Below are 219,844 nucleotides of genomic sequence, written 5' to 3'. Positions count from 1 at the left end.
GTCAGGTCTTCGATGCGCGCATCGGGCGCGTTTTTCTTGACGGACTCGATGCCATTGTCACGGCCCGAAGTGCTTTCGTAGCTTTCCGAGGTGCCGATCACCTGGCCGTTGGTGGCCTTGAGGTTGAACATATGCTTGCCCGACTTGGTTTCCTTGCGCTCATAGCGCGCGTCCTCGGGGGCGTTCTTCTGGACCGACGCGATGCCGTTCTCGGCGCTGGCTTTCTGTTTGTAGCCTTCGCTGGCGAGGATGATTTCGCCGTTGCCTGCCTTGAGGCGGAAGCGGAATTCACCCGCCTTGTCGGTGTAGAGTTCAAATTTTCCAGCCACTGCCCAAATCTCCCTAGTTACGTGTGCTTGGGCGGAGTAAACCACCAAAGCACGGGTGACTGCAAAAGGAAATTGGCAGCGCCTATTGTTTGATCACAAGACCCTGGCCCGTCGGGATTTCGAGAATGCTGTGTTGGCGCGCTTCCATGAATGCGTTTTCGGCATGGCGCTGAGCCGCGTATCCGGTCCATCCGTAGTCGTCGAATATGATCAGTCCCCCGGAAACCACCTTGTCAAAAAGCGCATCAAGCGCCGCGATTTCCGAGGCGGCGGAGTTCATGTCGATCAGCAGCAGGGAAATCTGATCCGGGCATTCGGTCTTGAAGGTGTCGGGGACGATGCCCCGCACGACGCGGACGTTCGGGTATCTGGAAAACCGGCGGATGACGTGTTTGTAAAGGGCATCGGGGTCGTTCCCGGTTTCTTTTTCATAGATTTCGTTCGAACGGTTTTCGGAGTTCAGTTCCGAAGGGATCCCCGAAAACGTGTCATAGAGGTACAGTTGTTTGTCGACCGTTTCGAACGCGAGGTAGTCGGCAATCACCGAAGAGCTGAACCCTTTCCAGACACCACATTCGACGAAATCCCCGGGCAGGTGCAGCGCACGGCGTGCGGCCCAGACCAGGGTGTGAATACGCCACGCAATCGAGAGGTCCTGGTTCGATTCCGCGTTGCGGCGGAGAGCGTCGAGGAACCGTTTGTCCTCGCGAAATCCGGCGGCGCGTTGCAGGCCGATCAGGTTGTCGCCGGCAAACATCGGCCCGCAGAGTTCGCCGAGAGTTTTCAGAGCCTCTTGAAAACGGGCTTTGTTCTCGCCTTCGAAGTTGCCATAGAACATGGGATGCTTCCTTTCGAGGCGCGGCTACGCACAGGATGCGCGCAGCGAGCCCCGCAATTCTGCAACTCATGTCTGGCCTGTCAATCTTTGCCGTCTTTGCGATAGGCCCGCCACATGTCGGGGCGGCGGTCGCGGGTCAACGCTTCGGCCATCTCGCGCCGCCATTTTTCGATGTTGCCGTGATGCCCAGACATCAGCACATCGGGTATGGCGCGGCCCTTCCATTCCGCAGGGCGGGTGTATTGCGGGTGTTCCAGAAGGCCGTTGGAATGGCTTTCATCCTCGATGCTTTCGGCATTGCCAAGCACCGAAGGCAAAAGCCGCACCGTGGCGTCGATCATGGCCTGTGCGGCGATTTCACCCCCCGTCAGCACGAAGTCCCCGAGCGACACTTCCATGATGCCATAGTGATCCAGCACCCGTTGATCGACCCCTTCGAACCGTCCGCAAAGCATTGTCACTCCGTCCGCTTCGCTCCAGGCGCGGGCCATTTTCTGATCGAAGCGGCGACCACGGGGCGAGAGATACACGAGCGGCCACACACCGCGCGCGCCCTGCATGGCGTGTTCAATGGCGTTGCCCAGTACGTCCGGGCGCAGCACCATGCCCGCGCCGCCACCCGCGGGCGTGTCGTCGACATTGCGGTGCTTGCCAACGCCGAAATGGCGCAGGTCGGTCGTTTCAAGCTGCCACTTGCCGTCCTTGAGCGCCTTGCCGGTCAGGCTTTCGCCCAGCACGCCGGGGAAGGCATCAGGAAAGAGGGTGATGATCCGCGCGGTCCAGATCCCGGCGAGGCGGGGATTGTGGGTCATCAATTCGCGTGGTTTCAGCGAAACGGAAATGGCCTTGCGGCCATGCGACTTGGGAGTTTTGGGCGTATCGCTCACGGGGTCTGTCCGGTTTGCTGTTCGTAGGCTGCAATCAAGCGCTGCTTGGCCGTCTTGCGGGTCTCCCTGTCGCTGATATTGCGGTTGAGGTCCAGCAATTCCTGCAAAAGCGCGTCCGGTAGCCGAGTGTTTACCGGGGGAATCTGGGTGAGCGCGGCCTGGGTTTCGCCGTCCATGCCGACAAGGGACAAAAGCGGTGCGGCGAGGCCGAGCGGATGATAGCGCCAGTCCTCAAGCGCGATGCGGTGCAGCGGGACCGGGGCGATTTTTTCCGCCAGCTGATCAAGCAGCGGTGTGAAATGGGCGGCCTTGGCATAGCGGGTCTGGAACTCGGGAAGGTCCATCGTCATGGAAGAGGATTTCACGTGCTCCCAATAGGCACTGGTGAGCCAGCTTTCTGCGTTGCGGGTGGTGAAGACCACATGCAGGTCGGGCGCGGTGTAGCGGCGATGAAAGGCGGCAACGAGTTCCGGGAGAAGGTCCAGCGCGGCGCCATAATCGTCGAGGCCTTCGCGTCCGGGCATGTGGCCTGCGAATTCTTCGGCCGAGGCGATGAGGCCGCGATGCATGTAGTCGGGCTGATCCGCCAGCCATGTGTCGGCGCGGTGGGCAAATTTGGCCAGCGACAGGGGATCGCGCCAAGTCGAGTAGCCTCGAGTGGCGTGCAGCAATTCCTTGAGGCGGAATTTCAGGACGAGGTTGCAATGGGTCTTGATCGCGCCCCGATTGGCCTTGAGCGTCTGTTGCAGGCTGGATGTGCCGGTCTTGTGGAACCCGGCGTGCAGGATGAGGGGGCGGGTCACGGGGTTTTGTCCGCGTTGAGCCATGCGCGCCGGGCGGCGATCTTGGTTTGCGCCACGGTGGCATCATCAAGGTCGGAGCGGTTGGTGGCGAGATAGTCGGCCAAGAGCGCATCGGGGGGCGAGAGGTTGGCCGGGGGCAGGATATCGAGCTGTTGGCGCAGGCGCGCGGGGATGTTGAGCGTGTCAAACAGGATGCCCAGCGGCCCGAGCGGATCATCGGTGAGATCTTCGAGGGGGGCGCTTAGAACCCGGTGCGGCGTGACGGCGCTGCACACGGCTTGGACGATGGCATCAAGATCGGCAGAGGCGGCGTAGTGGGCGGCGTAGCTGTCGAGATCATCGGTCATGCGGATTGCGCGCAGGTGTTGGGCGTGACAGGAACGCAGCCACGCCTCGGGCGCGCGGGTTGTGAAGAAGAAGCTGATGGAAAAGGGCGCGTCAAACGCCTGTTGCGCCGTGTCGCAGAGCGCGCGCATCAGCGCGGGGGCGGCGTCATAGCGGGTCAGACCAAAGCGGCCGGGCATGTGGCCCGAGAGGTCTTCGGAGCTGATCAGGACGGCGCGGGGATCGGTGGGGTCGATCTTGGCAAAGCTGGCGGCAAGTTCGGAGCAGAAGGCGAGAAGGTCGGCCTCGGTGCGACGGATCGAGTAGGCACGGGCGGCCTCGCAGGGGCCGACCATGTTGCGGCGGGTGAAAATCTGGAGCTTGCGGCGCAGCGTCTTGCGGTTGTGCACCAGCATTTTCTGCACGCTGGTGGTGCCGGTCTTGTGAAATCCTGCGTGGACGAGGATTTGCTTCATTCCGCCACCTTGGCCAGTTCGGCACGGGTCTCGTCGCTGAAATAGCCCGGAAAGCGGGTTTCAAGTTCAAGCGCAGCGCGGGCGATATTCGGCGTGGCGACGTCGGCGGCCTCGTCGAGCAGATCGCCGATATCGGCCGTGGACAGAAGGCCCGAGGCCACTTCCGGGCGGGCATAGAGGCGCAGGGCCAGAAGCAGGTAGGCGTCGCTGTGATCGGTGCGTTGCAGGAGGGCGTCGGCAAGGTCGATCGGGGCAGGGTGGGCGGCGCAGGTTTCTTCGATGTCGCGAAGGGCGTCGGGCGTTGCGGGCAGGGCTTCGACCGGGTCAAGAAGGGCGGCGATCTCGTCGGTGAGGGCGTCGTCCGAGGCGTTCAGAAAGGTGCCGGGGGACTCGATGGCCTTCAGGGCCTGATCGAGCGTGGCGTCTATTTCGGAGGCGTTGCAATAGCGCCATGCGCCCCAGAGGCTGGCGCCAACGGTGAGGAGAACCGGCACGGGCAGGGGAATGGCTAGCGGTCCGGTGAGGCGCGAGAGCGCAAGACCGAGGCCCATGCAGGCCGCGACCAGCACGCACTGCACCAGCGCCATGAAAAACAGGGCGAGACCGTCCTGTGGTGACTTGAGGGGCAGTTTGCGCGTCGCGACGATGTAGAAAAGGAAGGCGGCCACAAAGGCCGGGAAGGTTGCGGGCGAGCCATGGCTCAGACCGGCGAGGACCGGGCCGCCATAAAGCGGGAGCGCGAAAAGCGCGATGCCAAGGGGCGTGAAACGGCCCGGCCCCATGTTCAGAACAGGCCCTCGGGCGGGTCTGCGATGATACGGCCCGAGGCGATGTCTACGGTTGGCACGGCGGCATGGGTGAAGGGCAGGAGCACGGTGGAATTCAATCCGGGGCCGTGGATTTCCAGAAGGTCGGTCGAGCCGTGGTTCTGCACCGACTTCACGCGGCCCAGCACGGTGCCGCCGGTGTCGCGCACTTCGAGCCCTACGAGATCGGCGTAGTAATACTCGTCATCCGGCAGGCTCGGCAGACGATCGCGCGGCACGAAAAGGCGCACGCCCTTGAGCGCGTCGGCCTGTTCCTTGGTGGCGATGCCCGAGAGTCGTACGGCCAGCCCGTTCTTGATCGGGCGGGTCAGGGTGACATCAAAGGCAAAAGCGCCGTCTTCGGTTTGCAGGGGCGCATAATCGACGATTGCCTCGGCCTCGGCGGTGAAGCTCTTGAGGCGGACTTCGCCGCGCACGCCATAGGCGCCCGAAATGGCGCCGACACAGACCAGTTCCGTCATCTCATGTCTCCCGGAATTCGCGAGGTCATTTGTCCTTGATCCGCTGGCGGTGTGCAAGGGGCGGGCGGGGCAAATGAGTATTTCTGGCAAGATGAAAGGGTCAGCGGGTGGTCACTGGGAGGGCGGCGCGGCGCGCTTCCCAGCCGACCTGCACCAGTTCCGGCGTGTCGGAATGGACCTCGGGCCAGCCGACGCAAAGATAGGCGACCAGGGACCACTCTTCCGGTGCGTCAAGATCGCGGCTCAGGCGGTCAGGGTCGAGAATCGAGACCCAGCCGACGCCCAGCCCATGGGCGCGCGCCAGAAGCCAGAATTGGGTGATGGCCCCCACGACCGAGTAGCGGCGGGTTTCGGGCATGGTGGCAGCGCCGAGGCCAGCGCCCTTGGGGGTGGTTTCATCGCAAAAGATGGCAAGCTGCACCGGAGCGTTTTCCATGCCGGTGAGCTTCAGTCCGGCATAGAGCGCGGCCTTTTCACCGGAATAGCCCCTGAGGGCGGTGGCATTGGCGGTGCAAAAATTGTCGAGCGCGGCGGTGCGTGCCGCGTCGCTTTCGACGCGGATCACACGCCAGGGCTCACTCAGCCCCACCGAGGGGGCCAGCAGAAACGCGTCGAGGCACTCCGTCAGGAGTGCCTCGTCCACCGGATCGGTGCGGAAGTGGCGCACGTCGCGGCGCCACGTCATTAACCGGGAAAGATCGTCCCGGAAATGCTGCGAGAAGTCGGTCATTTCCGGGAATGTCCTTCTTATTCCTCGGCGGCGGCTTCTTCGGTCGCTGCTGCTGCCTTGGCGGCTTTCTCTTCAGCGCGGTCCTTGGCTTTCTGGCCGGGCTCACCCTTCTTGGGGTTGTTGCGCTCGGTCTTGGTCAGGGTGCCAGAGGCTTCAAGGAAGCGGGCCACACGGTCGGTCGGCTGGGCGCCCTGGTCGAGCCAGTACTGAACGCGTTCCATGTCCAGTTTCACGCGCTCTTCGCTGTCTTTGGGCAGGAGCGGGTTGTAGGTGCCCAGTTTCTCAATGAAACGGCCATCGCGCGGCATGCGGCTGTCGGCCGCGACAACGCGGTAGAAGGGACGTTTTTTCGAGCCGCCGCGGGCGAGACGAATTTTCATAGCCATGGGGTTTCTCCTTTGAATGGCAGTGCACCGATGGTGCGATTTGGTGTGCGGTGCGTGCAGTGCACGCACCCTACGTTTGGTGTTGTTTGTGGTGCTGAATGACTTCAGCGATGATGAAGTTCAGAAACTTCTTGGCGAATTCGGGGTCGAGATCGGCCTCTTGCGCCAATGCTTCGAGCCGCGCGATCTGGGCCGCTTCGCGGTTGGGATCGGACGGGGGAAGGTCGTGTTCGGCTTTCAGTTTCCCGACAGCCTGCGTGTGCTTGAAACGCTCGCCCAGCGTGTAGACGAGGATCGCGTCCAGACGGTCGATGCTTTCACGATGTTCCTTGAGCACCTCGGCGGCGCGGGTCACGGCGTCAGTCAAGGGCGTATCCTTTCGGTTTGAACATCGGGTCGGCATAGTGGCTGATTTCCATTTCGATGCCGTGGTTGATCTGGCTGTCCGCCAACTTGGCGGCAGAGGGGTGGCGATAGACCACGTCGTTGCCATCGACCGAGGGGGCCTCCTTGTCCTTGACCGCGCCAAGCCGTTCGGCGAGGCGGATCGAGTCGAGGTTCTTGGGGTCGAGATAGGACACCGCGCCCTCCCAGCCGAGCTGGTTATAGAAGTACTTGCGCGCCGCATGGGTGGCTTCGAGCGCATAACCCTGACCGGCCTTGTCGGGCCAGATGATCCAGGCCAGTTCGGCCTCGGGCCATGCGGCGGGTTTCCAGCCACCGGCCATGCCATAGGTTTCATCCGTCACCTTGTCGTGGATCATCCACATGCCATAGCCGCGAATGTTCCAGTGGCCGATTTCGGCGGCATAGAGCATCCAGGTTTCATAAGGGTTCAGAGGGCCGCCCATGAAGCGGGAGCGGTAGGAGGCGAAGGTGGCCTTGAAGGCGGCGTAGTCCTCGGCCTCGGGGCCGCGCAAGACCAGACGCTTTGTTTCAAGGACGGGGATGTTCTTGGTTGCCATTATGCGTACGCCTCCATTCCGCCGTTGACCAGAGCGTCCGGGCCAAGGTGGCGCCAGATCTCGATCGTTCCGTATTCCGGGTCTTCGTGGTGTTTTTCGAAAGACGCGCCAAGCCGTCGCGCCACGGCCTTGGAGCCTTCGTTTTCGGGGGCGATCTGCGAAATTGCCGTGTCCCAGCCAAGCACGTCATAGGCATGCGCGCGCGATGCCAGCGCAGCTTCGGTGGCAAAGCCTTTGCCCCATGCGTGCGGCATCAGCGTCCAGCCGATTTCACGTTCGAGCCAGCCGTCAGGGTACCAAAGGCCGACGCGGCCCATGTATTGCCCGGTTTTCTTTTCTTCGAGCGCCCAGAAGCCAAAGCCGCGCAGGGCCCAGTGGCCGATCATCATCGCCATCGAACGCCACGCACGGTGCGGGGGCATCGGGCCGCCGACAAAGCGGGCGTCGTCGCTGGCGAGGAAAGCTTTTTCAAAGGCGATGTCGTCTTCGCAAAGCGCGCGCAGGATCAGCCGTTCGGTTTCCAGCGTGGGAATCGAGAATGAGGTGACGGTCATTGCATCGGCTCCGTAGTCAGGTGGAACGTCAGGCAACCGGGATACCAGTCGGGTGCGTCCTGATCGGTCAGCACGGCGCCAAGCTTGCGGGCCACGGCGAGCGACGCGGCATTGTCGGGCTGAACGAGGATTTCCAGCAGGGTCCAGCCTGCTTCGCCAAGGAGGTGGTCGCGCACGGCGGCGGCGGCTTCGGTTGCGTACCCGTTGCCTTCCTCGGCGCCGTCCCAGAGGGTCCACGTGAGTTCGGGGGCTTTGTCCCCTTCGATCATCAACGGGCCGACATGGCCGATCGGGCGATCCTCAAGCGTGATGGTGTAACGACCAAAGCGGCGGATTTGCCAATGACCGAGAACGGTGGCGAATTTTTCGAAACACTGCGCCTTGGTATAAGGACCACGTACAAAATGGCTGCGCGGCCCCATGTAATAGGCCGTGTATGCCGGCAGGTCCGAAGGCTCGGGCCGGCGCAGCCGCAGACGCGGCGTGGTTATGACCGAGGCGACGGTCACTTACTTTTTCTTCCCAAAGCCGGAGAGACCGGGGGGCAGGCCGCCCATGCCGCCCAGACCGGGCAGACCGCCGGGCAAGCCGCCCTTGCCGCCAAGGGCCTTGGCTGCGGCTTCCATCTGTTTCGGGTCCATGCCGGCGGCCATTTCCTCGGGGCTGGGGCCGCCTTTGCCGAACATCTCGCCAAGTGCGGACTTGAGCATCTTGCCTTTGCCCATCTTGCCCATCTTCTTCATCATGTCCGACATCTGGCGCTGCATCTTCAAGAGCTTGTTGAGGTCGGAAACCTCCATGCCGGAGCCTTTGGCGATGCGCTTTTTGCGGGAGGCCTGAAGGATCTGGGGGTTGGCGCGTTCCATCTTGGTCATCGACTGGATCATGGCGATCTGGCGCACGATCATCTTGTCGTCAAAGCCCGCGTCCTGCACGTTCTTGGCCATTTTCGCCATGCCGGGCATCATGCCCATCAGGCCTTCCATGCCGCCCATCTTCTGCATCTGTTCGAGCTGCATTTTCATGTCGTTCATGTTGAAGCGGCCCTTCTGGAACCGTTTCATCATGCGCTCGGCCTGTTCGGCCTCGATGGTTTCCTGTGCCTTTTCGACAAGGGCAACGATGTCGCCCATGCCAAGGATACGGCCTGCGATCCGGTCGGGCTCAAACGTTTCGAGCGCGTCCATCTTTTCGCCCAGACCGACGAATTTGATCGGCTTGCCAGTGACAGCGCGCATCGAGAGCGCGGCGCCGCCGCGGCCGTCGCCGTCCATCCGGGTCAGCACGACGCCGGAGATGCCGATCTTGCCGTCGAATTCCTCGGCCACCTCGACGGCAACCTGACCGGTGAGACCATCGACGACGAGCAGCGTTTCGCGCGGGTTGACCGCGTCGCGTACGTCTTCGACCTCTTTCATGAGGACTTCGTCGATCTGCAAACGACCGGCGGTGTCGAGCATGTAGACGTCATACCCGCCCAAGGTCGCCTGTTGCTTGGCGCGCTTGGCGATCTGGACGGCGGTTTCGCCGGGTACGATGGGCAGGGTGTCTACGCCGATCTGCTGACCCAGTACGGCGAGCTGTTGCATGGCGGCGGGGCGGTAGATGTCGAGGCTGGCCATCAGCACGCGCTTGCCGTTCTTGTCGGTCAGGCGCTTGGCGAGCTTGCCGGTGGTGGTGGTTTTACCCGAGCCCTGCAGGCCGACCATCAGGATCGGTGCGGGCGGGTTGTCGATCTTGAGTTCGCCGGGCTCCTCGTTGTCGCCCTGAAGAACATGCTTGAGTTCGTCATGCACGATCTTGACGACCTGCTGACCCGGCGTGACCGATTTGGTCACGGCCTGGCCGGTGGCCTTTTCCTGAACCGCTTTGACGAAGTCGCGCGCAACGGGGAGCGAGACGTCGGCCTCCAAGAGGGCAACGCGCACCTCGCGCAGGGCGGTTTTGACGTCGTCTTCGGAGAGCGCGCCCTGTTTGGTCAGGCGGTCAAAGACACCGGACAGGCGTTCGCTTAGATTTTCAAACATCGCTCACCGGCTCCTTCTCACCGTTTCCAACTTGGCCCGAACTTAAGCACGAACCGCTCAAACGCCAATGTCCCCCGTGGGCGCGACGCGCTGACGGGGGGCGATCCCGGCCAAAGGCCATGGGACCGGAAGCTTGACAGACTCCCGGAGTTGCTGCGCCGTTTAGGACGGGAGGGGGGCAGAGTCAAGCGCTGTTGGGGTTTGATGCCCGAGCATAGGGTTTGCGGCGCAGGGCGCGCAGCGTGCTTTTGCCAAGATAGCCCAGCATCAGCATGAGCGCGCTTTTGCTGGTGCGGGGCGAAGGCTCTTTCCCGGCGGCCATGCGATCCATCTGCCAGACGTAATATTCCACGCGCGCCACGGTGTTCACGAGGTTGATCAGCCAGTTCTTTGCGTTGATCCCCCACGCGCCGCGTCCAAGGGTCAGGTCATCTTCGTTGATGCCAATCTGTGCGGTCTTGCCCGAGATCAGGTCCGTCGCGCCGTCCGGATGAACACAGAGTGGTCGGGCCAGTCCGATCATGTCGATGCCGTCTTCGGTCAGGGCCTGTTCCATCGCGGCGCGGCTGCGAAAGCCGCCGGTGACCATGAGGGGCAGCGTGACTTCGGCGCGGATCTTGCGGGCATAGTCGAGAAAGAACGCCTCGCGCGCCTTGGTGCTGTCGCGCTGCGGGGCTTCGGGGGTGGCGGTGGCAAAGCTCATTTCCTCATAGGTGCCGCCGGAGATTTCCAAAAGGTCGATGCCGTCTTCCTGTAACCAGCGGGCGACCTGTTTGCACTCTTCAAGCGTAAAGCCGCCTTTCTGGAAATCCGCCGAGTTGAGCTTGACGCCGATCGGGAAGGTGGGGCCGACCGCGGCACGGACCGCGGCGATGATCTCGCGCAGGAAGCGGGCGCGGTTTTCAAGGCTGCCGCCCCAATCGTCGCTGCGTCGATTGGTGATGGGCGAGAGAAACTGGCTCACGAGATAGCCATGCGCGCCATGTACCTGCACCCCGTCGAACCCGGCCTTTTGGAGGATGCGCGCGGTTTCGGCGTAGCGGCGGATCGCGTCGGTGATGTCGTCGGCACTCATGGCGCGGGGCTTGGCAAACAGGCCAAGCATTTTCAGTTTTTCCTCCGAAGGCGAAAGCGGGCGGGCGTTGACCACCATGGGACATTGCCGCCCCGGATGGCTGATCTGGACCCAGACCTGTGTTGCTTCGGATTTTGCAGCCGCGGCCCATGTGCTTAGCGCGGCCAGATCGCGTTCATCCTCGACCACGACATTGCCGGGGCGTTCAAGGAAGCGGCGGTCGATCATCACGTTGCCGGTGATCTGCAGCCCCATCGCGCCGCGCGCCCAGCGCCGGTAAAGCGTGGTGTGCTTTTGTGTCGGGGCGTCGCGCTTGTCGGCCATGGCCTCGGTCATGGCGCTTTTGCCAAACCGGTTGGAGAGGGTCGCGCCGCAGGGCAGGGTGAGGGGCTGGGACAGGGGGGTGTCAGACATTGCGCCAGTCTAGCAGCGGGTCTTGGGCGCGCACAGGGTTTTGTCGTGGGACGGCTTGTGTCGCCATGGGGGAGCGGGCAGAAAGGCGCAAAAGCTTGGCCATGGAGTTGGACGATGGAGGCACCATTGAAGACGGAAGACGCGTTGCCCATCAGCTCGGATGCTCTTTTGGAGCGGCTGACGGCGTGGGAATTACCCTTCGAACTGCACGAACACCCGCCGCTGCGCACGGTTGAGGATGCCAAGTCGGTCGAGGCGGCAATGACGGTGCCCGGAGAACAGGCGCTTCGGATCAAGAACCTGTACCTGCGTGACAAGAAGAAACGCAATTACCTTGTCACGCTGGAGCAGGATCGCGAGATTGATCTCAAGGCGCTGGGGGCGGCGTTGGGGGTGGGCAACCTGTCTTTCGGGTCGGCGGACCGGCTGTTTGAGGTTTTGGGCGTGCGGCCCGGCGCGGTCACGCCGCTGGCGATGATAAACGGGGTGGAAAAAGGCGTGCGTTTCTTTATGGACAGCGCGTTTCACGAGGTGGATCGGGTCTATATGCATCCGTTGGTCAATGATCGTACAATCGCGATGTCCCGGGGCGACGTTATGCGGTTCTTCGAACAGATCGGTGTAGAACCGGAATGGGTGGAGTGATTTCGGTTGGTGGTGTTCTTTTGACGTGAGTGACACAGGGGAGAGCAATGGCGGAACCTTATAGGCTGAACGAGGCACAGGTGCGGGCGTTCCGGGCGCAGGGATACCTTTATGTGCCGGGGCTGTTTTCCGGCGATGAGGTTGCACGGATCACCGACTGGGTTGCGGAGCTCGAAGTGCGGCCTGACCGGGTGGGGGATGTCTGGAAGTATTTCGAGACCACGGCCGAGGGTGACCGGTTGCTGAACCGGGTCGAGAATTTTGCGCCCCATCACGCGGGGCTTGCGGGGCTGGTTGAGGATGCGCGCCTGCTGGGTGCCTGCGGGCAGTTGTTCAGCGAAGAGGCGGTTCTGTTCAAGGACAAGATCAACTTCAAGAAACCGGGCGCCGGAGGGTTCGAGCCGCATCAGGACATGCAGGCGGGGTGGGATACCTACGGGGATCTGCACATTTCGGTACTGGTTGCGATTGATGCGCAGACGGCGGAAAACGGGGCGCTTGAGATTGTGCCTGGCTATCATGACAGGGGTCTTTTGGGAGATATGTGGGCGCCGCTGAACGAAGCGCATGTGGCGGGCGCAACATGGGAGCCATGCTATGCGCAGCCGGGAGATGCGCTTTTCTTTGACAGTTTTGCGCCGCACCGTTCCGGGCCGAACCACACGAACGCGGCGCGACGGGCGATGTATCTGACCTATGGTAGGATGTCGGACGGGGATCAGAGGGCGCGTTACTATGCAGACAAGCACGCGAACTTCCCTCCAGATATCGAACGCGATCCGGACGGGGACTACGCCTACAGGGTGTAACACGAAAAGGGCGCCCCGGTGGGGCGCCCTTGGTCGCTTGGGTGCGCGCGGGGATCAGGCGGCGATCTGGTCGAGAGTCTGACCTTCCTTGTCGAGGATGGTCACGTCGGTAATGCCGACAAACCCGAGGATGAAGCGAAGGTAGTTCGAGGCATGGTCGAAGTCGGAGCCAAGCGGCGTACCGCCGGTCGCGATGGTCACAATGGCCTTCTTGCCCGTCAGCAGGCCCTTGGGGCCGGCCTCGGTATAGGCAAAGGTGACGCCAGCGCGGGCGATCTGATCGATCCATGCCTTGAGCACCGCAGGGAGCGAGAAATTGTACATGGCGGTGCCGATCACGATCGTGTCTGCGGCCTGAAGCTCGGCCACCAGTTCGTCGGACAAGGCCAGCGCCGCGGCCTGTTCAGGGGTGCGGTTTTCCGCCGGGGTGAAGGTCGCGACGGTAAAGGTTTCGTCCAGAAATGGAACCCCCTCGGCAAGATCGCGGCGGATAACGGTGTCGGCGTTCTGTTCGGCCACGATACGGGCCGATGCCTGGCGCGAAGCGGAATCTGCGAAGCGTGCAGAGGCGTCGATATGGAGAAGAGTGGTCATGGATCAGGTTCCTTGGAGTGGTGTTTGCTCTGGTCCTCATTTGGGGAGTTGCAAATTCACACACAATTGGAATAATTGCGCATGTCGTGTTGGAAAATGCACAATTCATCAAGAGGGACGTGCGAATGGACAATTGGGACGAAGTGCGGACAGCATTTCAGGTGGCACGACAAGGTACGGTAAGCGGGGCGGCGGAGGTGCTGGGCGTGCACCACGCGACGGTTATTCGCCACATTGATGCCTTGGAAACCCGGTTGGGGGTCAAGCTGTTCCAGCGCCATGCGCGCGGATACACCGCGACCGAAGCCGGAGAAGACCTGATGCGGGTGGCGCAGGCCACGGACGATCAGTTCAATCACCTGGAAGGGCGGATCAAGGGGCGCGGCGCGGATGTTTCGGGCGAACTTGTCATCACGTCGCTGGGCGGGCTTGCCGCGTTGGTCACGCCGGTGGTGGCCGCGTTCCAGGTGGCGCACCCGGATCTGATGGTGCGGTTTCTGACGGATGAGCGGGTGTTCCGGCTTGAGTATGGTGAGGCGCATGTGGCGATCCGGGCAGGGTCGCAACCCGAACAGCCCGACAACGTGGAACAGGCGCTGACCGGCATGAAGGTCGGCCTGTTTGCCAGCGACAGTTACATCGAGCGACATGGGTTGCCGGAAACCGAGGCAGACTTGGCCGCGCACAGGTTCATCGGGCATGACAATATCGACAACCGGGCCCCGTTCAATCAGTGGATGAAAGAGCATATCCCGCGCAATAATGTCGTGTTCCGCACCAATTCGGACCGTGCGATTGCAGCCGCAATCCGGGGCGGCGTCGGGTTGGGGTTCATGGGGCTTTGGGCGGCGGAACAGCTGCCTGAGCTGAAGCTGGTGCACCCGGCGCGGGATGACTGGGCCATTCGCATACGGCTTGTCACTCATGTTGATCTGCATCGCACCGCCAAGGTCCAGGCATTCCTGAAATTCCTGAAGGCCGCCGCGAAAGAATGGCCCGGTACCGTATGAGCCTGATTGCGCGCGGTCATCTGGCCATGTTGTGTTTCTCGGCGCTTGTGGCCGGGTCGTTTTCCCTTGGATCGCTGGCGGCGAATGAGATCGCCCCTGCCGCGCTTAACGCGGTGCGGTTCCTGATCGCAGCGGTCGTAATCGGGGTGCTGGCCTGGGCGTCCAAGGGCATCCCCCGGAGCGCCTTTCGGGCGCCGTGGCGCTATCTGGTGCTGGGCGGGTTGTTCGCCACCTATTTCGTATTGATGTTCGAAGGCCTGAAGACGGCCGCCCCGGTCAGCACGGCGGCGGTGTTCACTTTGACCCCCCTGATGTCGGCCGGGTTCGGTTGGGTCCTGCTGCGCCAGATCACCACGAAACGCATGGCGATTGCACTGGCCATCGGAGCGGTCGGAGCGGTCTGGGTGATTTTTCGCGCCGACCTGAACGCGCTGTTGCAGTTTCGCGTGGGGCAGGGGGAAATCTACTATTTCTGGGGCTGCGTGGCGCATGCGGCCTATACGCCGATGGTACGCAAGCTGAACCGGGGCGAGGCACCGGTGGTGTTCACCTTTGGCATGTTGCTGGCCGGGCTGTTCGTGTTGACGGTTTATGGCTGGGGCGACATTCGCGCGACCGACTGGGCGGGATTGCCGGGAATCGTTTGGATCACGGTGGTGTATTTGGCGCTGTTTGCCAGCGCGGCGACATTTGTGCTGTTGCAGTTTGCAACACTGCAACTTCCGAGCGCCAAGGTGATGGCCTATACCTATCTCGTGCCAAGCTGGGTTGCGGTGTGGGAGATTGCGCTGGGACACGGGGCGCCGAACATGCTGGTGCTGGTCGGGGTGGCAATGACCATTGTGGCCCTGGTGATGCTGCTCAGGAACGAGCATGCCTGACATGATTGTTGTGCGGGTGGTTATCCCTCGGGCGGATCGCGCAATTCCTGTTCGAGAAATTTTTCGAACGCATCGAGATTGACCGGCTCGAACTGGCCAAAACCCTGCATCCAGACGCTGGCCGCGCGCAGGGCGTCCGGTTCCAGCTTGCACCATTTGACCCGGCCACGCTTTTCCTGAGAGATCAGACCGGCACGTGTCAGGATCATCAGGTGCTTGGAAATTGCTGCCAGTGAAATGTCAAAGGGGTCGGCCACGTCGGTCACGGCCATGTCGTCTTCGAGCAACATAGACAGGATCGCGCGCCGGGTCGGATCGGCCAGAGCGGCAAAGACGGTATCAAGAGCGGTTGTATTGGTCACAGTTTCGCGTAACCGGATGGGGCGGGGCGGTCAAGCGTGGTGTCCCGGTCGCGCGTGAACCGTCTGACAAGCTGATCGTCCAAGAGAGAGATGCCGCGATGAGGGGCGGGGAAGCAAGCAGGATTCATCTGCCCCAGAATACGCCCCTGCCAAATTCAACCAGATCGTTGAATAAGGAATGTGAGCGCAAACCCCGGTAAAACCGCCTGCGACGGAATCGCATGTTCTGTCGGGGATAAAATAAAAACCAATAAAAACAACAGGTAAAGAGCGTGCCTGGTGGGTTTTGTTGCGCATTGACTCAGGGCGTGCTGCGCCGTAGCAATGCGCCAACGTCAGCAAGGGGTAATTTGCGCGTGACCGACCCGGATCAGAAAGACAGCATGAAGCGTCTGGAAGAGCGGATCGAGGCGGCTCGACGAGCCCAGGACCCGAAGCCCCGCGTTGACGAGCACTATTCGGCGGCCAACCTGGCATGGCGCATGGTGATTGAGCTTGTGGCCGGTCTCGGGATCGGCTTCGGCATCGGATACGGGCTGGATATCCTTCTGGGAACCCTGCCCATCTTCATGGTGCTGTTTACATTTATGGGTCTCGCGGCAGGCATCAAGACGATGCTGCGCAGCGCCAAAGAGATCCAAGAGGAACAAGAGGCCGAAGCGGCCTCGAAAGACGAGAGGGACTAAGACGTGGCAAGCGAAGCACACGGCGCCGAAGAGGGCGGTCTGGTTTTCCACCCGATGGATCAGTTCATTGTGAAGCCGCTTTTCGGTGGCGATCACATCGGCCTGTTCACCATCACCAACGTGACCCTCTGGATGGCAATCGCCGTTCTGGGCATCATCGCGATGATGATCATGGGCACGCGCAGCCGCGCCATTGTCCCGAGCCGCTCGCAGTCGATCGCCGAGCTGGCCTATGGCTTCATCTACAAGATGGTCGAGGACGTTGCCGGCAAAGACGCCATCAAGTTCTTCCCCTACATCATGACCCTGTTCATGTTCATCGTGTTCGCCAACTTCCTTGGCCTGATCCCGATGTCCTTTACCACCACCTCGCACTTCGCCGTGACCGTTGTTCTGGCGCTGCTGGTTTTCCTGACCGTGACCATCGTGGGTTTCGTCAAGAACGGTGTTGGTTTCCTTGGCCTGTTCTGGGTTTCGTCGGCACCGCTGGCGCTGCGCCCGATCCTCGCCATCATCGAGCTGATTTCCTACTTCGTGCGCCCCGTGAGCCACAGCATTCGTCTTGCTGGCAACGTCATGGCGGGCCACGCGGTGATCAAGGTGTTCGCGGGTTTTGCCGCCATCGCCGTGGTCAGCCCGGTTTCGGTCATCGCGATCACCGCGATGTACGGTCTCGAGGTCCTGGTGGCCTTCATTCAGGCCTACGTCTTTACCATTCTGACCTGTGTGTACCTGAAGGACGCACTGCATCCGTCGCACTAAGAGCGGTGCGTGGCATCACGCACCCTACACAGGTTCGAAACTCTCAACTCTGAATACCAACTTCCAATCGTAAGGAGATACACCAATGGAAGGTCAACTCGCACACATCGGCGCAGGTCTCGCAGCTATCGGTTCCGGCGCAGCCGCTATCGGTGTTGGTAACGTTGCAGGCAACTACCTGGCCGGCGCACTGCGCAACCCCTCGGCAGCTGCTTCGCAGACCGCCACCCTGTTCATCGGTATCGCATTCGCAGAAGCACTGGGCATCTTCTCGTTCCTGGTTGCTCTGCTGCTGATGTTCGCCGTCTAAGCCGACTGGACTTATCCTTACGTGCGGGCGCGGGCGCGTCTGACAGCGCCCCGCCCGTAATCTAACGGAAGTTCCCAGGAGGACGACATGGCATCTTCAACAACAGAAGCCACTAGCCACGCCGCAGACGCCGCCGCGTCGGCGCCCGGCATGCCGCAGCTCGACTTCTCGAACTGGGGCAACCAGATTGTCTGGCTCTTGATCACGCTGATCGTGATCTATTTCGTCCTGTCGCGCATTGCGCTGCCGCGCATCGCCGCGGTTCTGGCCGAGCGCCAGGGGACAATTACGAATGACATCGCCGCAGCTGAAGAGCTGAAGGCGAAGGCCATCGAAGCGGAAGAGGCTTACAACAAGGCCCTGGCCGATGCCCGTGCAGAAGCGCAGCGCATCGTGGCAGAAGCCAAAGCCGAGATCCAGGCCGACCTGGACGCCGCGACAGCGAAGGCCGATGCGGAAATTTCTGCCAAGGCGGCTGAATCGGAGAAGGCAATTGCCGAGATCCGTGCCGGTGCGTTGGAAAGCGTCAAGGAAGTGGCCAACGCCACCGCCGTCGAAGTGGTCGCCGCCCTAGGTGGTGCCGCAGACGAGGCGGACGTAACCGCAGCCGTTGACGCCCGGATGAAAGGGTAAAGAGATGCGCAAACTTTTGACACTCGCCGCCCTGACCGCCGCTGGCGTGACAGCAACGGGCCCGGCATTTGCCGCAAGCGGGCCGTTCTTTTCGCTGCACAACACGAACTTTATCGTAACGCTCGCGTTCATTCTCTTCATCGTGGTCCTGTTCTACTTCAAGGTCCCCTCGATGCTGGGTGGTATGCTGGACAAGCGCGCCGAAGGCATCCAGTCGGAACTCGACGAGGCCCGCTCGCTGCGCGAAGAGGCCCAGACTGTTCTGGCCAGCTATGAGCGCAAGCAAAAAGAAGTTCAGGAACAGGCGAACCGGATCGTCGAGCACGCCAAGGCTGAAGCCGCCACGGCAGCCGAGCTTGCCAAGGAAGAGCTGAAAGCCTCGATCGCGCGCCGTCTGGCCGCTGCCGAAGATCAGATCGCCTCGGCCCAGGCCAGCGCCGTCAAGGAAGTGCGTGATCAGGCCATCGTGGTTGCCATCGGCGCCGCACGCGACGTGATCGCCAAGAAGATGTCCGCAGCCGACGGCAACAAGCTCATCGACGCAGGCATCGCGGAAGTCGAAGCCAAGCTGCACTAAGCGCGCTTCACCTTGCTGAAAACTCCTGAAAACCCGGCCTTTGCGCCGGGTTTTTTGGTTTTGCCGTTATGCGTGGTATCATGTCTCCGCAATTCAGGGGAAATATCAGATGGCTTTCTGGAAGAGACAAACCATTGCGCCGCGCGACCCCGAGATCGTCCTGTCAGACATCCGGCAAAAGATTCTGTCGGGTCGAAAGCTGCATGTTGACCAGTTGACTGCAGAAGAGCTGGCCGCAGTGGGCAAGTTGATCGCCCAAGGGACCGCGCGATTTGGCAGCGCCGCCTGCCATCCTGTTGTCGAGGCGCGCCTGCGCTAAGAAAGGGAATGCTGGTTTTGGGCGGTGCCGAATTTCCGCCAATATTCTGTGATGTAAGTCGGCGACGAACATCACGGAGACCAAACCATGCGCGGATTATTGATTCTTGCGGCGATCGTGCTGTCAGGTTGTATGAGCACAACTTCGGTGAGCACCAAGCAAGCCACCGTCGAACCCAGAGAGATATTCTGGGCCAAGAACGTGTTGGCTGAACAGACCCTAGATCCGGGCGCGGCCCGGTTCCGCGACATCTTTGTCGCCGACCTGAGCAACGGCGATCGTGTCTATTGCGGTGAAATGAATGCCGCCAATGGTGTGGGCGGTTACCTAGGCTTTACGCCTTTTTACATGCGCCGCAGCGGTGAGGCGATCAAGGCGTTGAACTGGGAGGCGCGCAGCGCCGATTTCTCGGCTGAGAAATGCGCGGATGCGCGCGACGGGGCCCTTCGGATCAACAAGGTCTAGCGGATCGGGGCGAAGACCGCGTCCTTGAGTGTGCAATCGCGGATCACGTCCCGGCCACAGGGGACGGGATCAAGTGACTTGGACAGGCAGACCCGTGCCTCCTGGATATAGCCGTCCCGACAGGTGATGGTCAGCGTGTCCTTGTCGAGCTGCGGATTGGCCTTGAGAAAGGCGTCCTCGACGACCGAGGCAGGCAGGCGGATGGTTTTGTCGAGCTTGCGAAACACGGCGGGCCGCGTGATTGCGTTATAGGCGCGTCGTGAGAGGGCGTAGTAGTCCTCACCCGAAAGACCCGAGCAGCGGCCGTGTTTCTTCCACTGGTACCAGGCCAGTCCTGATGTGCCCATGATATCGGCCATCTCGTTGGTCAGGCTGCGTGGGGGATTGCGGTGTGGCGTGCGGCAGTGGGACGGCCAACCCCGGTGGTATTGTGGCCAGAGCCCATGCAAGACCCAACCGTGGTCTTCGGAGGCATCGCACTGCGGCGAGTTGCGGGCGTCGCCCTCGATCGCGCACCAGTTGGGCGACCAGCTGAGCGCCAGTACATAATAGTCGAAGTCACCGGCCGGTTCACCCTCGGCAAGACTTTGCGAAGTGCTCAGCAAGGCGAAAAACAGGACAAACAGGGCGCGCATTCACTCTTTCCTTATTCTCGTCGTGCCACTATATAGGCCTCAAGTTCCCCGACAACGGAAACCCGCATCTGGTTCCAGATGCCGCCTGCAAGGTCAGGCAACGGGGAAGATTTGTGTGAAGGAGAAGTGCATATGACAAAACTGCTGCACCCCAAGGCCACCGCCGTTTGGCTGGTGGACAACACCACGATCAGCTTCAAGCAGATCGCTGATTTCGTGGGCATGCACGAGCTTGAGATCCAGGGCATCGCCGATGGTGACGTGGCCGCTGGCGTGAAAGGGTTCGACCCGGTCGCCAACAACCAGCTGACACAGGATGACATCGACGCCGCGGAAGCCAACCCGCTTCACAAGCTCAAGGTCAAGTTCAACGCCGCTGCTCAGGGCGAAGAGAAACGCCGCGGCCCGCGCTATACGCCGCTCTCCAAGCGTCAGGACCGCCCCGCGTCGATTTTGTGGCTGGTCAAGTTCCACCCGGAACTGAGCGACGGTCAGATCGGCAAGCTGGTTGGCACGACCAAACCGACCATCCAGGCGATCCGCGAACGCACGCACTGGAACATCGCCAACATCCAGCCGATCGACCCGGTGGCGCTTGGCCTGTGCAAACAGTCCGAACTCGATGCCGCAGTTCAGAAAGCGGCCGCCAAGAAAGCGGCAGAGGGCGAAGTCATGAGTGATGACGAACGCCGTAAGCTGGTCTCGACCGAACAGTCGTTGGGTATGGACGCCGAGCCCAAGATTCCGACCGCGATCGAAGGGTTGGAAACGTTCAGCCTGAGCGGCGACGATGACGATGAGGACACGCGTACCGAAGGTGATTACTCGGATGCGGACAGCTTCTTCAACCTGCCGGGCGGTGACGACGAAGACGAGGAAGACAAGCAGCCCTAATGCGGGCGAGCAATGTCAAAAGACCCTAATTGGGCCGTTCCGGGGGGAGCGGCCCTTTCTTCTTTCTTTTTCCAAAAATACCAAAACCGCGCCTCTGGCGCGGCCACGCCCAACGTTTTGGTGCGCATCTTTGATGCGCGGACAAAAGGGCGGGAGCGCCTCCGGTTCAGAGTTGTTTGCGTGCGTTCAGTGCGGCAGTGATCGTGCCTTCGTCGAGATAATCGAGTTCGCCTCCCACCGGCACACCCTGCGCCAGGGAGGTCAGGCGTACGCGCCCCTCGAGCTGATCCGCGATGTAGTGGGCGGTGGTCTGGCCATCCACCGTGGCATTCAGGGCGAGGATGACTTCGGTGATGGATTCGCTGGCCACGCGGTCGATCAGGCGCGGGATCGACAGGTCTTCGGGGCCAACGCCCTCAAGCGCCGACAAGGTGCCGCCCAGCACGTGATAGCGCCCCCTGAACACCCCGGCACGTTCCATCGCCCAGAGATCGGACACGTCTTCGACAACGCAGATTTCACCCGTGGCGCGCTTTTCCGAAGCGCAGATATCACAGATATCCGATGTGCCGACATTGCCGCAGTTGAGGCATTCGCGGGCGGTCACGGCGACCTGCTGCATGGCATCGGCAAGCGGTGTGAGCAACAGAGCGCGCTTGCGGATCAGGTGCAACACCGCGCGACGCGCCGAGCGTGGGCCAAGCCCGGGCAACTTGGCCATCATCTCGATCAGCGTGTCTATTTCAGAACGGGTCATGTTGCTGGCCCTTGTTTTGCACACCGCCGACCCCGGCATTGGTATGCGAGGTCGGCGTTTTGAGTATTTATGGCAAAATGAAGAGCCACAAGCCTTAGAACGGCAGCTTGATGTCCTTGGGCAGGCCAAGGCTCTCGGCGATGTTGTTCAGTTCCTGCTGCGAGCGCTCGGCCGCCTTGGTCTGGGCGTCCTTGATCGCGGCAAGGATCAGGTCTTCGACCACTTCCTTGTCGTCGCCGTTGAAGATCGACGGGTCAATGTCGAGCGCCTTGAGTTCGCCCTTGGCCGAGGCGGTGGCCTTGACCAGGCCGGCGCCGCTTTCGCCGACGACCATGATGCTGTGCAGTTCTTCCTGCATCTCGGTCATCTTCGATTGCATTTCCTGGGCCTGTTTCATCATCTTGGCCATGTCGCCCAGATTGCCTAAACCTTTGAGCATGTGTGTCTCCAGAGTGGGATGTTTGCGTTTGCGTCTAGATACGGGCCACGGGGGCGCGACACAAGGGGCGGGGCAGGGTCAGGGGCGCGAAAGACCAGCGTGTAACTCATTGGCAAGCCAAGTTCCGCGGATTCCAGATTGTACCATGTGTTCGAGATATGGGTGGGGTACTCGGTGAAGTCCTCAACCCGAAGACCGGATTTTACACCGGACATGATGATCTCGGCCATGGTGTGCGAAAAGGATGTGGCAGGCTTTGCGTCGTAGCTTTCGCCGCCATAGTAATCGAGGCCGTCCTTTTCCAGATAGGGGGATTTGTCGAAATAGGAGAGTTCCCAGACGATTGGCCCCTTGGGCGGGCCGGGCTCGAACATGAAGAGGATGGGATGGTGTTCGTAGATGAAAAGCGCGCCGCCGGGTCGCAAAAGCCGGGTCACGCTGGCCATGAAGCGATCGATGTCGGGCATCCACGACAGAACGCCGATGGTGATCAGCACGATGTCAAAGGTGCCGTGGTATTCGGGTGGAAACGCATGGGCTTCACAACAGACGAACCGGGCTTGTGAGCCGGCTGCGTTTGCCAGTTCGCGCCCCTGTTCAACAAAGCCCTCCGCCCCGTCAAACCCGACGCAGTTCGCAGCGCCGAGGCGCTCGATACAGATGAGTTCCCGGCCGTTGTTGCAACAGACCTGCGCGACATCCTTGTCGGCGACTTCCAAGGCTTTGAGCACGCCGATGGCCACGTCATCGAGCAGTGTGAAGCCCGGATCAGAGAAGGCTTTCAAGAGGTTATCCTGATTGTGGCGCGCATGGATCGGCGCCACCTGTTCCCAGGCCTCGAGATTTTGCGCCATAACCGATTTGGCGTCCTTGTCACTCATTACCACGTCTTTCCAGGACAAAGGGGGATCAGTCCTCTTCGAAGGGGTCCCACTCGTCTTCGACCTCGGGCAGAGCCTCGGCCATGGCCTCGGCGGCCAGATCCTGTTGGGTTTTGATCTCGGTGATCTTGGCTTTGGGAAAGGCCGAGAGCACAGCCTGGACCATCGGATGTTCCAGAGCTTCGGCGCGCAGGGCGTTTTCGGCCGCGTCGCGTTTTTCGGCAATCGTTTCCGCGCCGCCATCGTTGACGATGGTCACGGCCCAGCGGTTGCCGGTCCAGCCCTGAAGGCGCTGGCCCAGTCGGGCGGCCAAATCGCGGGGGGCGGCCTCGGTGGGAACAAACTCGATCCGTCCCGGTTGGTAAGACACCAGCCGGACACAGGTTTCCACCTCGACCAGAAGTTTCACATCGCGGTTGTGACGGATCAGTTCGACCACGTGGTCAAAGGTGGCAAAGCGGGCCAGCGCCTGATCTGCGTCCACTGCCAGCGCGGTGACGTTCCCGCCGGGGCCGCCGGACACCTGCGTGTTGGCGCGCGCCATGGTGCCGCCGCCTGCGCCGCCGGGCGCCATACCGCCGCCCGGTGGGGTCGGGGGCGGGGGTGTGTTCTGCAGTTTGCGCACCAGTTCCTCGGGTGAGGGCAGGTCGGCCACATGGGTCAGGCGGATGATGGCCATTTCTGCGGCCATCATCGCATTGGGGGCCGAGGCCACTTCGTCCAATGCTTTCAACAACATCTGCCACATGCGGGTCAGCACGCGCATGGGCAACTGGTCGGCCATGGCCTGACCACGTGTGCGTTCGTCGGGCGACACGGTGGGGTCTTCGGCGGCCTCGGGTGTGATCTTGACCACGCTGACCCAATGGGTGATTTCGGCCAGATCGCGTAGCACTGCGAGCGGATCGGCGCCGTCGGCATATTGGGCGGACAGCTCGGTCAGGGCGCCCCCGGCATCGCCCTTGAGGATCATGTCAAACAGGTCGAGCACGCGGCCCCGGTCGGCAAGGCCCAACATAGCGCGGACCTGGTCGGCGGTGGTTTCACCGGCGCCGTGGCTGATGGCCTGATCGAGCAGGGATTGCGCATCGCGGGCCGAGCCTTCGGCGGCGCGGGTGATCAGGGCAAGCGCGTCGTCGCTGATCTCGGCGCCTTCGGCGGTCGAGATGCGGCGCAGCATGGCGATCATGTCTTCGGGTTCAATACGGCGCAGGTCAAAGCGCTGACAGCGCGACAGGACCGTCACCGGCACCTTGCGGATTTCGGTGGTGGCGAAGATGAATTTTACATGTGCGGGGGGTTCTTCCAGCGTTTTTAGCAGCGCGTTGAAGGCGCTGTTCGACAGCATGTGCACTTCGTCGATGATGTAGATCTTGTAGCGCGCAGAGGCGGCGCGGTAGTGCACGGAATCGATGATTTCGCGGATGTCGCCAACCCCGGTGCGCGAAGCGGCATCCATCTCCATCACGTCGACATGGCGCCCTTCCATGATAGCGACGCAATGTTCGCATTGCCCACATGGATCGGTCGTGGGACCCGAGCCGCCATCGGGGCCGATACAGTTCATGCCCTTGGCAATAATCCGCGCGGTGGTGGTTTTGCCGGTGCCACGAATCCCTGTCATAATAAAGGCTTGCGCGATCCTGTCGGCGGCGAAGGCGTTCTTCAGGGTGCGCACCATGGCGTCCTGACCAACCAGATCGGCAAAGGTCTCGGGGCGGTATTTACGCGCGAGAACCTGATAGGCTTTGGGATCGGTATCGCTCATTTGTGGCCTTTGTCGGGATTCGTCGGATCAGGCAGAGCCTACGGCGGGGCGGGGGCGAGGTCTACCGCTGATGCCGGTCACAGCGCCCACAATATGCCACCCACGCCGAGGGTGGCGATGGTCATCAGGGTGGCGAGGCGGGTGAAGGCTTTGGTGGGCATGGTTTCGGCGTCGTTGTCGGAGAGCTTTTGCAGCGTCTTGCAGGCTTGATGGCGGGCGGCCCAGTAAAGCGCGATGGCAGTGATAAGGAACAGGCTGGCCACGAGCTTGGCCGCCCATGTGGGTTCGAAATCGCCAAAAACCGCCTTGAGGCCGATGGCGACGCCGACGGCACCCAGCCCGGTGCCCATCCACGAGGAAAACGTGCGCTCATTGGCCATGATCGTACGGTCTTCGGCCCAGCGGGTGCGGGTTTCACTATTGTCTTCGGAAGGGCGTGAGTCATTGTGGGACATGGCACCAGACTAGCCCGAGGCGTGGTGTGTTGCGAGGAGGATTTGCCGAGAGCATGGCATTCATGATTGCAGAAGTGACGGCCGCAAATGGCGTGTTGGGGATTTGCCCTCTGCCGGGGGTGGATGGGGATTATGAGCGTGATTTCAGAATGATAGAGGGCTGGGCGCCCGATTTTGTGATCAGCATGACGGAGCCGGACGAGATGCGCGCGGTCGGGGCAGAGGCGCTTGGCAGCGATCTTGGGGCCTTGGGAATCACATTTCACAGCCTGCCGATCTGCGACTTTGGCGCACCGGGACCGGACGTGCAGGCCGCCTGGCCGGACGTGTCGAAAGAGGCGCGCGCAATTCTGTCAGGGGGCGGGCGGGTGCTTGTGCATTGCCGGGGCGGGTGTGGCCGGTCGGGCATGATCCTGCTGCGGCTGATGGTGGAAATGGACGAGGTGCCGGAGGCAGCGCTGGTGCGGTTGCGCGCACAAAGACCCTGCGCGGTGGAGACCAAGGCGCAGATGGCGTGGGCGTTTGCCGGGAAAGGTTAACCGATCCGGCGACTCAAAGGTTAACGGCCTTGTTTTGCAGGGTTTCGGCAATCGGTATCCCGTCGGTAATACGTCGGTATTGCGTCGGTATGGCGCCCGCAAAGGCCCGAAATGGGCATGCGTTAAGACAGCGTTCTTAACGGATTGATGGGAATTTGCGCGAAAATGACCCCTCCGCCAAGGTTCAGGGTCGGACCCTCGGGAGGTTGACCATCATCGGGCACGGTGTTGGGGGGAAAGGTGAGAGGCTGGACAACGACCCAAGCGGGGCTCGTTACGGCTGCTTCCTTCCGGATCTGACCGGGTTGGCGAGGCGCCTGCCCGCGCCAACCTCTCAAGCGGGGATATAAACCCGGCGATGGCCCATTGCAACCCGGATACGTCACCCGGATTGCGTGCCAAGATCCAGCCGGAAGGACAGGAACCCGTCGCCGCCTTCCCCCAGAAGCTCCAGCGCAAGATCGCCGGGCAGGGGGTGGTTGGCCGCACCTGCGCCGGTGTCGAAGCGGGCGAATGTACGGGGCAGGCGGCGAAACCGCCAAGCGGGGATGTCGGGCGAAACCCGGCCACGCGTGTGCCGAACATGCCGACTCAGGATGTCGCGCAGCGCGACGGGCGCGATGGGCACGGTCCGGTCGAGACCGCTGCCGGGATAATGCCCGCCACCGCCCGCGCGATATTCGCTGGTGGCAAGCAAGAACCGCCGCGAGGGATCAAGCGGAGCTCCGCCAAAGTGGACATCATGGACCCGCTGCGCGGTCGGGGACACGATCCGGCCCTCGTTGTTGTAGCGCGGGGGATGCGACAGGTCGATTTCGTAGGAGAGACCATAGATCGCTTCGCGGTTATAGGCGGGGGTGTCACGGTCAAACAGCAGCTGGTCCGGTGTGTCCGGCAAAAGCTGATTGTAGAGGCTGGCCGACATTTCGAGCCACTCGACCAGCTCTGCGCCTGTTATTTCGAGCAGGCTCAGGTGGTTGTCGAACGCCTGCAGGTCAGCGATTGCGCGCATGGCCATGGGGCCGGCGGCCACGTCGGTGTAATTGCCGCTGCCGGCACGTCCCCCGCATTTGAGCGGGGAGGCTGCGGCGAGAACCGGAAGATGGGCCAGCGGCCCTCGCGCCAGTTCGCGGGTGACATGGGCCAGCATGGCCTCGGCCATGATCCGCACAGAACGGTCGTCCTGTGCCATGGCGAAATAGCTGTGGGTCGGGGCGTCGAGAGTGGCGACGATCTTGCGTGTGGTGTCCAGGGTGCGGGCATGAGCCGGGGCGAGCAGGTCGACGAGTTTCGGGTCTTCGGGGGTATTGGCCGTAAGCAGGGCGTGGCTGGCATGCGCGCAGACCCGCCAGCGCCCCGCGTGGCGTTCCAGAACGAGGTCGATCAGGCCGAGATGCGAAGCCGCTGCGCCGGGCATGACGACCGGGATGCCGTTGACCGTGCCGGCATTGGTATCGACCCCGGCCTGTCCGGTCAGTTGCGGCCCCGGGAAGACCCGGTGCACATGCCCTGCGACCAGCGCGTCCACGTCCGGCAGCGCGGCGATATGGCTGGCCGCGTTTTCCATGTTGTCCACGCGCGGGGCGTCGGAGATCCCGGAATGGGCAAGCGCGACGACGATGTCGGCCCCCTCGGCCACGAGCAGTGCCGCCGCTTCGCGCGCCGCGTCAACCATGTCGCGTGCCACAAGGCGCCCGGCAAGGCGCATCCCGTCCCATTGCATCACCTGCGGAGGTGCGACGCCGAACAGGCCAAGTTTGACATGGGCCGGGCGCCCCGCACCGTCGGTCGTGGCAAGCTCAAGCATCACGCGGTCCTGCCAGAGCCCGGCAAAGGGTTGATCCGGACCCGTCTCCGCCTTGAGATTGGCGCAGAGCAACGGGAACTGCGCTTGTTTCAGCACTGCCCGCACGTCGTCGGGAGCCGGGTTGAATTCGTGGTTTCCCAGCGCGACAGCGTCATAGCCAAGGTGGGTCATCGCCGTGATTGCCGGGTGGGGCGCGTCTGTGTTCTTGCCGATATGGGCATCCGCCAGAGGGGTGCCTTGCAGGAAATCGCCATTGTCCAGCAGGATCGCCCCCGGCCTGCTGTGGCGCAGGCGGGTGATCAGGGTCGCGGCGCGGGCCAGCGATGGGGCCGCAACCGGACGGTCGGAAAAATAGTCATAGGCCAGCAGTGCCGTGTGCACGTCGCTGGTTGCGAGGAGCGACAGGGACACCTGGTCCGATCCAGTCGCGAGGCGTTCGGGTAAGTCACTTTCGGGCAAGCGTGGTCCGCCGTATGTTGATTTCTATCAAAGGGATACCTGTCGTTTTTAATAGGGTTTGCCATATTGCGGCATGGATGCAATCCCCGATTTTCGGAAAATTCTCACAACCCTGAAGAGAGGTTTTGCGGCAACATTCCCCATAAACAGCTAGGCGGTTTCGATTGCCCCGGCCCCGGCAAAGTGGCAAGCCTGCGCCGAGGGAGAATGATATGAGACATGCGGAAACAGTCACCTTTGGCGGCTCGGAGCTTGACCGGGCCGGGGAAATCCGGGGCGACGCGGCTGAGATCGAGGCGTTGTTGGCCGATCCTTCGAGCCGGGCGATTGCCCTTTGGCGGGGCAAGCCGCTTTGTGCGGGCGCGGCGTTGGACAGTCTCGTGCGCCTGCCCGTGGACCATGCGCTGTTCGGGGAAACCAAGGTGCCGCCGATCCTGCTCGGACGGGAAGAGGGGGGCGCCTGTTTCGCGCGTGATGTGTCGGCATGGACGCCCGAGAACCTTGATCAGGAGAGCCTTGGACAGTTCTTCGATGCCAGCCTGCAGCACCACCCGCTTTTGCCCGACGATCACCAGTTCTGCGAATTGCGCGGTGTGATGTCACGATTGTCGGCGCGGGATGCGGAGCTGGCCGCGACCGCGCGCGCGATTTTCGGCTGGCACCGGTCGCATCGGTATTGCGCGGCCTGCGGGGCGGAAAGCCGGATGGCGATGTCCGGATGGCAACGCAACTGTCCGTCCTGTGGCACGCCGCATTTCCCGCGCACCGACCCGGTGGTGATCATGTTGATCACCCATGGCAACAAGGTGCTGATGGGCCGCAGCCCTGGCTGGCCCGAGGGGATGTATTCGCTGCTGGCCGGGTTTGTCGAACCGGGGGAACCGCTCGAGGCGGCGGTGCGGCGCGAGGTGTTCGAAGAGGCCGGTATCCGGGTGGGCGCGGTGGATTACCTTGCCAGCCAGCCCTGGCCCTATCCATCATCGCTGATGTTCGGGTGCCGGGGCGCGGCGCTGAATGACGATATCACGCTGGATGAAAACGAGCTGGAAGACGCGATCTGGGTGTCGCGCGAGGAGATCATGGCATCCTTCGCGGGGCTGCACCCGGTTCTCAAACCCGCACGCAAGGGGGCGATTGCCCATTTCATCCTGCGCAACTGGCTTGCGGACCGGTTGGATTGAGGCGACAATGGCGCAGGCCATGTAAACACCACAAAAGAGGGCAGAGCAGACATGGAATTCACCGCCAGGGAAGACATCGACGTCCCGATCGAACAAGCCTTTGAAATGGTGACGGATTTCGAACAGTTCGAGCGGGCCGCGCTGCGGCGCGGGGCCGAGGTGAGGCGGCTGGATGATCTCAACCGCCCCGGTGTCGGCGCAAAGTGGCAGGTCGAATTCAAGTTTCGCGGCAAGCCGCGCGAGATGGATCTGGACGTCACGGATTTCGACCGCCCCAACGAAATCAAGCTGCATGCCAAGATCCAGGGAATCGAATCGGACATGAAGATCGAGCTTGTCGCCCTGTCGCGCACCCGGACCCGGATCAATATCTGGACCGGGCTTTCGGCCAAGACGCTGTCGGCGCGGCTGTTGCTGCAATCGCTGAAACTGGCGCGCGGCACGCTGACTGAACGGCTTGAAAAACGCGTCACCGCCATGGGACGCGACATGGAAGACCGGTTCAGCCGGATTGCCTGATCCTTTAGCCGACGTCGCGCCCGCGCGCGGCGGGGTAGACGCCCAGAATGGTCACGTCATTGGTGAAATAGCGCAGCTCTTCCATCGCAAGGCGCACGTTGCGGTCCTCGGGGTGGCCCTCGATATCGGCGTAGAACTGGGTTGCGGTAAAGCTGCCGCCCACCATGTAGCTTTCCAGCTTGGTCATGTTGACGCCGTTGGTGGCAAAGCCGCCCATCGCCTTGTAGAGCGCCGCCGGGATGTTGCGCACCTCGAACACGAAGGTGGTCATCATGTTGGCGCCGGCGCGGCGTGAATAGTCCGGTTCCCGCGACATGATCAGGAAGCGCGTGGTGTTGTTGCTCTGATCCTCGATATGGCGCGCCAGCACGTCCAGCCCGTAGATCTCACCCGCCAGTTCCGAGGCCAGCGCCGCAAGGCTGGGGTCGCCCTTTTCGGCAACGTGTTTGGCCGATCCGGCGGTGTCGGCGCCGGTGATGCGGTGAATGCCGTATTCGCGCAGGAAGTCCTGGCACTGGCCCAGAAGGACAGTGTGCGAGATTGCGTTCTTCACCTCGGCCAGAGGTGTGCCGGGCAGGGCCAGAAGGTTGATATGCACGCGCACGAAGGCTTCGTCGATGATGTGCAGGCCCGAGTCGGGCAACAGCGAGTGAATGTCCGCGACGCGCCCGTAGGTGGAGTTTTCCACCGGCAACATGCCCAGTTCGGCACGGCCCGATTTGACGGCGTCGATCACGTCTTCAAAGGTCCGGCAGGGCATCGCCTCCATGTCGGGGCGTGCGTCGCGGCACGCCTGATGCGAGTAGGCACCGGGTTCCCCCTGGAAGGCGATACGATGGGTCATTTCTGTCAATTCCGTGTGTTTGGCGCCCCTTGGGCGTTTGGTCGCGGTAACTATACCTTGCGTTCGCTTAGGGGAAGCGGATAGATACCCCGCAAACGCCACGAGATGGAAACGTAGCATGTTCGACACGATGACAATGACGAAAGTCCTGGGTGCCTTCTGTGGCGCTCTGCTGATTTACCTTTTGGGCGCCTGGGCCGCCGAAACGATCTATCACACCGGCCCGTCCGGCCATGGCGACGGCCATGCCCAGCAGGCCTACGTGATCGAGGTCGAGGGCGAAGAAGGTCACGGTGCCGCCGAAGAAGAAGCCGGCCCGACGCTGGAAGAGCTGCTGGCATCGGCCGATGTTGCCAAGGGCGCCAAGGCGTTCAGCAAATGCAAGGCCTGCCACAAGATCGAAGATGGCGCCAACGCCACTGGCCCGCACCTTTACGGTGTTGTCGGCCGTGCCGTCGGCTCGGTTGACGGGTTTGGCTATTCGGGCAACCTGGTGGCGGTTGCCGACACCTGGTCCCCGGAGAACCTTGATGCATTCATCGAGAACCCAAAAGGTTTCGCGCCCGGTACCAAAATGTCGTTCTCGGGCATGAAGAAGGCCAGCGACCGCGCCAACCTGATTGCCTATCTGGACAGCCTCGACGACTGATCCGGTCCGGGTTCAAGTTAGAAAAGGCCGCTGCGCAACCGCAGCGGCCTTTTTCGTGCCTGCTTTCGCTTCGCCCCGATACAAGACAGGTTCTTTCGCGTTTGTTAATCTCTTCGCCAACGCAGGTGGAGAAGATTCATGACCGGCCAGATATCGCCCTTTTACGGTTCCTTGGAAATCCAGCAGCTGCAAGCCGCGCAAGACGCGCAGGTCGCAGAGCTGGCCAATGTGGCCGGTGCGGTCGTCCATGCCCGCGTGTTTTCCAGCGACGATCCCGAAGCGCTTGGCTGGTCCCGCCTGCGTGAGATTATGGCTGATCAGGGCAGGATCACCTTGCGGGGAGTGGACAGTGCCACCATTGAGCGCGCCAAGGAAGAGTTGAGCGGTTTCGCACCTAGCCTGCATTTCTGGGATTTGTTCATGGCCGACGCCCGGACGATCCGTGACGTGTGCGGACCGATCGTGGCGCAAGGCATACCCGAGCCCCTTGCGCGGGTCCCTGATGATTTGCTGACCCCCGAAAAAATCCGCGAGGTGCAGGTATTTCTGACGGATCAGGGTGTGTCTCCTTTTTCTACCAACGCGCTACGGGGCGATCTTTTTCCAGCAAAGCTTGCGGTTTTGGAGCATGGCGACGGGCGTATTGGGGCCGCTGGATTCGCCGCCATGACCCACAACCGGCACAGCGTTTTCGCTGATGCGGCGTGGGTTGGCTTGATTGCGGTTGATCCGGACCTTCGCGGGCTGGGCCTTGGCAAGACGATCGACGCGATCTGCAACCTGATTGCCGTCGAGGAGCTTGGGGCCAAACACACGATGGAATTCGTCGCCACCGACAATGTCCCGTCGCGCGCCATGCTTGAAAGCTGTGGTCTGCGGCAGGTTGAGGGCAAATCGGTGGTCATGTTTTCAACTTCGGATGAGCGGCTGACGCGCTGAGCGCGGAGGTGTGTGGGCAAAACAAGAGAACGTACAGGTTCAGTTTCGGAAATCAGAGCGGCAAGGGGGCTGGTCGCGGCGCTTTCACGCCTTGTTGACGCATTCGGAACTTGAATGTCGGGGGCAAGCACCCTTAGCTAGGGGTCAACAAAAAGACGACCAACCGTCAGGGGAAACGCCATGATCCGAGCCCGTGTTGCGTGCAGCAGACTTCATTCGCTTGAAACCCTGAGCCGATGGCTTGTGGCCGGGGCTGCCGCGTTGGGATTGATGGTGGCGGGACAGAGTGCGCGCGCCGAAGGTGACGGGGTCATTCGCAGCCATGGTTATTCCTATTTCGGGGACCTGACATACCCGGCGGATTATCCGCATTTCGACTATGTGAACCCGGAGGCGCCCAAGGGGGGCGAGATCGCGCTCTGGGCGCCGGGGACGTTTGATTCCCTGAACCCCTATAGCCGCAAGGGGCGGGCCGGGCGTTATAGCTGGATGATGTATGAGAGCCTTCTTGGGGATGCGCCCACCGGGGGTGGGATGCCGGCGGATGTCTATGGCGAATCCTATGGGCTTCTGGCCGAGCGGCTGGAATATGACGAGGGCAAAACCTGGGTGATCTTTTACATGCGGCCAGAGGCGAAGTTCTCGGACGGCACGCCGGTGACGGCGCATGACGTCGTGTTTTCGCACAACCTGCTTCTGGAACAGGGGCTGCCGTCTTATGCGCAGGCGGTGAAGAAACGGGTGCTGAGTTCGGAGGCGCTGGACGATCACACGGTCAAGTTCACCTTTGCCGAGGGGATTTCGCGCCGCAGCCTGATTGATCAGGTGGGCGGGGTGCCGGTGTGGTCGCAGAAATGGTTTGAAGAGACCGGCGCGCGGCTGGATGAGCCGCGTCTGGATGCCTCGCCCGGATCGGGGCCCTATATCGTGGACAGCTACGAGGTGAACCGGCGGATCGTTTACAAGCGCAACCCGGACTACTGGGGCTGGCATTTGCCGATCAACAAGGGGCGGCACAATTTCGACCGCATCCGCATCGAGTATTTTGCCGATGACTCGGCCGCGTTCGAGGCGTTCAAGGCCGGGGAATACACGTTCCGTGCGGAAGGGAACTCGAAGCAATGGGCGACGGGCTATGACTTTCCGGGCATCGACAAGGGCTGGGTGAAGAAGGAAGAGCTGCCCGATGGCACGCCGCCGACGCCGTCGGGGATCGTGTTCAACCTTGGCAAGGAGGTCTTGCAGGACCGCCGGGTGCGCGAGGCGATCACGCTAGCCTATAATTTCGAATGGACCAATGAATCGCTGCAATACGGGTTGTTCAAGCAGCGCAATTCCTTTGTCGAGGGCGCGCCGCACGAGGCCAAGGGGGTGCCTGAGGGTAAGGAGCTTGCCCTGTTGCAGAGCCTTGGTGACCTTGTGCCGGAAGAAATCCTGACGGAACCGGCGGTGGTTGCGCATGAATCGAGCCCCAAGCGGGAAGTGGACAGGCGCAACCTGCGCGCGGCCTCGAAGCTGTTGGATGAAGCAGGCTGGGAAGTGGGTGATGACGGCATTCGCCGCAATGCCAAGGGCGAGAAGCTGACGCTGGTCTTCCCGTACCCGTCGTCGGCCTCGGCCACCTTGGGTGCGTTTATCGAGGTGTTTGTACAGAACCTTCAGCGCATGGGCGTGGACGCCAAACAGGACAAGGTGGACCCGGCGCAATATACGCTGCGCGAACGCGAGCGGGATTACGACCTGATCTTTGACAGCTATGTCGCGTTCCTCGACACGGGCACCGGGCTGCATCAGCGCTATGGCTCGGCAGAGGCGGCGTTTTCGCTCTTTAACCCGGCGGGGCTGGCCAGCCCGTTGGTGGACAGGATCATCGACATCTCGCTTGAGACCGAGACCCGCGAGGACCGCGATGTGGCGCTGATGGCGCTGGATCGGGTGCTGCGCTGGGAGCGGTTCATGATCCCGGTCTGGTACAATGACAGCGTGTGGGTCGCCTATTATGACCAGTATGAATATCCCGACCCGCTGCCGACCTATGCGCTGGGCGAGCTGGATTTCTGGTGGTTCAATGCGGAAAAAGCGGCTCGGCTCAAGGCCGAAGGCGCGTTGAGGTAATCCCGCCATGGGCGCCTATATTCTTCGCAGGCTTCTGCTGATCATCCCGACGCTTTTGGGGATCATGATCATCAACTTCACGCTGGTACAGTTCGTGCCCGGTGGTCCGGTCGAGCAGGTCATTGCCCAGATGCAGGGGCAGGGCGACGTGTTCGAAGGCTTTGCCGGGGGCGGGCAGGATGCCGGCAACCTTCAGAACGAGGAGTTCGCCGGGAGCGCTGGGGGCAACAGTAAGTATGCCGGGGCGCAGGGGCTGCCACCGGAGTTCATTGCACAGCTCGAAAAGGAATTCGGCTTTGACAAGCCGCCGCTGGAGCGGTTCCTCGGCATGATGGGCAACTACCTGACGCTGGATTTTGGCGAGAGTTATTTCCGCAAGATCAGCGTGACGGATCTCGTGCTGGAAAAGATGCCGGTGTCGATCACGCTGGGGCTTTGGTCGACGTTGATTGCGTATCTGGTGTCGATCCCGCTGGGCATCCGCAAGGCGGTCAAGGATGGATCGCCCTTTGATACATGGACGAGCGGCGCGATTATCGTGGCCTATGCCATTCCGGGGTTCCTGTTTGCGATCATGTTGTTGGTGCTGTTTGCGGGCGGGTCATACTGGAAGCTGTTCCCCTTGCGGGGGTTGACCTCGGACAATTTCGAAGAGCTGACGATGATCGGCAAGGTGCTGGATTACTTCTGGCATATCACGCTGCCGGTGATCGCCTCGACCATCGCGGCCTTTGCCACGCTGACGCTTTTGACGAAGAACTCGTTTCTGGACGAGATAAAGAAGCATTATGTGATGACGGCGCGGGCCAAGGGGCTGAGCGAGAACCGGGTGCTTTACGGGCATGTGTTCCGCAATGCGATGCTGATCGTGATTGCAGGCTTTCCGGCGGTGTTCATCGGTGTGTTCTTTGGCGGGTCGGTCCTCATCGAGACGATCTTTTCGCTGGACGGTCTCGGGCGGCTCGGGTTCGAGGCGGCCGTGGCGCGGGATTACCCGGTGATCTTCGGCACGCTGTTCATCTTTGGCCTGATTGGCCTCGTGGTCGGCATCCTGTCGGACCTGATGTACGTGCTGGTCGATCCGCGGATTGATTTCGAGCGGAGGGAAGGCTGATGGCGTTGTCCCCTCTCAATCAGCGCCGCTGGCGCAATTTCAAACGCAACCGGCGGGCGTTCTGGTCGCTGATCATCTTTTCGGTGGTGTTTTTCGTGTCGCTCTTTGCCGAGGTGCTGGCCAATGACAAGCCGATCCTCGTCAACTATCGCGGCGAGTATTTCACGCCGGTGTTCAGGTTCTACCCCGAAACCACCTTTGGCGGGGATTTCAAGACCGAGGCCGATTACAAGGACCCGGTGGTGCAATGCCTGATCGCGACCGGGGGCGTCGAGTTCTGTTTTGATGAGCCGGAAGAGATTATCGAAGAGGTCAAAGCGGGCAGCTATGCCGAGGATGGGTTTGAAAAGGGCTGGGCGCTCTGGCCGCTCATTCCCTATAGCTATGACACGCCGGTGGATCGCCCCGGTGCGGCCCCTTTGCCGCCGAACGCGCAGAACTGGCTGGGCACGGATGACCGCAAGCGCGATGTGGTGGCCCGCGTGCTTTATGGGTTCCGCCTGTCGATCCTGTTCACGTTGATGGTGACGACGCTGGCCAGCGTCGTCGGGATTATTGCGGGCGCGGTGCAGGGGTATTTCGGTGGATGGGTCGATCTGATCTTTCAGCGGGTGATCGAAATTTGGGGCGCGACCCCGAGCCTTTATATCATCATCATCCTGTTCGCGGTGCTGGGGCGCAGTTTCTGGCTGCTTGTGTTCCTCACGGTGCTGTTTGGCTGGACCGCTTTGGTGGGCGTGGTGCGGGCCGAGTTCCTGCGGGCGCGCAACCTTGAATATGTGCGCGCGGCCAAGGCGCTGGGCGTGAGCAACCGGGTGATCATGTTCCGGCATATGCTGCCCAATGCGATGGTGGCGACGGTGACGATGCTGCCCTTTATCGTGACGGGCACGATCTCGACCCTTGCGGGGCTGGATTTCCTTGGTTTCGGCCTGCCCTCGACGGCGCCGAGCCTTGGGGAGCTGACGCTTCAGGCCAAGCAGAACCTGCAGGCGCCGTGGCTGGGCTTCACCGCGTTTTTCACCTTTGCCATCATGCTGTCGCTTCTGGTCTTCATCTTTGAAGGCGTGCGCGATGCGTTTGACCCGAGAAAGACGTTTTCATGAGCGCGCCGGTCTGTAACAGCAAGCTGCAATGTCAGCGCAATGGGCTGGCGGGGACGGCGGCGTTCCTGTCGGCCGTGATCCTTGGCTGGGCCGGGTATGACGTCTATGGCGCGGGGCTGTCGCTGTCTGCGGCGGCGATGTTTGTCACGCTTTTGGCCCCGGTCTGGTTGTCGGTTGGCTATGTCGCGGTGATGCGCTGGCAGGCGCGGGCAGTTGGCTGGGTTGGCCTTGCCATTGCGGCGGGCGGGACCGCGTGGGGTGTCTTTGTCCTCAACGGAGTGACGCGTCTATGAGCATTCTCGAAGTCAAAGACCTGCGTGTCGGGTTCCGGCAGGACGGGCGCGTGGTGCCGGCGGTCAAGGGCGTGTCGTTCACGGTGGATCGCGGCGAGACGGTGGCCCTGGTGGGCGAGTCCGGGTCGGGCAAATCGGTGACGGCGTTGTCGACTGTGTCGCTGTTGCCCGCAAGTGCCGAGATCAACGGGTCGGTGACCTATGACGGGCAGGAGATGATTGGCGCGGACGAGGCGCGGCTGCGCGAGGTGCGGGGCAATGACATCTCGTTCATTTTTCAGGAGCCGATGACGTCCCTGAACCCGCTGCATACACTGGAAAAGCAGCTGGCCGAGAGCCTTGCCCTGCATCAGGGGATCGTGGGCGATGCGGCGCGGGCGCGGATCATCGAGTTGATGGAAAAAGTCGGCATTCGCGATGCGGAAAACCGGCTGGGGGCCTATCCGCACCAGTTGAGCGGTGGGCAGCGGCAGCGGGTGATGATCGCCATGGCGCTGGCCAACAAGCCCGACATCCTGATCGCTGACGAGCCGACGACGGCGCTGGACGTGACCATCCAGGCGCAGATCCTTGAGCTTCTGGCAGATTTGAAGGCCGAAGAAGGGATGGGGCTTTTGTTCATCACCCATGACCTTGGGATCGTGAAACGGATCGCGGACAAGGTCTGCGTGATGAAGGATGGCGAGATTGTCGAGGCCGGGCCGGTGGCCGAGATTTTCGCCGATCCCAAGCATCCCTATACGAAGAAGCTTTTGAGCGCGCGGGCTGTGGGTGCGCCGGACCCGGTGGAAGAGAATGCGCCGGTGGTGGCCAAGACGGATCACCTCAAGGTCTGGTTCCCGATCCAGCGCGGGTTCTTCAAGAAGACCGTGGGCCATGTGAAGGCGGTCAATGACGCGACAATTTCGGTGCGGGCCGGGGAGACGCTGGGCATCGTGGGCGAAAGCGGGTCGGGCAAGACCACGCTTGCGCTGGCGATCATGCGGTTGATTGCCTCTGAGGGTGGGATCACCTTTGACGATCGCGATGTGCGCAAATGGTCGACGCGCGAGCTGCGCTCGTTGCGCAAGGACATGCAGATCGTGTTTCAGGACCCGTTCGGGAGCCTGTCGCCGCGCATGACCTGTGAACAGATCATTGCCGAGGGGCTGGGCGTGCATGGCAACCCGGATGGGCGCCCGACGCAGGAATTGGTGGCGGAAGTGATGGAGGAGGTCGGGCTCGATCCGGCGACGATGCATCGTTATCCGCACGAGTTTTCCGGCGGGCAGCGGCAACGGATCGCGATTGCGCGGGCGATGATCCTGCGGCCCAAGCTGGTGGTGTTGGATGAGCCGACCAGCGCGCTTGATATGACGGTGCAGGTGCAGATCGTGGACCTGTTGCGCAATCTGCAGCGCAAATACGGGCTGGCCTATCTGTTCATCAGCCATGATTTGCACGTGGTGCGCGCCATGTCTCACAAGATCATGGTGATGAAGGCGGGCGACGTGGTGGAGCAGGGCGAGGCGCAGGCGCTGTTCAATGCGCCTCAGACCGAGTACACGCGCAATCTTTTGGCGGCGGCGCCGGATTTGTTCAGCTGAGTTGCGGGCGGCGCGTGCGGGACGCCTCCGGCGGGAGTATTTTTGGCAAAAAGAAGAGGGGGCGGGTCAGAGCCCCTTGAGGTCGATCATGATCAGCCCGTGGTCCGAGGCGTGGGGGCGGTGGGTGCCGACCGTGTCGAGGCGGGCGCCCGTGTGGCGGCGGGCTTCGAAGCCCAGCCCCTCGCGCAGGATGGTTGGGGTTGCGCTCGGAAAGCGTTGGGCCAGCGCGGGAGAGGCCAGCATCACGTCAGACGCGGTGTAGAAATCGCCGATGGGGCCGGGATAGCTCCAGCGATCCTTTTCCGGCAGACGGTCAGAGAGGTCGACGGAAAAGCTGCCGCGCAGGGGTTTGGAAGCCCCGTGCCCGGCGCGGGCTTCGTTGAGATCGCCAAGGATCAGCCAGAGCGCGTTTTGTGGGTCGGGAAAACGGGTTTCGATGATGTGGCGGATCGCCAGCGCTTCGAGGTGGCGGGTCTGGAAGGTGGCGGTGGTGTCCGGGTAGGGCGCCTTGAGGTGACACAGGAACAGCGACAGGCCGGGCAGGGCGACTTCAAGGCAATCGCGGCGCAGGATCGGCGCGTCGGGGTTGACGTTTTCGGGTGTTGGGAGGCCCGCGCGGCGCGGCGTGAGGTTGGCGTGGCTGATCACGGCAAGCGGGTTGACGCGGGACAGCAGAGCAACGTCAAAGCCGCGCCCGTCATTGCCGGGCAGGCAGTGGCGGTGGGGATAGGGGGCGCAGCCTGTGTCGCGCAGGTATGTGTCGTGGAAATGGTCGAGCGTGTCCTGATCGAACACTTCCTGAAGTGCCACCACGTCGGCGTTGGCCTTGGCCAGAAGTGCGGCGGTCAGAGCGCGGTCATAGCTGTCGAGTTGATCGGCGGCGGGTCCGGTGTCTTCGGGCAGATCACGATCACGTGCCCCATCGAGGCGCGGACCCGAAGGTCCGCGCCTGAGGCGCATGTTCTGCACGTTGAAACTGGCAAGCCGCATCGCATTCCCCGGGTTCGGGGCGGATCAGATGGCCGAGCTGTGACCCGCCTTGTCGAGATCATAGGCATCGAGCGCGCGGGCGACCATACGTGTCAGCGGGCGCGCGTCTGGCGGGATGAAAAGCCCGTCGGGTCCATGGGTCAGCATGCCGGGAAACTGTGCCATCACATCGTCATACATGGCGTTGAGACGGTCCGGCGTGATCCCGAACGTGTCGATGATCTCGGCCGAGTTGATGCGGAAATCGCACATCAGGGCTTCGATCATGCGGCCGCGCAGCTTGTCCTCTGCGGTGAATACATGCCCGCGCGAGGTGGTGAAGGCGCCGTCGCGGATACGGCCCGTATAGGCCGAGGTGGCCGGGGCGTTCTGGGCGTAGCCCTGCGGGAAGCGGGCAATCGAGGAGGCCCCGACACCGATCAGCACATCGGCGGTGTCGTCGGTATAGCCCTGGAAATTGCGGCGCAGGGTGCCGTTTTCCAGTGCCACGGAAAGACCGTCTTCCCTGGTCGCGAAATGGTCGATGCCGATCTCGACGTAATTGTCCCACATGAACAGCTTGCGCGCGGTTTCAAACAGGGCAAGACGTTCCTGCGGTGTGGGCAGGGCATCCGACGGGATCATCTGCTGACGCTTGGCCATCCACGGCACATGGGCATAGCCATAAAGCGCGACGCGATCGGGCGAGAGCGACAGGAGTTTCTGGACGCTTTCGGTGATCCGGGCCTGTGATTGGTGCGGCAGGCCAAAGAGGATGTCGGCGTTGAGGCTTTTGACACCGTGGGCGCGAATCGCTTCGACCGCGTCGCGGGTGATGTCGTAGCCCTGAATGCGCCCGATGGTCTTTTGAATTTCGTCGTCGAAATCCTGAACCCCGATGGAGGCGCGGTTCATGCCCGCCTTGGACAGCACCGCGAGGCGGGCATCGTCGATCTCGTTGGGGTCGATCTCGACCGAGAATTCGCCATTCTCCGCCATGGGGGCGACATCGAAGATGGCCCCCGCGAGGTCTTCCATCATGCCCGGTTCCAGCAGGGTTGGCGTGCCGCCACCCCAATGCAGGCGCGAGAGCGTAACACCTTCGGGTAACGTGTCTTTGAGCAGTTTCAGCTCGGCTTTCAGCGTTTCCACATAGGCGGCCACGGGCGAGGCGCTGGCGGTGCCCTGGGTCCGGCAGGCGCAGAACCAGCAGAGGCGCCGGCAGAACGGCACGTGCACATAAAGCGAGACCTGGCTTGCGACCGGAATGGCGCGTATCCAGGAAGCATAGGTTTCGGGCGTCACGTCATTGTTGAAATGAGGTGCCGTCGGGTAGCTGGTGTAGCGCGGCACTTTTGCGTCGAACAGTCCCAGCTTTGCCAATTGAGTTTTCGTTTCCATAAGATTACGCTTAGCCGCAGACAGTCAGGGCTATCCTTGACCCAGATCAAGCGCGAACATGAACAAACTGAACGACGATGTACTCCATATCTCGCAGGATTGCGGGAACTGTCCGATACGGCATCGGGCGGTTTGTGCCCGCTGTGAGAGCGACGAGTTGGAGCAGCTTGAGGAAATCAAGTATTACCGGAGCTTCGAAGCCGGCCAAACCGTGATCTGGTCTGGGGACCGGATGGATTTTGTCGGCTCGGTGGTGTCGGGAATCGCGTCGCTGACGCAGACGATGGAAGACGGGCGCACGCAGATGGTCGGCCTGCTGCTGCCGAGCGACTTTGTCGGGCGGCCCGGACGGATGGCGGCGGCTTATGACGTGGTGGCCACCACGGACATGGTGATGTGCTGTTTCCGCAAGAAGCCGTTTGAGCTGATGATGGAGCAGACGCCGCATATCGCGCAACGCCTGCTTGAAATGACTCTCGACGAGCTGGACGCGGCGCGCGAATGGATGCTGGTGCTGGGTCGCAAGACCGCGCGCGAGAAGATCGCGAGCCTGTTGTCGATCATTGCCCGCCGCGATGCGACGCTGAAGCTTGACGGGATGCAGGGGCCGCTGGTGTTTGATTTGCCGCTGACCCGCGAGGCGATGGCGGATTACCTTGGCCTGACGCTGGAGACGGTGAGCCGGCAGATGTCGGCGCTCAAGCGGGACGGGGTGATTGAACTGCAAGGCAAGCGGCATGTGACCATCCCCGATTTCTCGCGCCTGTTGAACGAGGCCGGGGACGATGCCGATGGCGGGATCATGGCCTAGGCTTCTTGCCGGATGCGTCACAACAAGAAAAGCCGCCCGGTTGGGCGGCTTTTGTCGTTCAGGGGCAAAGCGCTGCGGGGCGTTGGCTTAATGTGCGAGGAAGACCGGGATGTCGGCCTGTTCCAGCATGTTGCGCGTGGCGCCGCCGAGAATGGCTTCGCGGAAGCGCGAGTGGCCATAAGCGCCCATGACCATCATCTCGGTCTCGGTATCGCGCGCGTGGCGCAGGAGGATGTCCGAAATGCGGGGCAGGGTCTTGGACAGCACGTCGACCTCGACGCGCACGCCATGGCGCGACAGGAATTGCGACAGGAGACCGCCGGGATCGGAGCGGTTGGGGCCGTGGGTGGGCGGATCGACCACGACCACGCGCACGAGATCGGCAGCCCGCAGGAAAGGCAGGGCGGCCCGCACCGCGACCAGCGCCTCGGAGCTTTCGTTCCAGCCGATGGAAATGGTCCGGGGTTGGGTGAGCGCGGGTTTGTCGTCGGGCACCATCAGCACTGGGGCCTGGCCTTCGAACAGCGCCGCTTCCAGCGTCGGTTCAAGCTCGGCGCCGCGGTCGTCGCCATAGGGTTTGGGCAGGATCACCAGATCAGCGAACCGGGCATGGGCCGCGACATGGCGCCCGAGATCGGCAATCTGGGCGACGCCCGAGTCGGTGGCCCAGCGAATGCCGGAGCCCTTGAGCAGGGCCTTGGCGCCGTCCTCGATACTCTGGGATTCCGTTTGAGCCTGATTCAGAGTTTCCTGCAGAATCATGGCGTTGGCGCCAGCGTAATAGTAGCCTGCCTGGCTGCGATCCACGCCAAGGCACAGCACGTCGTAATGGGCATCCTGCCTTCCGGCCAGCGCGATGCCCTGCGCAATCGGACCTTCGGCCAGATCGGAGTTGGTCAGCACCGACAGCAACGATTTGTAGGCCATATTGGCACTCCCGTGATATTGATAAGCTATATGCGATATGCAAGTTTTCATGTGGGGCGTCGAGCAACCCCGAGTGGACATCCCTGATAGGGACGCATTTCAGAAAACCGTGCTTTGATGCAGATCAAGGCAAAGTTTACGCTGCAGCCGCAAAAAGCGGTCAGTCTGAAACAGCCGAGGTGCGTGCGAGTCGTGCCTTGGAAAAGACGTAAAAGACGTAAGGGACGCAAAATGGTTAATTATATCAAGCTGATCGCGCTTGGTCTCATCACGCTTCTGGCGATGATGGCGGCCAACTACGCGCGCGATGTGGCTTACCTGGTACATGCCCTCATTGTGACGGCAGTATCTGGTGGCCTGTTTATCTGGACCCTGCGGAGGGTTGGCACCACCGTGTCGCACCCGCAGGACGAATATTTCGACTCCGTGGTGCGCGCCGGCGTGATCGCGACCGCCTTTTGGGGCGTTGTCGGCTTTCTGGCAGGCGTTTTCATCGCTTTCCAGCTGGCATTTCCGGCACTGAACTTTGAATGGGCACAGGGCTATGCCAACTTTGGCCGCCTGCGTCCGCTGCACACCTCGGCCGTGATTTTCGCCTTTGGTGGTAACGCTCTGATCGCGACCTCGTTCTACGTGGTTCAGCGCACCAGCGCGGCACGCCTCTGGGGCGGCAACCTTGGTTGGTTCGTGTTCTGGGGCTACCAGCTCTTCATCGTTCTCGCGGCCACCGGCTATCTGCTGGGCGGCACACAGTCGAAGGAATACGCGGAACCCGAATGGTATGTTGACCTGTGGCTGACCGTCGTCTGGGTGGCCTATCTCGCCGTTTTCCTCGGCACGATCATCAAGCGGAAAGAACCCCACATCTATGTGGCGAACTGGTTCTACCTGTCGTTCATCGTGACCGTGGCCATGCTGCACCTCGTGAACAATGCCACCATCCCGGTGTCGATCTTCGGTTCGAAATCGGTGATCGTCTGGGCCGGTGTTCAGGATGCGATGACCCAGTGGTGGTACGGCCACAACGCTGTGGGCTTCTTCCTGACGGCAGGCTTCCTTGGCATGATGTACTATTTCATCCCGAAACAGGCGGAACGCCCCGTGTTCTCGTACAAGCTGTCGATCATCCACTTCTGGGCGCTGATCTTCATCTACATCTGGGCTGGTCCGCACCACCTGCACTATACCGCGCTGCCTGACTGGGCGTCGACGCTGGGCATGGTGTTCTCGGTTGTGCTGTGGATGCCGTCCTGGGGTGGCATGATCAACGGTCTGATGACGCTTTCGGGCGCATGGGACAAGCTGCGCACCGACCCGGTGATCCGCATGATGGTGATCTCGGTAGGCTTCTACGGCATGTCGACCTTTGAAGGTCCGATGATGTCGATCCGCGCCGTGAACTCGCTGTCGCACTACACCGACTGGACCATTGGTCACGTGCACTCGGGTGCTCTTGGCTGGAACGGCATGATCACCTTTGGTGCCCTGTACTTCCTGGTTCCTGTTCTGTGGAAACGTGAGCGCCTCTACTCGCTGACACTCGTCAGCTGGCACTTCTGGCTCGCCACCATCGGTATCGTGCTTTACGCCGCGTCGATGTGGGTCACGGGCATCATGGAAGGCCTGATGTGGCGTGAAGTGGACGCAAACGGCTTCCTCGTGAACTCGTTCGCCGACACCGTTGCCGCGAAGTTCCCGATGTACGTTGTTCGTGGTCTGGGTGGACTTATGTTCCTCGCTGGTGCCGTGATCATGTGCTACAACCTGTGGATGACTGTACGGAAGTCGCCGGCCAAAGAGTCGAGCCTTTCCGTTGCGGTCCCGGCTGAATAAGGAGGGCCGGAGCAATGGCAATTCTCGATAAACATAAAATCCTCGAGACCAACGCGACCCTCCTGCTGATCTTCAGCTTCCTGGTCGTAACCATCGGCGGCATCGTGCAGATCGCACCGCTGTTCTGGCTGGAAAACACCATCGAAGAGGTGGAGGGCATGCGTCCCTACACCCCGCTTGAGATGGCCGGTCGCGAAATCTATATCCGTGAAGGGTGCTATGTCTGTCACAGCCAGATGATCCGCCCGATGCGTGACGAGGTCGAGCGTTATGGTCACTACTCGCTGGCGGCGGAGTCGATGTACGACCACCCGTTCCAGTGGGGGTCCAAGCGGACCGGGCCTGACCTGGCGCGCGTGGGTGGCCGTTACTCGGACGACTGGCACGTTGACCACATGCGCAACCCGCAGTCGGTGGTGCCCGAGTCGGTGATGCCGAAGTATGGCTTCCTCGAGAAGAAGAAGATCGACGGGAAGTATATCGGTGATCTCATGGCAACCAATGCCATCGTGGGTGTGCCCTATACTGAAGACATGATCGCCAATGCGCAGGCCGACTTTATGGCCCAGGCAGATCCCGACAGCGACTATGACGGGCTGCTGGAACGCTATGGCGAGAAGGTCAACGTACGCAACTTTGACGGCCAGCCCGGCGTGTCCGAGTTGGATGCGATGATCGCCTATCTTCAGATGCTGGGTACTCTGGTCGACTTCTCGACCTTCACCCCTGATGCGTCGCGGTAAGGAACGGGAAGATGGAAACATATTCCCTTCTGCGTGAGTTTGCCGACAGCTGGATGTTGCTGTTCCTGTTTGCCTTCTTTATCGGAATCATCCTTTGGGTGTTCCGTCCGGGGGCAAGCAAGGAATACCGCGAAACCGCGGACATCCCGTTCCGGCACCAAGACAAACCCGCCACGGACGAGGAGGCGAGGACATGAGTAAGAAACCTGTTCAAAAAGGTAACCAGGTCGAAACGACCGGCCACAGCTGGGACGGGATCGAAGAGTACAACAACCCGCTTCCCAAGTGGTGGGTCTGGATCTTCTACGCCTGTATTGTTTGGGGGATCGGCTATTCCATTGCCTATCCCGCATGGCCCGGCATCAAGGGTGCAACCGCTGGCGTTCTGGGCTTTTCGACCCGCGCCAACGTGCAGGCCGACATTGATGCGGCAGCTGCCAAGCTGGCGCCGATCAATGCCAAGCTGGAAGCGGCGGAGCTGACCGAGATCGCGAATGACGCGGAGCTGAGCGCCTATGCGGTTTCCGCAGGTTCGGCCGTGTTCAAGACCTGGTGTGCCCAGTGTCACGGCTCGGGTGCTGCCGGTGCCAAGGGCTATCCCAACCTGCTGGACAACGACTGGCTGTGGGGTGGCGACATCGAGTCGATCCACACCACGATCACCGTTGGTATCCGCCAGCAGGCGGACGCGGACAACGACTATCTTCGTCAGTCCGAGATGACTGCCTTTGGTGACCTTCTGGAAGCCGAGCAGATCGACGCTGTGGTCAACTATGTGATGTCGCTTTCGGGTGACGCACAGGATGCCTCCAAGGTGGCCGAGGGTGCCGTTGTCTTTGAAGAGAACTGTGCCTCGTGTCACATGGAAGACGGCACTGGCGACCGCAGCCAGGGCGCGCCGAACCTGACGGATGCGATCTGGCTCTATGGCGGTGACTATGCCACCATCAGCGAGACCGTTGTCGGGGGCCGCAAGGGCGCAATGCCCGCGTGGAACGAGCGTCTGAGCGAAGCGCAGATCCGTGCCGTTGCGACCTATGTTCATGGACTGGGTGGCGGCGAATAAGCCTGCTGTCGAAGGCAAGGGAAAAGGGGCCGCTGTCGCGGCCCCTTTTTCATTTTCGGCCCTGCCCTTTTGGGTCCCCCGGCTTTTTCAGCGGGAAAGGTTGGGCAAGGTGGGGGTGGTAGACGATCGGGTCGATCATGCAACTGGCCGGATGTCAGCGGTTGTCACGCGCATGGCGATTGCCCCTGAAACGGTGATGGGAAGCGTCCCAGCGCCGGGCGCGGGGATCGCGAAAGGTCGCCGCGTGAATGAAATCTGATAGAATGAACAACATGTAAGCCTCCTGAGATTTGGGGTTTGTGCCTTGAAATGTGTATGTTTCAGGATAAAACTGCGAGTCAGAAAGCCTGCCAATATGTAAGCTAAAATTAAGTATGGACTGGACAGATCTGCCACCGTTGAACGCTGCTCGCGCCTTTGCTGCCTATGCTGACAAGGGTTCGCTTCAGGCGGCGGGCGCGGCGTTGAATGTCACCCACGCGGCGATCAGCCAGCAAATCCGGCAGTTGGAGGCGCATCTGGACCTGCGGTTGCTCGATCGGACGGGGCGCGCGGCAGTACTGACCCCGGATGGGCAGTTGTTGGCGGATGCGTTGCTGGGAGGCTTTGGCGCGATGGCGCAGCGGGCCCGCGAGCTTCGCCAACAGGACCGGGCGCGGCCCCTGCATGTCACCACGACGCCAACCTTTGCTGCGAACTGGCTGATGCCGCGCCTGCCGGATTTCCGGCAGAAACACCCCGAAATCGACATCATGATTGATCCGAACCCGAACCTGTCCGATCCCGCACCCGGCGGGATTGATATCGGGATCCGCTATGGCAATGGGGACTGGCCGGGTCTCGAAAGCGAGATGTTGTTGCAGACGTCGATCGCCGTCGTGGCGGCACCGTCGTTGATCGGGACGCGGGATGCGGCCACGCCGCAGGACCTGGTGCAGTTTCCGTGGCTGCAGGAACTCGGCACGTCGGAAAGCTCGATGTGGCTTGAAGATAACGGAGTGCCGGAGACGGCGACGGCGGGCATGGTGCATCTTCCCGGCAACCTCTTGCTGGATGCGGCGCGCAGTGCCCAGGGGGTTGCTGTCACGGCACGGGCCTGGGTGGAAGAGGATTTGCGCAGCGGGCGGCTTCGGTTGCTGTTCGAGGATGCGCGGCGCAAGGGATATCATATCGTCGTGGGCCCTGCGTCCTTGCGCCCGGTGGCCCGGTCGTTTCGGATGTGGCTGCGCGGGCAGGGGCGCAAGGCGCACCCTGCCAGCCGCCCGGCGCAGGGTTGAAGGCGTTGGGCTAGCCCATCGAGGTTTGCGTGCCACGCGCGCGGGCTTTTTGCGCATCAGCGCGGCTGCTCCAGACCGCCAACCCGGCCCATGCCAAGATGTAGAGCACGGTGAACGCAACGATGGCTTCGCCCGGTATCGGGCCGATATCGGCGCGACGCAGGGCTTCTTCGAAACTTGTCACCGGGGTGGGGTGCACGGCGATCTTGCCGGCAAAGGCAAGGGACTGGATCAGCAGAATCCACAGGTAGTTGCGTCGGATGCGCCGCCCGATCGCGGTCAGGAAGCTGACATGGTAGGCCGGGCGCATGTAGTCGCTGGCAAGGGTTTTCTGCCAGTTTTCTTCCATGTGAAGGTCGCCGTCATGCAGAAGCGGGGCGTAGAAATGGGTCTCCATCCAGCGCGCCCGAGCCCGCCAGACGTTGAAGTAGCGATAGCGCCTCGCCTCGAGGATCAGGAAGAACACGATCAGCACCCCGACCAGCACCAGCGGCAGGGGAGAGGCGTCGGGTTCGGCAAAGGAAATTGACAGGGCCACGCCCAACGTCACGACGGACCAGTTGGTGGTCGTGTCGAGTCGGGTGCGCCAGATGGTACTTCGATAAACCTCACCCCGGTAAAGATGGGCCACTGCGCCGATTTCGGCTGCGGTGAGGGTTTTGCGTTCGTCTTGCGGGGCAACGGGGCTGTCGGGGTCTTGCATGTTCAATTCTTTGCATGGTGGGCAGGAGCGGTCAAAGCTTTGAAAGGTGCGGGGCGCAGTTTTGAAAAGATGCACGCGAAATGCCTTTATTTTTAAGGGAAAAATGCGGGGATTTCTGTGGCCGACTTGACAGAGATCAAGTCACGGCGGGTTGAATCGGCGCAGTATGGCGTCAACGGAGCCAGAACGGGACATCCCGCAAGGTTCTGAGAGAAACCCCTGTTGCTGGTGCAGATGGGGTCATAGGTATCGGTCTTCCCGTCCTGTTCGCGCGTTTCCTGGGAAGGCCGGTACCTTTTTCTTTTCCCGACATGGATGATCGCTCGCACAAGTGTGACTTGCATTTTGCGTCAAACTGCTTGCGGATTGTGCCAGGGTCGCGCGTGACACTGGGTTTGCGGCGCCGGATGCCGATATCATCGGGGCACAGGGCCTCGCGGAGAGTACCATGCAAAAACAGACGCGATACGCGATTTCGAATTCGACAGTCCAGGCCTGTCGCATTCTGGGCGTGGATCCGGGGCGGGTGTTGCGCCGGGCCGGGGTGCCGCAGGCGGTGTTGCAGGACACGGGGCTGGGTGTGACCGCGGTGCAGTTCTTTGCGATCTGGGACGCGCTCATGGAAGAATGTGACCGGCCGGGCTTGCCGATGGAATTGGCTCGGATGCTCGCGCGCGGGCCGTTCGAACCGGCGCTGTTCGCGTTCTCCTGCAGTCCGGATGTTTTGACAGGACTGGAACGGCTGGCGATCTTCAAGCCATTGGTGGCGCCGGTGCGGTTGTTGGTGAAACCAAGCCCGGAAACGGTGACTCTTGAAGTCTCGACGGGAGAGGCCGCGATTGGCAAGCCGATGGCGATGGCTGCGTTCGAGCTTGTTTATTTCATCGAGATCTGTCGCAATTTCACTGGGGCGGACATTGTGCCGCTCAAGCTGGAGATGCCGAAACTGATGCCGGACCAGGCCGAGTATAACCGTTATTTCGGCCGCCGCGTGGTATTGGGGAGCGAGGTGCGGTTGACGCTGTCGCGCGCGGATGCGCAGCGCCCTCTGATTTCGGAGAACCCGGAACTGTGGGCCGGATTCGAGCGTGACCTGACCCGACAACTGGCACAACGCCAGCGCAACATGGCAATGTCAGAGCGGGTTCGCGATGCCCTGCTGGAATTGCTTCCGGCGGGGCAGGCGACGGTGGATGCCGTCTGTGCCCGCCTGTTGACCAGCCGCAGAAGCCTGCAACGGCGTCTCAAGGAAGAAGGCAAGACATTTCAAAGAGTTCTGGACGCAACGCGTGAAGATCTGTCGATGCACTATCTCAGGAGCGGGGATCTGAGTGTCGAGGAAATTTCGTTCCTTCTGGCCTATCGCGATCCCAACTCGTTTTACCGCGCTTTCCAGAGCTGGACCGGTCTCACCCCCAAACAGGTGCGCGACGCGGGGCAAAAAGTGGATCAAAACCTACATTAAAGATGTGGCATTTGATGCAGGTCAAAGTGTGAACGTGTTAAGATTGGGAAAAGGGCCACACCCAATTTCCAATGCGTGAGTGATTCCGTGAGCAGTAATCCCGAGCCATCCCTTTACGCGGCCCGCGAGCCGATTTTTCCCAAACGAGTGAAAGGCAAATTCCGGAACCTTAAGTGGTACATCATGGCAATCACGCTGGGGATTTATTACCTCACGCCGTGGATTCGCTGGGACCGGGGGCCGAGCCTTCCGGATCAGGCTGTTCTGCTTGATCTTGCCAACCGCCGTTTCTTCTTTTTCATGATCGAGATCTGGCCGCACGAGTTCTATTTCGTGGCCGGGTTGCTGATCATGGCCGGGCTTGGATTGTTCTTGTTTACCTCGGCTTTGGGCCGGGTCTGGTGCGGCTATGCCTGTCCACAGACCGTTTGGACGGACCTGTTCATCCTCGTGGAGCGATGGATCGAGGGTGACCGCAACGCGCGTTTGCGCCTGCATCGCCAGAAAAAGTGGGACTTTCGCAAGTTCCGTCTGCGGCTTACGAAGCTGATCGTGTGGATTTTTATCGGTCTCGCAACGGGTGGGGCCTGGGTGTTCTATTTCACTGATGCACCGACGCTGATGGTGGATTTGCTGAACGGCACGGCGCATTCGATTGCCTATACCACGATCGCAGTGATGACCTTTACCACCGTGTTCTTTGGTGCCTTTGCGCGGGAACAGATCTGTATCTATGCCTGCCCGTGGCCGCGGATTCAGGCCGCGATGATGGACGAAGACACGCTGACCGTGGGCTATCGCAGCTGGCGCGGCGAGCCGCGCGGCAAGGGCAAGCGGACCAAGGACACCGAGCTGGGCGATTGTATCGACTGTATGGCCTGTGTGAACGTCTGCCCGGTGGGGATCGACATCCGTGACGGGCAGCAGTTGGAGTGCATCACCTGCGCGCTGTGTATCGACGCCTGTGACGAGATGATGGAAAAGGTCGGCAAGCCGCGCGGTCTGATCGACTATCTCGCGGTTGGGGATGAAGAGTGGGAAACCGCGGGCAACGCGCCGCGCAGCATCTGGAAACACCACTTCCTGCGTCCACGGACCGTGCTTTATACTGCGCTCTGGTCCTTGGTGGGTGTGCTTCTGGTCGTGGCGCTGTTCGTGCGCAAGGACATTGAAATCACGGTGGCCCCGGTGCGCAACCCGACCTATGTGACCCTGTCGGACGGCTCGATCCGCAACACTTACGAAGTGCGGTTGCGCAACAAGCATGGCGAAGACCGCCCGTTCCGCCTGTCAGTCAAGGGTGATCCGTCGCTGCGCGTGGACCTTGAGGGCACACCCTACGAAGTTGTAACCGTACCAGCGGACTCGATGAAATTGCAGCGTGTCTATGTGGTTGCGCCCAAAGGTTCGGTGCCGGCCGAAAACGACCGCACGGAATTCCGCTTCTGGGTGGAAGACACGAGCAATGGAGATCGTGTACATAACGACACGGTGTTCAACGGAAGGAAGAACTGATGTCAAAGCGCGAATTCACCGGACGGCATGCGCTGATGGTGTTTGTCGGGGCGTTCGGGGTGATCATCGCGGTCAACCTGGCCCTGGCGTGGAACGCAGTGGCGACGTTTCCGGGGCTGGAAGTCAAGAATTCGTATGTCGCCAGCCAGCAATTTGACGAAAAGCGCGACGCGCAGGAGTCATTGGGCTGGCAGGTGGCAGCGCGGGCCACGGGCGGGTTGCTGATCCTGTCGATCACGGATGCCTATGGCAAGCCGGTCGAGGTGGCCGAGCTGGACGCTGTTCTGGGGCGGGCGACTCATGTGAAGGATGACGTGAAGCCTAGCTTCGAGTTTGACGGGCAGTTCTATGTGGCCCCGGCAGAGCTTGCGCCGGGCAACTGGAACATCCGCATGACCGCCAAAGCCAAGGATGGTACGATGTTCCAGCAACGGGTCGTCCTGAACGTGATCAAGGGGTAAGACATGACCGCTGCGATGCGTCCCAACATGTCGGCCTGCCCAGCCTGTGATGCCGCCCCGGCCGCCGAAGCGCTGGCCGAACAGGAGGCGCAGCAGGACGCGCATCTCGCGCTGTCGGTGCCCGGGGTGCATTGCGCCCTGTGCATCAGCACGATCGAAGGTGCGCTGACGCGGGTGCCGGGGGTCAAGTCGGCGCGGGTGAACCTGACGCTGAAACGGGCGACGATCGAAGCCGAAGCGGATGTGACGGCGGAGGACATGGTGCGGGTGCTGGATGGCATCGGCTATGAGGCGCACGAACTGGATGCCGGAACGCTGAGCGCGACCAAGACCGACAAGGCGGGGCGTGATTTGTTGATGCGGCTGGCGGTGGCGGGATTCGCGTCTATGAACGTGATGCTCTTGTCGATCTCGGTCTGGTCCGGGGCCGAGGCGGCCACGCGTGATCTGTTCCACTGGATTTCGGCGGCGATTGCCCTGCCGACCATCGTGTTTTCGGGACGGCCTTTTTACGTGAGTGCCTGGGGCGCGCTGAAGCATCGCCGTCTCAACATGGATGTGCCGATTGTGCTGGCGATTGTGCTGGCTGTGGTGACGTCGCTTTGGGAAACTGCGCTGAGCGGGGAACATGCCTATTTCGACGCGGCGCTGGCGCTGGTATTTTTCCTGCTGGCGGGCCGGTATCTGGATTATCGCACGCGGGCCGTGGCGCGCTCGGCGGCCGAGGAATTGGCGGCGCTGGAAGTGCCGCGGGCGGTGCGGGTGCGCGATGGTGTCGAAGAGACCGTGCAGGTCAGCGAATTGGCCGTGGGTGACCTCGTGCTGGTGCGCCCCGGTGGACGGATGCCGGTGGATGGCGAGATCGTCGAGGGGCAGTCGGAGCTGGATCGCTCGCTGTTGACCGGGGAAACGCTGCCTGTATTTGCCGAGCCGGGGCTGGTCGTGAGTGCGGGGGAAGTGAACCTGACCGGGCCGCTGGTTGTGTGCGCGACGGCGGTGGGGCAGGAAACCAGCCTGCACCGGATGGCGGATCTTGTGGCGATCGCGGAATCGGGGCGGTCGAATTACACATCGTTGGCGGACAAGGCGGCCAAGCTTTATGCGCCGGGGGTGCATATCCTGTCCGCGCTGAGCTTTGTGGGCTGGTATCTTTACACCTTTGATATGCGCACCGCGCTCAATATCGCGGCGGCGGTTCTGATCATCACCTGTCCCTGTGCGCTGGGGCTGGCGGTGCCAGCCGTGACCACCGCAGCGTCGGGGCGGCTTTTCCGCAAGGGGATGCTGATCAAGGACGCGACTGCGCTCGAGCGGTTGGCGCAAGTCGATACGGTGGTGTTTGACAAGACCGGCACGCTGACGGCGGGGACGCCGCAACTGACCAACCTTGAGGATTTCTCGCAAGAGGAGTTGGGCGTTGCATTGGCGCTTGCCATGGGGTCGTCGCACCCGCTCAGCCGGGCCTTGGCGGACGCGGCACAGGCGGAGGGCGTGCGTCCGGCGCGGGTGAGTGAAATCGAGGAAGTGCCGGGATATGGCGCGCAGGGCAAGCTTGATGGCAGGCTGGTACGGCTGGGCCGGGCGAGCTGGGTCGGGGCGGAGCCGTCGGCGCAGACAGCGGCGTTTCTGTCGCTGGGCGCAGGGCAGGCCAAGGGGTTTCTGTTTGCAGACAGCCTGCGCGCGGGTGCGGAGGCGGCGGTCGAGGCGCTCAAGGCCGATGGCAAGGAGGTGATCCTGTTGTCGGGCGATACGGCGGGCGCGGTGGAAGACCTTGCCAAACGTTTGGGGATCGCACGCTGGGTGGCGGAAGCCTTGCCCGAGGACAAGGCGCGCCGGGTGCAGGCTTTGGCCGATGACGGCAAGCATGTGTTGATGGTGGGCGATGGGCTGAACGACACGGCGGCGCTGGCAGCCGCGCATGTGTCGATCTCTCCAGCCTCTGCGCTGGATGCAGCGCGGGTGGCATCGGATATCGTTCTTCTGGGCGGGGATCTGAGCCCGATTGGCGATGCGCTGACCACGGCGCGGTCGGCCACGAAACGCATTCGCGAGAATTTCCAGATCGCGACGGTCTACAACGTGATCGCCGTGCCGCTGGCGGTGGCTGGATTGGCAACGCCGCTGATCGCGGCCTTGGCCATGTCCCTGTCTTCGATTACTGTGTCGCTGAACGCGCTGCGCCTGAGGTAAAGACAAACGATGCAGATTCTGGCCTATCTGATCCCGATTTCTCTCGTGCTGGGCGGCGTGGGTCTTTTGGCCTTTGTCTATACGGTCAGGACCGACCAGTATGACGATCCCGAGGGCGATGCACAGCGCATCCTGTCGGGACAGTATGACGACAAACCCAAAAGCTGATTGAAGCGAGCCTTGGCGGCGCGAAACCACGGATCAGGTCCGGGGTGCGGGGCTGTAAGGGCGGCGTTGTGCCTGCTGTCAGCTTGGGCCGATGGTGTAGCACGTGATCTGGCGCGCCTGAAGGCGGCGGCAGGCGAGGTCGGCGGTGTCCTGGGTCATGCCCATGAAGTTCGCCTCGTACCCGCGCGAATTCTTGACCACCTTGCGCAGGGTGCCATCGAGCGTGGCCATTTCGGCCAGCGCGGTTTTCAGCAGCACCTTTTCAGCGGCATAGCGGCTTGCGTAGCGGCCTACATTGATGCCCCAGTGACGCCCGCCGGACGTCGACAGGCGCGTGACGACCTTGGGTTGCGGCGGCGGTGTCGGCGCAGTCGCGACCAGCGTCGCGCCGGTTTCTTCCTGCGCCTGCAACAGCGCCGACTGGATGTCATGTTCGATGACCTTGGCCGATGCGACCACGACAGGTTGGTTTTCGGGTTCGTTGACGACGGGGCGCAGCTTGGGGCGCAGGGATTTGGTCACGGCGGTCGCTACGCGCACGGTCTTGCCCGCGGGCGGAGGGCCGCCCTGGTAGGCGGGCGGGGCCGGTTTGCGCAGGGCGACCTGGCTGGGCGCGCGTTTGAACCCAAGGTCCAGAAGCTCGGCCACCTTGGCGTTGCGGGACGCGGTGGAGCGACCTCCGAAGACGGTGGCGATGACGCGTTCATTGCCGCGCTCGGCGGAAGCGACAAGGTTGAAACCGGCAGCGCGGGTATAGCCCGTCTTGATCCCGTCGGCGCCCTTGTAGGCGTCGAGCAAGCGACGGTTGGTATTGTTCACGGTCTTGATCCCGGCGCTGGTCGACCGGCGCGAGAACAGGTTGTAATATTGCGGGTAGTCATAGAGCAGATGACGGCCCAGCGTCGTCATGTCCCGTGCGGTGGACAAATGGCCGCTCTCGGTGAGACCATGCGCGTTCTTGAACGTGGTGTTGGACATGCCAAGCGCCTTGGCGGTGCGGTTCATGCGGCGCGCAAAGGCGGCTTCGGAGCCTTCGATGGCCTCGCCGATGGCGGTGGCCGCGTCATTGGCCGATTTCACCGCAGCGGCACGGATCAGGTAACGCAGGGCAATGCGCTGACCGGATTTCAACCCCAGCTTCGAAGGCGGTTCGGCGGCGGCGTTGCGCGAGATGCGGACCTTTGTGTCGAGAGAGATTTCGCCGTTCTTGACCGCTTCGAAGGCGATGTAGAGGGTCATCATCTTGGTCAGGGAGGCCGGGTGCAGGCGGGTATCGGCATTGCGCGCATGCAGCACTTCGCCCGAGCGTGCATCCACCACCATCGCGGCATAAGGCGCCGCGAATGCCACGACAGGCACGCCGAGCGCGAGCCAAACCAGTGTCAGAATCAATAGCCCGTATCGGGCCGGCCATATGCGCCGCGCCTTCACTTGAACTGCCCTTTTACTGCCTCTGGTCGCCGTTTTTCCGGTCTGACCTTTTTGTTTGAAAGAACGCTAGCACAGGTAAAGAAACGAATAAAGCCTTTGTTTTAGGCAATTTGCGGGGCGTTATTCAGACAAAGGCACATCTTGGGGGTAGCATAGGCGCAAACGCAAATGCTGCCATTTCCGGACCGCCCATTGACAAGGCGTCACCCCAATCGGTGCACAAGGTCGGGCAGGTCGGCCAGCGACGGCATCTCGACAAAGCGTTCGGGCTGGTCGGGTGTGGCAGCCTTTTCCAACTCCCAGGCCGGGCCGTTGGGAATGTGCACACCCCACCCCCCGGCGGCAATCGCAGGCACAACGTCCGAGCGCATGGAATCGCCGACCATCATGGCGCGCGCCGCGCCGTCGCCATGACGTTCAAACACGCGGGTATAGACTTCGGGGGTCTTGTGCGAGACGATCTCGACCCAGTCGAAGAGGTCGCCAAGGCCGGACTGGGCCAGCTTGCGTTCCTGATCGAGCAGGTCGCCCTTGGTGATAAGCAGGATGTGGTGACTTGGCGCCAGCGCTTCGACGGTTTCGCGCGCATGGGGCAGAAGCTCGATCGGATGGCGCAGCATCTCGCGCCCGGCGGCCATGAGTTCCGCGATCACGGCTGCAGGCACGCGTTCCTCGGTCACTTCGATGGCGGTTTCGATCATCGACAGGACAAACCCTTTGATGCCAAAGCCATAATGCCCGATGTTGCGAGTCTCGGCGGCGAGGAGCCGTTCCTCGAGATGGTCCGCAGGCGCGAAATCGGCGAGCAATTCCGCGAATCGCTCTTGGGTGATGCGAAAGAAACGTTCGTTCTGCCAAAGCGTATCGTCCGCATCAAAGGCGATTGTGGTGAGATTTTGGGGCTTCCGTCGCTTCGTCACGTGCGCAACCTCTTTTCTCGGGGTGGTGTCAGGCTATATAAACAGCAGACGCGAAACATCCCGATAGCGAAAAAGCGAGAATGAGTTTGCAGCAAGTGCTGATGACAAACGGACCAGAAGGTGACGATGGCGATTCCGGAGTCGCGGTACAGACTCGTACCCGCACCAAGCGCCCGCCGCTGTACAAGGTGTTGTTGCTGAATGACGACTACACGCCGATGGAATTCGTCGTGCATATCCTCGAGCGGTTCTTTGGCATGACCCACGCCGAGGCGTTCGAAATCATGCTGACCGTGCACAAGAAAGGTCTTGCGGTGGTCGGGGTGTTCAGCCACGAGATCGCGGAAACCAAGGTCACGCAGGTGATGGATTTCGCCCGCCGTCACCAGCACCCGCTGCAATGCACCATGGAGAAAGAGTGAGCCGGGCGCGCGCCCGCCACCTGATGATATGTCCCAGTCCCGATTGACCCTGGCCGTGCAGGAGCATGGCCTTCCCGTGCCGCCCGAAGGGCGGATTGTCGTTTTTGCGCCGCGCACGGGCTATGACCTGAGCGCGATGGAGCGTGAACGTGTCGATGTGATCCAGCCACTCAAGCCGGATCACGATGCATTTGAGCGCGCGGGCTATGCCTGTCCGATGGCACCCGAAGGCCCCTATGCGATGGCAGTGGTGGCGCTGCCCCGCGCCAAGGCGCAGGCGCGTGATCTGGTGGCTCAGGCGGCAGAGCTGGCCGACGTGGTGGTGATTGATGGTCAAAAAACCGACGGGATCGACAGTATTTACAAGGATTGCCGCAAGCGGGCAGACGTTGCCGGCGTGATTTCCAAGGCGCATGGCAAGCTGTTCTGGTTTGGCGGCGGCACGTTTGCAGATTGGCGGGCCGCAGAGGAAACCGTTCTGGACGGTGGTTTTGTCACGGTGCCGGGCGTTTTCTCGGCGGACGGGATCGATCCGGCGTCGGCCGCGTTGGCACGCGCGTTGCCCGAGAAGATGGGCCGCGTGGTGGCCGATCTTGGGGCGGGCTGGGGGTATCTTTCGGCAGAGGTGCTGAGGCGCGAGAGCGTGCGTGAGGTTCATCTTGTCGAGGCCGATCAAAGCGCACTGGACTGTGCGCGGCGCAACGTGACCGACCCACGGGCCATGTTCCACTGGGCGGATGCCACCGCGTGGAAAGCCCAAGGAGCCGTCGACACGGTGGTGATGAACCCGCCGTTCCACACCGGGCGCAAGGCCGAACCGGGGCTGGGCGTGCAGTTCATCCAGTCGGCGGCGCGCAACCTGGCCCCGGCGGGGCATCTGTGGATGGTGGCGAACCGGCACCTGCCTTATGAGGCGGCCTTGCAGGAGAGTTTCCTCAAGGTCGAGGAGGTCGCCGGCGACAATCGGTTCAAAGTTCTGCATGCCCAACGTCCGGCTCGTAAGCGGCGGTGAAACCGCGTAACGTGGATGGAATCGGGGCAGCGTGATGGGGATCGCTCATGTCTTTTTCAATTGCTGGTAAGACCGCGATCATTACCGGGTCGGCCAACGGCATCGGGCTCGCCGTGGGACGGCATTTCGCGGATCATGGCGCAAATGTCATGTTCGCGGACATGGATGAAAAGCGGCTTGTCGAGGAACTGGGTGAACGCAGCGAAACCGGAAACATCCGTTACTTTGCTGGAGACCTGCGTGAAAAACTGACGATCAAGAACCTGATTTCGGCGACGATCGACGCGTTTGACCAGGTGGATATTCTGGTCAATGGCTGCCGTCAGGTGATGCCGACCGATGCGCTTGATCCCGAAGATACGTCGGTTGATCAGATGTTGCAGCAGAACCTGATGACCTCGTTGCGCCTGTCGCAGATCGTGGCCAACCGCATGATCAAGCAGAGCGAAGGGCAGGACGAAGGACAGGCCGGTGCCATCGTGAACCTGTCATCCATCGCGGCGCGGCGGACGCATCCCGACCTGTTGGCCTATTCCGTATCGACGGCGGCACTTGACCAGATGACGCGGTCGATGGCGGTGGCGTTGGCGCCGCACCGTATTCGGGTGAACGCTGTGTCATTCGGGTCGGTCATGTCGGCGAGCCTCAAGGATACGCTCAAGGAAAACCGCGAGTATCGCAACGAAATTGAACACCATACGCCGCTGGGCCGGATCGCGGCGCCGACAGAGCTTGCCGATGCGGTGCAATACCTCGCGTCCGAAGGATCGGGGTTCATGACGGGGCAGATCCTGACGCTCGATGGCGGGCGCACGCTGGTGGACCCGGTGACGGCACCAGCCCACTGAACGCGCGCCTTAAACCGGCCTCTGGTCTCTGTTCCCTGCGCCTGCTAGCTAGGGGCAAAGGACGAGGAGGAGCCCTGTGATGAGCGAGCAGATGGACAGTCAGAAATCCCGCGCAAGCGCGTGGTTCCGTGAATTACGGGACCAGATTGTTGCCGCGTTTGAAGGGCTGGAGGATAGCCATTCGCAAGGACCGTTCAGCGATATGGCGCCGGGACGGTTCGCGGTGAGCGAGACCAAGCGCGCCAGCGCGGATGGGTCGGATGCCGGGGGCGGTCTGATGTCGGTCATGCGCGGAGGGCGCGTGTTCGAGAAGGTCGGGGTGAATATCTCGACCGTCTATGGCGAGCTGGGCGCGCGGGCGCAAGCGGCCATGGCGGCGCGCAAGGGCATTCCGGGCATGAAGGATGATCCGCGGTTCTGGGCCAGCGGTATTTCATTGGTTGCGCATATGCAGAACCCGCATTGTCCGGCAGTGCACATGAACACGCGCATGTTCTGGACCCCGCATGCATGGTGGTTTGGCGGGGGATCGGACCTGAACCCCTGTCTGGAGTATGACGAGGACACGGGCCATTTCCACGGCGTTCAGAAGGCGCATTGTGACCGGCACGACCCGGAGCATTACCCGAGGTTCAAAGCTTGGGCGGATGAGTATTTCTATGTCCCGCATCGCAAGCGGGCGCGGGGCGTGGGCGGAATTTTCCTTGATGACTACCATTCCGGCGACTGGGAGGCGGATTTTGCGTTCATTCAGGACGTGGGAAAGGCGTTCCTGCCGGCCTTTGTTCCCTTGATCGAAAAACGCCGGGTAGATGCGTTTGGCGAGGCCGAGAAGGACGCGCAGCTTGTGCATCGCGGGCTCTATGCGGAATACAATCTTGTTTATGATCGGGGCACCAAGTTCGGGCTTGAAACCGGGCATGATGCGAACGCGGTGCTGATGAGCCTGCCGCCGTTGGCCAAGTGGGTCTGACGGGAGCCTTCGAGCGTGAGGTGCTGCAAAAATGCAGCTGCACCTGAGTTCTACAAGGGTTATGAAAAGTAAAAAATGCCGGGGTAAACCCCGGCATTTTGCGTTTTTGTCAGTGTATCAACCCAGTTTGCGGGCCATGCGGATGTCTCTGCACAAAAGGCTGTGCAACATCTCGATCTCCGTATCGGTGCCGCGAATGGCGGTGATCTCGTTGGGGCTGTTGTTAAAGCGGATGCGCAGGGCGGCCATGCCCGGAGGCATGTCGGAGCGGCGCACATAAATGCTTTTGACGTTGCGCAGCGGCACGCGCTTGACCGCCTTGTGGCGGTCCTGGCGGTTCAGGGCCGAGACAACGAGTTCGTTTTTCCTGGGATCAAAGCGGATTTCGCTGCGGTGGCCGCGGGTGGCAAAGCTGTAGACCGCAAGCCCGACCAGCGCGAAGGCGATGGAGAGCAGGGCCTTGCTGGTCACCGGGTCTCCGGCAAAGTTGGCGTCCGGGAAGGTCCACTGGACCAGCGCGCCCAGCACGATGAGAATCCCGAAAAAGCGCAGGATGGCCTCGTTGCGCGAGGTGTGGCGGAATTTCCCGTCGGATTCGCTTACGGCATAGCCACCGTCGGAGGCTTCTGCCCGTAGCGAATGCCAATTTTCCGCCCCTACGGCTCCAAATCGGACCAATGCGTTCATGAGTTCTGTCCTTTGTTCACTCAGTCAGGCACAGAATCTCTTTCAATCATGGCCAAATCGTGGAGCGATTGGTCCGTATTGGTGAAATTAACCTTGTCCTCTAGCCGCGCCAGGAAAAGAAGTCGGGTCCAGCCTGGGACAACAGGTTTTCGGCCATTTCGCGCCCCAGTTCAGCGCCGTCCTCGATCGGGGCGGTGCGATCATCCGAGATGCTTTCCGACCCGTCGGGGCGCAGTACTTCGCCGCGCAGGCGCAGGGTGCCCCCGTCAAGCTCGCAGAGGCCGGCAATTGGCGTTTCGCAAGAGCCGTCCAGCGCGGCGAGGAAAGACCGTTCGGCGGCAAGACGCTGGCCCGTGGGCGTGTCATGGATCGCGGCCAGCATGTCGGCCGTGTTGCTGTCATCGGCGCGGCGTTCGATGCCGATGGCGCCTTGTGCAACGGCGGGCAGCATGTATTCCGGTTCGATGGCCGACGAGGCCACGTGGGACATGTCCATACGGTTGAGGCCCGCCATGGCAAGGAAGGTGCAATCCGCGACCTTGTCTTCGAGTTTCTTAAGGCGGGTCTGCACATTGCCGCGGAATTCCACGACCTTGAGGTCGGGGCGGTAGTTCAGCAATTGCGCGCGGCGGCGCAACGAGGACGTCCCCACAACGGCGCCTTGGGGCAGGTCAGCCAGCGTCTTGACGTTGGGCGAGACAAAGGCATCGCGGGTGTCTTCGCGTGGCAGGTAGGTGTCCAGCAGAAGCCCGGCAGGCTGATCGACGGGCATGTCCTTCATCGAATGCACCGCGATGTCGATGGCGCCCGAGAGCAGGTCTTCTTCGATTTCCTTGGTAAACAGGCCCTTTCCGCCCAGTTCCTTCAAGGGGCGGTCCTTGGCAATCAACCCGGCATCGTCCCCGGTGGTCTTGATCACGACAATCGCGAACGCTTCTTCGGGAAGATCGAAGGCGGCCATCAGGCGGCGGCGGGTTTCATATGCCTGCGCCAGAGCCAGCGGCGAGCCGCGTGTACCGATCTTGAGGGGCGAAGCGGGGGAGGGAAGGGTCAGTGTCATGGTCTCGGTCTAATCCTGACGGCGCGGCCTGACAAGCGCAGAAGGGTTGACATCCCCGCCTTGTCGCGTGACCTAGCAGTTCTAGTTTGCCCGCCAGAGGGGGCGCGTTTCATCGACGCCAAAAGGCACGAATTCGGAACGTGATTCCTTGATACATGTCAACGCTAGCGCATGTGGCCGACACTAAGAGGGAACGCATGACTGAGACAAAGAAAATTCTGCGGGCTTTGGCCGGCGAGACGCTCGACACCCCCCCGATCTGGATGATGCGCCAGGCAGGTCGTTACCTGCCCGAATATCGCGCCACGCGCGCGCAGGCGGGGGATTTCCTCTCACTTTGCTATAACAGCGAGCTGGCTGCCGAGGTGACGCTTCAGCCGATCCGGCGCTATGGGTTCGATGCGGCGATCCTGTTTGCCGATATCCTGTTGTTGCCACAGGCGCTGGGGGCCGATCTCTGGTTCGTGACCGGCGAAGGCCCGCGCCTGTCGACGATTGAGACACAAGCGGATTTTGACAAGCTGAAACCGGCGAGCGAAATCGACGCGGTTCTGAACCCGGTTTACGAGACCGTGCGTATCCTGAGCCGGGAATTGCCCGAGGAAACCACTTTGATCGGGTTTGCCGGGATGCCGTGGACTGTGGCGACCTATATGGTGGCGGGCCGGGGCACGCCCGACCAGGGACCGGCGCACAAGCTCAAGGATGAAAACCCCGAACTGTTCGGGCAGATCATCGACCTGCTGATTGAGGGCACGGTTGAGTATCTCAGCAAGCAGATCGAGGCCGGTGCCGAGGTCGTGAAGCTGTTTGACAGCTGGGCCGGGTCGCTCAAGGGCGACGATTTTGACCGTTATGCGCTGGAACCGGCCAAGAAGATCATTGCCGCGTTGAAAGCGCGCCATCCGAACGTGCCGATCATTGCCTTCCCGCGAGGGGCTGGGGAACGTTACGAGGGGTTTGCCGAAGCGACGGGTGCGGATTGCGTGGCGCTGGATGATGGCGTGACGCCGGAATGGGCCGCGGCACATGTGCAGAAGGACGGCTGTGTGCAGGGCAACCTGAAGTCATCGCATATGGTGACGGGCGGTCAGGAATTGGTCGATGAGACCCGCAAGATTGTCGAGGCCTTCGGCAAGGGGCCGCATATCTTCAACCTTGGGCACGGGATCACGCCGGATGCGGACCCGGAAAATGTCCAGTTGATGATCGACACGGTGCGCGGAAAGTAATCCGCGAGATCGCGCGGCGGGCTGCGCCCGCCGTGCTTCGTCATGCTCAGCGATTTTCCGACAGTTCAGCCAGAATCTCCGCGCTGTGTTCTCCGCGTTTGGGCGCGGGGCGCGGGCTGTGGACCTCTCCGTCAAAGCGGGGGGCAGGGGCGGCCTGCAGCACTCCATCGGGGCTTTGCCACGTGTGGCGTTCGATCATGTGCGGGCTGTGGGCGGCCTCTTCGGGGGAAAGCACCACGGCGACACAGGCATCGGACCCCGCAAAAAGCGTGTCCCAATGGATGCGTGGTTCGGACAGGAAGCGTTCGGAAAGACGGGCGGTGAGTTTGGGCCAGAGCGCCTTGTCCATCTGGCGTTGGAATTCCGGGTCGCCGGAAAGGTCCATGAGGCGCAGGAACTCGGCATAGAATTGCGGTTCAAGGCATTGCACCGAGACATGTCCCCCGTCGGCGCAGACGTAGCTGCGGGACCAGTGCGGGCCGTCGAGCAGGCTTTGGCCGCGCTTCGGGGAGAGGCCGCCGGATTGGCGGATGGCCATCAAGAGGTTCATCATGTGGGCCGAGCCGTCCACGATGGCGGCGTCCACAACCGTGCCGCGCCCAGTGGCGCGGGCGTTGATGATACCCGAGAGGATGCCCACCACGAGATAGAGCGCACCACCGCCGATATCCCCCACCAGCGTCGCCGGGGTGATCGGGGGCTGGCCGGGTTCGGAGGCATAGTAGAGCGCGCCGGATTGAGAAATGTAGTTGAGATCGTGCCCGGCAGTTTCGGCGCGCGGCCCGGTCTGGCCCCAGCCGGTCATGCGGCCATAGACCAGTGCGGGGTTGTCGGCGTGGCAGGCCTCGGGACCGAGGCCCAGCCGTTCCATCACACCGGGCCGAAACCCTTCGATCAGGGCGTCCGCGCCAGCGATGAGTTTCCGGGCCGTGGCCATGTCAGCGGGGTCCTTGAGGTCAAGCGCGATCGAGCGTTTGCCCCGGTCGAGCACGCTGGCCTCGGTTGTGACCGGGCCGGATTTGCCCTTGCGGTGGATGGTGATCACGTCGGCGCCCAGATCGGCGAGCGTCATGGCGGCAAAGGGGCCGGGGCCCAGCCCCTCGATTTCGATGATGCGGATGCCGTCGAGCATGTCAGGGTTCCTTAGCCGAGTGTGAAGCCGCCGCCCACGGTCAGGACCTGACCGGAGACATAGTTCGATTCCGGAATGCAGAAGAGATAGACACCGCCCGCGGCTTCTTCGGCTGTGCCGCCGCGCCCCATGGGAACCATGGAGGCAAAGCCGCCCGCGACCTTGGTGGGGATACCGATGCCAACCTCGTTGCCGTCCACGGTGATGGTTTTCTTTTCGTCGGTGGCCTCGGTCAGGCGGGTTTCGATATAGCCGAAGGCGACACAGTTCACGCAGACTTTGGCGCGCCCCCATTCCTTGGCCAGGGTCTTGGTCAGGCCAACGATGGCGGCTTTGGCCGAGGAATAGTTTGCCTGTCCGACATTGCCGCCGAGGCCCGCGACCGAAGAGATGTTGACCACCTTGCGGAACACTTCGCGCCCCTCTTCGGCCTCTTGCTTGGCCGCGCCCTTGATGAAGCCGGATGCGGCGCGCAGGATGCGGAACGGGGCCTTGACGTGCACGTCCAGCATGGCGTCGAACTGGTCGTCGGTCATGTGGCCGATCAGGCTGTCCCACGTATAGCCCGCGTTGTTGACGATGATGTCGATGGCGTTCCATTTCTCGACACCTGCGCCGATGAAACGCTCGGCAAAGCCGTTTTCGGTGACTGAGCCGGGAACGGAAATCGCGTGGCCGCCGGCGGCGGTGATTTCCTCGACCACGGCCATGGCAGGGGCGGCTTCGAGGTCATTGACCACGACATTGGCGCCTTCGGAGGCGAGTTTCAGGGCAACGGCACGGCCGATGCCGTTGCCTGCGCCGGTGATGTAGGCGGTTTTTCCTGCGAGTTTCATAGAACGACCTCTATTCAGTTCCCCCCCGGATCGCTTGCGATCCGGTTCGCGCCCGCCATGGGGGTGGGGCGGGCGCGAACCTTCTGTTGCTTTCTTCAGTCCACGTCCATTGACCGGGCGATGACTTCTTTCATGATCTCGTTGGTCCCGCCGTAGATCTTTTGCACGCGAGCATCGGTGTAAAGTTCCGAGATCGGGTATTCGGACATGTAGCCGTAGCCGCCAAAGAGCTGCAGGCATTCGTCGATGACCTCGCACTGGGTCTGGGTGCCCCACCATTTGACCATGGCGGCCTTTTCGGCGGTCAGCTTGCCCTCTTCCAGCTCGGCAAGGCATTGGTCGCAGAAGGCGGCCAGAAGTTCGATCTTGGTTTTGGCCTCGGCCAGCTTGAAGCGGGTGTTCTGGAAATCCATGATGCGCTGGCCGAAGGCCTTGCGTTCCTTCACGTAGTCCAGCGTCAGGTCCAGCGCGCATTGCGACGCGCCAAGCGCCATGAAGCCAAGGATCAGGCGTTCCCATGGGAGTTGCTTCATCAACTGGTAAAAGCCCTGCCCTTCTTCGGTGCCCAGAAGGTTGGTGAGCGGCACACGCACGTCTTCGAAGCTCAGCTCCGCGGTGTCGTTGCGCTTCATGCCCATTTTCTTAAGGCGGCGACCAACCGAAAAGCCTTCGAGCCCCTCGGTTTCGACGATGATCAGAGACACGCCGCGGCCTTTGGCCTTGGGGTCGGTCTTGGCGACGAGCACGATCAGGTCGGCGCTGCCGCCGTTGGTGATGAAGGTCTTGGAGCCGTTGATCAGATATTCGTTGCCGTCCTTGATGGCGGTGGTTTTCACGGCCTGAAGGTCCGAGCCGGTGCCCGGTTCGGTCATGGCAATGGCGGCAACCTTGTCGCCCGAGGCGAGGTCCGGCAACCAGCGGGCCTTTTGTTCCTCGGTGCCGAAGGCGGTGATGTAATGGGCGGCGATATTGTGGACCGAAACGCCCCAGCCGCTGTCGCCTGCCTTGGTCTGCTCAAGGAAGGTCACGGCGTCGAAATGGCGCGACAGGCCCAGACCGCCATGTTCCTCGGGGAAAGTGGCGCCAAGAATGCCCATGTCACCGGCTTTTTTCCAAAGGGATTTCGGGATCGTCCCGGCTTGGGTCCAGGCGTCCTTGTTGGGGGTGATTTCCTCGGCAAAGAAGCGCGAGACCGTGTCGGCAAAGGCGGTGTGGTCTTCGTTCATCCAGAGATGGTTGGGCATTGGGTGTCTCCTTACGCGGCGCGGATCAGCGCTTCGCCTTTGAGGGTTTGGGTGCCATCGGCGAGTGTGGCGGACAGGCGGACGCGCAGGTGCGGGGCACCTTCGTGGATCAGCTGTTCCGTGACTTCGCCGGTGCAGGTGATGATGGCGCCAACGGGGGTCAGCGCGGAGAAACGGGTCGACAGGCTGGTGACTTTGTCCTGCCCGGCCCAGTTGGTGACGAGGCGGCCAAGCTGTGCCATGGAGAGCATGCCATGGGCAAAGACGTCGTCCATCCCGGCCTTTCTGGCAAAGTCGATGTCGATGTGAATCGGGTTATGGTCGCCCGAGGCCCCGGCATAAAGTGCCAGCGTCGTACGGCTGATGGGGCCGAAAGTCAGCGGGGGGAGCGTATCGCCCACGGTGGCGGTTTGCGGTGTGATGGTCATGATCGCCTTCCTCAGCCCAATCGGTGGATCAGATCCCGCCGCGCCTCGACCAGAAGGCCGCGCGTGGGGTGGGTGATACGCTGGGTCAGGGTGGCGATTTCAAGCTTGCCACCCTTGGCGTCGGCAAAGCCTGTGACCTCGGTTTCCACGTCAACTGTGTCACCGGCAAACATGGGGCCGTGATAGCTGTATTGCTCGGTTCCGTGCAGCAGGTATCGCATATCAGCCCCGATCAGGGCGAGCATGTCGGGTTTGCCGCGCCGGGTCAGGTCCTTGCCCGCCATGGTGCCGACAACAACCGCGTAGGTCGCCGTGGCCATGATGTCGGGATGCCCGGCCGCGCGTGCGGCTTCCAAGTCGAAATGGATCGGGTTGGTTTCCCCGATGGTTTCGGCAAAGAAGGTCATCGCGCCGCGTTCGAGCGTGACGGAGGTCGACGGGCTGGTTTGCCCCGCCGTGTCGCGATTGAACAGGCCCATGGGATCAGGCCGCCTGGTAGAGCGTGACCACGCAGGCGCCACCCAGGCCAAGGTTGTGTTGCAGGGCGGTGCGGGCGCCTTCGACCTGGCGCCGCTCGGCGGTGCCGCGCAGCTGATGGGTCAGCTCGTAACATTGCGCCAGCCCGGTTGCGCCAAGGGGATGGCCCTTGGACAACAGTCCGCCGGACGGGTTGGTCACGAACTGGCCGCCATAGGTGTTGTCACCATCCGCAATGAACTTCTGCGCGTCGCCTTCGGCACAGAGGCCGAGCGCCTCGTAGGTGATCAGTTCGTTATGGGTGAAACAGTCGTGCATTTCGACTACGTCCACGTCCTTGATATCCAGCCCAGCCTGTTCGCAGACCTGTTCGCGGGCGGCCTTGGACATGTCGTAGCCGACAAGCTGCATCATGTCGTGGGCTTCGAAGGTTGACGGATAATCGGTGGTCATCGCCTGAGCCGTGATTTTCACCTTTGCATCGATGCCATGTTTCTGCGCAAAGCTTTCCGAGCAGAGGATCGCCGCCGCGCCGCCGCAGGTCGGGGGGCAGGCCATCAGGCGGGTCATCACACCGTCCCACATCATCGGGGCGGCCATGACTTCATCCTCCGTGACTTCCTTGTTGAAGAGCGCCAGCGGGTTGTTGGCGGCATGGCGGCTGGCCTTGGCGCGGATCTTGGCAAAATCGTTGAGCGTGGTGCCGTATTTCTCCATGTGGGATTTGCCCGCGCCACCAAAGTAACGCAGCGCCAGCGGCACCTGGCCGTTGCCAACAAGCGCGTCGGTTTCGGCGTCGAAATCGTCAAACGGGGTGGGGCGGTCAAGCCAGTGGCTGCCCAATGCGCCGGGCTGCATCTGTTCGAAACCGACGGCAAGCACACAATCGGCAATGCCGTGTTCGATGGCCTGACGGGCGAGAAACAGCGCGGTTGAGCCGGTGGAACAGTTGTTGTTCACGTTGACGATCGGGATGCCCGACATCCCGACATGATAGAGCGCTTTTTGGCCACAGGTGCTGTCGCCGTAGACGTAACCGGCATAGGCCTGCTGGACGTCATCATAGCTGAGGCCCGCGTCGGCCAGCGCATCGCGCACGGCGGCGGCGCCCATCTGGTCATAGCTGTCAGACGCGCCGGGTTTGGCGAACTTGATCATGCCGACACCGGCAACAATGGCTTGATTGGTCATGGTTTCCTCCTCGAATCCACGTGTTGGACAAGAGTATCCGGCTTGGTGCTTCCCTGATCAATCCGTAGGACCACTGGTGACGCTGTGTCCCAATCCCGTTTGACGTAGGGTCACATGTCCGGCAGGTGCGAATGCAGCGCGGTCCCGGTGGCAGTCCATAATCCGGGCAGGGCGCGAAGTTCCTGCGTGATGGTCTCGGATTGCCCCGCCTTGGCGGCCGTTTCGATCCGGGCGAGCGCGCCGTGCAGCCTGGTTGCTCCGAAGAAAACGGCGCTGCCGGCGGCTTTGTGGCTGGAGGCGGCAATTTCAGGAAGCGGCGGATGATCGGGCGCCCCGGAGGTGAGCGCGTCAACCGTCTCGTTCAGCTCGGCCACGAAGCGGGTCAACAGGGAGGCGAACACCTCGTCACCCAACTCTTCGCGGGTTGCCGTGAGGTGGGGCAGGTCGATCAACGCGCCGGTCACGTCCGACGGAGCGGTGGCCATGGCGCTGTCAAAAACGCCCGCGATGGCCGATTTCAGGTGGTCGAGAATGAGGGGTTTGCTGAGAAGTCCGTTCATGCCTGCCTGCGCAATCTTTTCCCGGTCGGAAGGCAGGACATTGGCGGAAAAGGCGATGATCGGCGTGTCGCGAGAGGCCCCGGGGGTGTTGCGGATCTGCTCGGTCGCCTGAAAGCCGTCCATCACGGGCATCGAAATGTCCATGAGGATCAGATCAAAGCGTTTTGCGCGGGCGTTCTCGACCCCGGACGCACCGTCGGGGCTGCACACGACCTTGTGTCCCGCGCGTCGCAGCATTTCGCAAGTGACGTCGCGATTGATTTGATTGTCTTCGACGAGCAGAACGTCGAGCGCGCGCATCGCTCGGAGTTTTCCGGTGCTTTGTTCGTTGGCGTCCGGTGATGCGCTTGCTGTGACGGGCACGCGAAACCAGAATACGCTGCCGACATCTTCGGTGCTCTCGACGCCAATTTCACCCCCCATGGATTCGACGATGCGGCGCGCGATGCCAAGTCCCAGCCCCGTGCCACCAGCCAACCGCCCGAACGACGTGTCGCGGGTGACGAAGTCCTGAAACACGAGTTCCAGATCGCTTTCGGGAATGCCGATCCCGGTGTCGATCACGCGAACTTCCAGCAGGTGTTGCGGGGAGGCAACCGGTTTGGTGGCCTCGAGCTCGATGATGATCCGGCCCTTTGGGGTGAACTTGATGGCATTGCCCACGAGGTTGAGCAGCACCTGTTCAAGCGCGGCAGGTGCAACTTCGGCCCATTGCAGGGCGTTGCCCTCCCAATGCCAGTCGAGGGCCGCCCCTTGTCTTTCCGCCAGCCCTAACTGGCTGTCGACAACATTCTGCACCAGTTCCGTGAGGTTCGTCGGCACCGTCTTGGGGTCGGATCTGTCCGCTTCGAAGCGGGCAATGTCGAGCACGCTGTCAACATGACGCAGCAGGATCTTGCCCGATATCTCCATGTTCCGGGTGAACTGCGCCTGATCTGGCGTGAGCGGTGTGTCCCCGAGCAGCGACAGGTTGCCCAGAAGACCGTTCAGCGGCGTACGGATTTCGTGGCTCATGACGGCGAGGAAGTCGGCCTTGGCCTGTTCCCCCGCAAGCGCGCGGTCGCGCGCGTCGACCAGTTCCTGTTCGTCGGCCACCCGCTTGGAGATGTCATGCAGGAAGGCGATATAGAGATCGTGGCGGCCGTCAAAGGCAGACTGTACCGAGATTTCCGCCGGGAAGACCTCGCCGTTGGCGCGCACGGCGTCAAGTTGGATGCGACCTTGTCCGATGATGGGGTTCTTGGGGGCCTCGGATGCCTTGTCCTGCCGGATCAGGCGTGATGGCAGGAGCGCGTCGGTCAGGAACAGGTCGGATATCCGGTGACGGCGCGCCTGCTCCTGGGTCATTCCGAAGATGTCCTGCGCCGCGGGGTTGAATTCGATCACCCAGCCCGAAGGGTCGGCCACAATGACACCATCCAGCGAGGTCGTGAGAATGGTATTGGTGCGCTTGTTGGCCCGCGACAAGGCCGCGCCGCGCGCGCGGGCCTTCCGCAGGATCGAAAGCATGTAAAAAATCAACGCGACGAGGGCGCCAAGCAGCATGACCGCAAGGGCCGCCAACCGGATGAGCGTATTGGCGACGTCGGCGCGGCGTTCGTCCGACTTCTGGGCAAACCCTCCTATCCCGACGACCGCGAGCTTGCGCACGTCATTGCGCAGGTTCTTGGCGGTTGTGCCCAGTGTCGGCAGCGCGGACCGCAACGCGGCGTCTGGTCCGTCCATCAGGGGCACTGTTTCATCCAGAAAACTTTGCGTGGCATCGAGCGAGGCCCTAAATGGCGGGTATTCTGTGATCTGCCCATAGACCGGCGAGCCGTGGAGAGATTGAACCCGGCTGTAAAGGATGTCGAACTCCAACCTGATCCGCTCGAGGTCGGGCGTGTCCTGATACCGGGCTTCGATCAGGGCGCCGGTCAGCTCGAGCATTTCCACTTCGATCTGGCTGAGTGTCCATTGGATGTTGTCGGAACTGGCCGAGTTCAGGCGGTTGAGGTTGGTGCGGACCTCGATGGATACAAACACCGCGAGCACGAGCAGAATCCCGGCAAGAAGTGCAAGGAAACTGCCAAGGCGCCAGCCGCGCCGGAATATGGTGATACCGCGCCGCGCCATCAACGCCTGCCCTTGTGTGATCCCGCCGGTTCCGGCGCGGAAACGATTCGGGGGGCGGTAGAGCGAGAGGGCAAAAATCTGCTGGAAGCTGACCGAAGTGTCATGCCGTGAGGTTATTCGAGGACTTCGAGCCTGTCGAGTTGCCAGATGCTCCGGGCATACACGAGCTCCGTGCGGTAGCGCGATGCGGAGTCATACGGGTACACAACCCAGAGCGGCCCCTTGTCCCGTCGGGACATCGGGGCCCCGTCCATTTCATAGGCAATGATCGGGGCATCCGGTTCGAGTTCCGAGATGTCGAATTCGGCGAGGTAGTCGTTGATGGCCCAAGCATCAACAGTGCTGCCTGAAGTCCCCAGACTTTCAAGCAGCACTGCCAATGGTACACCCGTGAACTTACGGACTCCCTCGGTCCATAAGGTGGTTGTCGAGAAGCTGCGCGCGGGAAGCGCCCGCAACATCTCCAGATCGAACTGAGCCGTGTCACCCGAATTCGTCGCGCTTATTTTGCCCGACACGGTCAGAACTACGCGTCCGGTGGGTTTCACCATGGCGTCCTCCGCCAGAGCGGCGGTCGTGAGTGGTAGCATGAGGCAGACGGTCAGGGCGAAAAATACCCATCTCAAAAGGCGCATCTGCTCGGGTCCCTCAATCTTGGTTTATTGAATATGACACAATAGAACAGGTCTTCGGAATTGGGCATAGGGATAATTACCTATCCAAAAGGATAGGTCTGGCGTGATGTGCTATACTGGCACGTATGTTCGCGCGGGTGGTTTTCGGAGGTGACACGTGGTGTCGCGGGCACACAAGTGCCCGGTAACGGCCCGGAAACCGGCCGTTACCGTACAAGCCGGGTGAAATCAGGCCTTTTCCATCTTGATCAGGATGGGGAGACATGCGCTAAAGTGGCGCCATTGTTGAGGGCATCATTTTGAAAATTCTGATTGCAGACGACCATGATTTGTTGCGCGATACTCTTGTCGCTTTTGTGGAAGGGGCGGGCGATATCGAAACCCGGACTGCGCCGGATCTTGGGCAGGCATTGGCATTGATCTCCGCCGAGGGGCCGTTTGACCTTGTGCTTTTGGATTACAACATGCCGGGCATGGACGGGCTGAAAGGCGTGAAGCGCGCGCTGGCACAGGCCGGAGCGCCGCATGTGGCGCTGATTTCGGGCGAGGCGAGCCGTTCGGTTGTGGAGTCGGCGCTGGAGGCCGGGGCCATCGGCTTTGTCCCCAAGACCCTGCCGGCGAAATCATTGGTAAACGCGATCCGTTTCATGGCGATGGGCGAGCAATACGTGCCGGTGGAGTTCATGACCGGCGAGCCGGATGCTTCGTCGCATCCGCTGGCCGAGAAACTGACCGCACGGGAATTGCAGGTGTTGCGAGGTCTGTCCGAAGGCAAGGCCAACAAGGAAATCGCACGGGATCTGGAGCTTTCGGAACCGACGATCAAGCTGCACGTGAAAACGCTCTACCGCAAGATCGGCGCGTCCAACCGGACGCAGGCGGCGTTGGTTGCCCGCGAAGAGGAGCTTTTCTGAGGCGGCAGATTACAGGAGAGACAAGTCGTCATTGCCTCTGGCACTCAATTCCTTCGCGTTTTGCCTGTTCGGGGCTAAGCTGTTCCCGGACGGCGCGTATTCGACAGAGTCGGGGAGAGGTGATGATGCGAATTTCAGGACTGGGCCGGGCTGTGGCGCTGATTGGCTTGTTATGCGGTCCGCTTCAAGCTCAGGAGGCGTCAGAGGCTCAGGAAACGCCAGCGATCGACACGGAAGCCGTTCGTTGGGTGCGGGCGGCAGCGCAGACCGTCGCAGAGCAGCCCAATCTCGCGGTCAACTGGTTCGTCTCGTTCGACGAGGTGGCAGACGGGCGCGAGATCGTGACACATGTGCGCAGCGGAACGGTGCTTTTGGCGCGAGGGCAGGGGTATTACGCCTATGCCGAGCAGGAGCAGGGTACCCGCGAGTTCTTTTTCGATCAGTCCGTATTGACCGTCTACCTGGCAGAGCAGAACGCTTATGTTGATGTGCCATTCCTGGGCTCGTTCGACGATTTGGCCGATCGGATCGCCGCCGAATATGACTCGGCCTTGCCCATCTGGCAGATGCTCGTGACGGATAATGGCGACCGCCTGCTGGAGGGCGTGACAGCGGCGGCGTATCTGGGGGTCAAGCGGTTTGCGGGTCAGACAAGCCACCATATCGCCTTGTCGACCTATGATTTTGACCTTCAGCTATGGGTTTCGGATGCGGAACAGCCCGTACCTCTGATGATGGTGGGGACCGAGCCTTACAAGCAGGGCTGGCCGCAGTTCCGCGCCTATTTCTCGGACTGGGATTTTGACCCGGAGCTGAGCGAAGATGCATTCAGCTTTGTCGCGGATGACGATGCCACCCGCCTTGTCTGGCCCAAGCAGGACGGATTTGACGGAAGCTTCTGGGGGGAGGAATGACATGAAACGCCTGTTTGTCTGGATATTGTCCTTCAGCATCGCCCTGACCCAGGGGCCGGTGGTTTTTGTTGGTGGCTTTGGCGGCCCGGACTTTGCTTTTGCGCAAGGGCGCGTGGCGCCGGGCGCGCGGGGGGGGTATTCGCACCGTCCCGCGAGCCGACCCAGCGGGGCGCGCACACGGCCAGCCGCACGACCAGCGCCGCGGCCCAGTACCCGACCGGCGACGCGGCCGGCGCCCAAGCCGGCAACGCGTCCATCGACGAAGCCTGTGAACAGACCTTCGACGAAACCCGTGAACAGACCGTCGACGAAGCCGGTAACTCGACCGTCAACAAAGCCGGTGAACCGGCCCAGTACGAGACCGGTCGATCGACCGGGTACACGCCCGCCGGGGAGCCGTCCGCCCGGAGCCCGGCCGCCGGGAAGCCGTCCGCCGGGCACACGCCCGCCCGGATACCGCCCGCCGGGGCACCGTCCGCCGGGGTATCGCCCGCCGGGTGGACGCCCGCCGGGATGGCGTCCGCCGGGGCACCGTCCGCCGAACTGGCGTCCGCCGGCGTATCGCCCGCCCTATTACCGCCCGCCGCATCCGCATTGGGGCAGCTATTACTGGTATCCGAGCTGGGGATGGTACTTTACCGCGCTGGTCGCAGGCGCGACGCTGGTCTATGTGACGTCGCTGCCCTCGGACAAGTCGTGCCAGAAGGTGACGGAGAACGGGGAGACACTGTATCTGTGCGACGGGGTGCTTTACCGCGCGACGTACAAAGACGACCAGCAAGTCTATGAAATCGTGTCAGACCCCGAGGAAGAGGCCAATGCCGAGCCGCAAACGGTGATCGGACTGGCGCTGACGTCACCGATGACACGGGGCCAGGTCGTGCGCGATCTGCAGAACCAGCTTGTCGCGGCCGGGTATGACGTTGGGGCCGTCGATGGCGTGTTCGGGTCCGACACGGAAACCGCGATCCTGTGGTTCCAGTATGACAACGGACTGGAGCAGACGGGTTACGTGGACCGGGATACGGCTGAGCTTCTTGGGTTCGACGTTCCGCCTGCCGCACCGTCCGTGGCTGGCGATGCGGCGCCGGATCCGACGCCGGACAGCGCGGCGCCTGATGCGTCAGCCGAAGAGGGCAGTGAGGCTGCGCCGAGCGAGGCCACAAGCGACTGACCAGTGGGCCCGGCACCTGTAGAGGTGTGTGCCGGGCCTGTTGACCTTGGGCCTCAGGAGGACCCTGAGTCCGAAATGCGCCTGCGTTAACTTTTCACAATTTGCCCTCTTTGCAGTCTGATTCGGCCCTGCTATCCTGCCGATAATAAAAAAAGAAATGGCAGGTTATCAGGCAATGGAAACGGGCTTTCGTGGCACGTTTGTCATCTACTGGTCGCAAACAGAAGTGGACGGTCTTGTGGCCGCACCGGAGCAAACGCTGGAAACAGGCGTGGTGTGGTCGTGGCATGGGGACGCGGTACGCGTGGACGGTCCCAATGGGCTTCTGCGACTCGACCAGGGGGAAGAAGGGGCAAACATCCGCAAGCGGGCGGCGCGCATGGTGCGTCGGCTGGTTGGGGCAGCGGTGAACAATACCACCACGGTGGATGATGTGGACGTGGAGGAACCCTTGCTGGAAGGCGGGTTCGTGATCACGGACGGGACAGGCAGCTACACGGCGACGGTGATCGAGGTGCAGGGCAGCGCCCCCCTGTTGATGTTCCTTGATGAACTTCCCCCGAAAAACAAGGACTTGTGGGTCGTCCACCATTCCATGGAAGCCCTGGAAAGCCATCGTGGGGCCACGCCGGAGGGTGGCGTGATCTGTTTCACGCCCGGCACCAGGATCGCAACGCCGGATGGCCCGCGCCGGATTGAAGACCTGCGCGAAGGCGACCGGGTGCTGACCAAGGATAACGGCGCTCAGGAGGTCTGTTGGATCGGCAGCCGACGCATGACCGGCGCGCGGTTGTTCGCAATGCCGAAGCTGCGACCGATCCGGATGCGGCCCGGCGCGCTGGGCATCGAACGCCCTGACGAGGAGCTGATCGTTTCGCCCGAGCACCGGATGCTGGTGAAGGGGGCCGTGGCACGGGCCCTGTTCAACACATCCGAAGTGTTGGTGCAGGCCAAGGATCTTGTGAACGGGTCGACCATCGCGGTGGATCATGCCTTGCGGGAAGTGACTTATGTGCACCTGTTGCTGCCGGGACACGAGGTGATCTGGGCCAACGGGGTCGAGACCGAGAGCTTCCACCCGGCCAGCGCGTCGTTGCAGACGCTTGAGGCCAGGGACCGCGGTCGCCTGCTGCAGATGCTGCCCGGTCTGGCGCATAACCCGCATGAGTACGGGCCATATGCGCGGCGCAACCTGAGCCGGTCAGAGGCGGCAATCCTGATGCATGATGTAGCGTGAGGCGCGCAAAGGTTAACGAACCGGGCGCCCATGGCGCTGCGCGCGGGCCGAATCGCGAGTTCTGGCCTTGGTTAACAGGCAAAACCGCGTTCGGTATTGTGTCGGTATCACATCGGTATTGCGTCGGTATGGAACACCGTCGAGGCCGTGTTTAAGCTGCCGAACGGTGTTTTGAAGTCGATTTAAGGTGTAGTCCGTCCGCGCTTTGCCGTGGTTGAAACAGATCCTTTTGAGTCGTGCGAGAGGCTGGAAAGCCGCGACTTGCGTCTATAGCCTGTGGATACTGTCTCTCGGGGCGCAACACAGGTCAGGCCGGGCATGGAGAAAGAGTCGACACAGGAAAGCTTGGTTGAGGAACTGCGTCGCGGGCTTCAGCGTGAACTGGCGACGCGGCGTATTCTCGAGATCATTCAATCGTCGCGCGACGACGAAGGCCCCGTGTTCGAAGCCATCCTCAGTCAGGCTGTGGACCTGTGTGCCGCCAGCCAGGCGTCGCTGCAACTTGCGAATGCAGCGCGCACGCATTTCGAAATTGCCTCTTACTGGGGATTTGATGAAACGGCCTTTCGCGTGGGCGGCTCTGCGCCCCTGAACAGCGGCCGACCGATCCCTGAGGCCATACGCACCGGCATCACGATCAACATCGCTGATCTGGGCAGCACGGATTTCTACCGGCAGGAAGACCCGGTCATCAAACACGTGGTCGACGTGGAGGGGGTGCGCTCATGGCTGATCGTTCCCCTGATGCACGGGCCGCGGGCCATCGGCGCCATCGCCCTGAGCCGCAAGGAGGTCAGACCGTTTTCAGACGATGAAATTGCGCTCGTTGAAACCTTTGCGGCGCAGGCGGTCATCGCTATCGAAAACGTCGGCCAATTTCGAGAGGTGCAGACCCGGCTTGAACGCGAGCGTGCGACCGGCGAGGTGCTGCGGGTGATCAGTCGCAGTCGGAGCGATGACCTGCCCGTCTTTGATGTCATCCTGCGCAGTGCTGCGCGGCTTTGTGATGCGCAACTCGCGGATCTGGATCTTGTCGACGAAGACAGTCAGACCCTGCGCGAAGTGGCGACCTGGGGCCCAAGCGAACGGGTGACACCGTCGAGCCACTGGGTCTGGCCGCTCGACAGTGACTTACTGCATGTTGGCGCGGTGCGCGACGGCAAGGTCGCGCAGGTGGCTGACCTGCGCGAGACAGATCGCTACCGCGCGGGTGATCCCATGACACGGGCAGTGGTTGACGACGAAGGCATCCGCGCCTTTCTTGCCGTCCCGCTGATATCCAGCCAGAAGAGTCTGGGGTGCCTGGTGCTGTTCCGCAAAGAGCCGATCCCTTTTGCCGAGGATCAGATTGCGTTGGTTGAAACCTTTGCCGCACAGGCCGTGATCGCCATCGAGAACGTGCGGCAGTTTCGGGCGCTTGAGACGTTGAACGCCGAACTGGCGGACCGGGTCGAGACACAGGTTGCCGAGATCGAGCGGATGGGGCGGCTCAAGCGCTTTCTGCCTGCCGCCGTGGCCGATACGGTCGTGTCCTCGGGATCGGAGAAGATGCTGAAGAGCCATCGGGCGCTTCTGGGGGTGCTGTTTTGTGACATTCGCGGTTTTACGGCGTTTTGCGAGACCGCCGAGCCGGAAGAAACCATCGAAGTTCTGCAAACCTATCATCAGGAGATGGGCAAGCTGATCAATGCACATGGGGCCGGGGTGGATCATCGTATGGGGGATGGGATCATGGTGCTTTTCAATGATCCGCTGCCCTGTGAAGACCCTGCGGGCGATGCCGTGCGGCTGGCTGTGGCGATGCGTGGCCGCATGGTCGAGCTGTGCCGGACATGGAAGCGCATGGGCTACCGGCTGGGGTTTGGGGTTGGCGTGTCGCTTGGATATGCGACCGTGGGCATGGTCGGGTTCGAGGGGCGGTCGGACTACACCGCTTCGGGCACGGCGATCAATATCGGCTCGCGCTTGTGCGAAATGGCAAAGGACGGGGAAATCCTCTTGAGCACGCGCGCGGCCATCGCCGTGGAGGATGATTTTCCGTCTGTTTCGGTTGGGAATGTCACGCTCAAGGGCATCCGGGAACCGATTGAGGTTTTCAGGTTGTCCGACGGCGTAACGGTTTGAAACCTTGCTCCCGTACGATGTCAGTTTTCGGGAATGCCTGCCTGAACCAATGCCTTGGCGTATCGATCAACAAAATTCTGGTTCTTGTACTGCCAGCGGAGCTGGCGAGCGTTGGCCGCGCTGGCGTGCGGGACGCGTTCCAAGAAATCTTTCGCCCGGCTTCTGGCCTCTTCGATGTTGCCCTGAAAAACCGCAACGGCCACGAGCATGCTGGCAGCAAAGGGCTTGGCCCTTACATCCTTGGTATCGGAAGCCAGCACCTCACGCGCCAGACGTTCGGCGTCTTTGTAACGACCCAGTTCGAGGCGCGCGAAATTGACGGGCGCGGGGAGCCACTCGGGGTAATCCGGCTCAAGACGCATACCCAGTTCCATAAGCTGTAGCCCCTCGCGCGGTTGCCCGCTTGCTGCCTTGGTCCACCCGCCAATGGCGTTTGCTTCGGCGCTGCCCGGTGACAGGGCCAGCGCCTTGTCGGCAAAAACGATGGCCTTGGCGTGCAGCTTGTTTTCAAGGGCCAGAACAGCGGCAAGCGTGTAGGCCTCGGAGAACTCTTGCGCTGCCAGCGCCTTGTCCACAAAACGTTGTGCCGTGGCCAAGTCCTTGGAACGATCCTGGCTGAGGCCGATGATGACTTTTTGCCAGTGCAGCCAACCCATCAGGTAATTGGCAAAGGCCTGCTCCGGGTTCTTGCGAAGCAGATTTTGATAGATCCGGCCGGCGTTGGCGTGACCCTCGGGGCTGAATTTCTGGAACTCGGCGCGCCCGTTAATGACCTGAACATAGTTTTCAAACCCGCCGGCCAGTTCGATCCAGCTTCTTGTGTCTTCGCCGAGCGTGAGCGAGACCGACATTTCTTCGAAGACCTGACGCGAAATCGTGTCTTGCAGGTCAAAAAGGTCGTCAAGTGTGCTGACGCGTTGCAGCGACCAGATCTGCTCCCCCTTGATCGCGTCCGCGAGTTCTGCCGTGACGCGTAGTTTTTCCCCGAGGCTGACCACGGACCCGCTGAGGATGTAGCGCACACCGAGGTCGCTGGCGATTTGGGCGGGGTCGGGCTTCTGGTCCTTGTAGGCAAAGGTTGTCGAGCGTGACAGGACGACCATGTCCGGGGAAAGAGAAAGCGTGGAAATGATGCTTTCGGAAATGGCGTCAGCGATCCAGTCCCGACCATTGGCATCACCCGTCATTGTGAAGGGCAGTACCGCGATCGACGGGTTGCTGGGCAGTTCCAGCGCCATGTCCGCCGGGTCAACCGGTTCAAAATCGGACGGGGTATGCAACCACCAGAAGCCGCCCAATAGCAGACCGATCGAAATGACAAGAACGAGGGCAGCCAGACTCCATTTACGTTGGCGCGTCATCGGGGTTTTGGCTTTGATCCCGCCCTGAGCCGGATCGAGCAAGATACGCCATGCGCGGATGGGGCGCGCGATGTTTTTGACCTGCACTTCATTCAGGTCTTCAAACCCGACATCCGTCACGCCGCGCAATTGATTATAGGCGTCACCGGAGAGGCAAATGCCGCCGGGGTGCGCCAGTGCTTCGAGGCGCGCGGCGATGTTGACGCCGTCGCCATGGATGTCGCCGTCTTCGTGGAAGACATCGCCAAGGTGGATTCCGATGCGGTACTCAATACGCGTCTCCGGCGCGTGATCGACCTCTCGCAGGGCCATTTCGCGTTGAATTTCCACGGCGCAGGAGACGGCCTCGACCACGCTGGGAAACTCCGCGAGCAACCCGTCCCCGGTTGTCTTGACCACGCGACCCTTGTGGGCGGTCAGGGAAGGATCAATGAGCGCGGACCTGTGGGCCTTCTGTCGCAAAATAGTACCCGACTCGTCCTGTTCCATCAGGCGCGAGTAGCCGACCATGTCGGCAACAAGGATCGCGGTCAATCGTCGTTCCAAGTGTACCCTCTCTGCGGGCAGTGTATATTGGTTCGGCCCAAAAGCCCAATGATAAGGGGGGGCTGCGCAGATGGAATTGCAGGCGACGCAGCAAAAGCGCATAGGACGCTTGACTCCCCCGCAGGCTGCTGTATACGCGCGGCTTCATTGGTGTTGGTGGCCCTCGCAAGAGGATGCCTGTCATGTCGGCCAAATCCGGCAAGAGGACAACGCCCTTCGAAACCTGAACGAAGGAGATCAGCCGTGACCAAACGCACGTCTGCCAAGTACAAAATCGATCGCCGCATGGGCGAAAACATCTGGGGTCGCCCCAAATCCCCCGTCAACCGTCGTGACTATGGCCCCGGCCAGCACGGTCAGCGCCGCAAGGGCAAACTGTCGGACTTCGGAACCCAGCTGCGCGCCAAGCAGAAGCTCAAGGGCTACTATGGCGACATGACCGAGAAAATGTTCCGCCGCATCTATGCCGAAGCCGAGCGTGTCAAAGGCGACACCGGTGAAAACCTGATCGGTCTGCTGGAACGCCGCCTGGACGCAGTTGTTTACCGCGCCAAATTCGTGCCGACCGTGTTCGCAGCACGTCAGTTCGTGAACCACGGCCATGTTCTGGTCAACGGTAAGCGCGTCAACATCCCCTCCTACCGTGTGAAAGAGGGTGACGTGGTTGAAGTGCGTGACAAGTCCAAGCAACTCGCCGTTGTTCTGGAAGCTGTTCAGCTGGCCGAGCGTGATGTTCCGGATTACATCGACGCCGACCACTCGAAAATGACCGCCACCTTCGTGCGCACCCCCGGCCTGTCGGACGTGCCGTACCCGGTGATGATGGAACCGAACCTCGTGGTCGAATTCTACGCGAAGAACTAATCTTCGCCTGCACCAGCAAACAAAAAGAAACCCGCTGCGATGTCGCAGCGGGTTTTTTTTGTGGTTGTGATGACGGGTATCAGCCGTCCTCTTCGGCTTTCTCTTCTTCTTCCAGCTTGCGCTGGGTTTCGCGCATCACGCGCAGGCGTTCCTGGTCGGCGACGGCGGCATAGACGATGTCGGGATTGACGATCTTGGGCGGCAGTTCCTGACCGCGATTGGCCATCTCTACGCCTTCGATCTCGACCGATTCCTCGTAGGAGCGCACCTTGACCTGTGTGCCGAGGTCGACGCGGTCGGCGAGGTGAATGACATCCTGATTGAACATGCGGATGCAACCGGCGGAATTGGCGTTGCCGATGGATTCCATGTCATTGGTGCCGTGGATGCGATAACGCGTGTCCTTTCCGCCACGATAGAGGTAAAGGGCACGGGCGCCGAGCGGGCTGGCCACGCCGCCGGGAATGCCGCGGGCGAAGGGGCCGTAGACCTCGGGTTCGGTCCTGAGCATGTTGGCGGTCGGGGTCCAGCCGGGCCATTCTTCCTTGCGCCTGATCACGCCTTCGCCCTTGAAGCCGCGCCCCTCGCGGCCCACGGCGACCGGGTAACGCGTCGCGGTGCCGTCGTCTTCGACGTAGTAGAGGAACTTTGCATAGGGATCGACCACGATGGTGCCAGGCTCTTCTTCGCCCTCATAGGGGAGGATGGTGCGGCGGTTGGGGGCCTCGAGGTATTCGGGCGGCACTTCGGGCAAGGTAATGTCGCCGTCGATGAAGCTGGCATAGGCGTCCGGGGTCTTGGCCTGGGGATCGGCGCAGGCCGCGATCAGGGTGAGGCAGAAACAGGCAAATAGGGCGCGGAGTGTCGGGAAGGTCATAAATGTCTTTCTGAAGATGTATTCCGGGGCGGCTGGTATGAGCAGGTTAGGGGGATCACGGCATTCATCGCAAGAGCGGAGTGTGCCACGGCCGGCGGTAAAGTAGTGCGGTGTGTTCGGCGGGCGCGACAGGATGTCCCGCGCAGGTGCCCGAAGCACCAACGGAAATGGGATCAGGGCAGGGCGGCGTTGCCAACAAGGCGCATTTGCACCTCAATGCGGCGTTCCCTGCTTTCCAATACGATGGCGCAGGGCTAAACAGCGTGGCGTAGCAGGAGAGTTTATTGATGCCCCGTATTAAGCCGCAGCCCGGTATTCTGGATATCGAATTGTATGTTGGCGGATCGTCCAGTGTTGAGGGCGTGTCCGACGTGGTCAAGTTGTCGTCGAACGAGAACCCGTTCGGGAGCTCGGACGTGGTGAAACAGACCCACGCCAAGACCGGCCACGCGCTGCATCGTTACCCGAATACGGACCATGCCAGCCTGCGTGCGGCGATTGCCGAGGTGCACAAGCTCGATGCCGAACGCATCATTTGCGGGGTCGGGTCGGACGAGGTGTTGCAATTCGTGACGCAAGCCTATGCGGGCGTGGGTGACGAGGTGGTTTACACCGAGCACGGGTTTTCCATGTATCCCATTCTGGCGCGCATGGTCGGGGCAACCCCGGTCAAAGTGGCCGAACGTGAGCGGATCGTGGATGTGGATGCGATCCTCGCGGCCTGTACCAAGAAGACCAAGATCGTGTTTATCGCTAACCCGGCCAACCCGACGGGGACGATGATCGGCACGGCCGAGGTGGCGCGTCTGGCGGACGGTCTGCCCGAGGGGGCGATCCTTGTGCATGACGGGGCCTATACCGAGTATGTCGAAGGGCATGACGGCGGTGCGGCCTTGGTGGAATCGCGTGACAACGTGGTGATGACGCGGACCTTTTCCAAGATCTACGGGCTGGGTGGGTTGCGCGTCGGCTGGGGCTATGCGCCGAAAGAGATCATCGACGTGCTGAACCGGCTGCGCCAGCCGTTCAACCTCTCGACCGTTCAGCTGACGGTGGCGGAGGCGGCAGTGCGGGATCAGGCATGGGTCGAGAAATGCCGCAGCGAGAACACCCGCCTGCGCGCGTGGCTGGCCGAGGCGCTGGCCGAGCTGGGGGTGCCGTCGGACACCTCGACCGCCAACTTCATCCTGGCGCGTTTCGCGGATCAGGAAGAGGCCGAAGCCTGTGACGATTACCTCAAATCGCAGGGCATCATCGTGCGCCGGGTGGCGGGGTACGGCCTGCCCAACTGTCTGCGGATCACCGTGGGTGACGAGGCCGGGTGCCGCCGGGTCGCACATGCGATTGGCCAATTCAAGGACGGTGCGCGATGACCCGGATTTATGATCGCGTCGCGCTGATCGGGCTGGGGCTGATTGCCTCGTCGATGTATTGGGCCATCAAGCGCGGTGGTCTCGTGGGCGAGGTGACGGGCTATGCCCGGACCGAGGCGACCCGCGAGAAGGCGCGCGAGATCGGTTTGTGTGACCGGGTGTGCGACAGCGCCGCCGAAGCGGCCGAAGGCGCGGACCTCGTGGTTCTGTGCGTGCCGGTTGGTGCGATGGGGGCCGTGGCCGAAGAGATTGCGCCCGTGCTTAAACCCGGTGCGACCGTGTCGGATGTGGGGTCGGTCAAGCGGTCGGTGATCGAGGCGGTGGCGCCGCATCTGCCGGAAGGGGTGCATTTCGTGCCCGCGCACCCCTTGGCCGGGACCGAGCATTCCGGGCCGGAATCGGGGTTTGCCGAGCTGTTTGACAACCGCTGGTGCATCATTGTGCCGTCGGATGAGGACACCGATGCCGAAGCGGTTGCGACCTTGCGCGCGCTTTGGGAGGGGATGGGCGCCAATGTCGACGAGATGGACGCGGATCATCATGACCTTGTGCTTGCCGTGACCAGCCACACGCCGCACCTGATCGCCTATACGATGGTGGGGGTCGCGGATGACCTGCGCCGGGTGACGGATAGCGAAGTCATCAAGTATTCCGCCGCCGGTTTCAGGGATTTCACCCGGATCGCAGCAAGTGATCCGACCATGTGGCGGGACGTGTTCCTGACCAACAAGGACGCAACGCTGGAGATTCTCGGGCGGTTCACCGAAGAGCTTTTCGCGTTGCAGCGGGCCATTCGCACGGGTGACGGCGATCACCTGTTTGAGTATTTCACCCATACCCGCGCCATTCGCCGGGGCATCATCGAAGCCGGGCAGGATACCGACGCGCCCGATTTCGGACGGGGAGCACCGCGCAAATGAGGGGGCGGGCCGCGATAACGGCCTGTATCATAGCCGGACTCTGCCTGATGGATGCGGCATTTGCCGGGGCGCCGACGCGGTCGTTGCGCCCCGTGACGCGGGAGCACGTGTTCCCGGTGGCCTTGCCCAGTTTCGCGCCGGACCGTTCGGTGCGGCCGGTGCCGCGCCCGGATCGCCAATCACGCAAGGTGGCTGCGGCGGCGGCAGTGGCCCCGGCGGCCCCGGTGGCTAAGAAAAAGCCGGACATCAAGCCCGCGCCGACGCAGCCGTTCGACCCGCTGGAGGCGGCCATGCCGCAGCGCGATGGGCTTGATGCGAAGCCCTCCAAAGAGGGCAAGAATGTCGGCAATGGCATGGTGCGCCTGTGCCGGGACCGCAAGCTGATCGGCAAGGAGATCGCACCGGTGCCCGCGCGTGTTGCAGGCTGTGGCATTTCCAAGGGCGCCATCCAGCTTTACGAGGTGAATGGCGTCAAGCTCAGCACCCCGGCGGTGATGCGCTGTGAGACGGCGCAATCGCTCAGCAAGTGGATCGAGAATGGTGTGGAGCCAGCGGTCAAGCGCTATGGCGGCGGGGTGGTCGAGTTGAAGGTGGCCGCCGGCTATGCCTGCCGGACCCGCAACAACCGTAAGGGCGCGAAGATTTCGGAACATGGCAAGGGCAATGCGATCGACATCTCGGCGTTCCGGTTGAAGAACGGGGACGAGATTTCCGTGCTGAAGGACTGGGGCGGCGGCAAGAAGGGACGCATTCTCAAGAAGATGCACAAGAACGCCTGTGGCCCGTTCGGCACGGTGTTGGGGCCGCGCGCGGATCGCTACCATAAGGATCATTTCCATCTGGACGTCGCGCGCCACCGGGGCGGGCCCTATTGCCGATAGGTTGACGGCCCCGCTGTCATGCACAGGCGTTCAGTGCAGGCGGATGATCGGGGCCGGGGCGATGGGCACCGGACCGAGGCGGGTGGCGCCGTTTTTGAAGGTCAGCGGAATGTCGAGTTGGGCGCTGTTCCCGGCCAGTTGAGACGCAAGGTCGAGCGCGCCTTCGACCGTGTCGAGGATGGCCGGAGAAACCTGCCCGGACGCGCGCGCCACGGCGATGATTTCACGCCAGTTGACCGCGCGTATGGTGATCGTGCCTGTGGGATAACCGAGGCTGTCGACGCTCACCTTGCCTGCCGCATTGAGTTCGAGATCGCCCCATTTGGCCTCGGCCAGAGCGAGGTTGATTTCCCTGGGCTGGGGGCGGCTGTCTTCGATGGCGGTGCGGTCCCAAGCGCGATCAAAGGTGACGGTCACGTCCGCCCGCAGGGCCGAAAAGCTGCGTGGCAGGTCGGCACCGGAGGGCAGGGCATAGGCAACGGGGGGCGCGAAATCCTGTGTTTGCAGGGCGAGGCGATAGGTGGCTTCGGACTCGGGTTGGGCGTGCATGGCGAGGTTCAGGGCGGCAGCCGACATTTGCCAGTCGCGCGAAGAGGATAGGGTCAGCCCCTCGACCACGACGTTCGTGCGTTCGAGTGTCAGCGCTGAGTCCGGGCGCAGCACGAGCGAGGCGCGCATGTCCGTGCTGTTCAGGGTCAGTTTCTCGGACGGGGTGGACAGGGTTTGCGCATGCGGCCAGACGGCGATGACATGGGTCGGGCGATAACTCAGCGCAAAAATCTGAAAGAAAGGCGCATCCCACGCGACCGAGGTGCCGGGATCGGCAAGGGTCAGATTGGTGAAGGTGGTGTCAAATCGGTTGGGAAAGCCACGCGTGGCGCGATCGTCATACTCGGCCACCCAGCCTTCGGCGCGCCGTTCTTCGAACCAGATGTCGAACCCCTTGGTCAAGCCCCAGTGCCCGGCCAGCCAGTAGCCCGACCAGGCCGCCGCCAGCACGGCGATCAACACGACAAGACGTTTCATCATGGCAAGGCCCCTTTTCCCAGCGCTGTGATTGGTGTTTAACGGCGCGCAACGTCAAGGACCAGAGGCAGAACATGTGGGTTTTTGGATACGGGTCGCTCTTGTGGAACCCCGGTTTCGAGTATCAGGAAAAGGCGATTGCCAGCCTGCCGGGGTGGCATCGCAGCTTTTGCATGCGCTCGATCCATCATCGCGGCACGGTGGACAAACCGGGGCTGGTGCTGGCGCTGGATGCGATGGCGGGCGCGCATTGCCAGGGGCTGGCGCTTTCGGTGGCGCCCGAGCACCGGGACACGACGCTGGATTACCTGCGTGAGCGCGAACTGGTCAGTTCGGCCTATCTGGAAAAGATGCTGCACATTGATCTGGCGGACGGGCGCAAGGTTGAAGCCGTGACCTATGTGATCGACCCGGATCATGTCCAGTATTGCCATCTGGAACTGGAAGAACAGGCGCAGATCATTGCCACGGCGGTGGGTGGGCGGGGGCCGAACACCGATTACCTGCACAACACCGCCAGCCACCTTTGGGAGCTGGGGATCGAGGATGCGGAACTTGACTGGCTTTCGGCGCGGGTGCGCGAATTGACAGCGGTTTGAGTGCGTCGCGGCGGCGCGGCGCAATAAAACTTGGCAGGGCAAGCCGTTGCCAGTAGGGTGACGGCAGAAAAAACAAGTGTCAGGATCCGTCCACATGGACCAGCCAGACCGAAAAATCGAGCCGCGTTTCTCTCAACCGTTCCGACAGATCATCCTGATGTTGGTCGTGCTTGGGCTGACCGGGCTGTTGGTCTATGTCGCGTTGCCACGGGTCATGCCCGTGTTCATCGCCAACCCCTATCTTAATGGGTTCATTGCCTTTGTCTTCCTGATCGGGGTGCTGGCCTGTTTCTGGCAGGTGTTTTCTCTGATCAACTCGGTGCGCTGGATTGAAAGCTTTGCCGGGCTGCGGGAGGGGTATGAAGAGTACCAAGCGCCGCAACTTCTGGCACCTTTGGCGGCGCTGTTGCGCACGCGCGGTGCGCATAGCCAGATCAGCGCAACGAGCACGCGGTCGATCCTCGATTCGGTTGCGACACGCATCGACGAGGGGCGTGAAATCACGCGTTACCTCGTCAACATGTTGATTTTCCTTGGCCTTCTTGGAACTTTCTATGGGCTTGCCACCACGGTGCCGGCGGTGGTCGACACGATCCGCAGTCTTGCGCCGCAGGAAGGCGAGGGCGGTGTCGAGGTGTTTTCGCGCCTGATGACCGGGCTTGAGGCGCAGTTGGGGGGCATGGGCATCGCCTTTGCCTCGTCGCTGTTGGGGCTGGCCGGATCGCTGATCGTTGGGCTCTTGGAACTGTTTGCGGGACACGGGCAGAACCGGTTTTATCGCGAACTGGAAGAATGGCTGAGTTCAATCACGCGGGTCGGGTTCTCGTCGGGCGACGGGGAAGGCGGCGAACAGCAGGCCGTGGGCATGGCCTTTGACCACATGGCGCAGCAGATGGAAGCGATGCAGCTGAGCTTTGCCGCTGCCATGGGAAGCCGCGAAGACGCGGATGAGCGGCTGTCGCAACTGGCCGAAGCGATCCACCGGATGACGGATCGGATGGAGACGCAGGCCCCGACCACGCAGGCGCTTTTGCGAGTGGCCGAAGGACAGGAGCGGCTGTTGCATGTGCTCGAAGAGCGCGATGACACAGACGGCGGTATTGATGCCGAAAGCCGCATGCGGCTGCGGTCGATAGACGTGCAGATGCTCCGAATTCTTGAAGAGATTTCCGCCGGACGTCAGGAGACCATGGCCGAACTGCGCAGTGATCTGGCCGGGTTGCAGCGTCAGTTGCGCAGCATGGCCCGCGCGCAGGTCAGCGATCCGGCAAAGCCCGCGGGCAAGCTGCGCCCTAAGCCGGGGACCGACGCGCAGGACGGCGGCGGGCAGGAGGGCTGATCCATGGCCCTTTCCCGGCGCACCGGACAGCGGTTTCAGGCCTCGATCTGGCCCGGTTTCGTGGATGCGATGACCGGGTTGTTGCTCGTACTGATGTTCGTGCTGACGATTTTCATGATCGTGCAGTTCGTGCTTCGGGAGACCATCACCGGACAGGAAGATGAGCTGAACGCGCTTGAGGCCGAGGTGCTGGCGCTGGCGGATGCACTTGGGCTTGAGCGATCACGTACGGAGGCTTTGGAAACCGAAGTCGGCGGGTTGAAGGCGACACTCGACAGCAGTGAAACGCAGGTGCGCGAGCAGGAGGCGTTGATTGCCGCGTTGTCGGCTGAGCGTGAGGCGCAGGATGCAGCACTGTCGGCGGCTCAGGCGCGGATCACCAGTTTTGAAACGCAGGTGGCGGCGTTGTTGGCGCAGCGGGAAGAGGCGCTTGGCACGATTGCCGATCTTGAGGCGCGGCGGGATGAGCTGTCTGCCGAACGGGCTGCATTGATTGATGAGCGCGAGGCGCTCAACCTTGCCTTGGCGCAGGCGCGCGACGAGATCGACGTGCAGACCGAGGCCGCGCGGCTTTTGGCAGCGCGGCGCGAGGCGTTGCAGGCGCTTGTGGAGGAGTTGAACGGCAAGCTGGCCGAGAGTGAGGCGCGGGAAGAGGAACTGACTGCGCGGGTAGGCAATCTTGAAGATCAGCTGTCCGAGGAAGAGGCGGCGCGGCTGGTCGAGGCGGCGGCGGCCGAGGCGCTGCGCGAGCGTTTGAAGAATGCGGATGCGGAGCTGACGGCGATGACGTTGGCGCTGGAGGAACAGCGCCGCAAGGCCGAAGAAACGCTGACCATGCTGGCTGCGGCGCGGGCGGCGCAGGAGGATCTGGACCTGAAACTGGCGGCGGCGCTGGTCGAAGGGCAGGACGTGTCGGAAGACCTTGCCGAAGCGATGGTACGGCTGGCGGCAGTGGAAGCGGCTTTGGCGGAGCGCGAACAGGAGCTGGCGGCGGCGCGGGGTGAGCTGGAAGGCGCGCTTGCGGCCCGCGAGGAACTGGCGGCACAGCTCGCGCGGGCGGTGCTGGCGCTGGAAACGGCGCAGAGTTCGGCCACCGCACAGTCCGAAGAATTGGCCTCGGTGCGGGCCGAGTTGACGGCGGCCTTGCTCGACCTTGAAAAGGGGAATGAAACGCTGGCGGATTTGCAGGCGCGGCTGGCGACGGAAGAGGCGGCGCGGGCCACCGCGGAGGCGGCTGCGGGACAGACCGAGATACAGTTGCGCAGCGATCTTGAGGCGCTGGAGGCGCGTTTGTCCGAAGCCCTTGCGGCGAAGCTGGCGGCAGAGAACCGGGCGGAGCAGGCGGAAAACACGGGCGCGGGGCTGGAAGAGGCGTTGAAAACGCTGGAAGAACGGCTGGCGGCGGCGGTGGCGGCGCAGCAGGTTCTCGAAGCGGATCTGGCCGCGACACAGGAGAACGCGACATCCCTGCGCGAGCGGTTGGCGGCAGCCTTGGCGGCCAAGCTGGCGGCAGAGGCCAAGCTGCGCGACGCCGAGGATGTGGAGCGGCAGTTGGCGGCGGCGCTCGCGGCCAAGAAGGCTGCCGAGGGCAGTTCGGAAGATGCCTTGAGCGCAGCGCAAGAGCGTGAGGCGCTGTTGCGGGCGGCGAACGAGGCGCTCGCACAGGAAGAGGCGCGATCAGCCGAAGGCCTGCGCAAGATCGAGGCTTTGAACCAGCAGATTGGCGCGCTCAGGTCGCAATTGTCGAGCCTGCAGGCATTGCTGGATGACTATAAAGAGCGCGATGCGGCGGCGCGGGTACAGCTTGAAACACTGGGCAGTGACCTCAACGCGGCATTGGCGCGGGCGGCGGCGGAAGAACGCAAGCGGCGCCAGTTGGAAGAAGAAGAGCGCAAGCGGCTTGAAGCGGAAAAGGCCGATCTTGAGGCGCAGACCAAGGATCTGGCCCAGTATCGTTCGGAGTTCTTCGGGCGGTTGCGGCAGGTTCTGGGTGATCAGGAAGGTGTGCGCATCGTCGGGGACCGGTTTGTGTTTGCCTCTGAGGTGTTGTTCCCGCCGGGCGGGGCGGATCTGTCGGTGGAAGGGGAGGCCGAGATTGCCAAGGTGGCGGCGATTCTGAAGGCGGTCGCGGATGAAATCCCCGAGGGGATCGACTGGATTATCCGTGTGGACGGGCACACGGACAACGTGCCGATCCTTGGCGGACGGTTTGCGGATAACTGGGAGCTGAGCCAGGCGCGGGCGCTGTCGGTTGTGCGGTACATGATCGAGGCGCTCGGGATTGCGCCCTATCGCCTGTCGGCCAACGGGTTCGGGGAATACCAGCCGGTCGACTTTGACGACACGCCCGAGGCGCGGGCCAAGAACCGGCGGATCGAGTTGAAATTCACCGAGCGGTAATGGGGGTGGTCATTCGACGGTGAGGGTCAGGCTCTGGCTGTCGAGCGGCTGTTGATCGCGGTAGAGGGTCGCGGTGCCGGTATAGGTCCCCGGTTGCCAGCCGCCAGCGGGTGTGCGTTTGCCGATGGCGCGAAAATACTGGGCCTGCGTTTTGTCGAGATCGACGGATTGCGCAACGACCCGATTGGCTGGGCCGTTGATCGTGATGTCGAGGCGATCGCCCGCGCGGCTCCCGAATCCGTAGGCGTAAAGCACCAATGCAGGCGCGTTGGGCGGCAGGGTGGTCTGGGCGATCTGGCCGGATTTGACCTGATCAAAGCTGGGAATGGCGGTGGTGAAGCCAAGGGCGATCAGGCCGCCGGGCGAATAGGCGAGGGGATCGGCCCAGAGGGTTTTGTCACTGGCGCCACATGTGTCATTGGCGCCGGGCTGAAACGGGTCGATCACGGTGCCGTTGTGGCGCACGGAAATGTGGACATGCGGGAATTGGGTGCGGCCTGACAGCCCGACCTGTCCGAGGGTATCGCCGGTCTCAACGGTCTGGCCCTTGGTGACGGAAATGCTGCCCTGTTTCATGTGGCAGTATTGGGTGACCCAGCCATCGCCGTGATCAATAGCGACACCGTTGCCGCATTCGCGCCCCTCGACAGAAGCGAGGGTATCGTTGGTGATGGCACGGTCGACCATACCGTCGCGGGTTCCGACAACCACGCCCCCGGCCGAGGCCAGCACGTTTACCCCGGCCTGCATGGTGGCAATGGAAGGTAGCGCAAAATCGGTGCCCTTGTGCCCATCATAGCTGAGCGGGCCACAGGTGAAATCGCGGGTGCCGGGGCCCGGGTCGGTATCGACGTAATTCTGCAGAAAACAGGTTTCGCCCAGCTCGCAGTCGATGGGCAGAGACAAAAACGGCGCCCCGATGGCTGATGAGGCCAGGAGGGCGCCGCAAAGAGCTGTGGTCAGCGTGCGCATCAATCCGCGGTAAGGAGCGGTGGCTTCTTTCCGGTGATCCGGGGACTATCGGGGCCGGAAATCTCCAGTTCGAGGTTGCCATCCTTGACCTTGACCTTGACGACACCACCCTTGGCCAGCTTGCCAAAGAGCAGTTCCTCGGCCAGCGGTTTCTTGATGTGTTCCTGAATGGTGCGGCCCAGCGGACGTGCGCCCATCTTCTCGTCATAGCCCCGGTCGGCCAGCCATTCGGCGGCCTTGCGGGTGAGTTCGATGGTGACGTTGCGATCCAGTAGCTGCGCTTCAAGCTGGAGGACGAATTTCTCGACCACCTGCAGGATGACTTCCTTGGGCAAGGGCGCGAAGGAAATCACCGCGTCCAGACGGTTGCGGAATTCGGGCGTGAAGGTGCGCTCGATGGCGGCGGTATCCTCGCCCTCGCGCCGATCGCGGCCAAAGCCGATGGCCGCCTTGGCCTGTTCAGCAGCACCCGCGTTCGAGGTCATGATCAGGACCACGTTGCGGAAGGAAACGGTGCGCCCGTTGTGGTCGGTCAGCTCGCCGTGGTCCATCACCTGCAAAAGGATGTTGTAGACATCGGGGTGCGCCTTTTCGATTTCGTCCAGAAGCAGCACGCAATGCGGATGCTGGTCGACGCCGTCGGTCAGAAGGCCGCCCTGGTCAAAGCCGACATAGCCCGGAGGCGCGCCGATCAGACGGGAAACCGCGTGTTTCTCCATGTATTCGGACATGTCGAAGCGGAGCAGTTCCACGCCCAACGTATCGGCCAGCTGTTTGGCGACCTCGGTCTTACCAACGCCGGTGGGGCCGGCAAAAAGATAGTTGCCGATGGGTTTTTCCGGCTCGCGCAGACCCGCACGGGCGAGCTTGATGGCCGAAGACAGAGCCTCGATGGCATTGTCCTGACCAAAGACCACGCGTTTGAGCGATTTTTCGAGATCCTTGAGCACCTCGGCATCGTCCTTGGACACGTTCTTGGGCGGGATGCGGGCAATCTTGGCGATCACGCCTTCGATTTCCTTCACGCCGATGGTCTTGCGCCGTTTGGAGGCCGCCACGAGATGCTGTGCCGCGCCCGCTTCGTCGATCACGTCAATCGCCTTGTCCGGCAGCTTGCGATCGTTGATGTAGCGCGCCGACAGTTCCACCGCCGATTTGATTGCGTCGGCGGTGTATTTCACGGAATGGTGTTCCTCGAAATACTCCTTAAGGCCCCGGAGGATCTTGATCGTGTCTTCGACCGTGGGTTCGTTCACGTCGATCTTCTGGAACCGGCGCGACAGGGCGCGGTCTTTTTCGAAGTGCTGACGGAACTCCTTGTAGGTGGTGGAGCCCATGGTGCGCAGCTTGCCGCCCTGCAGGGCGGGTTTCAGGAGGTTGGAGGCGTCCATGGCCCCGCCGGAGGTCGCGCCAGCGCCGATCACGGTGTGAATCTCGTCAATGAAGAGAACCGCGTCGGGGTGTTCCTCAAGCTCGGTCACGACCGCCTTCAGACGTTCTTCGAAGTCACCGCGATAGCGGGTGCCCGCCAGCAACGCGCCCATATCGAGCGAATAGATTGTGGTGTTGGACAGCACTTCGGGCGTTTCGCCCGAGACCACCTTGCGCGCGAGACCTTCGGCAATGGCGGTTTTACCAACGCCGGGGTCGCCCACCAGAAGCGGGTTGTTCTTGCGACGGCGGCAGAGCACCTGAATGCAGCGCTCGACCTCGTGGTCGCGCCCGATCAGCGGGTCGACATCGCCCTTCATCGCCTTGGCATTGAGGTCGACGCAATATTTGGCCAGTGCGCTTTCCTTCTTGTCGCCCTCGACATGATGGGTCGACTGTTCTTCGGCCTCGTCCTGCGCGCCGGTGATGGGGCGGGCTTCGCCAAAAGCGGGATCCTTGGCAACGCCATGTGCGATGTAGTTCACCGCGTCATAGCGGGTCATGTCCTGTTCCTGCAGGAAATAGGCCGCGTTGGATTCGCGTTCGGCAAAGATCGCCACGAGGACGTTTGCACCGGTCACTTCAGTCCGGCCAGAAGACTGAACGTGAATGGCGGCGCGCTGGATCACGCGCTGGAACGCGGCGGTGGGGACGGCTTCGGACCCCTCGATATCGGTAACGAGGTTAGACAGATCCTCATCAATGAACTCCAGCAGCGTCTGGCGCAGCTCGTCGACATTGACCGAGCAGGCCTGCATCACGCGCAGGGCATCGGGTTCGTCCAGCAACGACAGAAGGAGGTGTTCCAGCGTGGCAAATTCATGGCGCCGCTGGTTGGCCTGTGCCAGCGCGGCGTGGATGGCTTGTTCAAGCGTATTCGAGAATGAAGGCACTGCTCTCGTGCTCCTTCCGTTTCTGGGGCGCGGGGGGACGAGGCCCCACCAACACCATTGGCCTCATAAGTTAAAGTTTGGTCGATCTGGCCCGGTCTTCAAGGACTTTCTGCATTTTTAATGTCACATTTATCGTGAACGGCCGCCGGATCGCCCATTACGCGAGCCCTAGAAGTTGTCTTTGCGCTTGCGGATTTCAGCGAAAACGGCAGCCGGGTCGGCGCCTTCCATGCCCACGGTGCGTTGGACAATCGGGTCATGGCCGCGCAGGAACGGGTTGGTGGCCAGCTCTTCTGCCAGCGTGGAGGGGACGGTGGGGATGCCATTGGCGCGGGCCTCGGCCACGGCTTTGACCCGGGCGTCAAGCGCGGGGTTTTCCGGATCGACGGTCAGGGCAAACTTGCCATTGGCGGTGGTGTATTCATGACCGGAGCAGACGATCGTGTCGGAGGGCAGAGCGGCGAGTTTGGACAGGCTGTCCCACATCATTTCGGGCGAGCCTTCGAACAGGCGGCCACAACCGAGCGCCATCAGGCTGTCGGCGGTGAAGACGGCGCCGGTGTCGGGGAAGTAATAGGCGATATGACCAATGGTGTGGCCGGAAACGTCGATCACCTGCACGGCTTCGCCTCCGATCGAGATCGTGTCGCCTTCGGTCACGGCCACGTCAAGCTCGGGCAGGCGTTCGGCGTCATTGGCGTTCCCCACGACAGAGGCGCGGTGTTTGGCGAGGATGCCGGGCAGGCCGTCGACATGATCCCAGTGGTGGTGGGTGATCAGCACGTAGGTAAGGGTCCAGCCGCGCCGTTCCAGTTCATCAAGGATCGGGCCGGGCTCGGGCGCGTCGACAAGGGCGGTTTCGCCGCTGGCCGGGTCGTGGATCAGGAAGGCGTAATTGTCGGCAAGGCAGGGAATGGTCACGATCTGATGGGGCATGGATTTTCGCCTGTTCGTTGTTATGTTGACATCAGCTTTGCCGATCATGGGGCCGGGTGCAATGCATCTTGATGTACAGGACCTTCGCAACTTCTATTACCGCAGCGCGCTTGGGCGGGCGGCGCAGAAGGCCGTGCGCGACGAGATGCTGGAGTTGTGGCCCGACGCCACCGGGCAGACGGTTGCCGGGTTCGGCTTTGCGGTACCGTTGCTGCGCCCGTATCTCGGGGATGCGCGGCGGGTGATCGGGCTGATGCCTGCGCCACAGGGGGTGATGCCCTGGCCTGCGGGGATGAAGAATGTCTCGGTCCTGTGCGAGGAAACGCTCTGGCCGCTGGAAACCGGGCATGTGGACCGGCTTGTCCTGATGCACGGTCTGGAAACCAGCGAACGGCCGTCGGATGTGCTCGGCGAGGCGTATCGGGTGCTGGGGCCGGGCGGAAAGGCGCTTTTTGTGGTGCCGCACCGTTCGGGGATGTGGTCGCGCAGCGACTCGACGCCCTTTGGATATGGCCGGCCCTATTCGGGCGGGCAGTTGGAAGCGCAGCTGCGCCGCCATGGGTTCATGCCCGAGCGCCATCGTGCGACCCTGTATCAGCCGCCGTCGCATCGCCGTTTCTGGCGGAAAACCGGGCCGGTTTGGGAAAGCATTGGCAAGACGCTGTCGCCTGTGATGGCCGGGGGCGTCCTGATCGTTGAGGCGACCAAGCGGGTGCATGCGCCGACCGGGCCCGGGCTTCGCGAGGCGGTGAGGAAGCCGCTCAAGGCGCTGGCGCCCAAGCCCGAGGCGGCGCCGGTCTAGGGCTTAACGCGCGCCGGTGGCCATGCGGAACACGGAGACGACATCCCAGTCGAACGCGGACAGGGGTGGTGTCGGCCGGATCAGGGCGATGATCTGTGCGGGGGCCAGCACACCGAGATCGACAAGCACCTGTGTCAGCTGTGTCAGGCGCTGGGCGGCGAGATCCTGCTGCGCCTCGGCTGTGCCGGTTTGGCCGCCGTAGCCAAGCAGGAGATAACGCTGGCCCGAGCGCACCTGCGCGCGCAAGGTCTCGATCGCATCGAAATGGCGCAGCAGTCCGCGCGCCGGGTCGCTGGAGCCGGGGGCAAAGCTGAAAGACAGGTCCGGTCCGCCGGAGCGCACCGCGCCGCTCAGCGGGGCCGCCATCAGATCGCCACAGGCGGGGTTGGAGGCATTGCTCTTGGGTTCGATGTTGCCGAGATTCTGCACGTCATCCATGTCAAAGATCGTCTCGGAGTCGAAGGTGCCACCGGGGGTTGGCTGGCGCATGGTCACCGGTCGGCCGCATCGGTCATAGGAGGGTGCCGCGTCTTCGGAAGATGGGGCGAAGTCGAAATCGTCCAGCGACAGGCTGCTTTGGGCCGCGACCGGCGTGACGGGCCCGAAGAGGGTGATCGCTATGGCAAGCACTGGCAAAACTGCAGATCGCACGCGGGTGTCCGTTTTCGAAAGTCCTTTGCCCAAGGCTAGCGCCGTGATCCGGGCCTGTCACGGGGTCAGCATCGCTTTTGTGGTCTCTCTGCAGAAAGCGATTTTCCATGTTTTCGCTAACAATTTGGCTTTGGCGATGCCGGGAATCGCCCAAAATCGGGGTTTGGGCTGCATTTTTTTGACGCACCGTCACAGGCAAAGGGTCGCACCTGCCTCAAAGCCTTAAAAAACAGGGGGTTGCGCAAAGTCGGGAATATTCCGAACAATGTTGCCCGCCGCGCAAGCCTCTGCTACACCCGCCACGGATTTGACTGCCCTGTTTCATGACAGGGCCACGTAACGCTCCAAAGCACTGCATACAATTGTATGCCGCGACTGGGGCCAAAAAGCGGAAGGGTGGACGTGTCCGAACCAGCTTCGATCTCCTCCGGCATCGCTGAACGCTATGCCACCGCGGTCTTCGAGATCGCGCAAGAGAACAAGTCGCTTGCCAAACTGGAAAGCGGTCTTGATGACCTGAGCGCCGCACTGGCCGATAGCGCAGACCTGCGCGACCTGATCAACTCGCCGCTGGTGAGCCGTGACGATCAGGGCAAAGCCATTGCTTCGATTGCAGACAAGATGGGCCTTCAGCCGGTGCTGAAGAACGTGCTCAGCCTGATGGCCGAGAAACGTCGCCTGTTCGTGCTGCCCCAGCTGATTGTTCAGCTGCGTGCCAAGATTGCGGAAGACAAGGGCGAAGTGACCGCCGATGTCGTGACCGCGAAGGCGCTGACCAAGACCCAGAGCGAGAAGCTTGCCAAGGCGCTGGCCGACCGTGTGGGCAAAACCGTTAAGATCAATGCGACCGTTGATGATGCGCTCATCGGCGGTCTTGTCGTTAAAGTGGGCTCGAAGATGATCGACACGTCGATCCGCTCCAAGCTCGCCTCCCTCCAGAATGCAATGAAAGAGGTCGGATAATGGGTATCCAAGCAGCCGAAATCTCTGCGATCCTTAAGGACCAGATCAAAAACTTTGGCCAAGAGGCCGAAGTGGCCGAAGTCGGCCGTGTGCTTTCCGTCGGTGACGGTATCGCGCGCGTCTACGGCCTGGACAATGTTCAAGCCGGTGAGATGGTTGAATTCCCCGGTGGCATCCAGGGTATGGCCCTGAACCTTGAGAACGACAACGTTGGTGTCGTTATCTTCGGTTCGGACCGTGACATCAAAGAAGGTGACACCGTCAAGCGCACCAACTCGATCGTGGACGTTCCGATCGGTGACGGCCTCTTGGGTCGCGTTGTCGACGGCCTGGGCAACCCGCTGGACGGCAAGGGCCCGATCGCTTCCACCGAGCGCGGCGTTGCCGACGTTAAAGCACCGGGCATCATCCCGCGTAAATCGGTTCACGAACCGATGGCAACCGGCCTGAAATCGGTTGACGCGATGATCCCGATTGGCCGTGGCCAGCGTGAACTTATCATTGGTGACCGTCAGACCGGTAAAACCGCCGTTGCTCTGGACGCGATCCTGAACCAGAAATCCTACAACGACGCCGCCGGCGACGACGAGAGCAAGAAACTGTACTGTGTGTACGTTGCAATCGGTCAGAAGCGTTCGACCGTTGCTCAGCTGGTGAAAAAGCTCGAAGAAACCGGCGCCATCGATTACTCGATCGTTGTTGCTGCAACCGCTTCGGACCCCGCGCCGATGCAGTTCCTGGCACCCTATGCCGCAACCGCGATGGCCGAGTACTTCCGTGACAATGGCCGTCACGCGCTGATCATCTATGATGACCTTTCCAAACAGGCCGTTGCCTATCGTCAGATGTCGCTGCTGCTGCGTCGCCCGCCGGGCCGTGAAGCGTATCCGGGTGACGTTTTCTACCTGCACTCGCGTCTGCTGGAGCGTTCGGCAAAGCTGAACGAAGATTTCGGCGCAGGCTCGCTGACCGCGCTGCCCGTCATCGAAACCCAGGGCGGCGACGTGTCGGCCTTTATTCCGACCAACGTGATCTCGATCACCGACGGCCAGATCTTCTTGGAAACCGAACTGTTCTACCAGGGTATCCGTCCTGCTGTGAACACCGGTCTGTCGGTTTCGCGGGTTGGGTCCTCGGCCCAGACTTCGGCCATGTCTTCGGTTGCCGGTCCGGTGAAACTGTCGCTCGCTCAGTACCGCGAGATGGCGGCCTTCGCCCAGTTCGGTTCCGACCTTGACGCCGCAACCCAGCAGCTGCTGAACCGTGGTGCACGTCTGACCGAACTGATGAAACAGCCGCAGTACTCGCCGCTGACCAACGCGGAAATCGTCTGCGTCATCTTCGCCGGTGTGAACGGCTATCTCGACAAGGTCGACGTGAAAGACGTTGGTCGCTTCGAGACCGGTCTTCTGCAGCACCTGCGCGGCAAGCACGCCGACCTGCTCAAGTGGATCACCGACGAAGATCCCAAGATCAAGGGCGACGCCGCAGACAAAGTCAAAGCCGCGCTGGACGAATACGCAGCTGACTTCGCATAAGGGGTTCGGACAATGCCTAGTCTGAAGGACCTAAAAAACCGGATCGAGAGTGTGAAAAACACTCGTAAGATCACCAAAGCCATGCAGATGGTTGCCGCGGCGAAACTTCGCCGCGCGCAGGAAGCTGCTGAGCAGTCGCGTCCCTACACAGAACGGTTCAACGCCGTTCTGGGTGGGCTGGCGGCCTCGGTTGGTGGCTCGGATTCTGCACCGAAGCTTCTGTCGGGCACCGGCAGCGATCAGACCCACCTTCTGGTGGTGATGACCGCTGAACGCGGCCTGTGCGGCGGCTTCAACTCGAACATCGCCAAGCTGGCGCGCTCGAAAGCCGAAGAGCTTCTTGCAAAGGGTAAGACCGTAAAGGTCATTACCGTGGGCAAGAAAGGTCGTGACGCGATCAAGCGTGACCTGGGGGATCACTTCATTGCGCATGTCGACCTCACCGAGGTGAAACGTGTGGGATATGACAACGCGCAGGATATCGCGCGTGACATCCTGGCCCGTTTCGACGCGGAAGAGTTCGATGTCGCCACGATCTTCTATTCGAAGTTCGTGAACGTGGTGAGCCAGATCCCGACAGCACAGCAGATCATCCCGGCCGCGTTCGACGCGGACGAAGATGGCGCGAGCACACTGTATGACTACGAACCGAGCGAAGAAGAGATCCTTGCGGACCTTCTGCCGCGCGGCGTGGCCACGCAGATCTTTGCCGCACTGCTGGAAAACGGGGCCTCGGAGCAGGGCGCGCGGATGTCCGCCATGGACAACGCAACCCGCAACGCTGGCGAAATGATCGACAAGCTGACCATCGAGTTCAACCGCTCGCGTCAGGCTGTGATCACCAACGAGCTTATTGAAATCATCTCGGGCGCTGAGGCGCTCTAAGAACCGGAGACGAAAACATGGCAAACGCAAAAGGTAAGGTGACCCAGGTCATCGGCGCCGTTGTGGACGTTCAGTTCGACGATCACCTGCCGGAGATCCTGAACGCGCTGAACACCGAAAACAACGGCAAGAAACTGGTGCTGGAAGTATCCCAGCACCTTGGTGAAAACACTGTTCGCTGCATCGCGATGGACGCGACCGAAGGTCTGGTCCGCGGCGCTCCCGTGGAAGACACCGGCGCACCGATCTCGGTGCCGGTTGGCAACGCCACCCTGGGCCGCATCCTGAACGTTGTGGGTGAGCCCGTGGACGAAAAAGGCCCGGTCAACGCAGACGAATACCGTGCCATCCACCAGGACGCACCGGAATTCGACGAACAGTCGACCGAGTCGGAAATCCTCGTCACCGGCATCAAGGTGATCGACCTTCTCGCCCCCTACGCCAAGGGTGGTAAGATTGGTCTGTTCGGCGGCGCCGGCGTGGGCAAGACCGTTCTCATCATGGAACTGATCAACAACATTGCAAAAGTGCACTCGGGTTTCTCGGTGTTCGCAGGTGTTGGTGAACGGACCCGTGAAGGGAACGACCTTTACTGGGAAATGATCGAATCCAACGTGATCAAGCCGGACAACCTCGAAGAATCGCAGGTGGCCCTGGTTTATGGTCAGATGAACGAACCTCCGGGGGCGCGTGCACGTGTGGCTCTGACCGGTCTGACGCTCGCCGAGCAGTTCCGCGACCAGTCGGGTACCGACGTTCTGTTCTTCGTCGACAACATCTTCCGCTTCACACAGGCAGGTTCCGAGGTGTCGGCACTTCTGGGTCGTATTCCTTCGGCCGTGGGTTACCAGCCGACGCTGGCCACCGACATGGGTGCCATGCAGGAACGCATTACCTCAACCAAGTCGGGCTCGATTACGTCGATCCAGGCCGTCTACGTTCCCGCGGATGACCTTACCGACCCCGCCCCGGCAACCACCTTTGCCCACCTCGACGCAACCACCGTTCTGTCGCGTGCGATTTCGGAACTGGGTATCTACCCGGCCGTTGACCCGCTCGACTCGACCTCGCGTCTGATGGACCCCTCGGTTGTGGGTGAAGAGCACTACAACGTGGCTTTCGAAGTTCAGGGTATTCTCCAGCGCTACAAATCGCTGCAGGACATCATCGCCATCCTCGGGATGGACGAACTGTCGGAAGAGGACAAGCTGACCGTGGCACGCGCCCGTAAGATCCAGCGTTTCCTCAGCCAGCCGTTCGACGTTGCGAAGGTCTTTACCGGTTCGGACGGTGTTCAGGTTCCGCTGGAAGACACCATCTCGTCGTTCAAGGCAGTTGTGGCCGGCGAATACGACCACCTTCCCGAAGCAGCCTTCTACATGGTTGGCGGCATCGACGAAGTGATCGCAAAAGCCGAAAAGATGGCTGCTGAAGCGGCCTAAGGAGGCCCCTGATGGCAAACACGATGCAATTTGACCTGGTCAGCCCTGAGCGGAGCCTTGCTTCGCTTGAGGCGACCTCCGTGCAGATCCCCGGCGCAGACGGTGACATGACCGCCATGCCGGGCCACGCGCCCACGCTGACTTCGCTGCGCCCCGGCGTTGTGAAAGTGCAGTCGGCCGATGGCGAGAAAGCCTTTGTCGTGACCCGCGGTTTCGCGGAAATCTCGGCGGAGTCGATCTCGGTGATCGCAGAGCACGCGCATGTCGGGTCGGAAGTGACCAAGGCGGACCTTGAGGACGTTCTGGCGAGCGCCCGCAAGTCGGTCGAGGACGCGGCTTCCGAGGACAAGGACGCAGCGGAGAAATTCGTGGCGGACCTCGTTCACCTGATGGACGACATGGACTGATCCTTCGGGAACAGAAAGCATTAAGGGCCTCGCCGAATGGCGGGGCCTTTTCTTTTTGGGGCGTCGATGCCTGCGGGAAGCACATTGGCGACGATCCGTCCAAGCCAGATCCCCGGCATTTGCAATTGCCTTTCGGATGGGTTCGCGCGAATGTCGTTTCCACAGGGAAGACGTGATGAAGAAATTAAGAAATCACTTTATTGGTGTGGACAGTGGCGATGTCGCGCTGTTTTCGGATTTTGACACGGATGGCGAAATGTGGACCGGCGATGGCCCGCGCGAGCGCCGCAAGCTGATCCGCTTCAGTGAAAAGTTCCGCGTGCCGCCGACGGTGCATGTCGGGTTGTCCCTTTGGGACATGGATTGTGGTGCGAATATCCGCTCGGAAGTGGTGGCCGAAGAGGTGACGAACCTCGGCTTTCATCTGGTCTTTCGCACTTGGGGTGACAGTCGTGTCGCGCGGGTGCGCATGAACTGGATGGCGATTGGTGAACTGGCCTTTGCCGACGATTGGGTTGTGGACGCAGACTGATCGTATTGGCAACGAAAAAGGCCGCGCCCCCATGGTGCGCGGCCTTTGTGTCTGAGCAGGCTGAATCAGCCTTTGAAAAGACCTTCGTAGGATTGTTCCAGGGTCTCGGTTTCGAACAAAGAAGACACGCTGGTGCCGGCGCCGATGTTCATGATCGCCTGGGCGAACATGGGCGCGGTGGGTACGATGCGAATATTCTCGGCGTCGAGCACGGCTTGGGTCGGTTCGATCGAGTCGGTGATCACCAGAGATTTCATCACGGACTTGGTGATGCGGCCAACGGCGGGGCCTGAGAGAACGCCGTGCGAGATATATGCGTGCACCTCGGTGGCGCCATGCTCCATGATCACCTCGGCGGCCTTGCAGAGCGTGCCAGCCGTATCGCAGATGTCATCGACGATGATGCATTTCTTGCCTTTGACATCGCCGATCACGGTCATCTCGGCCACTTCGCCGGGTTTTTCACGGCGCTTGTCAACGATGGCAAGCGGGGCGTTGATGCGCTTGGCCAGTTCGCGGGCACGGGCCACGCCGCCGACATCGGGCGAGATGATCAGGACGTCGTCGAGTTCGTCCTTGAACTGGTGTTTGATGTCGAGCGCAAAGATCGGAGATGCGTAGAGGTTGTCGACGGGAATGTCGAAAAAGCCCTGGATCTGGGCGGCGTGCAGGTCCATGGTCAGGACCCGCTCGATCCCGGCTTCGACCATCATGTTTGCGACAAGCTTGGCTGTGATCGGGGTGCGGGCCTTGGTGCGGCGGTCCTGCCGGGCATAGCCGAAATAGGGAATGACCGCGGTGATGCGGCTGGCCGAAGAGCGGCGCAGCGCGTCCGACATGATCAACAGTTCCATCAAGTTGTCATTGGCCGGGCGCGAGGTCGACTGCATGATGAACATGTCTTCGCCGCGCACGTTCTCGTAGACCTCGACAAAGATTTCTGCGTCGTTGAAGCGTTCGACGCGGGCGTCGACGAGATCGACCGTCTGGCCGCGGTGCATGGACATGCGACGGGCAATTGCCTTGGCCAGAGGCTTGTTGGAATTGCCGGTGATCAGTTTCGGTTCATGGATGTTTGGCATATGAGTGGTCCCCAGGGTGACGCCGATGACAGATTCGTGACGTTGCCAACCGATTAACATGTGCCTAGGGTCTCGCAAAGGTAAGCGAGGCGACTGGAGGGCTAAATGGCGCATATCGACTACTATTTTTCGACGATTTCCCCTTATGCCTATCTCGCTGGCGACCGGTTTGAGGAAATTGCAGCGAAACATGGGGCGCAGATTTCCTACAAGCCGCTGGACATCATGGCGCTGTTTGCCCGCACGGGCGGCACGCCGCCCAAGGACCGGCATCCGTCGCGGCAGGAATATCGCGCGCAGGACCTGTTGCGCCAGGCCAAGGCGCTTGGAATGGATTTCAACCTGAGCCCGGCGCATTGGCCGACCAATCAGGCCCCTTCGGCCTATGCGGTGATCGCCGCACAGAATGCGGGCGGCGGCGATGTGGGGGCCTTTGTGCGGGCGCTGATGCGGGCCTGCTGGGCCGAGGAAAAGGACATCGCACAGGATGACGTGATCAAGGGGTGTCTTGAAGCAACCGGGTTCGATCCGTCGCTGGCAGACAGCGGGCTATTGACCGGGGCCGAGACCTATGCGCGCAACCTTGAGGAAGCGGTGGGTGCAGGGGCGTTTGGATCGCCTTTCTATGTCACGCAAGACGATGCGCGGTTCTGGGGGCAGGACCGGCTGGAGTATCTCGACCGGCATCTCGCGGACACGCTCTGAAGATACTCGACATGCAGGAAAAGACCTATTGGCGAGAGATGGGGCAGGGGCCGCGAAAGGTGCTCGCTCTGCATTGCACGATGGCGCATTCCGGTGCGTGGCGTGGGTTGTCCGAGTGTTTGGGGGACGGTTTCACGGTACTTGCGCCGGACATGATCGGACACGGGCGCAGTAGCGATTACGATGGTGAAAGCTGTACCGGGTCGCTGGTCTATGAGGCTATCCTGGACCGGATCGACGCGCCGGTTGACGTGGTCGCCCACAGTTTCGGCGCGGTCGTGGCGCTGCGTTTTGCGGTGGCCCATCCCGAACTGGTGCGCAGCCTTGTTCTTTATGAGCCGGTGTTCTTCGCTTTGGCGATGGAACTGGATGTGGCGGAATTCGCAGGACATGACGCGCAGATCGAGGAAATCCGCGCACGGATTGCCAGGGGAGACAATGAAGGGGCGGCGCGGCTTTTCATGGCAGACTGGGGCGATGGGACGCCCTGGGCGGCCCTACCCGAGCAGGTGCGCGGCGGCTTTGCCAAGCGTATTCCCTTTGTGATCGGATCGCAGAACTACGTGGCGTTCGATACGCCCGGTACCATGCCCCGACTGGGCGAGATCACCGCGCCGACGGTGGTAATGGATGGCGCGCAATCACCGAAGGTAATCGGTGTCGTCTGTGACACCCTTGGCCGCCGCATTCCCGGCGCAAGGCGCGTGACGGTCGAGGGGGCTGGGCATATGGGTGCGATCAGCCGTCCTGACGCCTTGGCCGCGGAGCTGTTGCGCCTGAGCGAGGCGGATGAAGCCGTTTGAAAACGGCTTTCCTAGGTGTTTGCAAACGCCTTGGCCCGTTCAGACGGCGCTGGCGGCGATTTCCAGAAAACGGTCGATCTCTTCGCGTGGGATCGACCAGTCACAAACGAAACGAGCCGTAACCGGGGCGGCGGGGTCGTCGCCTTCGAGGCTTCCCGACCAGATGTGATAGACCGCCCCGGCGGCAAACAGGGCCTTGTGCATCGCGCGCGGCATTGTGGCAAAGACCATGTTGGCCTGTGGGTCATGCGCGAAGCTGACACCGGGGATGCCCTTGAGACCTGCCACGAGATGCGCTGCGTTGGCATTGGCCTTGCGCGCGCTTTCGCGCCAGAGATCGCCATGAAGATAGGCCTGCATCTGGGCCGAGAGATAGCGATGCTTGGAGAACAGATGCGCCCCGCGTTTGCGGCGCAGTTCGAACTCCCATGCGTGTTTGGGATCGAAGAAGATCACCGCCTCAACCCCGAGGCAGCCGTTTTTGGTGCCACCGAAACTGACCGCGTCCACGCCGACTTTCCATGTCATTTCGGCCGGGGTGCAGCCAAGCGCTTCGAGGGCGTTGGCAAAGCGGGCGCCATCAAGGTGCACGGGCAGGCCATGTGTTTCGGCCACGGCGGAGAGGGCGTTCAACTCGTCGAGCGAATAGATCGTGCCGCGTTCGGTGACCTGGGTGATCGAGACCGGGCCACGCTGGGGGCCGTGTACGCCGCGGGTTTCTTCGGCTTCAATGGCGGCGCGCAGGGCGTCTGGCGTCATCTTGTCCGCGTCGCCCACAAGGGTCAGCTTGGCGCCGCCGGAGTAGAACTCGGGCGCGTTGCATTCGTCTTCGTGGATATGGGAGACCGGCGAGCAGAACACTGTTTGCCACGGCTGGCACAGGGTTGCCAAGGCGAGCGAATTGGCCGCGGTGCCGGTGGCAACGAGATAGACCGCGGCCTCGGGGGCCTCAAAAATGTCGCGGATATGTTGGCGGACCTCGGTCATGATCGGGTCGGCGCCATAGCCCATGGCATAGCCGGTGTTGGCCTCGGTGAGCGCGGCCATCACCTGCGGCAGGGCGGGGCCGGAATTGTCGGAAGCAAAATGCATCAAAGAGGCTCCTCGATAATGTGGTCTTCCCACTCGTCTTCGGGGGTTTCGAACTCGGATACTGTCATCTGGTAAACCGAGACGCCAGCCCGGTGAACGGATCCAGGATCGCCCGAAATCAGCGGGTGCCAGTCAAACAGTGTCTTGCCCTCCCAGAGCAGGCGGTACGCGCAGGTTTGCGGCATCCAGTAGGCGTGGCTGTCGAGATTGCCGGGGGTCAGCACAATACATTCCGGCACGAACTGGTGGCGGATGTCATATTGGGTGCAGCGGCAGGTCTCGTCATCCAGCAGGCGGCAGGCGACGCGGGTCAGGGCGACATAGCCGGTGTCGGCGTCTTCCAGCTTGTTCAGGCAGCATTTCCCGCAGCCATCACACAGCGCTTCCCATTCCTTTTGAGAGAGGTTTTTCAACGGCTTGCGTTCCCAGAAGCGGGGTTGCAGACCGTCGCGGTCGATGGGGTCGCGTTTGCTCATAGCGCGCTCAGGATGGCACGGCACTGGGCGCAATCCTTGTCGATCTGGGCGACAAGGGCTTCGATACTGTCGTAGTTCTCCTCGGGGCGCAGGAAGTCGACCAGCGCCACGGAAAGCTCGGTGCCGTAGAGGTCGCCGGAGAAGTCGAAAAGGAAGGTTTCGATATTGGCCTTGTTGATGCCGAACATCGGGCGCACGCCAACCGAGGCGGCGCCGTGATAGCTGCCTTTGTGGGGGCCTTCGAGCACGTCGACCAGCACGGCATAGACGCCGAACTTGGGCGGGTGCAGGCCGTCAAGGGACATGTTGGCAGTGGGAAAACCAAGGTCACGGCCACGCTGGTCGCCGCCAATCACGGGGCCGTCGATGCGGTGCCAATGGCCCAGCATGGCGGCGGCGTCGCGGGGACGACCTTCGGAAAGTGCGTTGCGGATCGAGGTTGATGACACCTGCGCGTCGCCGTTCTGGATCAGGGGCGCGATGGTGACCCCAAAACCCATTTCAGCCCCAAAGGCCTTGAGGTCTTGGGCTGTGCCGGCGCGCCCCTTGCCAAAGCAGAAATCGGCGCCAATCACGACATGCGCAAGTCCCAAACCATCGGCAATCACGTCCTGTGCGAAGGCACGCGGCGTGAGACCGGAGAGGGTGGCGTTGAAGGGCAGTTCGTAGAGCCGCTCTACCCCCAGCTTTTCGAGCCGGTGGGCGCGGGTGTCGGAACTGGTCAGGCGGAAGGGCGGGGCCTCGGGGGCGAAGAATTCGCGGGGGTGGGGTTCGAAGGTGACAATGCCGAGCGGCGCGTCGGGCGCGGCGCTGCGGGCGATGTCGATCACCGACTGGTGCCCGAGGTGGACCCCGTCGAAATTGCCGATCGCGGCGCTGGCGCCCCGGTCTGCTTTGTTCACGTATTTGTAGTCTCGAATGATCCGCATGGGATCGGGGTAGCGCTTTGCCAGAGCGCTTGCAAGAGGGGGGCGTGGCCCCCATCGCCCCAAGGGGCGATCCCCCCAGGGTATTTGTGGAAAAAGAAAGTACAGGGCGCGTCAGGGAGGCGCGCTCTTGCCTGCTACGGTCAGTCGAATTTGCGACTGGGCGCGAGAACCGTGGCTTCGCCGACGAGCACTTTCTTGCCATCAACCGCGCAATGGCAGTCGAGCTTGACCCGGCGCTTGGCGAAGTCGATGTCGATTACCTTGACCTCGGCATAGACCATGTCGCCGGGGCGGACGGGGGCGAGGAATTTGAGGCTCTGGCCCATGTAGACCGTGCCATGGCCGGGTAACTGTTCCCCGATCACGGCCGAGATCAGCCCGGCGGTCAGCATGCCGTGGGCAATGCGGCCCTGGAAGATCGTGTCATTGGCGTAGTCGTCGTCAAGATGCACCGGGTTCCGGTCGGTCGAGATCTGGGCGAACATCTCGATGTCCTCGTCGGTCACGACTTTGCGCAGGTAGCGCGACATGCCCATCTCGATATCTTCGATACAGATGGTTCCGCGCGGCAGGTTGTCCAACATTCGACCCTCCGGATTGGATTGGCTTGGTAATTTTGAGACGACTTCTCGCCCCGTTCCGCAACTTTATTACTTTGCAGTTGCAGAAAATCAACCCCTAATCGCGTCAGCGCAGTTGACCTATTGAATACTGCGGCGCCACTTTTTCCTTTTCAAGATAGGCCTTTAGGGCCTTTGCGTCGGGGTGCTGCGTCGTTTTGGTTTCCGCGGCGGCGAGACCGCCGGTGATGAAGAGAGAATCGATATCCTCGCCCATGGCGCCCGCGATGTCGGTCTGGGCGCCGTCTCCGATCGCCAGAATGGCCGCATCCGGTATAGATTTCTCCAACGCAGTGAGGCGGCGGCGGGCGAGGTCGTAGATCGGCGGATGGGGTTTGCCGAAATAAAGGCTTTCACCGCCCATTTCGGTGTAGAGCCGGGCCAGCGCGCCGGCGCACCATTCGCGGGTTTCACCGCGGTCGACGACGATGTCCGGATTGGCGCAGAGCAGCTTGAGCCCCTTGGTTTTGGCATAGAGGAAATCCGCGCGGTTGACGGAGGGGTCGGCCATCGGATCGAAGGGGCCGCAACAGACGATGCCTTCGGCCTCGGTCAGGGGGACGCGGGTGATTGGGACGGGATTATCAAGGATTTCAAGGGGTTCAAAGAAACCCGCGTCGCGTTCCCATTCCCCCATGAAATAGACCTTTTCGCCCACCGCGCCCCGGAACATGGCGGAACGGGCGCTGTCGCCGGAGGTGGCGATCGTGTCATAGGCATCGCGCGGCACACCAAAGGTTTCGAGCTGTTTGGCAACACCTGCGCGGGGTTTGGGGGAGTTGGTGACCAGCACGACGATCCCGCCCTTTGCGCGGTAGGCTTTGAGGGCGGCGACCGCGTCGGGATAGGCGGTGATGCCGTTGTGCACACAGCCCCAGAGGTCGACGAACAGGGCGTCGTAGCGGTCGGAAATCTCAGAGAGAGAAGAGATGATCTGGGTCATGGCATGTCCTGTGCGCGGGGTTTCGGCTTGTCCTCTCTATGGCAAAGCAAGCCATTGAACGCCAGTGGAGAGCGCCGGAAACCGGGATCGGTTTCGCGTCGGTATCGTGTCGGTATTACGTCGGTATGACATTCCCGGCCGCGCGGGAACGGGCGATTTTAGCCGCGTCGCTTGCGGTTCATCCATTTGCGCAAGGCCCCGGCGATGGTGCGGAACGGTTCGACCCGGTCAAAAAAGCGCAGATCATGGATGTCGGTGCGCGAGGCGCGTTGCCCGGCAAGGCAGGGGGTGGCGATGCGGAAGGTGATGCCGGGGACCTGGGTGCGGACCATGTTGAAGGCGCCGTCAAAGAACATCGAGCCACCCTTGGGGTGGCCGGGCGGGCGTTGGCGGACAAGTTCGAGGTAGTCGTGAAAGCCCTTGATGGCGTCTTTGCCCTGGATGGCCCAGAACTGGGTGCCGCGGGTGCCGGTTGTCCAATCGGAGAGGCCGGTGTGCCCGGCGGGGGGATCATAGGGTTCGAGATAGCCCAGGGCCGCGATGGACCAGTCCGTTGTCTTGAGATCACTCAGCACGGCGGCGACCGTCGCGGGGGGGAGGTCGTTGAGATGCAGGTCGTCTTCGCAGATCAGCACGCGGGTCAGGCCGCGTTCCATCGCGTCTCGCAGAACGCGGGTCTGGGACATGAAATTGCCCAGCGAACCGATGGAGGGGAAATCGCCCTTGGCGTCGGGGCGGGAGGCTTTGAAAAATTCGATGCGCGGATCGGGAAGTTGGATGCCCACGCGGGCAAACTCGGCCGTGGTTTCCGCGCGCCGATCAGCACGGTGGGGCAGGTTCACGATATAGACATGGTCAAACCAGTCGAAGAGGTCGGCGAAGCTCATGACGCGGGTCCGGTTGGTGGCGGGTCGTGCTCTGTCTAGGGGAGGTTGGCGGCAAGAACATGTCAAGCGTAGGGAATGATCGCGGTGACCGGAAGGAGCGCAACGTCAGAGTGGACAGCTGCGGGGGGCGTGGGGCAGCGTTTTGGGTGAGGGAGGATTACTCATGGATCAGCATCTGTTTTTGAACCCGGAACATACCTTGTTGCGCGATCAGCTGCGCCGGTTTGTCGAGGAACGCGTCAAACCCAACGGCGATGATTGGGAAGAGGCGGGCATGGTGCCGCGCGAGGTTCTGCGTGAAATGGGGGCACTCGGGTTCCTTGGGGTGCGCTATCCCGAGGAATATGGCGGCAGCAATATGGATACGCGGGCGACGGCGGTGTTGGCCGAGGAGTTGGGCAAGTCGAGCTATTCCGGGTTCGCGATCACGGCGCTGGTGCATACGGACATGGCCTCGGTTCATATTTTCAATGCCGGCACGGAAGCGCAGAAGGCGCGCTACATGCCCGATATCGTGGCCGGAGAGAAGATCTGTGCGGTCTGCGTGACGGAACCCGGGGCCGGGTCGGATGTGAAGGGTATTCGCAGTTTTGCGCGGCGCGAGGGGGATCATTTTGTGCTCAACGGGTCCAAGATGTTCATCACCAATGGGGTGCATGCCGATCTTTATTGCGTGGCGGCCAAGACGGACCGGGATGGGCCTGCGAGCCAGTCGGTGACGATGTTCCTTTTGGAAAAGGGCATGCCGGGGTTCGAGGTGGTGCGTCAGCTCGACAAACATGGGTGGCGCTCATCCGATACGGCGGAGCTGTCTTTCGTGGATGTGCGCGTGCCGGTTGAGAACGTGCTGGGCGAAGAGGGGCGCGGGTTCTACGCGATCATGCAGAATTTCCAGAATGAGCGGCTGGTGGCGGCTGCGGCGGCGGTGGGCGAAAGCCAGGCGGCAATTGACATGACGGTCGACTATGTACGCGAGCGGCAGGCCTTTGGGGCGCCGCTTTGGGCACAACAGACGATCCGACAGCGCCTGTCCATGCTGGCCGCGCGGGTCACGGCGGCGCGGGCGCTTGTTTACCAGACGGCGGCGCGGGATGCGGCCGGGGAGGACGTGGTGCGGGAAGTGTCGATGCTGAAGGCGCTGTGCGGGGAACTGGTCAACGAGGTCATGTATGATTGTCTGCAGTTCCACGGCGGCTCGGGGTACATGCGCGGCATGGCAATCGAGCGTATGGCGCGGGATGCGCGGGTGCAGGCAATTGGTGGCGGCGCCACGGAAGTGATGCTTGAGGAAGTGGCCAAGCGGTTGTGAGCATGAGCGCGCCCGACGGAGCGTGCCGGGTATGCCCGCTGGCGCGGGCGGAGCGAGGGGCCAGCCCCTCGCGCTCCCCGGAGTATTTTTGGCAAAATGAAGGGGTGGGTGGCGTCTAGGGTCCTGACCCTAGTGTTTGAAGATATTCGGCAGGAGGTCTGGGTAGGATTCCCAGCGGGCGACGCTTTTGGTGTTGATGCTTTCGCGGGCCTGAAGGCTGCTGACCGTGCGGATCGAGTCGCGGTTGTCCTCGGGGCGCAGCATGGCCGGGTCGAAGGGCAGGCCGGTGTCGGCGCAAAGGGTATTGAGGGTGGCTTCCGGCGCGCTCACGAGGTCTTCGTAGTGCACGGTCTGGAAGGGGACGCCGAGGGATTGCCAGTCAGCGATGGTGTCTTCGAAGAGGGCAAGCCGGTGCTGGATCGCCTTTTCCAGGAAGGTGAAGGCCTGTCCGGGATCGTCGAAGAAGTTTTCGAACATGGAAAGCGCGACGGCGCGGAAATCGCGGCGCAGCAGGATGATCTGTGCTTCGGGGAAGGCGCGGGTGAGCCAGCCGATATGCATGTAGTTGACCGGCATCTTGTCGATGGTCCAGTCGGCGGGGCCTGCAAGGGCGGCGAGGTCGGCGTAGCGTTGGCGCAGGCCGGGCAGGCCGTCGGAGATCGGTTCCCCTGCCATGAAGCGGGCTGAGAAATAGCGGTGCGGGGCGGCGACTTCGCCAAGGCCGGCGATGCCTTGGCCAGCGGAGAGCATGCGTTCCAGCAGGGTTGTGCCGGAGCGGGGCAGGCCGAGGATGAAAAGCGGGCGCGCGGGCAAGGACGGCGTGTCGAGCGCGACGGCTGGTTCTTCGGCGAAACGGGCGCGCAGATATTGGTGGAATTCGGTGTCGGCCTTTTCGTCGTAGCGGCGCAGGCGGGACATCTTGCGGTTGGCGTCCTTGAGGGCACTGACGAAGACGGAAGCATTGCCGGTACGTTTGGCTATGGCCGCCTGTGCAAAGCCGAGAAGCGCGCCTGCCTCGGGGTTGGGGGCCTTCCTCGCGGCGCGCGCCACCTCTTTGCTGAGCGTTTCCAGCGCGGTTTCCGGCGCAAGCTCGGCCAGTTGGCGCAGCGCTTCGGGAACGAAGTCGGGGGCGGTGTCGGCCAGTTGGCGGAACAGGGACGCGGCGGTTTCGAAATCGCCGTTCTCGCGTTTGCGGTTGGCAAGGTTGTCGATCACTGCGGGCAGGTTGGGCGCCATGGAATAGGCGCGTTCGGTCACTTCGAGACTTTTGGCCGCCTGATTGGTGAAGGCGTAGAACCGCCCGAGGTTGATCAGGGCAATGGGGCGGTTGGGGTTTGCTTCGAGCAGGGTTTCAAGCGCGTGGATGGCATCGAGAAGCCGCCCGCAATCGGCCAGCAGCACGCCGCGCAATTCCTGCAACTCTGCATTGCCCGGCAGGTCTTCCAGCGCGTCTTCGACGGCCTTCAGGGCAAGATCGCTGTCCCCGGCCATGCGGTGCACGTTGACGCGGGCGCGCCAAAGCGACAGGTCGCCGGAAAACCTGGCCTGTGCCTTTTCGAGCGCGGTGAGGGCAGAGTCGGTCAGGCCCTCTTCGGCGGAGATCTGGGCGAAGTTGACATAGGCGTCGGGGGTGGGGGTGCCGAGGTTGATTGCCTTGGCAAAATACTTGCGCGCGTCGCGTTTCTGACCCCGTGTCAGGCAGACCAATCCAGCCACGAAAGCCACCCGTTCGCTCTGTGGAAAGGTCTTGAGGGCGCGGCGGGCCTCGGACCAGGCCTTGGCCGGGTTCTGCGCGATCTGGTGATAGACGGCCGTGGCGGCGCGTTCGCCGGGATCGTGTCTGGGGGGCTGCATGTCGGTCTCTTCCTGAAAGCGCGTGTCGTTGCGGCGTCTTGGCGTTGTCGGGAGTATTTCATGAAACTTCGGGCGGCTGAAAGGGGGCTCGGGTCCTTGCGGGCACAAAAAAGGGCGCCGCGGGGGCGCCCTTCTTCGATTGATTTCAAAACCGGGGGTCTCAGACCTTGAGGTTCGGGATGATCTGCTTTTTGCGCGACATGACACCGGGCAGAACCACCGCATCACCCGATGCGTCGGCATCGAAGGATTTCTTGGCAACGGTTTTGACCAGATCGTTCGGAACCAGCAGGGTCGATTCTTCGTTCAGGATGTCGACCACGAAGAGTAGCACCTGATCGACTCCGTCTTCGGCAGCAACCGAGGTCATGGTGTCCATCAGCGAGGCCTTGCGGTCGAGCACGGTGGCCGGCGAGGTGGTTTCCAGAACCGAGACGCGGAACTTGGTGCCGTCGACTTCGTATTCCTTGGAGTCCATGCGCAGCAGCTCGGCATCCGAGAAGGACGACACGTCCGACTTCGCAGCGAACATTTCAGCGGCGTATTCGGAGACGTTGATCCCCAGATCGGCGGCCAGTTTCTCGGCCACGGCCTTGTCATGGTCGGTCGTGGTGGGCGAGCGGTATTCCAGCGTGTCCGACAGGATGCAGGTCAGCATGGTGCCCTTGATCCAGTCGGGCATGTCCACGTCGCCCATCAGGTCGTGCATGATGGTCGCGGTGCAGGCCACGGGGCGGATGGTGATGTCGATCGGACCCTTGGTTTCCAGGCCGCCAACCAGCTTGTGGTGGTCGATGATCGCCTGAACATCGGCACCGTTGATGTTGGCGGGCAGTTCGGCGGGGTTGTTGGTGTCGACGATCACCACGGCAGCGTCATCTTCGACGTCCGCGATGATGGCGGGCTTGGGCAGGTCCCAGCGGTTCAGGAGCCATGCGGCCTCGGTGTTGGGTTCGCCAAGCAGCTTGGCTTCGGCCGGAGTGCCTTTGACTTCGTTGAGGTACCAGGCCCAGATGATGGGCGAGCCGGTGGAGTCGGTGTCGGGGGATTTGTGGCCGAAAACCTGGATGGTCATGTCAGTTAATCCTTCGATTGAATGTCAGGAATGGAGGGAATTTGCGCGCCTTATAGAAGCGGCGATGGCGATTGTCACGCCCCCGTTCCACCCTGCGACCACGCAGCGCGTTCAGGTTTCATTTATCATAAAGAGGCAGCCGCGATATCGTAAAACCCTGGTGCTGAAGCAGCGCCAGAATGCCATTGTCGCCCGGCAGGTGCATCGCGCCAACAGCGATCAGCGTCGGAGTCTGAGCCAGTTCGGAGGCCAAGGTTTCGAGCCAGAATGCGTTGCGCTCTTCAATCAGGCCGGCTTGAACATCGAGAAACAGTTCTTTTACCCGCTGAACATCCTCGGGGGTATTCACCTGTGCCATCGCTTTGTCCGAGGCGCGCTCCCAGATGAGCTGGATTTTCTCCCGGAAGTACAAAGAGAGCATTTCCGCGGTGTCGTCGGCCCCTTGTTGGTCGAGATCCAGCGACAGGGACCACTTCATGATGTCAATCTGCTCGTCCAGCGGGTCGGATGCGAGAAGGGACAGAACGTGGTGAAAATTGTCCAGAGACCTGACCTGAAGCGCGTTTTCTGCGGCCCAGTTTTCGATCTGTCGGTCCAGCCCGTGCTTTCCCGCCCGCAAGTCGGCGGACGCACAGGGCGGCACCGACAGGGCGAGCCCGAGAAACCAGGGCTGGTATCTTGCCGCCATGAAGGCGGGCAGCCCCTTCACGGCCAGTTTGGGTTTGAGTTTGGTCCAAAGATCATCGCCCAGCCTGTCAATCAGCGAAGGCCCCTCGTTGATCAGGTATAGGTCGGGGTTCGCCGTGATGTGGCGCAACATCGCGATTTCATCGCCTTTTGTCAGTTCGATCAGGACTTGGTGCGGGGTGATCGGCAATGTGTCGATCCGGGTCATCAATTGTGCGTGGCCCTTCGCGGGAAAGTGCAGCGTGCCGACAATCACGGAAGAAACGCCGTCGCGTTCGACCTGCCAGAGCAGGCCTTCGGAAAAAGGCACCTCGCTGGCGCGCTGTTCATATGCGGCACGCTCTGCTTCAGGCAGGGCGTCGAATTTAGCCGGGCCTTCGCAGGACGCGGAAAGTGGACCGGCAAGGCAGGAAATGAGGATTGCGGCGATGAGGCGAAGCATGGGAACTCCCTGATGCGAATAGGCGTGAGGCTAGCATCCGCTGTGGCAGGCGCAAGCGGCATCGCAGTTGGCAGACCCGGTCGGAGAGGCTAGGTCTGGTGCTATGACGAAACCCCGCGAATCCGAACTATATGCGCCGGTCAAACGCTGGCTCGAAGCACGTGGTTTCGAGGTTAAGGCCGAGGTGGGCGCAGCGGATGTTGTCGCTTGCCGCGAGGGGGATGATCCGGTGATCATCGAACTGAAGACCGGGTTTTCTCTGACGCTGTTGCAACAGGCGGTGGCGCGGCAGGCGGTTACCGACTCGGTCTATGTGGCGGTGCCGCGCTGGAAGGGGAAGGCGGGCTGGAAGGCGTTCAAGGGCAATGTGGGGCTGTGCCGTCGCCTTGGTGTCGGGGTCTTGTCGGTGCGGCTCAAGGATGGGGCGGTTGAAGTGCATGCCGATCCGGCGCCGTTTCAGCCGCGCAAGTCCAAGGCGCGCAAGGGACGTTTGTTGCAGGCCTTTGCGAAGCTTGAGGGTGATCCGAATACCGGAGGGATGCAGGGGCAGCGGGTGACGGTCTATCGGCAGGAGGCGCTGAAATGTGCGGCGTTCCTGTCGGAGAATGGCGCCAGCAAGGGGGCGGTTGTGGCCCGCGAAACCGGGGTTGAGAAGGCGACGCAGATGATGCGGATCAACCATTATGGCTGGTTCGAGAAGGTTGAGACCGGGGTGTATATGCTGAGCGAAGACGGAGTGGCGGCGCTGGGGCAATCGTGACGCCCGTGTCGTGTGACGCGGCGTTCCGAATGGAGGGCTTACCCTAGGGAATGTTTGCCGCTGGGGGGACAGTTCGGTTCTATCGATGAAATTCAAAGCCACTGATCCAAGGAAAACGCGATGAGCCATGCCGAAACCCTGTTCCGTCCGTTCAGTTCGGAAAAGCTGCAGTTGAAGAACCGGGTGGTCATGGCACCCATGACGCGCACCTATTCGCCGGGCAATGTCCCGAATGACCTTGTGGTTGACTATTACCGGCGTCGCGCCGAGGGGGGCGTGGGGCTGATCATCACGGAAGGCACCATCGTGGATCACCCGGCGGCCAGCGGGTATCCCAATGTGCCGGCGTTTTTTGGTGAGGATGCGTTGGCCGGGTGGAAGCGCGTGGTTGACGCCGTGCATGCGGCGGGCGGCAAGATCGCGCCGCAGATCTGGCACGTGGGGGCGATCCGGCGCCCTGGTATTGATCCGGGGGGCGATACGCCGGGTTACAGCCCGAGCGGCATGGCGGTGCCGGGCAAGGTTGTCGGGCACGCGATGACGCAAGAGGATATCGACGACGTGGTGGCGGCGTTCGCCAAGGCGGCGAAGGATGCCAAGGAGATCGGGTTTGACGCGGTCGAGATTCACGGCGCGCATGGCTATCTGATCGACCAGTTTTTCTGGGACGGCACCAATCAGCGGGACGATGGCTATGGCGGGGATCTGGCGGCGCGGTCGCGCTTTGCGCTTGAAATCGTGCGGGCGGTGCGGGCTGCGGTGGGCGATGACTTTCCGGTGATCTTCCGCTTTTCGCAGTGGAAGCAGCAGGATTACTCAGCGCGCCTGTGTGAGACGCCCGAGGCGCTGGGCGCGTTTCTGACGCCGTTGGCGGAGGCCGGGGTGGACATCTTTCATTGTTCCACGCGCCGCTTTTGGGAGCCGGAGTTCGAGGGCAGTGATCTGAACCTTGCCGGGTGGGCGCGCAAGCTGACCGGCAAGCCGGCGATCACCGTGGGGAGCGTGGGATTGAATGCCGATTTCCTGCCCGAGGACGGGACGGCGAATTTCAACGCGGGCGAGCCGGCGAGCATCGACAACCTGATCGAGCGGCTGGAGCGGGACGAGTTCGATCTTGTTGCCGTGGGGCGGGCGCTGATTGCCAACCCGGACTGGGCGAACAAGGTGGCGAACGGGGAATTCGACGCGCTTGCCGCCTATGAGCGGGACATGCTCAGGGAACTGCGCTAGCGCGTTGCGCGGCGCAGGCGGGGGTCAGCCTCCGCGCCGCTGAATAAAATCATCCACCATCTCGACGATCATCGGGGCCAATGCGGGCGTGATGATGTGGCCCATGCCGTCAATGGCGTGGTAGTCGCATTCCGGGATCAGCGACGCGATTTCGGCGCCAAGTTCCACCGGGATCAGGGCGTCGTCAACGCCGTGGATGACCTGACATGGCAGCGCAACGCGGGTCAGATCGGAGCGACGGTCTGGACTGGCCATGACTGCGAGGGCCTGGCGGTTGATGCCGTCCGCATCGACGCCGCGCGACCAGGCCAGTTCGGCCTCGGCACGGATGCCCTCGTCGGGCATCGGGTAGCCGGGGCTGCCGTGATTTGCATGTTCCTGAACCCAGCTTTCGATATAGGCGTCCTTGTCCATCGGGCGGGACAGGATGGCGGGCAACAGTGTGCGCCCTTCTTCGCCGCTGGCCAGCGGGCGGGCGGCGGTCATGACGATGGTGGCCGAACGCAGGCGGTCGGGATGGTCGATACAGAGGGTCTGGGCAATGCCGCCGCCCATTGAGATGCCGAAGATATGCGCCGTTTCGATGTCGAGCGCATCCATCAGGCCGATCACGTCATCAGACATGTCGGTCAGCTTGTAGGCATGGGGCACCGGCGCGCCGGAGGCGGCGATTTCCAGAATCGCGTCGGCATCGCCGGGGGCATCGGGTGCCGGACACCGTTGGGAGAGGCCAACATCGCGGTTGTCGAAAATGATCGTGCGGTATCCGCGCGCGGCGAGGCCATTGTAGAGTTCGGCGGGCCAGTGGATCAGTTGTGACCCGAGGCCGCGTATCAGGATCAGCGGCACGCCGTCGCTGGGGCCAAATTCCTGAACTTCGAGGGTAATCCCGTTGGCGGTGATTTGCATAACTCGTGTCTCCGGCTGTTACCCGTCACCCTAGCGCGCCGGTCGGGCTTGTAAATCCGGTTTGATCAAAGGCGATTTTGGCGCGATCTGCAATTGTTTGCGCCACCGCCCATGCGCATCTGTCAAAGACACACGGTGGAACACTCAGGGAGAACGGAATGGCAAATGCGGATCAGGTGCCGGTCAACAGCGGCTTTCATGCAAAGAGCACCGGGGCAGAGGTGCTGGCGGAGATTGACCTTGCGGGCAAGACGGCGGTTGTAACAGGAGGCTATTCCGGGCTGGGACTGGAAACGGTGCGGGCCTTGGCCAACAAGGGGGCGACGGTGATCGTGCCGGTGCGCTCGCCCGAGAAAGCCGCCGAGACGCTTGCCACGATCTCGGGGGATGTCACGGCCTTGCCGATGGATTTGTCCGATAACCGCTCGATTGCGCGGTTTGCGGGGCAAGTCGCTGAGGAATTGTCGGGTCTGGACCTGTTGATCAACAATGCCGGTATCATGGCCTGCCCGCTGGAACGCGTCGGGCCGGGCTGGGAAAGCCAGTTCGGGGTAAACCACATGGGGCATTTTGCACTGACAAAGGCGCTGATGGGGCTGTTGGCGGCTGCAGAGGCGCCGCGCGTCGTGTCCCTGTCTTCAACGGGGCACAAGATTTCCCCAATCCGGTGGGATGATATTCAGTACGAGACGTCCGAATATGACAAGTGGCAGGCCTATGGGCAGGCCAAGACTGCCAATGCGCTTTTTGCCAACGCGCTGTCGCGGCGGCTGAAGGTGACAAACGGGCTGGCGTTCTCGGTGCATCCGGGCGGCATTTTCACACCCTTGCAGCGACATTTGCCCAAAGAAGAGATGATTGCGCTGGGCTGGCTGGGCGAGGACGGGGAGCCCTCGGAACTGGCCAAGCAGGGGTTCAAAACACCCGAACAGGGCTGTTCGACAACGCTTTGGGCGGCGACGTCGCCCTTGTTGGAGGGCAAGGCCGGGGTGTATTGCGAGGATTGCGATATCGCGGCACCGACGGACATGTACAGCCCGACGGCGCGTTTCTTTGGTGTGAACGCCCACGCGACGGATGACGACGCCGCCGAGCGGCTCTGGTCGGTGAGCGAGGCCTTGCTGGAGGTGGCCTAGGTTGCGCATTGCTGCGGCGCGGCGAAAAAAGTGCCGAAAATTTCGATCTGCTCCTGTTGACACCCGGTATCGACCTGCCTAGCTATGCGCCGTTAGCACTCGCTTCCGAGGAGTGCTAACGACTCCGCTGAGGAGTCAGGGAGACAAACTAGTTAGGGAAACCTAGACAATGGCATTTACACCTCTGCATGACCGTGTGTTGGTTCGTCGCGTTGAAGGCGATGAGAAAACCGCAGGCGGCCTGATCATCCCCGATAGCGCGAAAGAAAAGCCCGCCGAGGGCGAAGTCGTTTCCGTTGGCGCAGGTCTGCGCGACGATGACGGCGACCGTATCGCACTGGACGTCAAGGCAGGCGACAAGGTCCTGTTTGGCAAATGGTCGGGCACCGAAATCACCATCGACGGTGAAGAGCTGCTGATCATGAAAGAATCCGACATCATGGGCATCATTGCCTGATCGTCTGCTGGCAGTGCGTGTGAACACGCACCCTACATCAGCTAAGAAACAATCCAAGAGGTAACGTACTATGTCTGCAAAAGACGTGAAATTCGACACCGATGCCCGCAACAAGATGCTCAAGGGCGTCAACATCCTCGCCGACGCGGTGAAAGTGACCCTCGGCCCCAAAGGCCGCAACGTGGTTCTGGACAAGTCGTTCGGCGCACCGCGCATCACCAAGGACGGTGTTTCGGTTGCGAAAGAAATCGAGCTGGAAGACAAGTTCGAGAACATGGGCGCGCAGATGGTGAAAGAAGTCGCCAGCCGCACCAATGACGAAGCCGGCGACGGCACCACCACCGCGACCGTTCTGGCACAAGCCATCGTTAAAGAAGGCCTCAAGCAGGTCGCGGCCGGCCTGAACCCGATGGACCTGAAGCGTGGCATCGACCTGGCAACCGCCAAAGTCGTGCAGGGCATCAAGGACATGGCCCGCGAAGTGAAAGACTCCGCAGAAGTCGCACAGGTTGGCACCATCTCGGCCAACGGCGAAGCCGAAATCGGCCAGCAGATCGCAGACGCGATGCAGAAAGTTGGCAACGAAGGCGTCATCACCGTTGAAGAGAACAAGGGTCTGGAAACCGAGACCGTTGTCGTGGAAGGCATGCAGTTCGACCGCGGCTACCTGTCGCCCTACTTCGTGACCAACGCCGACAAGATGATCGCAGAGCTGGAAGACTGCATGATCCTGCTGCACGAGAAGAAACTCTCGTCGCTGCAGCCGATGGTTCCGCTGCTCGAGCAGGTGATCCAGTCGCAGAAGCCGCTGCTGATCATTGCCGAAGACGTGGAAGGCGAAGCGCTGGCGACCCTCGTGGTCAACAAGCTGCGCGGCGGCCTGAAAATCGCAGCCGTCAAGGCACCGGGCTTCGGCGATCGCCGCAAGGCCATGCTGCAGGACATCGCGATCCTGACCGGCGGCCAGGTGATCTCGGAAGACCTCGGCATGAAGCTCGAGTCGGTGACCATGGACATGCTTGGCACCGCCAAGAAAATCCAGATCACCAAGGACGAAACCACCATCGTTGACGGTGCTGGCGAGAAAGCCGAGATCGAAGCACGTGTTGCTCAGATCCGCACCCAGATCGAAGAAACCTCGTCGGATTACGACCGTGAGAAGCTGCAGGAACGTGTTGCCAAGCTGGCAGGCGGTGTTGCCGTGATCAAGGTTGGCGGCATGACCGAAGTCGAAGTGAAAGAGCGCAAAGACCGTGTGGACGATGCTCTGAACGCGACCCGCGCTGCTGTTCAGGAAGGCGTGATCGTCGGTGGCGGTGTTGCACTGGTTCAGGCCGGTAAAGCGCTGGAAGGTCTGGAAGGTGCAAACGCCGACCAGAACGCTGGTATCACCATCGTGCGTAAAGCCATCGAAGCGCCGCTGCGCCAGATCGCTGAGAACGCCGGTGTGGACGGCGCAGTTGTGGCTGGCAAGGTGCGTGAATCGACCGACAGCAGCTTCGGCTTCAACGCTCAGACCGAAGAATATGGCGACATGTTCGCGTTCGGTGTGATCGACCCGGCCAAAGTGGCGCGTACCGCTCTGGAAGATGCGGCCTCGGTTGCCGGCCTGCTGATTACCACCGAAGCCATGGTTGCCGACAAGCCCGCCAAAGAAGGCGCAGGCGCACCGGCAATGCCCGACATGGGCGGCATGGGCGGCATGATGTAAGACGAATTTCCGCAAGGAAATTCCGTCGAAAAGCGATACTCAAAGGCGCCTTCGGGCGCCTTTGTCATGTAAGCCAGGCGAAATCGCTTCGCGATCCCTGCGGGGTACCTTTGCCGAAAGCTACGCGAAGTCACCCGCGGGCCATCCCATGCCATAATTATTGAACCGACGCAGGTCTGCCCTCAGTTTGGTGGGCAATTGCACCTACGACCCTCTCGAAGAAATCCTCGAGAAGGCGTTTGAGGGACCAAAAACAGACTTTGGCGACACTTCGGTCAAGGTCTGATATGCAGGACCAAGCGGACCTCGGGGAGAGACCCCGAGGCGCATTTCTCTTGTTGTGGGCAGCAATTTCTTAAGGCGTCAGGTCCAAGGCCGCGACAACGCGATTGTAAGGTAGTCCCGCCTTGTCGTTCAAATTGCGCACCTGATTTTCGTTTTCTCCTTCAAAAAGGCACATGCACCTTCCGTCATCGGGAGCAAATGTTGAGCGGACGTAGGAAATCTTTTCACCTGCATTGGTCATTTGCTCCGCTGTCTCGATTGCGGCCTTTTGGGCGGCTGCCAAGTCGTCCATGCTTATGCCTGCAAGATCTCTTTCCACCATGAAAACTGACATCTTCGATCCTTTCCGAGAAATTTGAATCTGATGCAATTACTGCAGCATAGAGCGACGCCGAATGGAAACTTCTCTTCCTTATTGGTCAATAACCACAGGTTTGGGTAAGTTATGATATTGAGGAAACCAGTGGGTTGGATTCTGTGAGGCCCGGCAATGGAGATGTCTCAAATCAAATACGTGCTGTCCGCAGCTAAGCACCTGAACTTTACAAAGGCGGCCAGCGAGTGCAACGTCAGTCAACCGGCGCTTACTAAAGGTGTGAAGGCTTTGGAGGCAGACCTTGGTGCACCGGTGTTTCACCGCGAAGGTCGAAAGATATTGCTCAGCGATTTTGGTCGCTCCATGTTGCCACACCTTCAGCACATTGTAGATGAAGCTGCAGCTACACAGATTCTCGCGCAGAACTTTCGACTGCTTGAAAAGGTGCCATTGCGGTTGGGTGTGCTCTCGACGATTGGTCACGTCCGGTTGGCGCGGTTTCTTGCCCAATTCGAAAAATCCAACGCTGGCATTGAATTGTCTGTCAGCGAAGCAAGCGCGCCGGAACTTAAAGACAAGTTGTCGGAAGGTGAGATCGACGCCGCTTTCATGACCGTAAACGAGGACCTAGAGAACGAATTTCGAACGCGAGAGCTTTACTCTGAACGGTATGTGGTCGTGTTTCCGCCTGACCATCGTTTGGGAAATCTCAACGCTGTTTCATTGGAGGAACTTTCGGGAGAGAGATACGTGGATCGCCTGGCGTGCGAACTACGCGAGATGGTGATGGCCGTATGCGAAACCAAAGGCGTCGAGTTGTATGCGCGTTTCCGCTCTGAACGTGAAGACTGGGTTCAGGCGATGGTGGCAGCAGGAATTGGCTTTGCCTTTATGCCCGAATACTCTGTGACGCTACCCGGCCTTATGCAAAGACCGCTCGTCGAACCGGTTGTCGAGCGCAGAATAGCCGCATTCACAGTACCCGGGCGCAAACATTCTCCCGCTCTCGATGCATTGATGAGAGCTTCAAGCTCCTTCGCGTGGCCGGGGTAGGACTGGGCACCTTTGGGCTCAATGCAGCCACCTGACGCAAGCCTTCAGATATCGGGTTCCCGGAACACTGGATCTGTTCGCTTGGATTCTGTCGCATCCTTTTCAACACTTTCCGCACGGGCTGGTGCCCTTGGGTGGCCTCTTTTGTTTCTGTTGTAGATTGCGCTCTGCGTTGCAAGAGCATATCTCTGAGGTCGTAACGATGGAGATTTCATGGCCCGTTGAGGTGGGAAGGCACGGCGTCCTTCCAAGGCAAAAACGACCTGAGACGCAGTCCGCAGAGTTGCGGGCGGCTGGGCTGTTTTTGCACCTGATCCAATGATAGATTGATGCCGGGATGATCCCGGCAGGGCCATGAAGGTAACAAGATATGACACGGGACTATTCCCAGTTCTTTTCAACATCCACGTCGTCGCAATCCGGCACCGAAAATCCGTCCAAGCTGGCGCGGTTGGGCTGGCAGACGTTTTTTGCAAGACAGGTTGAACCGCAAGCCCTTAACCAGACACCGCCCGTGCGCGTGAGCGAAGTGCACCGCAATGGGCTGCGCGTTGTGGGAGAGGACATCGAGGGCCTGATCCCGGCCAGACCGGACGCGACGGTGGGGGACTGGTTTCTCTATGACGCGGACCTTCCGGCGCATAGCGTGCTTTTGGAGCGCAAGAGTCTGTTCAAGCGGCGCGCGCCGGGGCATGACCGCCGGTTTCAGCTGATCGCGGCCAATGTGGACACGGCGTTCATCGTGACCTCCTGTAACGCCGATTTCAACATTGCACGGCTGGAGCGCTATGTGGCGCTGGCGTTTGATGCGGACGTGACGCCTGTGATCGTTTTGACCAAGACAGACCTGTGCGACGATCCTGATACATACGTTCAGGAGGCGATGTCGGTATCGGGCAGGGTTGTGGTCGTGGCGCTCAATGCGCTGAGCCGGGAGCCGCTCGAGAAGCTGGTGGACTGGTGTCGTCCGGGGCAGACCGTGGCCTTTATGGGCAGTTCCGGCGTGGGCAAGTCGACGCTGGTCAATGCGCTGTTCGAAGAGGGGCGCGTGGCCACGGCAGGCATCCGTGAGGATGATGCCAAGGGGCGGCACACGACCACTGCGCGCCAGTTGCACTTCACCCCGGACGGGGTGGCTGTTCTGGATACGCCGGGGATGCGCGAGTTGCAGATGGCGGATGCCGAGGACGGGATCGCGGATTTGTTCGCCGATGTCACCGATCTGGCGACGCAGTGCAAGTTTCGCGATTGTGCGCATGACAGCGAGCCGGGCTGTGCGGTAACAGCGGCGATTGCAGCCGGTGAGCTTGATCAAGCGCGGTTGGAGCGTTGGCGCAAGTTGATGGCGGAAGACCGGTTCAACTCGGCGTCGCTGGCCGAAAGGCGGTCCAAGGACAAAAACTTTGGCAAGATGGTGCGTTCGGTGATGAAGGACAAGAAGAACCGGCGTTAGGGTATTGGGGCGGTGTCGGGGGCGTTGCCCCCCGCCGAACCCCCAGGGGGCTTCGGCGTCCCCCAGAATATTTCTGGCAAAAGGAAGATGTGAGCCGCACGCATGTGTGTGCGCGTTGCGGATTGGTCGGCTTGGGAAAATGATCCGCTTTCGGAAATGAGGCGTACCCTTTGAAAATCACCAATGGTTGCCAAGGGGGGATGCCATGCAGACGAGATTGCCGATCAGGGGCCGCATGTTGATCATGACGTTGAGCCTGTTGTTGCCAGTCGCCTTTGCCGCCAAGGCCAAGGCGGATGTGGCGCCGGAAGTGCGCACGGTTGTAAGCCAGCCGGCGGAATTGGGTGAGGGGGCGTTTCGCTGGCTTGGGTTCAAAGTGTATGACGCGCAGTTGTTCACGCCGGGTGGGCGTGGGTTTGACTGGGATCGACCCTTTGCGCTGCAACTGGATTATGCCCGGAAAGTGCGTTCCGAAATCCTCCTGCGCGCCAGCATGGACGAGTTGGAGCGCATGGAAGGCGCGCGTGCCGATCACGGCGAAATTCGTGCCAAGCTGACCCAGTGTTTGCGTGATGTGCGCCCCGGGGATCGGGTTGTGTCGGCCCCGCGCGGCGCAAATACGCTGGATTTCTGGGTAAACGGGTCCAAGACCTGCCGTCTGCAGCATGCGGGTATTCGGGATCGTTACATGGCCATCTGGCTGTCTGAGGATGCGCGCGATCAGGCGCTGGCGCGGCAATTGCGCGGGGCGGCTGGCTAAGTGCTTTCACGGGTTGGGGTGTATGCGGCCATGCTGGCTGCTGCTGGTGTGCCGCTGTACATCCATCTGCCGCGTTACGTGACGGTCGAGATGGGGATCAGCCTGAGCACGCTGGGGGCGGTTTTGCTGGGCATACGCATCATGGATTTTGCACAGGACCCGGCGCTGGGGTGGCTTACGGACCGTCCCGGCGTGCCGGTTGGCGTTTGGGCGGCGATCGGAAGCGTTGGGTTGGCGGCAGGTTTCTGGGGGCTGTTTGGTATGGCGCCCATCGGGGCGCCGGTGCTTTGGCTGGTGGCGGTGCTGGTGGTGATCTTCACGAGCTACAGCCTATTGACCATCCTGTTTTATGCGCAAGGAGTACGGCTGGTACAGGCTGGCGGGGCGGGAGCGCATTACCGTTTGGCGGGCGCACGTGAGGCAGGCACCGTGGTTGGCATTTTGCTTGCAGCGATTTTGCCTCAGGTGATGGGATACCGGGGGTTTGCGGGGGTTTACGTCGCCGTGGTTCTGCTTGCTGCTTTGGCCATGTCGCGGCTGTGGAGCCGTGAGGGTACACCTGAGGGGCCGTCGCTCGGGCTCAAGGCGGTTCTTGCAAGCGGGAGGATGCGGCTGTTGCTTGCGCTGGGTTTGGTAAATGCGCTTCCCGTGGCAGCGACCTCGACCCTGTTCCTGTTCTTCGTGGAGGACCGGTTGCAATTGGCGGGGCTGGCAGGTTTTTTCCTTCTGACTTTTTTTGCCGCGGCCGGGATCAGCGCGCCGCTCTGGGCGCGGATGGCGCGGGGGTGGGGGGCGAAACCGGTGCTGCTCGGCGGGATGAGTCTTGCCATTGTCAGCTTTGCGGGGGTTGCGGGGTTGAGTGAAGGGGCGGCGATGGGATTTGCCGCCGTCTGTGTCGGCTCTGGGCTGGCGCTTGGGGCGGACATGGTGTTGTTGCCAGCGCTGTTTGCTGTGGGGCTGGACGAAGAGCGGCTTGAAGGGGGCGCGGGGTTCGGCCTGTGGTCGCTGGTGACAAAGCTGTCGCTGGCCTTGGTGGCGGCGGTGTTGCTGCCGTTCCTGGAGATGTCGGGGTTCAAGCCCGGCGAAGAGAATTCAACGGAGGCTTTGCGCGCATTGACGCTGGGATACGCGGTGCTGCCCTGCCTTCTGAAGATCGCGGCGATGGCGTTGGTCCTTGCCTTGCCGCGTAAGGCACGCGGGGTGTGACCGGTCTTGCCCTCGGGCATCCCGCGTGCCACCAAGTGCCATGCGCTTGTTCCTGCTCACCCTCATTACGATGACGGCCTTTGCCGCGAACTCGGTGCTGAACCGGGCGGGCGTGGCCGGGGCCGGGATGGACCCGATTGCCTTTGGCGCGGTGCGGCTGGCGGCGGGGGCGGTGATGCTGGCGCTGTTGGTTTTGTGGCAACGGCGGGGCTTTGACATTGGCGGGGTCGGGCGCGGTATCGGGGTGCTTGGGCTGCTTCTCTACATTTTTGGGTTTTCGCTGGCCTACCGGGCGCTGGATGCCGGGCTTGGGGCGTTGATCCTGTTCGGAGTGGTGCAGGCGACCATGTTCGCCGGGGCGCTGCTCGGGCGGGAAGACATGCCCGCGACGCGATGGTTTGGGGCGTTGTTGGGATTGGCCGGTTTGGTCTGGTTGCTGTGGCCCGGTGGGGCGATTGCCGTTTCTGCGACGCATGCGGCCATGATGGTGGCCGCGGGTGTTGGCTGGGGCCTCTATTCGCTGCAAGGGCGAAAAGAACGGGATGCGACACAGGCCACGGCGATGAACTTCCTGTTGGCGGCGCCGGTTGCGGTGCTGGGGGCTGTGGGTCTGGGCGCGACCGGATGGAGCGCAGAGGGCGTGGTGTTGGCGGTGGTTTCAGGCGCGTTGACCTCGGGGTTGGGCTATGCGCTGTGGTATCAGCTTTTGCCCGCGCTGGGCGCAAGCCGGGCGGCGGTCGCGCAGTTGAGCGTGCCTGTAATCGCGATGGCAGGGGGCATGGCATTTCTGGGCGAGCCGATGACGTGGCGCTTTGTGGGGGCGGCGGTGCTGGTGATCGGGGGCGTGCTGGTGTCGATGCGCCGGTAAGGTTATCGCGTCGGTTTCACGATGGGTTCGAGCGGGTCATAAAAGAGCCTGTCGGACCATGCCACGTCAGGCAGGCTGTCGGGTTTGAACGCCATGCGGGAGAGTTCGTCACGGGTGACGAAGCGGCGTTCGCTGACGATGCCCTCGGGGTCCTGCCAGTTGTCGGAGAGCATGCCGGACAGGATCGTGCAGCGGAAATAGACATCGACCTGATGAAAGGTGCCCTCGGGGTCATGGAATTCGTTGATCATGCAGGGCGCGCCCACGGCGATGGTGAGGCCGGTTTCCTCGTGCACTTCGCGGGCGAGATTGTCGGGTAGAGAGCTGCCCCGTTCGACCCCGCCGCCGGGTGCGCACCAGAGGTCGCTTTTCCCCGCCGGGTAGGCGTTGACCACGAGCAGGCGGTCATCTTGCAGGATCAGGGCGCGCGCGGCGAGGCGAGGGGAGGGCATATTGTGACATCCGGACTGTTTGGCCTTTTGTAAGGCGGCGGGAGGGCTTATCTCAAGGGCATGGTTCGGATCGTTGCTTTCATGGCCCTTTTGGCCGGTGTCGCGCCGGGGATGGCGCGGGCGGATTGTGTCGTGCTGCTGCATGGGCTGGCGCGGACGGAGAACTCGTTCGTGCTGATGCAGGCGGCGTTGGAGCGCTATGGCTATAAGGTAGAGCGGCCCGGGTACCCGTCGACCCGCAAGGAGATTGAAACCCTTGCGCAGGAAACCCTTCCAAATGCGGTGGCCGCGTGCAGTGGAGAGTCGGTGCATTTCGTCACGCATTCGATGGGCGGTATTTTGCTGCGGTTGTGGCTTTTGGATCATCGCCCGGAGAACCTTGGGCGTGTGGTGATGTTGGGGCCGCCCAACCAGGGGTCGGAACTGGTGGATGTTCTGGGCCAGCTGGAACCATTTGACTGGATCAATGGGCCGGCGGGATCGCAGTTGGGCACCGATGGGTTGCCCACTGAATTACCGCCGGTGGATTTCGAACTGGGAGTCATAGCGGGAGATCGGTCGCTGAACCCGTTCTACTCGGCGCTCATCGAGGGGCCGGATGACGGTAAGGTCTCGGTCGAGAGCACCAAGGTGGCCGGAATGGCGGATCACCTTGTTTTGCCGGTGACGCACACATTCATGATGAACAACCCGATGCTGATTGCGCAGGTGCGGTTGTTCCTTCGGGACGGGGCGTTTGATCACGACATGAAGTGGGGCGACACAGACGCCACGCTGGAAGAGATCGACCTGTGGCGGAAGGGCAGTTGCGAAGGTGGGCATTGCGAGGAGTCCCCGCGTGATTGATCTGGACCTTGTCGGTGCGGAGGTGCTCTGGCCGGATGGGCTGCGGCCCGGCGAAATCGCGTTGCGTGGCGGTGTGATCGGGGCGCCGGGCGCTGGCGTGCGACAGGTGGATTTGCGCGGATACTGGGTGCTGCCGGGGATCGTCGACATGCATGGCGACGGGTTCGAGCGGCATCTCGCGCCGCGTCGGGGCGCGATGAAAGACCTCGGGCAGGGGTTGGTTTCCGTGGATGCGGAGCTTGCCGCGAACGGGATCACCACGGCAATGCTGGCGCAGTTCTGGAGTTGGGAAGGCGGGATGCGGGGGCCGGATTTTGCGCGCCGCTTTCTTGCGGCGCTGCGCGACGGGCCAGACATGTTGACTGATTGCCGGGTGCAGCTTCGGTTCGAGACGCATATGGTCGATGATTATTCCGCGTTCGAGGAAACGGTGGCGGCGCATGATGTGCGCTATGTGGTTTTCAACGATCACCTGCCCCATGCCGCGTTGGACAAGGGCAAGCGCCCCCCGAGATTGACGGGCCAGGCGCTCAAGGGCGGGCGCAGCCCCGAGGCGCATTTGGCGCTGATGCAGGGCTTGCATGAGCGGGGCGCCGAGGTTGGGCCGGCTGTTGAGGCTCTGGCAAAGCGGCTGGCGGCGCGGGGCGTGCTGCTGGGCAGTCATGACGATGACACGGCCGAACTGCGCCAGACATGGCAGGGCCGCGGCGTCGGCGTTTCAGAGTTTCCCGAGACCGAGATCGCGGCGCGGGCGGCGCGGGAAGGCGGCGGGGCGATTGTGCTTGGGGCGCCGAACGTGGTGCGGGGCGGATCGCATTCGGGCAATGTTTCGGCGGCAGCGCTGGTACAGGCCGGGCTGTGTGATGCGCTGGCCTCGGATTATCACTATCCGGCGCTGCGGCAGGCAGTTCTGCGGCTGGTAGCAGAGGGCGGGGTGACGCTGGAAGAAGGCTGGGCGCTGATCTCGGCGCGTCCGGCGGCGCTCTTGGGGCTGCGGGATCGCGGGCAGCTGGAAGAGGGCAGGCGCGCGGATCTGGTGGTGATGGAGCCCGGAACCGGGCGGATCTGTGCGACGCTGACCGATGGGAAGGTGAGCTTTATGGCCGGTGAGGTCGCGGCACGGTTCGTGGCATAAAAAAGGGGGCTGCGGCCCCCCTTTGGAAATCAAGTCAGATCAGGACGACTTGGGACGGATGTGGTTGGCATGTCCCATCTTGCGGCCCGGCTTGGTTTCGGCCTTGCCATAGAGGTGCAGCGCGGTTTCGGCGCTGCGCAGCAGGGTCGGCACCTTGTCCATATCGTCGCCAATCAGGTTTTCCATGACCACGTCGGCGTGACGTTGGCCATCGCCCAGAGGCAGGCCGGTGATGGCGCGGATATGTTGTTCGAACTGGTCCACGGCACAGCCGTTCTGAGTCCAGTGACCGGAATTGTGCACGCGCGGGGCGATCTCGTTCACGATCAGGCCGCCGTCGGTCACGAAAAGCTCGACCCCCATGACGCCGACATATTCCAGCGCGCTGAGAATTTGCGCGGCGAGCAGCACGGCACCCATACGCTGAGAGGCAGTCAGGTGGGCGGGCACGGTGGTGGTGCGCAGGATGCCTTCGTGATGCACGTTTTCGCCGGGGTCGAAACAGGCGACATCGCCATGCAGTCCGCGCGCGGCGATCACCGAGACTTCGCGGGAAAATTCGACGAAGCCTTCGAGAATAGCAGGCGCGCCGGCCATGTCTGCAAGGGCGGATTCGGCCTTGTTCGCAGATTTGATCCGGGCCTGTCCCTTACCGTCATAGCCAAAGCGGCGGGTTTTCAGGATGGCCGGTGTGCCGGTTGTGGCGATTGCGTCTTCAAGGTCGGATAGGGTGTCGACAGCGGCGAAGGGTGCCGTGGCAAGGCCGAGGTCCTGCAGGAAGCGTTTCTCGACCAGGCGGTCCTGCGAGACGCGCAGGGCCTCGCGGTTCGGATGGATCGGGCGATGCGCTTCGAGAATGTCGAGCGCCTGCGTGGGTATGTTCTCGAACTCGTAGGTGATGATGTCGACCGACGCGGCGAAGGCTTCGAGCGCGGCTCTGTCCTCGTAAGCGGCGGTCGTGACCTGATCGGCCACGTGACCGGCGGGCGGGTTGGCGCCGGGTTCGAATATGTGGGTGCGATAGCCAAGGCGGGAGGCGGCGACCGACAACATGCGGCCCAGCTGACCGCCGCCCAGAATGCCGATGGTGCTGCCGAAGGGGAGGGGATCAGTCATCTTGGGGCTCGTCGGGAATAGAAGCGGAAAGGGCGTCGCGCCATGCGTCGAGACGTGCGGCCAGCGCGGGGTCTTGCAGGGCCAGGATGCCTGCGGCCATCAGTCCGGCGTTGGAGGCACCGGCTGCGCCGATGGCCATGGTTGCCACAGGGAAACCCTTGGGCATCTGCACGATCGAATAAAGGCTGTCGACGCCCGAGAGGGCGCGGGTCTGGACCGGAACTCCAATCACGGGCACGCGGGTTTTGGAGGCCATCATGCCGGGCAGGTGCGCCGCGCCGCCAGCCCCCGCGATGATCACCTGAAGACCACGTCCGGCGGCCTTTTTGCCGTAGCTCCACAGCCGATCCGGGGTGCGATGGGCAGAGACGATCTTTTTCTCGTAAGTGATGCCCAGTTCGTCGAGAATCTCGGCTGCGAGTTTCATTGTGGGCCAGTCAGACTGGCTTCCCATGATGATGCCGACCTGTGGTGTGTCCGTCATTTTTGCCTCTGCCAGAACGTGAAGCCCGGTTTATAGAGCATTGCGGGATTTGCGCAATGCGACGGAACGTGAGGTAGCCGGGCTGTTGTGTCCTGATCCGCAGGGTGGTTCAGGCGATGATATCGGGGGTCAGGCGGTCTTCGATCAGGGCGATCATGTCCTTGAGGCGCAGTTTCTGCTTTTTCAGCCGTTGGATGGTAAGCTGATCACCGGTGCCCCGTTCGACAAGCGCATGAATCGCATCATCCAGATCCCGGTGTTTCTGGCGAAAGACTTCCAGTTCGACCTTGAGTACATCGTCGGTTTTCATCGACAGGTCGTTGGGCGCATTCATGGGTGGAAATTCCTCAGGTATTGCAGGGCCGTAGCATAACGATTCGCAGCCGTCCTGCAAAGGGTTTCGCCCATTTGATGCGAGGCGTTTCAATCGGACTTGCCTCTTGCCAAGCGGCTTTTCGCCTCCCATATTTGAAGCACCGGGTTGCCAGAATGGGGCCCGGAAATGGACTGTCGCTTGAAGTTGAGGACGTGTCGATGACAAAACTGACCTTGGGGTCGCATCCCCACATGCTGGGGTTCGAGCAGCTGGAACGCCTTCTGGAGCGTACCGCGAAGACGGGCAACGAAGGCTATCCCCCTTTCAATATCGAACAGACATCGGATTACTCTTATCGGATCACGCTTGCCGTGGCCGGGTTCAGCGAGTCGGATCTGAGCATTACGGTCGAAGATCGCCAGTTGGTGATCCGGGGCCGTCAGCGCGACGATTCGGAGGATCGCGTGTTCCTGCACCGGGGCATTGCGGCGCGCCAGTTCCAACGCTCGTTCGTGCTGGCAGATGGCGTGGATGTGGGCGAGGCGCATATGGAGAACGGCCTTCTTCATGTCGACCTGACCCGGACCAAGCCGGAAAGCGTTGTGCAAACGATCCAGATCAGGAAAGGGTAAGCGATGTACAGCAAGTTTGATTTCGGACAGGAAGAAGAACGTCGGATCGTTTATGTGCGCGAGGTCGCGCTGGACGAGTTGCCGGATGACGTCCGTGCACAGCTGTCGGAGGACGAGACCCTCTATGCCGTGCACAATGCGGATGGCGAGCGGTTGGCACTGGTCAAGGACCGCAACCTTGCCTTCATCCTCGCGCGGCAGAACGACTTTGACCCTGTAACCGTGCATTAACCACGATTTCACGGGCGGGGCGGTCAGTCCAGTTTAAGCAGATAGGTTGCGTCCGCCCATCCATCCTTGTTGCAGCGGGCACGGATTGCCACAGCGCCCGTGCCCGAGGGGAGGCTTACCCGTGTCAGAGAGCGGGTGAAGGGCTGTTCGCTGACATGAGGGTGGTAGAGTTCGCGGTAGCCAAGCACGACGCCGTCCATGGATTCCACACGCCAGCCGTCAGCATAGTGCCCCCAGCCGGTGTCCGGATGGGACAGGGTGACATCGAAGGTCCAGCCGGTATCGGTTTGCAGTGCGATGGCATTTTCGACAACAGGCGGATCGGCGCGCAGGGCGCTTGCGACGAAAACCAGAGGAAGGATCACGTATTTCATGGTCCCAGCCTAACACCGTCATGGCCATGGCGGCATTGAAATCTTGGTGAGGCAGGCCAATAAAAAACGCGGGGCATTGTGCCCCGCGTTTTCGTTTGTCAGTCACTCAAAGCGGATCAGGCTTTGATCAGGCCCATGCTTTCGAGCTTCAGGATGACCTGATGTGCGCAGTTGTCCACGTCTGTGCCTTCGGTCTCGACGCGCAGTTCCGGGTTGGCCGGTACGTCGTAGGGGTCGGAAATCCCGGTGAACTCCTTGATCTTGCCTTCACGGGCCAGCTTGTAGAGCCCCTTGCGGTCACGACGCTCGCATTCCTCGATCGAGGTCGCCACGTGGACTTCGACAAAGGCACCGAACTGTTCGATGTCTTCGCGCACGGCACGGCGGGTGGTGGCGTAAGGTGCGATCGGAGCACAGATGGCGATGCCACCGTTCTTGGTGATCTCCGAAGCAACATAACCGATACGGCGAATGTTCAGATCGCGGTGCTCTTTCGAGAACCCGAGTTCCGAGCTGAGGTTTTTCCGCACGAGGTCCCCATCCAGAAGCGTTACCGGACGGCCACCCATTTCCATGAGCTTGACCATGAGCGCGTTGGCGATGGTCGATTTGCCCGACCCGGAGAAGCCGGTGAAGAACACGGTGAAGCCTTGCTGGGCGCGCGGCGGGCGTGTCTTGCGAAGCTCGCTGACAACCTCGGGGAAGGAGAACCATTCGGGGATTTCGAGGCCCTCGGCCAGACGGCGACGCAGCTCGGTGCCTGAGATGTTCAGGATGGTCACTTCGTCCTTGTCCTCGATCTCGTCCATGGGCTCGTATTGTGCGCGCTCGGCGACCCAGACCATGTGCTTGAAGTCGACCATTTCGATGCCGATTTCTTCCTGATGCTCGCGGAACAGGTCCTGAGCGTCATAGGGGCCGTAGAAGTCTTCGCCCTGGCTGTTCTTGCCGGGGCCGGCGTGGTCGCGGCCGACGATGAAGTGGGTGCAGCCGTGGTTGGCGCGGATCAGGCCGTGCCAGACGGCTTCGCGCGGGCCCGCCATGCGCATCGCCAGGTTCAGCAGCGACATGGTGGTGGTCGCCGCCGGGTACTTGTCCAGAACCGCCTCGTAGCAACGCACGCGGGTGAAGTGATCGACGTCACCGGGTTTGGTCATGCCGACAACAGGGTGGATCAACAGGTTGGCTTGTGCCTCTTTCGCGGCGCGGAAGGTCAGTTCCTGGTGTGCGCGGTGCAGCGGGTTGCGGGTCTGGAAGGCAACAACCTTGCGCCAGCCTAGCTTGCGGAAATAGGCCCGCAGTTCGTTCGGGGTGTCGCGACGGGCGCGGAAGTCGTAGTGCACGGGTTGCTGGATGCCGGTGACAGGACCGCCGAGATAGATCTTGCCAGCGGTGTTGTGCAGGTAGTTGACGGCCGGGTGCGCATCGTCGTCGGCGCCGAACACTTTCTCGGCTTCGCGGGCCTTATTGGGTTCCCAGCGGTCGGTGACGGTCATGGTGGCGAGGATCACGCCTTCCTGGTCACGCAGGGCAATGTCCTGACCGATTTCGATCGACTGGGCGAACTCTTCACTTACATCAAGGGTGATGGGCATCGGCCACAGCGTGCCGTCGGCCAGGCGCATGTTTTCAACGACGCCGTTGTAATCCTCTTCCGTCAGGAAGCCCTTGAGCGGGTTGAAGCCGCCATTCATCAGCAGTTCGAGGTCGCAGATCTGGCGCGGGGTCAGGTCATGGCTGGTCAGGTCGGCTGCTTCGACTTTGAGCTTCTGTGCACTCTCGTAGGAGACATAAAGCTCGGGAATGGGAGCCAGGTTGTTCTGCATGGGATGTGTCCTGTGTTTTATGGGAGGCATACCGCTGGCGGTGCCAGTGAGTTCCGCGTGCAACGCGTTGTATTCCGCAAGTTTGCGGGCGAGAAATTTGTCCGTGAGACGCACTTTTTCCGCCGCGCCACGCGAGGTGAGCGTGTAGGCAAAGCGCTGCCGCTTGTCGGGGCCTTGGCGAGCGCTGATCGTGATCAGTCCGGCGTCGGCAGCAGAGCGCAACTGCGCGTTGAGGTGCCCAAGGGAGATGCCCAGAGCCAATGCCGTCGCCCGCTGCGATGCTTGGGGCGCCAGATCCAGCTGGCGCAGGAGGCAAAACAATTGGTCCTCCTCATCTGAAATGGGTTTTGTCAAAGGCAGTGACATCAAAAAGCGACTCAAAGTGTGTTCACGCGTGAACAGTTCTCATGTTTTGACTCGCGGCGAAAGGGAAAACTGACCAAATGCGCTGATTTCCGCTGGCGTGACATTGCTGCAACGCAGCATGATTACGCGGGTGTCCTGTTCTGCGCCTCTTCAGTCAGGGTTTTCAGAACCGTACTGGCGTCTTTGAGCGCAAGGGCTTGAATCGGGTGCGACACGCCTCTGAGGGTGAGGGAGACAAGTTCGAACTGCTCGGTGGCGTGGCCTGCGGCCTCGAGAAGCTGAGCAGAGACAAGCAATTGAACGCCCAGCGTCTTGGTTTCAGCCTCAAGGCGGCTGGCGGTGTTCACGGTGTCCCCGATGATGGTGCGGGGGGCATGGTCGGCGGCGCCAATCTCGCCCAGTACAAGTTCGCCCAGATGGAGCCCCATGCCGATGGCCACGGGAATATCCTTTTCGGCGGCCAGTGCTTTGTTGAAGACTTTCAGCGCCGAACTGATCCCGGCGGCGGCATTGAGCGCGCCCAGCGCAGAGCTGCGTTCATCGGAAAGTTCGAAGACCGCCAGCAATCCGTCGCCAAGGTATTTGTCCACGGTCCCCCCTGCACCGGTGATCGAGGGCACGATCGCGTCAAAGAAACGGTTGAGCAGGAACACCACATCATAGGGCAATTGCCCGGTGGTGCGGGCGGTAAAGCCGCGCATGTCTAGAAAGAGGATCGCCAGCCGGCGTTCCCGACCAAGGCTTTGATGGCTGCGGGCGCGCCGCCCGTCCGCGCGAAACACGCGCAACACGGTTGCCGGTTCCGTCGGGCGGATCTGGCAGGCCAGCCGGGCATTGGGCGGTGCGTTCACGGCGGCAAGGCTGGCCGCTTCTTCGGGGGAAGGGGGATGCAACAGGTCGGCCCCATCCTCGATCACCACGCGGCAGGTCGTGCAGCGCCCGCGCCCGCCGCAGAGCGCCATGTGGGGCACGCCCGCCGCACGTGACATTTCAAGCAGGGTCATGCCGCGCTGTCCGCTGATCTCGGGGCCGTCGATGTATCGCACCTTCAGGGCGCGGCGCGAGACCAGCAATCGACGGACCAGAAAGGCTGCCGCGGTCAGGGCAAGCAGCCCCCAGAACACCCAAAGACCCTCGCGGGTCATGCGTTCCAGCTGTGCAAGGGTATCCCGGCTTGGAAAATTGTAGAGCGCGGCCAGGTCTGGCCCCTCGACAGGGTCAAAAAGGCGGGCCCGTTGCGCGCGGCCCTGCACCATGAACCCGGCGAGCGCAAAGGCGGGGATCAGGGTGGCGAGTGAAATCATCACCGGAAGGGAGCGTCGCCACCATTCCGTTATCCTCAGCCAGAAATGCATCCCCATGCAGCCATGGGTCCAGACGATCAGAAGCAGGAGCGCCTGCTGCCAGCCGCTGGATGTGTCCCAGATCAGCCCGGTGATATAGCCCATCCGGTCGTTGACTGCGAAATTGCTCGAGGCCGCGCGGGTATGCACGACATGGACCATCAACAAGAGCGGAATGGTCAGGCCGAGAAGGATCTGAACCGCCTCCCATGGCGGCATGCGGAGCGTGTTTCGGCGGGCCAGCCGCCAGAGGGCGAGCCCGGCATGGGTGAATATCGCCGCATAAAGCAGAAGCCCCCCGAACGCACTGCGCGTGATGGCGCGGCGCCAGTCCTGGAAATGCTCCATCGCGTCGAGCGAGAACAGGCCCAGCCCGACATTGATGTAGTGAAAGAGCACATAGATGAACAGGACAAGACCCGAGGCAATGCGAAGCCGGGTGCGGATATTGCCTTTCCAAAGTGCGCTCATGCCGTGGCCTGTTTCCTTGGCTGTGTACGGCAAGAGTGGCGACGCGCGGGGCGTGGGTCAAGGCACAGGGCCTGTGCGGCCCCGTGCCGGGGTTTGGTGTCAGTCGTCCTGCTCAGCGAGGAAGCGCTCGGCATCCAGCGCGGCCATGCACCCCATGCCTGCCGACGTCACGGCCTGGCGATACTTGTGGTCGGTCAGGTCGCCCGCGGCAAAAACACCGGGCACCGAGGTCTCAGTGCTGCCGGGTTTGACTTGCACGTAGCCACCGTTGTGCATTTCGAGCGTGTCCTTCACCAGTTCGTTGGCGGGGGCGTGGCCGATGGCCACGAAGACGCCTGCACAGGGGATCTCGGAGATTTCGTCGGTTTTCACGTTGCGCACCCGAACGCCGGTCACGCCCTTGGGATTGTCGTCGCCCAGAACCTCTTCAAGCGTGTGGAACCAGAGCGGTTCGATCTTGGGGTTTTTCATCAGGCGGTCCTGAAGGATCTTTTCGGCACGCAATTCGTCGCGGCGGTGGATCAGCGTCACCTTGGAGGCGAAGTTGGTCAGGAACAGCGCCTCTTCCACGGCGGTGTTGCCGCCGCCGATCACCACGATTTCCTGTCCGCGATAGAAGAACCCGTCGCAGGTGGCGCAGGCGGAAACGCCAAAGCCCTTGAACGCCTCTTCCGAAGGCAGGCCCAGCCATTTCGCACGCGCACCGGTGGCAAGGATCACCGCATCAGCGGTATAGATGGTGCCACTGTCGCCCTTGGCGCTGAAGGGACGCTTTGACAGATCGAGGTCGGAAATGATGTCACCGATAATCTCGCACCCCATCGCCTTGGCATGGGCTTCCATGCGCACCATCAGGTCTGGACCCTGTACCTCGGTATCGCCGGGCCAGTTTTCCACCTCGGTGGTGGTGGTCAGCTGGCCGCCCGGTTCGATCCCCTGCACCAGAATCGGTTCGAGCATGGCGCGGCTGGCATAGACCCCGGCCGTATAGCCTGCCGGGCCCGAGCCAATGATCAGAACCTTGGTGTGTTTGGTATCGGCCATGGGGGCCCCTTTCGTGTCTGCAACAGGTTTGTCGCAAGGGGATATAGTCTGCGCGGCGCGGTAGGAAAACCCCATTGCAGATTTGTCCGCAACCGTCCGGATCAGGGGGGTGGGCAATGTCTCGCAAAAGGATATTGCTCCGTGGTGAAATAATATTGCGCGCGGCTTGGGTGGTGCTATAAGAACCGCAAATCTGACGGAGCGCTAGATCACATGCCCGGAACCCGGCTCGACCCAATTGATCGCAAGATTCTTGCTGAACTGCAGGCAGATGGCCGCATGACCAATGTTGAACTCGCCAAGCGCGTGGGCATTTCCGCGCCGCCTTGTTTGCGTCGCGTACGTACGCTGGAAGAGGCAGGCTTCATCCGTGGCTATCACGCCGACGTGGATGCCCGCGAACTGGGCTTTGAAGTGCAGGTTTTTGCCATGGTGGGCCTGCAAAGCCAGGCCGAGGCCGACCTGAGCGTGTTCGAGGAGCGTTGTCGCAACTGGCCGCTTGTACGGGAATGTCACATGCTCAACGGCGAGGTGGATTTCATCCTGAAATGCGTGGCCCCCGATCTGAGCACTTTCCAGAGCTTCCTTACCGAAGGCCTGCTTCGGGCTGAGAACGTGGCCAGCGTGAAGACCTCGCTTGTCATTCGTGGCGCCAAGGACGAGCCGGGCGTGCCATTTGACGTGCTTGAGGATCGGTTGAACCGCGACGCCTGACGCCCCTTCACTTTCTTTTTCCGGAAAATACCCCGGGGGAGACGCAGCTTGCTGCGGCGGGGGCAGCGCCCCCCCTCCTGCGTCATCGGCAAAACGCAAACGGGCCGCATCCTGAGACGAGATGCGGCCCGTTTGCGTTTAGTCTGTTTCCGGCTCAGGCGGCTTTCTTGAGCGGGGCACCGCTGCGCTTGGCGATGAAAGCGGCACGGCGGCGGCCACGGGTCCAGGGCATCTCGGGCAGATCGCTCTTGGAGGCTGCAACAACGGATTTGATAAAGCGGGTCTGGCTGCTCATATTGTTTCTCCTTGAACCGGCGCCGGCTTGGGCGGCGCCAACTGTTTCTGAATTGAGATCAGTGTGTTCCCACAATGGGGCGGAGATGGGGCAGGAATGGTCAGATTTGAGGAAAATACCGCAGAGATTCTGAGGCAGGCCGTCTAGCGACGGATCACCGAAATCAGACGGCCATAGTCGGCTTCACGGGCGTGAGTGCTGCGGCGATAGGAGAAAAAGCGCTGCGGATCGGAATAGGTGCAGTGACGAATCCACTCCGCCCGACCGACCCCCGCTTGGCGCAGGCGATGCAGCCCGTAGGCGGGCAGGTCGAACAGCATCCGATCGCCCGCACCATTGACGAAGAAACGGCTGTTGTCCGAATGGGCGGCAAGGAAAGTGTCGAGAAACTCCGGCCCAACCTCGTAGGCCTTCTGCGAGATCGACGGTCCGATGGCAGCCTTAATGCTGTCGCGCCGTGCACCAAGGTCGACCATGGCCTCGACCGTGGCTTCCAGAACACCGTCAAGCGCCCCGCGCCACCCGGCATGGGCCGCGCCGACCACACCGGCCTCGTCATCGGAAAACAGAACGGGCTGGCAATCGGCGGTGAGAATCGCGAGGGCAAGGCCGGGCACGTTCGTGACCATGGCATCCGCGACGGGTTTGTCACCGGCAATGGGGGCGGTCACGACAGCGACATCGGGCGTGTGGGCCTGATGCACGGTCACGAGTTTTTCCGCCGGAACATCCATGGCCGAAGCGACGCGCGCCCGGTTGATATTGACGATCTCCGTCTGATCCGAGCTTCCGGGGCCGCAGTTCAGCCCTTCGAAAACGCCAGAGGAAGCACCGCCCCGGCGAGTGAAAAAACCGTGGTGCACGGGGCCAAGAATATCCGCAGTGAGAATCTCGAGTGTCATGGGTCACATCCGGGCGGTGGCGTGGCGCCCTCGGGGAAGAGGGCAAGAACCTTGAACAGGTTTCCCATTTCCTCGGGATGCGTCAAGCGCCGATGCGCAGCGATATGAGCCGTGAGTGCGTCCCCCTGAAGCCGTGCTGCAAGCGCCTGAGCCCGCGCGGTGATGCCGAGGCGTTCGAGAAAGACACCCTGCGGCGTGAGTTGGGCATGAGCACAGCCTGCCTGATTGGCGAGCACTTCGAAGTCGACATGGGCGGTCAGGTCAGAGGCGCCGGGTGCGGCCAGCGGGTCGATCGGTTCGTGATTGCGCACCGCCTGAAGCGTGTCTCCGCGCGCGCGCCAGTCGCCATAGTCGATGATCAGGGCCGCGCCGCCGAACTCTGCGATTCGGCTGCCAATCGACTGAACCAGCGCCGGGGCGGGGGGGCAGATCTCGACGATCTGGCTTTCGACCGTGTCCGCAAGCCGGTGCTCAAGATCGGCGCGCGGCTGTTCGGGGCCAAGACCGATGGTCAGCTCTTCGCCCCGCAGGCCGATCAGACGTTCCTGCCAGCCGTCGGCGCCGCGCTGGAACTGGCGAATGGGCAGAGCGTCAAAAAACTCGTTGGCGACGAGAAACAGTGGCTGGTCGGGAAGCTGATCAAGCGTGTCGAGCCATGTTGCCCCGTCGCCCAGCAGGGCGCGTTGTTTCTCGCGCAAGGCCGGCGAGGCCTCAATCAGGCAGAGTTGCATGGCCGCGTGAAATCCGGGCACGCCGCGGGTGGCGCGCAGGATATCGGCCATCAGAGTGCCGCGCCCCGGGCCGGGTTCGGCCAATGTGAATTGGTTGGGGGCGCCCTGATCCATCCACGCCTGCGCCAGCGCGAGGCCGATCATCTCGCCAAACATCTGGCTGATCTCCGGCGCGGTGGTGAAATCGCCGGTGGCGCCAAGAGGATCGCGAGTGGTGTAATAGCCAAGTGTCGGATGCAGCAGGGCTTCGGTCATGAACTCGGCCACGGTCATCGGGCCGGAGCTGCGAATACGGCGGATCAGGTGATCTTTCATGTCGCTCATGCCCGAGCCTGCCGGATCAGCCAGAGCCCAAGCAGGATCATGGGCACGGACAGGAGTTGGCCCATGGTGAGACCATAGCCGCCAATATGCCATGCCAGCCCCAGCGGATTGCCCTCGGACATGAATTGCGCGTCGGGTTGGCGGACGAATTCAACAAGAAAGCGGGCGGTGCCGTACCCGGCAAAGAACACGCCCGCGACGCGGCCCGGGAATTTCAGGGCGCTGCGCCGCCATGCCAGCCAAAGCAGGAGTGCGCCAAGGATCAGACCTTCGAGCAGCGCCTCATAGAGTTGCGACGGGTGGCGGGCGCAGATCTCACCCAGCGCCTGTCCGCAATCCTGTGCGGCGTAGCCGGGAAAGGTCACGCCCCAAGGCAGGTCGGTCGGGCGGCCCCAAAGCTCGGCATTGATGAAATTGGCGATCCGTCCCAGAAGCAATCCCGGCGCAACCCCAAGCGCCATGGCGTCGGTCATAGAGGCTTTGGGAATGGCGTGCCTCAGGCTGAACAGCCACGCGGCAAAGATCACACCAAGCATACCGCCGTGAAAGGACATGCCACCTGTCCAGATCTGCAGCACTTCGCCGGGGTTCTGCAGGTAGTATTCGAACCGGTAAAACAGCACATAGCCCAGCCGCCCGCCAAGGATCACGCCGAGGATCACCCATGTCAGCAGGTCTTCGACCTGTCTGGCTGACATCGGAGGTGTATTGGCAGGCCATAGGCGTTCAGTCCGAAGGGCGGCGACCACGAGGCGCCAGCCGATCAGGATGCCAACGATATAGGCCAGCGCATACCAGCGCAGGGCCAGCTCGAATCCGAAGATCGTGATCGAGAACAGCTCGGGTGAGACGTCGGGAAAGGGAATTTGTGCTCGCATTTGGGGTCTGTTTGGCCATGGGCTGCGGCAAGTGTCAACCTTGTGTCTCTGTCGCGCGCGTCCCATATAGAGGCCAAAGGTAACGTCGGAGAGACAGATGCAGACCCGCAATAAATTCATGGACGACATGTCGCAACTGATGACCAACGCGATGGGCGTGGCCCAGGGCGCAAAGGACGAGGCGGAAAACGCCATGAAATCAATGATGGACCGTTGGTTGGCGGACCGGGATTTCGTGACGCGTGAAGAATTCGACGCAGTCCGCGCCATGGCGCAGAAGGCGCGCGAGGAAAACGAGGCGCTGAAGGCCCGCATCGAGGCGCTAGAAAACAAGTGAGGCAATCAGGACCCGGGCAATTGATCGCTCCGGGTCTTCCTTTTTGCCAGAAATATCCCGGGGAATCGCGGCAAGGCCGCGATGGGGCAGCGCCCCTTGGGCCGCGGCGGATGTGACGCAGCGGGAGGCATGGACCGGGGCGCCCCGGTCACCTAGGCTGCCCCACGGAAAAAGGGGGGCTTGCATGGCCAAGGACTCTGAACCCGCCGGACAAACCACGTTTGTCACTCGCGGCCTGACCAAGGTTTACGGTGAAGGCCCCGCCGCCGTGCATGCGCTGCGCGGCGTCGATCTCGAGATTCCGAAGGGCGAGATCGTGGTGCTGCTTGGCCCCAGCGGATCGGGCAAGTCGACCCTGCTCAACATCATTGGCGGACTTGACCGGGCGACGGAGGGCGACGCCTTTTTCGAGGATCAGAACCTGTCGCAGATGAGCGACCGGGAACTGACACTCTATCGGCGCGATCATGTCGGCTTTGTCTTTCAGTTCTACAACCTGATGCCATCGCTGACCGCGCGCGAGAATGTGGAGCTTGTCACCGAAATTGCCGAAGATCCCATGGACGTGGAAAAGGCGTTGCATCTTGTTGGCCTGGGCAAGCGCATGGATCATTTTCCGGCGCAGATGTCGGGCGGTGAGCAGCAGCGCGTGGCGATTGCGCGGGCGATTGCAAAGAACCCGACGGTCTTGTTCTGCGATGAACCGACCGGCGCGCTGGACAGCACCACAGGGCGTGCGGTGCTGCATGTGATCAACGATGTGAATCGCGAGCTGGGCGCGACGGTGATGATTGTCACCCACGCCGCCGCAACGGCGCAGATGGCGCATCGGGTGATCAACTTCGCGGACGGGGCGATTCGCTCGGTCGAGGTTAACGACCACAGGGTCAGCCCCGATGAGATCGAGTGGTAGGACCATGGGCGCGCTGAACCACAAGCTGCTGCGCGACCTCTGGCGGATCAAGGGCCAGGCGGGCGCGATTGCGCTGGTGGTCGCTGTGGGGGTTCTGTTGCTTGTCATGATGTCGGGCATGATCTCGTCTCTCGATGAAACCCGACGCACCTATTATGAGCGCTACCGCCTTGCGGACGTGTTTGCCCCCGTGGTGCGCGCTCCGGAAAAGATGCTGGAACGGCTAGCGGCGATTCCGGGGGTGGATGCGGTTGAGGGGCGCATTCAGGGCGGTGCCCTTGTCGAGATCGCGGGGCAGGACATGCCTGTGCGGGCGCAGATTGTTTCCTTGCCGCCATGGCGCGAACCGCGGCTCAATGGCGTGTATCTCGCCGATGGGCGGATGCCGCAGGCGGGACGCACCGAAGAGGTGCTGTTGCTCAGAAGTTTTGCAAAGGCGCATGGCCTGACTCTGGGTGATCACCTGTCGGCAACGATGCATGGCAGCCGACGTGATTTCCGCATTGTCGGCATCGCGCAGGCGCCCGAGTTCCTGTTCACCATCGCGCCGGGGGAGTTCGTGCCGGATGATGCGCGCTTTGCCGTGATCTGGATGAACCAGGACGCGCTGGAGGCAGCCTATGATCTCAAGGGGGCCTTCAACGAAGCGCTTTTGAAGCTGGAGCGGGGGGCGCAGGTCGAACCCGTGCTGGCGGCGGCGGATGCTCTGCTCGACCGCTATGGCGGGTTGGGGTCATATGCCCTCGAAGACCAGCTTTCCAACCGGTTCCTGAGTGAAGAAATCAAGGGTTTGCGCACAACGTCGTCGGTTGTGCCGCCGATCTTCATGGCAGTGGCGGCCTTTCTGCTCTACATCGTGGTGAGCCGCATGGTGCAGTCCGAACGCGAGCAGATCGGGTTGATCAAGGCGTTTGGCTATACCGATTGGGAAGTGTCGCTGCACTACATCAAGCTGGTGGTGGCGATCGCGCTGTTTGGCGCGGCGCTGGGCTGTGCCGGGGGCGTGTGGAGCGGGCGGTTGCTGGCTGGGGTCTACCAGGCAGTCTATCACTTTCCGTTTCTTGTATTTCGGGTCGAGCCGTCGTCGTTTGTGTCGGGTGTCGCGGTGAGCGTGCTGGCGGCGATGGCCGGGGGGCTTTTGGTGTTGCGCCAGGTCTTTGCCCTGACCCCGGCAGTGGCGATGCGGCCGCCTGCGCCGGCAGATTATTCGCGTTCGGGCGCGCTCAATGCGCGGCTCAAGAGGTGGCTGGACCAACCCAGTCGCATGGTGCTGCGCCGGGTGGTGCGCAATCCGGGGCGCGTGTTTGGTGCGGTGCTGGGCATCGCGGCGGGGATGGGGCTGAGTTCGGCGCAATTAACCGTGATGAGCGGGTTCGACGATACGCTGGACCAGACGTTCGATGTTATCGACCGGTCGGACGTTGCCGTGACCTTTTTTGAACAGATGCCGGACAAGACGGCCTTTGCCCTGCAGCACCTGCCGGGGGTGATCGAGGTAGAACCGACACGCTCGGTCAGCGCCGTGCTGCGCCATGGCACGGAAAGTTACCGGGGCGGGATCACCGGGCTGATGCCCGGCGCGCGGCTGAGCCGGGCGGTGGATGCGGACCACGCGGATATACCGATGCCAGATGCGGGGATCGTGCTGGCCAAGGCGCTGGCCGATATCCTCAAGGTAGGTCCGGGGGATCAGATCATGGTTGAGGTGCTGGAAGGGCGGCGCCCGGTGCTGGAGGTGCCCGTGGCGCGGATTGCGGACACGTTGCTGGGGGCGCCTGCGTTCATGAAGCTGGACGTTCTGAACCGGGAGCTGAATGAACCGGGGCGGATTACCGGGGCCTATTTGCGGGTGGACGCGCAGGCCTACCCGGCGCTTTTTGCAGCGCTCAAGGATGTGCCCAGTGTTGCCGGGGTCTCTCGCAAGAGCGATTCCCGCGCGGCCATGAAAAAGCTGATGGACAGCGGAGCAGGGACCATGCGGTTCATCATGGCCGCGATTGCCGGGATCATCACCTTTGGAATTGTCTACAACACGGCGCGGATCAGCTTTGGTGAGCAGGCCCGCGATCTCGCCAGTTTGCGGGTGATGGGGTTCACCCAGGGCGAGGCGGCGTTCATCCTCTTGGGGGAGCTGGCGATCGTGGTGTTCCTCGCGATCCCGTTGGGCGTGGCCATAGGGTATGGATTGTCCTTCCTTGTGGCCGCCGGGTTCAGCACCGATCTTTACCAGATATCCACCGATTTTAAACCGGACACCTATGGGCTGGCCGGGGGGGCAGTGGTGGCGGCGGCGATCCTGTCGGGGTGGTTGGTGAAACGTGATATTGAGAAGGTCGACCTCGTGGCGACCCTGAAGACGAGAGAGTAGGCGAGATGGCAAAGCGGCAGTCACGGCGGATTTTGACACTTGGGGCAGCGGTTCTGGTGGGGGCGGGGCTGACGGCGGCGTTCTGGCCGCAGCCGATGCTTGTCGATCTCGGCGAAGTCCGGCGTGGCGCGATGATGCAGACTGTGGACGAGGAGGCGCGCACCGAGGTGCGTGACCCGTATGTCGTGTCCACGCCGATCGCCGGGCGGTTGATGCGTGTCGAACTGGAGCCGGGGGATTACGTCGAGGCGGGCAAGACGGTCGTGGCGCGCATGTTGCCGACCAACCCGTCGGCACTCGATATCCGCACCCGCGAGCAGGCACGCGCCGCGATTGCGGCGGCAGAAGCCGCGTTGCGGGTGGCGCAGGCCGATCTGAACAAGGCGCTGGCGGATCGGGACCTCGCCTCTGAAGACGTGAAACGCGCCCGCAAGCTGCATGAACAGGATACGATCTCGCAAGCGGCGCTGGACCGGGCCGAGGGGACGTGGCGGTCGGTTCAGGCCACGGTCGACACGGCGCGGGCCGCGATCTCGATGCGGATTGCCGATCTCAACAACGCCCGCGCGCGACTGATCAGCTTTGATGACCAGGGGCTCTATGATGCGGCAACGGGTGCGAATGCGACGCCGATTGATGTGCCGTCCCCGATCACCGGGCGGGTGCTGCGCGTGATCCAGAAAAGCGAAACCACGCTGGGGGCGGGTGCGCCGATCCTTGAAGTGGGTGATACGGCCAGCGATCTGGAAGTGGTGGTCGAGTTGTTGTCGACGGATGCGGTTCAGGTCAGCGTTGGCGATCCGGTCCTGATCACCAACTGGGGCGGAGAGGGAGACTTGCACGGGAAGGTCGAGCGGATCGATCCGTGGGGATTTACCAAGTATTCGGCGCTGGGCGTAGAGGAGCAGCGGGTGAAATCCGTGATCCAGTTCACCGAACCGCCCGAAACCCGCGCTTCGCTGGGCCATGGATTCCGGGTCGAAACCCGGATTGTTGTTTGGCAGGTCGAGGACACTCTGATCGTGCCGTCCAGTGCCCTGTTCCGGCAGAATGGCGGCTGGGCAGTGTTCGTTTTGAGTGACGCGGGGCGGGCCGTGTTGCGGATGGTTGAACCCGGTCGCAACAATGGGATAGATGCACAGGTTCTGGATGGGCTTGAGGTTGGCGAACGCGTCGTGCTGTATCCGTCGGCGGGGCTTGCGGATGGCGGCAAGGTTGCGGAGCGGGGTGCGGAATAGACCATCCTGACACGCGCGAACAGGCTGTTGGCGGGGGCGAAACAATCAGCTCTTACCTTGTGCTTTGATGCGTTTCATCCACAACTTATTGCGTTATCCACAGATATTTTGCTTTACAGCAGCGCTCTGGCACAGCACCATATCTGGTAAGAGGGGCGGAATACTCCGCATCTTCTAGAGCAGGCACCAAGCGCTAGGGGCGCTGCCATTCCCCGGGCGCAACAGCAAAAAGAGGTGGCGCCATGGCATTGTCAGAGCAGTTTCTCGAAGAAGACCTTCACCCGATCGACATCGTCGAGCATATCGCCGAGCACCACGACTGGAGCTTTGATCGCATCGCTGATGACCAGATCGCCATGGCTGTCGAGGGGCAGTGGCGCACCTATTCGATCACGCTGGCCTGGTCCGCTTATGACGAGACCTTGCGTTTGGTCTGTTCCTTCGAAATGGAGCCGCCCGCCGACAAGTTGCCCCAACTTCACGAAGCGCTGAACGCCGTGAACGACCAGTGCTGGGCCGGGGCGTTTACGTACTGGGAAAAGCAGAAGCTGATGATCTATCGCTATGGCCTCGTGCTGAGCGGCGGGCAGTTCGCCAGCCCGGATCAGATCGACATGATGATCAGCGCGGCGATTGTCAGCGCGGAACGGTTCTACCCGGCGTTCCAGCTTGTGGTCTGGGGAGATCGCAAGGTGGAAGATGCCATGCAGGTTGCCATTGCAGAGGCTTACGGGCGGGCGTAACACTTGCCCCCAAAGCGAAAAGGGGGGCGATTATGGATATGAGTTTGGTGGCCGAAAAGGGTCTTGTGCTACTGGGATGTGGCAAGATGGGATCGGCCATGCTGCAGGGGTGGCTTGCGGACGGGTTGCCTGCGACATCGGTCTGGGTTCAGGATCCCTATCCGAGTGAATGGGTGCAAAACAGCGGCGTGCATGTGAACGCCGAATTGCCTGCAGCGCCCGCAATTGTCCTGGTTGCCGTGAAACCTCAGATGATGGCCGAGGCCCTGCCGGTGTTGAAGGCGATGGGCAATGGCGACACGCTGTTCGTGTCGGTTGCGGCCGGGATATCCATTGAAAGCTATGAAGGCATGCTGGGTGACCGCACGCCCATCGTGCGCGCCATGCCGAACACGCCGGCTGCGGTGGGCAAGGGGATCACAGCGATCATTGGCAACGAGCACGCGGGTGAAGAGGGACTGGCGCTGGCCGAGGGTTTGCTCAAAGCCATCGGGCAAGTGGTGCGGCTGGAGCGCGAATCCCAGATTGACGCGGTCACCGGGGTCAGCGGCTCGGGGCCGGCCTATGTCTTTCATCTGATCGAAACACTCGCGGCGGCAGGCGAAGCACAGGGGCTTCCGCCGGAAATGTCGATGGCGCTGGCAAAGGCGACAGTGGCCGGGGCGGGGGCGCTGGCCGAACTGTCCGAGGAAAGCCCGACAACGCTGCGTGAAAACGTGACCAGCCCGAATGGTACGACACAGGCCGGGCTTGAGGTGTTGATGGATCCTGCCAAGGGGCTGCCACCACTGATTATTCGCACAGTGGGCGCAGCGGCGGACCGGTCGCGGGAGCTGGCCAATGGGTGATCTGAGTTTCGACGAGTTTCTCAAGGTGGATATCCGGGTGGGCACGGTTGTGCGGGCCGAACCCTATCCGGAGGCGCGCAAACCAGCGATCAAACTGTGGGTCGATTTCGGGGATGAGATCGGCACGCGGAAAAGCTCGGCTCAGATCACGCGGCACTATGACCCAGATGGCTTGGTGGGCAAACAGGTGATGGCGGTGGTGAACTTCCCCCCCCGCCAGATCGGAAAGTTCATGTCCGAGATCCTTGTTCTGGGCTTGCCCGACGCGGACGGTGAAATCGTGTTGATCGGGCCGGATGGTGCCGTTCCCAACGGAGGGCGGATGCATTGAAGACACTGCTGATCACGAGACCCATGCCCGAGCCGGTGGTGGTGCGGGCTCGCGAAAGTTTTGACGTGACCGTGCGGCAGAGCAATCTGCCGCTGCGTGACAATGATCTGCGCCACGCTTTGCGTGAATACGATCTGATCATGCCCACGTTGGGGGACGCGTTCGACAAGCACGTTTTTGCGGATGTCGCTACACCGCGTTGCAAGCTGTTGGCCAATTTCGGTGTGGGATATAATCACATTGATGTCGAGGCGGCGACCGCCGTCGGGGTTGGGGTAACCAACACGCCGGGCGCAGTAACGGATGCGACGGCGGATATCGCCATGACCCTGATGCTGATGAGCGCGCGACGCGCTGGTGAAGGCGAGCGGCTGGTCCGTTCTGGGCAATGGCAGGGATGGCATCCGACGCAGATGCTGGGCCTGCACATGTCGGGCAAACATGTTGGAATCGTTGGCATGGGGCGCATCGGACAGGCCATTGCGCAGCGCTGTTTCTTTGGGTTCGGCATGAAGGTGTCCTATTTCAACCGGTCGCCCCGACCAATGGAATTCGAGGCGCAGCGGTTCGAGAGCTTGACCGGGTTGGCTGCCGAGGTGGATTTCCTTGTTGCGGCGGTGCCGGGTGGGGCGGAAACGCACCACCTGATCGGGGCCGAGGTTTTTGCGGCGATGCCATCGCATGCGCGCTTCATCAATATTTCACGCGGGGATGTCGTGGACGAATCCGCGTTGATCGCGGCGCTTCAGGAGCAGTTGATCGGTGGGGCGGGGCTTGATGTATATGAGTTCGAGCCCAAGGTGCCCGAGGCGCTACGGACGTTGGAAAACGTGACGTTGCTGCCGCATCTGGGAACGGCGGCGCTTGAGGTGCGGACGTCGATGGGCATGATGGCGGTGGCCAATCTTGAGGCGTTTGACCAAGGGCGCGCGTTGCCCAACGCGGTCTGATCGCGATGCATGGTCCCGGCGGACAATGAGCAGTTTCAACCCTTTGCGGGGCACACTAGAGTAGCTGTCATGGAATCGGCTTTGGACTATTACACGGCGCGTGCCCTGCTGGAATGGCAGGTGGAACTTGGCGTGACCGAGGCCATTCTGGACACCCCTCTCAATCGCTACGAGGTGCCTGAGGCGCCAAAGAAACCGGTTGCGCCCGTGGCTCCGGCGGCTCCGATGCAAACTCCGGTGACGCCCAAGGTGGACCCAGTGCGCGAGGCTGTCGCGGCGCTGCAAGGGGTGAAGGATCTCGATGGGTTGCGGGCGGCGATGGCGGCGTTCGAACACTGCGAGTTGAAGCGCGGCGCGCGTAACCTTGTGTTTTCCGACGGCAATCCGGCCGCGCGGGTCATGATCATCGGTGAAGCACCGGGGCGGGAAGAGGACCGTGAAGGCAAGCCCTTTGTCGGGCGGGCCGGGCAGTTGCTCGATAGGATGCTGGCTGCGATTGACATGGGGCGCGATGCGCCGATGTCGAAGGATGCGGTCTATATCACCAACGTGCTCCCGTGGCGCCCGCCGCAGAATCGCGATCCGAAACCGGAAGAAATCGCCATGCTGAAGCCGTTCCTGGAACGGCATGTGGAAATCGTGGCGCCGGACGTGATTGTCCTGATGGGCAATATCAGCTGTCAGGCGGTGTTGGAGCGGCGTGGCATTACCCGGCTGCGGGGAAATTGGCAGGAAGCCTTCGGCAAGCCGGTGATGCCGATGTTTCACCCCGCCTACCTGCTGCGCCAACCAGGAGCCAAGCGGGAAGCCTGGGCGGATTTGTTGAGCTTGAAAGCACGACTAGAGGCTGATTCATGAAGGTTCTGGCATTTTCCGATATGCATCATTCGGCCCGCGCGGCCCGTGCCCTTGTGGAGGCAAGCCGGGACGCGGACCTCGTGATCGGAGCGGGGGATTTCTGCAACCGGCGGCGCGATCTGGCGGATGCGCTCGAGTTGTTGAGCGGCATTTCGGTGCCGATGGTGCTTGTGCCGGGGAACAACGAAAGCGAAGCAGAATTGCGGGCGGCGGCGCCCAAAGACGCAATTGTTCTGCATGGGCAGGGGTGCGACGTCGACGGAATGCGGATTTTCGGGTTGGGCTATGCGGTGCCGGTGACGCCGTTCACCGACTGGTCCTGTGACCTTCCGGAAGAGCGTGCGCGCGAGTTGCTGGCCAATTGCGGGGAGGTGGATATTCTGATCAGCCATTCCCCGCCCAAGGAGGTGGTGGACCGGACGTCAAACGGGCTGTCGCTTGGCTCGGTGGCCGTGCTGGAGACAATTGAGCGAGCCCAACCGGGGCTGGTCATGTGCGGGCATATCCACGATTGCTGGGGCCAGAGCGCCATGGTGGGCGCATCGCGCGTGGTCAACCTGGGGCCGACAGCGAACTGGTTCGAATTCGACTGAGACAGGAGTAGGGCCATGGGCCGGATCGACGAGAGCAAAGATTTCATCCCGGTGCGGATCGCGGTGCTGACGGTGAGCGATACGCGATCCATGGAAGAGGATCGGTCCGGCGATATGCTGGTGTCGCGACTGGAGGATGCGGGGCATGTGCTGGCTGATCGCAGGATCATTCAGGACGAGCGCGCCGAGATCGCCGCGCAGCTGCGTGAATGGTGCGGCAATGACGCGATCGACGTGATCATTTCGACGGGGGGAACCGGGCTGACCGGTCGGGACGTCACGGTCGAGGCGCATCGTGACGTCTATGAAAAGGAAATCGAGGCGTTTGGGACCGTCTTTACCATGGTTTCGATGGAAAAGATCGGAACTAGCGCCGTGCAGAGCCGTGCCACGGGGGGCGTGGCGCAGGGCACCTACCTGTTCGCGCTGCCCGGCAGTCCGGGGGCGTGCAAGGATGCCTGGGACGAGATTCTGAAATGGCAGTTGGATTATCGCCACAGGCCCTGCAACTTCGTGGAAATCATGCCCCGTCTTGATGAGCATATGCGCCGCAAATAGGCGCTTTGCGGTCCCTGTCTCGCAAAAATATGAGGTGACGCGTCACATTTTGTGACGGAAAATCCCGTCGGGCGCGTATAAACCCCGAGTTGGATTGGCAATTTTTCGTCCGAGTTCTTAGAATTGTGGATGGTTCGCGCGAGTGAGAGGCCGGCATATGCGGTTTTTGCGACAGAGTTTGACAGGATTGTTCCTGCTGGCCGTGACGGTGGGGGTGCTTTTGTTTGCCGGGCAGCTGGTGCGCGACGCGATCGAGGAACGGTTGGCGCGGGACAGCAAGGCCCCTCCTGCCCGTGAGCGGGTGTTTACCGTCAACGTGGTCACGGCTGTGCCCGAGGATATAGCGCCGGAACTGGTGGCCTTTGGCGAAGTTCGCAGTCGCCGCAGTCTGGAAATTCGCGCGGCTGCCGCTGGCACGATCATCCAGCTTTCGGAAAAATTCGAGGAAGGGGCGGAGGTCAGCGCGGGCGAAGTGCTGGTGCAGGTCGACCCGACCAAGGCGCGCTATGCCGTGGATCGGATCACAAGCGATCTACTGGATGCCGAGGCCGAGGAGCGGGATGCAAAACGCACCCTGAAACTGGCACAGGACGAGCTGGCCGCGGGCGAGGCGCAGCTTGACCTGCGCAACCGCGCATACGAACGGCAGGTCGATTTGCGCGAACGGGGTGTGGGCACGGCAGCGTCGGTGGAAACCGCGGAACTGGCGGTAGCAGGCGCGCGACAGGCGGTGTTGTCCAACCGCCGCGCGCTCGCACAGGCCGAGGCGCGGGTGGATCAGGCGGCGACCCGGCTGGAGCGTACACGAATTGCTCTGGCCGAGGCGGAGACCGATCTGAAGGACACGGTCATCACGGCGGATTTCTCGGGTACGTTGTCGGAAGTCTCGGTGGTGCAGGGTGGGCTGGTATCGCGCAACGAAAAACTGGCCCAGTTGATCGACAGTGACGCGCTTGAAGTGGCGTTTCGGGTGTCGACCCCGCAATATGCGCGCCTGCTGGATGACCAAAACAGGCTTTATCCGTCAGAAGTAAAAGTGTCTCTGGACGTGATGGGATCCGACCTGACCGCAACGGGCGTGATCACGCGTGATGCGGCGGCCGTGGGCGAGGGGCAGACCGGTCGGGTACTGTTTGCGCGGCTGGATGGCGCGCGCGGTTTGAAGCCGGGGGATTTCGTTACGGTGCGGGTTCAGGAACGGGTGCTGGAGAATGTCGTGCAACTGCCTGCGACGGCGCTGGATGCGGGCGGTGAAGTGCTCGTTGTCGGCGACGGGGATCGGCTTGAGGCGATGCGTGTGCGATTGCTGCGCCGACAGGGCGACACCGTTCTCGTGCGGGGGGCGGGGCTTGCCGGGCAACGTGTTGTGACGCGTCGCACGCCTCTTCTGGGCGAGGGTATTGCCGTGAAACCGCTGAGTGCCGCCGGAGCGGCAACACCCGAAGCGCCTGAGATGGTGGCGTTGAGCGACGAGGATCGCGCGCGGTATGTCGCCTTTATCGAGGCCAACAAGGCGATCCCGGCGGATGTGAAGAAACGCCTGATCACGGCGCTCAATCGGCCCGAGGTTCCGGCGCGCATGATCGAGCGTTTGCAAAGCCGGATGGGGGGCTGAGGCCATGCGCGAACTGGGAGATCGCGCCGGGGGCATCCTGTCATATTTCACACGCCACGCGACGGCCGCAAACCTGTTGCTGGTGGTGTTGATCATTGCCGGGCTGGCGGCGTTTCCGCGCATGCGGGCACAGTTTTTTCCCGACGTGATCGTCGACAATGTGACTGTCAACGTGACTTGGGATGGGGCCGGCGCGGAAGACGTGGATGCAGCGATTGTGCAGGTTCTGGAACCTGCCATGCTGGCCGTCGAGGGTGTGGAGCAGACGAACTCCCGTTCGACAGAAGGCCGCGCGCGGATCACGCTGGATTTCGAGCCCGGCTGGGATATGGCACGGGCAACGGACGACGTACAGGTCGCGGTGGATGCGGTCACAACCCTGCCGGAAGAGGCCGAGGAGCCTGTCGTGCGGCGCGGACGCTGGCGGGATCGGGTCACGGATGTGGTGATCACCGGCCCCGTGGCCATCGACCAGATCGCGCGGTTTGCCGATGAGTTTATCGCACGGTTGTATTCGGAGGGTGTGACGCGGACCACCATACGCGGCCTTGCCGAACGGGAAACGATCGTCGAGATTTCGTCGGTTGCGTTGATCACCCATGATGTGTCGATTGCCCAGATTGCCGAGGCCATCAAGGCCGAGGTCAATGCCGATCCGGCCGGGGATGTGACAGGGGCCGTGGCGCGGGTGCGTACAGGCGTCGAGAAACGTGCGCCGGACGAGATTGCCGGGATCATTCTGCGATCGAACCCGGACGGGACCAAGCTGACGATCGGGGATGTGGCGTTGATCCGGGTCGAGGGGGTGAACCGCAACCGCAGCTATTTCGTCGGCGAAGACCCGGCCATTTCGATCCGCATCGACCGCAGCGACAAGGGCGATGCCATCGGCATACAGGCCACGGTCGAAGACGTCGCGCGCACCATGCAGGCGACCCTTCCCAAGGGCGTCGAAATCCAGCTGATCCGGACACGCGCCGAGGCGATCACCGGGCGTTTGAACATCCTTCTGGACAATGGCGCCATGGGGCTGGTGCTCGTCGTGTGCTTGTTGTTCCTGTTTCTCAATGCACGGACCGCGATCTGGGTGGCGGCGGGAATTCCAACGGCGATGCTTGCCGCGGTGGCCCTGATGTATGTCGGCGGATTGACGATCAACATGATCTCGCTGTTTGCGCTGATCATCACGCTGGGTATCGTGGTGGATGATGCAATCGTGGTGGGGGAACATGCGGATGCACGGGCCCGGCGGTTGAATGAAACGCCGGTGGTGGCGGCTGAAAACGCGGCACGACGGATGGCGATGCCTGTGTTCAGTTCGACCCTGACCACGATCATCGCCTTTTTTGGCCTGACCATGATCTCGGGACGTTTTGGTGATCTGATCGCGGACATTCCGTTCACCGTGATTGCGGTGTTGGCGGCTTCGCTGATCGAGTGTTTCCTGATCCTGCCCAACCACATGGCCCATGCGCTCAAGCATACAGCCAAGGAGCATTGGTATGATGTCCCGAGCCGGGTGGTGAACCGCGGATTCCGCTGGTTCCGTGACGTGGTGTTCCGACGGGCAATCCGTCTTGTTGTGGTCATGCGGTATCCTGTGGTTGCCGGAGCGATCCTGATCCTTGCCACGCAGGCTGTGTTGTTCATTCAGGGGGATGTGCAGTGGCGTTTCTTCAACGCGCCGGAGCGCGGGTCCGTTACGGGGAATTTCGCGATGCTGCCCAGTGCCTCGCGCGAGGACAGCCTTGCCATGATGCGCGAGATGCAGCGCGCGACCGAGGAACTGGGCAAGGAATACGAAGAACGTTATGGGCGTAACCCTCTGGACTATGTGCTGGCCGAGGTCGGGGGCAATTCCGGGCGACCGATCCCGGGATCGGATACGATGGATGCCGACCTTTTGGGCGGGATCGCCATCGAGTTGATCGACGCGGATCTGCGCCCCTATTCCAGTTTTGCCTTTGTCGGCGAGTTGCAGGACCGCGTGGCGCGTCACCCGCTTGTCGAAACGGTGTCGTTCCGAGGTTGGCGGTCTGGGCCGGGAGGCGATGCGCTGGACGTGCAGTTTTTTGGCGCGGACAGCGACACGCTCAAGGCGGCAAGCGAAGCGCTCAAGACCGCTCTTGCAGAGTTTCCCGAGGTGTCGGCGGTCGAGGACAGCCTGAACTATGACAAGCAGGAACTGATCCTCGAATTGACCCCACAAGGGCATGCGCTTGGGTTTTCCATCGACTCACTTGGGCGGGTCTTGCGGCATCGCCTGAACGGGCTGGAGGCGGCGACCTACCCGGACGGGCCGCGTAGCGCACGCATTCGGGTCCAGCTTCCCGAAGGGGAGCTGACGGCAGATTTCCTGGAGGGCAGTCTTATGCGCACGCCTCAAGGCAAGTACGTGCCATTGGCCGACCTGGTAACGGTGGAAAGCCGCACGGGGTTCAGTACGGTGCGTCGGGAAAACGGTGTGCGGCAGATCAAGGTGACGGGGGATATTTCCGAGGACGATCCAGCGCGGGCCGAGCTGATCATTGAACGGTTGCAGGAAGACATCCTGCCCCGCATTGCCAGCGAACAACAGGTCGAATGGCAACTGGCCGGGCTGAGCGAGCAGGAGGACAATTTCCTGAGCGATGCGCGCACGGGGCTGATTCTGTGCCTGACAGGGATATACCTTGTACTGGCTTGGGTATTCTCAAGCTGGACCCGGCCCGTCGTGGTTATGGCGATTATTCCCTTTGGGCTGGTGGGCACGATCTATGGGCATTACATGCACGAAGTCCCGCTCAGCATGTTCACGGTGGTCGGGCTGATCGGGATGACCGGGATCATCATCAACGACTCGATTGTCCTTGTGACGACGATTGACGACTATGCGCATGATCGCGGGCTGATCCCTTCTATCATCGATGGCACAGCCGACCGTTTGCGCCCTGTGTTCCTGACCACGGCGACCACCGTTCTGGGGCTTGCACCGCTGTTGTTCGAGCGCTCGCAACAGGCGCAGTTTCTCAAGCCGACGGTGATCACGCTGGTCTATGGGCTTGGGTTCGGGATGGTGCTGGTTCTGATCGTGGTGCCCGCGTTACTGGCGATGCAGGCGGACGTTTCGCGCCAGGTGGCCGCGCTGCGTCGGGGCGTGCGGGCGCGCGGTCTGCGTGGCCTTTTGCTTGGGACCGGGGCGGTGCTGGTGGTGTGGCTCGGGCTGACGCTGGGCTGGACATTGTGGCAGGGCGGAATGCATCCGCAACTTGAGGCGCTGGTGCCTGCCCTGGAGGCCGTCCAGGGCCCCGGGTTGACCGTGGTGGTGTTCGCGGTTGGTGCCTGGGGCATCACCATGCTGGGTTATGGCATTGGTCTGTTGGGCCAGTTGTTTTCCCGCCGCCGGGCGGCGCGGGGATAAGCCCCAAGGGCTGATGTCAGCCCGCGCAGCCGCGAATATCAACCGCGTAGCGGGCGCCCAGAACGGTGAAGCGCAGAGTCGAACGATCAAGAATGAAGGGCTTGCCTTCAACATGCATCATCTCGGTCTCGGCAACCAACGTCCCGCCCTGACGTTTGGCGGTGCCTTCCGCAATCCAGATCTCCGGATCGACCGTCTCGATCACGGCGACCTCCGTCCCGCCGGCGCTGGGCATGTCGATGCGCGCGGTCAGTTTCAATCCGTCCCGGGTCGGGCTGAGGCGGCAGGTGACAGTACGCAGGCCGGCCTCGGAAGCCGATAGCGGACGATCGGCAAGTGCGGCGGCAATGCGGGCGTCGCGTTTGCCGTTCGGAGGCAGTTCGGCCTTGACGGTGATCTGCTGCGGCACACAGATGTCACGGCAGACACCAATGTCCAGATGAGCCTTCAGCCGGATCGGCTTGTCTGCCGATTTCGGTGTGATGCGTACCGGCAGGACCAGTTCCTGCTTGTAACCAATCGAGCGCATGCCGTTCTGTAGAAAGACGTGAGGAGTCGGCCACGTTATGTCGAGGCCGCGCAGGTTGCGCGAACCGCCCCAGTCGAAACGCGGCGGAATGCCCGCGTCGCCCGGAGCGCGCCAGTAGGTCTTCCATCCCGGATTGAGCGAAATCCGGATCGCCGCAGTGTGGCTGCCATCGCTGTTGCGCCAGCCCGGCAGGATCTCGGCCTGCACCACACCATCGTAGGATTGGGCGTGAACAGGGAGTATCGCGAGGCCAAGGAGCAGGCAGGTGATGGACAGTAGCTTTTGGATCATGACTCACATCTGGGCCATTCGACGTTCAATGCCAACTCACATTCCGGCGAGAAAATGTCGCGGGTTTGAAACATGCCAATCACCCTTGCGTCATCTCGTTCGGGGGCACATGTTGGAAAGGAGCACAACAGCACAGGGATGAGGCATTGACGGAAGACAGCGATACGGCAATGGACCTGACAGGTAAGATGTTGATTGCCATGCCCGGCATGGGCGATCCGCGTTTTGCCCATTCAGTGGTGTTTCTGTGTGCCCATTCAGAAGAGGGCGCGATGGGGTTGATCGTCAACAAGACGATGGACCGAATGCGCGTTTCAGACCTCCTCAAGCAGCTGTCTATTCGCCTGGAGCGCCCGGAATACGACGGAAACCTCTATTTCGGCGGACCTGTAGAGGGCGGGCGGGGGTTCGTGCTGCATTCCTCGGAATATCGTTCGGATCTGTCGACCCTGCGGGTGAACGAGGCCTTTGGCATGACTGCGACACAGGATGTTCTGGAAGCAATGGCGACGGGCGCGGGGCCGGAAAGAACCTTGCTGGCGCTTGGGTATAGCGGCTGGGGGCCCGGGCAACTGGAAGGTGAAATCGCGGCGAATGGTTGGTTGATCTGCGATGCAACACCGGAGTTGGTGTTTGACCTGGCCAATGCCGAAAAGTGGCCGGAGGCGTTGAAAAGCATCGGGGTGGATGCGCTCAGCCTGTCGGCCACGGCGGGGCATGCCTGACGCGGGTTTTGGGGCGCTGCCCCGTCACATCAAACCTGGGCTCCGCTCGTTCACGCCTGAAACGGTCCACAGGACCGTTTACAAGGCGGCGCTCACCCCCCGGTATTTATGGCAAAAGGAAAATCAGTGGCGCGGCGCGGCGGCGCGGGCGAGGCGATCATTGATCGCGCGCCCCAGACCATGATTCGGGATCGGTGATACGGCGATTGTTTCGGGATTTTCCGCGTCGAGCCGGTGCAAGAAGTGAAACAGGTTCGCTGCCGCTTCAGTCAGGTCACCCGACGGGCTGAGATTGAGCGTGGCGTTGTCGACTTTGCCGAAGCCCAGCAATATTTCGCCCGCGCCCAATGTCGTGGCATTGAGGCGGATGTGTGCACCGGGGGCGTAATGCGAGGTCATCTGACCCGGTGCGGTCAGGGGGTCGCCGGATTGGTGGGTCGCCACGGCGGCGCCAAGCGCGGCCTCTATGGCTTCCTGCGGTAAGCCGCCCTGGCGCAGCAGGATCGGGACATCCCAGAGACCAAGAATTGTGGATTCGACCCCGACATCGCAGGCCCCGCCGTCCAGAATAGCGTCGATCCGGCCAGAGAGGCCGTCAGCGACGTGGCCGGCGGTTGTTGGGCTGATCCTGCCGGAAGGGTTGGCCGAAGGGGCAGCCACGGGGCCACCGAAACGCTTAAGCAGGGTGCGGGCGACCGGGTGTTCGGGAACGCGGATGGCCAATGTCGGAAGCTCGGCCGTAACCAGTGGCGACAGGCCGCCGTCCGGTGCAAGTGGCAGGACCAGGGTCAGGGGGCCGGGCCAGAAGGCGGCGGCGAGGCGGTCGGCGGTATCGTTCCAGATGACAAAGCGCTTTGCCGTGGCGATGTCGGCCACATGCACGATCAGCGGGTTGAAGCGCGGGCGGCTTTTGGCCTCGAAAATGCGCGCAACCGCATGGTCGTTGCGCGCATCTGCGCCAAGCCCGTAGACCGTTTCGGTTGGAAAGGCGACCAGCCCGCCATTTTGCAGAATGGTGCAGGCGTGATCAAAGCCGGTCTCGTCTGACAAAAGGCGCTGGGTCTGCACGGGCGGCCCTCTCCTGTGACGCTGCGTTTTTCTTTGTCGGGCTGTTGAAGCCCCTTACTCTTGGGTGAAAAGCTGCATACAAGCGCCTGCACCCAAAGCCAAGCCAATTGGAGAAAGCCATGCCCTTCCGCGCCCCAGTGACCGACTTCCAGTTCCTGTTCGACCACGTGGTGGATTTTGCCGATGTCACGGCGACCGAGCGTTTTGCAGATGCGGACAAGGACGTGACGGATGCCATCCTGTCCGAAGCGGGGCGGATGTGTGAAGAGGTGATGTACCCGTTGCAGCGCAATGGCGACCTGCAGGGTGCGGTGCTGGAAAACGGCGTGGTGCGGACCTCGCCCGGTTTTGCCGAGGCCTATGCGCAGATTGCTGAGGGCGGGTGGATTTCGACCAGCGCGTCGCAGGAACATGGCGGTATGGGGCTGCCGCATTCGATCACCACGGCGGTGAACGAAATGATGAGCGCGGCATGCCTGTCGTTGCAGCTGAACCCGCTGATGACACAGGGCCAGATCGAGGCGCTGGAGCATCACGCAAGCGACGAGATCAAGGCGCTTTACCTGCCCAAGCTGATGACCGGCGAATGGGCCGGGACCATGAACCTGACCGAACCGGCGGCGGGGTCCGATGTGGGCGCGCTGCGCTCCAAAGCCGAACCGAATGGCGATGGCAGCTATGCGGTCTCGGGGCAGAAGATCTTCATCAGCTGGGGTGACAATGACTTCACCAAGAACGTCTGCCACCTTGTTCTGGCCCGTTTGCCGGATGGGGCGCCGGGCACCAAGGGGATCAGCCTGTTCATGGTGCCCAAGTACATCCCGGACGCGAACGGAGAGCCGGGCGTGGCCAACAGCCTCAAGGTGGTGAGCCTCGAACACAAGCTGGGCCTGCATGGCTCACCCACGGCCGTGATGGAATATGATGGGGCGACCGGCTGGCTGATCGGAAACGAACATGACGGCATGAAATGCATGTTCACCATGATGAACAACGCGCGACTTGGCGTCGGTGGTCAGGGTGTGGGCGTTGCCGAGGGTGCCTATCAGCATGCGCTGGCCTATGCGATGGATCGCAAACAGGGGCGCACGCCCGTTGGTGACGGCGCAGGTACCATCCTGGATCACGCGGATGTTCGCCGGATGCTGGCGACGATGAAGGCCGATATCTTTGCCGCGCGCGCCATTGAAATGGCTTGTGCCGTCGCGATCGACATGGGGACCGCCACCGACGACAAGGATTGGAAGGCACGGGCCGCATTCCTGACGCCGATTGCCAAGGCGTTCGGCACCGACACCGGGATTGCCGTGGCCGAAATGGGGGTTCAGGTGCATGGCGGCATGGGCTTCATCGAGGAAACCGGGGCGGCGCAATACGCCCGCGACGTGCGTGTGACCGCGATCTATGAGGGCACCAATGGCATTCAGTCGATGGACCTTGTGGGGCGCAAGCTGATGGATGGCGGCGACGCCGCCTATGCGCTGCTGGACGAGATTGAGGACCGGGCCGAAGCCGTACGTGGCACGTTCCCGGAGTTGGCCGAGCCGGTCTGGCAAGCCACGGAAACCCTGCGCGAGGCGACCGAGTGGATGGTGGCCCAAGGCAACATGAACGACCGTTTTGCCGGATCGGTGCCGTTCCTCAAGGGGTTTGCGCGGGTGCTGGGCGGGTATTACCACCTGCGCGCGGCCGTGGCCGAAGGTGGGCAGGGACCGCGCAGCAAGCTGGCGCAGTTCTATGTCAAACGCCTGTTGCCAGAGCATGCCGGCCTGTTGACCCACGCGATGCAGGGGGCAGATGACCTCTATGCGCTGAGCGCAGAAGATCTGGGCGCGGCCTGATGGCGGACGGCGCGGCAGGCATTCGTTACCCCTGGGACACGCCCCCGGAAGAGGGGCAGGCGATTGAGGTGGCCGACGGGGTGTTGTGGATGCGCCTGCCGCTGCCGATGGCGCTCGATCATGTCAACATCTATGCGCTCGATGAGGGCGACAGCTGGACAATTGTCGACACCGGGTTTGACAGCAAGCGCAGCCGCGCGATCTGGGAAGGGTTGATGGCGGGACCGCTGGGCGGCAAGCCGATTTCACGGCTGATCGTGACCCATCATCACCCCGACCATGTCGGGTTGGCAGGTTGGTTCCAGGAAGCGCATGGCGCGGAGCTTTGGACGACGCGCACGGCTTGGCTTTTCGCGCGGATGCTGCAGCTGGACGAACAGGCGGTGCCGCGTCAGGAGACGTTGGAATTCTATCGCCGCTGCGGCATGGATGAAGAGATCTATAACGAGCGCAAGAGCGAACGGCCCTTCAACTTTGCGGACGTCGTGGCGCCAATGCCTCTGGGCTTTCGCCGGATCAAGCAGGATGACGTAATCCACATCGGTGGGCGCGACTGGGACGTACATATTGGCAATGGCCATGCGCCCGAGCACGCGACCTTGTGGAGCCGGGACGACAATCTTGTTCTTTCAGGCGACCAGATCCTGCCTTCGATCAGCTCGAATATCGGGGTCTATGCCACGGAACCCGAGGCCGATCCGGTGGCCGACTGGCTGGAAAGCTGTGAGCGGCTCAAGGCGTTTGCGCGGCCCGATCAGTTGGTGCTTGGCGGGCATAAGTTGCCCTTTACCGGGGCGCCCACGCGGATGCGGCAGTTGATCGACAACCACCACGGCGCGCTGGAGCGACTAGTGGGACATCTTGATACGCCCAAGACCGCGAGCGAATGTTTCCCGCCGCTGTTCAAACGCACAATCGACAAGGGCGCCTATGGGCTGGCTCTGGTCGAGGCCCTTGCCCATCTCAACCATCTTTACCATGTTGGACTGGTAAGCCGCACCCTGCGCGACGACGGCGCGTGGATGTGGCAGAAGATTGGCTGAGGGAGACCCGCGTGAGCGACGAAGAGATCAAGACCACCGCCGAGGCTGTTGAGGCGGCGGCCATGCCGCGTCGCCATGAAGTTCATGCCGACCCGGATGTGGAGCCCTGTGCAGTGCCCGACTCCGTGGCGCAAACACCCGTGACACAGAAAAGCCCGGCGGAATGGGCTTATGAGCGGCTGATTCTCTATATCCAGAACTTCGAACAACAACTGGACAATGAACACGAGGTCGCGATGGGGTTCACCGGAGGAGATGCCGGGGTTCTCAGGATCGAGGGCATGGGGTTCTTCGACCCGGATATCGTCACCTTCTACGGCACCGATTCGAACGGCATAAAAACCCAGCTTGTCCAGCATGTCAGCCAGCTCAACGTCATGCTGCGTGCCTTGCCTCGGCAGGTGGAAGAAGGCGCCCCAACCCGGATCGGGTTCCGGCTGGCACAGGATCTGGCAAAATCCTGATCCACTGCGCGACATTGACGTGGTGACAGGCCAGCGCGAATGCGCTATCCAGCGGGAAACAAGACTTAAGGAATGCGAACATGGCTGAACATAAACAAGGTTCGATGGATATCTCCGTTCAGGAAAAAACCTTTGCTGGTTTCATCAAGGCATCGATGTGGGTTGCCGGTGTGTCGATCGGTGTCCTGATCTTCCTGGCGCTTTTCAACAGCTGATACGGACGGGCGGGATTGCACGCATGAAAACGTTGCTTCGCCTTTGTACGGCCTTGGCCGTTATGGCTACGCTTACGGCGTGTTCCATACGCAATCCCGTTGAGACCAATTCGTCAGACGCAGAAGTGGCGCAGGCCCGCTATGTGCATTCGGGTCCGCCGCGTCTGACGCTGTACACGATGATTTCGAACTCGAGTGGCGCGGGCGCGCACACGTCTTTGATGATCAACGGCAGCCAACGGGTGGCTTTTGATCCGGCGGGATCGTTTCGAACCGGGGGCATCGTCGCCAAGAACGATGTGGTCTATGGGATGAGCCCCTATCTGGTGGATCAATACACCCGTTACCACGCGCGCGAGACGTATCACGTGGTTCTGCAATCCGTCGACGTAAGTCCTCAAGTCGCCGAAATGGCGTTGCGCAAGGCGCAGTCGACGGGTCCGGTTCTTGAAGCGCAATGTGCCTATACGACATCAAGCATCATCGCGAGCCTGCCCGGGTTCGAAGGTGCTCCGGTCACCTACTCCCCCCTGAAATTGTCCGAGTATTTTGCCAAGAAGGGCGCCAGCTATGACCGGTTGTTCGAGCAGGATGGGGACGACAACTCCCGGGTTCTGAAGGCCTTTATTCCCGAATACGAGCTGAACAAACCCAAGGTGAACTGATCGGCGGGATCAGCCCAGAAGGTATAGCGCGCCATAGAGCGTGACCGCGCCCCCGCCAATCGCCAGCAATACATTGCCGTACCGCAGTCCGAGCGCCAGTGTCACCAGCGCCGCCATCAGACGGGGCGGGTCGATCGCACCATTGGTGGCCTGTGGCCAGACAACCAGGGGCGTGACAAGGGCCGGGAGAATGGCGACGGCCGTGTAGCGCAGGTGGCGCAGTACCCAGGGCGGCATTTCGCGATCCCCGACAAGCCCCAGAAACAGGAAGCGCAGGCCAAAGGTGCCGATGCCCATCGCGATGATGACAATCCAGATTTCCTTCATGACGCGCGACGCCTTTCCGTCCAGAGTTCAACCTGAGCCCCGGTGATCATCCCGGCAATGCCCGCGACCATGAGGCCAAGATTGTAGGGCAGGAAGGCAAAAACCAGCGACAGCGTGACGGCAACGAGCGCCGCGGCGACATGCGCCCCGGTGCGCAGCATCGGACCGATCATGGCGAGGAAACAGATCGGCACTGCAAAATCCAGCGCCAGACCCGGTGGGATCGTCTTGCCGATCAGGGCGCCGACGAAGGTTGCAAGATACCAGTTGGGCGCGACAGGCGTGATCGCCCCCATCATGTAAGAGAACTTCTGGGGCAGGGTCATGTCCGGCTCTTGCTCGTATTTCACGCTGGACAACGCGTAGTTCTGGTCCACGAGGAAATAGGCGGCAATGACCCGATGCCAGAAGGGCAGGCCGCCAATATGCGGTGTGAGCGAGGCCGAATACATCGCCATGCGCAGATTGACGGCGAGCGCAGAGATGATGACGATCACTGTCGGCGCATTCTCGGCCATGAGTTGCAGGGCGGTGAACTGTGCCGCCCCCGCGATCACGAGGACCGTGAAGGACATGGTCTCAAAAATCGAAAGGCCGGCTTCGGTCGCGACCACGCCGAAAAGCAGGCCGAAGGGCGCCACCACGAAGATGAAGGGCAACCCGTCGCGAATGCCCTTGAGGTAATATGAACGGTCGAAATACGAAGTCATGCCAGGTCCTGAATGCGTCTGCACCGATCTGCTCTAACGCGCGGGGCATGGCGATGCAATTGGCATGGTTGCCGGACTGTGCTTGGGTGGTGGTCAAGCGCCGGAAACGGTCGTAGGGTCGCCGGGCATGATGCCGAATGGGAGAAGAGCGTGTCGACCCTTGATGTGACGTCCCAGTACCTGATCGCCCCGGACCCGAGTGCCGCGCGGCTGACGCGGGCGGTGAGCGGGTATGATCATGACGGAAACCCGGTGGAGATTTCCGTGGTCGAGGAACGGCCGCTGACGATCTATCTCAACCGGCAGGAAATCGTCACCGCGATGACGATTGGCGATTATCCCGAATATCTGGCGCTCGGGTTTTTGCGCAATCAGGGCATGTTACGTGCCGAAGATGTGGTCACGGCGGTCGATTATGACGAAGAGCTTGAGGTCGTGGTTGTGCGCACCACCGTAGAGACCAGCCATGAAGAAAAGCTTAAGAAGAAGACCCGTACCTCTGGCTGCGCGGTTGGCACGGTGTTCGGGGACATGATGGAAGGGCTCGACGGCGTGCGTTTGCCACAAACCGAGGTCAGGACATCCGACCTTTACGCGCTGGCCCATACAATCAACCGAACGCCCTCTTTGTATCTTGAGGCCGGGGCCATTCATGGCACGGTTCTGTGCCAGGGGGCGCGGCCCCTTGTTTATATGGAAGATGTGGGTCGGCATAACGCGGTCGACAAGATCTCGGGGTGGATGTTCGATACTGGCACGGGGCCGGAGGACAAGGTGCTGTATACCACCGGGCGGCTGACGTCCGAGATGGTGATCAAGACCGCGCTGATGGGCATTCCGGTGCTGGTGTCGCGGTCGGGTTTTACCGCGTGGGGCGTCGAGATTGCCCGTCAGGTCGGGTTGACCGTAGTCGGGCGTATGCGCGGGCGGCGGTTTGTCTGTCTGAGCGGGGAGGAACGGCTGGTGCGTGACGTGGACCCGGCCAGTGTGGTCGAGGAAGACCGCAAGCATCGCCGCAAGGGAGCGCCGTCATGAAACAGCCGTTGGGCGTTATTCTGGCGGGTGGACAGGCCACGCGCATGGGCGGGGGCGACAAGGGGCGCCTGATGCTTGGCGGACAGTCGATCCTGGAGCATGTGATAGACCGGCTGGCCCCCCAGGTGGCGCAGGTTGCGCTGAATGCCAATGGCGATGCGGCGAGGTTCGCTGATCTGGATTTACCGGTGCTGGCAGACAGTATCGAGGATTATGCCGGGCCTCTGGCCGGGGTGCTGGCGGGGCTGGACTGGGCGGCGGAACAGGGCGGGGACACTATCGTGACCGTGGCCGCCGATACGCCTTTTTTTCCGTGCGATCTGGTGCCGCGATTGCTTTTGGCGACGGAAGGTATGAAGCACCGGCTGGCCCTGGCCGCGACGCCGCGCAAGGCTGGTGAGGTGACCAAATCCATGTCGCGATCCGGGCTGATCCGGCATCCGACTTTTGGCATCTGGCCGGTGGCCTTGCGGGATGATCTGCGGCGCGCGCTGGAAGGCGGGCTGCGCAAGGTGGTGCTGTGGAGCGATCCGCATGGCGGGCGGCTGGCAGAGTTTGACGCGGGCGAAGTGGATCCGTTTTTCAACGTGAACACGCCCGAGGACCTCGTTGCGGCACAGGCGATGGTTGGGGAGGTGTAACGATGCGGATTTATGGCGTCGTTGGATGGAAAAATGCCGGAAAAACAGGGCTGATGGAGCGGTTGGTGACGGAGATCACCGGGCGGGGATATAGCGTGTCGACGATCAAGCATGCGCACCACAGTTTTGACGTCGACCAGCCGGGACGGGACAGCTATCGCCATCGGGTTGCGGGCGCGCGCGAGGTGTTGTTGGCATCGGGCAACCGGTGGGCATTGATGCATGAATTGCGCGACGAAGAGGAACCCAGCCTGCAAACCCTGTTGGGGCGGTTGTCGCCGGTCGATCTCGTGCTGGTTGAAGGCTACAAGCGCGATGCGCACCCCAAGGTCGAGGCGCACCGGGCCGAGACGAAGAACCCGTTGATCGCTCCGGGGGATGACAGTGTTCGTGCGATTGCCTCGGATGTGCCACTGGAAAGCGACAGGCCGGTTTTTGGGCTGGACGATACGGGGGCGATTGCGGATTTTATCCTTGCAGAAGTGGGGCTTGGCCATGCGTAGTCCGCTGACGCCACCGCCGTTGACCAACGACTGTTTTGCCTTGCCTGCGGGAACACACTGGACGCCGGTGGACGAGGCGCTGGCAGATCTCAAGGCACGGTTGCGCCCGGTGGTGGGGCAGGAGACCGTGCCGTTGGGCGCAGCGCTGGATCGTGTTCTGGCTGAGGACGTGGCGGCCCTGCGGGCCAATCCGCCGCAAGCCAATTCGGCGGTGGACGGCTATGGGATGCGGCATGCGGACGTGGTCGATGGGCCGCAAAGCTTGCCCTTGGTCGAAGGGCGGTCGGCGGCGGGTGATCCGTTTTCTAGCGTTGTTCCAGAGGGTTATGCCATTCGCATCCTGACCGGGGCGACGATCCCCGAAGGGGTGGATACGGTCATCCTGCAGGAAGATGTGTCGACGGATGGCAAGGCGATCGCCTTTCACGGACCGCTCAAGAAAGGCGCCAACACGCGGCGGGCGGGCGAAGATGTGGATGCGGGTCAGACGATCCTGCGGGCCGGGCAGCGGCTGGGGCCGGCGGAGCTGGCCTTGGCGGCGGCGACGGGGGTGGGCGCTTTGCCGGTGCGTAAGCGGTTGCGCGTGGCGGTGGTGTCGACCGGGGATGAACTGGCCGATGCCGGGGGCGCTGCGCGGGCCGACCAGATTTTTGATGCCAACCGTCCTATGCTGCTCGCTATGGTCAAACGCTTTGGATTCGAAGCCGTGGACCTTGGACGTGCGCCGGATAACCGTCTGGCTTTGAAGGGTTTTCTGGATGACGCGGCAGAGGCGGCGGATTTGATCCTGACCTCTGGTGGGGCGTCGGCGGGGGATGAGGATCATCTTGCGGCGCTGCTCAATGAAAGCGGGGCCATGGCGCTTTGGCGGATGGCGATCAAGCCGGGGCGGCCCTTGGCGCTGGGGGTGTGGCAGGGCACGCCGGTCTTTGGGCTGCCGGGCAATCCGGTGGCAGCGATGGTCTGCACATTGATCTTTGCGCGCCCTGCGATGGGGGTGATGGCGGGCGAGGGCTGGCTGTCTCCTCAGGCGCTGCAAGTGCCTGCGGCCTTTGAAAAAAACAAGAAACCGGGGCGCCGGGAATACCTGCGGGCGCGGCTCAGGAATGGGCGGGCCGAGGTGTTCAAATCGGAAGGCTCGGGGCGGATCAGCGGGCTGAGCTGGGCTGAGGGGCTGGTCGAGTTGCCGGACGGGGAAATGCAGGTGCGGGACGGCAGTTTGGTAACGTTTTACCCCTATGCCAGCTTCGGCCTGTGACGAATCAATGGTAAATCCTTGTTTTTGATGGAGAACAGCTTTCGGTATTGCGTCGGTATCACGTCGGTATTGTGTCGGTATCGTTTTGCGGATCCGGCCTTCAGGCGGGTGTTAACGCAGCGCTCTTAACCGACCGGGGCGATCTGTTAAGAATTGCGGCTGGACCCCAAAACCGGGCGTGGTAAGGAGTGCCCACCACTCACCAGACGTCCCACGGGCCGCTGACCGGATCGGTAGGCTGCGCGTTGGGGCGACAACAGAAAGACATGTCCATGACTGCCAACAAACGCATCGTGCTTTCGAGCGATCATGCCGCCATTGATCTGCGCCGCGCGGTGGCCGATCACATCGCCGCCCAGGGCTGGGACGTGCTGGATATTGGGCCGACCACGACCGAGAGCACGCATTATCCGCTGCACGGCAAGGCGGCCGCAGAGAAGGTGGCGTCGGGCGATTGTGCGCTGGGCATCATCCTGTGCGGCACGGGGCAAGGCATCATGATGGCGGCGAACAAGGTGCCGGGCATTCGCTGTGGCGTGTGTTCGGATACGTTTTCGGCCGCGATGATCCGCCAGCACAACGACGCCAACATGCTGTCGATCGGTGCGCGGGTCGTGGGCGAGGGGCTCGCGCTGGAGATCGTCGATGCGTTCCTTGGTGCCGATTTCGAAGGCGGGCGCCATGCGACGCGCGTCGAAATGATCGAGGCGTCCTGACGCGACGGGCCGGTTAGTCGAAGATCCCGGCGACCCGGCCCAGCAGCATGAAGGCGCGCGCGGTGCGGGTGTCGGCCAGTGCGGCGATCTCGCTATCCGAGGCGGTTTCCTCGAACTCGATGAAGCTCTTGTCGAAGCGGCGCAGGAAATGGTGTGCCGCGTCGCGGAAGATCGGATCCTGTTTCATGCGGCCCGCGGCCAGCGCCAGAGAGGATCGGTCGCGGATGCCGCCAAGCGCGGCGATGGCGCGGCCCCGCTCCCCGGCGGCAAAGCGGCGCCAGATTTCCGGGCGTGCCAGATCCGGGCGCAGATCGTCCATGTAGATTCCGTCCTGACTGAGCAGGGTGAGCACATCCTGGCTGGCCTGGATCAGCGCTGCCGACTGGCGGTCGCGCAGGGCCTTGCGCAGGGCGGCAAAGCCTTCCTTGTCATCGGCGGTTTCCGGGAAGTTCAGCGCGGTGATGAAATCGTTGCGCGGCAAGGGCGGGGAAAGCTCTTCGGCGGGGGTGCCCAAGGCCAGAAGACCCTGATCCGCGCCATCGTCAGACGGGGGTGCCGGCTCGGGCGTCTTGCGAATTCCGGTGTCGCGGTCGCGCGTGGTCGAGAACGTGGCCAGTGCGGTTTCGGTTTTGCGGGTGGCGGCGGCAATCTCGTCGAGTTTCTTGGCGACAGAGGGTTCCAGCCCGCCCTGCGGGCGCGCGCCCTGGGTCTGGGCCACGTAGGTGCGGCGCATGGCGTCAATCGCGGCCTGCAAACGTGTGCTTTCTTCGCGCATCACACGGGAGGAGCGCGCCGCGGTGGCGGCAACCCAGATCATCGCCACGGGCATGAAGATTGCCAGCAGCGTCATCATGAAGCGCAGGCTGTCCACGTCACCGCTCGTGTCGGGTTTCAGGACAAGAAAGAACAACACAGTGCCGGCCAGCCAGACAAAGCTCAAGCCGACGGCAACAACCTCGATACCCGTGACCTTGGGCTGCTCGGGTTTGTCGTAGATGCCCAGCGGGGTGGGCTTGCTGTCGCTTTCGTCTGCCATCTGGTTCAAAAGACCTTGACCAAAACCGTGTTATACAAAGGCGATAGAGAGCACCTCGTAGCTCTTTTCGCCACCGGGCGTGCGCACTTCGACGCTGTCGCCTTCTTCCTTGCCGATCAACGCCCGCGCAATGGGCGATTTGATGTTCAAAAGACCTTTTTCAACATTGGCTTCGTGTTCCCCCACGATTTGCCAAGTTTTTTCTTCGTCGGTGTCCTCGTCCACGAGGGTCACGGTCGCGCCGAACTTGATGGCGCCGGACAGGGTTGTGGGGTCGATCACCTCGGCCAGACCGATCACGCCTTCGAGTTCCTTGATGCGGCCTTCGATGAAGCCCTGCTTTTCGCGGGCGGAGTGGTATTCCGCGTTCTCTTTCAGGTCGCCAAGCTCGCGGGCAGAGGCGATGGCCTCGATGATCGCGGGGCGCTCAACTGACTTGAGATGCTTCAATTCTGCCTCGAGCGCCGCATAGCCGGCGCGGGTCATTGGTAGCTTTTCCATGGGTTTGGTCCCGTTGGTCCTTGGCCCCCGTTCAGGTCACGCGGGCGGGTCGTCATTTATGTCTTGGGGGCAGAGTGCCCCGAGCGCTCTTCCAAAAGCAAGAGACAGCCCGCATTGCAAGCGCAAATATGTCAAAACCCGATGCAAAAAAGCGATTTGTCGCCAAATATCGTAGGGTTCCGATTGACGTTTTGTTCCAGAACGGGCTAGCAGGTGCGAAAGAAAATTACGCAAGCGATGCGAGGAGGATTCCCATGTCGGAAATCGAACGCGAAGCCATGGAATATGATGTTGTCATCGTCGGGGCCGGGCCTGCCGGTCTGTCGGCGGCGATCCGGCTCAAGCAACTGGACGCGGACCTGAACGTCGTTGTGCTGGAGAAGGGCTCGGAAGTGGGCGCGCATATCCTGTCGGGCGCCGTGCTGGACCCCTGCGGGCTGGATGCTCTGATCCCGGACTGGAAGGAAAAGGGCGCGCCGCTCAATACCCCGGTCAAGGAAGACAAGTTCTACATGCTGGGCGAAGCGGGCGAAATCCGCATCCCCAACTTCCCGATGCCGCCGCTGATGAACAACCACGGCAACTATATCGTGTCGATGGGCAATGTCTGCCGCTGGATGGCAGAGCAGGCCGAAGAAATGGGCGTGGAAATTTTCCCGGGCATGGCCTGTTCCGAGCTGGTTTACGGCGAGAATGGCGAAGTGAAGGGCGTTGTCGCGGGCGTGTTCGGACTTGAGGAAGACGGGTCCTATGGGCCGAACACCGAGCCGGGCATGGAGCTGCATGGCAAATACGTGTTCCTGTCCGAAGGCGTGCGCGGGTCGCTGGCGAAAGAAGTGATCGCGAAATACGACCTGCAGGCCGGGAAAGAACCGCAGAAATTCGGCGTCGGCATGAAAGAAATCTGGGAGATCGACCCGGCCAAGCACAAGGAAGGGTCCGTGACCCACACGATGGGCTGGCCGCTGAATTCGAACGCGGGTGGCGGGTCGTTCATCTATCACTTGGAAAACAATCAGGTTTATGTCGGTTTCGTGGTGCACCTGAACTACAAGAACCCGCACCTGTTCCCGTACATGGAATTCCAGCGGTTCAAGCATCACCCGATGGTGGCCGACCTTCTGGAAGGCGGCAAGCGCGTGGCCTATGGCGCGCGCGCGATCACCGAGGGCGGCTATCAGTCGATGCCCAAGATGGTGGCGCCGGGTGTTGCGCTTTTGGGTTGTTCGGTGGGCATGGTCAACGTGCCGCGCATCAAGGGCAACCACAACGCGATGCTGTCGGGCAAGGCTGCGGCCGAGGCCGCCTATGACGCGATCAAGGCTGAGCGTTCGGGTGACGAGCTGACGTCTTACGAGGAAGAAGTGCGCAACGGTGCGATTGGCAAGGACCTCAAGAAGGTGCGCAACGTCAAGCCGATGTGGTCCAAGTGGGGCATGCTGCCGTCGCTGGCCCTGGGTGGTCTGGACATGTGGACCAACACGCTGGGCTTTTCGCTGTTTGGGACGCTGGGTCATGGCAAGAACGACGCCGAATCCACCGAAAGCGCGGACAAGCACAAACCGATCGACTATCCCAAACCGGATGGTAAGCTGTCGTTTGACCGCCTGACCAACGTGTCTTTTGCGATGACAAACCACGAGGAAAGCCAGCCCTGCCACCTGCGGCTTGGGGATGACAGTATTCCGCTCAAGGTCAACCTGCCGAAATACGCGGAACCGGCGCAGCGCTACTGCCCGGCGGGTGTGTATGAAGTGGTCGAGGAAGAAGGCAAGGACGCGCGCTTTGTCATCAACTTCCAGAACTGCGTGCACTGCAAGACCTGTGACATCAAGGATCCGAGCCAGAACATCACCTGGGTCACGCCGCAGGGTGGGGACGGTCCGAACTATCCCAACATGTGATCCCGGTCACATTTCATCACTTTCATGGGGCGGTCCTTGGGCCGCCCCATTGCGTGTTGGCGGGGGGGCGACTAGGCTTCCTGCAACTGTACGATCCGAGGAGCCTTGCGTGGCCAGTCAATTCATTCGTTCCGTGACCCTGTCGGCGCTTCTGGCGGCGGTCACTCTTCCGGTTCAGGCCCAGCAGCAGGACGGTTTGTCGGGGTCTTACCTAGCGGCGCGCCAGGCCAGCTATAGTGCGGATTTTGACGCGGCCGCCCGCTATTACAGTGCGGCCCTTGCCCGCGATCCGGGCAATCCGGTGCTTCTGGAAAACGCCGTTCTGGCCTTTTTGTCGCTGGGGCAGGTCGACCGGGCCATGCCGGTGGCGCGCAAGATGGTGGCAGACGGCCACAAGAGCCAGCTGGCGCATATGGTGCTTGCCGCCGGGCTGGTGCGGGATGGCGAATACACCGAATTGCTTGAGCGTCTGGACGAAGACGGCGGCGTCGGGCCGCTGGTCGACGGGCTGTTGGCGGCATGGGCAGAGATCGGGCGCGGAGACATGTCCAAGGCACTGGCCGCTTTTGACGATGTTTCCAAGAAGGCGGGTCTGGCCGGGTTCGCCGCCTATCACAAGGCGCTTGCGCTGGCCTCGGTCGGCGATTTCGAAGGCGCGGAAAAAATCTATGCCACGGGCGATCTGCAGGGCGCCCAGATGACCCGGCGCGGGATCATGGCCCAGTTGGAAATCCTGAGCCAGGTGGACAAGAGCGAAGAGGCGCTGGCGCGGCTGGACGAAGTGTTCGGCAGCGAGCTGGACCCCGACCTGCAAGAGATGCGCGACCGGCTGGCGGCGGGCGAGATGTTGCCCTTTACCCATGTCACCAACGCGAGCGATGGCGTGGCCGAGGTGTTCTTTTCCCTCGCCAGCGCCCTGCAGAACGAGGCCAACGCGGATTACACGCTGCTTTACACGCGGATCGCGGAATTCCTGCGCCCGGATCACACCGAGGCGCTTTTGCTGAGCGCGGAGTTGCTTGAAATGCTGGGGCAGCATGAGCTTGCCACGCAGGCGTTCAAGCGGGTGCCAGCCGATCACCCCTCCTTCCATGCCGCCGAACTGGGCCGGGCCGAGGCACTGCGGGCCTCGGGCAAGATCGAAACCGCGATCGAGGTGCTGGAACAACTGTCGCGCAGCCACGGGAACCTGCCCATCGTGCACACGGCGCTTGGTGACCTGTTGCGCCAGGAGCGCGACTTTGCCGGGGCGGTGCAGGCTTATGATGCGGCGCTGGCGCAATATGACGAAACCGAGCAGCGCCAGTGGTTCATTTATTACGCGCGCGGCATTTCGCATGAGCGTCTGGGCAATTGGGACAAGGCCGAGTCGGATTTCCGCAAGGCGCTGGACCTGAACCCGGAACAGCCGCAGGTGCTGAACTATCTGGGCTATTCCCTTGTGGAAAAACAGGAAAAGCTCGACGAGGCGCTGGACATGATCGAGCGCGCGGTCGCGGCGCGGCCCGACAGCGGCTATATCGTGGATTCGCTGGGCTGGGTTCTGTTCCGGCTGGGCCGCTATGAGGAAGCGGTTGATCATATGGAACGTGCGACCGAGCTGATGCCGGTGGACCCGGTGGTGAATGACCATCTGGGCGATGTCTACTGGGCGGTGGGGCGTCATTTGGAGGCCGAATTCCAGTGGCGTCGTGCGCTGAGCTTTGTTGATGAAGAAACCGCGGAAGAAGCCAAACCGGACCGCATCAGGCGCAAGCTCGAGGTCGGGCTGGACGTGGTGCTCGAAGAAGAGGGGGCGCCGCCCCTGAAGGTGGCTAATGACGGTTGAGGCCTTTGCCCCGGCCAAGATCAACCTGACCCTGCATGTGACCGGCCAGCGCGCGGATGGCTATCATCTGCTGGACTCTCTGGTGATGTTTGCTGATGTCGGGGATCGTCTGTGGGTCGAGGCGGCGGACCGAACCTCGCTGACCGTGAGCGGGCCGATGGCCGGGGGCGTGCCGACCGACCGGCGCAACCTGGTGTGGCAGGCGGCCGAGCTTCTGGGCGTGACCGCGAAGATCACCCTGGAAAAACACCTGCCCGCAGCGGCTGGGATCGGCGGCGGGTCGTCGGACGCGGCCGCAGTGGTGCGGGCGCTGACGACGCTTTACAACTTTCCCGTTCCCAGCGCGGCCGTGCTGGCCAATCTTGGGGCGGACGTGCCGGTCTGCATGCAGTCCGGCCTGACCCGCATGCGCGGTATCGGCGAACATGTGGACCCCATCGGAAACACGCCCAACTGGCCGATGATCCTTATCAACCCGCGTGTCGAGGTGCCGACCGGGCCGGTATTCCAGGCCCTGCCGCGCAAGGACAACCCGCCGATGCCCGCCATTCCGGCGGAATGGGATATCTCGTGGCTGGCCGCGCAACGCAATGATCTCGAAGCGCCCGCAATCGCGGCACAGCCGGTGATCGGCAAGGTGTTGCAGGAACTGCGCGAAAGCGACGGCTGCCTGCTGGCGCGCATGTCGGGATCGGGGGCGACCTGTTTCGCGATCTATGCCCATGACGACATGCGGGATCGCGCGCTGGGTCAGCTACGCCGCGATTGTCCAAAGTGGTGGACCCAGCCGACCGAAGCCTGCGGTGTCAAATGGCGCTGACCCGCCTCTTCATTTTGCAAGAAATACTCCGGGGGAGGCGCAGCTTGCTGCGGCGGGGGCAGCGCCCCCGATCCGTCAATTGAGCCGCGCGACCACGTAATCGGCGATATCACTGAGCAACCCGCGAATCTCGTGCTCGGGCAGGGTGGCGATGGCCGCCTTGGCCTTTTCCGCCCAGCCAAGCGCGTCTTGCCGCGTGGCGTCCAGCGTGCCGTATTTGCCCATCAGGTCCAGCGCATGCTCAAGGTCGCCGTCTTTCTGGCGGCCCTTTTCGATGGTGCGCACCCAGAAGGCGCGCTCTTCCTCGGTGGCCTGCGCCACCGCCTTGATCACCGGCAGGGTCAGCTTGCGCTCGCGGAAATCGTCGCCCACGTTCTTGCCCGTGGCCGAGGTGTCGCCCTGATAATCCAGAAGGTCGTCCGCAATCTGGAAGGCAATGCCAAGCGCATCGCCATAGTCAAACAGCGCCTGCACATGGGCCGGGTCCGCATCCGCGATCACGCCGCCGACCTCGGTCGCTGCCGAGAACAGTGCCGCCGTCTTGCCGCGCACCACCTGCAGGTAGATGCTTTCATCGGTACGCAGATCGGTGGCGGCGGTGAGTTGCAGCACTTCGCCTTCCGCGATCGTTGCCGAGGCATTCGACAGGATTCGCAGAACGTCGATCGAACCGGTTTCGGTCATCAACTGGAAGCTGCGGGAAAACAGGTAGTCGCCCACCAGAACCGAGGATTTGTTGTCCCAGAGGAGGTTGGCGGTGGGGCGGCCACGGCGCTGGGCGCTTTCGTCCACAACGTCGTCATGCAGGAGCGTGGCGGTGTGGATGAATTCGACCGTGGCGGCGAGGTGCACATGGTAGGGTCCGTCGTAGCCGCAGAGCCGCGCCGCGGCCAACGTCAGCATGGGCCGCAGACGCTTGCCGCCCGCGCCGACAAGATGGGCGGTGACCTCGGGAATGCGCGGGGCGTGTTCGGAGGCCATGCGCTCTTGGATCAGTGCATTCACGGCGTCCATTTCGTCGCGGAGCAACGCTGCGAGGGCCTCGTGTGGTTTGCTTGCGGCTGTGTCGAGACTCATGGTCAAGTTCCTGTCACAGGGGTCGACATTTGCCGGTCCCTGTCCTTACATCCCCGGTATGAAAGAGCTTCTGCGCAGCAACGATCCGACCATCATCGCCTTTGCCTCGGCCCTGCTTCGGGGAGAGGGTATAGACTGCTTTGAAATGGACGTAAATATGAGCATTCTCGAAGGGTCCATCGGGGTTTTTCCGCGACGGTTGATGGTGCGCGCCGACGACCTTGAGGCGGCCGAAGTGGTCATGAAGGACAATGGCATCGCTTTGGGGCGACCCCGGTGAGCGCGGCAGTCACGGAAAACGGTTATCTCGGGGGCAAGTTGCGGTTGCGCCAACCTGCGCGAGGCTATCGTGCGGGAGTCGACCCGGTGCTTCTGGCGGCATCTGTTCCGGCGATGCCCGGCCAGCGGGTGCTGGAGCTGGGCTGTGGGATCGGGACCGCGCTTTTCTGTCTTGGCACGCGCGTGGCTGGGCTGGAACTGACTGGGCTGGAGGTGCAGGCCGAGTATGCGGCGCTGGCCGAAGGCAATGCGGTGTCGAACGGGATCTCAGCCCGGATCATCGTCGGGGACCTCGCACGGATGCCGGATGCGCTGAAACAGGCGCAGTTTGATCATGTGATTGCCAACCCGCCCTATTTCGACCGCGCCGCCAGCACGGCCGCCCGAGACCCCGGGCGCGAATTGGCGATGGGTGAGGACACGCCCTTGGCGGCCTGGGTCGATGCGGCGGCGCGCCGTCTGGCGCCAAAGGGATACGCAAGCTTCATCCACCGCTCCGAGCGGCTACCGGATCTTCTGGGAGCCCTTCAGGGGCGGTTGGGATCGGTGAAGGTGCTGCCGTTGCAATCCCGGCAGGGGCGCGATGCGGGGCTGATCCTGTTGCGGGCGCGCAAGGGGGGCAGGGCGGCATTTCGCCTGCATGCGCCCGTGCTGATGCACGAGGGCACACGCCACGAACAGGACGGGGAAAGCTATACCCCGTTGCTGCGCGCGGTGCTGCGCGAGGGGGCGGAGCTGGCCTTTCCCGAGTGATTCGCTTGGGGTGTCAGTGGCGGGGCGTGCAACAGCCATGTGAACACCGCGGCAAAGATCGGCAATATTTCTCTCCTGTTACAATTTCGAGGCATTGGGCACGTGACAGGGCGTCGGAATTGTGCTGCAGTGATCGTGTTGTCGAAATATGAGAGGAGATTGACGATGAGCGTAAGTGCGCACCTGGAAGAACTGAAACGCAAGCACGAAGCCCTCTCGGACCAAGTTGAACAGGAACAGCGATCGCCCGGTTCCAGTGATTTCGAAATCGCTGAGCTGAAAAAGCAGAAACTGAAACTCAAGGAAGAGATCGCGCGCCTTTCGGCGTGATTATCCCCTCAGGCTGGCGCGCGCGGCAAGGATCGCGCCGCCGGTGATCAGAACGGTCGCAGCAGTCAACATCCAGCTTGGCTCTGCGACACCTACACCCACAAGCACCAGTGTCGACAAAAGCGGGGCCGCGTAGGATGCGGTGCCCAAAAGCTGAATGTCGCCCCGCTTGACCCCCACATCCCAGACATAGAAGGCCAGCCCCACCGGGCCGAGGCCAAGGGCGATGGCCGCGCCCCAGGCCAGCGGGGTTTGCGGCCAGATGGTTTCTTCGAGCGCGATGTGCATGAGGGCGGAGAGGAGTGCCGTGGCGACACAGAACACGGCGACGGTGGCCGTGGGCGCATCGCCAAGACGGCGTGACAGGACCGAGTAGCCCGACCATGTGAGTGCACAGGCCATTGCAAGGAGGTAGCCGGGCAGAGCGGCGAGATCGAAGCCCGCACCACCGCCGCCGATGATCAGGGCCGCACCCGCGAACCCGCAGAGCGCGCCGATCAGATGCCCGCGCCGCAGGGTTTCGCCGGGCAGCAGGCCCGAGAAGAGCACGATCAGCAGGGGCCAGAGATAGGCGATCAGCCCGGCTTCGGCCGCGGGCGCGAGGCGCAGGGCACTGAAATAGAGGGCGTGATAGCCGAAGAGCCCCAGCGTGCCAAAGGCGTAGACTTTCCAGCTGATGCGGCGCAGTTGGACGAAACCACCGGTGCGCGCCACCCAGATCAGGCCAATGGTCCCGCCGATGGTGAAGCAGATCGCGTTGAGCAGCAGCGGCGGCGTGGGCGCGGTGCCGACGGTAAAGAGCGCGAGCAGCGCCCAGAGCAGGACGGCGACAAAGCCGATCAGGGTGGCGCGGGAGCGGGTCATGCGGGGGGCACCTCTTCGACGGGAAGAATGTCGAGCGTTTCATGCACAGCAGCGGTTTTTTCGATCTCGGCCAGCATCCACGCGCGGAAGGCGGCGATCTGGGGGCGGGTTTCCGCGCCCTTGCGACAGAGAAATCGGAAATGCGCCTTGGTTTCAAGCGCACGTTTGTAGGGGGCAACGAGGCGACCTTCGTGGATGTCCTTGACCACCATGGCGCGCCGCCCGAGCACGATTCCGGCCCCGGCCAGCGCGGCATCGACCGCGTGGTCGGCCTGCGAAAAATGCGGGCCGTGGGTTGGGGTAAAGTCCATGCCAACGGCGCGAAACCATGTGGGCCAGTCACAGGGTGGGTCGAGAAAGTCGATCGAATCATCGAACATCAGGGGCGCATGGCGCAGACTTTCTGGGGTGGGGTATTGCGCGGCCAGTTCGGGTGTCATGACCGGGGTGATCCATTCATTGCGCAGCGGCATCGAGAACAGGCCCGGATCGGGGCCATAGCCGAAACGGATCGCCACGTCGACTTCATCCCGGTCGAAATCCATGATGCGCAGCGTTGCCGAAAAGCGCAGGTCCACTTCGGGATGGGCGCGGGCGAACTCGTAGAGCCGAGGTGCGAGCCATTTGGCGGTAAAGGCTGGTCCGGCGGTGACGTTGAGCGTGTTGGTGTCCTGAAGCCTGCGCGCGGCGCGCCACGCGGCTGTCAGGCTCTGGAAGCCTTCGGAGGTGCCGGGGGCAAGGGCGCGGCCGGCCTCGGTGAGTTTCACGGCACGGTTGAGACGCAGGAACAAGGGCTGGCCCAGATGTTCTTCGAGCGACTTGATCTGGAAGGAGAGTGCGGCTGGAGTTACGTTCAACTCATTCGCCGCCATGGCAAAAGACATGTGCCGCGCGGCGGCTTCAAAGGCGCGCAGGGCGGTCAGGGGGGGCAGGCGATCGGACATATCAGTTAAGTACAGTTTAACTGAAGCATTGAAAAGTCTCGTTTGTGACGGGGGAAGGTTAAATCCATATTGAGTGCAAGACATCACACACAGCCCCAAGGAGGCCACCATGATCGAAGTTGCATCAAATGCCCGCACCGCCCGCGCCTACCACGACGCACATGCCGCCCGGGGACAAGCGCTTGTTTCGGTTTTCAAGTGGCTGTTTGCACGCAAGGACGTTCCGCTGAGCCGTCAGGCCCTTACGGAACCTTCCCGCTGCGCCTGAGACACGGCACTTACGGGATGAAGAGGACCGCTTCGCGAGGGGGCGGTCCTTTTCGGTTCTGGACGGTCGCGTGCGGTTGACCCCCAAAAAAAGGCCGCCCCGGATGGAGCGGCCTTTCATTCATTTCGTTCAGATCGATTTAGCCGAAGAACTGTGCACCGTTGGCCGAGATGGTCGAGCCGTTGATGAAGCTGGCGTCGTCAGAGGCGAGGAAGGTCACGCAGCGCGCGATTTCTTCGGGCTCGCCCAAGCGACCGGCGGGGATCTGCGGGATGATGTTCTTGTCCAGAACTTCCTGCGGGATCGCGCGGACCATTTCGGTGCCGATGTAGCCGGGGCAGACGGCGTTGGCGGTGATGCCTGCGCGCGCGCCTTCCTGTGCCAGCGAACGCACGATGCCGATGTCACCCGCTTTGGTGGCGGCATAGTTGACCTGACCGGCCTGACCTTTTTGACCGTTCACCGACGAGATCACGATCACGCGGCCGAACTTGCGCTCGCGCATGCCGGGCCAGACCGGGCGCACGGTGTTGAATACGCCAGTCAGGTTGGTGTCGATGACCTTCTGCCACTGCTCGGGCTTCATCTTGTGGAAGAAACCGTCCCAGGTGATGCCAGCGTTGGCGACAACCACGTCGATCGGGCCGAGATCGGCCTCAACCTGTGCGATACCGGCTTCGGAGGCTTCGTAGCTGCCCACGTCCCACTTGTAGGTCTTGATGCCGGTTTCTTCGGTGAAGGCGGCGGCGGCTTCGTCGTTGCCCGCGTAAGATGCGGCGACGTTGTAACCTTCGGCCTTCAGGGCTTTGGAAATGGCTGCGCCGATACCGCGCGATCCGCCGGTGACGAGTGCTGTTCGTGCCATGGGTGTCCTCCAATTTGGCTTTATGCGTTGGTAACTCTGTTACGCATTTAAATGCTGCTGCGCAACAAAGTTGCGCGTGTAAATTGCCGCAGGGCAGATTTTTTCGTTCTGCTGGCGGGGCGGCTGCCCGAATTCAAAAAACCAGGGGCGCGGTTCGCGCGCCCCTTTCGTTGTTTTCAGCCTGCAGGGAACGCAAATCAGGGACGCTCGAGGCACATGGCCACGCCCATGCCGCCACCGATGCAGAGAGTGGCGAGACCCTTCTTGGCATCGCGGCGCTTCATCTCGAACAGCAGGGTGTTGAGGATACGCGCGCCCGAAGCCCCGATCGGGTGACCGATGGCGATGGCGCCGCCGTTCACGTTCACGATCGACGGATCCCAGCCCATGTCCTTGTTCACGGCGCAGGCCTGTGCGGCGAAGGCTTCGTTGGCTTCCACCAGATCGAGATCGTCCACCGACCAACCGGCCTTGTCCAGCGCTTTGCGCGACGCATAAATCGGGCCAACACCCATGATCGACGGGTCGAGACCGGCGGTGGCATAGGATGCGATGCGCGCGAGCGGTTCGATCCCGCGCTTTTCGGCTTCGTCGGCGGTCATCAGCAGGGCACCGGCAGCGCCGTCGTTCAGGCCCGAAGCGTTGGCCGCCGTAACCGAGCCGTCCTTGGTGAAGGCCGGGCGCAGTTTCTGCATGGCTTCCATGGTGGCGCCGTGACGGATGTATTCGTCAGCGTCGACCATGATGTCACCCTTGCGGGTTTTGACGGTGAAGGGGGTGATCTCGTCAGCGAATTTGCCTGCTTTTTGAGCAGCTTCCGCCTTGTTCTGTGACCCGACGGCGAATTCGTCCTGCTGATCGCGGCTGATCTGCCACTGTTCGGCGACGTTTTCCGCGGTCTGGCCCATGTGGTAGCCGTTGAACGCGTCCCACAGGCCGTCACGGATCATGGTGTCGATGTATTTCACGTCACCCATCTTGGTGCCCGCGCGCAGGTAGGCGACATGGGGGCTCAGGGTCATGTTTTCCTGGCCACCGGCGGCCACGATGGCGGCATCGCCCAGCTGGATGTGCTGTGCGGCCAGCGCAACGGCGCGCAGACCCGACCCACAGACCTGGTTGATGCCCCAGGCGGCGGCTTCCTTGGCGAAACCGGCATTGATGTGTGCCTGACGCGCGGGGTTCTGGCCCTGACCAGCGGTCAGCACCTGACCAAGAATGGTTTCGGACACTTCCGACGGATCGACGCCAGCGCGCTCGACGAGGGCCTTCAGGACAGTGGCGCCCAGATCATGTGCCGGGGTATTGGCGAAAGAGCCGCTGAAGCTGCCGACAGCGGTCCGTGCTGCGGAAGCGATCACTACGTTGGTCATATTTGTTTCCTCTACCAAATGACTGGGCGAAGCCTGCCCCAGCGTCAGGTACCGGGGAGAGTGGCTTCGGTATCCGGAATGTCAATAACGGATTTGCCGCAATGCGGCAACGGACAGTCTGTCTCAGATAGCTGGCAAAGGACCTACTTAGCCGCGCGCCTGCCTGACGGCGGCTTTCCGGACCCATGGGGGGGACACGGTCGGGGCGCCGAAAGCAAAGCCCTGCAACGCGTCAAAACCCAGTTCCCCCAGAACGCGGGCATCGGCGGGAGATTCCACGCGGCTGGCGATGGACATCATGTCGAACTTGTGGGCAATGGCGGCGACCGCGCTGGCCAGAACCTGATTGGCGCGGTTGGTGCAGATGTCGCGGCTGAAACTGCCGTCAAGCTTGATGAAGTCAAAGTCGAAATCGCGGAATACCCGCAACGAGGTCATGCCCGCGCCATAGTCATCCAAGGCAAAGCTGACATTGCGGGCGCGCATGTCGGTCATGAAATTCTGCACGATGTCAGGCACCTGGTTGACCGAGGTTTCGGAAATCTCAAGGATCAGCCGGTCGCCCAGATCGGCGTTTCCGCCCACCGTGCGGCGCAGGACATCGCCCCAGGGACCATAGCCGATCGAGCGCGCGGACATGTTGATCGACAGGCGGAGGTTCGGCTGGTCGGCGAGGGTTTCAAGCCCGAGTTCGAGGGCAAGGCAATCCAGTTGTCGCCCCAGTTCGGTGGTTTCGACGGCGGACATGAAATCCTTGGCAGGGATAATGCGGCCGGTGTCGTCCAGCACCCGGATCAAGCCTTCGTAAAAGGCGGGGCGGTCGGTGTCGCGGGTGCTGACGATGGGTTGAAAGGCCAGCATGACCTGTTTGTGGCGGATTGCCGCCGTCACCATGTCGAGCGCGCCCTGGTCCCGCGCGGAGACGGCATATTCCAGCGCGTTTCGTTCGGCGCGCGTGGTCTTGCCCTTGCGGGGTTTGTTTTTCTTTTGACCAATCATCGTGCTACCCGTCAGGTTTGAAGGAATTGCCGCCAGAATGATGCCGAAATCATGAAGGGGGGCTTAAGGGGACAATTGTCCTCAATTTATCTGCGTCGGGCATTTTCATCGACGCACACGGGAGGCACAGGATGGGCGAAAGATGTGGCTGGGCCGGAAGCGAGCCGATCTATCAGACGTATCACGACACAGAATGGGGCGTGCCGGAATATGACGGGCGTGCGCTTTGGGAAAAGCTGATCCTTGACGGGTTTCAGGCGGGGTTGAGCTGGATCACGATCCTTAAAAAGCGTGACAATTTTCGCGCGGCTTTTCAAGGGTTTGACCCGGATGTGATTGCGAACTGGGGAGAGGTGGATGTGGAACGTCTGTTGCAGGACACGGGCATCATTCGGCATCGGGGCAAGATCGAGGCCACCATCGGCAATGCCCGTGCCTTTCAGGAGATCGAGGCCGGTGAAGGGTTCAGTCACTTCGTGTGGAAATACGTGGATCATGCGCCCTTGCAAAACAGCTGGGCGCGGCTTGAAGACGTGCCGGCCCATACCGATTTATCGAAACAAGTTTCGAAAGATTTGAAGAAAGCAGGGTTTCGGTTCTGTGGCCCGACGATCGTTTATGCGTGGATGCAGGCCTGCGGGGTGGTCAATGATCACGTCGTGACCTGTCCGCGTCACGCGGATTTGTCCTAGTCGCGGCTCAAGTAGTGAGGGGCGATATGATCAGGGTGTTGGTGACGGTCCTTGGGGCGACATTGGCGGCAAGCGGCGTGGCGCTGGCCTGCGGTTTTCACGGCTATGTACCCGAGGAAACCGCCGTCGACCGGCTCTTGGCCAGCGACCGAGTGGTTCTGGCACGGCCCTCGGCGGAAAACCCGTTTCGCTATGAGGCGCAAACGATCCTTCGCGGCTCCGTGACGACGGTGGACATCCCGCACCTAGTGGATTCGGGGACGCGGCGCATGTTGAGGTCCAATCCCGATCACGCGGTTCTCTTTGCAAGGGATGGGGCGAACGGGACGTGGCAGCGGGTCGCCTACCTTGATCCGGGATTCGATGCGGTGATGGACGCGGTTCTGGCGCGGCTGGATGAGTGGCGGCTTGGGGGGGATTGGGAACGGTACCAGTTTTTTGCCAACCTGCTTGGGCATCCGCATCCGGCGGTGGCGCAGCTGGCGCTGGGAGAGCTGGACCGGGCGCCGTATCCGGTGTTGGTGGGGTTGAACCTGACACCGGATGCCGATCGGCTGTTGCAGGGGATCAATGCACCCGAGAATCGGGGAAGCCTGCCAATCCGCGTATTGTTGCTCGGATTGAGTGATGCGAAAGCGGCACGCGCATTTCTGCGGCGGCAATTCCAGGAGGGGCGTGCGCCGCGGGGTGTTGTGGCAGGCGCCTATGGCGTGGCCCTGATCGAAAGTGTCGGATTGGACGGGGTGACCCGCGTGGCGTCCGCCTTGCAGGCGTCAAGAGATCCCGTTTTGCGTGAAAGTCTCATGGAGGCGCTTGCGATGCAGGCCGAAGCGGGCGAGGGGCCGCTTGTCGATGAGATACGTGCACGGGTTGGCGTGCTTTTGGCGAACGATCCCGATCTGGCGCTGATCGTGGCGCGGCATTTCGGGCGGCGGGCCGACTGGTCACAGATCGACATCCTGGATCGGCTGATGTCTTCGGGTTCCATCGACGATCCCGAGACACGATACGAGGTGGATCAATACCTGCGGGCCGCCACAGAAGCGCTGTTCTGGGAGAACAACTGAGCAAATTTGTCCTAGCTGAATCCCGGTGTGCCGCGATCTTCCGGGTGATGGGCAAGATGGCTGGCCTTGATCTGGTCCGATGTTTCACGGCTTTGGTCATGGCTCCAGCCCGGCGGTGCGACGGCATACATCAGCCGTTCGCGCAAGGTGAGGCCGCTTTGGGACATGTCCTTGAAAATGCCGATCCATTCGTGAAAGGCGACGCGCAGGGGATTGAAGGTGCCAAGGTTGTGCACGAGGCCGTAGTCGACCTTTTCGTCGTCCTGTTCGGGAACAAAGGTGCCGAACATCTTGTCCCAGATGATGAACACCCCGGCATAGTTGCAGTCGAGGTAGCGCGCGTTGCGCCCGTGATGGACGCGGTGGTGGCTGGGGGTGTTCATGATGGATTCGAACCAGCGGGGCAGTTTGTGGATGGCCTCGGTGTGAATCCAGAACTGGTAGATCAGGTTGAGCCCGCCACAGAACAGCACCATGGCGGGGTGAAAGCCAAGGAGGATCAGCGGCGCGCGCACGATCATCATGAAGGTGAAGGTGCCGGTCCATGTCTGGCGCAGGGCCGTGGTGAGATTGTAGTGCTGGGAGGAATGGTGGTTCACGTGGCTGGCCCAGACCCAGCGGATACGGTGGCCAAAGCGGTGCACCCAGTAATAGCGCAGGTCATCCAGCACGAAGCAGAGCACCACCACCCATACGCTTGTGCCGAGATCCAAAGGCGTGATCTGCCAGAGCAGCATGAAGAAGCCCCAGGCGATGAAGCCCAGAAGGATGCCCGAGGCGACGTTGCCCGCGCCCATGATCAGCGAGGTCAGCGCGTCACGCGTCTCATAACGTCCGCCCCGTCCCTTGACCACGATCCAGACCAGTTCGAGCAGGATCGCCACGATGAAGAAGGGGACGGCATAATTTACGACGTCCGGGTAGGTCAGTTGATCTGTCATGCGGTTCTCATCAAATCGCGCCATTTCTGGCGGTCGGCATCGGGAAGGGAGATGCGCGCGTGTGGGGCGCCGACATCGTGAAAATCGACACGCAGACCGTTTTTGGTAACGCTGAGGTCAGAGCCGCTCAGCGGGCGGGAGACGGTGTCGGCACCAAGGCACCAGACAAGGCCCGGTCCGGCCTGTGTCGTGATCAGAGCGGCGCGCTGATCGGCGGAAAGGGTGATGTCGGTTGGAAGCTCGTAGGGGAATTCGCGCAGCCAGGCAGCGCGGGCATCTTCGGCATCACGCAGTCGGCGCGGGCTGGTCAGCCCGAGCAGGTGCAGGATCACCGCGATCCCGGAAATACCCCCAACAACGAGGATCAGCAAAATCTCCAAAGGCATGCGCCCGTCCTCCCTGCGGCATATTCAATCGCAGGGGCTGGCGGGTTGTCAAAGGTGGCGTGGGGTCAGCCGGAGCGGTGCACGACGCGGCAGACATGCTGGGGCGAGGAGGCGAGCACCCCCTGAAGATGCTTTGGTGTATTGCGCAACAGCTTGCGCGCGGATTTGGTACAACGTTTCAAAGCCTCGCGGTCGGCGGACGCGCGGGAATGTTCGGCCCATGAATAGCCGATCGCGCCGTTGTCGGACATGGCAAAGGCGCCATAACGCTCTACATCCTGAAGCCGGGTGTATTCGCGGAAATCCTGATTTCCGCTGCGCGACAGGGTGAGGCCGGATTCGCTGGGATCATAATGTTTGGGCAGCACACGGGCATAAAGGATGCAGTCCTCGGGTTCGCTTGATTTTGTCGCGCAGGAAGTGCGGGCGTGGGCTTCGGCTGTCTCGATATTGGCGGCATCCCAGTAGGACCCCGCAACATTTTCGGACAGGTTTGCGAAAAAGGCGCCGTAAAAGCGTCCCTTGCGTCTGAACTGTTTGAATTCGCGCCGTGCGTCGGCCTTGAGGGGGGCGTCATGCAGCTGCTGCAGGCGAGAGCGTTTCTTCTCGACATTGATATCCTGGGCCTGCAGGGCAGGTGCGGATACAAGTGCGGCAATCACAAGGACCACGGATGCAAGGCGGGTCTTCATCGGCAGTCTTTCACGGGGGCGCCACGTGCCTATTGCGCCGCGGTCTTTTCAATTACGGCCGAGATGATAGCACGGGCATTTTCGCTCGACCAGTCCGCATCTCCTTGAAGTCGCGCGATTTCCTGCCCTTCTCGGTCAATCAGAACGGTTGCCGGAAGCCCCAGAACGGCCATGTCACGCGCGAGAATCTGCTTTGGATCGCGGTGGAGCGGCAGGTTGTCGACGCCAATTTCTTCGAAGAACTTTTTCATTGCGGGCACCATGTTGCGCCCGGTGGCCAGCGTCACGACTTCGAAGTCGTCACCGCCCAGCTCGCTTTGCAATTCCGACAGCATTGGCATTTCGTGGCGGCACGGCGCGCACCACGTGGCCCAGAAATTGAGCAAGACAACCTTGCCCTTGTAGGCGGCGAGGGTCGACTCGCCCCCGTCCTCGGTGATGAACGCCTTGTCAGAGATGGCGCGCGGCGTGGAATGGAAGTTGAGCTTGCGCATATCACCATCACGCATTTCGGCAATCGCCGCCGTATCCAGCGATGCCCCGGCGGTGGCGGGGTTTTTCACGGCGACAAAGGTGACAGCTGCAATTGCGATTGCGGCCAGCCCCGTATAAACCAGCGCGGACTTCGACATTCTTACTTTCCCTCCGAAGGGCATATCATGACCAAAGACACCTCGAACCAGATGTGGGGCGGCCGCTTTGCCGCCGGACCGGATGCAATCATGGAGGCAATCAATGCCTCGATCGGGTTCGATCAGCGGATGGCGGCACAGGACATTGCCGGTTCAAGGGCCCACGCGGCGATGCTCGCCAAAGCAGGCATCCTGACAGATAGCGATGCCGAGGCCATTCGGGAAGGGCTTCTCACGGTGTTGTCAGAGATTGACGCCGGGACGTTCGCGTTTTCCACCGCGCTGGAAGATATCCACATGAACGTGGAGGCGCGGCTGAAGGAGATCATCGGTGAGCCCGCAGGGCGTCTGCACACAGGGCGTTCGCGCAACGACCAGGTGGCGACCGATTTCAAACTCTGGGTGCGGGATCAGATCGATGCGGCGATCTCGGGGCTGGAGGCGCTGATCCGTGCGCTTTTGGTGCAGGCCGAAGCGGGTGCGGAGTGGGTTATGCCGGGTTTCACCCATCTGCAGACCGCGCAGCCGGTGACATGGGGACATCATATGATGGCCTATGTCGAAATGTTCGGGCGGGACCGGTCGCGTTTCCAGGACGCACGCAAGCGGATGAACGAATCGCCGCTTGGCGCGGCGGCTCTGGCGGGGACATCTTTCCCGATTGATCGTCACATGACCGCAGAGGCGCTGGGCTTTGATCGTCCGGCGGCCAATTCGCTTGATGCTGTGTCGGACCGCGACTTTGCGCTTGAGTTCCTTGCCGCAGCGTCGATCTGTGCGATGCACCTGTCGCGCTTTGCCGAAGAGCTGGTGATCTGGTCCTCGGCGCAATTCCGTTTTGTCACCCTGTCGGATCGGTTCTCGACCGGCTCGTCGATCATGCCGCAGAAGAAGAACCCGGATGCGGCCGAGCTGATCCGCGCCAAGATCGGGCGGATCTTCGGGGCGAATACCGCGCTGTTGATGGTGATGAAGGGGCTGCCGCTGGCCTATTCCAAGGACATGCAGGAAGACAAGGAACAGGTGTTTGACGCGGCCGACAACCTGATGCTGGCGCTGGCGGCAATGGAAGGCATGGTCAAGGACATGAGCGCCAACCGCGAGAGCCTTGAAGCGGCGGCGGGCAGCGGGTTTTCGACCGCCACCGATCTTGCCGACTGGCTGGTGCGGGCGCTCAACATGCCGTTCCGCGATGCGCATCACGTGACGGGCACGCTGGTGGCCATGGCCGAGGCACGTGGATGTGATTTGCCGGATCTGACACTGGCCGATATGCAGGAGGTGCACGCGGCTATCACCGAGGACGTTTTTGGCGTGCTGGGTGTGCATAATTCGGTCGCGTCGCGCATGTCGTATGGCGGCACCGCGCCGGATCAGGTTCGCGCGCAGGTGACCCGTTGGAAGGATTTGATGGAATGAGAATTCTGTGCGCCTTTGCATTGGTTGCCAGCGTGGCGGCCTGCAACACGACCACCACGTCGACCGCGCCCAGCCCGGCGCCCGCTTCGGGGACCGGGGTGACGGTGTCGGGCGATGTCACGGTGGGCGTGCGCTCCGGGCCCAGCTATTCGTCCCATAGTGGCTATGCAACGCCGCACGGGGGCTGCAATGGTGGCGCGCATTGTGGATATGGGCGCTGACGGGGGCGGTCCCGTGCGGCCAAATTGAGTGAGTGATGAAATGAGACTGGCTGTTTTGCTTTCCGTGATGGTCGCGTTGGGGGCTTGTGTCAGCAGTACGGGCGGTACACCCTATGGCAACACGTCCAAGACCGGCAACCTTGGCTATGCGACACCGGTGGGTGGCTGCAATGGTGGCGCGGAATGTGGCCGGGGCCGCTAAGGCGCTGTTTTGCAAAATCTGTTACGGGGCGGTATGATGGCCCTCTGCTTTTTGGGGGATCCAGGTCGTGTTGCGAGTCGTCTTTTTGTGTGTGAGTGGGTTGACCCTTGCCGGGTGTGGCGTTGACGGAGAGCCGTGGACGCCCACGATGGGGGCCAATATCGGGATCAGTCCGAGCGGGGTTTACACGTCGAGCCATGTCGGCGCGTCAAATGGCCCGATCAGCATCACGATTGGCGGTGGCTGCGGGTATGGCCGCTGCTGGTAGCGCGCCGCCTTGCGCAATCAAAGCTTGATCCGGGTTGGCGGTGTCTGCGTATTCTGACGACTGAGGCAGACACATGCGGAGCTCAAACATGTCCCCTTTGAGATTGGTTTTCCTGGGCCTGGCTATCTGGGGTGCGGTGCACCCGATGAGTTACTTTGTGCCGTGGCTGATGGAAAACGGTGTCGATCTTTCCGCGCTGGTGGCGGCATGGAAAGTGAGTGCGGCGACGACAGGGCTCTATTGGGATCTGGTCATTGCCGCTGTCGCGCTGACGATCTGGATAGTCGCGGAAGTGGCGGTGCGGCGCAATTGGGTGGCGTTGATTGCGATTCCCGCGACATTCCTGATCGGGGTGAGTTGTGGTCTGCCTCTTTACCTGTTCCTGCGCGCCAAGCCAGTGAGGTAAGAGGGGGCCAGCCCCCTCGGTTTGAAAATGCACGCATTTTCAAACCTCACCCCCGGGGTATTTTTGGAAAAAGAAAGTGTGGGTGCGGTGCGCGGTTGAAGCGGATTGAATGACTCTGCGCGGCTGGCTATGAGGGTTCGGACGGGTATCAGGAGACGCCGGACATGGATCATTTTCTTTACCGAGACGGCGCGCTTTTTGCCGAGGACGTTCCGGTGGCCGAAATCGCGGCTGCGGTGGGAACGCCGTTCTACTGCTATTCGACGGCCACGCTGGAGCGGCATTTCCGCCTGTTCGACGAGGCGTTGGAGGGAGTGGACCACCTTGTCTGTTACGCCATGAAGGCCGCGAGCAATCAGGCCATTCTCAAGACGCTCGCCGCACTGGGCGCCGGGATGGACGTTGTATCGGGGGGCGAATACGCGCGTGCAATTGCCGCCGGCGTACCGGGGGATCGGATCGTGTTTTCCGGTGTCGGCAAGACCTGCGAGGAGATCGCAACCGTTCTGGCGGGGGGTATTCGACAGTTCAACGTCGAGAGTGAGCCGGAGATGGAAGCGATCAACGCCGTGGCGTTGGAAATGGGAGTTGTGGCGCCAATCACGGTGCGGGTGAACCCGGATGTGGATGCCAAGACCCACGCCAAGATCGCGACCGGAAAGTCGGAGAACAAGTTCGGCATCCCGATCAGCCGGGCGCGCGAAGTTTATGCCCATGCCGCCAGCCTGAAGGGGCTGAAGGTGGTCGGGATTGATGTGCATATCGGCAGCCAGCTGACCCAGCTGGAGCCTTTCGAGCTGGCCTATCGGAAGGTGGCCGAGCTGACCGAGCAGTTGCGCAGCGACGGGCACGAGATCATCCGGCTGGACCTTGGGGGCGGGCTGGGTATCCCTTATGAGCGCTCCAACAGCGCGCCGCCCCTGCCGATGGAATATGGCGCCATGGTCAAGCGGGTGCTGGGACACCTGGACGTTGAGATCGAGATCGAGCCGGGGCGGTTGATCGCCGGAAATGCCGGGATCATGGTGAGCCGGGTCATTTACGTGAAGTCCGGCGAGGACCGGGAGTTCCTGATCGTGGACGGGGCGATGAACGATCTGATCCGACCTGCCATGTACGAGGCGCATCATGACATCGTGCCGGTGATCGAGGCTGAACCGGGGCTGGAGCCGGTACGTTATGACATCGTGGGGCCAGTCTGTGAGAGCGGAGACACGTTTGCCAAGGGACGCGCGATGACGCCTCTGGCGGCGGGCGATCTGATCGCGTTTCGCAGCGCAGGCGCGTACGGGGCGGTGATGGCGAGTGAATACAACTCGCGGCCCTTGATTCCCGAGGTTCTGGTGAAAGGGGATCAATTTGCGGTTATCCGCCGACGCCCGACCTATGAAGAGATGATAAACCGCGATAGCATCCCTACATGGCTATAAGGTCGTATCGGCCGCAAGCCTTGTGGATGGAGCGTCGTGGAACACCGATCTGAGGCTGACACTGCATTGAAAAGGCTGGGCTGGGTGCTTGGCCTGACACGGGTTGGCATTCTGGCCGAGCGTGTGACGCGGGCGTTCTGGCCGCTTTGGTCCCTTGTTTTCCTTGTTTTGGCTGCCTTGATGATGGGCGTGCAGGATGAACTGCCGCTTGAGGCGGTATGGACATTGGCGGCGTTGGCCGTGCTGGGAGCATTGGTGGCGTTGGTGGCCGGCATGCGCGGTTTCGCGGTTCCCACCCGTGCTGATGCGCTGGCGCGGCTGGATGCGACCCTGCCGGGGCGGCCGATTCAGGCCTTGATGGATCATCCGGCGATTGGTGAGCGGGACGCGGGAAGCCGGGCAATCTGGCAGGCGCACCAGGCGCGGATGGCGGAGCGGACGCGCGCGGCGCGCCCCGTGGAGCCGGATCTGCGGGTGTCGCGGCTGGATCCGTTCGGTCTGCGATACATCGCGGTGCTGGCGCTGGCGGTGGCGGTCTTGTTTGGCTCGGTTGCCCGCGTTGGCAGCGTGGCCGAGATGGCGCCCGGATCGGGCGCGGCCTTGGCGGCAGGGCCGACATGGGAAGGCTGGATCGAACCGCCCGGCTATACCGGACGCCCGGCGCTTTATCTCAATGATCTGGAGCCGGGGACGCTGGAGTTGCCCGAAGGCAGCCGGGTTTTGATGCGCCTTTATGGCGAGGTGGGCGCGCTGAGCGTAGCCGAGACAGTATCGGGGCGGATTGGCGAAGTGCCAAGCGCGTCCGAACCGGAGCAGGATTTCATCATCGCACAATCCGGAAATCTCGAGGTGCTGGGGCCGGGGGGACGTGTATGGCGCATCGACATGATCGCGGATGCAGCGCCCAAGATCGTGATCAACGGGTCGGCGGAGGTGTCCGGACGTGGCGAGATGACACTGCCTTTCGCGGCGGAGGATGACTATGGAATCAACGGCGGAACGGCAGTGATCGCGCTTGACCTTGGGGCGGTGGACCGCCGCTACGGGTTGGCAATGCCGCCCGAGTCGCGACCTGTGGTCACGGTGCCCTTGCCGTTGCCGATCACGGGGGATCGCGCCGCGTTCGAAGAAGTTCTGATCGAGGATTTTTCGAAACATCCGTGGGCGCATTTGCCCGTTACCGTGACATTATCGGTTGAGGATGATGCGGGGAATGTCGGGCAGGCTTTGCCAGAGGCGCTGCTTTTGCCGGCAAGACGTTTTTTTGATCCGCTGGCGGCTGCTGTGGTGGAGTTGCGGCGCGACCTGTTGTGGTCTCGCGAGAACGCCCGTCGTGTGGCGCAATTGATGCGGGCAATATCGCATCGGCCGGAAGACGGGGCGTTCAAGAAAGAGACCGACTATTTGCGGATGCGTACGATCCTGAGGCGGTTGGAAGCTTATTCCACGCGCGGGCTGGATGCAGAGCACCGTGACGAGATTGCGGAGGCGCTCTGGGATCTGGCGTTGAAGCTGGAAGAAGGTGATCTGGGCAGCGCGCTTGAACGGTTGCAGCGGGCGCAGGAGCGGCTCTCGGAAGCGATGAAGAACGGGGCCAGCGACGCGGAAATTGCACAGTTGATGCAGGAGTTGCGCGAGGCGACCGAGGATTACATGCGTGAACTAGCACGGCGCAATCAGCAGGACGGCGAGGAGGGTGAGGAGCAGCAGCTTTCCGAGAATTCCATGCAGATGACGCAGGACGACCTGCAGCGCATGATGGACCGCATTCAGGAGTTGATGGAACAGGGCCGCATGGCCGAGGCTCAGCAAGCCCTGGAAGAGCTGCAGCGCATGATGGAAAACATGCGCGTTACGCAAGGCCAGGGGCAGCAGAGCCCCGGAGAACAGGCGATGGAAGGGCTTGCCGAGACCCTGCGCGAACAGCAGGGCCTGTCGGATGAGGCGTTCCGCGAATTGCAGGAACAGTTCAACCCGAACGCCCAGAGCGGCCAATCACAGGAAAACCAGGGCTATAGCGGTGGTGACGGGCGCGGCGAGGCGCATGACGGCACCGGTCAGGGACGTGGCGAGGGCGAGGAAGGGACCGCGCAGGGGCAACAGCCGGGGCAAGGCGAACTAGAAGACCGGCAGCGGGCCTTGCGCGAGGAACTGAACCGGCAGATGGGCAACCTTCCCGGACAGGGCACGCCCGAAGGCGACGCGGCACGCGAGGCGCTTGGACGCGCGGACGAGGCCATGGAAGGGGCCGAAGACGCGCTGCGCGAAGACGATCTGGCCGAGGCGATCGACCGGCAGGCCGAGGCGATGGAAGCGCTGCGCGAAGGTATGCGCAATCTTGGCGAAGCGATGGCGCAGCAGGAGCGGCAGGGCCAGCAGGGCACTGCGGAAAACCAGGGCAACGCGCAGGACCCGCTTGGGCGCAGCGCAGGCAACCGGGGGCCGTCAGGCACCGATGAGGGGTTGCTGCAGGGTGAAGATGTGTATCGGCAGGCACGTCGGCTGCTGGACGAGATCCGGCGCCGGGCGGGCGAGAGCGCGCGACCGGAAGCCGAGCGCAATTACCTTGAGCGGTTGCTGGATCGGTTCTGAAGCGATAGCCGAGGCGTGACTTGCGCGCACCCGTGGTGCGCGACTACCCACCCACACCGGCCTTTTTTTCCTTTAAGATCCAGAGGCGATGTTGTTCAGCATCAGAAAGAGATTCGTGACCTGAGAGTCGAGCCAGACGCGGCCATTGTTGGCGCCGGAAACGAAGCTTTCCAGATAAGGGGCCGCCGGGGGATAAGCCGCCGCGATTTCCTGGTGCTTCGAATAGGCAAGGATCGCCAACAAAGCCAGGAGCAGGACGATGACGAACCCGATCCGGAACCCGCGTTTCCTGCTGGCCTCGCTGGACACGGCGGGGTCCGCGTTTGGCGAAAGGCTGGCTTCGCTGCTGCCACGGAGGGTGGAGTTGATTTCCTCGATATCGGGAAGCAACTCACGCCTGGATTCGGCTTTATGCGCCATCGGTTCGGCGGGCGCGGAAGGTTCGTCTTCTTCGGTTGGCAGGCCGCGCAGGCGGCGCATCCGGGCCTTGGCCTGAAGCGCATGACGATCGGATTCCGTTTCAGGCGCGTGCAATCCGAGTTCGGTTTGCGTCTCGAGCGTTTCCGCGGCGCGCACGCGGGCTTCGTGCTCGGCTTCCTCGCGCAGCACGTCTGCGATGGCGGGGTCCAGTCCTCTGCGGGTTGGCGCGTCGGGCACGGCGGGCTCTTCTTCGAGAGCGTCATCGGCGTCAGTGTCAACTGCGTCCGTGTCATCGGCGTCCGTGTCGTCGCCGGTTTCGTCATCGTCGCCCCAGAGATCGTCCTTTGCCGGGTCCGTTTCGGTATCCTGAGTGGACTCCTCGGCTGCTGTGGTGTCTTCAGCCCAGGCGTCTTCTTGCCAGGGGTCGGATTCCAGTTCCCAATCCTCTTCGGCTTCGTCTAACAGCCCGTCGCCCTCGGCGTCGGGAGCTTCGTCTTCGTCCCCAAGCGAGATTTCAGGCGGCTCGACCTCATCAAAGGGCGGCGTGTCGTCCGCATTCTCGTCTTCGGTCTCTTCCTCGGGAAGGTGTTCGGACAAGGCGAACGGCTCGTCTTCCTGCGGTGTTTCGACCTCGGGATGGGATTGGAACCATGTATCCCCGCAGTTGGAGCATTGCACGTCGCGTCCCGCGAGCGGGATCACGTCATCCGGTACTTCGTATTGCGCGCCACAATTCGGGCAGGTAAGCCGCATGGTGTTCCCCCGATATCCCCAAACTTATCGTTATTTACAGGATCATATTCTGTAACTTGCGATCGGGAAAGTGCAAAGCCTTGGCGTGATTGGATTGAATCCATGCCGATGCTCGTGCACAACAAGGCCAGACAGGGGGCCGATCCGTGATCGAACTGGAAAACATTGCTTATAACTATGGTGGCGGCGAATTGCTGAGCGAGATTTCTCTCAAGCTCGCGCCGGGATCGTTTCATTTCCTCACCGGGCCGTCCGGGTCGGGGAAGACCACATTTCTCAAGCTGTGCTATGGCGCGCTGATCCCCACGGCGGGGAGTGTACAGCTTTTTGGACAGGACGTGCGCCAGATGGACCGGGATGGCCATGCCTTGGCGCGCCGCCGGATCGGTGTGGTGCACCAGGACTGCCAGTTTCTCGACCATCTGCCGGTGGCGGACAACGTGGCGCTACCGCTGACCGTTTCGGGACGGGATTCGCTGGAACAGGTGTCAAACCTCAAGGAGTTGCTGAACTGGGTGGGGCTTGGGCATCGTGCCAGCGCCCTGCCGCCGGAACTGTCTGGTGGTGAACGGCAGCGGGCGGCGTTGGCACGGGCGGTGATCATGTCGCCCGAGGTGGTACTGGCCGATGAACCGACAGGCAACGTGGACTGGGAAATGTCTCAACGCCTGTTGCAATTGCTGGTCGAACTCAACCGGATGGGCAAGACCATTCTGATCGCCACCCATGACCTGAACCTGATCCGCACGGCCAAGCATCATGTGCAGGCACGGGTCCTGCGGATTTCGAACCGCAAGTTGCAGTTGGCGGGGGCAGATCTGTGAGCATTCGCAATATGATAGCAACTGTTGCTGCAGGAGATGCGCAGGCCGACCGCGTGGTGCCGCCAACCGGGTTTACCGCACGTCTGACATTGTTCGCAGCCGGAACCATGGCGTTTCTCACGGTGTTTGCGCTGGCCCTGTCGCTGGCGTCCGGGCGGTTGGCCCAACGTTGGGGTGACGAGTTGGCGCAGAGCTCGACGTTGCGGATTTCCGCGCCCGCCGAACAGTTGGATGCGCAGACGGCGGCGGCGTTGCGGCTGTTGGAAACCACGCCCGGCATCGCTTCGGCGCGCGCGCTGAGTGACAAGGAACAGCGCGCGCTTCTGGAACCTTGGTTCGGGCCGGATCTGCCGGTCGACAGCCTGCCGATCCCGCAGTTGATCGAGATCCGCGAAACCGATGACGGGTATGATTCCGCCGGGCTTCGGCTTCGGTTGCAGGCCGAAGTGCCCGGTGCGGTGCTGGATGACCATACGCGTTGGCGCAAACCGCTGGAACGGGCGGCAGGGCGCTTGCGACTGTTGGGGTGGGTTGCGATTGCCCTGATCGGAGCCACGACAGGTGCCATGATCACGCTTGCGGCGAATGCGGCGCTGGCCGCCAACGCTCAGGTGATCTCGGTGCTGCGTCTGATCGGGGCGCAGGACAGTTATATCGCGCGGGCCTTTGTACGCCGCTTTACCCTGCGCGCGCTGGCAGGAGCAGCGATTGGCACGGTTATGGGGATGGGGGCGATCCTGCTTTTGCCCGCCGCGCAGGATGAGGGCGGGTTTCTGACCGGACTGGGCTTTACCGGCGCCGGGTGGGCGCTGCCGTTGATGATTCCGCCGTTGGCCGCGGTGGTGGCCTATGCGGCCACTGGGGCCGCAGCGCGGCGGACGCTTTCGGAGTTGGCATGATGCGTTATGCAATCCAGTGGGTACGATCCCTGATCTTCAACACACAGATGTATGTCGCGATGCTCGTGCTGGGCGTGTTGTTTTTCCCTTGGGCATTGTTTGACAGTCGCGGTGCCCTGACCGCCTGTAAGACCTATGCACGGTGGGTGAGGTGGACGGCCAGTTGGATAATTGGCCTGAAGACGGAAGTGCGGGGCACACCGCCCACCGAGCCGGTTCTGATCCCGTCCAAACACCAGTCATTTCTTGATATCCTGATGATCTTTGCCGCCGTGCCCGCAGGCAGGTTCATCATGAAACGTGAATTGATGTGGGCCCCCATTCTGGGGCAGTACGCGCTTCGGATCGGGTGTGTGCCGGTCAATCGCGGCAAGCGGGGCGCGGCGATCAAGAAAATGATGGAGGACGTTGCCTCGGGCGCGGCCAAGCCGGGGCAGTTGATCATTTATTCGCAAGGAACGCGGGTCGCACCCGGGGATCGGAAACCCTACAAGGTGGGCACGTTCGCGCTTTACAAGCAATTGGGGCAGACCTGTGTGCCCGCAGCAACCAATGTCGGTGTGTTCTGGCCGCGCCATGGGGTGTATCGCAAGCCGGGGCTGGCGGTGGTGGAGTTTCTGGACCCGATTGAACCGGGCATGAAACAGGCCGAGTTCATGGAGCATCTGGAGCGGGAAGTCGAAGCGAAGTCAGATGCATTGATGCGTGAAGCGGGGTTTGATCCCGATGCAGTGGGTTGAAGATATTTCCGAACTGGAAAGGCTCTACGGGAATCCCGGCGCGGCCTCTTTACGCAAGGTGGCGCAGGAGCTGACGCCGGAGTACCGGCGCTGGATCATGGCGTCACGGTTCTGTGTTGTTTCGACGGTTGGCCCCGAAGGTACCGACGGAAGCCCGCGCGGGGATGACGGTCCAGTGGTGCGGGAACTGGATGCACAGTCGCTGGCGATGCCCGATTGGCGGGGCAACAACCGCATGGATACGTTGCGCAATATCGTGGAAGACGGTCGAATTTCTCTGATGTTCATGGTGCCGGGGTCCAATACCGTGGTGCGGGTGAACGGTTTTGCTCGTGTAACGACGGATGCAGCGCTTTGCGAGAGTTTCGAGGTGGATGGGAAGCATCTCCGGTCGGTGATCGTGATCCGGATCGGAGAGGTCTATTTCCAGTGCGCGCGGGCGTTGATGCGGGCGCGGGTCTGGAGCAGCGGAGACGAGAGTGAAGGCTTGCCCAGTGCTGGGGAGTTTCTGTCGGCGCTGACCGAAGGCGAAGAGGGCGGAAAGCCCTATGATGACGCCTGGTTGGAACGGGCCAAAGCGTCAATGTGGTAGGGGGCAAGGGATTTCGAAATGCCTTGGAAAGCGGGTTCGAACCCGTTTGGCGCCGCCCATCAAAAAGGCGGCCGGTTGGGCCGCCTTTTCTCGTTTTTGACCTGATACTTCAGCTGTGGATCGCGCCGTCGCCGCAGGCCAGCGCGGCTTCGCGCACGGCTTCCGAATAGGTCGGGTGAGCGTGGCAGGTCAGGGCAATGTCCTGTGCCGAGGCGCCAAATTCCATGGCAACGCAGATCTCGTGAATCATGTCGCCCGCCGCCGGGCCGATGATGGCGGCGCCAAGGATGCGGTCGGTTTCAGCATCGGCAATCAGTTTCACAAAGCCGTCGCCCTGGTGCACGGCCTTGGCGCGGGCGTTGCCCATGAACATGAACTTGCCGATCTTGGGCTTCTTGCCTTCGGCCTTGAGCGACGCTTCGGTCGCGCCGACGGTGGCAACTTCGGGGGTGGTGTAGACCACGCCGGGGATGACGCCATAGTTCACGTGGCCATGTTTGCCGGCGATCACCTCGGCGACGGCCATGCCTTCGTCTTCGGCCTTGTGGGCCAGCATCGGACCTTCGATCACGTCGCCAATGGCATAGATGCCGGGCACGTTGGTGGCCCAGTGGGCGTTGGTGGCGATCTGGCCGCGTTCGGTGAGTTTCACGCCAGCGGCGTCGAGGCCGAGACCCTCGACATAGGGTTTGCGGCCCGTGGAGACGAGCACGACATCGGCATCGAGCGTCTGTTCCTCGTCGGGTTTTTTCTTGAGCGCGTACTTGACTTTGGCCTTGGTCTTGGTGGCGTCCACGCCCGAGACGGCTGCGCCCATGACGAAGCTAAGACCCTGTTTTTCAAGGATACGCTTGAAGGTGCGCTGCACGTCGGCATCCATACCGGGGCAGACGGCGTCCATGTATTCCACGACCGTGACTTCGGCGCCGAGGCGGGCATAGACCGAACCGAGTTCGAGGCCGATGACGCCTGCGCCGATCACGACCATTTTCTTCGGGACCTTGGGCAGGTCGAGCGCGCCGGTGCTGTCCACGACGATGCCCTTGTCATTGTCGACTTCGACGCCGGGCAGCGAGGCCGGGACCGAGCCGGAGGCGATCACGATATTCTTGGTCTCGTAGGTGGTGTCACCGACCTTGACTTTGCCTGCGGATTCGATGCTGGCATAGCCCTTGATCCAGTCTACCTTGTTCTTTTTGAACAGGAATTCGATGCCGCCGGTGTTCTTGCCGACAACGTCGGACTTGTAGGCTTTCATCTGTTTCCAGTCGACGGACGGGCTTTTGCCCTTGAGGCCCATGTCGGCGAAATTGTGTTCGGCTTCGTGCAGCAGGTGGGTGGCGTGCAGCAGGGCCTTGGAGGGGATGCAGCCCACGTTGAGGCAGGTGCCGCCAAGGGTTTCGCGGCCCTCGACCACAGCGGTCTTGAGGCCCAGCTGGGCGCAGCGGATGGCCGACACATAGCCGCCGGGGCCTGCGCCGATGATGATGACGTCATATTGGGACATGGGTCATTTTCCTTTAAAAAACGACGCCCGAAACAGGTTCGGTATCACGTCGGTATTACGTCGGTATCGCGTCGGTGCGATACGGGGATTACGGGCGTCGGCACCGCGAAAGGTGCGTGAGATCACGCACCCTACTGCGATGTAGGGTGCGTGCTTGCACGCACCGTGCCTTTACAGATCCATCAGCAGGCGGCGGGGATCTTCCAGCGCTTCCTTGACGCGGACGAGGAAGGTCACGGCGCCTTTGCCGTCGACGATGCGGTGATCGTAGGAGAGCGCGAGGTACATCATCGGGCGGATCTTGATTTCGCCGTTGATGACCATCGGGCGGTCCTGGATCTTGTGCATGCCGAGGATGCCCGACTGCGGGGGGTTGAGGATCGGTGAGGACATCAGCGAGCCATAGACACCACCGTTCGAGATGGTGAAGGTGCCGCCCTGCATTTCCGCCATGGACAGTTTGCCGTCGCGAGCGCGGCGGCCCTTTTCACCGATGGCTTTCTCGATCTCGGCAAAGGACATCTGGTCGGCGTCGCGGATCACCGGAACAACCAGACCCTGCGGGGTGCCAGCGGCGATGCCCATGTGCACAAAGTTCTTGTAGACGATGTCGGTGCCATCGATTTCGGCGTTGACCTCGGGAACCTCTTTCAGCGCGTGGCAGCAGGCCTTGGTGAAGAAGGACATGAAGCCCAGGCGGACGCCGTGTTTCTTCTCGAACTGGTCCTTGTACTGGCTGCGCAGCGCCATGCACTCGGTCATGTCCACCTCGTTGTAGGTGGTCAGGATCGCGGCGGTGTTCTGTGCATCCTTGAGGCGGCGCGCGATGGTCTGGCGCAGGCGGGTCATTTTCACACGCTCTTCGCGGGCAGCGTCATCGGCCGGAACCGGGGCGCGCGGTGCGGCGGCGACAGGGGCTGCAGCGGCCGGTGCCGGGGCCAGCGCGGCCTTGAGCACGTCTTCTTTCATGATGCGACCGTCACGGCCCGAACCCTGTACGTTGGCGGGGTCGATGCCTTTTTCCGCCATCAGCTTGTTGGCCGAGGGGGCGTTTTCCACGTCGGAGCGGCCCGCACCGGCAGCGATTGCCGGGGCCTGAGCCGCAGCCGGGGCGGCGGGGGCGGGCGATGCGCCCGAAACAGCAGCACCAGAGCCGGAGATCACGGCGAGTTTCGCCGATGCGTCCACGGTGGTGCCTTCCGGCGCAACGATTTCGGCCAGAACACCCGCGGCGGGGGCAGGCACTTCGACCGAGACCTTGTCGGTTTCCAGCTCGCAGAGCATTTCGTCCTGCGCAACCGTGTCACCCACGGCCTTGAACCACGTGGAGACGGTGGCTTCGGTCACGGATTCACCCAGAGTGGGCACCATGACATCGACGCTGTCGCCACCCGACGCGGGGGCGGCAGAGGCTTCGGCAGCGGGGGCCGCGGCGGGCGCTGCAGCTGCGCCATCTCCGGCGGCGATGGTTGCGAGCAGGGCGTCAACACCCACGGTATCGCCTTCGGCGGCGATGATGTCTCCCAGCACGCCAGCAGCGGGGGCGGGCACTTCGACAGTCACCTTGTCAGTTTCCAGCTCGCAGAGCATTTCGTCGACGGCAACTGCATCACCGGGCTTTTTGAACCAGGTGGCGACGGTGGCCTCGGTGACGGATTCGCCAAGTGTGGGGACGCGAACTTCGGTCGTCATCGCTTAGTTTCCTTCCATGGAGAGCGCGGCATCCACCAGCGCTTCTTGTTGTGCTTTGTGTTGGCTTGCCAGACCGGTTGCAGGCGAAGCCGATGCGGGGCGGCCTGCGTATACCGGGCGGGTGTGTTTTGCACCGATACGGGTCAGGGCCCATTCGATGTTGGGTTCGATGAAGGTCCAGGCGCCCTGGTTCTTGGGCTCTTCCTGACACCAGACCATTTCCGCGCCCTTGAAACGTTCCAGTTCCTTGACCAGCGACATGGCCGGGAACGGGTAGAACTGTTCGATGCGCATCAGGTAGACATCGTCGATGCCGCGGGCGTCGCGCTCTTCCAGCAGGTCATAATAGACCTTGCCCGAGCACATGACGACACGCTTGATGTCCTTGTCCTTTTTCAGCTTGGTGTCCGAGTGACCCTTCTGGGCGTCATCCCAGAGCACGCGGTGGAAGCTGGAGCCGGTGGTGAATTCCTCGACATCGCTGATGCAAAGCTTGTGACGCAGGAGCGATTTCGGGGTCATCAGGATCAGCGGCTTGCGGAAGGTCCGGTGCAGCTGACGGCGCAGGATGTGGAAGTAGTTGGCCGGGGTCGAGCAGTTCGCCACGATCCAGTTGTCCCCGCCACACATCTGCAGGAAGCGTTCCAGACGGGCCGAGGAGTGTTCCGGGCCCTGGCCTTCGAAGCCGTGGGGCAGGAGCACGGTCAGACCCGACATGCGCAGCCATTTGCTTTCACCCGAGGAGATGAACTGGTCGAACATGATCTGGGCGCCGTTGGCGAAATCGCCGAACTGGGCTTCCCACAGGGTCAGGGCGTTGGGTTCGGCCAGCGAGTAGCCGTATTCAAAACCCAGAACCGCGTATTCGGAGAGCGCCGAGTCGATCACCTCGTACTGGGACTGACCGCTGCGGATGTTGTTGAGCGGGTAATAGCGCTCTTCCGTGTCCTGGTTGATGATGCCCGAGTGGCGCTGCGAGAAGGTGCCGCGGGTGGCGTCCTGACCCGCGAGGCGGACCGGGTAGCCTTCGGTCATGAGCGAGCCGAAGGCGAGCGCCTCGGCGGTGGCCCAGTCAAAGCCCTTGCCGGTTTCGAACATCTTGCCACGGGTTTCCAGAAGACGGCCCACGGTTTTATGTACCGGGAAACCCTCGGGCACGGTGCTGAGCGCGGTGCCGATTTCCTTGAGCGTGCTTTCCTCGATCGAGGTCTGGCCGCGCTGGTAGTCTTCTTTCTGCTTGTCGAGATGCGACCAGCGCCCGTCCAGCCAGTCGGCCTTGTTGGGTTTGTATTCCTTGCCGGCCTCGAACTCTTCGTTGAGGTGCGCCTGGAAAGCGGCTTTCATGTCCTCGATCTCGCCTTCGGGGATCAGCCCGTCCTTGACGAGGCGCTCGGTGTAGAGCGAAAGCGTGGTCTTGTGGCCCTTGATGCGCTTGTACATCACCGGGTTGGTGAACATCGGCTCGTCGCCTTCGTTGTGACCGAAGCGGCGATAGCAGAACATGTCGATGACGACGTCTTTCTGGAACTTCTGGCGGAATTCGGTCGCCACCTTGGCGGCGTGCACGACGGCCTCGGGGTCATCGCCGTTGACGTGGAAGATCGGCGCTTCGACCACCAGCGCGTTGTCGGTGGGATAGGGCGAGGAGCGCGAGAAGTGCGGTGCGGTGGTAAAGCCGATCTGGTTGTTCACCACGATATGCATCGTGCCGCCGGTCTTGTGACCGCGCAGCCCGGAAAGGGCGAAACATTCGGCCACGACACCCTGACCGGCAAAGGCCGCGTCACCGTGCAGCAGGATCGGCATGACCTGCGTGCGGGTGGCATCGCCCAGCTGGTCCTGCTTGGCGCGGACCTTGCCGAGAACCACCGGGTTCACCGCTTCGAGGTGCGAGGGGTTCGCGGTCAGCGAAAGGTGCACGGAATTGCCGTCGAATTCACGGTCCGAGGAGGCGCCGAGGTGGTATTTCACGTCGCCCGAGCCGTCCACGTCATCGGGTTTGAAGCTGCCGCCCTGGAATTCGTTGAAGATTGCCTTGTAGGGTTTGGCCATCACGTTGGCGAGCACCGACAAACGGCCCCGGTGGGGCATGCCGATGACGATTTCCTTCAGGCCAAGGTTGCCGCCGCGCTTGATAACCTGCTCCATCGCGGGGATCAGGCTTTCGCCGCCATCGAGACCGAACCGCTTGGTGCCCATGTATTTCACATGCAGGAACTTTTCGAAGCCTTCGGCCTCGACCAGCTTGTTCAGGATGGCCTTGCGGCCTTCGCGGGTGAAGGTGATTTCCTTGTCATAGCCCTCGATCCGTTCCTTGAGCCAGCCGGCCTGTTCGGGATCGGAGATGTGCATGTACTGCAGCGCGAAGGTGCCGCAGTAGGTCCGCTTCACGATGTCCATGATCTGGCGCATCGTGGCGATGTCGAGGCCCAGCACCTTGTCGATGAAGATCGGGCGGTCCATGTCGGCATCGGTGAAACCGTAGGACTTCGGGTCCAGCTCGGGGTGCGGGGTCTGGTCGCGCATGCCCAGTGGATCAACGTCGGCAATCAGGTGGCCGCGGATACGATAGGCGCGGATGATCATCAGGGCGCGGATCGAGTCAAGCACCGCCCGCTTGATCATGTCGTCGGAAACCTCGACGCCCTTCTCGGCGGCCTTGGCCTTGATCTTGTCGCCTGCGCCCTTGATCTCGGGTTCTGCCCATTCGCCGGTCAGCGAGGCGGTCAGGTCGTCATTGGGGATCGGCGGCCAGTCGTTGCGCGCCCAGGAAGGGCCGGAGGCCTCGGCCTTGACGTCCATCTCGGCATCGCCCAGTTGGCGGAAGAATTCCTGCCAGACCTCGTCAACGGCGTTGGGGTCATTGGCATAGCGGGCATACATCTGTTCGAGATATTCCGCGTTGTGCCCCTGCATGAAGGAAGAGGCGTGGAAGATGTCGTTGGGGCTTTGGTCGGTCATTGATGACTCCCGATCCAGACGGTTTCTATTGTCGTTGTCCGCAAACGCGGAAAAGGGACCGGGCGCTTGGGCCCGGTCCCCTCGATTTCAGGGCTTAGCCCAGTTCGATCGCTTTGAGCACGGCTTCGCCCAGACCAGCGGGGCTGTCTGCGACAACGATACCGGCCTCTTTCATGGCGTTGATCTTGTCTTCCGCGCCGCCTTTACCACCAGCAACGATGGCACCGGCGTGGCCCATGCGGCGGCCCGGAGGCGCTGTGCGGCCAGCGATGAAGCCAGCGGTGGGTTTCCAGCGGCCTTTTTTGCGCTCGTTGGCGAGGAATTCGGCGGCTTCTTCTTCTGCCGAACCACCGATCTCACCGATCATGATGATCGACTGGGTTTCGTCGTCCGAGAGGAACATGTCCAGCACGTCGATATGCTCGGTGCCCTTGATGGGGTCACCACCGATACCAACAGCAGTCGATTGGCCAAGGCCGATGTCAGCAGTCTGTTTCACGGCTTCATAGGTAAGCGTACCCGAGCGCGATACAACACCCACCGAGCCACGCTTGTGGATGTGGCCGGGCATGATGCCGATCTTGCAGGCGTCAGGGGTGATGACACCGGGGCAGTTCGGGCCGATCAGGCGCGATTTGCTGTCCATCAGGGCGCGTTGCACCTTCATCATGTCCAGAACCGGGATACCTTCGGTGATGCAGACAATCAGTTCCATCTCGGCGTCGATGGCCTCGAGGATCGAGTCCGCTGCGAAGGGCGGGGGAACATAGATGACGGAAGCGTTGGCTTCGGTCTTGGCCTTGGCTTCGTGCACCGAGTTGAAGACGGGCAGGCCGAGATGCTCGTTGCCGCCTTTGCCGGGGGTCACGCCGCCGACCATCTTGGTGCCATATGCTATGGCTTGTTCAGAGTGGAAGGTGCCCTGCGAGCCGGTGAAGCCCTGACAGATGACCTTGGTGTTTTCGTCTACGAGGATTGCCATTTGGCAGTCTCCTTGTCCTTGTTGCGCCGCGAAGGGCGGATGTTGTGTTTCGGGTCAGACCTGAACAGGCGTTGTCAGCGTGGCGTTGGCAGATGCCGATTTGTATGTCACCGGGTGCTCTTCCTGGGGCACGGTACGGACCGGGAGGTCCTTGGAGCCGCAGGCCGCGAGAAGCAGTAGAACGCCGCCAGTGAATGCAAGCTGAAACGCCTTTTTCATGGTGCTTATCCCTTGACTGCCTTAACGATCTTCTCGGCGCCATCGCTGAGGTTGTCGGCTGCGATCACGTCAAGGCCGGAGCCGTTGATGATCTCTTTGCCGGCTTCCACGTTGGTGCCTTCGAGACGGACAACCAGCGGCACCTGAAGGCCCACTTCTTTCACGGCTGCCACAACGCCCTCGGCGATCACGTCACAGCGCATGATGCCGCCGAAGATGTTCACGAGAATGCCTTTGACGTTGGGGTCAGAGGTGATGATCTTGAACGCTTCGGTGACTTTCTCCTTGGTTGCGCCGCCGCCCACGTCGAGGAAGTTGGCAGGCTCTGCACCGTAGAGTTTGATGATGTCCATGGTCGCCATCGCGAGGCCCGCGCCGTTCACCATGCAGCCGATTTCACCGTCCAGAGCGATATAGTTGAGGTCGTATTTCGACGCTTCCAGCTCTTTGGGGTCTTCTTCGGTGGTGTCGCGCAGTTCGGCGATGTCCGGGTGACGGTAGACGGCGTTGCCGTCAAAGCCGACCTTGGCGTCGAGCACCTTGAGCGTGCCTTCGTCGGTGATGATCAGCGGGTTGATTTCCAGCATCTCCATATCCTTCTCAACGAAGGCTTTGTAGAGCTGACCCATCAGCTGAACGCACTGTTTGACCTGTGCGCCGGACAGGCCCAGCGAGAAGGCGATGCGGCGGCCGTGGTAGGGCTGATAACCAGTGGCGGGATCAACGCTGAACGACAAGATTTTTTCGGGGGTCGCGGCGGCGACTTCTTCGATGTCCATGCCGCCTTCGGTCGAGCAGACGAAGGAGATGCGCGAGGTCTGACGATCGACGAGCAGCGCAAGATAAAGTTCACGCTCGATGCCGGAGCCGGCTTCGATGTAGATGCGGTTGACCTGTTTGCCCGCCGGGCCGGTCTGGTGGGTCACGAGGGTGCGACCCAGCATCTTCTTGGCTTCTTCAGCGGCTTCTTCCACCGACTTGGTCAGGCGCACGCCGCCTTTTTCACCGGCGTCAGCTTCCTTGAAGGAACCTTTGCCGCGGCCACCGGCGTGGATCTGGGCCTTCACAACCCAGAGCGGGCCATCAAGTTCGCCAGCGGCGGTTTTGGCTTCATCTGCCTTGAGAACGACGCGGCCTTCGGAAACCGGGGCGCCGTAAGTGCGAAGAAGTGCCTTCGCCTGGTATTCATGGATGTTCATGGAACTGTCCCATCTTGCTGCGGTTGCAAGCGGTTTTGGCACAGTTCGACCTTGTGTCTAAGCGTTTTTTGCGTTGAATGCTGTTTTTTCTGAATTTGTGATCACAGCAAGAAAAGCTGTGATCACAAAATCGGTTTTTGTCGCTTGAGAGGCGCGAAACAGCATTGATCAAGGGGGTAGAGTTGCATCAGGATCGAGTCGGAGAGACGTTCGAGAAGGAATGCGCGGTCCCTTGGAGCGAGGCCTTCGTAGCTGACGGCAGCGGCGCGTTTACGAAAGTTTTCAGCCTTGGCAAAGGGGCGGAAAGCGCGTTGTCGGGACAGAAAACCCCGAATGTCGTGATCGGGCAGGGCGTCCGTGACCGGGTGTCCGGGCGCGAGGCCGATGGCGCGCAGAGTCCGGTCCGGTTCCTGCACCAGATCCTCGTAGCGCAGCAGGCAACTGTTGTCGTAGTGAGCAAGCAGGTCGGCATAGGCCGCCATCTTGGCGGCGAGCATGTCGGGCAAGGAAGAAAACAGGCGCGGGCCAAGGCTGTCGCGGGCCACGGTCAACCATGGCTGCCGGATGAAGGTGCCGAAATCGCGGGGGATGGCGACAAGCGCATGAAACGGGTTCTTGTGCATCGAGCGCAGCCAGCTTGCCGGGTGGCGTACGATGATCAGGACGCTCGGAGTTTTGCGGGAAAGGAACTCCTGTGTGAAGCGATGATCGGGTGCCGCGTGTTTCCAGCCGCCATTGTCCGGCAGTTGCGCATAGTGCATGTGGTCGATCATCGCTTCATGCGCGGCCTGGCCCCGGTCGCCCTTCGGAAACGGGCCATCTGGCGGCGCTGGGGTCATGTTCGGTGACAGGATCGGAATGTTTTCGTGCAGATTTACATCCACATTTTCACGCAGCAGCGTTTCCAGAACGTTTGTGCCAGAGTTGCGTTCACCCAAAACCTTGATCCCGGCGTCTGGTGAAAGCGTGCGATTATGTCCGATCAACATGCGTCAGTGCTCCGGTCCGTTCCAAGAGCAAACTTGCAGGTTGGCGCCTGATGGCAAGTCGAAAAACAAAAAAGCCCGCCGGATCGGCGGGCTTTCTCTGATAGGGTATGCTGTGGCTTATGCCAGCGAGCTGTCGATGCCCTTGCAGGCGTCCACGAGGCCCTGAACCGCCTTGACCGACGTGTCGAACATTTCCTGCTCTTCCTTGTTGAGCTTGATGTTCACGATCTTTTCGACGCCACCGGCACCGATCACGGTCGGCACGCCGACATACATGTCCTTGACGCCGAGGTCGCCGTCGCAATAGGCGGCGCAGGGCAGAACGCGCTTCTGGTCTTTCAGGTAGGCTTCGGCCATTTCGATTGCCGAGGCGGCAGGCGCATAGAAGGCCGAACCGGTTTTCAGCAGGCCAACGATTTCGGCGCCGCCGTCACGGGTGCGCTGAACCATGGCGTCCAGTTTCTCCTGCGTGGTCCAGCCCATCTCGATCAGGTCGGGCAGCGGGATACCGGCAACGGTCGAGTAGCGCACCGACGGCACCATGGTGTCGCCGTGGCCGCCCAGAACGAATGCGGTCACGTCGCGCATCGAGACGTTGAATTCTTCGGCGAGGAAGTGACGGAAGCGGGCCGAGTCCAGCACGCCGGCCATGCCGCAGACCTTGTTCGCGGGCAGGCCCGAGAATTTCTGCAGCGCCCAGACCATCGCGTCGAGCGGGTTGGTGATGCAGATCACGAATGCGTCAGGTGCGTGGTCGCGGATGCCTTCGCCAACCGACTTCATCACCTTGAGGTTGATGCCGAGCAGATCGTCACGGCTCATGCCGGGCTTGCGAGCCACACCGGCGGTCACGATGCAAACGTCGGCGCCTGCGATGTCGGCATAGTCGCTGGTGCCGGACATGGCGGCGTCGATTTTTTCGACGGGGCCGGATTCTGCGATGTCGAGCGCCTTGCCCTGGGGCAGGCCGTCAGCGATGTCAAAGAGGACGACGTCGCCCAGTTCCTTGAGCGCTGCGAGGTGGGCGAGCGTGCCGCCGATGTTGCCTGCGCCGATAAGGGCAATCTTGGGTCTGGCCATTGGAAGTATCTCCGGTCGATTGAAATATCGCGGTTGGCTTAGGGCGAATCCGGCGTTGACGCAAGTGTTTGCAGGCGCGGCGAACAGCAGCAGGGCGCAAAATGCTGCAATTGCACATTGTCGTTACGAGGCTGCCAGAGCATCGGAGGGAAGTCCGACAACGCGCTTGCGAGGGGGTAGGTGGGGGGCTACAACTATCTTCAACACCAAGACATTTGAGGGATGACGGACAGATGAAAACAGTCGCTAAATCGTTTGTGGTACTGGCATTGATGGGGATGACCCTGTCGGCATGCGGGAATTCAACGACCAAGAACAACGTGACCACCACAACCGTGGGCGCGGAGCTTGAAGCGCTGGACAAAGCCTATTCCGACGGTCTGCTCAACGAAAAAGAGTACAAGCAGCAGCGCGAAAAGATTCTAAAGCGGAAATGAGCCGCTGGTCGTGGTTGGCCAGACTGGGCTAAGCCATGATTGATTCTCTGGGTCTGTTTGCATTTGCCGCGCTGGCCGCGGTGTTTGCCGGAATTTCGAAAGGCGGCTTCGGAAGCGGGGCCGCCTTTGCCAGTTCCGCGCTCTTGGCCATTGTGCTGCCGCCTGCACAGGCGCTTGGGTTGATGCTGCCCTTGTTGATGCTGATCGACGTGGCAACGCTGCGCCCGTATTGGCGCAAGTGGAGCGTGGCGGATGCGCGGGTGCTGCTGATCGGGGCTGTGCCGGGGGTCGCGCTTGGGGCGGGCTTGTTTACCGTGGCCAATGACGATGTGCTGCGTTTGCTGATTGGCGCAGTTTCGCTGGGCTTCGTGGCGTGGCAGCTCTGGCCGCGCCGAGGGCGTCCACGCAAGGCGATGCCGGAATGGGTTGGCTTTGTTGCCGGGGCCGTGGGCGGGTTCACCAGCTTTGTCAGCCATGCCGGGGGGCCGCCGGTCGCGGTTTACTTGCTCTCTCGTGGCGTCAGCAAAACCGCCTATCAGGCGACGACCGTTCTGATCTTCTGGGTGATCAATATTGCCAAGGCCGTGCCCTATGCCTTTCTGGGCGTGTTCACGCTGCAAACGCTTTGGGCGGATGTATTGCTCGCACCGTTTGCGCTGTTGGGGGCATGGATCGGGGTCAAGGCGCATTTCGCGATCCCCGACCGGGTGTTTTTTGGGTTGACCTACCTGCTGCTGACCCTGACGGGGAGCAAGCTGATCTGGGATGCGTTGAGCTGAGGGCCGGAACGACATGCGCGTCCGGCCCGTTGGATTATGTCAGGCGCCTTCTCCCTGGGACGGCAGGACCTCGGCAAGGGTCTGGTAGGCTTCGCCGCTGGCGACAAGACAGGTCGCGCCATTCGGAAAGGTGACAGTGATTGTCCAGCTGCCCGTGCTTTGCGAAGCAAAGACTTCGAGCACGGCGCCCTGAGCGGCAAGCCCGATGGCCTGCCGGGTTTCGCCGTATCCTTCGGCCAGTCGCTGCACCACGGCCTCGCGCGGGCCGCAGTTGCGGGCGTTTTGAGCCTCGACCAGCTGAGCGCCCGCAATCAGAAGGCCAAACCCCATCGCCAGTGCCAGAGTTTTGTGTTTCATCGGTTGGTTCCTTTCTCACAAGCGGAGAGATCCCCGCGTTTTCCATGGTGAATCGAACCTTCTGGTGCCGTGCCTCCCACCCGTGTCCGATGGAAACAGGCTGCCTTTGGAGGCGCAAAAACAGGGTTAATGTGGCGTTCGGTGCTGCGAGACGGCAATTTCTTCTGCATTGCGGCAATTTCGATCTTGAAGTATTTGGGAAAAAATGCGCAGTTTCGCGCAACTTTATTACGGAGAGACTCATGGATCAGCGCGCACGCCCCTATCGTTCGGTACTCTACATTCCCGGTTCCAAGGATCGGGCGCTCGAAAAGGCGCGGACCTTGCCGGTGGACGCGATCATCTTTGACCTCGAAGACGCCGTGGCGGTCGAGGAAAAGGAAAACGCGCGCGACACGCTGAAGGTAGCACTTGCGGCGGGTGGCTATGGCGACCGGGTGCGGATCGTGCGGATCAACGGGCTCGACACGCAATGGGGTGAGGCCGACGCCAAGGCGGCCGCCGAGATGGACTGTGATGCGGTTCTGCTGCCCAAGGTGGAAAGTGCTGCACAGCTTGATGCGCTGGCCGCGCTGGTCGGTGACAAACCGCTCTGGGCGATGATGGAGACGCCGCGCGGCATGCTGAATGCGACCGAGATTGCCGCGTATCCGCAGCTCAAGGGCATGGTGATGGGGACCAATGACCTTGCCAAAGAGCTTCAGACCCGGTTCCGCGCTGACCGTCTGCCGATGATGGCTGGGCTGGGCCTGTGCCTTTTGGCGGCCAAGGCCGAGGGCGTGATCATCGTGGATGGCGTTTATAACGCATTCAAGGATGCCGAGGGTCTGAAGGTGGAATGCGATCAGGGCCGTGACATGGGATTTGACGGCAAGACGCTGATCCATCCGGCGCAGGTGGATGTGGCCAACGAAGCCTATGCCCCGAGCGAGGCGGAAATCGATCTGGCCGAGCGCCAGATCGCGGCCTTTGAAGAGGTCGAGGCCAACGGCCAGGGCGTGGCCGTGGTGGACGGCAAGATCGTCGAGAACCTGCACGTCGTGACGGCGCGTGAAATCCTGGCAAAGGCAAGTGCAATCGCGGCGCTTTCGTCGTAAGCCTGTTCCCTGAAGCAAACAGGGGAGTTTGACATGGTACTTTTGATCTTGGGTGTCCTGCTATGGGTGGCAGGGCATTTCTGGAAGCGGGCAATGCCGGATGCGCATGCCCGGATGGGAGATCGCGCGCGGAGTGTTTCGGCGCTGATCATCTTTGCCGGTGTGATCGCCATGATCTTTGGCTATCGCATGGCGCCGACCGTGGACCTTTGGTACCCGCCGATGTGGACATGGCATCTCAACAACCTCTTGGTGTTGATCGCCATCTTCATGATGAGCCCGGCACCACGCAAGGGCAAGCTGCTCCACAATATGCGCCACCCGCAGCTTGCGGGCTTTCGGGCCTGGGCCTTTGCGCATCTGCTGGTCAACGGTGATCTGGCGTCGCTGATCCTGTTTGGCGGGCTGTTCCTCTGGGCGCTGGCCGAGGTTGTGGTGATCAACAAGGCCGAAGGGTCGTGGCAGCCGACCGAGCGCGGCACGATTGCCAAGGACGGCATGTTCCTTGTCGCGTCGCTGGTGCTGATGGCGGTGATCGGGTGGATCCATGGCTGGCTGGGCTACTGGCCGTTCCCGGGGTGAATGAGATGAAGCTGTATCGTTTTCTGTCCGAAGAGGACACATCGGCCTTCTGTCACAAGGTGACGGATGCGTTGAACAAGGGGTGGGAGCTTTATGGCTCCCCCACGCAGACATTCTGTCAGGCCACCGGCATCATGCGCTGTGGGCAGGCAGTCATCAAGGAGGTCGAGGGCACCTATACCCCCGACACGAAACTAGGAGAGCACTAGATGGCCAAGACCAATCCGGGTCGATTTTTCGAAGACTACACGCTGGGGCAGGTGATCGAGCATGCGGTGCCGCGTACCGTGTCGGGTGGCGAGCGAGCGCTGTACCACGCACTCTATCCGGCGCGCCACGCGCTGTATTCGTCGGACGCATTCGCGCAGGCTTCGGGCCTGCCGAAATCGCCGATCGACGATCTGGCGGCGTTCCACGTGGTCTTTGGTAAAACCGTACCGGATGTGTCGCTGAACGCGGTGGCAAACCTTGGTTATGCCGAGGGGCGCTGGCTCAAGCCGGTTTATGAGGGCGACACGCTGCGCTCCACCTCGGAAGTGATTGGTCTCAAGCAGAATTCGAACGGCAAGACCGGGGTGGTTTACGTGCGGACCCGTGGCATGAACCAGCGCGACGAGGTCGTGATGGAGTATGTCCGCTGGGTGATGGTGCGCAAACGCGATGTGGATGCGCCCGCGCCCGAGGCCGTGGTGCCCGAGCTTTCCAAGGTGATCGACGCCAAGGATCTGGTGATCCCCGAGGGGCTGGATTTCTCGAACTATGACTTCACGCTGGCGGGTGAGGCGCATCGTTGGGGTGATTACGAGATTGGCGAAACCATTGACCATGTCGACGGTGTGACGCTGGAAGAAGCTGAACACATGATGGCCACCCGGCTTTGGCAGAACACGGCCAAGGTGCATTTCGACGCCACGTTCCGCCCGGACGGGCAGCGCCTGATCTATGGTGGGCATATCATTTCGCTGGCGCGCGCGCTGAGCTTCAACGGGCTGGCCAATGCACAGATGATCGTGGGTCTGAACGGTGGCGCCCATGCGAACCCGGCGTTCTCTGGGTTGACCGTAAAAGCTTGGTCTGAAGTGCTCGACAAGGCCGAGACCGATGTGCCCGGTGTGGGCGCGATTCGGCTGCGGCTGGTGGCGACCAAGGGCGGAGCGCCGTTTGCGCTGCGTGGCGAAGACGGGAAGTACTTGCCCGAGGTGCTGCTCGACCTTGACTACTGGGCGTTGATGCCGGTCTGATCGGTGCATAATACGCGCGATCCTGACAACTTTGATCCTGGTCTCGGCCTGCCCTGTGCAGGCCGAGTTGCGTGTTGACCGCACCGACGAGGACGCGTTTGCCGGTGCTAACGGCATTATCATGGGAGTTTTTTCCTGACCCGGGGCATGCGCTGATCGACTGTTCCGACCTATCGGAAGCGCGCGGGGTTATCGGTAGGCGCGGAGCGGTTCCGGCGATAGGGTGAAGTATGATTGCCCGATTGGCCCTTTCCCTGATGATGACTTGTGCGTCGTTGGTTCCAGCGCGGGCCTGTGACGTGGCATTGTTGCTGGCCGTGGACGTGTCAGGCAGCATCAACCCCCTCGAATACAAGATCCAGATGGAAGGGCTTGCCGCGGGTTTGCGGGACGGCGTGGTTGTCGAAGCGCTGGTGCGGGGGCAGAGTGCGGTTGCAGTGATGCAGTGGACCGGAGAGGGGCGGCAGGACCTGGTACTGCCATGGACTCATGTACGCAGTCCTGCGGACGCGGAAACCCTTGCACAGGCGGTTGAAGCCATGCCGCGCCTCTGGGACCAGTATTCCACGGCGGTTGGAGAGGCGATGTTGCGGGCGCTGGACGCTTTCGAGAGCGCGCCGACCTGTTTGCGCAAGGTCGTTGATATCTCGGGGGATGGGCTTTCCAATGAGGGGGTGGAGCCCGCGATGGTTCGCTCTACCATGGCGCGGGCCGATGTGACCGTGAACGCCCTGGTTATCGAAACCAACAAGATCGACCTGACAGCGTATTTCCATGAAAATGTGATCACAGGTGCGGGCGCATTTGTTGTCACGGCCAACGGATTTCTCGACTACGCGGTGCGCATTCGCCAAAAACTGATCCGCGAACTGGCCCGACAGATGTCGTCTCTCGGGCCGTGACGGGTCGCAATTCGTGGGCCAAGTGTCGCCAAACCCCTTGAGAGCGCAAACATTCAGGCTTTACCCGACTCGCTGCAGCGCCGGAAAAAGCAGGACGGCGGGGGCGACGGTACATTATGAGGGCTCGAACTGCGAAAATGTGATCACGAACAAATTTCAGTGATCACAAATTCCCCAAAATCTGACCCATTGCGCCAAAAAACCGCGCCTTTTAGGCTTTGCTCAGAGTGACAGAGACAAAAAAACCTTTAGTAAAGGACGCAAGGGAACCTGAAAGGATTCAGAATGGCTGATGCGAAAAGGGTCGAGCGCCCGCTTTCTCCTCACCTGACGATCTATCGCCCACAGCTGACGTCGATCAGCTCGATCCTCACGCGGATCACTGGGAATGCGATGATTGTCACGGCTTTGTTGATTGTCTGGTGGTTGGCAGCGGCGGCTGCGGGACCGGATTACTTTGCGGCGGTAAACGGCTTTGCAACCGGATTTTTCGGTGATGTGCTGTTCAGCCTGTCGCTTTTGGGGATCTGGTACCACTACCTTGCTGGCCTGCGTCACCTGATCTACGACGCCGGTCGTGGTCTGGATATTCCGACCGCTGAAAAGCTGGGTTGGGCCTGTATCATCGGTTCGGTCGTGCTGACCGTTCTGACCATGATCATCGTATAAGGGGGCGACCATGCGTTATCTTACTGACCGCAAGCGCGCCGAAGGACGCGGCGCTGCACACGCAGGGACAGAGCACCACTGGTACATGCAGGTCAGCGCCGTTGGCCTCGCCCTGATCATTCCGGTTTTCATCTATATCTTCGGCAGCGCCCTTGGGGGCGGTCATGCCGAGGTGGTGGCCACGTTCGGCCGCCCGTTCCCGGCGATCGTGACCGCGCTGGTCTTGGTCTTTGGCATGCAGCACTTTGCAAAGGGTGCACAGATGATGATCGAGGACTACTTTCGCAAGTCGACCAAGAAAATCCTGATCATGTCGGTGATCATCCTGAGCTATGGCATCACCGCCATCGGCTTGTTCGCGCTGGCAAAAATCGCGCTGTGAGGACCTGAGACATGGCTGAATACGAATACGAAACACATGAATATGACGTGGTTGTCGTAGGCGCCGGCGGTGCCGGTCTGCGTGCCACGCTGGGCATGGCCGAACAGGGCCTGCGCACCGCTTGCGTCACCAAGGTGTTCCCGACCCGCTCGCACACCGTGGCGGCACAGGGTGGCATCGCGGCGTCGCTGTCGAACATGGGCCCGGACAACTGGCAGTGGCACATGTATGACACCGTCAAGGGGTCGGATTGGCTTGGTGACACGGACGCGATGGAATACCTCGCCCGTGAAGCGCCCAAGGCGGTTTACGAGCTGGAGCATTACGGCGTGCCGTTTTCGCGCACCGAAGAGGGCAAGATCTATCAGCGCCCGTTCGGCGGCCACACCACCGAGTTCGGTGAAGGCCCCCCCGTGCAGCGGACCTGTGCCGCCGCCGACCGGACCGGCCACGCGATCCTGCACACGCTTTATGGCCAGTCGGTCAAGAACAACGCCGAGTTCTACATCGAATACTTCGCGATCGACCTGATCATGTCCGAAGACGGGCAGTGTCAGGGTGTGGTCTGCTGGAAGCTGGATGACGGCACCATGCATGTCTTCAACGCCAAGATGGTCGTTCTGGCCACGGGCGGTTATGGGCGTGCCTATTTCAGCGCGACTTCGGCCCATACCTGCACCGGCGACGGTGGCGGCATGGTGGCCCGCGCGGGCCTGCCGCTGCAGGACATGGAATTTGTTCAGTTCCACCCGACCGGCATCTACGGCTCGGGCTGTCTGATCACCGAAGGGGCACGCGGGGAAGGCGGATATCTGACCAACTCCGAAGGCGAACGGTTCATGGAGCGCTATGCGCCCAACTACAAGGACCTTGCGCCGCGTGACTATGTTTCCCGCTCCATGACCATGGAGATCCGCGAAGGCCGCGGTGTGGGTGAGCATGGCGATCACATCCACCTGAACCTCAACCACCTGCCCGCCGAAGCGCTGGCCGAGCGCCTGCCGGGTATCTCGGAAAGCGCCAAGATCTTTGCCGGCGTGGACGTCACCAAGGAGCCGATCCCGGTTCTGCCGACGGTGCATTACAACATGGGCGGTATCCCGACCAACTATTGGGGTGAGGTGCTGAACCCGACCGCGGACGATCCGACCGCTGTTGTGCCGGGCCTGATGGCCGTGGGCGAAGCGGGCTGTGCCTCGGTGCACGGCGCGAACCGTCTGGGCTCGAACTCGCTGATCGACCTCGTGGTGTTTGGCCGCGCGTCGGCCATTCGCGCCGGTAAGGTTGTCGATGCAGATGCGCCGAACCCGGTTCTGAACCAGGCGTCGGTGGACAAGGCATTTGACCGCTTTGATGGTCTGCGCAATGCCAAGGGCGGCACGCCGACCGCGGAACTGCGTCTGGAAATGCAGCGCACGATGCAGTCGGATGCGGCCGTGTTCCGGACCGACAAGACCCTGAAGGAAGGCGTCGAGAAGATGACCGCGATTGCGGCCAAGCTTGATGACCTGCACGTGACCGACACCTCGCTGGTGTGGAACACGGACCTGATGGAGACGCTGGAACTCACCAACCTGATGCCCAACGCGCTGGCCACGATCCACGGCGCAGAGGCCCGCAAGGAAAGCCGCGGTGCACACGCACACGAGGACTATGCCGAACGGGACGACAAGAACTGGCGGGTGCATACCGTCAGCCGTGTCGAAGGCAACAAGGTTGATCTGAGCTATCGCCCGGTCATCGTTGATCCGCTGACCACCGAGGACGAAGGTGGCATCAGCCTCAAGAAAATCGCGCCCAAGGCGCGGACGTTCTAAGGAGACAGACACATGGCTGAATTCAAACTCCCGAAGAACTCGCGCATTACGACGGGCAAGACCTGGCCCAAGCCGGAAGGCGCGACCAATGTCCGCAAGTTCCAGATCTATCGCTGGAACCCGGATGACGGCAAAAACCCGCGTGTCGACACCTATTTCCTCGATATGGACAAGTGCGGCCCGATGGTTCTTGACGCGCTGATCAAGATCAAGAACGAGGTCGACCCGACCCTGTCGTTCCGCCGCTCTTGCCGGGAAGGCATTTGTGGGTCCTGCTCGATGAACATCGACGGGATCAACACGCTGGCCTGTATCTACGGGCTGGACGAGATCAAGGGCGACGTGAAGATCTATCCGCTGCCGCATATGGCGGTGGTCAAGGACCTGATCCCGGACCTGAACCACTTCTATGCACAGCACGCGTCGATCATGCCGTGGCTGGAAACCAAGACCAACCGTCCGGCAAAAGAGTGGAAGCAGTCGATTGAAGACCGCAAGAAGCTTGATGGTCTTTATGAATGCGTGATGTGCGCCAGCTGCTCGACCTCGTGCCCGAGCTACTGGTGGAACAGTGATCGGTATCTTGGCCCGGCCGCGTTGCTCCACGCTTATCGCTGGATCATCGACAGCCGTGACGAGGCCACCGGCGAGCGTCTGGGCGAGCTGGAAGACCCGTTCAAGCTTTATCGCTGCCACACGATCATGAACTGCGCCAAGACCTGCCCCAAGGGGCTGAACCCGGCCAAGGCGATTGCCGAGATCAAGAAGATGCTGGTCGAGCGCCACGTCTGAGTGCAGGCTTGATACTTTTCGAGAAAGCCCGTTCCGTTGGAGCGGGCTTTTTCTTTTGACGCAGGGCTTGACCGGGGCCGGGTGCCGCCCCCAGCTTGGGCGCAGGAGGCGACATGGAGCAGGGCAGTTTGATGCAGGCGCTTTTGCTGGCGACGCTGGCAGGGGCCTCGATCCCGGTTGGAGCGGCTTTGACGTGGTTTGAAGGCTGGCTGCCGGAACAGGAAGACAATACGCTGCGCCATTTCGTGATGGCCTTTGGCGGCGGGGCGCTGGTCTCGGCGATTGCATTGGTGCTTGTGCCTGAAGGCGTGGAGATGCTCGCGCCGGGCTGGGCGGTGGCGCTGTTTGGATTGGGCGGGCTGGCCTTTATGCTTGTGGATCGCGCGCTGGATCAGAGCGGCAGCAAGGCGGCGATGTTTCTGGCGATGTTGCTGGACTATGTCCCTGAGGCGCTGGCGCTGGGGGCGTTGTTGACGGCCAAGGCGGATGTGGCGCTGCTGATGGCGGTAATGATCGCCCTGCAGAACCTGCCCGAGGGGTTCAACGCCTTTCGCGAGATGACCGGAGCGGGCCTGGCGCGGGCGCGGGTCATGGTTGTGTTCCTTTTGATGGTCCCAGTCGGACCATTGGCGGCGTGGGTGGGTCTTAGCTTTCTCAGCGATGCGCCGGGGATGCTTGGGGCGGTTATGCTGTTCGCTTCGGGTGGCATCCTTTTTCTGCTGTTTCAGGACATCGCGCCGCGCGTCCCGCTCAAACACCATTGGGTGCCTAGCTTTGGCGCCGTGGCGGGGTTCATGCTTGGGCTGGCGGGCTATCTGATCACCAATTGACGTAAGGAAAATTGCGCTAAGCGCATGGCGCAATTGCAGAAATGGGGGATGAAATCCCACCTGCGCAGGCATAGGTTCCGGGGCAGGGAGGAGGTTTGACAGCAGTAAGGATAGACAGATGTCGACCTCGCAAAACCGCCCCGAAGACTTTGCCGCACGCGCGCTCGAGTTGCTGGAACAGGCCTATGCCTACTACACTCCGCCGCTGAAAACCGTTCCACGCGGAGAGGCCAAGCCCGAGAGCGAAACCTACTATGAGTACGTCAAAGCCGCTTGACGAATGGGCGCCCCGGTTCTGACCATGTGGGGCGCCTTTTCATTTACGTCAGGTTCGGCTTGGTGATCGCCTGCCCCATAATCTAGGTTTGTCATGAGAGGAGAATTTCATGGCAGACGTTATTATCATCGGGGCAGGGTTGGCCGGGCTTGTGGCGGCCGCAGAAGCGGCAGAGCGGGGGCGCAAGGTGCTCTTGCTGGACCAGGAAGGCGAACAGTCGCTGGGTGGTCAGGCGTTCTGGTCCTTGGGCGGATTGTTCATGGTGGACACCCCCGAACAGCGCCGGATGGGAATACGCGACAGCCATGCACTTGCCCTGAGCGACTGGATGGGATCTGCGCAGTTCGACCGCCCCGAAGATGAAAACCCCCGCAAAGTGGCCGAGGCCTATCTTGAGTTTGCCGCAGGAGAGATGCGTCCGTGGCTCGCAGAGCGCGGATTTCGCTGGTTTCCCGTGGTTGGCTGGGCCGAGCGCGGTGGCGACATGGCGCACACGCATGGCAATTCGGTGCCGCGGTTTCACCTGACATGGGGAACGGGCCCGGGCGTTGTGGCCCCGTTTGAACGCCTTGTGCGCAGGGCGGTTGAAGAAGGCAAGATCACCTTTGGCTTCCGCCATCGGGTCACGCAGCTGATCGTGGAAAATGGTGTGGCCAAGGGTGTCAACGGCGAGATTCTTGCCGCGGACGGAGCCGAGCGCGGGTGTTCGACCAATCGTGACGTGGTGGGGGATTTCGAACACCGTGCCGAGGCCGTGATCGTCACGTCGGGCGGCATCGGCGGAGATCATGATATGGTGCGCCGGTATTGGCCCGAAGACCGTCTTGGCAAAGCGCCCAAGCGCATGGTGGCCGGGGTGCCGGATTATGTGGATGGCCAAATGCAGCGTGTTGCGGAAGGCGCAGGCGCAGCGATCATCAATGGCGACCGGATGTGGCATTACACTGAGGGGCTGGCGAATTGGGATCCGATCTGGCCCAATCACGGCATCCGCATCCTGCCGGGGCCGTCCTCGATGTGGTTTGACGCGTTGGGCGAACGTATGGAAGCGCCTTATTTGCCGGGGTTTGACAGTCTTGGGACATTGAAACGTATCCTGTCGACGGGGCATGAGCACAGCTGGTTCATCCTCACTCAGAAGATCATCGAAAAGGAATTCGCTCTGTCCGGGTCAGAACAGAACCCGGACCTGACATCTGGCAAATGGCAGGAGGTGCTCAAGGCCCGTATCATGGGCAAGGGTGCCCCGGCGCCAGTCGAGGCGTTCAAGCGTAAGGGCGAGGATTTCGTAGTTGCCGAAAGCCTGCCGGAACTGGTGCGCGGCATGAATGCGCTGACGCCGGAAACGCCGGTGGCGTTCGAGAAAATCCTTGCCCAGATCGAGGCGCGGGATGCGCAGATCGAGAACCCCTTTTCCAAGGATGCGCAGGTCACAGCCATTCGGGGTGCGCGCCAATACCGGGGTGACAGGCTGATCCGTACAGCCAAGCCGCACCGCATTCTGGACCCGGCCAATGGGCCATTGATCGCCGTGCGGCTCAACATCCTGACACGCAAATCGCTGGGTGGGCTGCATACCGATCCGACCGGGCAGGTTCTGCGTCCGGACTGGCGTGCGTTCGAGGGGCTGTTCGCGGCGGGCGAAGTGGCGGGATTCGGGGGCGGTGGATATCACGGCTACAACGCTCTGGAGGGCACATTCCTTGGCGGGTGTATTTTTTCCGGGCGCGCCGCGGGCCGGTCAGTTTGAGGGATTGTCCTGCAAGTATATGAAAAGTATATGAAAAATATTATTGTGTGTTGCTGAAAAGAAAATGCTTGATTGAAATTGGCTTTGGCCCGATATGGCGTATCAAGACGCCAACGCACGCGCCTCTGTCGTAAGGGTCGCCCCCAAGTTACGTAGCGACGGTAACGTCTCCCTTTGAGTTTTGACCCGCCGGGTCAGGTCTTTTGGAGATGACCAATGTACGCATACGCAACCGGGGCTTTCGCCCCCGATCACGAGTCGCGTGGTATTTCACGCGCAGAAGCTTTCATCCTGCAAAACCGTTTTGAACGCCCGACGTTGGTTCTGGATACCGAGGCCGTTGCCCGCCAGTACGGTGCGCTCAAGGCGGGTCTGGGGCGGGCTGTCATCCACTATGCGGTCAAGGCAAACCCGGCGCCGGAAATCCTGAAGACGCTCTGCGCGCTGGGCAGCCGCTTTGATGCCGCGAGCCGCGCCGAGATCGAGATGTGCCTTGCCGCAGGGGCTGCGCCTGCGCATGTGTCCTTTGGCAATACCGTCAAGAAACCTGCCGACATTGCTTTTGCTTATGGGGCAGGTGTGGAGCTTTTCGCGGTTGATGCCGAAGAAGAACTGGACAAGCTCGCGGAGTTCGCGCCGGGTGCCAGTGTCTATGTGCGCCTGATCGTCGAGGCCACCGAGGCCGACTGGCCACTGACCCGCAAATTCGGCTGCGCACCGGGCAAAGCGGTGTCTCTCATGGATTATGCGGTGTCACTGGGCCTGTGCCCGGTGGGCGTATCATTCCATGTCGGCTCGCAGACACGGCGCGCCGCGATGTGGGCCCCCATTCTGGATCAGGTGGCGGGTGTCTGGGCTGACGCGAAAGCGGCCGGTCATGACCTGTCGGTGCTCAACATCGGTGGCGGCTTCCCGGCGTTTTACGGCGTGGAAGTACAGGGTGCGACCTCCTATGCCGCTGAAGTCATGGGACAAATCGCGACCCGTTTTGGTGATGTCGCACATGTGATGGCCGAGCCGGGCCGTGGTCTGGTGGGGGAATGCGGTGCGATTGCCGCCGAGGTTCTTCTGGTCAGCCGCAAGTCGGACAACGATCTGCACCGCTGGGTCTAT

Annotated in this window: 232 protein-coding genes and 1 other RNA gene (2 of these 233 running past the window's edge); 134 read left to right on the top strand and 99 right to left on the bottom strand. The window is 61.9% G+C overall.

The window, feature by feature from the left end; all coding sequences use genetic code 11:
• The 15 genes from BMZ35_RS02535 to BMZ35_RS02465 form a co-directional block, all read right to left on the bottom strand.
• On the bottom strand, positions 1-329 hold the 5' portion of the coding sequence (locus BMZ35_RS02535) for a YegP family protein (protein ID WP_093090582.1). Its footprint begins 4 nt before the window's first position; only the first 329 of its 333 coding nucleotides appear in the window; it begins with the start codon at positions 327-329; its stop codon lies beyond the left edge, outside the window.
• A gap of 82 nt (positions 330-411) precedes the next feature.
• Positions 412-1,167, bottom strand: coding sequence for a TylF/MycF/NovP-related O-methyltransferase (locus BMZ35_RS02530; RefSeq protein ID WP_093090580.1), 756 nt, complete (start codon positions 1,165-1,167; stop codon positions 412-414).
• 80 nt (positions 1,168-1,247) lie between these two features.
• Positions 1,248-2,054: a tRNA (guanosine(37)-N1)-methyltransferase TrmD gene (gene trmD, locus BMZ35_RS02525; protein WP_242654677.1), complete on the bottom strand. Its 807-nt coding sequence runs from the start codon at positions 2,052-2,054 to the stop codon at positions 1,248-1,250.
• The gene (locus BMZ35_RS02520) at positions 2,051-2,857 is read right to left on the bottom strand and encodes a sulfotransferase (RefSeq protein WP_093090578.1); all 807 of its coding nucleotides are present in this window, start codon (positions 2,855-2,857) and stop codon (positions 2,051-2,053) included. Before BMZ35_RS02520 ends, trmD begins: the two co-directional genes overlap by 4 nt.
• Positions 2,854-3,657: a hypothetical protein gene (locus BMZ35_RS02515; RefSeq protein ID WP_093090576.1), complete on the bottom strand. Its 804-nt coding sequence runs from the start codon at positions 3,655-3,657 to the stop codon at positions 2,854-2,856. The genes BMZ35_RS02520 and BMZ35_RS02515 overlap by 4 nt, the downstream gene beginning before the upstream one ends.
• Positions 3,654-4,439, bottom strand: a complete 786-nt coding sequence (locus BMZ35_RS02510) for a hypothetical protein (RefSeq protein WP_093090574.1) — start codon at positions 4,437-4,439, stop codon at positions 3,654-3,656. Before BMZ35_RS02510 ends, BMZ35_RS02515 begins: the two co-directional genes overlap by 4 nt.
• A gap of 2 nt (positions 4,440-4,441) precedes the next feature.
• Positions 4,442-4,945 carry a ribosome maturation factor RimM gene (gene rimM / locus BMZ35_RS02505; RefSeq protein ID WP_093090572.1) on the bottom strand — a complete coding sequence of 168 codons (504 nt, stop codon included), beginning with the start codon at positions 4,943-4,945 and terminating at the stop codon, positions 4,442-4,444.
• Positions 4,946-5,045: 100 nt separating this feature from the next.
• Entirely contained in the window at positions 5,046-5,675 is a 630-nt protein-coding gene (gene bluB / locus BMZ35_RS02500; protein ID WP_093090570.1) for a 5,6-dimethylbenzimidazole synthase, read from the bottom strand.
• Positions 5,676-5,692: 17 nt separating this feature from the next.
• Positions 5,693-6,061: a 30S ribosomal protein S16 gene (gene rpsP, locus BMZ35_RS02495; RefSeq protein WP_093090568.1), complete on the bottom strand. Its 369-nt coding sequence runs from the start codon at positions 6,059-6,061 to the stop codon at positions 5,693-5,695.
• 70 nt (positions 6,062-6,131) lie between these two features.
• A complete protein-coding gene (locus tag BMZ35_RS02490) occupies positions 6,132-6,428 on the bottom strand; it encodes a chorismate mutase (protein WP_093090566.1) in 297 nt (98 codons plus the stop codon).
• On the bottom strand, positions 6,421-7,026 hold the full coding sequence (locus tag BMZ35_RS02485; RefSeq protein ID WP_093090564.1) for a GNAT family N-acetyltransferase: 606 nt from the start codon (positions 7,024-7,026) through the stop codon (positions 6,421-6,423). Before BMZ35_RS02485 ends, BMZ35_RS02490 begins: the two co-directional genes overlap by 8 nt.
• The gene (locus BMZ35_RS02480) at positions 7,026-7,580 is read right to left on the bottom strand and encodes a GNAT family N-acetyltransferase (protein ID WP_093090562.1); all 555 of its coding nucleotides are present in this window, start codon (positions 7,578-7,580) and stop codon (positions 7,026-7,028) included. Before BMZ35_RS02480 ends, BMZ35_RS02485 begins: the two co-directional genes overlap by 1 nt.
• Complete coding sequence (locus BMZ35_RS02475) at positions 7,577-8,089, bottom strand: GNAT family N-acetyltransferase (RefSeq protein ID WP_093090560.1); 513 nt, start codon at positions 8,087-8,089, stop codon at positions 7,577-7,579. The genes BMZ35_RS02480 and BMZ35_RS02475 overlap by 4 nt, the downstream gene beginning before the upstream one ends.
• Positions 8,090-9,607, bottom strand: coding sequence for a signal recognition particle protein (ffh, locus tag BMZ35_RS02470; protein WP_093090558.1), 1,518 nt, complete (start codon positions 9,605-9,607; stop codon positions 8,090-8,092).
• A gap of 184 nt (positions 9,608-9,791) precedes the next feature.
• Positions 9,792-11,096: an NADH:flavin oxidoreductase/NADH oxidase family protein gene (locus tag BMZ35_RS02465; RefSeq protein WP_093090556.1), complete on the bottom strand. Its 1,305-nt coding sequence runs from the start codon at positions 11,094-11,096 to the stop codon at positions 9,792-9,794.
• Between the two features lie 114 nt (positions 11,097-11,210).
• On the opposite strand from BMZ35_RS02465, the gene BMZ35_RS02460 reads away from it, so the two are divergent.
• Both BMZ35_RS02460 and BMZ35_RS02455 read left to right on the top strand, forming a co-directional pair.
• Entirely contained in the window at positions 11,211-11,741 is a 531-nt protein-coding gene (locus BMZ35_RS02460) for a prolyl-tRNA synthetase associated domain-containing protein (protein ID WP_093090554.1), read from the top strand.
• Between the two features lie 47 nt (positions 11,742-11,788).
• Entirely contained in the window at positions 11,789-12,550 is a 762-nt protein-coding gene (locus BMZ35_RS02455; protein WP_093090552.1) for a phytanoyl-CoA dioxygenase family protein, read from the top strand.
• 54 nt (positions 12,551-12,604) lie between these two features.
• Here BMZ35_RS02455 and BMZ35_RS02450 read toward each other — a convergent pair whose 3' ends face one another.
• Positions 12,605-13,144 (bottom strand): FMN-dependent NADH-azoreductase, encoded by a 540-nt coding sequence (locus BMZ35_RS02450; RefSeq protein ID WP_093090550.1) that lies wholly within the window; start codon positions 13,142-13,144, stop codon positions 12,605-12,607.
• Between the two features lie 125 nt (positions 13,145-13,269).
• Here BMZ35_RS02450 and BMZ35_RS02445 point away from each other — a divergent pair, with 125 nt between their 5' ends.
• Together BMZ35_RS02445 and BMZ35_RS02440 are read left to right on the top strand one after the other, a co-directional pair.
• Positions 13,270-14,154: a LysR family transcriptional regulator gene (locus BMZ35_RS02445; protein ID WP_093090548.1), complete on the top strand. Its 885-nt coding sequence runs from the start codon at positions 13,270-13,272 to the stop codon at positions 14,152-14,154.
• Positions 14,151-15,035, top strand: coding sequence for a DMT family transporter (locus BMZ35_RS02440; protein WP_093090546.1), 885 nt, complete (start codon positions 14,151-14,153; stop codon positions 15,033-15,035). The genes BMZ35_RS02445 and BMZ35_RS02440 overlap by 4 nt, the downstream gene beginning before the upstream one ends.
• 20 nt (positions 15,036-15,055) lie before the next feature.
• Here BMZ35_RS02440 and BMZ35_RS02435 read toward each other — a convergent pair whose 3' ends face one another.
• Positions 15,056-15,397 (bottom strand): ArsR/SmtB family transcription factor, encoded by a 342-nt coding sequence (locus tag BMZ35_RS02435; protein WP_093090544.1) that lies wholly within the window; start codon positions 15,395-15,397, stop codon positions 15,056-15,058.
• A gap of 356 nt (positions 15,398-15,753) precedes the next feature.
• Between BMZ35_RS02435 and BMZ35_RS02430 the strand changes: the two genes are divergently transcribed.
• The 7 genes from BMZ35_RS02430 (at position 15,754) to BMZ35_RS02400 (ending at position 19,149) form a co-directional block, all read left to right on the top strand.
• Positions 15,754-16,083: an AtpZ/AtpI family protein gene (locus BMZ35_RS02430; protein WP_093092489.1), complete on the top strand. Its 330-nt coding sequence runs from the start codon at positions 15,754-15,756 to the stop codon at positions 16,081-16,083.
• 54 nt (positions 16,084-16,137) lie between these two features.
• Positions 16,138-16,845 (top strand): F0F1 ATP synthase subunit A, encoded by a 708-nt coding sequence (locus BMZ35_RS02425; RefSeq protein WP_207502920.1) that lies wholly within the window; start codon positions 16,138-16,140, stop codon positions 16,843-16,845.
• Positions 16,846-16,930: 85 nt separating this feature from the next.
• Positions 16,931-17,155, top strand: a complete 225-nt coding sequence (locus tag BMZ35_RS02420; RefSeq protein WP_022572950.1) for a F0F1 ATP synthase subunit C — start codon at positions 16,931-16,933, stop codon at positions 17,153-17,155.
• A gap of 87 nt (positions 17,156-17,242) precedes the next feature.
• Positions 17,243-17,788 (top strand): F0F1 ATP synthase subunit B', encoded by a 546-nt coding sequence (locus tag BMZ35_RS02415; protein WP_093090540.1) that lies wholly within the window; start codon positions 17,243-17,245, stop codon positions 17,786-17,788.
• Positions 17,789-17,792: 4 nt separating this feature from the next.
• Positions 17,793-18,365: a F0F1 ATP synthase subunit B gene (locus BMZ35_RS02410; protein ID WP_093090538.1), complete on the top strand. Its 573-nt coding sequence runs from the start codon at positions 17,793-17,795 to the stop codon at positions 18,363-18,365.
• Between the two features lie 109 nt (positions 18,366-18,474).
• Entirely contained in the window at positions 18,475-18,684 is a 210-nt protein-coding gene (locus BMZ35_RS02405; protein ID WP_131814312.1) for a hypothetical protein, read from the top strand.
• Positions 18,685-18,771: 87 nt separating this feature from the next.
• A complete protein-coding gene (locus BMZ35_RS02400; RefSeq protein WP_093090534.1) occupies positions 18,772-19,149 on the top strand; it encodes a hypothetical protein in 378 nt (125 codons plus the stop codon).
• On the opposite strand, the gene BMZ35_RS02395 is transcribed toward BMZ35_RS02400, so the two are convergent.
• Positions 19,146-19,784, bottom strand: a complete 639-nt coding sequence (locus tag BMZ35_RS02395; RefSeq protein WP_093090532.1) for a ribonuclease T2 family protein — start codon at positions 19,782-19,784, stop codon at positions 19,146-19,148. The genes BMZ35_RS02400 and BMZ35_RS02395 overlap by 4 nt on opposite strands.
• Positions 19,785-19,916: 132 nt before the next feature.
• On the opposite strand from BMZ35_RS02395, the gene BMZ35_RS02390 reads away from it, so the two are divergent.
• Complete coding sequence (locus BMZ35_RS02390; RefSeq protein WP_093090530.1) at positions 19,917-20,678, top strand: DUF1013 domain-containing protein; 762 nt, start codon at positions 19,917-19,919, stop codon at positions 20,676-20,678.
• Positions 20,679-20,844: 166 nt separating this feature from the next.
• On the opposite strand, the gene recR is transcribed toward BMZ35_RS02390, so the two are convergent.
• From recR to BMZ35_RS02365, 5 genes are all read right to left on the bottom strand, one after another.
• Positions 20,845-21,435 (bottom strand): recombination mediator RecR, encoded by a 591-nt coding sequence (gene recR / locus BMZ35_RS02385; protein ID WP_093092487.1) that lies wholly within the window; start codon positions 21,433-21,435, stop codon positions 20,845-20,847.
• 94 nt (positions 21,436-21,529) lie between these two features.
• Positions 21,530-21,874 carry a YbaB/EbfC family nucleoid-associated protein gene (locus tag BMZ35_RS02380; RefSeq protein WP_093090528.1) on the bottom strand — a complete coding sequence of 115 codons (345 nt, stop codon included), beginning with the start codon at positions 21,872-21,874 and terminating at the stop codon, positions 21,530-21,532.
• The gene (locus BMZ35_RS02375; RefSeq protein WP_093090526.1) at positions 21,859-22,755 is read right to left on the bottom strand and encodes a class I SAM-dependent methyltransferase; all 897 of its coding nucleotides are present in this window, start codon (positions 22,753-22,755) and stop codon (positions 21,859-21,861) included. Before BMZ35_RS02375 ends, BMZ35_RS02380 begins: the two co-directional genes overlap by 16 nt.
• 28 nt (positions 22,756-22,783) lie before the next feature.
• Positions 22,784-24,523, bottom strand: a complete 1,740-nt coding sequence (locus tag BMZ35_RS02370) for a DNA polymerase III subunit gamma/tau (RefSeq protein ID WP_093090525.1) — start codon at positions 24,521-24,523, stop codon at positions 22,784-22,786.
• 77 nt (positions 24,524-24,600) lie between these two features.
• On the bottom strand, positions 24,601-24,978 hold the full coding sequence (locus tag BMZ35_RS02365) for a YidH family protein (protein WP_093090523.1): 378 nt from the start codon (positions 24,976-24,978) through the stop codon (positions 24,601-24,603).
• Between the two features lie 53 nt (positions 24,979-25,031).
• Here BMZ35_RS02365 and BMZ35_RS02360 point away from each other — a divergent pair, with 53 nt between their 5' ends.
• Entirely contained in the window at positions 25,032-25,517 is a 486-nt protein-coding gene (locus tag BMZ35_RS02360) for a phosphatase domain-containing putative toxin (RefSeq protein ID WP_093090521.1), read from the top strand.
• A 238-nt stretch (positions 25,518-25,755) separates the two neighbouring features.
• On the opposite strand, the gene ffs is transcribed toward BMZ35_RS02360, so the two are convergent.
• Both ffs and BMZ35_RS02350 read right to left on the bottom strand, forming a co-directional pair.
• An RNA gene (gene ffs, locus BMZ35_RS02355) (signal recognition particle sRNA small type) lies at positions 25,756-25,854 on the bottom strand.
• Between the two features lie 45 nt (positions 25,855-25,899).
• Positions 25,900-27,783, bottom strand: coding sequence for a bifunctional 2',3'-cyclic-nucleotide 2'-phosphodiesterase/3'-nucleotidase (locus BMZ35_RS02350; RefSeq protein WP_093090519.1), 1,884 nt, complete (start codon positions 27,781-27,783; stop codon positions 25,900-25,902).
• 212 nt (positions 27,784-27,995) lie between these two features.
• On the opposite strand from BMZ35_RS02350, the gene nudC reads away from it, so the two are divergent.
• Together nudC and BMZ35_RS02340 are read left to right on the top strand one after the other, a co-directional pair.
• Positions 27,996-28,964 carry an NAD(+) diphosphatase gene (gene nudC, locus BMZ35_RS02345; protein ID WP_093090517.1) on the top strand — a complete coding sequence of 323 codons (969 nt, stop codon included), beginning with the start codon at positions 27,996-27,998 and terminating at the stop codon, positions 28,962-28,964.
• Between the two features lie 51 nt (positions 28,965-29,015).
• Complete coding sequence (locus BMZ35_RS02340; protein WP_093090515.1) at positions 29,016-29,483, top strand: SRPBCC family protein; 468 nt, start codon at positions 29,016-29,018, stop codon at positions 29,481-29,483.
• Positions 29,484-29,487: 4 nt separating this feature from the next.
• Here BMZ35_RS02340 and BMZ35_RS02335 read toward each other — a convergent pair whose 3' ends face one another.
• The gene (locus tag BMZ35_RS02335; protein WP_093090513.1) at positions 29,488-30,327 is read right to left on the bottom strand and encodes a prephenate dehydratase; all 840 of its coding nucleotides are present in this window, start codon (positions 30,325-30,327) and stop codon (positions 29,488-29,490) included.
• 118 nt (positions 30,328-30,445) lie between these two features.
• On the opposite strand from BMZ35_RS02335, the gene BMZ35_RS02330 reads away from it, so the two are divergent.
• From BMZ35_RS02330 to BMZ35_RS02300, 7 genes are all read left to right on the top strand, one after another.
• Complete coding sequence (locus tag BMZ35_RS02330) at positions 30,446-30,976, top strand: c-type cytochrome (protein WP_093090511.1); 531 nt, start codon at positions 30,446-30,448, stop codon at positions 30,974-30,976.
• 138 nt (positions 30,977-31,114) lie between these two features.
• Positions 31,115-31,915, top strand: coding sequence for a GNAT family N-acetyltransferase (locus BMZ35_RS02325; protein WP_093090509.1), 801 nt, complete (start codon positions 31,115-31,117; stop codon positions 31,913-31,915).
• 180 nt (positions 31,916-32,095) lie between these two features.
• Positions 32,096-34,030 carry an extracellular solute-binding protein gene (locus BMZ35_RS02320; RefSeq protein ID WP_093090507.1) on the top strand — a complete coding sequence of 645 codons (1,935 nt, stop codon included), beginning with the start codon at positions 32,096-32,098 and terminating at the stop codon, positions 34,028-34,030.
• A gap of 7 nt (positions 34,031-34,037) precedes the next feature.
• Positions 34,038-35,144 (top strand): microcin C ABC transporter permease YejB, encoded by a 1,107-nt coding sequence (locus BMZ35_RS02315; protein WP_093090505.1) that lies wholly within the window; start codon positions 34,038-34,040, stop codon positions 35,142-35,144.
• Complete coding sequence (locus tag BMZ35_RS02310; protein WP_093090503.1) at positions 35,144-36,250, top strand: ABC transporter permease; 1,107 nt, start codon at positions 35,144-35,146, stop codon at positions 36,248-36,250. Before BMZ35_RS02315 ends, BMZ35_RS02310 begins: the two co-directional genes overlap by 1 nt.
• Positions 36,247-36,543, top strand: a complete 297-nt coding sequence (locus BMZ35_RS02305; RefSeq protein WP_093090501.1) for a hypothetical protein — start codon at positions 36,247-36,249, stop codon at positions 36,541-36,543. Before BMZ35_RS02310 ends, BMZ35_RS02305 begins: the two co-directional genes overlap by 4 nt.
• On the top strand, positions 36,540-38,129 hold the full coding sequence (locus BMZ35_RS02300) for an ABC transporter ATP-binding protein (RefSeq protein WP_093090499.1): 1,590 nt from the start codon (positions 36,540-36,542) through the stop codon (positions 38,127-38,129). Before BMZ35_RS02305 ends, BMZ35_RS02300 begins: the two co-directional genes overlap by 4 nt.
• A gap of 66 nt (positions 38,130-38,195) precedes the next feature.
• Here BMZ35_RS02300 and BMZ35_RS02295 read toward each other — a convergent pair whose 3' ends face one another.
• Together BMZ35_RS02295 and hemN are read right to left on the bottom strand one after the other, a co-directional pair.
• The gene (locus BMZ35_RS02295) at positions 38,196-39,119 is read right to left on the bottom strand and encodes an endonuclease/exonuclease/phosphatase family protein (protein ID WP_093090497.1); all 924 of its coding nucleotides are present in this window, start codon (positions 39,117-39,119) and stop codon (positions 38,196-38,198) included.
• 24 nt (positions 39,120-39,143) lie between these two features.
• A complete protein-coding gene (hemN, locus tag BMZ35_RS02290; protein WP_093090495.1) occupies positions 39,144-40,499 on the bottom strand; it encodes an oxygen-independent coproporphyrinogen III oxidase in 1,356 nt (451 codons plus the stop codon).
• A 58-nt stretch (positions 40,500-40,557) separates the two neighbouring features.
• Between hemN and fnrL the strand changes: the two genes are divergently transcribed.
• Positions 40,558-41,310: a transcriptional regulator FnrL gene (gene fnrL / locus BMZ35_RS02285; protein WP_093090493.1), complete on the top strand. Its 753-nt coding sequence runs from the start codon at positions 40,558-40,560 to the stop codon at positions 41,308-41,310.
• Between the two features lie 87 nt (positions 41,311-41,397).
• On the opposite strand, the gene BMZ35_RS02280 is transcribed toward fnrL, so the two are convergent.
• Positions 41,398-42,237, bottom strand: coding sequence for a universal stress protein (locus BMZ35_RS02280; protein ID WP_093090491.1), 840 nt, complete (start codon positions 42,235-42,237; stop codon positions 41,398-41,400).
• Positions 42,238-42,468: 231 nt separating this feature from the next.
• Between BMZ35_RS02280 and ccoN the strand changes: the two genes are divergently transcribed.
• The 5 genes from ccoN to BMZ35_RS02250 all read left to right on the top strand — a co-directional run bounded on the left by ccoN (position 42,469) and on the right by BMZ35_RS02250 (position 47,156).
• Positions 42,469-44,070 carry a cytochrome-c oxidase, cbb3-type subunit I gene (gene ccoN, locus BMZ35_RS02275; protein WP_093090489.1) on the top strand — a complete coding sequence of 534 codons (1,602 nt, stop codon included), beginning with the start codon at positions 42,469-42,471 and terminating at the stop codon, positions 44,068-44,070.
• Positions 44,071-44,084: 14 nt separating this feature from the next.
• Positions 44,085-44,813, top strand: coding sequence for a cytochrome-c oxidase, cbb3-type subunit II (ccoO, locus tag BMZ35_RS02270; RefSeq protein ID WP_093090487.1), 729 nt, complete (start codon positions 44,085-44,087; stop codon positions 44,811-44,813).
• Positions 44,814-44,824: 11 nt separating this feature from the next.
• The gene (locus tag BMZ35_RS02265; RefSeq protein ID WP_093090485.1) at positions 44,825-45,010 is read left to right on the top strand and encodes a cbb3-type cytochrome c oxidase subunit 3; all 186 of its coding nucleotides are present in this window, start codon (positions 44,825-44,827) and stop codon (positions 45,008-45,010) included.
• Entirely contained in the window at positions 45,007-45,879 is an 873-nt protein-coding gene (gene ccoP, locus BMZ35_RS02260) for a cytochrome-c oxidase, cbb3-type subunit III (protein WP_093090483.1), read from the top strand. Before BMZ35_RS02265 ends, ccoP begins: the two co-directional genes overlap by 4 nt.
• Before the next feature lie 374 nt (positions 45,880-46,253).
• Positions 46,254-47,156, top strand: coding sequence for a LysR family transcriptional regulator (locus BMZ35_RS02250; RefSeq protein ID WP_093090479.1), 903 nt, complete (start codon positions 46,254-46,256; stop codon positions 47,154-47,156).
• Between the two features lie 10 nt (positions 47,157-47,166).
• Here the strand turns inward: BMZ35_RS02250 and BMZ35_RS02245 are convergent, their stop codons facing one another.
• Positions 47,167-47,859 (bottom strand): DUF2270 domain-containing protein, encoded by a 693-nt coding sequence (locus BMZ35_RS02245; protein WP_093090477.1) that lies wholly within the window; start codon positions 47,857-47,859, stop codon positions 47,167-47,169.
• 448 nt (positions 47,860-48,307) lie between these two features.
• On the opposite strand from BMZ35_RS02245, the gene BMZ35_RS02240 reads away from it, so the two are divergent.
• From BMZ35_RS02240 to ccoS, 5 genes are all read left to right on the top strand, one after another.
• The gene (locus tag BMZ35_RS02240; RefSeq protein ID WP_093090475.1) at positions 48,308-49,324 is read left to right on the top strand and encodes an AraC family transcriptional regulator; all 1,017 of its coding nucleotides are present in this window, start codon (positions 48,308-48,310) and stop codon (positions 49,322-49,324) included.
• A gap of 75 nt (positions 49,325-49,399) precedes the next feature.
• A complete protein-coding gene (ccoG, locus tag BMZ35_RS02235) occupies positions 49,400-50,839 on the top strand; it encodes a cytochrome c oxidase accessory protein CcoG (protein ID WP_093090474.1) in 1,440 nt (479 codons plus the stop codon).
• A complete protein-coding gene (locus tag BMZ35_RS02230; RefSeq protein ID WP_207502872.1) occupies positions 50,839-51,300 on the top strand; it encodes a FixH family protein in 462 nt (153 codons plus the stop codon). The genes ccoG and BMZ35_RS02230 overlap by 1 nt, the downstream gene beginning before the upstream one ends.
• Before the next feature lie 3 nt (positions 51,301-51,303).
• Positions 51,304-53,490: a heavy metal translocating P-type ATPase gene (locus BMZ35_RS02225; protein WP_093090470.1), complete on the top strand. Its 2,187-nt coding sequence runs from the start codon at positions 51,304-51,306 to the stop codon at positions 53,488-53,490.
• 9 nt (positions 53,491-53,499) lie between these two features.
• Positions 53,500-53,658: a cbb3-type cytochrome oxidase assembly protein CcoS gene (gene ccoS, locus BMZ35_RS02220; protein ID WP_093090468.1), complete on the top strand. Its 159-nt coding sequence runs from the start codon at positions 53,500-53,502 to the stop codon at positions 53,656-53,658.
• 78 nt (positions 53,659-53,736) lie between these two features.
• On the opposite strand, the gene BMZ35_RS02215 is transcribed toward ccoS, so the two are convergent.
• Both BMZ35_RS02215 and BMZ35_RS02210 read right to left on the bottom strand, forming a co-directional pair.
• On the bottom strand, positions 53,737-55,089 hold the full coding sequence (locus BMZ35_RS02215; RefSeq protein WP_207502870.1) for a D-alanyl-D-alanine carboxypeptidase family protein: 1,353 nt from the start codon (positions 55,087-55,089) through the stop codon (positions 53,737-53,739).
• A gap of 203 nt (positions 55,090-55,292) precedes the next feature.
• A complete protein-coding gene (locus BMZ35_RS02210) occupies positions 55,293-56,009 on the bottom strand; it encodes an HAD family hydrolase (RefSeq protein ID WP_093090467.1) in 717 nt (238 codons plus the stop codon).
• 101 nt (positions 56,010-56,110) lie between these two features.
• Between BMZ35_RS02210 and clpS the strand changes: the two genes are divergently transcribed.
• The 4 genes from clpS to hemF all read left to right on the top strand — a co-directional run bounded on the left by clpS (position 56,111) and on the right by hemF (position 59,264).
• Positions 56,111-56,431, top strand: coding sequence for an ATP-dependent Clp protease adapter ClpS (gene clpS / locus BMZ35_RS02205; RefSeq protein WP_423227739.1), 321 nt, complete (start codon positions 56,111-56,113; stop codon positions 56,429-56,431).
• Between the two features lie 28 nt (positions 56,432-56,459).
• Positions 56,460-57,443, top strand: a complete 984-nt coding sequence (locus tag BMZ35_RS02200) for a class I SAM-dependent methyltransferase (RefSeq protein WP_093090463.1) — start codon at positions 56,460-56,462, stop codon at positions 57,441-57,443.
• Between the two features lie 47 nt (positions 57,444-57,490).
• The gene (locus BMZ35_RS02195) at positions 57,491-58,291 is read left to right on the top strand and encodes an SDR family NAD(P)-dependent oxidoreductase (protein ID WP_093090461.1); all 801 of its coding nucleotides are present in this window, start codon (positions 57,491-57,493) and stop codon (positions 58,289-58,291) included.
• Positions 58,292-58,370: 79 nt separating this feature from the next.
• Positions 58,371-59,264, top strand: a complete 894-nt coding sequence (hemF, locus tag BMZ35_RS02190; RefSeq protein ID WP_093090459.1) for an oxygen-dependent coproporphyrinogen oxidase — start codon at positions 58,371-58,373, stop codon at positions 59,262-59,264.
• Between the two features lie 117 nt (positions 59,265-59,381).
• Here the strand turns inward: hemF and BMZ35_RS02185 are convergent, their stop codons facing one another.
• Together BMZ35_RS02185 and hemC are read right to left on the bottom strand one after the other, a co-directional pair.
• Positions 59,382-59,951: a hypothetical protein gene (locus BMZ35_RS02185; protein ID WP_093090457.1), complete on the bottom strand. Its 570-nt coding sequence runs from the start codon at positions 59,949-59,951 to the stop codon at positions 59,382-59,384.
• A gap of 100 nt (positions 59,952-60,051) precedes the next feature.
• Complete coding sequence (hemC, locus tag BMZ35_RS02180; protein WP_093090455.1) at positions 60,052-61,011, bottom strand: hydroxymethylbilane synthase; 960 nt, start codon at positions 61,009-61,011, stop codon at positions 60,052-60,054.
• A gap of 197 nt (positions 61,012-61,208) precedes the next feature.
• On the opposite strand from hemC, the gene hemE reads away from it, so the two are divergent.
• Complete coding sequence (gene hemE / locus BMZ35_RS02175) at positions 61,209-62,243, top strand: uroporphyrinogen decarboxylase (RefSeq protein WP_093090453.1); 1,035 nt, start codon at positions 61,209-61,211, stop codon at positions 62,241-62,243.
• Positions 62,244-62,289: 46 nt separating this feature from the next.
• On the opposite strand, the gene BMZ35_RS02170 is transcribed toward hemE, so the two are convergent.
• From BMZ35_RS02170 to BMZ35_RS02135, 8 genes are all read right to left on the bottom strand, one after another.
• Entirely contained in the window at positions 62,290-63,375 is a 1,086-nt protein-coding gene (locus BMZ35_RS02170; RefSeq protein ID WP_093090451.1) for a CaiB/BaiF CoA transferase family protein, read from the bottom strand.
• A gap of 11 nt (positions 63,376-63,386) precedes the next feature.
• Entirely contained in the window at positions 63,387-64,211 is an 825-nt protein-coding gene (locus BMZ35_RS02165) for an SDR family NAD(P)-dependent oxidoreductase (RefSeq protein WP_093090450.1), read from the bottom strand.
• A gap of 95 nt (positions 64,212-64,306) precedes the next feature.
• Positions 64,307-65,455, bottom strand: a complete 1,149-nt coding sequence (locus tag BMZ35_RS02160; RefSeq protein WP_093090448.1) for an acyl-CoA dehydrogenase family protein — start codon at positions 65,453-65,455, stop codon at positions 64,307-64,309.
• An 11-nt stretch (positions 65,456-65,466) separates the two neighbouring features.
• Positions 65,467-65,883: a MaoC family dehydratase gene (locus BMZ35_RS02155; RefSeq protein ID WP_093090446.1), complete on the bottom strand. Its 417-nt coding sequence runs from the start codon at positions 65,881-65,883 to the stop codon at positions 65,467-65,469.
• An 11-nt stretch (positions 65,884-65,894) separates the two neighbouring features.
• Complete coding sequence (locus tag BMZ35_RS02150; RefSeq protein WP_093090444.1) at positions 65,895-66,362, bottom strand: FAS1-like dehydratase domain-containing protein; 468 nt, start codon at positions 66,360-66,362, stop codon at positions 65,895-65,897.
• Between the two features lie 4 nt (positions 66,363-66,366).
• Complete coding sequence (locus tag BMZ35_RS02145; RefSeq protein ID WP_093090442.1) at positions 66,367-67,551, bottom strand: lipid-transfer protein; 1,185 nt, start codon at positions 67,549-67,551, stop codon at positions 66,367-66,369.
• 110 nt (positions 67,552-67,661) lie between these two features.
• Positions 67,662-70,226 (bottom strand): ATP-binding protein, encoded by a 2,565-nt coding sequence (locus BMZ35_RS02140; RefSeq protein WP_093090440.1) that lies wholly within the window; start codon positions 70,224-70,226, stop codon positions 67,662-67,664.
• 113 nt (positions 70,227-70,339) lie between these two features.
• On the bottom strand, positions 70,340-70,816 hold the full coding sequence (locus tag BMZ35_RS02135; RefSeq protein ID WP_093092484.1) for a molybdopterin-dependent oxidoreductase: 477 nt from the start codon (positions 70,814-70,816) through the stop codon (positions 70,340-70,342).
• Between the two features lie 344 nt (positions 70,817-71,160).
• Here BMZ35_RS02135 and BMZ35_RS02130 point away from each other — a divergent pair, with 344 nt between their 5' ends.
• From BMZ35_RS02130 to BMZ35_RS02110, 5 genes are all read left to right on the top strand, one after another.
• On the top strand, positions 71,161-71,775 hold the full coding sequence (locus BMZ35_RS02130) for a response regulator transcription factor (protein WP_093090438.1): 615 nt from the start codon (positions 71,161-71,163) through the stop codon (positions 71,773-71,775).
• Positions 71,776-71,897: 122 nt separating this feature from the next.
• The gene (locus tag BMZ35_RS02125; RefSeq protein WP_093090437.1) at positions 71,898-72,689 is read left to right on the top strand and encodes a DUF2092 domain-containing protein; all 792 of its coding nucleotides are present in this window, start codon (positions 71,898-71,900) and stop codon (positions 72,687-72,689) included.
• Between the two features lie 340 nt (positions 72,690-73,029).
• Positions 73,030-73,863 carry a peptidoglycan-binding domain-containing protein gene (locus BMZ35_RS20730; protein WP_131814311.1) on the top strand — a complete coding sequence of 278 codons (834 nt, stop codon included), beginning with the start codon at positions 73,030-73,032 and terminating at the stop codon, positions 73,861-73,863.
• Positions 73,864-74,038: 175 nt separating this feature from the next.
• The gene (locus BMZ35_RS02115; protein WP_093092482.1) at positions 74,039-75,100 is read left to right on the top strand and encodes a Hint domain-containing protein; all 1,062 of its coding nucleotides are present in this window, start codon (positions 74,039-74,041) and stop codon (positions 75,098-75,100) included.
• Positions 75,101-75,418: 318 nt separating this feature from the next.
• Positions 75,419-77,224 carry a GAF domain-containing protein gene (locus tag BMZ35_RS02110; protein WP_093090434.1) on the top strand — a complete coding sequence of 602 codons (1,806 nt, stop codon included), beginning with the start codon at positions 75,419-75,421 and terminating at the stop codon, positions 77,222-77,224.
• Positions 77,225-77,244: 20 nt separating this feature from the next.
• On the opposite strand, the gene BMZ35_RS02105 is transcribed toward BMZ35_RS02110, so the two are convergent.
• Positions 77,245-79,131 (bottom strand): adenylate/guanylate cyclase domain-containing protein, encoded by a 1,887-nt coding sequence (locus tag BMZ35_RS02105; protein ID WP_093090432.1) that lies wholly within the window; start codon positions 79,129-79,131, stop codon positions 77,245-77,247.
• Between the two features lie 243 nt (positions 79,132-79,374).
• On the opposite strand from BMZ35_RS02105, the gene rpsD reads away from it, so the two are divergent.
• A complete protein-coding gene (gene rpsD / locus BMZ35_RS02100; RefSeq protein ID WP_093090430.1) occupies positions 79,375-79,995 on the top strand; it encodes a 30S ribosomal protein S4 in 621 nt (206 codons plus the stop codon).
• Between the two features lie 79 nt (positions 79,996-80,074).
• Here rpsD and BMZ35_RS02095 read toward each other — a convergent pair whose 3' ends face one another.
• Positions 80,075-80,872 (bottom strand): L,D-transpeptidase, encoded by a 798-nt coding sequence (locus BMZ35_RS02095; protein ID WP_093090429.1) that lies wholly within the window; start codon positions 80,870-80,872, stop codon positions 80,075-80,077.
• 287 nt (positions 80,873-81,159) lie between these two features.
• Between BMZ35_RS02095 and hisC the strand changes: the two genes are divergently transcribed.
• Genes hisC through BMZ35_RS02080 form a run of 3 tightly spaced genes read left to right on the top strand, consistent with a single transcriptional unit; the run spans position 81,160 to position 84,046 of the window.
• Positions 81,160-82,245 (top strand): histidinol-phosphate transaminase, encoded by a 1,086-nt coding sequence (gene hisC / locus BMZ35_RS02090; RefSeq protein WP_093090427.1) that lies wholly within the window; start codon positions 81,160-81,162, stop codon positions 82,243-82,245.
• Positions 82,242-83,165 (top strand): prephenate/arogenate dehydrogenase family protein, encoded by a 924-nt coding sequence (locus tag BMZ35_RS02085; RefSeq protein ID WP_093090426.1) that lies wholly within the window; start codon positions 82,242-82,244, stop codon positions 83,163-83,165. Before hisC ends, BMZ35_RS02085 begins: the two co-directional genes overlap by 4 nt.
• 47 nt (positions 83,166-83,212) lie before the next feature.
• Positions 83,213-84,046 (top strand): extensin-like domain-containing protein, encoded by an 834-nt coding sequence (locus BMZ35_RS02080; protein ID WP_093090424.1) that lies wholly within the window; start codon positions 83,213-83,215, stop codon positions 84,044-84,046.
• A gap of 30 nt (positions 84,047-84,076) precedes the next feature.
• Here BMZ35_RS02080 and BMZ35_RS02075 read toward each other — a convergent pair whose 3' ends face one another.
• Complete coding sequence (locus BMZ35_RS02075; protein ID WP_093090422.1) at positions 84,077-85,075, bottom strand: DUF2125 domain-containing protein; 999 nt, start codon at positions 85,073-85,075, stop codon at positions 84,077-84,079.
• A 71-nt stretch (positions 85,076-85,146) separates the two neighbouring features.
• Here BMZ35_RS02075 and BMZ35_RS02070 point away from each other — a divergent pair, with 71 nt between their 5' ends.
• The 3 genes from BMZ35_RS02070 (at position 85,147) to BMZ35_RS02060 (ending at position 89,410) form a co-directional block, all read left to right on the top strand.
• Positions 85,147-85,671: a gamma-glutamylcyclotransferase gene (locus tag BMZ35_RS02070; RefSeq protein ID WP_093090420.1), complete on the top strand. Its 525-nt coding sequence runs from the start codon at positions 85,147-85,149 to the stop codon at positions 85,669-85,671.
• Positions 85,672-85,765: 94 nt separating this feature from the next.
• Positions 85,766-87,010: a biopolymer transporter ExbB gene (locus BMZ35_RS02065; RefSeq protein ID WP_093090418.1), complete on the top strand. Its 1,245-nt coding sequence runs from the start codon at positions 85,766-85,768 to the stop codon at positions 87,008-87,010.
• 3 nt (positions 87,011-87,013) lie between these two features.
• On the top strand, positions 87,014-89,410 hold the full coding sequence (locus tag BMZ35_RS02060; RefSeq protein ID WP_093090416.1) for a peptidoglycan -binding protein: 2,397 nt from the start codon (positions 87,014-87,016) through the stop codon (positions 89,408-89,410).
• A 9-nt stretch (positions 89,411-89,419) separates the two neighbouring features.
• On the opposite strand, the gene BMZ35_RS02055 is transcribed toward BMZ35_RS02060, so the two are convergent.
• The 3 genes from BMZ35_RS02055 to gloB all read right to left on the bottom strand — a co-directional run bounded on the left by BMZ35_RS02055 (position 89,420) and on the right by gloB (position 93,642).
• Positions 89,420-90,382 carry a M23 family metallopeptidase gene (locus BMZ35_RS02055; RefSeq protein WP_093090415.1) on the bottom strand — a complete coding sequence of 321 codons (963 nt, stop codon included), beginning with the start codon at positions 90,380-90,382 and terminating at the stop codon, positions 89,420-89,422.
• Complete coding sequence (gene clpA / locus BMZ35_RS02050; RefSeq protein WP_093090413.1) at positions 90,382-92,706, bottom strand: ATP-dependent Clp protease ATP-binding subunit ClpA; 2,325 nt, start codon at positions 92,704-92,706, stop codon at positions 90,382-90,384. The genes BMZ35_RS02055 and clpA overlap by 1 nt, the downstream gene beginning before the upstream one ends.
• Positions 92,707-92,874: 168 nt before the next feature.
• Positions 92,875-93,642, bottom strand: coding sequence for a hydroxyacylglutathione hydrolase (gene gloB / locus BMZ35_RS02045; protein WP_093090411.1), 768 nt, complete (start codon positions 93,640-93,642; stop codon positions 92,875-92,877).
• A gap of 61 nt (positions 93,643-93,703) precedes the next feature.
• On the opposite strand from gloB, the gene BMZ35_RS02040 reads away from it, so the two are divergent.
• Entirely contained in the window at positions 93,704-94,444 is a 741-nt protein-coding gene (locus BMZ35_RS02040) for a class I SAM-dependent methyltransferase (RefSeq protein ID WP_093092480.1), read from the top strand.
• Between the two features lie 3 nt (positions 94,445-94,447).
• Here BMZ35_RS02040 and BMZ35_RS02035 read toward each other — a convergent pair whose 3' ends face one another.
• The gene (locus BMZ35_RS02035; protein ID WP_131814310.1) at positions 94,448-95,095 is read right to left on the bottom strand and encodes a hypothetical protein; all 648 of its coding nucleotides are present in this window, start codon (positions 95,093-95,095) and stop codon (positions 94,448-94,450) included.
• Between the two features lie 402 nt (positions 95,096-95,497).
• On the opposite strand from BMZ35_RS02035, the gene BMZ35_RS02030 reads away from it, so the two are divergent.
• From BMZ35_RS02030 to BMZ35_RS02005, 6 genes are all read left to right on the top strand, one after another.
• A complete protein-coding gene (locus BMZ35_RS02030; RefSeq protein WP_093092478.1) occupies positions 95,498-96,058 on the top strand; it encodes a F0F1 ATP synthase subunit delta in 561 nt (186 codons plus the stop codon).
• Positions 96,058-97,596, top strand: coding sequence for a F0F1 ATP synthase subunit alpha (atpA, locus tag BMZ35_RS02025; RefSeq protein WP_093090407.1), 1,539 nt, complete (start codon positions 96,058-96,060; stop codon positions 97,594-97,596). Before BMZ35_RS02030 ends, atpA begins: the two co-directional genes overlap by 1 nt.
• A gap of 12 nt (positions 97,597-97,608) precedes the next feature.
• Positions 97,609-98,481, top strand: coding sequence for a F0F1 ATP synthase subunit gamma (locus BMZ35_RS02020; protein ID WP_093090405.1), 873 nt, complete (start codon positions 97,609-97,611; stop codon positions 98,479-98,481).
• Positions 98,482-98,498: 17 nt separating this feature from the next.
• Positions 98,499-99,923, top strand: coding sequence for a F0F1 ATP synthase subunit beta (gene atpD, locus BMZ35_RS02015; protein ID WP_093090404.1), 1,425 nt, complete (start codon positions 98,499-98,501; stop codon positions 99,921-99,923).
• A gap of 11 nt (positions 99,924-99,934) precedes the next feature.
• The gene (locus BMZ35_RS02010) at positions 99,935-100,330 is read left to right on the top strand and encodes a F0F1 ATP synthase subunit epsilon (RefSeq protein ID WP_093090402.1); all 396 of its coding nucleotides are present in this window, start codon (positions 99,935-99,937) and stop codon (positions 100,328-100,330) included.
• A gap of 175 nt (positions 100,331-100,505) precedes the next feature.
• Positions 100,506-100,862, top strand: a complete 357-nt coding sequence (locus BMZ35_RS02005; RefSeq protein ID WP_093090400.1) for an H-type lectin domain-containing protein — start codon at positions 100,506-100,508, stop codon at positions 100,860-100,862.
• A gap of 65 nt (positions 100,863-100,927) precedes the next feature.
• Here BMZ35_RS02005 and BMZ35_RS02000 read toward each other — a convergent pair whose 3' ends face one another.
• A complete protein-coding gene (locus BMZ35_RS02000; RefSeq protein WP_093090398.1) occupies positions 100,928-101,944 on the bottom strand; it encodes a ribose-phosphate pyrophosphokinase in 1,017 nt (338 codons plus the stop codon).
• A 105-nt stretch (positions 101,945-102,049) separates the two neighbouring features.
• Here BMZ35_RS02000 and BMZ35_RS01995 point away from each other — a divergent pair, with 105 nt between their 5' ends.
• On the top strand, positions 102,050-102,649 hold the full coding sequence (locus tag BMZ35_RS01995; RefSeq protein ID WP_093090396.1) for a 2-hydroxychromene-2-carboxylate isomerase: 600 nt from the start codon (positions 102,050-102,052) through the stop codon (positions 102,647-102,649).
• A gap of 11 nt (positions 102,650-102,660) precedes the next feature.
• A complete protein-coding gene (locus BMZ35_RS01990; RefSeq protein WP_093090394.1) occupies positions 102,661-103,452 on the top strand; it encodes an alpha/beta fold hydrolase in 792 nt (263 codons plus the stop codon).
• A 39-nt stretch (positions 103,453-103,491) separates the two neighbouring features.
• Here BMZ35_RS01990 and BMZ35_RS01985 read toward each other — a convergent pair whose 3' ends face one another.
• The 6 genes from BMZ35_RS01985 to BMZ35_RS01960 all read right to left on the bottom strand — a co-directional run bounded on the left by BMZ35_RS01985 (position 103,492) and on the right by BMZ35_RS01960 (position 108,399).
• Positions 103,492-104,544, bottom strand: coding sequence for a threonine aldolase family protein (locus BMZ35_RS01985; protein ID WP_093090392.1), 1,053 nt, complete (start codon positions 104,542-104,544; stop codon positions 103,492-103,494).
• Positions 104,544-105,020 (bottom strand): YcgN family cysteine cluster protein, encoded by a 477-nt coding sequence (locus tag BMZ35_RS01980; protein WP_093090390.1) that lies wholly within the window; start codon positions 105,018-105,020, stop codon positions 104,544-104,546. The genes BMZ35_RS01985 and BMZ35_RS01980 overlap by 1 nt, the downstream gene beginning before the upstream one ends.
• Entirely contained in the window at positions 105,017-105,949 is a 933-nt protein-coding gene (locus tag BMZ35_RS01975; RefSeq protein WP_093090388.1) for a bifunctional riboflavin kinase/FAD synthetase, read from the bottom strand. Before BMZ35_RS01975 ends, BMZ35_RS01980 begins: the two co-directional genes overlap by 4 nt.
• A 140-nt stretch (positions 105,950-106,089) precedes the next feature.
• Positions 106,090-106,533, bottom strand: a complete 444-nt coding sequence (locus BMZ35_RS01970) for a MaoC family dehydratase (RefSeq protein WP_093090386.1) — start codon at positions 106,531-106,533, stop codon at positions 106,090-106,092.
• 103 nt (positions 106,534-106,636) lie between these two features.
• Positions 106,637-107,512: an HAD family hydrolase gene (locus tag BMZ35_RS01965; RefSeq protein WP_093090384.1), complete on the bottom strand. Its 876-nt coding sequence runs from the start codon at positions 107,510-107,512 to the stop codon at positions 106,637-106,639.
• Positions 107,513-107,670: 158 nt separating this feature from the next.
• Positions 107,671-108,399, bottom strand: a complete 729-nt coding sequence (locus tag BMZ35_RS01960; protein WP_093090382.1) for a glycosyltransferase family 25 protein — start codon at positions 108,397-108,399, stop codon at positions 107,671-107,673.
• 163 nt (positions 108,400-108,562) lie between these two features.
• Between BMZ35_RS01960 and BMZ35_RS01955 the strand changes: the two genes are divergently transcribed.
• Positions 108,563-109,708 carry an acyl-CoA dehydrogenase family protein gene (locus tag BMZ35_RS01955; protein WP_093090380.1) on the top strand — a complete coding sequence of 382 codons (1,146 nt, stop codon included), beginning with the start codon at positions 108,563-108,565 and terminating at the stop codon, positions 109,706-109,708.
• Positions 109,709-109,837: 129 nt separating this feature from the next.
• On the opposite strand, the gene BMZ35_RS01950 is transcribed toward BMZ35_RS01955, so the two are convergent.
• The 3 genes from BMZ35_RS01950 to BMZ35_RS01940 form a co-directional block, all read right to left on the bottom strand.
• Positions 109,838-111,562 carry a tetratricopeptide repeat-containing sulfotransferase family protein gene (locus tag BMZ35_RS01950; protein ID WP_165609985.1) on the bottom strand — a complete coding sequence of 575 codons (1,725 nt, stop codon included), beginning with the start codon at positions 111,560-111,562 and terminating at the stop codon, positions 109,838-109,840.
• 160 nt (positions 111,563-111,722) lie between these two features.
• Positions 111,723-112,637: a manganese-dependent inorganic pyrophosphatase gene (locus tag BMZ35_RS01945; RefSeq protein WP_093090376.1), complete on the bottom strand. Its 915-nt coding sequence runs from the start codon at positions 112,635-112,637 to the stop codon at positions 111,723-111,725.
• 118 nt (positions 112,638-112,755) lie between these two features.
• A complete protein-coding gene (locus BMZ35_RS01940) occupies positions 112,756-113,766 on the bottom strand; it encodes a TraB/GumN family protein (protein WP_093090374.1) in 1,011 nt (336 codons plus the stop codon).
• 103 nt (positions 113,767-113,869) lie between these two features.
• Between BMZ35_RS01940 and BMZ35_RS01935 the strand changes: the two genes are divergently transcribed.
• Complete coding sequence (locus BMZ35_RS01935) at positions 113,870-114,526, top strand: DUF2161 domain-containing phosphodiesterase (RefSeq protein ID WP_093090372.1); 657 nt, start codon at positions 113,870-113,872, stop codon at positions 114,524-114,526.
• Between the two features lie 120 nt (positions 114,527-114,646).
• Positions 114,647-115,756 carry an NADH:flavin oxidoreductase gene (locus tag BMZ35_RS01930; protein ID WP_093090370.1) on the top strand — a complete coding sequence of 370 codons (1,110 nt, stop codon included), beginning with the start codon at positions 114,647-114,649 and terminating at the stop codon, positions 115,754-115,756.
• A 24-nt stretch (positions 115,757-115,780) separates the two neighbouring features.
• On the opposite strand, the gene BMZ35_RS01925 is transcribed toward BMZ35_RS01930, so the two are convergent.
• Entirely contained in the window at positions 115,781-116,665 is an 885-nt protein-coding gene (locus BMZ35_RS01925) for an alpha/beta fold hydrolase (RefSeq protein ID WP_093090368.1), read from the bottom strand.
• Between the two features lie 158 nt (positions 116,666-116,823).
• On the opposite strand from BMZ35_RS01925, the gene BMZ35_RS01920 reads away from it, so the two are divergent.
• The 3 genes from BMZ35_RS01920 to groL all read left to right on the top strand — a co-directional run bounded on the left by BMZ35_RS01920 (position 116,824) and on the right by groL (position 119,969).
• On the top strand, positions 116,824-117,801 hold the full coding sequence (locus BMZ35_RS01920; protein WP_093090366.1) for an oxidoreductase: 978 nt from the start codon (positions 116,824-116,826) through the stop codon (positions 117,799-117,801).
• 169 nt (positions 117,802-117,970) lie between these two features.
• A complete protein-coding gene (locus tag BMZ35_RS01915; RefSeq protein ID WP_093090364.1) occupies positions 117,971-118,258 on the top strand; it encodes a co-chaperone GroES in 288 nt (95 codons plus the stop codon).
• A 70-nt stretch (positions 118,259-118,328) separates the two neighbouring features.
• Positions 118,329-119,969, top strand: coding sequence for a chaperonin GroEL (gene groL / locus BMZ35_RS01910; protein WP_093090360.1), 1,641 nt, complete (start codon positions 118,329-118,331; stop codon positions 119,967-119,969).
• Positions 119,970-120,324: 355 nt separating this feature from the next.
• Here groL and BMZ35_RS01905 read toward each other — a convergent pair whose 3' ends face one another.
• Positions 120,325-120,588: a DUF4242 domain-containing protein gene (locus tag BMZ35_RS01905; protein ID WP_093090357.1), complete on the bottom strand. Its 264-nt coding sequence runs from the start codon at positions 120,586-120,588 to the stop codon at positions 120,325-120,327.
• A gap of 156 nt (positions 120,589-120,744) precedes the next feature.
• On the opposite strand from BMZ35_RS01905, the gene BMZ35_RS01900 reads away from it, so the two are divergent.
• From BMZ35_RS01900 to BMZ35_RS01880, 5 genes are all read left to right on the top strand, one after another.
• Positions 120,745-121,623: a LysR family transcriptional regulator gene (locus BMZ35_RS01900; RefSeq protein WP_093090355.1), complete on the top strand. Its 879-nt coding sequence runs from the start codon at positions 120,745-120,747 to the stop codon at positions 121,621-121,623.
• A gap of 370 nt (positions 121,624-121,993) precedes the next feature.
• The gene (rsgA, locus tag BMZ35_RS01895) at positions 121,994-123,076 is read left to right on the top strand and encodes a ribosome small subunit-dependent GTPase A (RefSeq protein WP_093090353.1); all 1,083 of its coding nucleotides are present in this window, start codon (positions 121,994-121,996) and stop codon (positions 123,074-123,076) included.
• A gap of 205 nt (positions 123,077-123,281) precedes the next feature.
• Positions 123,282-123,836 carry a hypothetical protein gene (locus tag BMZ35_RS01890; protein ID WP_093090351.1) on the top strand — a complete coding sequence of 185 codons (555 nt, stop codon included), beginning with the start codon at positions 123,282-123,284 and terminating at the stop codon, positions 123,834-123,836.
• Complete coding sequence (locus tag BMZ35_RS01885) at positions 123,837-125,042, top strand: MFS transporter (RefSeq protein ID WP_278247110.1); 1,206 nt, start codon at positions 123,837-123,839, stop codon at positions 125,040-125,042.
• A gap of 40 nt (positions 125,043-125,082) precedes the next feature.
• Positions 125,083-125,910: a DMT family transporter gene (locus BMZ35_RS01880; RefSeq protein WP_093090348.1), complete on the top strand. Its 828-nt coding sequence runs from the start codon at positions 125,083-125,085 to the stop codon at positions 125,908-125,910.
• A gap of 2 nt (positions 125,911-125,912) precedes the next feature.
• Here the strand turns inward: BMZ35_RS01880 and BMZ35_RS01875 are convergent, their stop codons facing one another.
• Positions 125,913-126,362, bottom strand: coding sequence for an NUDIX domain-containing protein (locus BMZ35_RS01875; RefSeq protein ID WP_093090346.1), 450 nt, complete (start codon positions 126,360-126,362; stop codon positions 125,913-125,915).
• A 60-nt stretch (positions 126,363-126,422) separates the two neighbouring features.
• Here BMZ35_RS01875 and BMZ35_RS01870 point away from each other — a divergent pair, with 60 nt between their 5' ends.
• Positions 126,423-127,208, top strand: coding sequence for an esterase/lipase family protein (locus tag BMZ35_RS01870; RefSeq protein ID WP_242654675.1), 786 nt, complete (start codon positions 126,423-126,425; stop codon positions 127,206-127,208).
• The gene (locus BMZ35_RS01865) at positions 127,201-128,343 is read left to right on the top strand and encodes an alpha-D-ribose 1-methylphosphonate 5-triphosphate diphosphatase (RefSeq protein WP_341350613.1); all 1,143 of its coding nucleotides are present in this window, start codon (positions 127,201-127,203) and stop codon (positions 128,341-128,343) included. Before BMZ35_RS01870 ends, BMZ35_RS01865 begins: the two co-directional genes overlap by 8 nt.
• Before the next feature lie 39 nt (positions 128,344-128,382).
• Here BMZ35_RS01865 and BMZ35_RS01860 read toward each other — a convergent pair whose 3' ends face one another.
• The 3 genes from BMZ35_RS01860 to BMZ35_RS01850 all read right to left on the bottom strand — a co-directional run bounded on the left by BMZ35_RS01860 (position 128,383) and on the right by BMZ35_RS01850 (position 130,277).
• Positions 128,383-129,459, bottom strand: a complete 1,077-nt coding sequence (locus tag BMZ35_RS01860) for a 5-(carboxyamino)imidazole ribonucleotide synthase (RefSeq protein ID WP_093090344.1) — start codon at positions 129,457-129,459, stop codon at positions 128,383-128,385.
• On the bottom strand, positions 129,452-129,943 hold the full coding sequence (gene purE, locus BMZ35_RS01855; protein WP_093090342.1) for a 5-(carboxyamino)imidazole ribonucleotide mutase: 492 nt from the start codon (positions 129,941-129,943) through the stop codon (positions 129,452-129,454). The genes BMZ35_RS01860 and purE overlap by 8 nt, the downstream gene beginning before the upstream one ends.
• A 109-nt stretch (positions 129,944-130,052) precedes the next feature.
• On the bottom strand, positions 130,053-130,277 hold the full coding sequence (locus BMZ35_RS01850; RefSeq protein ID WP_093090340.1) for a YdcH family protein: 225 nt from the start codon (positions 130,275-130,277) through the stop codon (positions 130,053-130,055).
• A gap of 200 nt (positions 130,278-130,477) precedes the next feature.
• On the opposite strand from BMZ35_RS01850, the gene BMZ35_RS01845 reads away from it, so the two are divergent.
• Both BMZ35_RS01845 and BMZ35_RS01840 read left to right on the top strand, forming a co-directional pair.
• Positions 130,478-130,891, top strand: a complete 414-nt coding sequence (locus tag BMZ35_RS01845) for an Hsp20 family protein (protein WP_093092472.1) — start codon at positions 130,478-130,480, stop codon at positions 130,889-130,891.
• Positions 130,892-130,894: 3 nt separating this feature from the next.
• Positions 130,895-131,122 (top strand): DUF1150 family protein, encoded by a 228-nt coding sequence (locus tag BMZ35_RS01840; RefSeq protein WP_093090337.1) that lies wholly within the window; start codon positions 130,895-130,897, stop codon positions 131,120-131,122.
• A 23-nt stretch (positions 131,123-131,145) separates the two neighbouring features.
• Here BMZ35_RS01840 and BMZ35_RS01835 read toward each other — a convergent pair whose 3' ends face one another.
• The 4 genes from BMZ35_RS01835 to trxB all read right to left on the bottom strand — a co-directional run bounded on the left by BMZ35_RS01835 (position 131,146) and on the right by trxB (position 136,546).
• Positions 131,146-131,496, bottom strand: coding sequence for a hypothetical protein (locus tag BMZ35_RS01835; RefSeq protein WP_093090335.1), 351 nt, complete (start codon positions 131,494-131,496; stop codon positions 131,146-131,148).
• Positions 131,497-131,612: 116 nt separating this feature from the next.
• Positions 131,613-133,688 (bottom strand): bifunctional sulfate adenylyltransferase/adenylylsulfate kinase, encoded by a 2,076-nt coding sequence (locus BMZ35_RS01830; RefSeq protein WP_093090333.1) that lies wholly within the window; start codon positions 133,686-133,688, stop codon positions 131,613-131,615.
• A gap of 122 nt (positions 133,689-133,810) precedes the next feature.
• On the bottom strand, positions 133,811-135,502 hold the full coding sequence (locus BMZ35_RS01825; RefSeq protein WP_093090331.1) for an adenylate/guanylate cyclase domain-containing protein: 1,692 nt from the start codon (positions 135,500-135,502) through the stop codon (positions 133,811-133,813).
• 99 nt (positions 135,503-135,601) lie between these two features.
• Entirely contained in the window at positions 135,602-136,546 is a 945-nt protein-coding gene (trxB, locus tag BMZ35_RS01820; RefSeq protein WP_093090329.1) for a thioredoxin-disulfide reductase, read from the bottom strand.
• Between the two features lie 213 nt (positions 136,547-136,759).
• On the opposite strand from trxB, the gene BMZ35_RS01815 reads away from it, so the two are divergent.
• Positions 136,760-137,260: an Lrp/AsnC family transcriptional regulator gene (locus BMZ35_RS01815; RefSeq protein ID WP_093090327.1), complete on the top strand. Its 501-nt coding sequence runs from the start codon at positions 136,760-136,762 to the stop codon at positions 137,258-137,260.
• 154 nt (positions 137,261-137,414) lie between these two features.
• Here the strand turns inward: BMZ35_RS01815 and BMZ35_RS20835 are convergent, their stop codons facing one another.
• From BMZ35_RS20835 to lgt, 4 genes are all read right to left on the bottom strand, one after another.
• On the bottom strand, positions 137,415-137,555 hold the full coding sequence (locus BMZ35_RS20835; protein WP_165609984.1) for a hypothetical protein: 141 nt from the start codon (positions 137,553-137,555) through the stop codon (positions 137,415-137,417).
• Positions 137,556-137,698: 143 nt separating this feature from the next.
• A complete protein-coding gene (gene pgeF, locus BMZ35_RS01810) occupies positions 137,699-138,457 on the bottom strand; it encodes a peptidoglycan editing factor PgeF (protein WP_093090325.1) in 759 nt (252 codons plus the stop codon).
• Positions 138,454-139,512, bottom strand: coding sequence for a class I SAM-dependent methyltransferase (locus BMZ35_RS01805; protein WP_093090323.1), 1,059 nt, complete (start codon positions 139,510-139,512; stop codon positions 138,454-138,456). The genes pgeF and BMZ35_RS01805 overlap by 4 nt, the downstream gene beginning before the upstream one ends.
• Positions 139,509-140,390 (bottom strand): prolipoprotein diacylglyceryl transferase, encoded by an 882-nt coding sequence (gene lgt / locus BMZ35_RS01800; protein ID WP_093090321.1) that lies wholly within the window; start codon positions 140,388-140,390, stop codon positions 139,509-139,511. Before lgt ends, BMZ35_RS01805 begins: the two co-directional genes overlap by 4 nt.
• Before the next feature lie 97 nt (positions 140,391-140,487).
• On the opposite strand from lgt, the gene BMZ35_RS01795 reads away from it, so the two are divergent.
• The 13 genes from BMZ35_RS01795 to BMZ35_RS01735 all read left to right on the top strand — a co-directional run bounded on the left by BMZ35_RS01795 (position 140,488) and on the right by BMZ35_RS01735 (position 155,142).
• A complete protein-coding gene (locus BMZ35_RS01795) occupies positions 140,488-140,727 on the top strand; it encodes an accessory factor UbiK family protein (RefSeq protein ID WP_093090319.1) in 240 nt (79 codons plus the stop codon).
• 184 nt (positions 140,728-140,911) lie between these two features.
• Positions 140,912-141,640, top strand: a complete 729-nt coding sequence (locus BMZ35_RS01790; protein ID WP_093090317.1) for an ABC transporter ATP-binding protein — start codon at positions 140,912-140,914, stop codon at positions 141,638-141,640.
• The gene (locus BMZ35_RS01785; RefSeq protein WP_242654674.1) at positions 141,624-144,008 is read left to right on the top strand and encodes an ABC transporter permease; all 2,385 of its coding nucleotides are present in this window, start codon (positions 141,624-141,626) and stop codon (positions 144,006-144,008) included. The genes BMZ35_RS01790 and BMZ35_RS01785 overlap by 17 nt, the downstream gene beginning before the upstream one ends.
• A gap of 5 nt (positions 144,009-144,013) precedes the next feature.
• On the top strand, positions 144,014-145,246 hold the full coding sequence (locus BMZ35_RS01780; protein WP_093090313.1) for an efflux RND transporter periplasmic adaptor subunit: 1,233 nt from the start codon (positions 144,014-144,016) through the stop codon (positions 145,244-145,246).
• A 242-nt stretch (positions 145,247-145,488) separates the two neighbouring features.
• The gene (locus tag BMZ35_RS01775) at positions 145,489-145,989 is read left to right on the top strand and encodes a type III secretion system chaperone family protein (RefSeq protein ID WP_093090311.1); all 501 of its coding nucleotides are present in this window, start codon (positions 145,489-145,491) and stop codon (positions 145,987-145,989) included.
• Between the two features lie 32 nt (positions 145,990-146,021).
• Positions 146,022-146,837 (top strand): pyrroline-5-carboxylate reductase, encoded by an 816-nt coding sequence (gene proC / locus BMZ35_RS01770; RefSeq protein ID WP_093090310.1) that lies wholly within the window; start codon positions 146,022-146,024, stop codon positions 146,835-146,837.
• Positions 146,830-147,168: a tRNA-binding protein gene (locus BMZ35_RS01765; RefSeq protein WP_093090308.1), complete on the top strand. Its 339-nt coding sequence runs from the start codon at positions 146,830-146,832 to the stop codon at positions 147,166-147,168. Before proC ends, BMZ35_RS01765 begins: the two co-directional genes overlap by 8 nt.
• Entirely contained in the window at positions 147,165-148,118 is a 954-nt protein-coding gene (locus BMZ35_RS01760; protein ID WP_242654672.1) for a 2-hydroxyacid dehydrogenase, read from the top strand. Before BMZ35_RS01765 ends, BMZ35_RS01760 begins: the two co-directional genes overlap by 4 nt.
• A gap of 69 nt (positions 148,119-148,187) precedes the next feature.
• Positions 148,188-148,976, top strand: a complete 789-nt coding sequence (locus BMZ35_RS01755; RefSeq protein ID WP_093090305.1) for a uracil-DNA glycosylase — start codon at positions 148,188-148,190, stop codon at positions 148,974-148,976.
• Complete coding sequence (locus BMZ35_RS01750; RefSeq protein ID WP_093090303.1) at positions 148,973-149,569, top strand: metallophosphoesterase family protein; 597 nt, start codon at positions 148,973-148,975, stop codon at positions 149,567-149,569. The genes BMZ35_RS01755 and BMZ35_RS01750 overlap by 4 nt, the downstream gene beginning before the upstream one ends.
• Positions 149,570-149,584: 15 nt before the next feature.
• A complete protein-coding gene (moaB, locus tag BMZ35_RS01745) occupies positions 149,585-150,127 on the top strand; it encodes a molybdenum cofactor biosynthesis protein B (RefSeq protein ID WP_093090302.1) in 543 nt (180 codons plus the stop codon).
• 157 nt (positions 150,128-150,284) lie between these two features.
• Entirely contained in the window at positions 150,285-151,742 is a 1,458-nt protein-coding gene (locus BMZ35_RS01740; RefSeq protein ID WP_093090300.1) for an efflux RND transporter periplasmic adaptor subunit, read from the top strand.
• A gap of 4 nt (positions 151,743-151,746) precedes the next feature.
• Entirely contained in the window at positions 151,747-155,142 is a 3,396-nt protein-coding gene (locus tag BMZ35_RS01735) for an efflux RND transporter permease subunit (RefSeq protein ID WP_093090298.1), read from the top strand.
• 16 nt (positions 155,143-155,158) lie between these two features.
• On the opposite strand, the gene BMZ35_RS01730 is transcribed toward BMZ35_RS01735, so the two are convergent.
• On the bottom strand, positions 155,159-155,962 hold the full coding sequence (locus tag BMZ35_RS01730) for a protein-disulfide reductase DsbD domain-containing protein (RefSeq protein ID WP_093090296.1): 804 nt from the start codon (positions 155,960-155,962) through the stop codon (positions 155,159-155,161).
• A gap of 170 nt (positions 155,963-156,132) precedes the next feature.
• Between BMZ35_RS01730 and BMZ35_RS01725 the strand changes: the two genes are divergently transcribed.
• Positions 156,133-156,687, top strand: a complete 555-nt coding sequence (locus BMZ35_RS01725; protein WP_093090294.1) for a YqgE/AlgH family protein — start codon at positions 156,133-156,135, stop codon at positions 156,685-156,687.
• A gap of 123 nt (positions 156,688-156,810) precedes the next feature.
• Here BMZ35_RS01725 and BMZ35_RS01720 read toward each other — a convergent pair whose 3' ends face one another.
• Positions 156,811-157,755 (bottom strand): L-threonylcarbamoyladenylate synthase, encoded by a 945-nt coding sequence (locus BMZ35_RS01720; protein ID WP_093090292.1) that lies wholly within the window; start codon positions 157,753-157,755, stop codon positions 156,811-156,813.
• 119 nt (positions 157,756-157,874) lie between these two features.
• Here BMZ35_RS01720 and BMZ35_RS01715 point away from each other — a divergent pair, with 119 nt between their 5' ends.
• The 5 genes from BMZ35_RS01715 (at position 157,875) to BMZ35_RS01695 (ending at position 161,983) form a co-directional block, all read left to right on the top strand.
• Complete coding sequence (locus tag BMZ35_RS01715) at positions 157,875-159,596, top strand: acyl-CoA dehydrogenase (protein WP_093090291.1); 1,722 nt, start codon at positions 157,875-157,877, stop codon at positions 159,594-159,596.
• A complete protein-coding gene (locus tag BMZ35_RS01710; protein ID WP_093090289.1) occupies positions 159,596-160,639 on the top strand; it encodes an MBL fold metallo-hydrolase in 1,044 nt (347 codons plus the stop codon). The genes BMZ35_RS01715 and BMZ35_RS01710 overlap by 1 nt, the downstream gene beginning before the upstream one ends.
• 62 nt (positions 160,640-160,701) lie before the next feature.
• Positions 160,702-161,103, top strand: coding sequence for a DUF6173 family protein (locus BMZ35_RS01705; protein ID WP_093092470.1), 402 nt, complete (start codon positions 160,702-160,704; stop codon positions 161,101-161,103).
• An 80-nt stretch (positions 161,104-161,183) separates the two neighbouring features.
• Positions 161,184-161,318: an aa3-type cytochrome c oxidase subunit IV gene (locus BMZ35_RS01700; protein WP_093090287.1), complete on the top strand. Its 135-nt coding sequence runs from the start codon at positions 161,184-161,186 to the stop codon at positions 161,316-161,318.
• A gap of 23 nt (positions 161,319-161,341) precedes the next feature.
• Positions 161,342-161,983, top strand: a complete 642-nt coding sequence (locus BMZ35_RS01695; RefSeq protein WP_131814309.1) for a hypothetical protein — start codon at positions 161,342-161,344, stop codon at positions 161,981-161,983.
• Positions 161,984-161,992: 9 nt separating this feature from the next.
• On the opposite strand, the gene BMZ35_RS01690 is transcribed toward BMZ35_RS01695, so the two are convergent.
• Together BMZ35_RS01690 and BMZ35_RS01685 are read right to left on the bottom strand one after the other, a co-directional pair.
• Positions 161,993-162,310, bottom strand: a complete 318-nt coding sequence (locus tag BMZ35_RS01690) for an AzlD domain-containing protein (RefSeq protein ID WP_093090283.1) — start codon at positions 162,308-162,310, stop codon at positions 161,993-161,995.
• On the bottom strand, positions 162,307-163,020 hold the full coding sequence (locus tag BMZ35_RS01685) for an AzlC family ABC transporter permease (RefSeq protein WP_093090281.1): 714 nt from the start codon (positions 163,018-163,020) through the stop codon (positions 162,307-162,309). Before BMZ35_RS01685 ends, BMZ35_RS01690 begins: the two co-directional genes overlap by 4 nt.
• A gap of 150 nt (positions 163,021-163,170) precedes the next feature.
• Here BMZ35_RS01685 and BMZ35_RS01680 point away from each other — a divergent pair, with 150 nt between their 5' ends.
• The 5 genes from BMZ35_RS01680 to rpiB all read left to right on the top strand — a co-directional run bounded on the left by BMZ35_RS01680 (position 163,171) and on the right by rpiB (position 167,173).
• Positions 163,171-164,055, top strand: coding sequence for a formate dehydrogenase accessory sulfurtransferase FdhD (locus BMZ35_RS01680; RefSeq protein ID WP_093090279.1), 885 nt, complete (start codon positions 163,171-163,173; stop codon positions 164,053-164,055).
• Positions 164,052-164,696: a molybdenum cofactor guanylyltransferase MobA gene (mobA, locus tag BMZ35_RS01675; RefSeq protein ID WP_093090277.1), complete on the top strand. Its 645-nt coding sequence runs from the start codon at positions 164,052-164,054 to the stop codon at positions 164,694-164,696. Before BMZ35_RS01680 ends, mobA begins: the two co-directional genes overlap by 4 nt.
• Positions 164,697-164,698: 2 nt before the next feature.
• Positions 164,699-165,199: a molybdopterin-guanine dinucleotide biosynthesis protein B gene (gene mobB / locus BMZ35_RS01670; protein WP_093090275.1), complete on the top strand. Its 501-nt coding sequence runs from the start codon at positions 164,699-164,701 to the stop codon at positions 165,197-165,199.
• Complete coding sequence (locus BMZ35_RS01665; protein WP_093090274.1) at positions 165,192-166,457, top strand: molybdenum cofactor synthesis domain-containing protein; 1,266 nt, start codon at positions 165,192-165,194, stop codon at positions 166,455-166,457. The genes mobB and BMZ35_RS01665 overlap by 8 nt, the downstream gene beginning before the upstream one ends.
• 272 nt (positions 166,458-166,729) lie before the next feature.
• Complete coding sequence (rpiB, locus tag BMZ35_RS01660; protein WP_093092468.1) at positions 166,730-167,173, top strand: ribose 5-phosphate isomerase B; 444 nt, start codon at positions 166,730-166,732, stop codon at positions 167,171-167,173.
• 13 nt (positions 167,174-167,186) lie between these two features.
• Here the strand turns inward: rpiB and BMZ35_RS01655 are convergent, their stop codons facing one another.
• Together BMZ35_RS01655 and greA are read right to left on the bottom strand one after the other, a co-directional pair.
• Positions 167,187-168,209: a hypothetical protein gene (locus tag BMZ35_RS01655; protein WP_093090272.1), complete on the bottom strand. Its 1,023-nt coding sequence runs from the start codon at positions 168,207-168,209 to the stop codon at positions 167,187-167,189.
• A 30-nt stretch (positions 168,210-168,239) separates the two neighbouring features.
• On the bottom strand, positions 168,240-168,710 hold the full coding sequence (greA, locus tag BMZ35_RS01650) for a transcription elongation factor GreA (protein ID WP_093090270.1): 471 nt from the start codon (positions 168,708-168,710) through the stop codon (positions 168,240-168,242).
• Positions 168,711-168,964: 254 nt separating this feature from the next.
• Between greA and BMZ35_RS01645 the strand changes: the two genes are divergently transcribed.
• The 3 genes from BMZ35_RS01645 to BMZ35_RS01635 all read left to right on the top strand — a co-directional run bounded on the left by BMZ35_RS01645 (position 168,965) and on the right by BMZ35_RS01635 (position 173,262).
• Positions 168,965-170,614, top strand: a complete 1,650-nt coding sequence (locus BMZ35_RS01645; RefSeq protein ID WP_093090268.1) for an electron transfer flavoprotein-ubiquinone oxidoreductase — start codon at positions 168,965-168,967, stop codon at positions 170,612-170,614.
• Positions 170,615-170,723: 109 nt separating this feature from the next.
• The gene (locus BMZ35_RS01640) at positions 170,724-172,442 is read left to right on the top strand and encodes a tetratricopeptide repeat protein (RefSeq protein WP_242654671.1); all 1,719 of its coding nucleotides are present in this window, start codon (positions 170,724-170,726) and stop codon (positions 172,440-172,442) included.
• Positions 172,432-173,262, top strand: coding sequence for a 4-(cytidine 5'-diphospho)-2-C-methyl-D-erythritol kinase (locus BMZ35_RS01635; protein WP_093090266.1), 831 nt, complete (start codon positions 172,432-172,434; stop codon positions 173,260-173,262). The genes BMZ35_RS01640 and BMZ35_RS01635 overlap by 11 nt, the downstream gene beginning before the upstream one ends.
• A gap of 75 nt (positions 173,263-173,337) precedes the next feature.
• Here BMZ35_RS01635 and BMZ35_RS01630 read toward each other — a convergent pair whose 3' ends face one another.
• Complete coding sequence (locus BMZ35_RS01630; RefSeq protein WP_093090264.1) at positions 173,338-174,339, bottom strand: polyprenyl synthetase family protein; 1,002 nt, start codon at positions 174,337-174,339, stop codon at positions 173,338-173,340.
• Positions 174,340-174,397: 58 nt separating this feature from the next.
• On the opposite strand from BMZ35_RS01630, the gene BMZ35_RS01625 reads away from it, so the two are divergent.
• The 3 genes from BMZ35_RS01625 to BMZ35_RS01615 all read left to right on the top strand — a co-directional run bounded on the left by BMZ35_RS01625 (position 174,398) and on the right by BMZ35_RS01615 (position 175,701).
• Positions 174,398-174,619: a putative signal transducing protein gene (locus tag BMZ35_RS01625; RefSeq protein ID WP_093092464.1), complete on the top strand. Its 222-nt coding sequence runs from the start codon at positions 174,398-174,400 to the stop codon at positions 174,617-174,619.
• Complete coding sequence (locus tag BMZ35_RS01620; protein ID WP_093090262.1) at positions 174,616-175,371, top strand: tRNA1(Val) (adenine(37)-N6)-methyltransferase; 756 nt, start codon at positions 174,616-174,618, stop codon at positions 175,369-175,371. The genes BMZ35_RS01625 and BMZ35_RS01620 overlap by 4 nt, the downstream gene beginning before the upstream one ends.
• 165 nt (positions 175,372-175,536) lie before the next feature.
• A complete protein-coding gene (locus tag BMZ35_RS01615; RefSeq protein WP_093090260.1) occupies positions 175,537-175,701 on the top strand; it encodes a YdcH family protein in 165 nt (54 codons plus the stop codon).
• On the opposite strand, the gene yddG is transcribed toward BMZ35_RS01615, so the two are convergent.
• Positions 175,702-176,565: an aromatic amino acid exporter YddG gene (gene yddG, locus BMZ35_RS01610; RefSeq protein ID WP_093090258.1), complete on the bottom strand. Its 864-nt coding sequence runs from the start codon at positions 176,563-176,565 to the stop codon at positions 175,702-175,704.
• Positions 176,562-177,509, bottom strand: a complete 948-nt coding sequence (locus tag BMZ35_RS01605; protein WP_093090256.1) for a transcriptional regulator GcvA — start codon at positions 177,507-177,509, stop codon at positions 176,562-176,564. The genes yddG and BMZ35_RS01605 overlap by 4 nt, the downstream gene beginning before the upstream one ends.
• Before the next feature lie 109 nt (positions 177,510-177,618).
• Here BMZ35_RS01605 and BMZ35_RS20830 point away from each other — a divergent pair, with 109 nt between their 5' ends.
• Positions 177,619-177,777, top strand: a complete 159-nt coding sequence (locus tag BMZ35_RS20830; protein WP_165609983.1) for a hypothetical protein — start codon at positions 177,619-177,621, stop codon at positions 177,775-177,777.
• Between the two features lie 139 nt (positions 177,778-177,916).
• On the opposite strand, the gene phbB is transcribed toward BMZ35_RS20830, so the two are convergent.
• The 3 genes from phbB to BMZ35_RS01585 all read right to left on the bottom strand — a co-directional run bounded on the left by phbB (position 177,917) and on the right by BMZ35_RS01585 (position 181,014).
• Positions 177,917-178,642 carry an acetoacetyl-CoA reductase gene (gene phbB / locus BMZ35_RS01595; RefSeq protein WP_093090252.1) on the bottom strand — a complete coding sequence of 242 codons (726 nt, stop codon included), beginning with the start codon at positions 178,640-178,642 and terminating at the stop codon, positions 177,917-177,919.
• A 197-nt stretch (positions 178,643-178,839) separates the two neighbouring features.
• The gene (locus tag BMZ35_RS01590; RefSeq protein ID WP_093090250.1) at positions 178,840-180,015 is read right to left on the bottom strand and encodes an acetyl-CoA C-acetyltransferase; all 1,176 of its coding nucleotides are present in this window, start codon (positions 180,013-180,015) and stop codon (positions 178,840-178,842) included.
• A gap of 147 nt (positions 180,016-180,162) precedes the next feature.
• Positions 180,163-181,014 (bottom strand): EAL domain-containing protein, encoded by an 852-nt coding sequence (locus BMZ35_RS01585; protein WP_093090249.1) that lies wholly within the window; start codon positions 181,012-181,014, stop codon positions 180,163-180,165.
• Positions 181,015-181,145: 131 nt separating this feature from the next.
• Between BMZ35_RS01585 and BMZ35_RS01580 the strand changes: the two genes are divergently transcribed.
• Entirely contained in the window at positions 181,146-181,706 is a 561-nt protein-coding gene (locus BMZ35_RS01580; protein WP_093090247.1) for a DNA-3-methyladenine glycosylase I, read from the top strand.
• Between the two features lie 26 nt (positions 181,707-181,732).
• Entirely contained in the window at positions 181,733-182,773 is a 1,041-nt protein-coding gene (locus tag BMZ35_RS01575; RefSeq protein ID WP_093090245.1) for a hypothetical protein, read from the top strand.
• A gap of 11 nt (positions 182,774-182,784) precedes the next feature.
• On the opposite strand, the gene BMZ35_RS01570 is transcribed toward BMZ35_RS01575, so the two are convergent.
• The 4 genes from BMZ35_RS01570 to BMZ35_RS01555 all read right to left on the bottom strand — a co-directional run bounded on the left by BMZ35_RS01570 (position 182,785) and on the right by BMZ35_RS01555 (position 185,424).
• Entirely contained in the window at positions 182,785-183,714 is a 930-nt protein-coding gene (locus BMZ35_RS01570) for a sterol desaturase family protein (protein ID WP_093090243.1), read from the bottom strand.
• Positions 183,711-184,100 carry a hypothetical protein gene (locus BMZ35_RS01565; protein WP_093090241.1) on the bottom strand — a complete coding sequence of 130 codons (390 nt, stop codon included), beginning with the start codon at positions 184,098-184,100 and terminating at the stop codon, positions 183,711-183,713. Before BMZ35_RS01565 ends, BMZ35_RS01570 begins: the two co-directional genes overlap by 4 nt.
• Positions 184,101-184,165: 65 nt before the next feature.
• Complete coding sequence (locus BMZ35_RS01560; protein ID WP_093090239.1) at positions 184,166-184,792, bottom strand: DUF4189 domain-containing protein; 627 nt, start codon at positions 184,790-184,792, stop codon at positions 184,166-184,168.
• Positions 184,793-184,821: 29 nt separating this feature from the next.
• On the bottom strand, positions 184,822-185,424 hold the full coding sequence (locus tag BMZ35_RS01555; protein ID WP_242654670.1) for a TlpA family protein disulfide reductase: 603 nt from the start codon (positions 185,422-185,424) through the stop codon (positions 184,822-184,824).
• Positions 185,425-185,451: 27 nt separating this feature from the next.
• On the opposite strand from BMZ35_RS01555, the gene argH reads away from it, so the two are divergent.
• The 7 genes from argH to BMZ35_RS01525 all read left to right on the top strand — a co-directional run bounded on the left by argH (position 185,452) and on the right by BMZ35_RS01525 (position 191,962).
• On the top strand, positions 185,452-186,843 hold the full coding sequence (gene argH / locus BMZ35_RS01550) for an argininosuccinate lyase (protein WP_093090235.1): 1,392 nt from the start codon (positions 185,452-185,454) through the stop codon (positions 186,841-186,843).
• Entirely contained in the window at positions 186,840-187,064 is a 225-nt protein-coding gene (locus BMZ35_RS01545) for a hypothetical protein (protein ID WP_093090233.1), read from the top strand. Before argH ends, BMZ35_RS01545 begins: the two co-directional genes overlap by 4 nt.
• Positions 187,065-187,104: 40 nt before the next feature.
• Positions 187,105-187,266, top strand: a complete 162-nt coding sequence (locus tag BMZ35_RS20825) for a hypothetical protein (RefSeq protein ID WP_165609982.1) — start codon at positions 187,105-187,107, stop codon at positions 187,264-187,266.
• Between the two features lie 91 nt (positions 187,267-187,357).
• Positions 187,358-187,534, top strand: coding sequence for a hypothetical protein (locus BMZ35_RS01540; protein ID WP_242654669.1), 177 nt, complete (start codon positions 187,358-187,360; stop codon positions 187,532-187,534).
• A gap of 88 nt (positions 187,535-187,622) precedes the next feature.
• Entirely contained in the window at positions 187,623-187,940 is a 318-nt protein-coding gene (locus BMZ35_RS01535; RefSeq protein ID WP_093090231.1) for a DUF2834 domain-containing protein, read from the top strand.
• A 164-nt stretch (positions 187,941-188,104) separates the two neighbouring features.
• On the top strand, positions 188,105-189,370 hold the full coding sequence (gene lysA, locus BMZ35_RS01530) for a diaminopimelate decarboxylase (RefSeq protein WP_093090229.1): 1,266 nt from the start codon (positions 188,105-188,107) through the stop codon (positions 189,368-189,370).
• Between the two features lie 36 nt (positions 189,371-189,406).
• On the top strand, positions 189,407-191,962 hold the full coding sequence (locus tag BMZ35_RS01525; protein WP_093090226.1) for a TIGR02302 family protein: 2,556 nt from the start codon (positions 189,407-189,409) through the stop codon (positions 191,960-191,962).
• A gap of 72 nt (positions 191,963-192,034) precedes the next feature.
• Here the strand turns inward: BMZ35_RS01525 and BMZ35_RS01520 are convergent, their stop codons facing one another.
• A complete protein-coding gene (locus BMZ35_RS01520; protein ID WP_093090224.1) occupies positions 192,035-193,135 on the bottom strand; it encodes a zinc-ribbon domain-containing protein in 1,101 nt (366 codons plus the stop codon).
• A 146-nt stretch (positions 193,136-193,281) separates the two neighbouring features.
• Here BMZ35_RS01520 and BMZ35_RS01515 point away from each other — a divergent pair, with 146 nt between their 5' ends.
• From BMZ35_RS01515 to BMZ35_RS01500, 4 genes are read left to right on the top strand one after another with little or no spacing between them, the layout of a single operon-like run.
• Entirely contained in the window at positions 193,282-193,959 is a 678-nt protein-coding gene (locus tag BMZ35_RS01515) for a cell division ATP-binding protein FtsE (RefSeq protein WP_093090222.1), read from the top strand.
• A gap of 11 nt (positions 193,960-193,970) precedes the next feature.
• A complete protein-coding gene (locus BMZ35_RS01510; protein WP_093090220.1) occupies positions 193,971-194,858 on the top strand; it encodes a cell division protein FtsX in 888 nt (295 codons plus the stop codon).
• Complete coding sequence (locus tag BMZ35_RS01505) at positions 194,858-195,598, top strand: lysophospholipid acyltransferase family protein (protein ID WP_093092460.1); 741 nt, start codon at positions 194,858-194,860, stop codon at positions 195,596-195,598. The genes BMZ35_RS01510 and BMZ35_RS01505 overlap by 1 nt, the downstream gene beginning before the upstream one ends.
• Complete coding sequence (locus tag BMZ35_RS01500; protein ID WP_093090218.1) at positions 195,585-196,190, top strand: pyridoxamine 5'-phosphate oxidase family protein; 606 nt, start codon at positions 195,585-195,587, stop codon at positions 196,188-196,190. The genes BMZ35_RS01505 and BMZ35_RS01500 overlap by 14 nt, the downstream gene beginning before the upstream one ends.
• Before the next feature lie 109 nt (positions 196,191-196,299).
• On the opposite strand, the gene lpdA is transcribed toward BMZ35_RS01500, so the two are convergent.
• From lpdA to mdh, 8 genes are all read right to left on the bottom strand, one after another.
• Positions 196,300-197,697 carry a dihydrolipoyl dehydrogenase gene (gene lpdA, locus BMZ35_RS01495; protein ID WP_093090216.1) on the bottom strand — a complete coding sequence of 466 codons (1,398 nt, stop codon included), beginning with the start codon at positions 197,695-197,697 and terminating at the stop codon, positions 196,300-196,302.
• Between the two features lie 171 nt (positions 197,698-197,868).
• On the bottom strand, positions 197,869-199,389 hold the full coding sequence (odhB, locus tag BMZ35_RS01490) for a 2-oxoglutarate dehydrogenase complex dihydrolipoyllysine-residue succinyltransferase (RefSeq protein WP_093090214.1): 1,521 nt from the start codon (positions 199,387-199,389) through the stop codon (positions 197,869-197,871).
• A 3-nt stretch (positions 199,390-199,392) separates the two neighbouring features.
• A complete protein-coding gene (locus BMZ35_RS01485; RefSeq protein WP_093090212.1) occupies positions 199,393-202,350 on the bottom strand; it encodes a 2-oxoglutarate dehydrogenase E1 component in 2,958 nt (985 codons plus the stop codon).
• Positions 202,351-202,444: 94 nt separating this feature from the next.
• Complete coding sequence (gene sucD, locus BMZ35_RS01480; protein WP_093090210.1) at positions 202,445-203,332, bottom strand: succinate--CoA ligase subunit alpha; 888 nt, start codon at positions 203,330-203,332, stop codon at positions 202,445-202,447.
• 54 nt (positions 203,333-203,386) lie between these two features.
• Positions 203,387-203,551, bottom strand: a complete 165-nt coding sequence (locus BMZ35_RS20820) for a hypothetical protein (protein WP_165609981.1) — start codon at positions 203,549-203,551, stop codon at positions 203,387-203,389.
• A 5-nt stretch (positions 203,552-203,556) separates the two neighbouring features.
• Positions 203,557-204,750: an ADP-forming succinate--CoA ligase subunit beta gene (sucC, locus tag BMZ35_RS01475; protein WP_093090207.1), complete on the bottom strand. Its 1,194-nt coding sequence runs from the start codon at positions 204,748-204,750 to the stop codon at positions 203,557-203,559.
• A gap of 122 nt (positions 204,751-204,872) precedes the next feature.
• The gene (locus BMZ35_RS01470; RefSeq protein WP_093090204.1) at positions 204,873-205,739 is read right to left on the bottom strand and encodes a hypothetical protein; all 867 of its coding nucleotides are present in this window, start codon (positions 205,737-205,739) and stop codon (positions 204,873-204,875) included.
• 117 nt (positions 205,740-205,856) lie between these two features.
• Positions 205,857-206,819, bottom strand: a complete 963-nt coding sequence (gene mdh, locus BMZ35_RS01465; RefSeq protein WP_093090202.1) for a malate dehydrogenase — start codon at positions 206,817-206,819, stop codon at positions 205,857-205,859.
• A gap of 233 nt (positions 206,820-207,052) precedes the next feature.
• Between mdh and BMZ35_RS20725 the strand changes: the two genes are divergently transcribed.
• Both BMZ35_RS20725 and BMZ35_RS01460 read left to right on the top strand, forming a co-directional pair.
• Positions 207,053-207,256 carry a hypothetical protein gene (locus BMZ35_RS20725; RefSeq protein ID WP_131814308.1) on the top strand — a complete coding sequence of 68 codons (204 nt, stop codon included), beginning with the start codon at positions 207,053-207,055 and terminating at the stop codon, positions 207,254-207,256.
• Positions 207,257-207,291: 35 nt separating this feature from the next.
• Entirely contained in the window at positions 207,292-208,035 is a 744-nt protein-coding gene (locus BMZ35_RS01460; protein ID WP_093090200.1) for a sulfite exporter TauE/SafE family protein, read from the top strand.
• A 39-nt stretch (positions 208,036-208,074) separates the two neighbouring features.
• Here the strand turns inward: BMZ35_RS01460 and BMZ35_RS01455 are convergent, their stop codons facing one another.
• On the bottom strand, positions 208,075-208,392 hold the full coding sequence (locus tag BMZ35_RS01455; protein ID WP_093090198.1) for a hypothetical protein: 318 nt from the start codon (positions 208,390-208,392) through the stop codon (positions 208,075-208,077).
• 242 nt (positions 208,393-208,634) lie between these two features.
• Here BMZ35_RS01455 and BMZ35_RS01450 point away from each other — a divergent pair, with 242 nt between their 5' ends.
• The 13 genes from BMZ35_RS01450 to BMZ35_RS01395 form a co-directional block, all read left to right on the top strand.
• Positions 208,635-209,489, top strand: coding sequence for an HpcH/HpaI aldolase/citrate lyase family protein (locus tag BMZ35_RS01450; RefSeq protein WP_093090197.1), 855 nt, complete (start codon positions 208,635-208,637; stop codon positions 209,487-209,489).
• 33 nt (positions 209,490-209,522) lie between these two features.
• A complete protein-coding gene (locus BMZ35_RS01445) occupies positions 209,523-210,071 on the top strand; it encodes an NnrU family protein (protein WP_093090195.1) in 549 nt (182 codons plus the stop codon).
• Positions 210,072-210,076: 5 nt separating this feature from the next.
• Positions 210,077-210,280, top strand: coding sequence for a DUF1737 domain-containing protein (locus BMZ35_RS01440; RefSeq protein WP_093090194.1), 204 nt, complete (start codon positions 210,077-210,079; stop codon positions 210,278-210,280).
• Positions 210,281-211,312 (top strand): MaoC family dehydratase, encoded by a 1,032-nt coding sequence (locus BMZ35_RS01435; RefSeq protein ID WP_093090192.1) that lies wholly within the window; start codon positions 210,281-210,283, stop codon positions 211,310-211,312. It begins immediately after the preceding gene.
• A gap of 230 nt (positions 211,313-211,542) precedes the next feature.
• Positions 211,543-212,214: a DUF1194 domain-containing protein gene (locus BMZ35_RS01430; RefSeq protein WP_093090191.1), complete on the top strand. Its 672-nt coding sequence runs from the start codon at positions 211,543-211,545 to the stop codon at positions 212,212-212,214.
• 285 nt (positions 212,215-212,499) lie between these two features.
• On the top strand, positions 212,500-212,883 hold the full coding sequence (sdhC, locus tag BMZ35_RS01425; protein WP_093090189.1) for a succinate dehydrogenase, cytochrome b556 subunit: 384 nt from the start codon (positions 212,500-212,502) through the stop codon (positions 212,881-212,883).
• A gap of 10 nt (positions 212,884-212,893) precedes the next feature.
• Complete coding sequence (sdhD, locus tag BMZ35_RS01420) at positions 212,894-213,265, top strand: succinate dehydrogenase, hydrophobic membrane anchor protein (RefSeq protein ID WP_093090187.1); 372 nt, start codon at positions 212,894-212,896, stop codon at positions 213,263-213,265.
• An 11-nt stretch (positions 213,266-213,276) separates the two neighbouring features.
• The gene (gene sdhA / locus BMZ35_RS01415) at positions 213,277-215,082 is read left to right on the top strand and encodes a succinate dehydrogenase flavoprotein subunit (RefSeq protein ID WP_093090186.1); all 1,806 of its coding nucleotides are present in this window, start codon (positions 213,277-213,279) and stop codon (positions 215,080-215,082) included.
• A gap of 12 nt (positions 215,083-215,094) precedes the next feature.
• A complete protein-coding gene (locus BMZ35_RS01410; protein WP_093090184.1) occupies positions 215,095-215,874 on the top strand; it encodes a succinate dehydrogenase iron-sulfur subunit in 780 nt (259 codons plus the stop codon).
• 113 nt (positions 215,875-215,987) lie between these two features.
• Entirely contained in the window at positions 215,988-216,704 is a 717-nt protein-coding gene (locus BMZ35_RS01405; RefSeq protein WP_093090182.1) for a ZIP family metal transporter, read from the top strand.
• Positions 216,705-216,822: 118 nt separating this feature from the next.
• The gene (locus tag BMZ35_RS20815; protein WP_165609980.1) at positions 216,823-216,981 is read left to right on the top strand and encodes a hypothetical protein; all 159 of its coding nucleotides are present in this window, start codon (positions 216,823-216,825) and stop codon (positions 216,979-216,981) included.
• A 109-nt stretch (positions 216,982-217,090) separates the two neighbouring features.
• Positions 217,091-218,731: an FAD-binding dehydrogenase gene (locus BMZ35_RS01400; protein ID WP_093090180.1), complete on the top strand. Its 1,641-nt coding sequence runs from the start codon at positions 217,091-217,093 to the stop codon at positions 218,729-218,731.
• A gap of 216 nt (positions 218,732-218,947) precedes the next feature.
• Positions 218,948-219,844, top strand: the 5' portion of a protein-coding gene (locus BMZ35_RS01395; protein ID WP_093090179.1) for a type III PLP-dependent enzyme. Its footprint extends 279 nt past the window's final position; the window shows 897 of its 1,176 coding nt (coding positions 1-897); its start codon is at positions 218,948-218,950; the stop codon falls past the right edge of the window.

It is taken from the genome of Shimia aestuarii, assembly GCF_900114635.1.
Classification (GTDB): domain Bacteria; phylum Pseudomonadota; class Alphaproteobacteria; order Rhodobacterales; family Rhodobacteraceae; genus Shimia; species Shimia aestuarii.
Note: the sequence above shows the minus strand (reverse complement) of the source record. Positions and strands in the feature narration are given on the sequence as shown.

Bases quoted from the DNA above. Each gene is read 5' to 3' on its own strand.
- BMZ35_RS01410 (WP_093090184.1), top strand. From the start codon at position 215,095: ATGGCTGAATTCAAACTCCCGAAGAACTCGCGCATTACGACGGGCAAG.
- BMZ35_RS01850 (WP_093090340.1), bottom strand. From the start codon at position 130,277: ATGAATGCGCCCAACGACCTGTCGATGAAAACCGACGATGTACTCAAG.
- BMZ35_RS01860 (WP_093090344.1), bottom strand. From the start codon at position 129,459: ATGACTGATCCCCTCCCCTTCGGCAGCACCATCGGCATTCTGGGCGGC.
- BMZ35_RS02340 (WP_093090515.1), top strand. From the start codon at position 29,016: ATGGAATTCACCGCCAGGGAAGACATCGACGTCCCGATCGAACAAGCC.
- BMZ35_RS02410 (WP_093090538.1), top strand. From the start codon at position 17,793: ATGCGCAAACTTTTGACACTCGCCGCCCTGACCGCCGCTGGCGTGACA.
- BMZ35_RS01625 (WP_093092464.1), top strand. From the start codon at position 174,398: ATGAAAGAGCTTCTGCGCAGCAACGATCCGACCATCATCGCCTTTGCC.
- BMZ35_RS02395 (WP_093090532.1), bottom strand. From the start codon at position 19,784: ATGCGCGCCCTGTTTGTCCTGTTTTTCGCCTTGCTGAGCACTTCGCAA.
- BMZ35_RS02400 (WP_093090534.1), top strand. From the start codon at position 18,772: ATGCGCGGATTATTGATTCTTGCGGCGATCGTGCTGTCAGGTTGTATG.
- BMZ35_RS01790 (WP_093090317.1), top strand. From the start codon at position 140,912: ATGGCCAAGGACTCTGAACCCGCCGGACAAACCACGTTTGTCACTCGC.
- pgeF (WP_093090325.1), bottom strand. From the start codon at position 138,457: ATGACACTCGAGATTCTCACTGCGGATATTCTTGGCCCCGTGCACCAC.
- BMZ35_RS01690 (WP_093090283.1), bottom strand. From the start codon at position 162,310: ATGAAGGAAATCTGGATTGTCATCATCGCGATGGGCATCGGCACCTTT.
- BMZ35_RS01445 (WP_093090195.1), top strand. From the start codon at position 209,523: ATGGTACTTTTGATCTTGGGTGTCCTGCTATGGGTGGCAGGGCATTTC.
- BMZ35_RS01985 (WP_093090392.1), bottom strand. From the start codon at position 104,544: ATGCATTTTGCTTCCGACAATTCCGGCCCCGCCCTGCCGCAGGTGATG.
- BMZ35_RS01575 (WP_093090245.1), top strand. From the start codon at position 181,733: ATGATCAGGGTGTTGGTGACGGTCCTTGGGGCGACATTGGCGGCAAGC.
- BMZ35_RS02185 (WP_093090457.1), bottom strand. From the start codon at position 59,951: ATGAACGCATTGGTCCGATTTGGAGCCGTAGGGGCGGAAAATTGGCAT.
- clpS (WP_423227739.1), top strand. From the start codon at position 56,111: ATGACAAACGGACCAGAAGGTGACGATGGCGATTCCGGAGTCGCGGTA.
- BMZ35_RS02390 (WP_093090530.1), top strand. From the start codon at position 19,917: ATGACAAAACTGCTGCACCCCAAGGCCACCGCCGTTTGGCTGGTGGAC.
- BMZ35_RS01940 (WP_093090374.1), bottom strand. From the start codon at position 113,766: ATGCTTCGCCTCATCGCCGCAATCCTCATTTCCTGCCTTGCCGGTCCA.
- atpD (WP_093090404.1), top strand. From the start codon at position 98,499: ATGGCAAACGCAAAAGGTAAGGTGACCCAGGTCATCGGCGCCGTTGTG.
- BMZ35_RS01725 (WP_093090294.1), top strand. From the start codon at position 156,133: ATGGACCTGACAGGTAAGATGTTGATTGCCATGCCCGGCATGGGCGAT.
- BMZ35_RS02265 (WP_093090485.1), top strand. From the start codon at position 44,825: ATGGAAACATATTCCCTTCTGCGTGAGTTTGCCGACAGCTGGATGTTG.
- BMZ35_RS20815 (WP_165609980.1), top strand. From the start codon at position 216,823: ATGTCGACCTCGCAAAACCGCCCCGAAGACTTTGCCGCACGCGCGCTC.
- hemE (WP_093090453.1), top strand. From the start codon at position 61,209: ATGACTGAGACAAAGAAAATTCTGCGGGCTTTGGCCGGCGAGACGCTC.
- BMZ35_RS01735 (WP_093090298.1), top strand. From the start codon at position 151,747: ATGCGCGAACTGGGAGATCGCGCCGGGGGCATCCTGTCATATTTCACA.
- BMZ35_RS01975 (WP_093090388.1), bottom strand. From the start codon at position 105,949: ATGCGGATCATTCGAGACTACAAATACGTGAACAAAGCAGACCGGGGC.
- BMZ35_RS01700 (WP_093090287.1), top strand. From the start codon at position 161,184: ATGGCTGAACATAAACAAGGTTCGATGGATATCTCCGTTCAGGAAAAA.
- BMZ35_RS02200 (WP_093090463.1), top strand. From the start codon at position 56,460: ATGTCCCAGTCCCGATTGACCCTGGCCGTGCAGGAGCATGGCCTTCCC.
- BMZ35_RS01460 (WP_093090200.1), top strand. From the start codon at position 207,292: ATGATTGATTCTCTGGGTCTGTTTGCATTTGCCGCGCTGGCCGCGGTG.
- BMZ35_RS01630 (WP_093090264.1), bottom strand. From the start codon at position 174,339: ATGAGTCTCGACACAGCCGCAAGCAAACCACACGAGGCCCTCGCAGCG.
- BMZ35_RS01705 (WP_093092470.1), top strand. From the start codon at position 160,702: ATGCCGCGTCGCCATGAAGTTCATGCCGACCCGGATGTGGAGCCCTGT.
- BMZ35_RS01960 (WP_093090382.1), bottom strand. From the start codon at position 108,399: ATGAGCTTCGCCGACCTCTTCGACTGGTTTGACCATGTCTATATCGTG.
- BMZ35_RS02065 (WP_093090418.1), top strand. From the start codon at position 85,766: ATGGACCAGCCAGACCGAAAAATCGAGCCGCGTTTCTCTCAACCGTTC.
- BMZ35_RS01635 (WP_093090266.1), top strand. From the start codon at position 172,432: ATGACGGTTGAGGCCTTTGCCCCGGCCAAGATCAACCTGACCCTGCAT.
- BMZ35_RS01950 (WP_165609985.1), bottom strand. From the start codon at position 111,562: ATGCAGCCCCCCAGACACGATCCCGGCGAACGCGCCGCCACGGCCGTC.
- BMZ35_RS02300 (WP_093090499.1), top strand. From the start codon at position 36,540: ATGAGCATTCTCGAAGTCAAAGACCTGCGTGTCGGGTTCCGGCAGGAC.
- recR (WP_093092487.1), bottom strand. From the start codon at position 21,435: ATGACCCGTTCTGAAATAGACACGCTGATCGAGATGATGGCCAAGTTG.
- ccoP (WP_093090483.1), top strand. From the start codon at position 45,007: ATGAGTAAGAAACCTGTTCAAAAAGGTAACCAGGTCGAAACGACCGGC.
- BMZ35_RS01970 (WP_093090386.1), bottom strand. From the start codon at position 106,533: ATGTTGGACAACCTGCCGCGCGGAACCATCTGTATCGAAGATATCGAG.
- BMZ35_RS02110 (WP_093090434.1), top strand. From the start codon at position 75,419: ATGGAGAAAGAGTCGACACAGGAAAGCTTGGTTGAGGAACTGCGTCGC.
- BMZ35_RS01430 (WP_093090191.1), top strand. From the start codon at position 211,543: ATGATTGCCCGATTGGCCCTTTCCCTGATGATGACTTGTGCGTCGTTG.
- hemC (WP_093090455.1), bottom strand. From the start codon at position 61,011: ATGACACTGACCCTTCCCTCCCCCGCTTCGCCCCTCAAGATCGGTACA.
- BMZ35_RS20830 (WP_165609983.1), top strand. From the start codon at position 177,619: ATGATCGAAGTTGCATCAAATGCCCGCACCGCCCGCGCCTACCACGAC.
- BMZ35_RS02080 (WP_093090424.1), top strand. From the start codon at position 83,213: ATGGATGCGGCATTTGCCGGGGCGCCGACGCGGTCGTTGCGCCCCGTG.
- BMZ35_RS01845 (WP_093092472.1), top strand. From the start codon at position 130,478: ATGACAAAACTGACCTTGGGGTCGCATCCCCACATGCTGGGGTTCGAG.
- BMZ35_RS01655 (WP_093090272.1), bottom strand. From the start codon at position 168,209: ATGGCAGACGAAAGCGACAGCAAGCCCACCCCGCTGGGCATCTACGAC.
- BMZ35_RS02450 (WP_093090550.1), bottom strand. From the start codon at position 13,144: ATGACCACTCTTCTCCATATCGACGCCTCTGCACGCTTCGCAGATTCC.
- BMZ35_RS01710 (WP_093090289.1), top strand. From the start codon at position 159,596: ATGGCGGACGGCGCGGCAGGCATTCGTTACCCCTGGGACACGCCCCCG.
- BMZ35_RS01805 (WP_093090323.1), bottom strand. From the start codon at position 139,512: ATGAGCGACATGAAAGATCACCTGATCCGCCGTATTCGCAGCTCCGGC.
- BMZ35_RS02445 (WP_093090548.1), top strand. From the start codon at position 13,270: ATGGACAATTGGGACGAAGTGCGGACAGCATTTCAGGTGGCACGACAA.
- BMZ35_RS01440 (WP_093090194.1), top strand. From the start codon at position 210,077: ATGAAGCTGTATCGTTTTCTGTCCGAAGAGGACACATCGGCCTTCTGT.
- BMZ35_RS02155 (WP_093090446.1), bottom strand. From the start codon at position 65,883: ATGACCATCACACCGCAAACCGCCACCGTGGGCGATACGCTCCCCCCG.
- BMZ35_RS01590 (WP_093090250.1), bottom strand. From the start codon at position 180,015: ATGACCAACGTAGTGATCGCTTCCGCAGCACGGACCGCTGTCGGCAGC.
- BMZ35_RS02160 (WP_093090448.1), bottom strand. From the start codon at position 65,455: ATGCCCAACCATCTCTGGATGAACGAAGACCACACCGCCTTTGCCGAC.
- BMZ35_RS02440 (WP_093090546.1), top strand. From the start codon at position 14,151: ATGAGCCTGATTGCGCGCGGTCATCTGGCCATGTTGTGTTTCTCGGCG.
- BMZ35_RS02380 (WP_093090528.1), bottom strand. From the start codon at position 21,874: ATGCTCAAAGGTTTAGGCAATCTGGGCGACATGGCCAAGATGATGAAA.
- BMZ35_RS01520 (WP_093090224.1), bottom strand. From the start codon at position 193,135: ATGCGGCTTACCTGCCCGAATTGTGGCGCGCAATACGAAGTACCGGAT.
- BMZ35_RS01870 (WP_242654675.1), top strand. From the start codon at position 126,423: ATGGTTCGGATCGTTGCTTTCATGGCCCTTTTGGCCGGTGTCGCGCCG.
- ccoN (WP_093090489.1), top strand. From the start codon at position 42,469: ATGGTTAATTATATCAAGCTGATCGCGCTTGGTCTCATCACGCTTCTG.
- BMZ35_RS02515 (WP_093090576.1), bottom strand. From the start codon at position 3,657: ATGAAGCAAATCCTCGTCCACGCAGGATTTCACAAGACCGGCACCACC.
- BMZ35_RS01795 (WP_093090319.1), top strand. From the start codon at position 140,488: ATGCAGACCCGCAATAAATTCATGGACGACATGTCGCAACTGATGACC.
- BMZ35_RS02360 (WP_093090521.1), top strand. From the start codon at position 25,032: ATGGCATTCATGATTGCAGAAGTGACGGCCGCAAATGGCGTGTTGGGG.
- bluB (WP_093090570.1), bottom strand. From the start codon at position 5,675: ATGACCGACTTCTCGCAGCATTTCCGGGACGATCTTTCCCGGTTAATG.
- groL (WP_093090360.1), top strand. From the start codon at position 118,329: ATGTCTGCAAAAGACGTGAAATTCGACACCGATGCCCGCAACAAGATG.
- rpiB (WP_093092468.1), top strand. From the start codon at position 166,730: ATGACTGCCAACAAACGCATCGTGCTTTCGAGCGATCATGCCGCCATT.
- BMZ35_RS01485 (WP_093090212.1), bottom strand. From the start codon at position 202,350: ATGACCGACCAAAGCCCCAACGACATCTTCCACGCCTCTTCCTTCATG.
- BMZ35_RS01585 (WP_093090249.1), bottom strand. From the start codon at position 181,014: ATGATTGGTCAAAAGAAAAACAAACCCCGCAAGGGCAAGACCACGCGC.
- proC (WP_093090310.1), top strand. From the start codon at position 146,022: ATGGATATGAGTTTGGTGGCCGAAAAGGGTCTTGTGCTACTGGGATGT.
- BMZ35_RS01965 (WP_093090384.1), bottom strand. From the start codon at position 107,512: ATGACCCAGATCATCTCTTCTCTCTCTGAGATTTCCGACCGCTACGAC.
- BMZ35_RS02455 (WP_093090552.1), top strand. From the start codon at position 11,789: ATGGCGGAACCTTATAGGCTGAACGAGGCACAGGTGCGGGCGTTCCGG.
- BMZ35_RS02320 (WP_093090507.1), top strand. From the start codon at position 32,096: ATGATCCGAGCCCGTGTTGCGTGCAGCAGACTTCATTCGCTTGAAACC.
- BMZ35_RS01400 (WP_093090180.1), top strand. From the start codon at position 217,091: ATGGCAGACGTTATTATCATCGGGGCAGGGTTGGCCGGGCTTGTGGCG.
- purE (WP_093090342.1), bottom strand. From the start codon at position 129,943: ATGACGGACACACCACAGGTCGGCATCATCATGGGAAGCCAGTCTGAC.
- BMZ35_RS02060 (WP_093090416.1), top strand. From the start codon at position 87,014: ATGGCCCTTTCCCGGCGCACCGGACAGCGGTTTCAGGCCTCGATCTGG.
- BMZ35_RS01730 (WP_093090296.1), bottom strand. From the start codon at position 155,962: ATGATCCAAAAGCTACTGTCCATCACCTGCCTGCTCCTTGGCCTCGCG.
- BMZ35_RS02335 (WP_093090513.1), bottom strand. From the start codon at position 30,327: ATGACCCATCGTATCGCCTTCCAGGGGGAACCCGGTGCCTACTCGCAT.
- BMZ35_RS02055 (WP_093090415.1), bottom strand. From the start codon at position 90,382: ATGCGCACGCTGACCACAGCTCTTTGCGGCGCCCTCCTGGCCTCATCA.
- BMZ35_RS01695 (WP_131814309.1), top strand. From the start codon at position 161,342: ATGAAAACGTTGCTTCGCCTTTGTACGGCCTTGGCCGTTATGGCTACG.
- BMZ35_RS01555 (WP_242654670.1), bottom strand. From the start codon at position 185,424: ATGTCGAAGTCCGCGCTGGTTTATACGGGGCTGGCCGCAATCGCAATT.
- BMZ35_RS02195 (WP_093090461.1), top strand. From the start codon at position 57,491: ATGTCTTTTTCAATTGCTGGTAAGACCGCGATCATTACCGGGTCGGCC.
- BMZ35_RS01405 (WP_093090182.1), top strand. From the start codon at position 215,988: ATGGAGCAGGGCAGTTTGATGCAGGCGCTTTTGCTGGCGACGCTGGCA.
- BMZ35_RS02330 (WP_093090511.1), top strand. From the start codon at position 30,446: ATGTTCGACACGATGACAATGACGAAAGTCCTGGGTGCCTTCTGTGGC.
- BMZ35_RS20825 (WP_165609982.1), top strand. From the start codon at position 187,105: ATGAGACTGGCTGTTTTGCTTTCCGTGATGGTCGCGTTGGGGGCTTGT.
- BMZ35_RS01880 (WP_093090348.1), top strand. From the start codon at position 125,083: ATGCGCTTGTTCCTGCTCACCCTCATTACGATGACGGCCTTTGCCGCG.
- BMZ35_RS01455 (WP_093090198.1), bottom strand. From the start codon at position 208,392: ATGAAACACAAAACTCTGGCACTGGCGATGGGGTTTGGCCTTCTGATT.
- BMZ35_RS01715 (WP_093090291.1), top strand. From the start codon at position 157,875: ATGCCCTTCCGCGCCCCAGTGACCGACTTCCAGTTCCTGTTCGACCAC.
- BMZ35_RS02095 (WP_093090429.1), bottom strand. From the start codon at position 80,872: ATGACCTTCCCGACACTCCGCGCCCTATTTGCCTGTTTCTGCCTCACC.
- BMZ35_RS02420 (WP_022572950.1), top strand. From the start codon at position 16,931: ATGGAAGGTCAACTCGCACACATCGGCGCAGGTCTCGCAGCTATCGGT.
- BMZ35_RS01505 (WP_093092460.1), top strand. From the start codon at position 194,858: ATGCGTTATGCAATCCAGTGGGTACGATCCCTGATCTTCAACACACAG.
- BMZ35_RS01570 (WP_093090243.1), bottom strand. From the start codon at position 183,714: ATGACAGATCAACTGACCTACCCGGACGTCGTAAATTATGCCGTCCCC.
- BMZ35_RS01605 (WP_093090256.1), bottom strand. From the start codon at position 177,509: ATGTCCGATCGCCTGCCCCCCCTGACCGCCCTGCGCGCCTTTGAAGCC.
- BMZ35_RS02250 (WP_093090479.1), top strand. From the start codon at position 46,254: ATGGACTGGACAGATCTGCCACCGTTGAACGCTGCTCGCGCCTTTGCT.
- BMZ35_RS02020 (WP_093090405.1), top strand. From the start codon at position 97,609: ATGCCTAGTCTGAAGGACCTAAAAAACCGGATCGAGAGTGTGAAAAAC.
- BMZ35_RS02460 (WP_093090554.1), top strand. From the start codon at position 11,211: ATGGAGGCACCATTGAAGACGGAAGACGCGTTGCCCATCAGCTCGGAT.
- BMZ35_RS02005 (WP_093090400.1), top strand. From the start codon at position 100,506: ATGAAGAAATTAAGAAATCACTTTATTGGTGTGGACAGTGGCGATGTC.
- nudC (WP_093090517.1), top strand. From the start codon at position 27,996: ATGAGACATGCGGAAACAGTCACCTTTGGCGGCTCGGAGCTTGACCGG.
- trxB (WP_093090329.1), bottom strand. From the start codon at position 136,546: ATGGCCGATACCAAACACACCAAGGTTCTGATCATTGGCTCGGGCCCG.
- BMZ35_RS02305 (WP_093090501.1), top strand. From the start codon at position 36,247: ATGAGCGCGCCGGTCTGTAACAGCAAGCTGCAATGTCAGCGCAATGGG.
- mobB (WP_093090275.1), top strand. From the start codon at position 164,699: ATGCGGATTTATGGCGTCGTTGGATGGAAAAATGCCGGAAAAACAGGG.
- BMZ35_RS01765 (WP_093090308.1), top strand. From the start codon at position 146,830: ATGGGTGATCTGAGTTTCGACGAGTTTCTCAAGGTGGATATCCGGGTG.
- BMZ35_RS02480 (WP_093090562.1), bottom strand. From the start codon at position 7,580: ATGACCGTCACCTCATTCTCGATTCCCACGCTGGAAACCGAACGGCTG.
- ccoO (WP_093090487.1), top strand. From the start codon at position 44,085: ATGGCAATTCTCGATAAACATAAAATCCTCGAGACCAACGCGACCCTC.
- BMZ35_RS01740 (WP_093090300.1), top strand. From the start codon at position 150,285: ATGCGGTTTTTGCGACAGAGTTTGACAGGATTGTTCCTGCTGGCCGTG.
- BMZ35_RS01450 (WP_093090197.1), top strand. From the start codon at position 208,635: ATGGATCAGCGCGCACGCCCCTATCGTTCGGTACTCTACATTCCCGGT.
- BMZ35_RS02465 (WP_093090556.1), bottom strand. From the start codon at position 11,096: ATGTCTGACACCCCCCTGTCCCAGCCCCTCACCCTGCCCTGCGGCGCG.
- BMZ35_RS01920 (WP_093090366.1), top strand. From the start codon at position 116,824: ATGGCAAATGCGGATCAGGTGCCGGTCAACAGCGGCTTTCATGCAAAG.
- BMZ35_RS02425 (WP_207502920.1), top strand. From the start codon at position 16,138: ATGGATCAGTTCATTGTGAAGCCGCTTTTCGGTGGCGATCACATCGGC.
- BMZ35_RS01915 (WP_093090364.1), top strand. From the start codon at position 117,971: ATGGCATTTACACCTCTGCATGACCGTGTGTTGGTTCGTCGCGTTGAA.
- BMZ35_RS01665 (WP_093090274.1), top strand. From the start codon at position 165,192: ATGCGTAGTCCGCTGACGCCACCGCCGTTGACCAACGACTGTTTTGCC.
- BMZ35_RS01545 (WP_093090233.1), top strand. From the start codon at position 186,840: ATGAGAATTCTGTGCGCCTTTGCATTGGTTGCCAGCGTGGCGGCCTGC.
- BMZ35_RS02040 (WP_093092480.1), top strand. From the start codon at position 93,704: ATGCATCTTGATGTACAGGACCTTCGCAACTTCTATTACCGCAGCGCG.
- BMZ35_RS01995 (WP_093090396.1), top strand. From the start codon at position 102,050: ATGGCGCATATCGACTACTATTTTTCGACGATTTCCCCTTATGCCTAT.
- BMZ35_RS01875 (WP_093090346.1), bottom strand. From the start codon at position 126,362: ATGCCCTCCCCTCGCCTCGCCGCGCGCGCCCTGATCCTGCAAGATGAC.
- BMZ35_RS01510 (WP_093090220.1), top strand. From the start codon at position 193,971: ATGATAGCAACTGTTGCTGCAGGAGATGCGCAGGCCGACCGCGTGGTG.
- hisC (WP_093090427.1), top strand. From the start codon at position 81,160: ATGCCCCGTATTAAGCCGCAGCCCGGTATTCTGGATATCGAATTGTAT.
- BMZ35_RS01500 (WP_093090218.1), top strand. From the start codon at position 195,585: ATGCAGTGGGTTGAAGATATTTCCGAACTGGAAAGGCTCTACGGGAAT.
- atpA (WP_093090407.1), top strand. From the start codon at position 96,058: ATGGGTATCCAAGCAGCCGAAATCTCTGCGATCCTTAAGGACCAGATC.
- BMZ35_RS02315 (WP_093090505.1), top strand. From the start codon at position 34,038: ATGGGCGCCTATATTCTTCGCAGGCTTCTGCTGATCATCCCGACGCTT.
- hemN (WP_093090495.1), bottom strand. From the start codon at position 40,499: ATGGAAACGAAAACTCAATTGGCAAAGCTGGGACTGTTCGACGCAAAA.
- BMZ35_RS01785 (WP_242654674.1), top strand. From the start codon at position 141,624: ATGAGATCGAGTGGTAGGACCATGGGCGCGCTGAACCACAAGCTGCTG.
- BMZ35_RS02000 (WP_093090398.1), bottom strand. From the start codon at position 101,944: ATGCCAAACATCCATGAACCGAAACTGATCACCGGCAATTCCAACAAG.
- sucD (WP_093090210.1), bottom strand. From the start codon at position 203,332: ATGGCAATCCTCGTAGACGAAAACACCAAGGTCATCTGTCAGGGCTTC.
- BMZ35_RS01890 (WP_093090351.1), top strand. From the start codon at position 123,282: ATGCAGACGAGATTGCCGATCAGGGGCCGCATGTTGATCATGACGTTG.
- BMZ35_RS02485 (WP_093090564.1), bottom strand. From the start codon at position 7,026: ATGGCAACCAAGAACATCCCCGTCCTTGAAACAAAGCGTCTGGTCTTG.
- BMZ35_RS02240 (WP_093090475.1), top strand. From the start codon at position 48,308: ATGCAAAAACAGACGCGATACGCGATTTCGAATTCGACAGTCCAGGCC.
- BMZ35_RS01835 (WP_093090335.1), bottom strand. From the start codon at position 131,496: ATGAAATACGTGATCCTTCCTCTGGTTTTCGTCGCAAGCGCCCTGCGC.
- BMZ35_RS02530 (WP_093090580.1), bottom strand. From the start codon at position 1,167: ATGTTCTATGGCAACTTCGAAGGCGAGAACAAAGCCCGTTTTCAAGAG.
- BMZ35_RS02415 (WP_093090540.1), top strand. From the start codon at position 17,243: ATGGCATCTTCAACAACAGAAGCCACTAGCCACGCCGCAGACGCCGCC.
- BMZ35_RS02230 (WP_207502872.1), top strand. From the start codon at position 50,839: ATGTCAAAGCGCGAATTCACCGGACGGCATGCGCTGATGGTGTTTGTC.
- BMZ35_RS01930 (WP_093090370.1), top strand. From the start codon at position 114,647: ATGAGCCATGCCGAAACCCTGTTCCGTCCGTTCAGTTCGGAAAAGCTG.
- fnrL (WP_093090493.1), top strand. From the start codon at position 40,558: ATGAACAAACTGAACGACGATGTACTCCATATCTCGCAGGATTGCGGG.
- BMZ35_RS01825 (WP_093090331.1), bottom strand. From the start codon at position 135,502: ATGAGCGCACTTTGGAAAGGCAATATCCGCACCCGGCTTCGCATTGCC.
- argH (WP_093090235.1), top strand. From the start codon at position 185,452: ATGACCAAAGACACCTCGAACCAGATGTGGGGCGGCCGCTTTGCCGCC.
- BMZ35_RS20725 (WP_131814308.1), top strand. From the start codon at position 207,053: ATGAAAACAGTCGCTAAATCGTTTGTGGTACTGGCATTGATGGGGATG.
- BMZ35_RS02295 (WP_093090497.1), bottom strand. From the start codon at position 39,119: ATGCGGCTTGCCAGTTTCAACGTGCAGAACATGCGCCTCAGGCGCGGA.
- BMZ35_RS01755 (WP_093090305.1), top strand. From the start codon at position 148,188: ATGGAATCGGCTTTGGACTATTACACGGCGCGTGCCCTGCTGGAATGG.
- BMZ35_RS02375 (WP_093090526.1), bottom strand. From the start codon at position 22,755: ATGAGTGACAAGGACGCCAAATCGGTTATGGCGCAAAATCTCGAGGCC.
- odhB (WP_093090214.1), bottom strand. From the start codon at position 199,389: ATGACGACCGAAGTTCGCGTCCCCACACTTGGCGAATCCGTCACCGAG.
- BMZ35_RS01780 (WP_093090313.1), top strand. From the start codon at position 144,014: ATGGCAAAGCGGCAGTCACGGCGGATTTTGACACTTGGGGCAGCGGTT.
- BMZ35_RS02135 (WP_093092484.1), bottom strand. From the start codon at position 70,816: ATGCTACCACTCACGACCGCCGCTCTGGCGGAGGACGCCATGGTGAAA.
- ccoS (WP_093090468.1), top strand. From the start codon at position 53,500: ATGCAGATTCTGGCCTATCTGATCCCGATTTCTCTCGTGCTGGGCGGC.
- BMZ35_RS01900 (WP_093090355.1), top strand. From the start codon at position 120,745: ATGGAGATGTCTCAAATCAAATACGTGCTGTCCGCAGCTAAGCACCTG.
- BMZ35_RS02165 (WP_093090450.1), bottom strand. From the start codon at position 64,211: ATGAAACTCGCAGGAAAAACCGCCTACATCACCGGCGCAGGCAACGGC.
- BMZ35_RS02150 (WP_093090444.1), bottom strand. From the start codon at position 66,362: ATGGGCCTGTTCAATCGCGACACGGCGGGGCAAACCAGCCCGTCGACC.
- sdhA (WP_093090186.1), top strand. From the start codon at position 213,277: ATGGCTGAATACGAATACGAAACACATGAATATGACGTGGTTGTCGTA.
- BMZ35_RS01905 (WP_093090357.1), bottom strand. From the start codon at position 120,588: ATGTCAGTTTTCATGGTGGAAAGAGATCTTGCAGGCATAAGCATGGAC.
- BMZ35_RS02085 (WP_093090426.1), top strand. From the start codon at position 82,242: ATGACCCGGATTTATGATCGCGTCGCGCTGATCGGGCTGGGGCTGATT.
- BMZ35_RS02280 (WP_093090491.1), bottom strand. From the start codon at position 42,237: ATGGCCTACAAATCGTTGCTGTCGGTGCTGACCAACTCCGATCTGGCC.
- rsgA (WP_093090353.1), top strand. From the start codon at position 121,994: ATGACACGGGACTATTCCCAGTTCTTTTCAACATCCACGTCGTCGCAA.
- BMZ35_RS20835 (WP_165609984.1), bottom strand. From the start codon at position 137,555: ATGAGCAGCCAGACCCGCTTTATCAAATCCGTTGTTGCAGCCTCCAAG.
- BMZ35_RS01840 (WP_093090337.1), top strand. From the start codon at position 130,895: ATGTACAGCAAGTTTGATTTCGGACAGGAAGAAGAACGTCGGATCGTT.
- sdhD (WP_093090187.1), top strand. From the start codon at position 212,894: ATGCGTTATCTTACTGACCGCAAGCGCGCCGAAGGACGCGGCGCTGCA.
- lpdA (WP_093090216.1), bottom strand. From the start codon at position 197,697: ATGTCCCAATATGACGTCATCATCATCGGCGCAGGCCCCGGCGGCTAT.
- greA (WP_093090270.1), bottom strand. From the start codon at position 168,710: ATGGAAAAGCTACCAATGACCCGCGCCGGCTATGCGGCGCTCGAGGCA.
- sucC (WP_093090207.1), bottom strand. From the start codon at position 204,750: ATGAACATCCATGAATACCAGGCGAAGGCACTTCTTCGCACTTACGGC.
- BMZ35_RS01945 (WP_093090376.1), bottom strand. From the start codon at position 112,637: ATGACCATCCAGGTTTTCGGCCACAAATCCCCCGACACCGACTCCACC.
- BMZ35_RS20820 (WP_165609981.1), bottom strand. From the start codon at position 203,551: ATGAAAAAGGCGTTTCAGCTTGCATTCACTGGCGGCGTTCTACTGCTT.
- BMZ35_RS01815 (WP_093090327.1), top strand. From the start codon at position 136,760: ATGCCCGGAACCCGGCTCGACCCAATTGATCGCAAGATTCTTGCTGAA.
- BMZ35_RS01990 (WP_093090394.1), top strand. From the start codon at position 102,661: ATGCAGGAAAAGACCTATTGGCGAGAGATGGGGCAGGGGCCGCGAAAG.
- BMZ35_RS01435 (WP_093090192.1), top strand. From the start codon at position 210,281: ATGGCCAAGACCAATCCGGGTCGATTTTTCGAAGACTACACGCTGGGG.
- BMZ35_RS02510 (WP_093090574.1), bottom strand. From the start codon at position 4,439: ATGGGGCCGGGCCGTTTCACGCCCCTTGGCATCGCGCTTTTCGCGCTC.
- BMZ35_RS01535 (WP_093090231.1), top strand. From the start codon at position 187,623: ATGTCCCCTTTGAGATTGGTTTTCCTGGGCCTGGCTATCTGGGGTGCG.
- hemF (WP_093090459.1), top strand. From the start codon at position 58,371: ATGAGCGAGCAGATGGACAGTCAGAAATCCCGCGCAAGCGCGTGGTTC.
- BMZ35_RS02170 (WP_093090451.1), bottom strand. From the start codon at position 63,375: ATGCTCGACGGCATCCGCATCATCGAAATCGAGGGGCTGGGCCCCGGC.
- BMZ35_RS01565 (WP_093090241.1), bottom strand. From the start codon at position 184,100: ATGCCTTTGGAGATTTTGCTGATCCTCGTTGTTGGGGGTATTTCCGGG.
- BMZ35_RS01615 (WP_093090260.1), top strand. From the start codon at position 175,537: ATGAGCGTAAGTGCGCACCTGGAAGAACTGAAACGCAAGCACGAAGCC.
- BMZ35_RS02140 (WP_093090440.1), bottom strand. From the start codon at position 70,226: ATGGCGCGGCGCGGTATCACCATATTCCGGCGCGGCTGGCGCCTTGGC.
- BMZ35_RS01775 (WP_093090311.1), top strand. From the start codon at position 145,489: ATGGCATTGTCAGAGCAGTTTCTCGAAGAAGACCTTCACCCGATCGAC.
- BMZ35_RS01830 (WP_093090333.1), bottom strand. From the start codon at position 133,688: ATGTCACTGCCTTTGACAAAACCCATTTCAGATGAGGAGGACCAATTG.
- BMZ35_RS02365 (WP_093090523.1), bottom strand. From the start codon at position 24,978: ATGTCCCACAATGACTCACGCCCTTCCGAAGACAATAGTGAAACCCGC.
- BMZ35_RS02405 (WP_131814312.1), top strand. From the start codon at position 18,475: ATGGCTTTCTGGAAGAGACAAACCATTGCGCCGCGCGACCCCGAGATC.
- BMZ35_RS01980 (WP_093090390.1), bottom strand. From the start codon at position 105,020: ATGAGCAAACGCGACCCCATCGACCGCGACGGTCTGCAACCCCGCTTC.
- BMZ35_RS01645 (WP_093090268.1), top strand. From the start codon at position 168,965: ATGTCGGAAATCGAACGCGAAGCCATGGAATATGATGTTGTCATCGTC.
- BMZ35_RS02370 (WP_093090525.1), bottom strand. From the start codon at position 24,523: ATGAGCGATACCGATCCCAAAGCCTATCAGGTTCTCGCGCGTAAATAC.
- BMZ35_RS01470 (WP_093090204.1), bottom strand. From the start codon at position 205,739: ATGTTGATCGGACATAATCGCACGCTTTCACCAGACGCCGGGATCAAG.
- BMZ35_RS02125 (WP_093090437.1), top strand. From the start codon at position 71,898: ATGATGCGAATTTCAGGACTGGGCCGGGCTGTGGCGCTGATTGGCTTG.
- ffh (WP_093090558.1), bottom strand. From the start codon at position 9,607: ATGTTTGAAAATCTAAGCGAACGCCTGTCCGGTGTCTTTGACCGCCTG.
- moaB (WP_093090302.1), top strand. From the start codon at position 149,585: ATGGGCCGGATCGACGAGAGCAAAGATTTCATCCCGGTGCGGATCGCG.
- gloB (WP_093090411.1), bottom strand. From the start codon at position 93,642: ATGCCCCATCAGATCGTGACCATTCCCTGCCTTGCCGACAATTACGCC.
- lgt (WP_093090321.1), bottom strand. From the start codon at position 140,390: ATGCGAGCACAAATTCCCTTTCCCGACGTCTCACCCGAGCTGTTCTCG.
- BMZ35_RS01560 (WP_093090239.1), bottom strand. From the start codon at position 184,792: ATGAAGACCCGCCTTGCATCCGTGGTCCTTGTGATTGCCGCACTTGTA.
- mobA (WP_093090277.1), top strand. From the start codon at position 164,052: ATGAAACAGCCGTTGGGCGTTATTCTGGCGGGTGGACAGGCCACGCGC.
- BMZ35_RS02325 (WP_093090509.1), top strand. From the start codon at position 31,115: ATGACCGGCCAGATATCGCCCTTTTACGGTTCCTTGGAAATCCAGCAG.
- phbB (WP_093090252.1), bottom strand. From the start codon at position 178,642: ATGGCACGAACAGCACTCGTCACCGGCGGATCGCGCGGTATCGGCGCA.
- BMZ35_RS02310 (WP_093090503.1), top strand. From the start codon at position 35,144: ATGGCGTTGTCCCCTCTCAATCAGCGCCGCTGGCGCAATTTCAAACGC.
- BMZ35_RS01925 (WP_093090368.1), bottom strand. From the start codon at position 116,665: ATGCAAATCACCGCCAACGGGATTACCCTCGAAGTTCAGGAATTTGGC.
- BMZ35_RS02070 (WP_093090420.1), top strand. From the start codon at position 85,147: ATGTGGGTTTTTGGATACGGGTCGCTCTTGTGGAACCCCGGTTTCGAG.
- rpsP (WP_093090568.1), bottom strand. From the start codon at position 6,061: ATGGCTATGAAAATTCGTCTCGCCCGCGGCGGCTCGAAAAAACGTCCC.
- lysA (WP_093090229.1), top strand. From the start codon at position 188,105: ATGGATCATTTTCTTTACCGAGACGGCGCGCTTTTTGCCGAGGACGTT.
- sdhC (WP_093090189.1), top strand. From the start codon at position 212,500: ATGGCTGATGCGAAAAGGGTCGAGCGCCCGCTTTCTCCTCACCTGACG.
- yddG (WP_093090258.1), bottom strand. From the start codon at position 176,565: ATGACCCGCTCCCGCGCCACCCTGATCGGCTTTGTCGCCGTCCTGCTC.
- BMZ35_RS02245 (WP_093090477.1), bottom strand. From the start codon at position 47,859: ATGCAAGACCCCGACAGCCCCGTTGCCCCGCAAGACGAACGCAAAACC.
- BMZ35_RS01685 (WP_093090281.1), bottom strand. From the start codon at position 163,020: ATGACTTCGTATTTCGACCGTTCATATTACCTCAAGGGCATTCGCGAC.
- BMZ35_RS02075 (WP_093090422.1), bottom strand. From the start codon at position 85,075: ATGATGAAACGTCTTGTCGTGTTGATCGCCGTGCTGGCGGCGGCCTGG.
- BMZ35_RS01750 (WP_093090303.1), top strand. From the start codon at position 148,973: ATGAAGGTTCTGGCATTTTCCGATATGCATCATTCGGCCCGCGCGGCC.
- BMZ35_RS02145 (WP_093090442.1), bottom strand. From the start codon at position 67,551: ATGACCAATCAAGCCATTGTTGCCGGTGTCGGCATGATCAAGTTCGCC.
- BMZ35_RS02115 (WP_093092482.1), top strand. From the start codon at position 74,039: ATGGAAACGGGCTTTCGTGGCACGTTTGTCATCTACTGGTCGCAAACA.
- BMZ35_RS02225 (WP_093090470.1), top strand. From the start codon at position 51,304: ATGACCGCTGCGATGCGTCCCAACATGTCGGCCTGCCCAGCCTGTGAT.
- rimM (WP_093090572.1), bottom strand. From the start codon at position 4,945: ATGACGGAACTGGTCTGTGTCGGCGCCATTTCGGGCGCCTATGGCGTG.
- mdh (WP_093090202.1), bottom strand. From the start codon at position 206,819: ATGGCCAGACCCAAGATTGCCCTTATCGGCGCAGGCAACATCGGCGGC.
- BMZ35_RS01955 (WP_093090380.1), top strand. From the start codon at position 108,563: ATGGATCAGCATCTGTTTTTGAACCCGGAACATACCTTGTTGCGCGAT.
- BMZ35_RS01935 (WP_093090372.1), top strand. From the start codon at position 113,870: ATGACGAAACCCCGCGAATCCGAACTATATGCGCCGGTCAAACGCTGG.
- BMZ35_RS02010 (WP_093090402.1), top strand. From the start codon at position 99,935: ATGGCAAACACGATGCAATTTGACCTGGTCAGCCCTGAGCGGAGCCTT.
- BMZ35_RS01580 (WP_093090247.1), top strand. From the start codon at position 181,146: ATGGGCGAAAGATGTGGCTGGGCCGGAAGCGAGCCGATCTATCAGACG.